Below are 185545 nucleotides of genomic sequence, written 5' to 3'. Positions count from 1 at the left end.
TACGTCCCTTCGGGGGCCCTGGATGTGGATGCATGGGACCTGATCTGGTAGTAGCCAAGCGATGGGGTGACGCAGGAAGGTAGCTGAGCCAGTCAGTGGTAATACTGGTGTAAGCCTGTAGGGCGAACGGTAGGCAAATCCGCCGTTCACGAGCCTGAGAGGTGACGCATAGCCGAATGAGGCGAATTCAGTGATCCTATGCTGCCGAGAAAAGCCTCTAGCGAGCTTTCACACGGCCCGTACCCCAAACCGACACAGGTGGTCAGGTAGAGAATACTAAGGCGATCGAGATAACTATGGTTAAGGAACTCGGCAAAATGCCCCCGTAACTTCGGGAGAAGGGGGGCCTCGTCCGGTGATGGAACTTGCTTCCTGAGCTGGGTGGGGCCGCAGAGACCAGTGAGAAGCGACTGTTTACTAAAAACACAGGTCCGTGCGAAGTCGTAAGACGATGTATACGGACTGACGCCTGCCCGGTGCTGGAAGGTTAAGAGGACCGGTTAGCCACTTGTGGCGAAGCTGAGAATTTAAGCCCCAGTAAACGGCGGTGGTAACTATAACCATCCTAAGGTAGCGAAATTCCTTGTCGGGTAAGTTCCGACCTGCACGAATGGCGTAACGACTTCTCAGCTGTCTCAACCATAGACTCGGCGAAATTGCATTACGAGTAAAGATGCTCGTTACGCGCGGCAGGACGAAAAGACCCCGGGACCTTCACTACAGCTTGGTATTGGTGTTCGGTTCGGTTTGTGTAGGATAGGTGGGAGACTGTGAAGCGCTCACGCCAGTGAGTGTGGAGTCGTTGTTGAAATACCACTCTGATCGTATTGGACCTCTAACCTCGGACCATGATCTGGTTCAGGGACAGTGCCTGGTGGGTAGTTTAACTGGGGCGGTTGCCTCCCAAAATGTAACGGAGGCGCCCAAAGGTTCCCTCAGCCTGGTTGGCAATCAGGTGTCGAGTGCAAGTGCACAAGGGAGCTTGACTGTGAGACTGACAGGTCGAGCAGGGACGAAAGTCGGGACTAGTGATCCGGCACCGGCAAGTGGAAGCGGTGTCGCTCAACGGATAAAAGGTACCCCGGGGATAACAGGCTGATCTTCCCCAAGAGTCCATATCGACGGGATGGTTTGGCACCTCGATGTCGGCTCGTCGCATCCTGGGGCTGGAGTAGGTCCCAAGGGTTGGGCTGTTCGCCCATTAAAGCGGCACGCGAGCTGGGTTTAGAACGTCGTGAGACAGTTCGGTCTCTATCCGCCGCGCGCGTTAGAAACTTGAGGAAGGCTGTCCCTAGTACGAGAGGACCGGGACGGACGAACCTCTGGTGTGCCAGTTGTTCCACCAGGAGCACCGCTGGTTAGCTACGTTCGGAAGGGATAACCGCTGAAAGCATCTAAGCGGGAAGCCTGTTCCAAGATGAGGTTTCTCACCCCCTCGAGGGGGTAAGGCCCCCGGCAGACCACCGGGTTGATAGGCCAGAACTGGAAGCCAGGTAACTGGTGCAGGTGACTGGTACTAATAGGCCGAGGACTTACCACAAAGAAGCTACGCGTCCACTGTGCAGTATCTGAAACAACACACACGTTTCAGAACTGAAGAAGAAGAACCACACCACCACCGGTGAAACGGTGTGGGTTGTGTCTTCGCTGATGTTCCGTGTGACAGTTTCATAGAGTTACGGCGGCCATAGCGGAGGGGAAACGCCCGGTCCCATTCCGAACCCGGAAGCTAAGCCCTCCAGCGCCGATGGTACTGCACCCGACAGGGTGTGGGAGAGTAGGACACCGCCGAACATCCGTTACCGAAAGCCCCCCAACCTTGTTGGGGGGCTTTCGGCATTTCACAACAGTTTGTCGACGGCGACTTGATAACGCTGCGGTAACGTCCCCCCGGTTCCCCTTTGGCAAGTCCTTCGCCTGCGTAACGTGGCCCGGGCAGATCCGTTGGGATCGTGCCGTGTGGTGCGCGTCCACCCGGATCACCCGAGGTGACGAAGGGGAATCTGTGGTGACGAGCACGATGTCGAAACAACGTCCGGCTGTCAGAGCGGCTGTCGCCTTTGCAGGCTTGATGGTGGCCGCCGGCTCTGTCGCGGGGTGCACGAAGACCGACACGGCCAGCGGCGGATCGCTCCTCCAGCAACTACAGGACAGCGGAACGGTGACCGTCGGTTTCGCCGGCGAGGCGCCGTACAGCTTCGAACAGGACGGCCAGCTGACCGGCGCCACCGTGGCGTTGCACCGGGAAATCTTCAAGAACCTGGGCATCGACAACGTCGAAGGTGTGAGCACCGACTTCGGCGCCCTCATTCCCGGACTGCAGGCGCGCCGCTTCGACGTCGTCAGTGCCGGCATGTCGATTCTGCCGCAGCGCTGCGAGCAGGCAGCGTTCAGTGAGCCGGAATTCAACTACACGACCGCGCTGATGGTGCCCAAGGGCAACCCCGCGAACCTCACCGACATGCAGTCGGTGCAGCAGAGCGGTGTGCGGATGGCAGCGATGACCGGGGCGATCGAATCGGACTACGCGCAGCAACTGGGAATCGACGCGATGCAGGTGGCGTCGCCGCAGGACGGAATGGACGCTGTCGCCAACGGGCGTGCCGATGTCTTTGCGCTCACCGGGATCTCACTGAACTGGCTGGCGCAGAACAACCCGCAGGTCCCGGTGGAGGTGACCAACTCGTTCGTCGCCGTGATCGACGGGGTACCCCAGGTCGGTGCCGGCGGCACGGTCTTCCGCAAGGAGGACACCGAGTTGCGCGACGCCTACAACGCCGAACTCGCCAAGATCACTTCCGACAAGGAGAAGTACCTGTCGATCGTCGGACCGTTCGGATTCACCGCAGAGGAACTGCCCGATCCGAACCTGACCACCGCCAAACTCTGCGGCGAGACCGGCTGATCGACGCCGGGGTCTGCTGCCTGTGAAAGAGAACATCGACGCGCTGCTGCATGCGTGGCCGAGCATCCAGGAAGGCATCGTCGTCACGCTCCAACTGACGGCGGGAGGCGCGCTCCTGGCATTCGTGCTCGCGCTCGCTCTCGGGTTGGCTGCCCGTGCGCACAACATCGTGATCCGGGGATCGGCTCGCGCGTTCATCGAATTCTTCAGGGGCACTTCGCTATTGGTGCAGCTGTTCTGGTTGTTCTACGTGGTTCCGCTGTTCGGCTATCTCATCGACCCGGTGCTGTGCGGGATCCTCGCGCTCGGGCTGAACTACGGTGCCTACGGAGCCGAGGTGGTCCGCGGTGCGATCAACTCGGTGCCGCAATCGCAGTGGGAGGCGGCGACGGCGCTCGACTTCAGTCACTGGCAGCGGCTGCGCCGGGTGGTGTTCCCGCAGGCGTGGGCCGAGATGATTCCGCCGCTGACGAATCTGCTGATCCAGCTGCTCAAGGGCACCGCCCTTGCGAGCTACATCCTCCTGCAGGACTTGACCTTCGAGATCGACCAGCTCCGGCAGACGACCGGGAACACGCTGTTCGCGTTCGGCGTGGGGCTCATCATCTACTTCGTCATCGGCTACGTGCTGACCCTGTTGATGAACGCGCTCGAGGTGCGGGCGAAGAATCGCCTCGGCACGGGACCGTCTCTGCGTGAGATCTTCAGCCTCGCACCGTCCGACCCTCGGGGATTGGAGGCCGCGAAACAATGAGCGTCCACTGGAGCTGGGACCGCGCGTTCGAGGCTCTGCCCGTGCTGCTCGAGGGTTTCAAGATCACCCTGATCGCCACCGTGCTCGGGTTCCTGATCTCCGTCGTACTCGGACTCGTCATCGCGTTGATCCGGCAGGCCGCACCGCGGTGGGTGAGTGTGCCGGTCCGCGCGGTCAGCGAATTCATCCGTCTGACCCCGCTCGTCGTGCAACTGCTGTTCGTGTACTACACGTTCACGGGACTGTCGCCGCTGCAGATCGGTGTGGCGGTGCTCGGAATTCACTATTCGACGTACATGGCCGAGGTGTATCGGGCGGGGATCGAGGCGGTGCCCGTCGGCCAGTGGGAGGCGGCGCGGGCGTTGTCCATCGCGCCGACCCGGACGTGGCGGGCGATCATCCTGCCGCAGGCCATCCGTCGCGTCGTCCCGGCGCTGGGCAATTACGCGGTGTCGATGTTCAAGGACACCCCGTTCCTGTTCGCCATCACGGTGGTGGAGATGGTGACGGCCGCGCAGCAGTTCGGCGCCCGGCACTTCCAGTACCTCGAACCGTTGACGCTGGCCGGTGTGATCTTCCTGCTCGCCAGCTACCCGACGTCCCTGCTCATACGGCGATTGGAGAGACGTCTTGCCCGATGACGCGAGCACAGCAACCCCGATGATCCGATTCGACGACGTCGTGAAGCAGTTCGGCGACCACGTCGTGCTCGATCACCTGGATTTTCAGGTCGAGCGCGGCGACCGTGTGACCCTCATCGGCCCGAGCGGATCGGGGAAGACGACGATCCTGCGGCTGCTCATGACCCTCGAGAAGGTGAACGACGGCGTCATCTGGGTGGACGGGGCGCCGCTGACGCACGAGGAGAAGGGCGGCAAACTCGTTCCGGCGTCGGAGAAGTACACACGCCGGATACGACGCCGGATCGGCATGGTTTTCCAGCAGTTCAACCTGTTCCCCAACATGAACGTGATCGAGAACATCACCGAAGCGCCGATCCACGTGCTCGGCCTGGACAAGGCCGCGGCCGCGAAGCGGGCACGCGAGTTGCTCGAGACGGTTGGTCTGTCGGAGAAGGAGACCGCGCACCCGACGCAGCTGTCCGGTGGCCAGCAGCAGCGGGTCGCGATCGCGCGCGCCCTGGCGATGGACCCCGACATCCTGCTGCTCGACGAGGTGACGTCGGCGCTGGATCCGGAGTTGGTGGCGGACGTCCTCGACGTACTCAGGGACGTCGCGCGTACCACGGACATCACGATGCTGATCGTCACGCACGAGATGCAGTTCGCGCGGGACGTGTCGAACCGGGTGATGATGTTCGACGCCGGTCGCATCGTGGAGGAAGGCGACCCGGCCACGATCTTCACCGCACCGAAGCACGAGCGCACCAAGACGTTCCTGAAGGCCGTGCTGGCCGACTGACTCCCGGGCTAGCGGGAGGTGGTCGCGAGTTCCGGCTCGTCGGCGGGAGCGCGCCGTGCCAGCCGGCCCGCCATCCACGCGCACACCAGCAACTGCAGTTGGTGGAACAGCATGAGCGGCAGCACGATCAGGCCGATCGGCTGACTGGCGAACAGGACCGTGGCCATAGGAAGGCCGGTGGCGAGGCTCTTCTTCGACCCGCAGAACGTGATCGTGATCTGATCGGCGCGGTCGAACCCGAGTCGTTTCGACCCGAACCAGGTGAGGGACAGGACGATCGCGAGCAGGACCGCGCACACCGCGAGCAGGCCGAGGAGCCGGCCGGCGGACAGTGTGCCCCAGATTCCCTCGTTCATTCCTTCGCTGAATGCGACGTAGACGACCAGCAGGATGGATCCGCGGTCGACGAGCTTGAGCGGTGCGCCGTGCTCCTTCACCCACGGGCCGATCCACCGTCGCACGGACTGGCCGGCGATGAACGGGAGCAGCAGCATGACGAGGATGCCGATCGCGGAGGACGCGTCGAAACCCGCCCCCTCGCTCGTCATCAGCAACGCCACGAGCAGAGGAGTGACGACGATGCCGAGGATGTTGGAGAACGACGCGCTGACGATCGCCCCGGGCACGTTGCCGCGGGCGATCGACACGAACGCGATCGACGACTGGACGGTCGACGGCAGGAGGCAGACGTACAGAAGGCCCAGATACAGCGGCTGGGTCAGGATCGTCGGGACCAGCACGCGGGCGGCGATTCCGAGGAGCGGGAAGATGACGAACGTAGCCGCGAGGATGGTCAGGTGCAGACGCCAGTGTCGCAGGCCCTGCAGCGCCTCCTGCGTGGAGAGCCGGGCGCCGTAGAGGAAGAACAGAATTCCGACGGCCACCTTCGTGGCCCAGGTGAACGCCGTCAGGGCAGTGCCGTCGGCCGGGACCAGGCTGGCGATCCCGACGGTGATCAGGATGCCGATGATGAACGGATCGAGTTTTCCGAGCAGCGGGATCTTCGTCAGCATGGTTCGACCGTAAGGAATGCGCGGATATTTCGAAAGACGATAGTGGCGTTTACTGTAATGCCGAACCGTGATAACAATGAGCCATGTTCGATCCGGTTCACCTGCGGAGCTTCCTGGCGGTCGCGCGCACCAAGAGCTTCACCGCCGCCGCCCGGCGCCTGGACCTGCGGCAATCGACAGTCAGCCAGCATGTCGGAAAGCTGGAGAACGCTGCGGGTCGCCGCCTGTTTCTGCGGGACACGCATTCGGTCGAGTTGACCGCGGACGGCTCCGTAATGGTGGGGTTCGCGACATCGATACTCGAGCGGCACTCGGACGCCGAACGTTACTTCACGCAGTCGGGGGTGCGCGGACGCGTCCGGTTCGGGGCGTCCGAAGATCTGGTTCTGCACGAACTCCCCCGGATTCTGGGCGAGTTCCGGCGCAGCCATCCGCTCGTGGATCTCGAACTCACCGTGGCGTTGAGCGAAGTGCTGTTCCGGCAACTGCACGAGGGCCGACTGGACCTGGTCTTCGGGAAGCGTCGCCGAGGAGACCAACACGGGGAACTGGTGTGGACCGACCGGTTGGCGTTCTTCGCCGCACCCGACTTCGTGCCGGATGCCGAGGGTCCGGTGCCGCTGGTGACGTATCCGCCGCCCTCGATCACGCGGGCAGCGGCGCTCGACGCCCTGGAGAAATCCGGCCGCGGCGCGCGGGTTGCCTGCGTGACGGACAGCTTGAACGGGTTGCGGGCCGCCTGCCTTGCGGGTCTCGGGGTCGTGTTCCACGCGGAGACCCTTCCACCCGCGGGGCTGGTTCCGGTGCGGATGCGTTCGCGCGACGAGTGGGGGCCCGCGGTCGACGTCGAATTCGTGCTGGAGGCCCGCCGGAGTGTTCTCAGCGAACCGGAGCAGGCTTTGCGCGCCGCCATCCTCGAGAACGCGGATCGACTGCGCGCGTGACCTCGGTGGGAGGGCTGCTCCACCGAGGTCGTCGAGCTGTCAGAAGATGAGTACGGACAGGGCCGTGGACAGCACCAGGCCGGACACCACCGGCACGAAACACTTCCGGGCGAGTTCGAGGACGGGCACTCGGGCGAAACCGGCCACCGCGATCAACGACGACCACGCGACGAGCGTTCCGCCGCCGGACCAGATGTTCCCCATCTGACCGATCGCCGCCAGGGTTGCGGGGTCCATCCCGACCGCGGGTCCGAGTGCGCCTGCGAGCGAACCGGTCAGTGGCAGGCCGGTGAAGCCGGACCCTTCGAGGCCCGCGATCATTCCGATGGCGAGAATGCCGAACGACGTGACGAACGCGTTCTGGGGCAGGTGGGACTGCGCGGCGTTCACCAGGTCGAACAGCAATGTCGGACCCGTCGCGTCTGCGGGAAGTCCGAGAATGGCGGCGGAGAAGTCGCCGTTGCCGATGAAGAAGAAGCCGGCGATCGGAATCACGATGCCCATCGCCTTGAACGCGAAGACCAGGCCGTCGATCAGGTGCTCGGACGTCGTTTCGAGGAAGCCCTTCTTGTCGTTGGTCGCGGCGGCCGCGAACAGGATCAGCGCCGCGATACCGCCGACCATCGCTGCCGCGTCGCCGCCCTTGAGGTCGGGCACCAGGTCGGTGAACTTGCCGACCATGAGGTAGACGATGAACGCCAGATACGCGGTGGGCACGAGCACCGCGAACGTCTTCGCGGCGCGGATGCTCTTGAACGTGTCGTCGATGACCTGCCGCGCCGAGGCCGTGACGGGTTCGGCGAGGACTGCCGTCGACGTCTGCGGAGCGGCAGTCGTCGGCGCTTCGGCCGGTGCGGGACCGGTCGTCGTCCCGCCGCCGGCGGGAGCCGCACCGCCGTCGGGAGCGTCGCCGACCGGCTTGCCGAAGTCGCTCTCCGCGCGGGACTCCCAGTCGGTGAGCAGTTCCGGTGCGGGGCGGCGCATGTGCCTGCGCTGCGTGAAATAGGCGATGAGGAGCGCGGTGAGGCCGACGATCAGGGACATCACCAGGGCGCGGTCCGCGACGACGTCCGGATCGACGCCCGCCGACTTCGCCGACAGGCCCGGCGCCACCTTGATGATGTAGTCCGAGGACAGCGCCATGCCCTGCCCGCAGATGGCGATCGCCATGCCGACGGCCATCGGGGGAAGGCCGGCGCGAATGGCGACGGGGATGAGGACGGCGCCGATCAACGGCACCGCGGGGGTGGGCCAGAAGAACAGCGAGATCGTGTAGGTGACGACGGCCAAAACGATGAAGCTGCTGGTGCCGCCGCGCATGACGCGCCGGAACGGGGCGACCATCAACCGGTCGGCCCCCATCTGCCGGAGGGCGCCGAGCATCGCGGTCACCAACGAGATGATGAGGAAGATGTTGAACAGTTCGCGGGCGGCGACGAGGCTCGCGTTGAAGATCGACGCGAGACCGGTGACCAGACTGTCGGAGAACACGAAGGCTGTCAGGAAGGTGCCGATGACGGCGGGGACGACGATGTTCTTCCGCATGAGCATCGTCCCGAGGATGACAACGATTCCTCCGAGATACACCCAATGTGCGGCGGTGAGACTTACATCCACAGTGCGCCCCTTCGAAATAGGTACAGACTAGTGGTACTAGTCACAGTGCAGTGATACTGCGCGGGGCGTTATCCAGGGTCAACGTCCAGAGTGCACATCGACAACCAGCGTATTTGGGCATTGTGCCCGACATTTTTCGCCGGGATTGCTTGTTGTCACGCGCAGGTAAAGGAATGCTCGGCAGTGGCCGTTTCACGGAATCCTGTGTTCATAATTAGGCTTGCCTAACCTACTGTGCTGGGTGCGTGCGGCAGGGGTTTCCGGTGAAAACCGGCATCGCCGGAGCGCGAATTCTCGGATGAAAGTGGACTCTATGATGACGGCGATCGGTCAGGACCGGAGTGCAACCGCGAGTGACGAACGAGGACCGGGCACGACGCCCGCGCTGGCGGCGCTGCTCGCCGGAACGTTCGTCGGCACGGTCAGCAACAACATCGTCAACGTCCCGCTGAACGCGATCCTCACGGACTTCGACGCCGGACTCGGTGGCGGCATCTTCGTCGTCGTCGGGTTTCTCTTGACGTTCGCGACGACGATGCCGCTGGCCGGGTGGATCGGCGACCGGTTCGGTCGCAGGCGCGTGTACTGCGCCGCCCTGCTGGGTACCGCGGTCTGTTCCCTCGGTGCGGCGCTCGCGCCGTCACTGCCGGTGCTCGTGATGTGGCGCTCGCTCGGCGGGATCGCGGCTGCCGCGTTCGCGCCCGCGGTCATGGGGCTGATCGCGTGGCTGTTCGGGCCCGCGCGGCGGGCGAGCGCCGTCGGCGCGTGGGCGGCGGTGAACGGCATCGGTCAGGCCGTGGGCCCGTCCATGGGCGGAATCGTCAGCGACTGGTGGGGCTGGCGGTGGACCTTCGTGCCGCTGGTGCCGGTCGCCCTGATCGGGTTCGCCGCGACCCTCCGCTACATCCCGGGATACCCCGGGAAGAAGATGCGGCTCGACGTGATCGGGGCGTTCACCGTCACGCTCGGAGCGGCCCTGCTGATCCTCGGCCTCACGTCCGTCTCGCAGGAGCAGGTGCCCGCCTGGGTCAGCATCGCGACCATCGGCGGCGGAGTCGTCGTCATTGCCGCGTTCGTGATCCACTGCCGGCGGGCGGCGAACCCGTTCGTGCCCATCGACCTGGTGATCGAATCACGTTTCCTGCGTAGTGCTCTCGCCGCATTCACCCAGATGTTCGCGCTGGGTGCGGTGCTGCTCGCGCTTCCGCTCTACTTGACGGGTTCGGGCAGTTCGACCACACAGGCCGGGCTGATGCTCTTCGTGCTGCCGGTGGTCATGACGTGCGTGGCACCCGTCGTCGGGCGTCTCGTCGACAGGATCGGTGCGCGGGTGGTGATGCGATCCGGCCTGGCGGTGTTGATCGGTAGCCAAGTGGCACTGGCGATCACGTTGTCGGCCGACGTCCGGAACCCGATCGCGCTCGGCGCCGTACTCGTCGTCGCCGGACTGGGAATCGGCATGGTCCAGACGCCCGCCGCGGCCGGTTCGACCCGATCGCCCGCGGGGGCCGTGGGAACAGGTCTGGGACTGTTCAACCTCATCCGCTTCGGCGGCTCCGCCGTGGGCGCCGCCTGGGTGGGCGTGGCCGCACACCTGACGGCCGATCCGTACGGACTGCTGTTCGTCGTCACCGCCCTCGTCGTGGTCGCCGGATTGGCCGGGACCTTCATCGGTGAGGACCCGGTGGCCGTCTGAGGGTTAGCGGGTCACGATTTCGTGGTTGACGGTGTCCTGGACCTGGGAGAGCAGATCGAGGCGGAGCGCCAGCCACAGGGTGAACTGATTCTCCGGTTCCCGGATGTCCATGCCGATGAGCCGTGACGTGCGATCGAGCTTGGCGATCATCGTGTTGCGGTGGATCCGGAGGCGCCGCGCAGCGGCGTTGACGTTGCCGCCTTCTTCGAGGTAGGCGAACAGCAACTCCTCGGTGTCGGCGTGTGAACTCGATGCCCGGAGGGGGCCGAGGACGTCGCGGATGAGCCGCCGGCTCTCGTCGGTGTCGGTGGCGCGGGCGAGGACACTGAATCCCCGCAGGTCGTTGTAGGCCACCGAACCGGACAGCCCGAGTCGCTGCGCGATGCCCAGGGTGATGCGGGCCTCGCGGTAGCTTTCGCCGATGTCGCGGGCGCCCGCCGCCGGGCGGCCGTGGGCCACGGGGATCCGCTGGCCCAAACGGGTTTCGAGATCGAGCGCCATGGCGTGCGCATATTCGCCGATCTCCGATTCGACGCCGGGGGCGTCGGCGGAACTGAGGGATCGGATCACCACGAGCACGTCGCCGATGACGGTGACGTGGGAACGAACGCCCGGACGTGGGAGCACGCCGGCGGCGTAGCGGGCCAGCCGGACCATGCTCGCGCCGGGCCGTCCCGCCGCGCGGTCGACGAGACCGGGAGCGACGAACACGATGTAGTGCAGGTCCAGATCGATCTCGTGCAGTGCGGCCCGGGTGCGCAGGTCGTGGTCGTTGGCGAAGTTGCCGTGCACCAGGGCCTGAACGAAGTCGCCCCGGGCCCGCTCCTCGGCCTCGTCGACGCTCCGCTGCCGGAGCATCTCGGTGCCGATGATCGTCCCGGCCTGCTCGACGACCACCCGGTGCTGCGCGATGTCGTGCCTGCGCGGGTTGGCCCCGGGCACGACGACCACCACCCAGCCCTCGTAGCGGCCTGCCAGTTGCATCGCCCCGGCGACCGCCGTGGTGGGCGCGATCAGTCCGTCCGGATGCTCCAGGCGGATCACATGCACGTTGTGCATCCGTGCCGGTGGCGATTCCTCCAACCGCGGCAGGGCGTCGGCGAGCGCGTCGAGCAGGGCGACGGTGCCCGCGTCCTCGGCGTCCGGAAGTCCGGCGTGCGCGAGAAGACGCCCCCGGACGTCCAGCGCGACGGCGACGTCCGAGGTCAGCGCCGCGACCTCGCGGATCAGCATCGGCAGTCCCGCCCCACGATGCAGCAACCCCGCGAGCGACTGATGCACGGTGAGCGCATAACGCATCACGTGCGCTTCCTGGGTGAGTGCGCGCTCGGCGAGCAGGCGGTTGAGGGCGGTGAACCCGACGGGAAAACCCAGTTCCACGACCGTCAGTCCGGGCGGCCAGGTGGTGCCGGCGGGCGCGGACCCGTCGACGAGCAGGACTCCGGCGCCCCGCGCCACCAGCGACTCGAGCTCGCGTCCGGGTGCGGACAGGGTTTCGGGCCGGGTGTACACGGCGACCTCGGCGAGCGAGTCGGGCCTGCTCATCACCTCACCCCACGGCAGGCACCACGTCACCGGACCGTTTAGGGCGTCCGTGCCCGACAGCACCCGGGCCGACGCGAGCAGCGGCTCTTCCAGTAGGCCGCGTAACGACAGTCGCTCGTCGTCCGCGTTCGGCGTGGTGGTGTCGTCCACGAAAGGACCTCCTCGGCTGGAGTCGAAAGGTGCAGTATCGCGGAGCGCGCACTTGCACTGCCTATGCACTATGCCCTGATTTTGCCGAAATTGCCGGATAGTTTGACCATGGTTCTGTCGGCGATGCCGGTGATAGAAATCGGTGCATCACTTCCTCCCGAATACGCAACGGAGAAGACCATGCATCAGGTTCACCGAATCACCCTCGACGACGCACTCCCGCTGCTCGCCGCGGGACGCGCGAAGGCCGAGGAAATCGGCGTCAAGCAGACCCTGTGCGTCTGCGACGACGGCGGCAACGTACTGGCCCTGCACCGGCTACCCGGAGCGCGCCTCACCGGCGTCGACATCGCGATCGCCAAGGCGTTCACCGCGGCCGGCCACGAGCGGGCCACGCACCTGTTCAACGAGGCCCCCGACGGCCCCGCGCTGCCCGGGAACGAGGCATTCGGCATCAGCCACATGCTGCCGGGCAAGTTCGCGGTGTTCGTCGGCGGATTCCCCCTCGTCTTCGACGGCCAGATCGTCGGAGGCATCGGCATCAGCGGCGGAAACGGCAAGCAGGACAAAGCGGTCGGAGCGGCGATGCTCGCCGAGTTCGAAGCACTCGCGGTAGTGCGCAACTGACCACCCCCCGGTGCGCCGACAACGTGCACATCGAAACCGTTCCGACACAGTCACTTCGGCCGTGGTCGTACCGATCGCGAGCCGATACCGTCGAACCTACTCCAGTCGGAGCATCCCCCAACCATTCTCATACGAGGAAGACGAGGCACATCATGACCGAACTACTGGGCAGGGACGAATTCCGCACAGCTCTGGAGAACGCCATCAAGGGCCGCGAGGCGAAGAACGCGTCGTTCAGCAAGGCGTGGGCCGAGGGCAAGCTCGAGAAGCACCACTTCGCTCGGTGGGCCGAGAACCACTACCACTACGTCGGTCCGTTCGCCGACTACCTCGCGAACATCTACTCGAACACCCCCGACAACTTCACCAATGCAAAGGATTTCACCCTCCAGAACATGTACGAGGAGGAACTGGCGGACATCCGGCACACCGACCTCCTCATCAAGTTCGCCGAGGCGTGCGGCACCACGAGGGAGCGTGTCGAGGATCCGTCGAACATGAACGCGATCACCCGCGGACTGCAGTCCTGGTGCTACGCGGTGTCACAGCGTGAACACTTCGTCGTGGCCACCGCCGCACTCGTCGTCGGACTCGAATCGCAGGTTCCGAGCATCTACAAGAAGCAGATCGTCCCGCTGCGTGAGGTGTATGGATTCACCGAGGACGAGATCGAGTTCTTCGACCTGCACATCACGTCGGACGTCGTGCACGGTGAGCGCGGATACCAGATCGTGCTCGACCACGCGGACACCCCGCAGTTGCAGCAGCGTTGCCTGCAACTCGTGCAGTGGGGAGCCGAGATGCGCTTCTCGTACACGAAGGGTCTCTACGACACGTACGTGGCACCGGACCTCACGCTCGCGACCGCCTGACCGTGCGAAGGGAGGGGCCCGGGCCGGGCCCCTCCGGACGCAGGCCGCCCGAGAAGGAGAGAACGATGGAGACGAACTGGACCCGGCTGGTCACCGTGCGCGAACTCGGCCGCCGCCGGAAGCTTCGAGTCGAGGCCGGGGACACCGCGATCGCCCTGTTCCAGACCGACGACCGGATCTACGCCTTCCGTGACCTGTGCGTCCATCAGGATCGGTCGCTCGCGAAAGGCACACTGCTGCACGGGCGCGTGATCTGCCCGGGCCACCAGTGGGCGTTCGACCTCGACACCGGTTACGAGGAAGACCAGGACCTGTGCCAGCCGACCTACGCGGTGAAGGTCGAGGACGACGTCGTCTACGTGGATCTCACCCGCAGCCCCGATTACGCCGAGACCGCGACTTCGCCGGCCGAAGTCGACTGAGAGAGCGAGTGACACCATGACGCTGAACACCATCGTCACCATCGGCGCCGGCCAGACCGCTGCCGTCGCGGCGCGCACCCTGCGGCGCCGAGGGTTCGACGGCAGGATCCTCCTCGTCGGCGACGAGCCGCACGCGCCGTATCAGCGCCCACCGCTGTCCAAGGAATTCCTCGCCGGGCAGGAGGACGGCGAGTCGTTGATGCTCCTGCCCGAACCGTGGCGAGAAAAGCAGAATGTCGAACTCCTCACCGGCAGGACGGTGACGCGGATCGACGCGAGCGGCGGATCGGTCGAACTGTCCGACGGCCGGAGCATCGCGGCCGACGCCGTCCTCATCGCGACCGGCGGCAGGCCGCGCACGATGCCGGTGACCGGCCCCGCGCCGGAACGGGTGCACTACCTGAGGACGATCGACGACGCCGAACGGCTCGCCGCCCAGCTTCGCCCCGGCACCGGGCTGGTGCTGATCGGTGGGGGCTTCGTCGGACTCGAAATTGCGGCCACCGCCCGCACTCTCGGGGCAGAGGTGACCGTCCTCGAAGCGGACGCGGTGCCTCTCGCTCGGATTCTCGGACCCGAGATGGGCGACGTCTGCACGCGGTTGCAGCGCGACAACGGCGTCACCGTCCGCGGCGGCGTCCGCGTCGACACCGTGACCACCCGGCCCGACGGCGTGCTCATCGCCCTCGACGATGGCGAGGTACTGCAGGCCGACGTCGTGGTGGTGGGGATCGGGATCGTCCCCAACGTCGAGGTCGCCCAGGCCTCTGGACTGGCCGTCGACGGTGGAATCCTCGTGGATGCGCAGGGGCGGACGTCGATTCCGCACGTGTACGCGGCCGGCGACGTCGCGGCCCGATTCTCCGACGCGGCAGGCAGACACGTACGCGTCGAACACTTCGACAACGCGAGCAAGCAGGCGGCCGCGACGGCGAACCTGATGCTCGGACGTGTCGGGGTCGTGGACCCCGCACACTGGTTCTGGTCCGATCAGTTCGGCAAGAACATTCAGTTCACCGGCGCCGCCACCTACACGGACCTGGTATTCCGCGGCAGCGCCGACAGCGGCGAATTCACGGCCTTCTATCTGGACCGCGGCGTGGTCCGCGGCGCCTTCACACTCGACCGCGGCGAGGAGATCGGCGCGGCCAGGGAATTGATCGGCCGGGCGATCACACCGGCGAGGTTGGCGGATGAGAGCGTCGACCTGTTCGACCTGATGGACGAGGACGACGAGGAATTGGTGACGGTGTCATGATCGAGGGACTGAATTTCATCGACGGGCAATGGGTTCCGTCGTCCTCGGGTGCGGTGTTCGAGCGGCGCAATCCCGCCGACCACCACGACGTGATCGGCGTGTTCCCCGATTCCACCGAGGCGGACGTGGATGCCGCCGTCGGCGCATTGGCCAAGGCGGCGCCGCAGTGGGCCGCAACGCCCCCGGAACGCCGCGCGGTAATTCTGGAAGGCGCGGCCGCGCACCTCGAGGCGCGGGCGGCCGAACTCGTCGACGAACTCGTCCGGGAGGAGGGCAAGACCCGCGCGGAGGCGACCATGGAAGTCGGTCGCACTCCGATGAACCTGCGCTTCTACGCGGGTGAGGCCCTCCGGACCACCGGCAGTACCTACCCCACCCCGGGCGAGGGACTGGTCATCACCCTGCGCGAACCCGTCGGCATCGTCGGCGCGATCACCCCGTGGAACTTCCCGCTCAACATTCCGTCCCGCAAGCTCGGACCTGCCCTTGCCGCGGGAAATGTCGTGGTGTTCAAACCTTCCGAGCTGACACCACTGATGGGTCAGCGGCTGGTCGAGGCGCTGCTGGCAGGGGGACTTCCAGCCGGGGCCATCGCGCTGGTCCAGGGACCCGGTCGGGCAGGCGCCGCAATCGCGGCGGACGAGCGCGTCGACGCCGTGACGTTCACGGGCTCCACCGGGGTGGGCCGCGCGATCCACGCGGCGGTGGGTCCGTCTCGTCGGAGCCAACTCGAGATGGGCGGCAAGAATCCCGTCGTGGTCCTCGACGACGCCGACGTGGACAAGGCGGCCGCCCTGATCGTCAAGGGCGCCTTCGGGTTGTCCGGGCAGGCGTGCACGGGCACCAGCCGGGTGATCGCGGTGGACGCCGTTCACGACCGGTTGCTGGACCGCGTGGTGGAACTCGCCGGCGAGATCACCGTCGGCCCGGGCGCCGACCCGGGCGTGGGCATGGGTGCTCTCGCGAGCGCGGGGCAGCTCGCGAAATTCCTCGACTACGTCCGGATCGGCCGGGAGGAAGGCGCCGAACTGGTGTGTGGTGGAGTGAGTCTCGACGAGGACCGCGGCTATTTCGCCACCCCGACCGTGTTCGCGGCCGGTAGCCCGGACATGCGGGTGGTGACGGAAGAAGTGTTCGGACCACTGCTGGTCTTCCTGCGGGCCGCCGGTTTCGACGAGGCGGTCGCACTCGCGAACGACACCGAATTCGGGCTCAGTGCCGGAATCGTCACCAACGACGTGACCAGGGCGCTCGCGTTCGCCGGCCGGTCCGAATCGGGGCTGGTGAAGATCAACCAGCCCACCACCGGCATGAGCATGAACGCGCCGTTCGGCGGGTACAAGGCGTCGAGCACGCAGACCCACAAGGAACAGGCGGGGGACTCGATGATGCAGTTCTACCAAGCCGAAAAGACCGTCTACCTCAGCCCTTCGGCCTGAGACCTACCCGTCGACAGAGGGAGAAGACCATGGAATTCACTCGCGTTGCGCGCTCCGGACAGGTTTCCGAAGGCATCGTGCGCCGCTTCTTCGCCGGTGAACACGAGTTCGCCGTGGCCCGCCTGAACGGGAAGGCCTACGCCACATCGAACTACTGCACGCACCTGGACTGCCTGCTCTCGTCCGGGAAACTCGTGGACGACGGTATCGGATGTTCCTGCCACGGAAGCGTATTCGATCTGGAAACCGGGGAACCCGTGTGCCCGCCGGCGACGGTAGCCATCAAGACGTACCCGGTCGAGGAACGCGACGGTGAGATCTTCGTCGGCATCGACCCCGAGGACACCAGTTCCATTCCGCGCAGGCGCGCAGCGCGGGGGTGCATGAAGTGAACCCTCGACCGTCCACCCTCTCCACCGACGGCATGGTCTCGTCGAGTCACCCCGCGGCGAGCACGGTCGGTGCGCGCGTACTGGCCGACGGCGGCAACGCGATCGACGCCACGCTGGCCATGGCCGCGATGACCTGGCTGACGTTGCCCGGCCAGTGCGGGATCGGCGGCGACGCGTTCGCCGTCGTCCGCGAACCCGACGGATCGGTGTGGACGGTCGGGGGCAGCGGCTTCGGGCCCGACGGCGCCGACGTCGACTTCTACACCGACCGCGGGCTCCGGTCGATTCCCCTCGACGGGGCGCTGGCGGTAGCGGTTCCCGGAGCGCCTGCCGCCCTCGCCGCACTCCACGCGGGTGGGGCCACCCGCTCGCTCGCGGATCTCTGGGCGCCCGCGGTCCGCGCGGCCGAGAAGGGGCTGCCCTGCTCGGCCAAGACCCGGGACGACGTGCGGGAGGCGCAGGCCGCGATCGCCGCCGACCCCGGACTACGTGCCGTGTATCTTCCGGACGGGCGGTTGCCGCAGGTCGGTGAGCTGCTGCCGCAGCGCGACCTGGCCCGGTTCCTCCGCGAACTGGCGCGCGACGTGCCTGGTTTCTACACCGGCTCGTTCGCTCGGCGGGCCGTCGACGCGCTCCGCGCCGGAGGGGCGCCGTTCAGCGGGGGCGAGTGGGCGGCCGGCGCCGACGTGCGCCCGGAGTCCGCGATCAGCGGCCACTACGCCGGCGCGGTCGTGCACCAGACGCCGCTGCCCACACCCGGATGGATGGTGCTCCAGCAGGCGGCGTTGAACGACGGCGTCGTCGGCTTCTCCCCGTGGCTCACCGCTCCGGCCGTCGACCGCATGGCGAGAGCGGCGCGTCTGGCCTTCGCGGACCGGTTCGCGACGTGCGGCGCCGGCAACGACGGGTGGAGGGCGGTCCTCGATCCGGCCGCGATCGGGTCGGCGCGGGACCGACTGGACGGCCGCCGGGCGTCGTCGGGCGCCTTCACTGTGAGCGCGGGAGACACCACCTCGACCGTCGCGGTGGACTCCGACGGCCGTGCCGTCAGTTTCATCCACTCCCTCGCCTTCACGTTCGGCGCCAAGATGACGGTGCCCGGCACCGGGGTGGTGCTGAACAATCGATACGGTCGCGGGGCCTATCTGATCCCGGGACACCCCAACGCCGCGGCGCCGCGACGCAAGCCGCTGCACACCCTCAACGCGTGGGTCGTCACTGACACGTCCGGGAATCTGCTGCACGTCGGCAACACCCCCGGCGGGGACGGGCAGGTGCAGTGGAACATGCAACTGATCTCGCACCTGCTCGATCACGGACTCGACCCGGCGGAGGCCGTCGCGGCCCCCCGCTTCACAGTGTTCCCCGGCAGCGACGCCGACGTGGTCGGCCGCCCGGCGGAACTCCGCTGCGAGTCCCGCATCCCCGAGGACGTGCGTGCCGAGTTGGAGCGGCTGGGTCACGACGTGGCGGTGCAGGGTCCGTGGGCCGCAGGCGGCAGTGCTCAAATCATCTCCGTCGACACCGCACGCGGACTGCTGTCCGGTGCCGCCGACCCTCGTCAGGAAGGGATAGCGCTCGGTGTCTGAGCCGGAATCCGTGTCCACGGTCCCGCGGCCGCAGGGCCGCTACGTCCCCGCTGTCGTGCACGACGGGATCGCGTACAGCGCGGGGATGACACCGCGCCGCGACGGGGTGCTGACCGTGGCCGGCGTCGTCGGACGGGACCTGGACATTTCGCGGGCCCGGGAGGCGGCCGGATTGGCGGCGAGAAACGCGATCGCCGCCGTCGCCGCGGCCGCCGGTGGCACGGCGGCCATCTCCCGGTGCCTGCGGATGAGCGTCTTCGTCGCGTGTGCCCCGGACTTCCGCGACCTGTCCGCGGTGGCCGACGGCGCGTCCGACGTGCTGGTCGAATGCCTGGGACCCGACGCGCTGCCGGTGCGCAGCGCGATCGGCGTGTACGCCCTGCCGTCCGGCGCGCCCGTGGAGATAGAGCTCACAGTGGCCGTCTCGGCGTAGACCCGGCACCGGTCACAAGCGTATAAATACATCTTGTGTCTATGTTGTATTCCGCCGCGGAGCAGGCCTATCGCGAGGTCAAGGAGCTCATCCTGTCGGGCGGTCTGCCCGGCGGTGAGCTGATCAGCGAGGGCGAGATCGCCGGACGCATGGGGCTCAGCCGCACCCCGGTGCGCGAGGCCTTCCTCCGGCTCGAGGCCGAGGGCTGGATGCGGCTGTACCCGAAGCGGGGCGCGCTCGTCGTGCCCGTCGCGGACGGCGAGGCGGAACACGTGGTTGACGCCCGCCGACTCGTCGAGACGCACAGCGTCCAGGTGCTCGCCGATCAGCCGCACGCCCGTCAACTTCTCGTCGCCCGCCTGCGCGAGAACCTCGCGGAGCAGCGCGAGATCGCCGAGCGAGGCGACGTCGCCGCCTTCAGCGCCGCCGACGCCGACTTCCATCGGATGATCGTCGAGGCAGGCGAGAACCCGCTGCTCGCGACGTTCTACTCCAGCATCCGCGAGCGGCAGCGCCGCATGACGGCACATTCCATCACCCGCGACCCGGGACAGCTGCCCGGAATCATCGCCGACCACGAACAGCTGACCGAACTCGTCGAGGCCGGTGACGCCGCCGGCTTCGACACCGCGGTGCTCGTCCACATGCGCCGGGTCCACGCCCTCAACCCGAGAGGAGTCGCGCGATGACCGCCGTCCGCGAATACCCGACGGAGATGCCGCAGGCCCTCGCGTCGCCGCGCACCTGGATGCTGGTGGCCGCGACCATGTTCGCCGTCGCCTGGGGCGGCAACGAGTTCACGCCGCTCCTCGGCATGTACCGCGCCGATCACGGATTCTCACCGGTGGCGGTCGATCTTTTCCTGTTCGCCTACGTCGTCGGGATCGTGCCCGCGCTGCTCCTCGGCGGACCGCTCTCCGACCGGCTGGGGCGCCGGCCGATCCTGCTTCCGGCCCCGTTCCTGACGGTCGCCGGTTCCGCGCTCCTGGCCCTCGGAGCCGACTCCGCGGCGATGCTCATCGTCGGCCGCGTCCTGTGCGGCGTCGCGCTCGGTCTCGGCATGGCCGTCGGCGGCAGCTGGGTGAAGGAGCTTTCGACGGCGCCGTGGGATCCCGCGGCCACGGACGGTGCGGGTGCGCGGCGGGCCGCGATGAGCCTGACCGGCGGGTTCGGCCTCGGCGCCGGTGTTGCCGGTGTCCTCGCGCAGTGGGCGCCGCTGCCGAGCGTCCTGTCCTACGCCGTGCACAGCGCGATCGCCGTCGCCGCCGCCGTCGCACTGCGGCGGGCACCCGAGACCCGCGCGGCCCAGCCCGCCTCCGAACGAGTCTCCCTCGCCCGCGACCTCGCGATCCCGTCCGCCGCGCACAAGCGGTTCCTGTTCGTGATCGTGCCGCTCGCGCCGTGGGTGTTCGGCACGGCGGCCGCCGCCTACGCGGTGCTCCCGTCGCTGATGTCCCGGAACACAGGTGGGCTGCCGCTCGCGTTCTCCGCGCTCATGTGCATGGTCGGCCTCGGGGCGGGATTCGCCATCCAGGCGCTCGGCCGCAAGATCGACACTCCCCGCAACGCGCGGGCCGTCGTGGTCTCGCTCGTGGTCGTCGTCGCCGGAATGGGAAGCGCCGTCGTCGCCGCGTCCGCGCTGACCATCCCGCTCGCGCTCGCCGCGGCCGTCGTGCTCGGCTGCGGATACGGCATGGCGATGGTGTCGGGACTGCAGGAGATCCAGCGGATCGCAGGCCCCGACGACCTCGCCGGACTGACCGCGGTTTTCTACTCGCTGACGTACCTGGGATTCGGGACGCCCGCCGTGATGGCCTATCTGTCCGAGACGTTTCCGGCGGTGACGTACCCGAGGATGTTCGCCTTCGGGGTGATCGCGGCCGCCGGCTGCCTCGCGCTCGCAGTCACGAAGTGGCGCGCGCACCTGCCGAATTCGGCGGCGGCGTCAGATCACATCGACGGCAGCGTCTTCTCCCCGAGCCACGAATCCCACAGCACGCGCAGCGATTCGTCGGTGTAGTGGGCGGCCAGGTCGGTGAACTGCTCGCTCGTGACGGTGGAGTGGCGATGGACGTGGGTCCACTCGCGCAGCAACGTGAAGAACTTGTCGTCGCCGAGTCGGCGCCGTAGGGCGTGGAGTGTGAGCGCGCCGCGCTTGTAGACGCGGTCGTCGAACATCAGCTGCGGTCCCGGATCGGCGATCACCAGGTCCTGCGGTTTGCGGGCCAGGCCCTGATGCGCCAGCAGAGCGAGCTGATGCGCCGAATGTCCACCGGAGTTCTCCGACCAGATCCACTCGGCGTAACAGGCGAAGCCTTCGTGCAGCCAGATGTCCCGCCACTGGCTGAGCGTCAGGCTGTTGCCGAACCACTGGTGGGCCAGTTCGTGTGCCACCAGACGTTCGGCCCAGCGCCTGCCGGTGCAATGGTTGGCGCCGAAGATGGACAGTCCCTGCGCCTCGAGCGGGATCTCCAACTCGTCGTCCGTCACGACCACCGTGTAGTCGGCGAACGGGTAGGGGCCGAACAACCGGGAGAACACGTCCATCATCTGGGGCTGCCTGCCGAAGTCCACGTCGAACGACGCCCGCAGCCGCGGCGGGTGGACGGCGAACATGGGAACACCGCCGGAACCGAACCTGCGGCGCTCGTACGGCCCGATCTGGATGGTGGCGAGGTAACTCGGCATCGGCTCGGTCTGCTCGTACACCCACGTCGTCTGACTGGCCCGGGTCTGCTTGCTCACCAGTGCACCGTTGGCCAGCGTGTAGTACGGCGAATCGGTCGTGATGGAGATGCGGTAGCTGGCCTTCGAGCTGGGATGGTCGTCGCACGGGAACCACGAAGCCGCGCCGTTGGGCTGACTCGCGACGAGGGCGCCCTCGGACAATTCCTCCCAGCCGACCTCACCCCACATGCTGCGGATCGGTTTCGGCGAACCGCCGTACTGGACGGTGAGCACGAGGGCGCCGCCCGCGGGGATCTTCTGCGCGGGCGTGACGATCAGCTTGCCGTTGCGGTGCAGCCACTTCGTGTTGCGGGAACCGTTGGCCGCGACTTTCGTGACGTGCATGCCGGGCACCAGGTCCAGGGCGAACCGGGACCGTACCGCGGTCGTGACCGCGGTGATGGTGGCCTTGCCCGCCAGCCGGTTGCTGTGGACCTTGTAGGTGAGGTCGAGTTCGTACCGGGACACCCGGTATCCGCGGTTGCCGTTCTGGGGGAGGTACGGGTCGACCGGCTCGTCCATCCCCTTGTCGGACTTCACGTGGCCGCCCAGGGGGCGATCGGGTTCCCCTGCCACCGCGTCGACGGCGGCACGGTGTCGCCGCGCATGACGAGGGAGGCCGGTCCGACCGTGCCGCCTTCGCCGATCCGGGCGGCGGGCAGCGCGACACAGTGCGGACCGAGGGTGGCTCCGGCTCCGAGGATGACGGTGTCCATGGACATGATCCGATCATGGAACAGGTGAGTCTGCACCACGCACCCCCGTTCCACGGTCGCTCCGTCGCCCAGCGTCACGAGATCGGCCTCGGGGAGCCAGTACGTTTCACACCACACACCCTTGCCGATGGTGGCGCCGAGGCCCCGCAACCAGACGTTCAGGACGGCGGTGCCGGTGGCGGCGCGAGCGAACCAGGGTGCGGCGACGGTCTCGACGAATGCGTCCGACACCTCGTTCCGCCACACGAACGAACTCCACAGCGGGTGCTCGATCTTCCCGATCCGACCCACCACCAGCCACTTCGCGATCACGGAGATCAGTCCGGCTGCCGCACCCGCGACGAGGAGCACGAGCCCGCTGGCCAGCGCCGCGAGCCAGAACCCGACGCGGCCGGCCATCACCTCCAGTGCGAACAGCACGCCGAGCCCGATCCCGAACGTCACCATCACCGGAAGGAGACGGCACGTTTCGACGACGGCACGGGCGACCTTGAGCCGGAACGGCGGACGGAACGTGCGGGAGGCGTCGGTGTCGCCGGGTGCCCGCCGGAGGCGGACGGGGGGACTGCCCAGCCAGGAGGAACCGGATTTCGCCTTCGACGGCGTGGCCGAGAGGACCGCGACGAGACCGTTCTTGGGGACCCGGCGGCCCGGACCGGTCATCCCGGAGTTGCCGAGGAACGCGCGCTTGCCGACCTTCGCGTGTTCGATGTGCATCCAGCCGCCGCCGAGTTCGTAGCTCGCGATCATCGTGTCGTCGGCGAGGAACGCACCGTCCGCCACGGTCGTGAACTTCGGCAGCATGAGGACGGTCGACGCTTCGACGTTCTTGCCGATCCGGGCACCGAGCAACCGCAGCCATCCCGGGGTCAGCAGGCTCGCGTACAGCGGGAACAGGAACGTGCGGGCCGAGTCCATGAGCCGTTCGGTGGCCCACACCTGCCAGCCGACGCGGCTGCGGACCGGGTGGTAGCCCTCTCGCAACCGGATCGACAGCAGCCGGACGGACACCACCGTGAGAACGGCGAACACGATGAGGCTGACGAGCGTCGCGACGGGAAGGATCACCAGCGACTGGAGTGCGGCCGCCCCGACCGTGCCCGCGTCGCGGATCCACCACCCGACGACCACGATGCCTGCGACGAGGGCGAAGATCGGCAGTCCGGCGATGAGCATGGACGTCACGCCGAACGCGGGAACCCAGTAGGCCGCGCGGCGCGGGGTCTCCTCGGGCCACGGGTGGACCGCCTTGCCGACCTTGACCGCCGGTGAACCGGCCCAGTGCTGATTGGCCTTGACGCGTCCGAACACGGCGGAACCGGCCTCGACCTCGGCGTTACGGCCGATGGTGGCGCCGGGCAGCAGCGTCGATCGCGCGCCGACCGAGGCGCCGGGACCGATCTTGATCGCGCCGATGTGGACGACGTCGCCGTCGACCCAGTGCCCGGACAGGTCGACCTCCGGTTCGACGGAGCAGCCGTCGCCGAGTTCGAGCATGCCGGTGACCGGCGGCAGGGTGTGCAGGTCGACGCCCTTGCCGACGTCGGCGCCGAGCGCCCGCGCGTAGTAGAGCATCCACGGGGCCCCGGACAGGTTCGCGGCGCCGCTGGCCTCGGTGAGACGCAGCGCCACCCACAGTCGCAGGTGTTCGCTGCCGCCTCGGGGATACGTTCCCGGTTCGAGTCCGCGCAGCAGGATCCGTGCGCCGAGCACCGAGATCGCCATCCGGCCGACCGGGCTGATGAACGCGAAGAACGCGAGCAGAATCCACCACCACGACACCGTCGGCGCCCAGGACACGGTCGTGAACCAGGAGAAGACGTTGTTCGCGATGGCCAGCCACGTCACCCACTGCAGACCGGTGAGCGTGGTGAGCGGGACCGTCGCCGCGATCTGCGCAAGCTGGCTTCGCACCGGAGTCGGGGTGACGATGCGGGGTTCGACGGCGTCGATCGGCGCCAGCTCGTCGAGGTATTCGGCAAGTGAACCGAGCCGCGGATGGTCGTAGAGTTGCGCGACCGTCACCTCGGGGAAGCGTTCGCGCAGCGCCGTGACCAGCTGGGCGGCGGAGAGGGAACCGCCGCCGAGTTCGAAGAAGTCGTCGTCGGTTCCGGTGATCTCGGCGCCGAGAATCGACGTCCACAATTCGGCGACCCACGCCGGAGTGCCCTCGAGGCCCAGCTTCTCCGCGGCGTCGTCGACGCCCGGCGGCGGCCAGGGAAGGGCGTTCCGGTCGACCTTCCCCGACGTCCGAGTGGGGAGTTCGTCGACCAGCACCAGTCGCGGGACCAGCGCGGCCGGGAGTTGCCCGGTGAGCGCGGTGTGCGCGGCTTTGAGGTCGAAGTCGGGATTGGTGCTGGCCAGGTAGCCGACGAGGATCTGATGACCGGCACCGGTCCGGCGCACGGCCGCCGCCGCACCGCCGACGCCGGGGAGGTTCTGCAACGCGTTGTCGACCTCGCCCAGCTCGATCCGCCTGCCGCCGAGTTTCACCTGGTCGTCCGCGCGGCCCTGGAACAGGAGTCCGCGCGTGTCGAGCCGGACCAGGTCGCCGCTCCGGTAGGCCCGATCCCAGCCGAGCGTCGGCATCGGGGCGTACTTCTCGGCGTCCTTCGCCGGGTCGAGGTAGCGGGCCAGCCCGACACCGCCGATGACCAGTTCGCCGACCTCGCCCTCGGGCACGGGTTCGCCTGCTGCGTCGACGACGGCGAGATCCCAGCCGTCCAGCGGGAGGCCGATGCTGACGGGGCTCCGGCCGTCCATCAGGGCGCCGCAGGCCACGACGGTCGCCTCGGTGGGGCCGTACGTGTTCCACACCTCGCGGCCGTCGACGGCGAGGCGTTCGGCCAGTTCGGGCGGGCAGGCCTCGCCACCGAAGATCAGCAGGCGCACGGCCTCGAGGGCCTCGGCGGGCCACAGCGATGCCAGCGTCGGCACGGTCGAGACGATGCTGACGTCGCGGGCGACGAGCCACGGGCCCAGGTCCATGCCGCTGCGCACCAGCGACCGGGGTGCGGGAACGAGGCAGGCGCCGTGCCGCCACGCCAGCCACATCTCCTCGCAGGACGCGTCGAACGCCACCGACAGCCCGGCGAGCACCCGGTCGCCGGGCCGGATCGGGTCTTCCTGCAGGAACATCCGGGCCTCGGCGTCCACGAACGCGGCCGCGTTGCGATGGTTCACCGCGACACCCTTGGGGGTGCCGGTGGAACCGGACGTGAAGATGATCCAGGCGTCGTCGTCGACGGTCGGCGGGCGGGCGCTCGGCGCGTCGGCCCTGGCCGGCGCGGTGCCGGCGACGATCCCGGCACCGGTCACGACGCACCGCACCTGCGCCTCACCGAACACGAGTTCGGCGCGTTCCTCGGGGTCGTCCGCGTCGACCGGCACGTAGGCGGCGCCGACGGCGAGCGTCGACAAGATGGCGACGTACAGCGAGCACGACCCGGACGGCATGCGGATTCCGACGCGATCGCCGGCCCCGACTCCCGATTCGGCGAGGACGTCGGCGGTCTGCCGGATCTCCTCGAGCAGTTCCTGGTACGTGAGCGACGTGGTGCCGTCGTCGATCGCGGGGGCTTCGGGGCTCGCCTCCGCTGTCGCGAACAGGATGTCGACGAGGGTGCGCGGCGCCGGTGCGAATTCACGGCGGAGGAATTCCCGGGGTATACGGAGCGACAGGTCCGAATCCGTCGGCGACTGGAGAGACAATCCAGGATTCCTTCTCTGAGCGGGTAGTGGTGCGTTCGGCTCGTTATCTCACGATCAAGTGGCCAGATGGTGAACAGTTGGTGTTCGGTAGGGCTCCTTCGACCATTCTTCACCTGCTGTTGGAGGTTTCTCGCCGCGGATGTAGAAGTTCGCTCCTTTTCTTCGTCGTCTGGTCAGAGGGAGCACCCGAGTTCCCTCGCATCGAGGAAGGATGACCTCATGTACTACCTGGCATTGCTGGCGGGCGAGAAGAACGCCACCGAATGGGGACCGGACAGTCCGGAGTTCGCCGTGGCGATGGGACGGCATCAGGCGTTCTGGGAAGGGGCGGGCTCCGCGCTCGTCGGCGGTGGGGCGCTGTACCCCAGCGCGGAGGCGGCGACCATCCGGAACGAGGACGGCCGCGCGCTGATCACGGACGGTCCGTTCGCGGAGACGGCGGAGGTGATCGGCGGCTTCTACGTCCTCGAGGGTTCGGATCTGGACGAGGTGCTCGAACACGCGCGCCGCATCCCGGAGGCGTCCGAGGGTTCGGTCGAGTTGTGGCCGATGTTCGAGTGGATGCCCGTGACCGATCAGAAGGGCTGCTGGCTCGCGTTGCTCCGCGAACCGGTGGCGGCGGCCGTGTCGCCGGGCACACCCCAGTGGGACGAGGGGATGGCCGAGCACGAGAAGTTCGGACGCGTCGCCGGTTCTGCCGTCCGCGGCGGTGGAGCCCTGTATCCGCCGGACTCCGCGACGACGATCCGCGTCCGGGACGGGGAACTTCTGCTCACCGACGGTCCCTTCGCCGAGACCGCGGAGGTCGCGAACGGCCTGTACGTGCTGGCTGCCGACGACCGGGAGAGCGCGATCGCGCTGTCGGCGAAGATCCCGGTGTCGCCTAAAGGGTGCATCGAACTCCGGCAGATCGTCGCCGACGCCGAGTGATGGACGGCGACACTCTGAGCCGCGTCTTCCGGGAGGAGTCCGGGCGGGCGCTGGCCACCGTGGCACGGATGGTCGGCGACCTGTCCCTCGCGGAAGACGCGGTGCAGGAGGCGTTCGCCGAGGCGATCCGCAGCTGGCCGGATTCGGGTGTGCCGAACAATCCGGGCGCCTGGATCACGACCGTCGCCCGCAACCGGGCACTGGACCGGTTGCGCCGGGAGTCGCTGCGCGGCGACAAGGAGCACGATGCGGCGCGGCTCGTTCCGCCTCCGGACGAGGAAGAGGTGTGGCCGGTGCGTGACGACCAGTTGCGGCTCATGTTCACGTGCTGCCATCCCGCGCTGTCCTCGGAGTCGCAGGTGGCGTTGACGCTTCGGCTGGTGGCCGGGCTGAGGCCCGCGGAGATCGCCCGGTTGTTCCTCGCCCCGGAACCGACCGTGTCCCAACGGCTCAGCCGCGCCAAGGCCAAGATCCGGACGGCGGGGATCCCGTTCCGGGTTCCGCCCGACCATCTGCTCCCCGAGCGCACCCCGCAGGTGCTCGCCTGCATCTATCTGGTGTTCACCGAGGGCTATTCGGCGACGTCCGGTGACACCGCGATCCGGGACGAACTCTGCGAGGAGGCGCTGCGGCTCGGCCGGTTGCTGTGCGAACTGATGCCGGACGAGGGTGAGGCGTGGGCGTTGATGGCGCTCATGCTGTTCCACGACAGCAGGCGGGCCCAGCGCACCGACGACGCCGGTGATCTCGTCCCCCTCGAGGGCCAGGATCGCAGGTGGTGGGACCGGGCGAAGATCGAGGAGGGCGTCGTGTGCCTGCGGGCTGCCCGGCGCCGGGGAGGCGGTCCGTACAGCGCGCAGGCCACGATTGCCGCCGCCCACGCGAAGGCGCCGAACTGGGAGGCAACCGACTGGGACGCCGTCGTCGCCGGGTACGACGAACTCGCCGCGTATGGCGACTCGCCCGCGGTTCGTCTCAATCATGCTGTGGCCGTGAGTTTCCGGGACGGGCCCGACGCCGGTCTCGCCGAGGTGGACGCCCTCGCCGGGGAGCCGAGGCTCGCCCGGACGCACACCCTGCACGCCACCCGCGCCGACCTGCTGCGCCGAGCGGGCAGGCCGGCGGAGGCGAGCGTGGAATACCGCGCCGCGATCGGACTGGCGGCGAACGAACCGACCCGGCGTTTCCTGACCCGGCGGCTCGCGGAAGTGGACGGGGAAACCGCTGCCGGTCAGATCCGCCCGCGAGGCTGATGCTGGGTGATGCAGTGGATGCCGCCGCCCCGCGCGAAGATCTGCCGGGCGTCGACGGTGACGACGCGGCGACCCGGGTAGACGCTCGACAGGATGTCCCGGGCGAGGGCGTCGTGGGGGTCGTCGAAGCCGCACGCGATGACGCCGCCGTTGACGACGAGATGGTTGATGTAGCTGTAGTCGACCCACCCCTCCTCGTCACGCAGGACCGTCGGCGCGGGCACCTCGACGATCCGCCACGGCGCACCGGACCGGTCACGGCTGTCGGACAGCACCTTCAGGATCTCGGCGGTCACCTCGTGGTCGGGGTGGGACGGGTCGCGCTGGCAGTGCACCAGGACCACCCCTGGCGCGGGCAGGGCCGCCACGATGTCGACGTGCCCCTTGGTGCCGAACTTCTCGGAATCCCGGGTCAGGCCGCGCGGCAGCCAGACGACGTGCTCGGCGCCGATCGCGCGCGCGAGTTCCGCCTCGACACCCGCCGCGTCCAGGCCGTGGTTGCGCAGCGGATCGAGTTGCACCGTCTCGGTGACGAGCACGGTTCCGTGGCCGTCCACCTGAATTCCGCCGCCCTCGTTGACCATCGACGACGGGACCGGCCGGGCGCCCGACCACGCCGTGACGGCCGCGCCGATCGACCGGTCGCGGTCCCAGGTGGCCCACTCCTGCTGTCCCCAGCCGTTGAACACCCAGTCGACGGCACCGAGACGGTCCTCCTCGTCGAGGACGAATGTGGGACCGATGTCGCGCATCCAGGCGTCGTCGAGGGGCGCCTCGACCACGTCGATGTCCGGGGACAGGTACTGCCGGGCGACGTTCCGGTCTGCCGGATCGACGACCATGGTGACCGGTTCGAATTCGGCGATCGCGTGGGCGACGGCCGCCCACGCGGTCCGCGCCTCGTGGGCGTCGTCGGCCGTCGCGGTCATCGACGCCCCGAGGGGCGGAAACGCCATCCAGACCCGCTCCTGCGGTTCCGTCTCGCTGGGCATCCGCCAGGTCATGACCGGGTCTCCGCGGCGGCGACCGTCGACGGGAGGCCGTAGGGGTGCTCGTGGTCGACGGCGTCCGTGAGCCGGGTGTACGTGTCCGGCCTGCGGGTGGTCAGGAACGGGAAGAGGTCGAGCCAGTCCTTGCGCTGATCGAGGTCGAGGTCGGCCACCAGGACCGCTTCCTCGTCGCGGGGAGCGGACACCAGCACCCGGCCGTACGGGTCGGAGATGAAGGAGGAACCGTAGAAGTCGATGCCACCCTCGTTGCCGCACCGGTTCGGGACCACCATGAATGTGCCACTGGTGATGCCGTTTCCGACGATCACGTGCTGCCAGATCGGCTGCGTGTCGAACGCCGGGAAGCTCGGCTCGGACCCGATCGCGGTGGGGTAGACGAGGATCTCCGCGCCGCCGAGCGAGTACATCCGGGACACCTCGGGGAACCACTCGTCCCAGCACGTCGGCAGTCCGAGTGCGGCGCCGCCCAGTTCGGCCGGCCGGTAGACGGGGTAGGCGTCGTCGGCGGGGCCGCCGCGGAAGTAGGTGTCCTCGTAATATCCGGCGCTGACGGGGATGTGCAGCTTGCGGGTCCGGGACAGCAGTTCACCGGACGGCGACACGAGGATGGCGGTATTGAACCCGAGACCGTCCGGCCCGTCGGCCTTCTCGTACAGCGAGGCGTGGACGCAGACCTGGTGACGGGCAGCGGCGGCGGCCGCGAACGTGTAGGTGGGTCCGGTCGTGAGGTCCTCGGCGTCGCGTCCGGGTGTCCCGGTCGCGCGGGTGTCGGCAGGGTACTTCGACAGTGTGAGTTCCGGCAGGAACACCACTTCCGCGCCGAGGGCCGCCGCCTCACCGATCGCGTCGGTCAATGCGGTGTGCAATGCGTCCGCGTCGGCGCGCCAGCGGTGCTGCACCAATCCGACCCGCAGCGGAGTGCGGGCGGTTGCCGTGGAACGTGCTGGGGAGGCGGGTGCGGGCAGCGCGGTGATCGTGCGGATGGTCATCGTTGTTCCTTCGTTCTGGTGGTGACGGGGTTGTCGGTGGTGCGGTTTGGGGGCTCGGACATCACGACGTCGATCGCGCCGAGCAGGTGGGAGCGGGCGTCGTCGGTGGAGATCTCCTTGCAGAGCCACCGCCCGGACAGTCCTTCGACGAGGGCGGTCATCGTGACCGCGGTGCGCCGGGGGTCGAGGGAGGGCGAGATCTCGCCGGTAGCCTGCGCCTGCGTGATCGCGTCGGCGATCTCCGCGACCCACGCGGCGGTGGTCCGCGCGAGGGGCTCCCGCAGCGCCTCCTCGTACACGGCGGAAGCACGTAACTCGTTCCAGGCGAGCGAGTTCTCCACGACCTCGGGGCGGTCCTGGATCTCGCCGAGGAGCGAGCGGGTGAGCCGGTCGCGAGCGGAGTCCGCGGTCCCCTCGCCTTCGCTGCGGTAGTCGCGGGCACGGTCGTTGATGTAGTTCAGGGCAGCCTCGAGCAGGCCGATGCGATCCTTGAAGTGGTAGTACAGCAGTCCCGGCGAGACGCCCGCGACCTCCGCGACGTCGTTGACGCGTAGCCCGCGGATACCTCGCTGGGCAATGGCCGTCGCGCTGGCCTTCAGAATCGCGTCGCGTCGCTCGCTCATCGGGAATCTCCTTCGGTTCGTGTCGCGCTAGGACGACGGCGCTTCGACCGGGGCCACGTGTTCGGGCCACAGTCGCAGCGCGACGAGGTAGCCGGCCACGGCGATGACCGACGATCCGATCAGACTGACATCGACACCGTGCGCGATGTCGGCAAGCGGCCCGGAGTACAGCGACGTGTCGACCGCGAGCAGGCCGAACAGCGATCCGGCTGCCCAGGGGATGACGGCGCGCAGGTTCCAGCCGCCGGTGAACCAGTACCGTCCACCCTTCCGGCCCAGGTTGAAGACCTGGAGATCGACGGCGTCGTACTGCCCGCGCCGCGCAACCAGGAATCCGGCGACGTTGATCGCGACCCACGGAGCGGCGAAACCGTTGAGCACCAACGTCATCGCGGTGATCGAATCGACGGCGTCGACGACGAAGACGCCGATGTAGAGCAAGGCCACCGCGAGCGCCGACGTGATCAGCGTCGTGTGGACGCGGCGCAAGCGGGGGATCAGCGCCTCCAGGTCGAGCCCGCTGGCGTAGACGTTGAGGACGCCCTGGCCGAGTCCGCCCGCGAGGGCGACGAGGACGATCGGCAGCACGTACCAGCCGGGAGCCTCCGCCACCAGGTCGGCGACGTAGGAGTCGCTCAGCGTGGTGAATGTCGACGCGGTGAACGAACCGAACGCCGCGGTCAGGAACAGTCCGAAGAAGATGCCGGCCATGGTGGCCGCGACGATCGAACGGTCGCTGAACCGCACCCGGGAGATCCGCCTGCTGTAGTCGCCGAGCGTCGGGGCGTAGGACAGCGGACCGCCGACGGCGAGGACCACGGCCAGAATCCAGGTGGGCCAGAATCCGCCGAGCAGATAGTCGCCGCTGCCCGCTCCGCCGTCGAAGTGGCCACCGAACGCGAAGACCCCCAGCAGGAGCAGGGCGGCGACGACGGGGAGCACGAACTTCTGGAGTGCGACCACCGTGCCGTGGCCGAACAGTGCGACGGCCACGATCTCGGCGGCGATGATGCCGTAGCCGAGGGCGAGCATGCCGTTGTCGACCGGTGTGCCGAACAGGCGGTGGGCGGCGGCGATCAGTGCGTCCCCCGACGTCCAGACCGCGATCGCCGCGTATGCGAGGGCGAAGAGGAGGGTGAGCCCCGAGCCGATCATCCGTCCGCTCACTCCGAAGTGCGCACCACTCGACACGGTGTTGTTCGTGCCGGTGCGCGGGCCCAGGAGTGACAGGGGAGCGATGAGGAGCGTGCCGAGCCCGATGCCGATCGCGCTGGCCGCCAGCGCGCTGCCGAAGCTGAGCCCGAATGTGATGGGGAGCCAGCCGAACACGATCACGGAGAACGCCAGATTGCCGCCGAAGAATACCGCGAGCATGTTGAGCGGTCGCGAGTCGCGTTCCGATTCGGGGATGTACTCCACGCCGATCGTCTCGACGTGTCCGAACCGGTCCTCCGGCGGGGAGGGGGCGGTGTCGTCGAGGGGCGTCGTCGGGTCGAGATTCGTGGACACTGCGGACCTCACATTCGGGGCGGAGGTGACCGGTATCACGTCCTGTTGGGTACCGAACATATTCCAAACTGAAAATTCAGTCAAGACTTGAGGGTGACGTGCGCCACCGTGGGCGGCGCGGAGTTTGCGCTGCTCCGGCGACCGGACTAGATATATGTGTGACCGTTCGTCTCATGTATCTACCTGCCATTGGAGTGCCTGTGTCTGCCGCCGCCATCGCCAGTCGTCTCGTGATCCGGTGGCAGCTGATCGGCTTCGTGCTCGTCGCCGTGATGGGGCTCGTCTACGTGGGTGCGAACTATGTGCGCCTCGACAACCTCCTCGGCTTCGGTGAATACACCGTGAACCTCGAACTGGAAACGTCGGGCGGCATCTTCACCAACGCCGAAGTCACCTACCGCGGCGTGCCGGTCGGACGGGTCGGGAACATGTCCCTCGCCGCGGACGGCGTCGTCGTCGAATTGAGGATCGACAAGAGCGCGCCCGACATTCCCGCGTCCACGAAAGCCGTTGTGGCGAACCGGTCGGCGATCGGTGAGCAGTACGTCGACCTGCAGCCGTCCGCCGATCGCGGACCGTTCCTGGTGGCCGGCTCCCGCATCGCCGCCCGCGACACGTCCACGCCGGTAGCCGTCGAGGAGTTGCTCGCCAGTACACAGGGATTGACCGAGTCCGTGCCGATCGATGCGCTCCACACAGTCGTGACGGAACTCGGCGCGGCATTCGACGGAAAGGGCGAAGACCTTCAGTCGCTGGCGGACTCGCTGTCCGGGCTCTCGACGTCGGGCGCCGAATCACTCGACCGTACCGTGGCGCTGGTGCGCGACAGCCGGACAGTTCTGGGCACGCAGTCCGAACAGTCCTCGGCGATCAAGGATTTCAGTGCCGACCTCGACTCGCTCGCGGATCGCCTGCGTAGCAGCGATCCCGACGTCCGGCGGCTGATCGACAATGGAAATCCGGCGAGTGGGCATCTGGGGCAACTGGTCTCGGACGTCGGCCCCGGCGTCACGACGAACCTCGCCAACCTGTCCGCCACGGCGAAGGTGATCTCGGTGCAGGCGGCGGCCCTGCGGACCCTGTTCGTGTACCTGCCGGGCGTGGCGGCGGCGTCGTCGACGATCGCGCCCGACGACGGAACCGTTCACCTGGGCCTGGTGGCCGAGACGAACGATCCGCCGTCGTGCACCGTCGGGTACGAGGGAACCCAGGAGATCCTCCAGGAGATGAAGCGGCAGGATCCGAACTTCGACGACACGCAGCAGGACTTCCCGCAGAACACCGCCGCCACCTGTGCGGCCCCGCAGGGCAGTGTCACCGGCGTCCGCAGCGCGAACCGGATCGTGTTCGGCGACCCCGCCACCGTTCAGCCGTGGGACTCCACACCCAAGAAGGACCCGAACAAGCTGGACCTCAAACCGATTGCGAATCAGCTCGCCCCGCTGCTCGGAGTCAGCTTCAACTGACGCGAGTCGTGGGACTCGGCGCCCGGACCCTCCCGGGTGCCGAGTTGACAACTGCGCGCCGATCCTGCAATCTTCGAAACAGGTCACGAGTACCAGCGTCAAGCCCCGGCTAGCTGGTCGGCAACCCTCCACCGCGGCGGGGTGCTCCGGGTGACGACCAGGCTGAGGTCCATACCGGACCCGGCAAGCGCGGACTCCGAGAGGGCACCGACCCTGCGACGAGTCCCTGACTACGAGGGATGTCGTGATGACTGCTGTATTGACCGCTGACGTGTGTGTTGCCCCCCTGGCTCAGGTTTCGGGTTCCGACCTGCGGGTTCCGCTCGTTCATGGCGGTGACTGCACCTACGTGAACTTCGACTACGCGGCCAGTGCGCCGGCGTTGGCGCAGGTGACGGACCGTATCGGGGCCCTGCTTCCGACGTACTCCAGCGTGCACCGCGGCGCCGGCTACGCCTCGCGGGTGTCGACCGAGTGCTACGAGAAGGCCCGCGACTCGGTGGCCCGGTTCGTCGGAGCGTGCGACGACCAGGTGGTGGTGTTCACCCGCAACACCACCGACTCGCTGAACCTGCTCGCCGGGTGCGTTCCGGGCAGCACTGTCGTCCTCGACATCGAGCACCACGCGAACCTGCTGCCGTGGAAGGACTCTCGCGTCGTGCGGGCGGCGGATACCCTCGACGAGACCGTCCGGCTGCTCGTCGCCGAACTGTGCTCCAAGCCCACCGCCCTGCTCGCGGTGACGGGTGCCTCCAACGTCACCGGTGAGGTGCTGCCGATCGCCGCCCTCGCCGAAGTGGCGCATCGTTGCGGCGCACGGATTCTCGTCGACGCCGCGCAGCTCGCACCGCACCGCCGCATCGACGTCGAGGAGTGGGGTGTCGACTACCTCGCCTTCTCCGGGCACAAGCTGTACGCGCCGTTCGGTGCCGGCGTGCTCGTGGGCCGCCGGGACTGGCTCGACGCCGCCGAGCCCTACCTCGCGGGCGGCGGCGCGGTCCGGAACGTGACCGTCGAATCCACCCAGTGGGCGCCCGCCCCCGCCCGGCACGAGGCGGGGACCCCCAACGTGCTCGGCGCCGCGGCCCTCGCCGCCGCGTGCGATGCGCTGTCCGAACTGGACTTCGGCACGGTGGCCGAACACGAGGCGGCACTCACCGGCAGGCTCCTCGACGGCCTCTGCTCCGTCGACGGCCTGGAGTTCCTGCGGCTGTGGTCGGACGCCCCCGACACCGTGGGGATCGTGACGTTCACGATCGACGGTTTCGAGCCGGGGGAGATCGCCGCCTACCTGTCCGCCGAACACGGAATCGGAGTTCGCGACGGACGCTTCTGCGCCCACCCGCTGCTGGGCCGCCTCGGTAGGCCCGACGGCGCCGTGCGGGTGAGCGTCGGTCTCGGAAGCTGCTCCGACGACGTGGATCGGCTGGTCGACGCCGTGCGCACCCTGGTGGCGGGACGCCGGAACTGGGCCTACGCCAAGGAGAGCGGCCAGTGGAATCCGGTGCCCGAGACCCGCTTTTCGCGAGACGCGCTAGTATGACGGCATGGCATCGCAGGCTGGGAGCACAATGATTGCTCACTGGTGCCGTCGGCACGTCGATCTGTGCCGAACCGCCTCGGGTATGTGTTCGAGCTGACCGGTCTTCCCGTTCCGTTTCACTCACACGCACACGTCATTCCCGAGGAACCCTTATGTCTCGAGACAATGCCTTCGTTTCCCGTCCCCTCCGTGTCGCCGTCGAACTGACCGGATCGGGACACCACCCGGCCGCGGAGGGCGCCGCAGGCACGCGGCCGATCAACGGCGCCGACTACTGGGTGGACCTGACCGCCGACTCGACGGATCAGCTCGACCTCACGTCGTACCCGCCGAACGTCGTCCGGATCCGGGCCGCCGATCTGCGTGAGGCGCAGCAGGAGCGCGCACGGATCCGTGCCGAGATCGTCGCCGACGGCCGCGACCCCGACAGCGTCACCGTCCTGGTGGACCTCGAGGTGCTCATCGCCGCAGAAGCCCGCGCCGCGCGCAAGGAGCTGGCCCTCCTCGACAGTGCGCTGGACGCACCACGCGCACCGGTGTCGTTGCAGTACATCGGAACTCCGGCCGGCCTCGCCGGGCTCATCGCCGACATCCAGGCGGCCGGCGTCGCCGACGGCGTGACCCTGCTCCCGCTGTCGCTGCCCAGGGTTCTCGAGCAGCTCGTCGACGGCACCCTCCCGTGGCTGGAGCAGCGCGGTCTCGTCACGTCCGCCGAAGCCGTGGACGAAGCGCTGCGTCGCTTCGACCTCCCCCGCGTCGAACGGGTGCTGGCGTCCTGACCAGGTCAGTTGCCGTTGTTCGCTGACCCCAGCGGAGTGGGCCGGTAGTACCGGCCCTCGTGATACAGCAGGGGGGCCGACGCGGAATCGTCGTCGGCCTCGGCGTGGACGCGGGTGACGAGGCCGATGACGAGCGTGTGGTCGCCGACCGGAATCAGCTGGTCCACGACGACCCGCATCCAGCTGGGAGTTCCGTGGAGCACCGGTTCGCCGGTGTCGAGCCGCGCCCACAGCGACTCGTCGGAGAACCGCTGGTCGGCGCTCCGCGAGAACCGCTGAGCCAGGTGCTGCTGGTGCTCCCCGAGCAGGTGGATCACCAGCGAGCCCGCCGAATGGAGCGCGTCGATGCTCGACGACGTGTTCGCGATGTTGAACGACACCAGCGGCGGGGCCAGCGAGACGGACGAAAACGAGGAAGCGGTGAAGCCGACCGGGCCCGACCCCGAGTCGAGGGTCACGATGGTGACGCCCGCCGGGTGACGACGCAGCGCTGCGCGGTAATCCTCCGCACAGATTCCGGGTGCGAGCTCGGGGTGGCGGGGGAGGTCCGAACCATCGACGGTATCGGCGTTCTCGGCTCTGTCGGACAAATCATTCTCCGGGTCGGCCCGTGTGGGCACTGTGTCACTCGTTCACGAGATCTGACGTCAACTATAAGGGCGGGAACCGCCCGGTATTCAGTCGACGTCGATCGCCAGGCCCGCGGTGATCCGGACCAACTCCGAGAACGACGTGCGGAAGACGGTGTCCGGGTGACCGGCGGCCGCCCACAGTTCCGGGTACTCCGAGAGGGCGTTGTCGACGTAGGTCGGAAGGTTCGTGGGATGGCCGAGCGGGGCGATACCGCCGATCGGCTGCCCCGTCGCGATCCGCACCATGTCGAGGGGCGCCTGGGTCAAATTTCCCTGCAGTCGTTTGCCGGTGTTCGCCAGGTCCACCTCGTGCGCCCCCGATACGAGGAGCAGGATCGGGTCGTCGTCGAGGAGGAACACCAGCGACTTGGTGATGGCGCCGACATCGACCCCCAGGGACTCCGCCGCCTCGGCCGCGGTGTGGGTGGAGTCGGGCTGGGTCACGATCACCCCATGGTGCCCTCGCGCGATCAGAGTCTCGGCGACATGCGCGGCGTGGGGGTGCAGGGGCGTCGGCATGAACCAAGAGTAGGTCCATTCCCCTGGAACGACATCAAGAAGCGTCTTCCGACACGACATCGGAACGGGGCGTAGTCGATTCCAGCTTCCGGAGGCGCCGGACGGTGAACCCGAACAGCAGTCCCAGCCCGACCGCGGAGTACAGCGCGAGGGCGAGCGCGGGCTGTCCCAGCCCCACGGCGTCGAAGTACACGATGCTGCGGATTCCCTCGGTACCCGCGCCGGGAGTGATCCACCGCCCGATGGCCGCGTAGAACGTGGGGATGACGTTCGAACCGAATGCCCCGCCTGCGCTGGGGTTGCCCAGGATGACGAAGACCGCGATCGCTAGCGGAACCGCGAGGATGCCGACCGAGGCGCGCAGGCCGAGCGTGAACACGGCCGTGCCGAAGACGACACCGGCCCCGAGGAGCCACAGCGGGAACCAGTGGCCCGCGAACGTGCCGAGCACGTGCGTCGTGATCAGGGCGCCGAGCGCGCCGGAGAGCAGGGCATAGCCGAACAGGACGGCCGTGTGCGCCGACGCCTGGCGCAGCGTCCGCGGGGCGCCGATGAACAGGCCGATCGCGGCCGCGAGCAGGTAGCCGCCGACCACCCACCCGACCGCCAGATAGAAACCGGACAGCCCGCGGTTGTCGTGTGCGCCGACGGGAATCTCGTCGCGAACCGTGAACTCGCGACCCTGACTGTTCTCCACCTGGGTGAGGACCGATTCGAGCGCGCTGGAGATGGAACTGCCACCCGCGCTCGCCGTGATCAGGGTGTCGGGGCCGACGGGATTCACAACGAACGCGCCCTGGATCTCACGGTCGTGGAGGAGGCGGCGGGCTTCCGCGGTGTCCGAGACGACGCGTGCGCGGAGCGGGTTGCCGTCGATCGCGTCGAGCCGGTCGGCGACCTGCTGGTCCGTCCCGGCGGGCAGTCCCGCCGCGGCCACGACCCCGACCTCGATGTCGCGGGGCGTGGGCTGATGGAACGCGGCCACATAACTGAGGATGAAGCCGAGTTGGAGAAGGAGAACGCCGAAGACCAGCGCGGCCATCACCTTGGGCGCGCCGTACTTCGACACCGGACTGTCGTGGTGCACGGGAGCCGGGGTGGTGGTTTCGCTGGCGGTGGTGGTCATCGGACGTCCTCGATCCTTGTCGATACCGTGGGTATTGAATACCCTAGGTATCGTGGCTGAAGAACGTCAACGGGACAGTCGTCACACCGAATGGGCGCCGACGACGCGTCCCGGTCGCGACGTCGTGCGACAGCGCCTCCTCGACGCGGCGGCGGAGGAATTCGCGGAACGCGGATTCAGTGCGGCCCGGCTCGCCGAGGTCGCTCGCCGGGCCGGGTTCACCAAGGGCGCGGTCTATTCGAACTTCGAGTCGAAGCAGGACCTGTTCGCGGAACTCTTCGCGGCACGCTCACTCGAACTGGCGGGACGGGTGCTCGCCGAGATCGCCGGCATGAATCCCACGGACGCCGCGGGCAAGGGCGGTGAGGCCGTCGCGTCGTGGATGGTGCGCGAGCCGGGGTGGTCGCTGCTGGTACTCGAATTCGGCGTGCTCGCCGCCCGCGACCCGCAGATCGCGCAGGCCTACCTGCGGGAGCGGCGGCAACTGCGGGGACGGCTCGTCGAATTGATCGGCGAGCGCGCGCGGGAGTGGGGAGTCGACGACACGTTCGACGTCCGCACCACGGCCATCTCGCTGATGGCCCTCATCTCCGGCCTCGTGCTCGAACACTCCGTCGACCCGGAGGAAGTGGACCAGCCGACGATGGGCGCCGCGGTCACCGCGTTGTTCGCCGGTGCGGTCGCCCGGGCCGGGCTCGTCTGAACAGCCCGGGCCGGGCTCGTCTGAACAGCCCGGGCCGGGCTGGTGTGATTTCAGGCGGTCTGTGCGACGACCCCGTCGAGGAAGCCGTCGATGTGCGCCCATGTGGAGTCCTTGGCCTTCGGGCCCGCGACGAGTCCCAGGTGGCTGCCCGGCGCGGACTCGAACCGCACCGACGGTGACCCGGTGAGCACGTCCGTCGCCGCCCGGACCGACGGGATCGGGGCGATGACGTCCTCGGTGCCGCCGATCGCGAGGACCGGCACCGTCAGATCGGCCAGCGTGATCGCGCCGTTCCGGGTCTCGAAGCTTCCCGCGGTGAGTGCGTTCCCGAGGATCAGCTGCGTGCAGACCTGGCGGAAGAAGCGTGCGGGGTATCCCGGCATGTCGGCCATGAACCGGTCGATGGACTCCATGCGGGCCAGGGTCTCGGTGTCGTGCAGGTTCCGCGCGATGAACCACGGCTTGGTGAGCTCGCGCTGGAGTGCGGTGAAACGGTAGCTGGCCTGGACCAGCGGCGCGGGCAGTCCGCCCATCGCGCCCGTGGCGGTGGTGAGGGGGCGGTCGCCGGTGAACCGGCCGACGGCCCGCAGCGGCGCGATCATGGTCACCGACTCGTAGTCGATCGGCGTGCCGATCGCCGTCACCGAACCGATCGGCAGATCGCTTCGGCCCGCGGCTGTGAGCAGCGACATCGTTCCGCCGAGGCTCCAGCCGATCAGATCGACGGGTGCGCCGTCGTGGAGCCGGGACACCCGGTCGACGGCAGCCGGGATGAAGTCGTCGACCCAGTCCTCGAACCCCAGGCCGCGGTCGGCGTAGCCCATCGTTCCGTAGTCGACGAGATATGTGGCCTTGCCCGACCCGACCAGGTGTGCGGCCAGGCTCTGGCCCGGCCGGAGGTCGAAGCACTGTGCGGGCGCGGCGAGTGGCGGCACGAGCAGGATGGGCCGGTCGTCGTCGGTCTCGGAACCGTCGAACCGGTACAGGTCCTGATGGGGTGCCTCGTGGATGCGCGTCGACGGGGTGCGCTGGACGGGCGCGATGCCGCCGCCGAAGGACAGTCGCCAGGCGTTGCGGGTCAGCGTGTTCAGCGTCGGGTTCCAGGCGATGTCGAGCACGGATTTCCTCTCGTGGCGGCGCAGATCCTTCAGGTATCTGTGACGTCAACATACAGGTAATACTGCGATGGTCCGTCAGCGGGAGGAGAGCAGAACCCGCAGCACGGTCGCCGGCCGCAGCAGCGCGCCCGGCCGGTCCAGAAGATGCGTCACCCGGAGGAACGCCGCCCCGACGGCCGGATCGACGGACGCCGCCCGATCGAGCCGGGCCGCGTACGCATTGACCGACCGGACCCGCGCCGACCGTCGTCCCGGCACGGCCGGGATCCGGAGGTCGTTGTCGACGGTGAGATTCCACGCCGCATCGATACACCGGTTCGCCCGCCGCAGAAACCGGCGAGCGAGATGCGCCCGCCCCGACCGCAGGCAGTCCCGCAAGATCTGCGCCTCCACCGCGGCGACGCTCATCCCCTGACCGTAGATGGGATTGAACGAGCAGATGGCGTCCGCGAACGGCAGATAATTCGACGGCAGATCGTCCGCCGAATAGTGCCGTCGGACGGTCGTCGGGATCCGGTAGCGCACGCCGTCGTCCACCGGCACGGCGGTGAGCAAGGCGTCGTACATATCCGGGGCCGGGAACGACTCCACGAAGTCGAGGAACCCGTCCGGATCCAGCGGCGGCACGTCGTCGCCGTACCCGGCCAGCGTGACGATCCACGTGCCGTTCTCCTGCACGCCCATGAAACCGCTGCGCGGACTCGACGGTCCCGGCGCCATCCCGATGCCGGAATCGCCGTCCAGGTGCGGCGGATCGAGCCGGAAGTGCCTCGTCGCGTAGCTGACGCCCACGGCCACCTGCGACTCGGACGGCGGCGAAAACCCCAGCGCGCCGAGCCGGGCGACACTCTGCGAACTGCGGCCCGACGAGTCCACGACGAGATCGGCCCCGACGACCTCCGGCGGAACCCCGCCCCGGTGCTGCACGGTCACGCCGGTCACTTCTCCGCCGTCCAGGGCGAGGCCTGTGACGTCGGAACGGTCCAGGATCCGCACGTTCGGCAGGGCCCGGACCCGCCGGCGCACCTGCCACTCGACCAGCGGCCTGCTCGCGAGAATGCCGGGAACCCCGCTGGTCCCGCGGGCCATCCGATGCCCGTCGACGATCCACCGGATGTCGCCGAGCGCGTCGCCCGCAGTGGCGCCGAGCGCCAGGAGTTCGGGCACCAGGCCCGGCAGGAGGTCTTCCATCGCAGCCTGCCCGCCGGCGAGGAGGGCGTGCACGTGCCGGGCCTGCGGCACACACCGGCGCGCCGTGGCCTCGTCGGGCAGGACGTCGCGGTCGAGGACGACGACGTTGCGGAACGTGCTGCCGAGCGCCGCCGCGGCCAGCAGACCGCCCATTCCGGCGCCGACGACTACGGCGTCGCCATCCGGGGTCGTCCGGTGCGTCATCGCGGCTGTCCGTTCGCAAGACGGTGCAGAGACCTCCAGGGTATTTCGCCGGACACCGGCGAGCGGAGGTTACTCTCGAGTAATGACCGAACAGAAGACCTGGAATGCGTTCACCGTCGAGCGCAAGGATCACGTCGCGCAGGTGACGCTCATCGGGCCCGGTAAGGGCAACGCGATGGGGCCGGATTTCTGGAGCGAGCTCCCCGAGATCTTCGGTGAACTCGACTCCGATCCCGACGTGCGGGCCGTGGTGATCGCCGGCTCGGGCAAGAACTTCTCCTTCGGCCTCGACCTGCCCGCGATGAGCGGCAGCTTCGGTTCCGTCCTCGCGGACAAGGCGCAGGCAGGCCCGCGCACCGCGTTCCACGACATGATCAAGCGGATGCAGTCCGGCATCAACGCGGTCGCCGACTGCCGCAAGCCGGTGGTCGCGGCAATCCAGGGCTGGTGCATCGGCGGCGGCGTCGACCTCATCTCCGCGTGCGACATCCGGTACGCCAGCGCGGACGCCCAGTTCAGCATCCGTGAGGTGAAGGTCGCGATCGTCGCCGACATGGGCAGCTTCGCCCGGCTGCCCGCCATCATCGGCGACGGCCATCTGCGGGAACTCGCACTCACCGGCAAGGACATCGGCGCGGGTCATGCGGAGAAGATCGGCCTCGTCAACGGTGTCTACGCGGACGCCGACGCCGTCCTCGCGGCCGCGCACGCCACCGCAGGCGAGATCGCGGCGAACCCGCCGCTCGTCGTGCACGGCATCAAGGACGTCCTCGACCACTCCCGGGCGGCCGCCGTCGACGACAGCCTGCGCTATGTCGCCGCGTGGAACGCCGCGTTCCTGCCGTCACAGGACCTGACCGAGGCGATCACCGCCGTCTTCGAGAAGCGCACCCCCGACTTCAAGGGCGAGTAATCAGTCCGCACCGTCGGCGGTGGACGCTTATCCGCAGGTAAAGCCCAGTCCATCAGTTGCCCGAGTCCTCGCTGCGCTCGCATACTTGCCGACTACAAGTAAACGACCAGCGCAGCGAGGACACAGTGTCGAATTCGGTCGAAACGCCGGTGGCCTACACCCACCGGCAGATCCTGGCTGTACTCAGCGGGTTGATGCTCGGCATGTTCCTCGCCGCGCTCGATCAGACGATCGTGGCGACGGCGATCCGCACCATCGCCGACGACCTCGACGGCTACTCGCTGCAGGCGTGGGCCACCACCGCCTACCTCGTCACCGCCACCCTGGCGACGCCGCTCTACGGCAAACTGTCCGACATCTACGGCCGCAAACCGTTCTTCATGTTCGCCATCACGGTGTTCGTGATCGGCTCGGTCCTGTGCACGTTCTCGACGTCGATGTACATGCTCGCGGCCTTCCGCGCGGTGCAGGGACTCGGCGCCGGCGGTCTGTTCTCGTTGGCGCTCACCATCATCGGCGACATCGTCTCCCCGCGTGAGCGTGCCAAGTACCAGGGCTACTTCCTGGCCGTGTTCGGCACGTCCAGCGTGCTCGGGCCGGTCCTCGGCGGACTGTTCGCCGGACAGGACGCGATCCTCGGAATCGACGGCTGGCGTTGGGTTTTCCTGGTCAACGTGCCCGTCGGGCTGGTCGCGCTCACCGTCGTCTCCCGGGTGCTGCACCTCCCGCGACGATCGGGCGGAAGCCGGCGGATCGACTGGTGGGGCGCGATCGCCCTCGCGGTGGGGGTCGTGCCGTTGCTCATCGTCGCCGAACAGGGGCATACCTGGGGATGGGACAACTCGAAGTCGTTGGTGTGCTATGTGATCGGCGTCCTCGGCGTGCTGGCGTTCGTGCTCGTGGAACTCGCGATGAAAGACGACGCACTCATCCCGATGCGCTTCTTCCGCAACAGCACTTTCGCGCTCGGCGTCGTCATCAGCCTCGTCGTGGGCGCCGTCATGTTCGGCGGCATCAGCCTCCTGCCCCAGTACCTGCAGGTGGTGAAAGGCTCGAGCCCCACCCTCGCCGGATTCCAGATCCTGCCGATGGTCCTCGGCCTCATGGCGGGTTCGGTGGTGAGCGGCCAGATGATTTCGCGGACCGGGCGTTACCGGTACTTCCCGATCCTGGGGACCGCCCTCATCGCGGTCGGCGCGTTCCTGCTGCACACGCTGGCAGCGGACACCCCGATGCCCGTCGTGATGGCGTTCATGCTGATCCTGGGACTCGGTCTCGGAAACCTGATGCAGCCGCTCACCCTCGCCATTCAGAACGCCCTGCCGCCGCAGGACATGGGAGTGTCGACCGGAGCGGCCACCTTCTTCCGGCAGATCGGCGGCACCGCAGGCGTCGCGATCTTCCTGTCGATCCTCTTCTCCCGCCTCACCCCGGCCATCGGCGAGCGGGTGACGGCCGCAGCGGGCACGTCCGACTTCCGGCGGGCCGTGGTCGCCGCCGCGCAGAGCAACGACCCCGCCGAGGCCGCCATGGGTCAGGGAATGCTCAGCCCCGACCACGCAGGCGTCAGCGGCGTCCTCACGGACAGTTCGGTGATCGGAAGGCTCGACGACGTGCTCGCCCTGCCCTTCCGAGAAGGATTCGCCGACGCCATCGGATCCGTCTTCCTCACCGTGTCGATGCTCGCCGTCGTCGCATTCGTCCTCACCGTGCTGTGGAAGGAAGTGCCCCTCCGCAGCGAGTCCGGACTCCAGGCCGCGGCACGGGGCGACGCGGGGGAGTGAGACGGCAACGGCGCCCAGCCCACCCGATGACCGGGGAACTGGACGCCGTCGCCGCGAACGTCGGGAGGGCTCAGTGCCCGCCGTTGTCCTTCAGACGCTTGATCGACGCCTCGACCTCCGCCTTCGCCTTGGCGAGCCCGACCCAGTCAGCGCCCTCGACGTGCTTGCCCGGCTCGAGGTCCTTGTAGTGGACGAAGAAGTGCTTGATGGCGTCCAGTTCGAACTGCGGGACGTCGCCGATGTCCTGGATGTGGTCCCAGCGCGGGTCGCCGGCAGGCACACACAGCACCTTGTCGTCGCCGCCGGCCTCGTCGACCATCTTGAACATGCCCACGGGGCGTGCCTCGACGATGACGCCGGGGAACACCGACTCGGGGAGCAGGACCAGCGCGTCCAGCGGGTCGCCGTCCTCGCCGAGGGTGTTCTCGATGAAGCCGTAGTCGGCCGGGTAGCCGAACGCGGTGTACAGGTAGCGGTCCAGTTTCACGCGACCGGTCACGTGGTCGACCTCGTACTTGTTTCGCTGACCCTTGGGGATCTCGATGGTGACGTCGAACTCCACGCCGATTCCTCGCTGTCGTGTCGATGATGATTCGGGGAGAGGATATCGGGTCGAGGATAAGGTTGGTTGTCTGACCACCCACGAATCACAGTGAAGACGGAGGCGCGTTGCCGGGCCAGGGAAAGAAGAAGATGGGCTCGTTGGCGGGACGCCACCGTCGGAACATGCGAATTCTGTTCGCGTCGGTCGTCGTCGTTGTGCTCGCGATGGCCGCCGTGCTGGTGGTCGCGGTGAGCGCGCACAACGCGTCGGCGGGGCGCGGCGAACTGACGATCGTCCCCGAACCGGCTCCGATCATCGCGGCCCCGCAGGTCACGCCGGTCCCGGACGACGCGCCGATGCCGAGCGCGCAGGGGATTGCCGCCGCGGTCGGTCCGGCCGCCGCCAACCCCGACCTCGGCAAGTTCAGCGGATCGGTCGCCGACGCCGTCACCGGTCAGGTGCTGTGGAGCGTCAACCCGCAGACCCCGATGACGCCTGCGTCCACCACGAAGGTCCTCACCGCCGGATCCGCGCTGCTGTCGCTGCCGTCCGATCACCGCGTCACGACGACGGTGGTGCAGGGGGCGGCTCCCGGGGAGATCGTCCTCATCGCCGGTGGTGATCCCACTCTCACCGCGAAGCCGGTCGGGGAGAACGGCTACTACCCGGGTGCGGCGCACATCTCGCAACTGGTCGATCAGATCCGCAATGCGGGCATCCAGGTGACGCGCATCGTGGTCGACACGAGCATCTATTCGGGCGACACCATGGCGCAGGGATGGTTCCCGACCGATGTCGGCGCCGGATTCATCACCCCCACCGAGCCGATCATGATCGACGGCGGACGCGCCGACCCGCTCGTGGACGAGTCGCCGCGCAGTTCGACGCCCGCGCTCGACGCCGGGCGGACGCTGGCCGGTGCGCTCGGTGTCGACCCCTCGGCGGTCGCGTCGGGGGTCGCGGCACCCGGCGCCGCTACTGTCGCGAGTGTGCAGTCCGCGCCGCTGCGCGACCGGTTGCGGCAGATGATGGAACACTCGGACAATGTGCTTGCCGAAGCGATCGGGCGGGAGGTTGCCATGAATGCCGGCGCAGAAGCATCGTTCGCGGGCGCCGTCGCGACCATCGGCCAGACCCTGACCGGCGCCGGATTCGATCTGACGGGGCTCACCTTGCACGACGCGAGCGGGCTGTCTGTCGACGACCTCATCGCACCGCACACGCTCGACCAGGTCCTGACGGCCGCCGCCGGGGAGGGGAATCCCGCCCTGCGGCCGATGCTCGACTACCTGCCGGTGGCAGGCGCCACGGGCAGCCTGTCGGACCGGTACGCGTCGGGCAACCGCACCGGCGCCGGATGGGTGCGGGCGAAGACCGGCACCCTGTCCACGGCCAGCGCCCTCGCCGGCTACGTGGTGGACCAGAACGGGCGCGTCCTCACGTTCGCGCTGATGTCCAACGACCGCCCGCCGGAGGTCAGCCGTCCCGCACTCGACGCACTGGCGGCCGCGCTCCGCACGTGCGGGTGCCAGTGATGGCCGCCGAAGGAAACGCCTTCAGCGGTGCCGTCGACTGGAAACTCGCAGCCAGGACGGGGGTGAGGCTGGCGCGCAGCGGGCCAGCCACGTCGCGATACACGGCCGAGACCGTGGTCGCGGAACTGGCCGACGCGTCGATGCGTGCGGAACTGCCCGTGCGGGAAGTCACCGGACTCGCCGACGGACTGCCGGTGCCCACCGCCCAGATCCTCGACCGGGCGGGGTGGATCCACGCAGCCGCGCATTCGATGTCGCAACTCACCGGCGGCGACGCCGCCCCCGGCATGCTGCTCGGCAAGCCGGCGGGCATTCAGGCCGGGGCGATGCTCGCCTACCTGTCCTCGGCGATCCTCGGCCAGTACGACCCGTTCACCGGCGACAACGGAACCCTGCTGCTCGTCGCGCCCAACGTGGTGGCCGTCGAGCGCACACTGCGGGTGCAGCCCAGCGACTTCCGGCTCTGGGTGTGCCTGCACGAGGTGACGCACCGGGTGCAGTTCTCGTCGTCACCGTGGCTCACCGGGTACATGCAGGAATCGGTGGAGACCCTCGGATCGGCCGAGGACGAGTCGATCACCGACATCGTCGGCCGGTTGTCCTCCGCGCTGCGCGACCGCGGGCGCACGGAGCCCGACGAGTCGGGTGCACCGGGCGGCATCGTCGGACTCCTGCGCGCGACCCAGGCCGAGCCGCAGCGTGACGCACTCGACCGCCTGCTGGTGCTCGGAACCCTCCTCGAGGGACACGCGGACCACGTGATGGACGCGGTCGGTCCCGCGGTCGTGCCGTCGGTGGCCGCCATCCGCGCGGCCTTCGACAGCAGGCGCCGCCGCAAGAGCAACCCGGTGCAGCGCCTCATCCGGGCGCTGCTCGGGATGGACGCGAAGATGGCGCAGTACGTGCGCGGCAAGGCATTCGTCGACGCCGTCGTGGACAAGGTCGGGATGGACCGGTTCAACGTCGTGTGGACCGGACCCGACACGTTGCCCCGCCTCGCGGAGATCGACGCGCCGGACGCCTGGGTGTCCCGGGTGCTGGGCTGATTCGCGAAGGGCTGAGCCGGTGACAGTGCTTCCCGAGGAGCCGGCGATCCTGGAGGTTCGTCACGCCGTGCGGCGCTGGATCGCGGCGCACGCCCCGGACGCCGACGTCGCGGTCGCGCTGTCGGGTGGTGCCGATTCGCTGGCCCTGACGGCGGCCGCCGCCGCCGAGGCGCATTCGGTTACTGCCCTCGTCGTCGATCACCGGTTGCAGCCGGGGTCGGCCGACGTCGCGGACGAGGCGGCAGCGCGCGCCCGGGACCTCGGCTGTGTGGCCGCCGACGTGCTTCCCGTCGACGTGACCGGATCCGGCGGGCTGGAGGCGGCCGCCCGGCAGGCCCGCTACCGGGCCCTCGACTCGGCGCGCGGAACCCGCCCGGTGCTGCTGGGACACACCCTCGACGATCAGGCCGAAACGGTGTTGCTGGGCCTGTCTCGCGGTTCGGGCGGTCGATCCATCTGGGGGATGAGCCCCTACGACAGTCCGTGGGGCAGGCCGCTGCTGGACGTGCGACGCGCGGTGACCCGGCAGACCTGCGCGGAACTAGGCCTCAGCCCGCACGAGGATCCGCACAACGCCTCACCCGACTTCGTCCGGGTGCGGCTGCGCACCGAGGTGCTGCCGCTGCTGGAGGACGTCCTCGGCGGCGGCGTCGCCCGGGCCCTCGCCCGCACCGGGGAACACCTGCGCGAGGAGGGGGCCGTCCTCGACGCGGTGGCCGCCGACGCCGAAGCGAAAGTCGTGGTGGACGGGGAGATCGACGCGGCGCTCCTCGCCCTGTCGGCGCCGCCCGTCCGCAGGCGGGTCCTGCGCAGCTGGCTGCTCGCGGCCGGTGCACGCGGTCTCGGAGACACCCAGTTGCGGGCCGTGGACGACCTCGTCGCCCGATGGCGGGGGCAGGGACAGGTGGCGGTCGGGGGCGGAACACCGGACGCGAGGTTGGTGGTCCGACGGCGACGTGGCAGGCTGAACGTCGGATTGGACGACCGACGAAGGGTTTGATCGCGTGTACGAAGGCGACATCGCATCGGTACTGATCTCCGAGGACGAGATCCGTCGACGTACCGTCGAACTGGCCGAGGAGATCGCCAAGCGCTACCCGGAGGGCGCCCCGGAAGGGGATCTGCTCCTGGTGGGTGTCCTCAAGGGCGCCATCTTCTTCATGACCGACTTCGCGCGGGCCCTACCCATCCCCACCCAGATGGAGTTCATGGCCGTCAGCTCCTACGGGTCGTCCACGTCGTCCTCGGGTGTCGTGCGCATCCTCAAGGACCTCGACAAGGACATCGCCGGCCGCCACGTGCTGATCGTCGAGGACATCATCGACTCCGGTCTCACACTGTCCTGGCTGATGCGCAACCTCTCGACGCGGAACCCGGCGTCGCTCGAGGTCGTCACGTTGCTGCGCAAGCCCGACGCCATCAAGGTCGACATCAACGTCGCGAACGTCGGCTTCGACATTCCCAACGAGTTCGTCGTCGGCTACGGCCTCGACTACGCCGAGCGGTACCGCGACCTGCCGTACATCGGAACGCTCGAGCCCTCCGTCTACGGCGGCTGAACCCCGCCCGTCAGCGGGCGGTTTCGTGGGACACGGCGAGTTCCAGGGCCCGCAGATCCTGCTCCAGCTGCCGGAACAGCCAGTACACGCCGACGAACGCGAAGATGCCGCCGACGCAAAGAATGCGGACGGCGATGATCACCAGCGTGATCTCGTCGGGCGACAGGAACGTCACCCCGGCCACACCGGCCAGCGGAACCGACGCGGCCACCGCGAGATACAGCGTGCTGCGGCGGTCGAGGCCCCGCAGTTTGTGTGCGTCGGCGCTGCTCGCGATGTCCTGCGGTAGCAGGGTCGGGTAGATGCAGCGCACCGCGAAGAACGCCACCACGAAGAACGGGTACGCCACCGACACGGCACCGCACACGATCAGCGACGCGATGAAGTGCACGTACGCGCCCGGCGGCACGTTCCCCGCCGCGAGTTGCAGGGAAATCGGATAGGCGATTCCCGCGATCACCCACAACCCGAACACGACGAGCACCACGCGGTCGCCGAGCAGCAACGTGTCGGTGCGCGCACGGGCCAGAGTCTGGCGGTCGTACGTCCGGCCCTTGCGCAGACCCCGCGGAACCAGCAGCGGGTAGCGGCACCAGTAGAGCAGCATGATCGCGCCCAACGGGAACGCGATCGAGTTGATCACCAACTGGATCCCCTCGAACGACTGCTGCGCCTCCGGCGTCAGATTGCTGATGATCAGCATCTTGTTGTGGTGATAGTTGTACGCACCCGCGAGGGCGTTCGGCACCGCGATACCGAAAACCAGAATCGGGAGGGCGAACCGACGCAACCGCATGCGCCAACTGTTCGGCGGCGGATCGACGAGATCACGGGCCCGCGGGTTCAGGCACAGGTCGAACTGCTGGGCCAGTTCGGCGCCCGTCGACCACCGGTCCTCCGGCTTCGGCGCCAGACACGTCAGCAGTACCCGGCGCAGCGACGGCGGGCAGTCGGCGGGCAACTGGTCCAGAAACTCCGGGTCGACGTCCCGGCTGCGGCTGTCCAGCATCGCCTCGAGCGCGGCGAGCGACTCGCTCGACACGTCCTCGTCCTGGAACGGGCGCCGCCCGCACATCAGCTCCCACAGCATCACCCCGAGCGCGAAAATATCGCTGCGGGTGTCGAGGTCCGCCGCCGTTCCCGGCATTCCGCGGTGACACGCCTCCAGTTGCTCGGGGGACATGTAGGCCAGGGACCCGCCGAAGTAGGCGAGCGGTGACGCCCCGGTGACGGAGTCGCTGAAACTGATGTTGAAATCGGCGAGCTTGGGCACACCCTCCGCCGTCAGCAGGATGTTGGCGGGTTTGATGTCGCGGTGCAGGACGCCCCGTTTACCGGCGTAGTCGAGGGCCTCGGCCAGTCGCCGTCCCAGCCACGCGATCGTCTCGGGCCAGGTGAGCGACGCGATCTCGTCCCGCACACTCGAGTCGGTGGGCCTGAGCTCGCCCTTCTCCCGCATCTCCTCGTCGACGACGTCGAGCAGCAGGCTGCCGGTCCGCTCCTGCTCGGGCGTGACGCGCACCCGCCGCAGAACCCGCAGCAGGGTGCCACCCGGCAGGTACTGCATGTAGAGCAGGCGCAGTTCGCGGTCCGCGAGCAGCCGCTGGTCGAACACGCGGACGATGTAGTCGTGATCGAGCTTCGCGAGGGTCTGCGGCTCGTTCCCCTTGTCGTGGGAGATCTTCACCGCCACGAGACGCTGCATCGACCGCTGACGTGCGAGGAACACGCGGCCGAACGCGCCGCTGCCCAAACTCATCAGCAGATCGAAGTCGTCGACCTGCTGCCCGACCTCCACGTCGTCGAGCGCCGCATTGCCCGGCGGCATGGTGATGAGCGTGTCCGGCTGCCGGGCGGTCACGGTCGGACCGGCCTCCGCGGTCTGTTCCGCGGCAGCGGTTTGTTCGGCCGCGGCGGTCTGCTCGGCGAGTGCGGTCTGCTCGGCGGTTATCGTCCGTGCGGACCGGGTTTGCTCAGCCGTCACCGTCGGCGGGCCGGCCGCGACCGTCGCTTCGCTGCTCTCGTGTTCGGAGTTCGTGACTCCGACGGTCCGTTCGGCAGAGTCCGATCCAGCGGCCGATCCGTCTCTGCCCGACCCGTTTCCTCTGGTCATTGCACATCGAGGGTTCTACTGGGCGGGTTCTCTGGGCACATCGAGGTTGTCTGGAGCGGTGTGAAGAGTCCCATCCAGGGACAAGCGAATGGTAACCCCGCAGACCTGCCGTATCCAGCGCGAATACTCGAAATTGCTGCTGCGCTGCACCATATACTCAGGTGATGGGGGACTCCCCGTTCACCTCAGCCGTCGTCGTCGCCGAGCAGGTCCGCTCGGGCGTCTCGCGCCCGATGGAGCAGGTCGAGGCCGCGCTCGCGGCCATCGCGGAGCGTGAACCGAAGATCCAGGCGTTCGCCGCCGTCCTCGGCGACCAGGCCCGAGCCGAAGCGCTCGCCCTGTCCCGCCGACCGGATCTGGCCACCCTTCCACTGGCCGGAGTGCCCGTCGCGATCAAGGACGTCATCCCCGTGGCCGGGTGGCCTATGCGCGAGGGATCGGGCGCGACCAGCGCCGAACCGAAGGCCGCCGACCATCCGGTCGTGGCGCGACTGCGTGCGGCGGGAGCGGTCGTCGTGGGCCTGACGACTCTTCCCGAACTGGCGGTGTGGGGAACCACCGACGCGCCCGGGCACATCACCCGCAACCCGTGGAATCCGTCGCGGACCTGCGGCGGCTCGTCCGGGGGAGCCGCCGCCGCCGTCGCCGCGGGAATGGTGCCGCTGGCACACGGGACCGACGGTCTGGGTTCGATCCGCATCCCCTCGGCCAACTGCGGAGTGTTCGGCATCAAACCGGGCAGGGGAGTCGTGCCGTCCGAACTCGGCGCCACCTCGTGGTTCGGCATGGCCGAGAACGGGCCCATCGCCACGACCGTCGACGACGCCGCCCTCATGCTGTCCGTGATCGCCGACCGTCCCGAACTCGCGCGGATCGGGCCGTCGGAGCCGCTGCGGATCGCGGTGGCGTCGGGGTCGCCGACGTTCCTGGCGACGGTCGATCCGCAGTGGCGGGACGCGGCCGTGCGCGCGGGGACGGAACTGACCGGCTCGGGCCACGACGTGGAGCCCGCGACGTTGCCGTACCCAATCAACCTGATTCCGGTTCTCGCCCGCTGGACGGCGGGAACGGCCGCCGACGCGAAGGGCCTCGACCGCAGGCGACTGCAGCCGCGGACCCGCAGGCACGTCGCGCTGGGCCGCGCACTCGGCCGGTTCGTCCGCCCGGAGCAGGTGAACAGGCTCGAGGACTCGCTGCGCGCCTTCTTCGAGAACTACGACGTCGTGATCACCCCGGCGCTCGCACAGCCGCCGCTCGCGGCGACGACGTGGAGCGAGCGGTCCTGGTTGTCGAACATCGTGGCCAACGTGCGGTACGCCCCGCTCAGCGCGCTGTGGAATCTCGTCGGCTGGCCGGCGGCCAGTGTCCCCGTCGGCACGCACTCGCATTCGGGCACCCCGCTGGCCGTGCAGATCGCGGCGCCGCCCGGTGGCGAGGCCAGGATCCTGGCCCTGGCCGCGCACATCGAGCGGGTCGGCGGCGGCTGGCCGAGGGTCGCGCCCACGCGGTGAACTCGCGCACATCCGGACCCGGATCGAGGCGGAGGGAACCGATGGGCCGCCGCGTGCGTTGAACGAAATAGCGACCGCTCGCGACAGCGGTTGGCTGCTACCTGGAGTCGCCGGGGTGCCTTCGCGGTAACCTGGTTTGTCCGGTTGGCAGCCGGAAGGCGCACCCGGAAGACCCGCACTCTCGAAAGGACCGGCCATCTCGGCCGACCTGTATGAACCGTAAGACTGTGTTTCGAAACCTGGCGATAGTTGCCGGCATCCTGCTGGTGATCTACGCCTTCAGCTACTTCGGCAACGACACGCGCGGATTCAAGGGTGTCGACACCTCCGTGGCGATCGCGCAACTCGACGCGAACAACGTCGACAAGGCGCAGATCGACGACCGGGAGCAGCAGGTGCGCCTGTGGCTGAAGGACGGCAACGACGCCACCGACGGCAAGACCGAGATCCTTGCCAAGTACCCGGCGTCGGCGTCCGAGCAGATCTTCAACGAGATCTCCGACAAGGGGCTGCAGAGCTACAACACCACGGTCACGCAGGAGAGCTGGCTCACGTCGATCCTGCTGTTCGTGCTGCCGATGGTGATCCTGCTCGGCATCTTCTTCTTCGTGATGAGCCGCATGCAGGGCGGCGGTCGCGGCGGCGTAATGGGCTTCGGCAAATCCAAGGCCAAGCAGCTCAACAAGGACATGCCGAAGACCACGTTCGCCGACGTCGCGGGTGCGGACGAGGCGGTCGAAGAGCTGTACGAGATCAAGGACTTCCTGCAGAATCCGGCGCGCTACCAGGCATTGGGCGCGAAGATTCCCAAGGGCGTCCTGCTATACGGTCCGCCCGGAACCGGTAAGACTCTGCTCGCCCGCGCGGTAGCAGGCGAGGCCGGTGTCCCCTTCTTCACGATCTCCGGTTCGGACTTCGTCGAGATGTTCGTCGGTGTCGGTGCGTCCCGTGTGCGCGACATGTTCGACCAGGCCAAGCAGAACAGCCCCTGCATCATCTTCGTCGACGAGATCGACGCCGTCGGACGTCAGCGTGGCGCCGGTCTCGGTGGCGGTCACGACGAGCGTGAGCAGACCCTCAACCAGTTGCTCGTCGAGATGGACGGTTTCGGTGACCGCACCGGCGTCATCCTGATCGCCGCCACCAACCGCCCCGACATCCTGGACCCGGCGCTGCTGCGCCCGGGCCGCTTCGACCGGCAGATCCCGGTCGGCGCCCCCGACCTCGCCGGCCGACGCGCCATCCTGAAGGTTCACTCGCAGGGCAAGCCGATCGATCAGCACGCCGACCTCGAGGGCCTGGCCAAGCGCACCGTCGGAATGTCGGGCGCGGATCTGGCCAACGTCATCAACGAGGCCGCGCTGCTCACCGCCCGCGAGAACGGCACCGTCATCACGGAGGCCTCGCTCGAGGAGTCCGTCGACCGGGTCGTCGGCGGCCCCCGCCGCAAGAGCCGCATCATCAGCGAGCACGAGAAGAAGATCACCGCGTACCACGAGGGCGGGCACACGCTCGCCGCGTGGGCGATGCCCGACATCGAGCCGGTCTACAAGGTCACCATCCTGGCCCGTGGCCGCACCGGTGGTCACGCGATGACGGTGCCCGAGGACGACAAGGGCCTGATGACGCGGTCCGAGATGATTGCCCGCCTGGTCATGGCGATGGGTGGCCGCGCCGCCGAGGAACTCGTGTTCCACGAGCCCACCACCGGCGCATCCTCCGACATCGACATGGCGACGAAGATCGCCCGGTCGATGGTCACCGAGTACGGCATGAGCGCCAGGCTGGGTGCGGTGCGGTACGGCCAGGAGGGCGGCGACCCGTTCCTGGGCCGGTCGATGGGGCAGCAGTCCGACTACTCCCACGAGGTCGCGCGCGAGATCGACGAAGAGGTCCGCAACCTCATCGAGGCGGCGCACACCGAGGCGTGGGCGATCCTCAACGAGTACCGCGACGTGCTGGACATCCTGGCGACCGAACTGCTCGAGCGCGAGACCCTCACCCGCAAGGATCTCGAGAAGATCTTCCACAGCGTCGAGAAGCGCCCCCGGATCACGGCGTTCAACGACTTCGGCCACCGGACCCCGTCCGACAAGCCGCCGGTCAAGACGCCGCGGGAACTCGCGACCGAGCGTGGCGAGCCGTGGCCCCAGCAGGCCGAACCGGTGTTCGCGCAGCAGCAGTCGCAGTCGGCCCCGCCTCAGCAGCAGTACCCGCAGCCGTCGCCGGCCAACGGCTACTCGCAGCCCGCTCCGGCCAGGCCGCAGGGCGGCATGACGCAGCAGCCGCGTCCCGACTACGGCGCCCCCGCCGGATGGTCGGCTCCGGGCTGGCCGCCGCGCGATCCGGGCAACCAGAATCCGGAGGGGCAGTACCCCGGAAACCAGGGCCCGGGCACCAACCAGGGTCCGGGGAACCAGTGGAATCCGCCGCACGAGCAGCGGGGCACCGGGGACGACGACGCGCAGACGAGGGCCTGGAAAGGACCGGACGGATCGAACTGATCCGCCCGACACTAGGCTGTTGCTTCGGGACGATCGGTCCCGGTACTGGAGGAGTTTCGGTTGTCGGTGAATCATCTCGGTAGTGAGCCCGTGGCCCTCGAGACAGGCCGGGTGTTCGATCAGCCGCGGGCCGAGGCTGCGGTGCGGGAACTGCTGATCGCGATCGGTGAAGACCCGGATCGTCCCGGACTCCGCGATACGCCCGCCCGCGTGGCGCGGTCGTACCGCGAGGTTTTCGCGGGCCTGTACACCGACCCGGACACCGTGTTGAACACGACGTTCGACGAGGGCCACCAGGAGTTGGTGCTGGTCCGCGACATTCCGCTGTACTCCACGTGTGAACACCATCTCGTGTCGTTTCACGGGGTCGCGCACGTCGGGTACATCCCGGGCCGGACGGGCAAGGTCACCGGGCTGTCGAAGCTGGCCCGCGTGGTCGATCTGTATGCCAAGCGCCCGCAGGTCCAGGAGCGTCTGACCAGTCAGATCGCCGACGCCGTCATGCGCAAGCTCGATCCGCGCGGTGCGATCGTGGTCATCGAGGCCGAGCACCTGTGCATGGCGATGCGGGGGATCCGCAAGCCTGGTGCGAGTACCACCACCTCTGCGGTGCGTGGTCTGCTCCAGTCCAGCGCGGCCTCACGTTCCGAGGCTCTGGACCTTATTCTGCGGAAGTGACCGTGATCGAGCTGCCCTCACCGGGCCGCACCGTGGTGATGGGGATTCTCAACGTCACCACCGATTCCTTCTCCGACGGCGGACGCTTCCTCGACCGTGACGCGGCGCTCGAACGCGGTCTCGCGCTGAAGCGTCTCGGCGTCGACATCGTCGACGTCGGCGGCGAGTCCACCCGGCCGGGTGCGGCGCGGGTCGATCCCGACGTCGAGGCCGGGCGGGTCGCACCCGTCATCGCGGACTTGGTCGCCGAGGGCATCTGTGTGAGCGTCGACACGATGCGGGCCTCCGTCGCGGAAGCCGCGATCGAGGCGGGCGCGTCGATCATCAACGACGTGGCCGGTGGCCGGGCTGATGCGGCGATGGCGTCGGTGGTCGCGGACGCCGGAGTTCCGTGGATCCTGATGCATTGGCGTTCGGCCGGCGACTATGTGCACCGCGGCACCGCCGACCACTACGACGACGTGGTCCGTGAGGTCCGGGACGAACTGATGACGCAGGTCGACCTGGCCGTGAAGGCCGGGGTGGATCCGGGCTCGCTGGTGCTGGATCCGGGTCTCGGTTTCGCGAAGAACTCGGATCACAACTGGGCGCTGCTGAAGGCGCTGCCCGAGTTCAACGAGCTGGGATTTCCCGTTCTCGTCGGCGCATCCCGCAAGCGGTTCCTGGGTTCGCTGCTCGCGGATGCGGACGGCGAACCCCGTCCCCCCGCGGGCCGGGAGACCGCGACCGCCGTCGTGTCGGCGCTCGCCGCGACCCACGGAGCGTGGGGAGTGCGCGTGCACGACGCGCAGGCCTCCCTCGACGCCATCGCGGTCGCCGAGGCCTGGACGAGGGGTGCAGCCGGACGTGAGTGATCGAATCGAGTTGCGCGGATTGAAGGTTCGCGGCAATCACGGTGTCTTCGACCACGAGAAGCGGGACGGTCAGGACTTCTACGTCGACATCACCGTCTGGATGGACCTCGCGCCCGCCGCGGCGTCGGACGACCTCGACGACACCCTGGACTACGGCGGCCTCGCCGAACGCGCGGCCGCGATCATCGCGGGCCCCTCCCGGGACCTCATCGAGACCGTCGCCGCCGAGATCGCGGACGGGGTGATGACCGACCCCCGCGTCCGGAGCACCGAGGTGGTGTTGCACAAGCCGTCCGCGCCGATCCCGCTGACCTTCGCGGACGTCGCGGTGGTGGCGCACAGGTCGAGACCATGAGTCGCGCGGTGCTGTCGATCGGGTCGAACGTCGGCGACAGCCTTGCCCACCTGCAGTCCGTCCTCGACGGTCTGGGTGACGCGGTCGTTGCGGTCTCCCCGGTGTATTCGACGGCACCGTGGGGCGGCGTCGAGCAGCAGGACTTCCTCAACGCGGTCCTCGTCGTCGACGATCCCGCACTCGACGGCTACGGCTGGCTGCGGCGTGGGCAGGAACTCGAGGCCGCCGCCGACCGGGTGCGGGTCGAACGATGGGGTCCGCGGACGCTCGACGTCGACGTGGTCACGTGCGACGACGTCCGCAGCGACGACCCGGAACTGACGTTGCCGCACCCGCGAGCGCACGAACGCGCCTTCGTGCTGATTCCGTGGCTGGACGTCGAACCGGACGCCGTGTTGCCGGTCGACGGCACGACGACCCGTGTGGACGCGCTGCTGCCGCTGCTGGACGACGAAGAGCGGTCCGGTGTGCACCGGACGGACCTCGCCCTGGACCGGCGGTCGCGATGAAGCCGGAACCGACGGGCACGATGAAACCCACCCGCATCTGGGATCTGCTGTTCCTTGCCGCGCTCGCCGTCGCCGCCACCTGGATCCTGGTGCGCGTGTTCTACGGATCGTTCCCGCCCATCCCCGTGTACGCCGGGGCGTCGCTGTATCCGGTCGCGCTGATCGAGGTCGTGCTCGCGTTCATGGTGCGATCCCGGGTCAGCAACCATCAGGTGGGCGACGGGCCGCGCCAGTTGCACCCGATCACCGCCGCCCGGGTTGCCGCTCTGGCCAAGGCATCCGCACTCGTGGGCGCCGCGACGGCCGGGGTGTGGGGAGGCGTCCTGCTGTATCTGCTTCCGCAGCAGTCGGTGCTGCGAGCCGCGGCCTCGGATACTCCCGGCGCGTGGGTCGGTCTCGTTGCGGCACTGGCGCTCGTCGGCGCGGCGCTGTGGCTGGAACATTGCTGCCGCACCCCCGACGACCCCTCGGACGAGCCCGCGCATTAGGGCACAGGGGATCGCCGCAGGTCGGATGGAATGCGCGGCGCACCCTTCGCGGCCAAGTACCCTTGGCACCATGACGAATCCTGGTCGCCTCAAGTCTGCGCGCCGCAAGAGGCGCAGCGCGAGCCAGATGATCGTTGCGGGTTTGCTCGCCCTCGCGGTGATCGCGTCCCTCTTCCTGATCTTCAGTGACAGCGTCCAACTCCTGCGGGTGGGACTGGTGGCCGCGCTCTGGGCCGCCACGGTCGGTGCTATCGCCATGACGAAGTACCGGCGCGAGTCGGCGCTCGACAAGGCGAAGGTCAGCGATCTGCAGACCGTCTACGAGTTGCAGCTCGAGCGGGAGATCTCGGCACGGCGCGAATACGAGCTCACCGTCGAGAAGCGGGTGCGCAGCGAAGTGCGCGCCGATGCAGAGGAACTCGCCGCACTGCGCGCCGAACTGTCGTCGCTCCGCAAGAATCTCGAGGCACTGTTCGACGGCGCGATGCCGACCGAACGGATCGCGTTGCGGGCGGATTCGACGCGGGTGCAGGAACTTGCAGGCCGCTCGTACAGCAGCTATCAGCCGGCCGCGTCGGGCCTGTACGTCCCGGGTGCGGGGCACGCGGCGGGCGCCGGGCATCAGAGCGGTTCCGCGCAGTCCTCGCATTTCGCGAATCCCGACGACGATCCGGTCACCGCCGAGACGTCCATCGTCGAGCCTGCCGGCGCCGGACAGACCGAACCCGAGATCGAGGTCGAACCCGAGCCTGAGCCCACTCCGGAGCCGGTCGCCAAGACCGCACCTGTCGCCGCGCCCGCACCTGTCGCGAAGGTCGCGCCCCAGCCGGTCGTCGAGCCGGAACCAGAGCCCACGGAGCCCGGGGCGGCCGAACCGGAGCCCGAGGGGCGGCGGGGCCGCAGGCGGGCGGCCGAGGAGGACGAGACTTCGGGCGCGCACTCGAACGGGCTGTCCGTCGCCGAGATCATGGCCAACATGCAGTCGGCGTCCGGGGCGTCCCAGAGCGCCGGCGGCAGGCGTCGCCGCGCCGAATAGGCCCGGACTCGCCCGGGGATCAACCCGCATTGTGTGAGGTATATATCACTCTCCCTGCGCATGGCGTGGTGAGTTCGCGCCGGGCTATCCTCACCGTGGAACGTCTGGTACCCGCCGAGCGGGACTGGAACGAACGAGAGGACGAAGGTGACCTCTTTCGGGATCACTAATGGCCCTGCGCCTGCGAGATTGACGGTAGGAATCGTCTCCGCAGGCCGGGTCGGAACAGCAATCGGTGCCGCGTTGGAGCGGGCGGGTCACGTGGTCGTCGCCTGCTCGGCCGTCTCCGACGCGTCACGGCATCGGGCACGCACCCGGCTCCCCGAGACGGAGATTCTGCCGGTCGCAGAGGTCGCGGCGCGCTCCGAACTGCTCATTCTCGCAGTCCCGGACTCCGAACTGCCGTCGCTGATCGCGGGGCTGGCCTCCACCGGTGCCGTGCCGGGTCGCGCGATCGTGGCCCACACGTCCGGCGCGAACGGCATCGGCATCCTCGGCCCTCTCACCGAGCAGGGTGTCGTTCCGCTCGCGATCCACCCCGCGATGACGTTCACTGGTCACGACGAGGACACGGTTCGTCTCGCGTCCGCCTGTTTCGGTATCACCGCCGCCGACGACATCGGCTACGCGATCGCGCAGTCGCTGGTCCTGGAGATCGGCGGCGAGCCGGTGAGGGTCCGCGAGGACATGCGGCCGCTGTATCACGCCGCTCTCGCTCACGGCAGCAATCATCTGGTCACGCTCGTCGTCGACGCCGTGGCTGCGCTGCGGGTCGCGCTCGAAGGCGAGGAACTGCTCGGCCAGGAGTTGATCGGCGACGATCCGAACGGCCTCGCCGAACGAGTTCTCCAGCCGCTGCTGTCGGCGGCGCTCGACAACGCCTTGCGCCGCGGGCCTGCGGCGCTCACCGGGCCCGTCGCCCGGGGTGACTCCGAGGCGGTGGCCACACATCTGCGCGTCCTCGAGGAAGTCGATCCGCGGATTGCGGCCGGCTACCGGGCCCTCTCACTGAGGTCGGCGCAGCGCGCCGGCGCGACATCTGAACTGCTGGACATCCTGGAAGACCGGAGGTGAGCCCCGTGAGCGATCTGCAGGGCGGATACAAGCGCGGCGAACTGACCGTGCACCACGACCCGAGTGTGCTGACCCGGGTCTCGAAGGCGCTGCGCGGCGTCGGCCGCCAGGTCGCGCTCGTGCCCACGATGGGAGCCCTCCACACGGGTCACCTGGAGTTGGTGCGGCAGGCCAAGCTCACCGGCGCGGTGGTGATCGTCTCGATCTTCGTCAACCCGCTGCAGTTCGGTGCCGGCGAAGACCTCGACGCCTACCCGCGCACCGTCGACGCCGACCTCGAACTGCTGCGTGAGGCCGGAGTCGAGCTGGCGTTCGTGCCGACGGCGGCCACCATGTACCCGGCCGGTCCGCGGACGACGATCCATCCCGGACCGCTGGGCGCGGAGCTGGAGGGCGCGTCCAGGCCCACGCACTTCGCGGGCATGCTCACCGTCGTCGCCAAGCTGCTGCAGATCGCCGCACCGCACGTCGCATACTTCGGCGAGAAGGACTACCAGCAGCTGACGCTGATCCGGCAGATGGTGACCGACCTGAACTTCGACGTCCGCATCTTCGGGGTGCCCACGGTGCGTGAACACGACGGACTCGCGTTGTCCTCGCGGAACCGCTACCTCGACGAGGATCAGCGGAACGCGGCGACGACGCTGTCCGCGGCCCTGATCGCCGGTGCCCACGCCGCGGCCGGTGGCGCCGAGGCGATCCTCGCCACCGCGCGCGAGGTGCTGGCATCCACCCCCGAGGTGGAGGTCGACTACCTCGAGGTTCGGGGCGTCGACCTCGGTCCGGCCCCCGAACGAGGCGACGGCCGGCTGCTCGTCGCCGCCAAACTCGGCAACACCCGCCTGATCGACAACGTCGGTGTCGCCGTCGGCACCGGTTTCCTCGAACGTGACACCGAGGCGTCGGACGCGTCGGTGGCAGACGAACTTCTTTCCCGCTAGAAGAGTAAGGACCGGAACATGTTTCGCACCATGATGAAGTCGAAGATCCATCGCGCCACCGTCACACACGCCGACCTGCACTACGTGGGTTCGGTGACGGTCGACCAGGATCTGATGGATGCCGCCGACCTCCTCGAGGGCGAGCAGGTGTGCATCGTCGACATCGACAACGGCGCGCGGCTCGAAACCTATGTCATCGCCGGCGAGCGGGGAAGCGGCGTCATCGGGATCAACGGTGCGGCAGCGCATCTCGTCAAGCCCGGCGACCTCGTCATCCTCATCGCCTACGGTGTCATGAACGAGCAGGAGGTGCGCGACTACGAGCCGCGCGTCGTGTTCGTCGACGCCGCCAACTCGCCGGTCGAACTCGGTGCCGACCCGGCGCACGCGCCGGAGGGCTCCGGCCTGATCACCCCGCGCATGCTGTCGACGCTCGACGCCGAGCGCGAATCCAGTTTGGTGTAACCCGTGCTCCTCACCGTCGACGTCCGGAACACGAACATCGTTCTCGGACTGTTCACAGGTACCGGTGAACATTCGAAGTTGGTGCAGGACTGGCGGATGCGCACCGACGCGAGGATGACGGCCGACGAACTGGCGCTCATCTTCCGCGGGCTCCTCGGCGCACACACCGATCAGATCACCGGTGTGTCCGCGCTGTCGACGGTGCCGTCGGTGCTCAGGGAGATCCGCGTGATGCTGACGCGGTACTGGGGGCACGTCCCGCACGTGCTGGTGGAACCCGGGGTGCGAACCGGTGTTCCGCTGCTCGTCGACAACCCCAAGGAGGTCGGCGCCGACCGGATCGTGAACAGCCTTGCGGCGCATCACCTCTACGACGCGCCGTGCATCGTGGTCGACTTCGGGACGTCCACGTGCGTCGACGTCGTGTCCGCCAAGGGTGAGTTCCTCGGCGGCGCCATCGCGCCCGGCCTCGAGATCTCCTCGGACGCACTCGCGTCGCAGTCGGCGGCGCTGCGCAAGGTCGAACTGGTGCGGCCCCGCTCCGTCGTCGGCAAGAACACCGTCGAATGCATGCAGTCGGGTGCGGTGTTCGGTTTCGCCGGACTCGTCGACGGACTGGTCCGCCGGGTGCGCAAGGAACTGACCGCCTTCTCCGGTTCCGACGTGGTGGTGATCGCGACCGGTGACCTGGCGCCGCTGATCATGCCCGAGACGGAGACCGTCGACGAGCACGAACCGGATCTCACCCTCGAAGGGCTGCGCCTGGTGTACGAGCGGAATCAGGCTCGCCGGGGAGCGCGCCGCAGCCCGCTCGACTGAAGGGTTCCCTCTTTCCGGAAGTTATGTCAGAATGGTTCCCGTGAATCTCTGCACGAGTGCTCAGGAGTGTTGTCGAGGCTGAACGCTGCCTTGACCAATTCACACTTCTGGGAGTCTCTCTCGTGCTCGCAACGTATTCTTCTGCATCTGTACCCACCCGTCTTCGCCCGGCTGACCTGCTGCGCATCACCGATCAGGGTGCTTCCGAGGTCCTCGACGGCCGCCACGACGCCCTGCTCCCGCAGGGCTGGCCCACCGACGAGCGCTGGTCGACCCGGCTCTACTCGGACGACGACGTCGATGTCTGGCTGATCAGCTGGGTTCCCGACCGGAACACCGAATTACACGACCACGCAGGTTCTTTCGGTGCGCTCACCGTTCTCAGTGGCGCGCTGTCCGAGTTCCGTTGGGCCGGTGATCAACTGCGTCATCGCACCCTCGGCGCCGGCGATCAGGCCTCGTTCCCGCTCGGCTGGGTCCACGACGTGGTGCGGGCGCCCGACGCACCCGGGGCGGAGGTGGTGACGCCGACGCTGAGTGTGCACGCCTACTCGCCACCACTGTCGGCCATGTCCTACTACGAGGTGACCGATCACGGCACGCTGCGCCGTACCCGGACCGAGCTCACCGATCTCCCCGAGGGCGGTTCGAAGTGAACATCGACCAGATGCTCGAAGAAGCCCGCACCAAGATCGACCGGATGTATGCGTTCGAGCTGCCCGACGCCGTGGCGCGCGGCGCGATCGTCGTGGACATCCGCCCGCAGGCACAGCGCGCGATCGAGGGAACGCTGCCCGGCGCGCTCGCCATCGAACGCAACGTCCTCGAGTGGCGCTGCGATCCCACCAGCTCGGCGCACCTGGCGCTGGCGGTGGACCACGACGTCGAGTGGATCATCGTCTGCTCCGAGGGCTACACGTCGAGCCTGGCCGCCGCGGCCCTGCAGGAGCTGGGTCTGCACAAGGCGACCGACCTCGTCGGCGGGTACAAGGCGATCAAGGCGGCGGGACTGCTCGGGTCGCTCATCGCGACGCAGCACTGCGTGCGGGAGTTGGCCACCGTCTCGGCGCACTGATGAACGCTGACCTCTGAATAGGGACACGACCGGCTGTCGATTAGGCTGGTGACCCGTGAGTGAAGTAGCAGCCCAGCCAGTCGACGACACCCCCGAGCAGCTTCGGATCCGCCAGGAGAAGCGTGAGCGCATTCTCGCGGAGGGACGCGAGGCATACCCGGTGTCGGTGGCGCGCACCCACTCGCTGGCCGAGATCCGCGCCAAGTATCCGGAACTCGAGCCCGACACCGCCACGGGTGACCAAGTCGGTGTCGTCGGCCGGGTGATCTTCGTGCGCAACACGGGCAAGTTGTGCTTCGCGACGCTGCAGGAAGGCGACGGCACCCAGCTGCAGGCGATGATCAGTCTCGCCGCCGTCGGTGAGGATGCGCTCGCGTCGTGGAAGGCCGATGTCGACCTCGGCGACTTCGTGTTCGTGCACGGTGAGGTGATCAGCTCCCGTCGCGGTGAGCTGAGCGTGATGGCCGATTCGTGGCAGATCGCGTCCAAGTCGCTCCGGCCCCTGCCCGTTGCGCACAAGGAGATGAACGAGGAGTCCCGGGTCCGGCAGCGTTACGCCGATCTGATCGTGCGCCCCGAGGCGCGGGACAATGCGCGTAAGCGTGTGGCGGTTGTTCGTGAGCTCCGGAACGCGCTCGAGCGTCGCGGGTTCCTCGAGGTCGAGACGCCGATGCTGCAGACGGTCGCGGGCGGCGCGGCGGCCCGTCCCTTCATCACGCATTCCAATGCCCTCGACATCGACCTGTATCTCCGAATCGCGCCCGAACTGTTCCTGAAGCGGTGCGTCGTCGGCGGTATCGAGAAGGTTTTCGAGATCAACCGGAATTTCCGTAACGAGGGCGTCGACTCGACGCACTCGCCGGAATTCGCGATGCTCGAGACGTACGAGGCTTACGGCACGTATGACGATTCGGCGGTCATGATCCGTGAACTCGTTCAGGACGTGGCGCAGGCCGCTTTCGGTTCGCAGGTCGTCACTCTTGCCGACGGCACCGAATACGATCTCAGCGGTGAATGGAAGACCCTCGAGATGTATCCGTCGCTGTCGCAGGCGATCGGTGTCGAGGTCACTCCGGATACCACGGTCGAGGAATTGCTGGCTCTCGCCGAGAAGGTGGGCCTCGAAGTCCCGAAGGACAAGGGTTACGGGCACGGGAAGCTGGTCGAGGAACTGTGGGAGCACCAGTGCGGCGACCAGTTGTTCGAGCCGACTTTCGTCCGTGATTTCCCGGTCGAGACGTCACCGCTGACGCGTGACCACCGCAGCAAGGCCGGGGTGACCGAGAAGTGGGACCTCTACATCCGTGGGTTCGAGTTGGCCACGGGCTATTCGGAATTGGTCGATCCGGTCATTCAGCGTGAGCGGTTCGTCGATCAGGCGCGGCTCGCGTCGGCCGGCGACGACGAGGCGATGGCCCTCGACGAAGAATTCCTCGCCGCAATGGAGCAGGGAATGCCGCCGACCACCGGTACCGGAATGGGAATCGACCGTCTGCTCATGGCTTTGACGGGATTGGGAATCCGCGAAACAATCCTCTTTCCCATTGTTCGGCCTTCTTCTCGCTGATTCACGGGGGTGAATTCGCGGTTAAATTCGATCCATTCCTCGTATTCCGAATCGGAAGAACAGGGGTATGGTTACCTCGGGTCGTAGCTCACGTTGACGATGAGACGTCGCTTCATTCGAGAGGAATTTCATCCCATGGCTAAGAAGGTCACTGTCACCCTGATCGACGATGTCGATCAAGAGGCGTCTGCCGACGAGACGGTCGAGTTCGGACTCGACGGTGTTCAGTACGAGATCGACCTTTCCTCGGAGAATGCGGCGAAATTGCGTGAGCAGCTCGACGTGTGGGTTTCCCACGCGCGCAAGGTGAGCTCGCGCAAGCGCGGCAAAGCGGTGGCGGCTCCGGCCGTCGCCAAGTCCCGAGTTTCGGTCGATCGGGAACAGAGCGCCGCTATCCGGGAATGGGCGCGCAAGAACAACAAAAAGGTTTCTGCGCGCGGCCGTATCTCCGCCGAAATTATCGAGGCCTACAACAAGGCGAACTGAAAGTTAGCTGGGAACAGAATTCACTGATTCGCTCCGCAACGCGACCTGGACTGTTACCGTCCCGCTCTGATCCGACATTCGGGGAGTCTGGGGGGTAGCTGTGCGGCGCTGTGTGTCCATTTCGGGGATTCTGTTCCTGGCTTTCGTGATGTGGGCCGGGGTGGCGTCCGCAGCGCCTGCCTATCCGGTGCCGGATTCGTTCCTCGCCGGAGTTCCCCTCGAATTGGGAAATCCGGACGGTTCGGCCCCGGGCTCGAACGACTGGTCCTGCCGGCCGAGTGACGCGCATCCCGAACCGGTGGTCCTCGTCCACGGGACGGGAGGCGCGCGCCAGACCAACTGGGCGGTGTACGCGCCGTTGCTCGCCAACGAGGGCTACTGCGTGTACTCCCTCACCTACGGCAACTTCCCCGACCTGCCGTGGCCGCTCGACGCGATCGGCGGAATGACGCCCATCGACACCGGCACCGCTCAGATCGCCGCGTTCGTCGATCGGGTGCTGGCGAGCACGGGCGCCGCGAAGGTCGACCTGGTGGGACATTCCCAGGGCACCCTGCAGGCGAACAACTACGTGAAGTTCTTCGGGGGCGCGGACAAGGTCGCGAAGATCGTGTCGCTCGCCCCGCCGTGGCAGGGCACGTACGGAAACGATCGGATCAGTGCCGGGCGGTTCCTGCGTTCGCTCGGCGTCGACGACGCGGTGGCGGCAGGTTTCCCCGTCTGCCAGGCGTGTCCCGAGATGCTCCAGGGGTCGAGGTTCGTCGACCGCATGCGCGCGGGCGGGGTCTACGTCCCCGGGATCGAGTACACGAACATCGTCACCCGCTACGACGAACTGGTCGTCCCGTACACGAGCGGCCTCGAGCCGGGGCCGGACACCACCAACATCGTCGTGCAGGACGGGTGTGAGCAGGACTATTCCGACCACGTCGCCGTCGCCGGTTCGGCACGCGCCGCCGGGTTCGTACTGAACGCGCTGGACAGCGGCCACCCGCGTGAGGTGCCGTGCCGTTTCGTCGCTCCTGTCGCGGGGTAGGCCTCCGCGAGATCCATCGCGTCGCCAGTTACCGGGGGAGGCCGGAGCAACCCGCTGGGTAACGCCGCGGACGCCGGCGGCAAGGAATGGGTGGCGAACTCACAGCTCGTCGACATACCCTGTCCGGATACGCAGGTCTCGCCCCTTCGAGGAGCGGGCCGGCGGCCTCTGTCGACCGGATGCCTACCGGGCACCGCCGGACCTGTTCGCTCCAGGCGTACAGCGAAGGGGAAACGATTGCCGGAGCTGGGGCGTTAAATACGAATAAGCAGGCGTGCTCGCCCACCTAAAGGGGTGGAGGGGCAGCAGGTCGATCGGCAGCCAACTAGAGTAATAGCTGGGGTCGTGGAACCTACGTCGGTTCGGGGCTTCTGCCCTCGGAGCAGGCGCTGGCGATCTGTTTGTAGTGCCGGAGCGAAACGCGGCGAACAGGGACGAGACACCCGGTCTCGTGACTGCACGTCGGAAAGTGTGAGGGAGAGCGATGTTCGAGAGGTTCACCGATCGCGCACGGCGCGTTGTTGTCCTGGCTCAAGAAGAAGCCAGGATGCTCAACCACAACTACATCGGTACGGAGCACATCCTCCTCGGCCTCATTCACGAGGGCGAAGGTGTCGCTGCCAAGTCGCTGGAGTCGTTGGGCATCTCCCTCGAAGGAGTGCGCAGCCAGGTCGAGGAGATCATCGGCCAGGGCCAGCAGGCCCCGTCCGGCCACATCCCCTTCACCCCGCGTGCCAAAAAAGTCCTGGAGCTCAGCCTGCGCGAGGCACTGCAGCTCGGACACAACTACATCGGTACGGAGCACATCCTGCTCGGTCTCATCCGCGAGGGTGAAGGCGTCGCAGCGCAGGTTCTGGTGAAGCTCGGCGCCGATCTCAACCGGGTCCGTCAGCAGGTCATCCAGCTGCTTTCCGGTTACCAGGGCAAGGAGCCGGCCGAGTCCGGCGGCACTCGTGGCGAGGCGGGCACCCCGTCCACGTCGCTGGTGCTCGACCAGTTCGGTCGCAACCTCACCCAGGCGGCCCTCGAAGGCAAACTCGACCCCGTCATCGGCCGCTCGAAGGAAATCGAGCGCGTCATGCAGGTGCTGTCGCGGCGTACCAAGAACAACCCCGTGCTGATCGGTGAGCCCGGTGTCGGTAAGACCGCCGTCGTCGAAGGTCTCGCTCAGGCCATCGTCAACGGCGAGGTCCCCGAGACGCTCAAGGACAAGCAGCTGTACACGCTCGACCTCGGGTCGCTCGTGGCAGGCAGCCGTTACCGCGGTGACTTCGAAGAGCGCCTGAAGAAGGTCCTCAAGGAGATCAACACCCGCGGCGACATCATCCTGTTCATCGACGAGCTGCACACCCTCGTGGGTGCCGGCGCGGCCGAGGGCGCCATCGACGCGGCCTCGATCCTCAAGCCGAAGCTCGCCCGCGGTGAGCTGCAGACCATCGGTGCGACCACCCTCGACGAGTACCGCAAGTACATCGAGAAGGACGCCGCACTCGAGCGCCGCTTCCAGCCGGTGCAGGTCGGCGAGCCGACGGTGGAGCACACCATCGAGATCCTCAAGGGTCTGCGCGACCGTTACGAGGCGCACCACCGCGTGTCCATCACGGACGGTGCACTGGTCGCCGCGGCCACCCTGGCCGATCGCTACATCAACGACCGCTTCCTGCCGGACAAGGCCATCGACCTCATCGACGAGGCCGGAGCGCGGATGCGCATCCGCCGGATGACCGCACCGCCGGACCTCCGCGAGTTCGACGACAAGATCGCCGACGCCCGCCGCGAGAAGGAGTCCGCGATCGACGCGCAGGACTTCGAGAAGGCCGCGAACCTGCGCGACAAGGAGAAGACCCTCGTCGCTCAGCGCGCGGAGCGGGAGAAGCAGTGGCGTTCCGGTGACCTGGACGTCATCGCCGAGGTCGACGACGAGCAGATCGCCGAGGTCCTGGGTAACTGGACCGGTATCCCCGTGTTCAAGCTCACCGAGGAGGAGACCACCCGTCTGCTCCGCATGGAGGAGGAGCTGCACAAGCGGATCATCGGGCAGGAAGACGCGGTCAAGGCTGTCGCCAAGGCCATCCGTCGTACCCGTGCAGGCCTGAAGGACCCGAAGCGTCCGTCCGGTTCGTTCATCTTCGCCGGCCCGTCCGGTGTCGGTAAGACCGAGCTGGCCAAGTCGCTCGCCAACTTCCTGTTCGGCGAGGACGACGCTCTCATCCAGATCGACATGGGTGAGTTCCACGACCGGTTCACCGCGTCGCGGCTGTTCGGTGCCCCTCCCGGCTACGTCGGCTACGAAGAGGGCGGCCAGCTCACCGAGAAGGTGCGCCGCAAGCCGTTCAGCGTGGTGCTGTTCGACGAGATCGAGAAGGCACACCAGGAGATCTACAACACCCTCCTGCAGGTGCTCGAAGACGGCCGTCTCACCGACGGTCAGGGCCGGACCGTGGACTTCAAGAACACGGTGCTCATCTTCACCTCGAACCTCGGCACGTCGGACATCTCCAAGGCCGTGGGTCTCGGCTTCACGTCCGGTAAGGGCGACGAGTCGAACTACGAGCGGATGAAGCTCAAGGTCCACGACGAGCTGAAGAAGCACTTCCGTCCCGAGTTCCTCAACCGCATCGACGACATCGTCGTGTTCCACCAGCTCACCACCGAGCAGATCGTTCAGATGGTGGACCTGATGGTTGCGCGTGTCGAGGTGGCCTTGAAGAACAAGGACATGACGATGGAGGTCACCGAGAAGGCGAAGTCGCTGCTGGCCAAGCGTGGTTTCGATCCGGTCCTGGGTGCGCGGCCGCTGCGTCGCACCATCCAGCGCGAGATCGAGGACCAGCTGTCGGAGAAGATCCTCTTCGGCGAGGTCGGCCCCGGTCAGATCGTGTACGTCGACGTCGACAACTGGGACGGCGAAGGCGCGGGCGAGGACGCGAAGTTCACGTTCCGCGGCGAGGCGAAGCCGGTCACGGTTCCCGACGAGGTTCCGGTCGACCTGGCCAAGTCGGGCGCAGCCGACTCGGAGTAGTCGCGCAGTAGTCGAACGAGAAGGGCCGCCGGTGGTTTTCCACCGGCGGCCCGTCTCGTGTGTGCGGGGTCAGACGCTCTTGCGTCCCGACCAGTTGGCGAGGCGTTCGGTGGGGCCCGCGGTGGGGAGCGGGTCTACGACGTCCGCGAACGGCACGTGCCCGCCGCGTGGCTCCGCCGGGATTGCGCGCTGTGCGACAGCGAGCATGGCCTCGGCGAGTTCGGGGCGGGTCTCGGAGGGCTGGCCGGTGGCGACCGCCAGGTCCCAGCCGTGCACGAGCGTCTCGTTGATGTAGCCCCAGATCGCGGCGCGGCCGGGGACCGTTCCCCACGGCGCGGTCACCGTCGCGTCGAGTCGGCTGTCGTCGGTCCAGACGGGCCACATACGGTCGGCGGCGGACCGGTAGGCGTCCGCGTAGCTTTCGTCGTCGATGTCGGCGACGACGAGTGGAATAGTGCCCGGGTCGCCGCCCTCTCCGATCACGCGGGCACGTTCCACGGTGGCGACGAGGTGGCCGAGCATGGTGCGGACGTCGAAGTCGGCGCACGGGGTGGATGCCGTCAACTGGTCCTCGCGGACGTTGTCGATGAGGCCGGTGGTCCAGGTGAGGGCTTCGCGGTACAGGGGCCGGGGGTCTGTCGTGTTTGTCATGAGGCAACTATCGCTGCAATACATGACATCTTCTGTCGTGTATTTCTGACAGACTTTCGGCATGCGCGCCGACCGTCTGCTCTCGCTCGTCCTCCTGCTCCGCAACCGCGGCCGGATGTCGGCTTCGGCCCTGGCCCGTGAACTCGAGGTGTCGCCGCGCACCGTGCTGCGCGACATCGACAGTTTGTCGACGGCGGGGATCCCGGTGTACGCCGAACGCGGCCGCGACGGCGGTTTCGAGTTGCTCCCGGGATTCACCACCGACCTCACGGGCCTGACCGTCGACGAGGCGAAGGCGCTGCTGGCCGCCGGTTCCGCGGTGACCTCGGAGTCGCTGGGCATGGCCCCGGCGTTCGCGTCGGCGATGCGGAAAGTGGTCGCGGCGATGCCGGACGCGCACCGGGCCGCGGCGACGAAGGTGGCGGAGCGGGTGTTCGTCACCCAGGGCTCGTGGCTGACCGATCCGGAACCGGCCGACGACCACCTCGGGCTGATCCAGCAGGCGGTGTTCGTGGGCAGGCGCCTGAGCATCCTCTACCCGTCGCGGGGCAACCAGGCGGCGTGGCGCGTCATCGACCCGCAGGGTCTCATTCACGCGGGCGGACGGTGGTACCTGGTGGCGACGGACGCCGGCCGCGACCGGACGTACCGGCTCGAGCGGATCGAGGACGTCCGCGAACTCGACGAACCGGCGCAGCGACCGGCCGACATCGATCTCGCCGCGATCTGGGAGCGTCGCCGTTCGGCGTTCCGGGCACGTGGAACACCGGTGGCGGTCGACGTTCTCGTCCATCGGGAGCGCCGCGACGTTCTGGCGGAGCGTGCGTTCGCCGTCCGCTCCGAGCAGCAGGCCGACGGCGACCGGGTGCGCATGGAAGTGGTGTTCGGCGACGACTCCCATGCGAGCGGCGTTCTGTGGTCGCTCGGCGAGGACGCCGAAGTGCTGGCGCCGGACGATCTGCGAGCCGCCCTGCGTTCCCGGGCGCTGCGCATGTGCGCCAGGTACGAGTAGGTTCGACACGTAAACCGAAGAACCACGAGAGGATGTGGCATGCCGACACGTACCGCACGGACCGCTTGGAACGGATCACTCGAACAGGGAAGCGGCCAGGTGGAACTCACCAGTTCCGGTGTCGCGACCTTCGACGTCTCGTTCCCGAAGCGCGCGGCGGAGGAGGCGGGTGGAACCACCAGCCCGGAGGAGCTGATCGCGGCGGCGCATTCCTCCTGCTACGCGATGCAGCTGTCCGCCCTCATCGCGGAGGCAGGCGGAACCCCGCAGAGCCTCGAGGTGAAGGCCGATGTCTCACTCGGGCCGGACAACCCGGGCTTCAAGCTCACCGGCATCAAGTTGACGGTCCGCGGTGAGGTCGACGGGCTCGACGCCGACGGCTTCGCCAAGGCTGCTCAGGCCGCGAAGGAGTCGTGCCCGGTGAGCAAGGCGCTCACCGGCGTCGAGATCACGTTGGACGCGGCACTCGAATCCTGAGTGCCGGCTACCGACGGTTGAACCGTTCGCGCACTTCCTCCATCTTCGCCTGGAGTTCGTCCGGGCTGATGACGCCCTTGTCCATCAGCGCGTGCGCGGTGGCGACGACGGACCGGGAGCGGACGGGGAAGTCGCGGTAGATGGTTTCGCCCAGCTGGTCCTCGGTGTGGCGCCTGTCGAGATTGTCCCAGGCGCCACGCCAGGACAGGCATTCCGCGGTGGCCTGCATGCTCGATTCCCACGGGTCGGGCTTGCGGTCGAGATCCGGGAGCGTGACGTCTTCGCGAGTTGTTTCCGGCGTCAACGTGTTCAGGATGACGTCGTAGCCCTTGTCCGCCATCATCGTGCGGCTCCTCCGTTGTCCGAGGGTGGTGTGGTCGCCGTCCAGTCGACCTGTGGGACGGCGACGCCGATCATGGTGTCGCGGGTGATGATCGATGCGAGTTGTTCCTCGCTCCACCCCTCGGTGCCCTCGGGGCGCATCGGCATCACCATGAATCGCGATTTCTGATTCGAATCATGCACGCGCACTTCGACGTCCGACGGGAAGTGCAGTCCGAATTCCGCGATCACCTCGCGGGGCCAGCGCACCAGGCGGCGGCGATAGTTGGGGGTGCGGTACCAGTCCGGCGACATGCCGAGGACGGGCCGCGGGTAGCACGAACACAACGTGCAGACGATGACGTTGTGCACTTTCGGGGTGTTCTCCAGCACGTAGAAGTACGTGTAGTCGCTCGGCGTGCCCGACCCGGTGGGGTCGCGCCAGTCGATGCCCACTTCCTTGCAGGTCTCGGTGCCGTCGGCCAGCAGGCGCTTCTTGAACTCCGGGTCCACCCACGCCTTCGCGACCAGCCTCGAACCACCGGACGGCCCTACCGATTCGGCCCATTCCGAGAAGCGCCGGTGATCCTCGCGGGAGAACAGGCCGTGTTCGATGGACAGTTCCCGGATGGCGGTTTCCAGGATCTCGAATTCGCTGACCTCCTCCGAGGCCTGGATCGGGGCGTGATCGTCGTGCGAATGCGTCATGTGTCGGCCTCTCCTGCCGGCTCGAGCCAGCGCTCGGAGCACTCGGTTTCCAAGGTGTCGATCTCGTATCCGGTGTAGCGGGGCCAGAGGTCGGTCTGCTGGAAGCGGACGACGTAGAACGGCTCGGTCCGGCCGTCGTCCACTCGTCCCCATGCCTCGTCCTCGGGGATGACCCACTCCGGGCGGTGTTCGACGACGACGCCAGTGTGCCCGCGGATGAATGCCTGCGTGCGGGTGTGGAACATCGACGTCGCGTCCTTGACGGTGACGCGGTCGCCGATCTGGAATTTCGTCATGACCGGCCTCCGGTCGCTGTTCCGCCGACGGTCCGGGCCCGCACTTCGTCGATCTTGGCGGAGAGTTCGTCCGGCGTGATCAGGCCCTTGTTGATGAGTGTCTTGGCGGCCACCGTGATCCACCGTGCGTAGTACGGCAACCCGAAGTAGAGCGTGGCACCCAGATCGTTCTCGGCTCGGCGGCGTTCCTCCGAGTTCCACACCCCACGCCACCCGAGGCATTCGCACGTGACGTACGTGCTCATCTCCCAGTCCTCTTCGACCTTCTCCTCGTACGCGACGGGGAGGGCGGGCTGGCCGCCGACGTCGTGCAGCACGTGCCGCAACGCGTCGAACGCGGAATTGGTCAGGTAGTACGGCGAATCCATCTCTTCGTGATGGAGTGGGGCGTACCCCGCCACTCGGTTCGCCTGAGCTTCGAATTCTGCTGGAGAGTTCATCGCGTGCTCCGTAGGGGTGGAACTAGTGACAGGGAACTCCCAGGAGATGGCGGCCGTCGTGCATCAATTCGTGCAGGTACATGCCACTTCGGGAGATCGCACCCTGGTCGAAGCCGACCAGGTAGAGGGTGAGCAGTGCGAGCAGGACGACTCCGACGGCAATCAGCACGATTCCGGCTGATTCGACGGACTTGCTCGGTGACGAGACGTAAACCATGGCTACTCCTGGAGGAGTTCGGGTTCCGCAACCATCGGCCGTCGATTGTCCGGGCATCGCGACGAGCGCCCCTCGTTCAGCGGCACGATCGAAACGACGTTACTCTCGCCGTGTCGACACCCTCACCGTACCGTTCGGTCGAATTCGGCGTGAGTAAATGCACCACGGCGAACCAAGACAATCTCCGCGCGGAAACGAGCGGAACAGAATCCGGCACCGATCTGTTCCACTGAACTGTGACGACACAGCAGAAGCACGACGGTGACATCGAGATCGAGATCTGGTCCGACGTGGCCTGTCCCTGGTGCTACATCGGCAAGCGCCGCTTCCTGTCGGCCCTGGAGGAGTTCGAGGGGCGCGACCGGGTGAACGTGACGTGGCGGTCGTACCAGCTGTCACCGGACACCCCGGTCGGGGAGCGGCGCACCGAACTCGACGCCCTGGTGGAGAGCAAGGGGCTGTCGGCGGAGCAGGTCCGTCAGATGTTCGGGCACGTCGCGCAGACGGCGGCCGACGAGGGTCTGCAACTGGACTTCGACACGGTCGTCGCCGCCAACACCTTCGACGCGCACCGGTTGATCCACCTCGCGGGCGCCAAGCGAGATGCCGTGGTGGAGGGACTGTTCCGCGCCCACTTCGGTGAAGGCGCCGTGATCGACGACCGCGAGGTGCTCGTCGACATCGCGGCGCGGGCCGGGCTCGACGCCGGCACCGTGCGCGCCGAACTCGATTCCGGTGCCGGTGCGGACGCCGTCCGGGCCGATATCGACACCGCTCGTGCGCTGCAGGTGTCGGGCGTGCCGTTCTTCGTCGCCAACCGCAGGATCGCCGTGTCCGGTGCGCAGCCGAAGGACGTGTTCCTGCAGCTTCTGACGCAGGCGAGCGCCGTACCGGTCGACTAGCGGCGCGCGAAGTACGGGTCGACTAGCGGCGCGCGAAGTACCGGTTGGCGTCGGCCCGGAACATGAGTGCCAGTGCGGCGATCACCGCCACGAGGTGCGTGAGCCGGGCGATCGCGATCACCGTGACGTCGAGCGTCAGACCGGAGACGGCGGTCGTCGGGTCGTTGCCTGCCGTCATCCAGGCGATCGGCTCCACCACGAGCGAGGCGATGCCGAAGACGCCGAGACCGATCGCGAGGACGCCCCGCGCCCACGCCCTGCCGCTGCGGAACCGGCTCATGACGAACAGCACCGCGGCGTAGACGAGGACACGAACCGCGAGTTGTCCGGCGAGGCCTGCGACGTCGGCGTCCGGGTTCTCCAGCGCCGTGGACACGTGTGCGATCGCCTCCACCACGCCGGCGAACAGCGCGAGTCCGAGCAGCCAGAACGCGCGCTCGACCGTCTGCGGGACCGAGGGCGCGGTGCGAGTGGTCATGTCCCCATGCTGGTATCGGTGACATCGCGGCACATCACCCCCGGGAGTGGCGGCCACCCCTACCCGGGTATCGGTGCGGCACCTTGCCATCACCCCGGGCGGGGAGCACATTGAAAAGCACGTCGTCGGCAGGGAGGCACTGTGCGCGAGCAGACACGATCCGGAGATGCATGGCCGGCGTTGAAGGTGGACGAGTGGACGTCGACGAGGGACACCCTGCACATGTGGACGCAGATCGTCGGGAAGATCCGCCTGGCCCACGCACCGTTGATCAACCACTGGTGGCAGGTGCCGCTGTACGTGAGCCCCCGCGGTCTCACCACGTCGACCGTCCCTTACGGCACCGAATGTTTCGACATCGAATTCGACTTCGTCGACCATCGGCTGGTGATCCGCACGAGCACGGGCGGCACCGGGATGGTTGCGCTCGAACCGAAGTCGGTGGCCGATTTCTATGCGGAGACGATGGACACGCTGGCCGAACTGGGCGTGACGACGACCATCCTGGCCAGGCCCAACGAGGTGGAGACGGCTGTCCCGTTCGCCGAGGACACGCAGCACTGCTCGTACGACGGTGAGTCGGTGCACCGGTTCTGGCGGCAGCTCGTGCAGGCGGATCGTGTGCTGCACGAATTCCGCGCCCATTTCATCGGGAAGGTCAGTCCTGTGCACTTCTTCTGGGGTGCGCTCGACCTGGCCTGTACCCGGTTCTCCGGTCGAAGTGCGCCGACTCACCCTGGCGGAGCGCCGAACTGCGGCGACTGGGTGATGGTCGAAGGCTACTCACACGAGCTGAGCAGCTGCGGATTCTGGCCCGGCGGCGGTGTCGAAGGCGCGTTCTACGCGTACGCCTATCCGGAACCGGACGGCTTCGCCGACTACCCGGTGGGGCCGGACGGCGCGTTCTACAGCGCGGAGTTCCGGCAGTTCCTGCTGCCGTACGAGACCGTCCGCGCCGCGGACGATCCCGATGCGGCTCTGCTGAGGTTCATGCACAGCACGTACGAGGCGGCCGCCGAGCGGGGTGGCTGGGACCGGGCCGCCCTGGAGGCGGACCCGGCCCGTTGGGACGACTCCCGCTGACCCGTGCCGATGGGTCAGGCGGCGTTCGCGCGCGTGGGCGCCGTGGCCCGGGTCGCACGCTCCGTGAGGAACGCGAACACGAGTCCGAGAACCAGCCACAGCGTGGCCTGCGTCGCGAGGGACGACAGCCGGAACTGCCACAGCAGCACAGCGGGGAAATCGTCGCCGACCTCGTTGATCGTGGGCAACACGAGATATCCGATGGTCGCCACCACGAGGAACGCGACAACCGGCGCCGCGATCCGCACCGACAGGAACTCCTGTGCGGCGACGGCCTTCGCCGCGAAGACGGACGCCGCCACGGCGAGCAGGCCCAGCGCGACTGCGGCAAGCCACAGCCAGGTGCGCTGGTTGATCGTCTCGGGGTCTCCGACGGCGGGCGGGTTGGCGGGGTACTTGAAGAACGGCACCGCCTCGATCGCCAACCAGCCGAAGGCGGCCAGGCTCAGACCGAGCAACGGTCCCGACAGCGTCGTCACCCGACGTGCGTAATTCGCGACGACGGCGAAGATCGCTCCCAGTGCCAGTCCCGCGAGGGACGTGGCGAGGAACAGCCCGAAGCGCTGCCCGTCGCGGCTGACCAGTGCGTCTTCCTCGTCGTGCGAGTGCCCGGCAGGCTCGTCCGCCTGGGTGGCGTCGTGCGAGTGGCCTTCGGGTTCGGCGGCGCTGTGCGATTCCTCGATCGCGATGGCCGCGTCGATGTGCGACTCACCGAGAACGAATGCGACGCCACCGGCCAGGATGCCTGCGATCAGGCCGGCCAGCAGACCGCGGATGAGGAGTTTCGTGAAGGAATCGGTCAGTGGCATGGCAGACCCAGGAGGTGGCGGCCGTCATGCATCAATTCATGCATGTACATGCCACTGCGCGAGATCGCGCCCTGGTCGAATCCAACGAGGTAGAGAGCGAGCATCGCGAACAGAACGATCGCGAAAGAGATGACGGCGAGGCGGGTCGTGTCGACCGACGAGCCGGGTGCGTATGCGAGTGCCATAGTTCCTCCTGGGATTTCGCGTCCCCTAGGTCCAGGCGATGGCCGCAGTATCTGGCTGTCGAGGTGGTTCCCGTGAAGGACTACTCCGATTTACAGTGGCGCGACCGCTCCGGGATTGCACCGGATTCCTGCCGAACCATCGCATTGTCTTGCGAACTTTTGCACCCGGCGGGCCGTCGTGTCAATCCTCGGCCCGCCCCTGCCGCTCAGCTCTTGTTCGCCGCCGTGACGTCGAGTACGACCTCGAACTCGAGCAGCGACGCCCCTGACGCCACCGGCTTCTTCCGCTCACCCGCGTGTGCTTCCCGGGCCGGACCGTCGCGCCACGCCGCGAATGCCTCTTCGCTCTCCCACTGCGTGACGACGAAGTAGCGGTTCTCGCCCTGCACCGGACGCAGGAGCTGGAAGCCGAGGAAGCCGGGAGAGTTCTCCACGGCGTGTGCGCGCGCCGCGAAGCGCTTCTCGAGTTCGGGGCCCGCGCCCTCGGGGATTTCGATTGCGTTGATCTTCACCACTGCCATGCGGGCGAGGTTACTCCGCTAGCGTCGGAGTGGTGGCGGGTGATAGTGCGTTGCACGACGAGGGTGGGACGGGACAGCCGATTCTGCTGCTGCACGGGCTGATGGGCAGTGCCCGGACGTGGGGACGGCACGTGCCGTGGCTGCGCGGGCACGGCCACGTCTTCACGTTCGACGCCGCAGGCCACGGCAGGCCCGCGCCGTCGCGGTTGACGACGGAAGCGTTCGTCGCCGACCTGTCCGAGGCGCTCGCGCCCTTCGCCGGGCCGTGGGTGGTGATCGGCCATTCGATGGGTGCCCTGCACGCCTGGTGCCTGGCGGCGGAGCATCCCGAGAAGGTGTCGGCGCTCGTCCTCGAAGACATGGCCCCCGATTTCCGCGGCCGCACCGCCGACGACTGGGCGGCGATGATTTCGAACTGGCCGCAGCCGTTCGCGACCCGGGAGGACCTGTTCGAGTTCTTCGGTCCGGTTGCCGGACAGTACTTCCTGGATTCGTTCGAGAAGCGCGCCGACGGCTGGTACCTGCACGGCGACGTCGACACGTTCCGCGACATCTCGGCGGAGTGGGGCGACCGGCATTTCTGGGACCAGTGGGCGTCGGTCACCGTTCCGGCCCTGCTGATCGAGGGGGAGTTCACCATCACCCCCGACGGCCAGATGCGGACCATGGCGGAGCGGCACCCCGGCGCCGAATACGCCCGCATCGCGCAGGCCGGGCACCTCGTCCACGACGACCAGCCGGAGCAGTACCGGAAAGTGGTCGAGGAGTTCCTCGACGGGCTCGGCTGAGAGCCACTGTCCGCTGCGCCGGACATTGTGTTCGTTTTTTTCGTTTCAGGGTTGAGGTATGGCCGCTTCGATGAACCACACGGTGTTGCCGCCGGGCCCCGACGATCGCGAACTCCTCACCGCCTTGAAGTATGTTCTCGCTGGTCAGGAAGATGTGACGATCTCGACCGCGGAGGGTTCGGCGCCGCTGCCGGACAGTGTCCGGGGGTTGCTCGTCGACGCGGTCACGGCTCTGGATCGGGGGCAGGCGGTGACGGTGGAGCCGCATCGGACGGTGTTGACGACGCAGGAGGCCGCGGAACTGCTGGGCATTACCCGGCCGACGTTGGTGCGGTAACTGGAGGCGGGGAAGATTCCGTACTCGTCGCCGGGCCGGCATCGGCGGGTGGAGTTGGCGGACGTACTCGCCTACAGACAACATGAGCGTGCTCGACGCGGTCAGGTGTTCGAGGAGATGGCGCACGAGGAAACCCCGGACCCCGGCGACGCCGCTGACGGCTTCGCTTCGACCCGCTGATCCGGGGGCGACCCATGACGACCATTCGGGTGGTTCTCGACGGGTGCGTCCTGCTTCCGCAGGTCCTCAACAACCTGCTGCTGACCCTGGCCGACGCCGAGTTGTTCCGGCCGGTGTGGACGCCGGATCTGCTCGACGAGGTGGCGCGCGACCTGGCCGAGGAGAGATCGGCAAGTCGCAGGAGCAGGCGGCGCGGCGGGTCCGGCAGATGCGCAGGGGCGCCGGCGGCCCTCGACCCGTTCGACGTCGATCTGGATTCGGAAGCGGTGTTCGAGCGGATACACGTGCTGATCGCCCGGAATACGCTTCCGCCGCGCACGGTGGGGGAGTTGCTCGAGTCACTCGACCGGCTGACCCCACGGTTCGTCGACGCGGTCCGGGCATTGCTGGACGACCGGGACGACGCCTCGGACCGCGGTGCGGTGCCTGCGGCGTCCGCCCTTCCGGAGCTGACCGACGAGCAGATCGACTCGTTGCCGCCCGAGGTCCGGCAGACGTACCGGCAGCTTCGTGCGATGGATCCGGCCGAACGGGTGCGGGTGCTCGGGCACACAGATCTGGGGAATGCGGTGTGGGCGTTCCTGATGACGGTGTGTGAGGACGGGGATCTGCTGTCGGTATGACCGAATGTGGATCCGGACTTCCGGGCGGTGCTCGCGCAGAACTGGGTGCGCGACAACCATTATCAGGATCACCGTCGACGGTTGGGATGGTGAGACGGTCGCGGCGGCCCTTGCGGGGCCGGTGCCGGATCCGGCGACGTGGGGAATCGGATCAGCGACCAGGATGGTCGCCCCGGGGGTCGGGTCGCTCTACGTGCTCGACGCCTCGGCGCTGGAGGGCGGCCTGTGGCAGCCGAACGATCCCCGGTCCGTGTGCCCGGTCCTCATGCATCTCGTCGACGGGCATTGGCTGGTACGGAATCTGGGGTCGGAGTCGGACCCCACGGGGTGAATGGTTGCCAACCCCGGGGTGCCTATCGCGCGGCGCGGCGAGGCCTCACGCTGGTGGAACGCCCGGGAGTCCGGGAGTTCCACGTATGGCTGTACTCCACGACGTATTCGAGGGCGCACAATGTATTTCGACTTCCGTGACAAGCCCGACCGTCTCTGTGTCAAAGAGATGGTTCATGGCTACAACATATCCAGCTGCTTGTTCGTAGCCGTCGAGCTGGAGCTCGCCGATCTGCTGGCGGCGGGCCCACTGGCGCTTGTCGATCTCGCACGACGAAGTGGAACTGATCCCGATGCGCTGAAGCGGATCCTCCGCCTACTCATGAGTGCCGGGGTCTTCTCCGTGGACGAGCAGGACACGTGCGCACTCACGCCACGAGCCGAGTTCTTGCGCAGGGATCATCCGGATTCGATCGCAAGCGAGGTGGAGCTCTTCGCCGGCGCAGAAACGTACCTGGCCTGGAGCGGACTGCTTCATTGCGCTCGCACGGGACAGACAGGATTCGGCCAGTACTTCGGCAAATCCCTCTTCGAGTACCTGGCCGAGCACCCCGACTCCGCCCAGCGCTTCCATCTGGGCTGGCACGAGATCTCGATCCGCGCCGGTCTCGAGACCGCGGAAGCGGTCGATTTCACGGACAATCGGCACGTCGTCGATGTCGGCGGTGGCTACGGCATCGTGACCGCCCAGCTGTTGCGCACACACGATCATCTGCGGGGCACGATCTACGACCTGGAGTTCTCGCTGGCCAGGGCCGGTCACACCTTGCGGGAATACGGCGTCGACGAGCGTTGTGGCATCGTGCCCGGCGACGGTTTCACAGAGGTGCCCGGTGGGGGCGACGTCCACCTGCTCAAGAGCGTTCTGCACACGATGAACGACGACGACTCGGTACGCGTCCTCACCAATTGCGTGACCGCACTCGAGCCCGGCGGCAGGATCCTGGTCCTGGAGCGGGTGATCAGCGAGGACGGCGGATACGTCTGGGGAAATGTGGTGGACGTCGCCATGCTGGTCATGACGGGCGGCCGGGAGCGAACCATTAACGACTACGCGCGCCTGTACGAACGCGCAGGTCTCGGGCTCACCGGCAGTACGCTCCTGCCCTGCGGTTTCAGCGTGATCGAGGGCCGCAAGTGAGACCGGCCGGACGAGCACGACCTCCGGGAATCAGCGGACCTCGGGGAGCTGGGTCGGCATGGCTCACATATTGATCGTCGGCGGGCATGACGAGACTTTCCGTATGATCGAAGATCTACCGATCGAGCTGTCTGTGTTTCAGAATTCCGAATCGGTCACCGCGCAGCAGGCCAGGCGCGCCCACCGGCTGTGCGTATTCGACTACCGCAACCGGACAGAGGCGCTCAGCAGGGCGCGGGCGCTGCACGAGTTCAAACGCATCGATGCCGTCGTGTCATTCACCGAGCACGGCCTCATGCCGGCCGCCGTGATCAAAGAGGCCCTGGGCATCAAGGGCAATGCGCGGGAAGCCGTCCGGTTGACCCGCGACAAGATCGCCATGCGCGAGCACCTGGCCGGCCGTGATCTCGGAGCTGTGCTGACCCGAAGCTGCCATTCGTCCGCCGAGGTACGGAGCTTCCTTCAGTCGGTGGGTGGCCCGATTATCGTCAAGCCGGCTGAAGGCGCAGGCAGCTCCGGTGTTTTTCGCGTCTCCAGCCTCGACCAGGTCGAATCCGCATTCGCCCGCTCTCGCGGCGAGTACCCCGGGCCGACCCTCGTCGAGGAGTTCATCGACGGCCCCGAATACAGCGTCGAATCCTTCAGCACGGATGGCAGGCACGACATCATTGCAGTGACCGCAAAAACCACCACCGGCCCGCCACGGTATATCGAAACCGGTCATCTGATGCCGGCCGTGCTCGCGGCATCGGCCCTTGCCGAGCTCCGCGGACTCGTCACCGATTTCCTGAGTTCCATCGGTCATTCCTTCGGGCCGGCCCATACCGAAGTGCGTTTCGGCCCGGCCGGACCCCGGATCATCGAGGGAAATACCCGTCCCGGAGGCGATTTCATCTGGGAGCTGGTGCTCCGTGCGATGGGTCGCGATCTGGTCCGGGAATCGATCTGTCATCTTGCCGGGCTGCCGCCGCAATCGCGAACACCCGGGCACGGTGCAGGCTGCGTCGCATTCTTTGGTTACGAGAATGTGGTGATCGAACGCGTGCAGGGCATCGAGGCCGCGCGTGAGGCCGAGGGGATAATCCGCCTGCAGTGTTCTCTCGAACCAGGGCAACGACTCGGTCCGCTCCGGTCCTCTGCGGATCGTCAAGGTGTCATTGTCGCCGTCGGCACTGATCTCGTGGACGCCGAGCGCCGGTTGGCTCAGGCGCAGGATCGGATTCGGGTGGAGACGAGCCAGCTTCCGCACTGACCGGGCAGATTCAGGTACTGCACGGTCAGCGAGGTGTGGGGCATTGCGGGGGCTGCTCGATCGGTATTACTTGCACCGTTGTCAAGATTTCGCGAATGAGTGATGTCACTTCAAAGCTCGACCGGCCGGCGACGATGCCGCTGACGGGCAATTCGAAATCGAGATAGCTAACGGTCTCCGGAAGAGAAGCACCCGCATCCAGCTCCTTCCATCGAACAACATCTGAGTGGGCCTGAAATCTTTCACCACCCGATATCGCGCAGTACCGCGACGGAAGCAGGTGACCCGGGAACATGAAATCTCCGTAGAACTTGCTGCTCGCCGTCGTTTCGAACCACCGTTTCAGTGGATTGATTTCGACAGGTGACCAATCGAGGTTGCACGCCAAACCGGCTGCGACCAAGTCGATGCCCGTGGCAAGCCGAAAAGTCTCCTTGATATGTCCACCGCCGGCGCGCGCGCCGACCTCCAGGAAAACCATTCCATCTGCGGCCTCGATCATTTCGAGATGAAACGGGCCATTGTCGATACCCACAGCCCGAAGGTATTCGACCGCTTCCTTGCAGCGCCCACCGTCGTCGTCGACTTGAATCGATCCCTGCGGAACTCCCTGTGCAAACTCGAGGCACGTGCCCAGATATCTGCTGGCAACGATCGCCACCGGCGCACCGGCAAGCATCACGCCATCGAAATGGAAGATCGGCCCCTCCACATATTCTTCGAGCTGGAAACGCTCAGGATCCCAGTCCTCCGTCGGGTGATTGAGAATCGCAGTGCCGGCGTCAGCGTAGGTGGCGAAAACGAAAACATCCTTGCTGGCAGTTCCATCGAGTGGTTTGAGCACCGTCTTCCCGGCCCAAGGAGCGACATCGGCGGACGAAGCGGTGAGCGCCTCATCGCAGCGAACAAATCTGGGCACGCGAAGTCCGCTTCCTGCGACCGCGGCTTTCATCGCTACCTTGTCGTTCACGATGTGGACCTGCTCCGGTGATACCCCTTCCACTCCGAGGCTCCGCCTTATCTGCGCTGCATCCATCATCTCGTATTGGGAGACGCTGATGACTCTGTCGAAGGAATCGTCGGGGGAGAACAGGGTGCGAACTTCCTCGGCCAGACCTGCTCGACCCGGCCGTTCAACCCTCGTGCAGCGAAGGTCGGGCGGCACGGTAGCAAGTTGCGCGCCTGTGCCCACGTAGACGACATCGTGAATTCCATGATCTATTACACGATGGTATTCGATGAAGGAATACGGAACGCGATGGAGGATGAGCAGTTTCATTCAGAAGACCCCGCTGGATGGAATACCGATCGGCGAATTGGACTTTCACCTTCCAGTACTATCCCGGGCTGACGGACGTGAAGCTAGGAACCCTGGGGGGAAGGATCGCCCACCTTGCGTGGTCGTCATCGAATCGCGGACCGGCCGTCAGTCAGGTGCCGATACTCGGTTGCAATCGCATCGACCACTGCGGACTTCGCATACCGGATCTCGTCGATGCCGGAAACCCCCATGATTTCGATCGCAGTGCCACACAGAAATGCGGCGTCGAACGATCCGATCTCGCCGTATGCGATGTCGCGTTCCGTTACCGAGAGCTTCAGTCGCGGACACAGCTCATCGATGATCACCCTTCGGGTGATCCCGTCGAGGGCTAATTCGGCAGTGGGCGTGAACAATGCGTCTCCCTCGACGAAGAACACGTTCGAGCCGCTCGACTCGCACACAGCGTCGGCTGTCGAGAGAAAGAGCACATCATCGTAGCCGTCGGCCCGCTGGCGGTGGCTCAAGTAGCTCAACGCGTAGGTAGACGACGTTTTCGCCTGATACGGGTGGCACGAGGCGGGCGCACGCCGCCACGTTGCCGTCGAGAGCCGATATTGCTCCGCGCCCGAATTCGAAGGAAAGGGCAGGGCAAACAGGACCACCTTGCTGGAAGAGCCCTGCGCCTTGAAACTCACATCGGTGTCGTCATAGAAGACCAAGCACTTGATGTACGCATCGGCCAGCCCGTTGGCCCGCACCAATTCGTGGCAAGCATCGGCCAAGTCCGCATTCGAATAGTGCAGGGTGTGACCGAACAACTTGGCGGACCGCCGCAATCTGGCTATGTGGTCGTCACATTTGAAGATGCTTCCGCCGTACGTGCGGATACCGTCGAACACCGACGTGGCATACGACAACCCATGGGTCGCAGGTGACAGGCTCACCTCGTCGAATCGGACGCATCTTCCATCTACCCAGGCAATTTCGTTGATCATCTCAGTCTCCATGTCGCGATTTCGCGAATTCCTGCATTGCCTGTGCACGCCTTGTGTTGACCGGAATCAGCCAGTTGTCCAGGTCGACAATGTGGATTGCGCCTACCCGGGCCTTGGCGTCGATGGCCCCTCGGCCGAGGCAGATGTCCGCGAAACCAAGCCGATCCGCGAAACGATACATTTGATAGTAGTCGGCGATGTACAGATTCAACCCACGCGGAATCCGGTCATGGTCGAGTCCCCGAACGAGTTTCGTAAACACGCCACGGTGATCGTCGGCGTAGCTCAGTGATCCGGCCAATGGAGTATTCGAAGACTTGTCGTAGTCCAGCTTCACGAAGTATTTCTCACCTTCGGACGAGCGTGCCAGCATACGCAGCACATCGCTCGTATAGAGGTTCTTGGCGTGTCCGTATTTGGCCACGTTCATTGCCTGGAGGCCGGCGAAATCGCGCAGGATTCGATTGTCTTCCGCCACGTTCGAGAGACGGTGTATCTCGATTGTGCACGCCGCCTCAGCCTTCCTCGTGAGCCTGACGATTGATTTGTATTGACTCGCTCCGACCGCTGTTCGCAGGGCGAGGTCCACATTTCGCGAAGACCGGAAGAATGCCGCCTTCATGAATGGAACTGCAATGATGTCGTCGCGCCGACGGCGGTCGGATCTGCGAAGAGAAGGGACCAGCAACCAGTCGGCGGTTGATGCCAGGCTCGACAACTCCACCAGTGCCCGATCGTCGGGCTCGTCGCACACGGGCATGTAGAAGTATCCGGGTGCGACGTACGCTCGCTCGTGATGAAGGGCGTCATCGCTGCTCACGCTGCCCTGGAGCACCGCGTTCCAGTGCGCGATGTTCCTCAGCGGAAGTTGTGGCCGTGGAACGTTGTGACTGTTACAGAACGCATTGCGTTGAGGCAGCCATTCCATGGTCTTCCTCCTTTCCATTCCAGTTCCGATCGGCCGTCGTGCGCGACTGGGCAGAATTCTCGAGGAGGCGTCGCTCGCCGTTGAAGTGGAAGACTCGGTTGGCAAGTTCGGTCAGCTCCGGATTGTGCGTGATGATGAAGAAAAGCGTGTCCGGCAAGGCAGAGATCAAGGCCCGCAGTATCGAGAGCTCTGCTCCTGTACTCAACTCGGAAGTCGCTTCGTCGAGAATTGCGATCGCCGGGCGATTGATCAACAGGTCGAGGAGCGCCAGCCGCTGCAGTTCCGTCTTGCTCAAATTCAACTGACCGGTGGCGGGGACGGGCTCGTCGAATCCGGACGGTAATCGCCCGACGACGTCTGCCACGTCGAGATAGTCGACGACGCGAGCCAATTCGAGCGGTAACGGGCTGTTGAAATGTTCGATCAGTCGTCCTGGCTTGAAGATCGGACTCGACGTCAGTAGGAGGATGTCTTCGGCGTGGGAATTCGAGACGTATCCCGTCGTCTGGCCCAATGTCGAGAGGACGCCCGTTGTCGGCTGCAGACTGCCGACAACCAGCTTCGCAAATGTCGACTTCCCGACCCCGCTCGGGCCCATGACGACCACGACGTCTCGGCTGGCGAACGACTCTGAAAGCTCCTCCAGCAGAACCGCCCCGGTGTGCGGCGCGACGTACGCTACCTCCGACAGCGACACGAGCGCTGCGGCTTCAACTGCTGAGCCGGTCCGGCACGGCGGCGGGCCGATCGGAGGCGTGAGGAGACGGTCTGCGCTGTCGAGAACCTGCCTGAGGTCGACCAGACAACGGCCCGCTCGGGCGAAAACAGCGATGAGGCTGTACGAGAGACTGAGCGCGAGAACACTGCTGAGGTTGGATCCGCCGCCGACCTGGACAAACACGGTTGAACCGATAACGACCGACAGGAAGAGCACACCCATCAGGTCGAGCTTGTAATTGAACCAGCGGCGCGCGCCCGCATTGTCCATCGAAGCGAAGGCGCGATTCATCAAACTCTTGTTCAGCCAATTGACGAGGGCCGAGTTGTCGCGTGCCAAGTCGAATCTCGCTGAACTCCAGGTTATGGCCTCGACCTGCTCCAACACGGTCGACGTCGTACCGATCTCACTATCGTTGAACTTCTGTAGTCGCCTTCCCGATCGCTTCGAACTGTGCCAGTAGGCGAAGCACATCCCGGCAAGGGGAAGCAGGACGAAAATGTTCTTGCTCAATACGAACGCGGTGGTCGTGAGCAGCAGCGTCACCGCACCCAGCGTATTCAGAAGTACTTCTGGCAGAAGTTCGTCGATACGTCGTTGATCCCACGTCAGTTTGCTCTGATAGTCCTTATCGCTCTCGTCGAAGGCCGACCTGGAGGGCTTTGGACTCATGACGGTCGAGAAGTAACTCCGACATTTTCGGGATGCCGCCATGATGCTGCGCTTGACTACGAGTAAGGAGGTGAAAATCGACAGGAGTGCCCCGGCCGACAGTGCAGCGATGAGGGTTGTCGCTGCTGTCCGCGCATTCGTGGTCGAAATTCCGCTGGCCGCTGTGTAGTCACCGACAATCGTCAGAACGTCACGGCACGCAAACAGGACGCATGCGACAACCGCGACCTTCGCGACGCCCAGGCTCATCAGACTGCGGCGCGACGAGGTCGAGGATTCCGGTCGGTCCATGGCCTGGGGACGGCGAGCGACCGACCGATCCTCCTGAGCGAGCAACTTTTTGCGGTCTCGAACAGGATTCGCCGCACGTGGTGTGAGGTTTCGTATCACCTCCACGACCTCGCCTCCGGCCACAACCCATATCTCGTCTGCAGCTTCTTTTTCATCGGGCTTGTCCGTCGCATAAACGACCGTGGTGTCGTGCCACGGCCCGCGCAGAAGCGAGGCCAACAGTCCACGCGCCAGGTCGTCGTTCAGCCCTGACGTGGGCTGATCCAGGTACACGAACTTTGGTTCGGCCAATATTGCCCGTGCCAGTTCGAGCCGCTTCCCCTGCCCACGGGACAAGTCCCATCCCTCGGTCCGGTCGCGTGACTTGCTCGAGAGGTAGTCGCCGTAGAAGGTTTCGGGAAGTCGGGACAGTGTCAGGGCGCGACGGGCCTCGTCGTCCGTGAATTCGCTTCGATAGAGACACAAATTCTCGTAGAGCCCACCAGGGAATATCCACGGTTCATCCGGCACGAAGAACGTTTTGTCGTTCACTTGGCTGCTCTGGCGTGCACCGATTCTCAGAACGGTTGTCTTGCCACTGCCTGCGGCGCCGACGACGGCGATGTGCTTCGCCGTTGTCGCCGGTAGGCGCGTTGCCGTCGCATCGGTGTCCAGCGGATGGGGACTGGACAGATACTTCGCGACGTTGGTGTGCCCGACGATGCCCTGGGACAGGCTCTGAACAATGAAGGGGATATTGTTGGCGACGGATTTCAAACCTCCGACCAGCGCCATCGTGGACAACAGACCCGCTGGATCGACGTAACCAACGTGGGCCAACTGCGTAAACACCGCGGCAAGCATGGCAACGATCGGAGTGAGTGTCGATATGAGATTGATCCGCGCGACGAGACGCGCGGCTTTCAGGAGCGCGCGCTCCTCGCCGTCTCGCTTGTCGGCATAGCGCCGAAACAGTTCGTCGTTCCAGTTCTTCAGCCACGCGAGCAGGCGATTGTTCAGCGAGAACAGGCCGACTTCGATGCGATCTGCCGCCGTCGCCGACAGTGCAGCGTGCGCGGCATTCAATTGTTTGGCGTTCCAATAGATCACCACGGAACTGACGAGAATCACCGACAGTGCTGCCAGAGCACTCGGTCCCAACGCCACGAAGAAGTACGCGGAGGTGAAGGTGATGGTTGCGAATGCAAGAATGATGAAAATGAGTCCTGACCAAGCATTTTCGACGCGTGCTGCCTCCCGGTCCAGGAGTGTGACCAGGTCGGCCGGTTGGCCGGAAGGGGTAACGCTGCGCTTCTTGTGCAGCAGACGTTGTTCGATGTATGTCCGGGCTCCGATGCCCACCACGTCGGCTTGCATGAAGGTGTGATTCAACGCAAGCCACGCCAAGTACGTCAGCACGATGCAGGTGATACCGAGCGTGAGGTTCGTCGTCAGCGCTGAACCGCCGGCGACGAGGTGCTGGATCAGCGATTTCAGCGTGATCGCAGCACCGAAGGCGCATCCGGCATTGATCGCGATGGCCACGAGCCCGAGCATGATGTCACGACGAAGTCCGCCGAAGACGGATCTGCTGAGTCGTTCGCCTCGGGGCGCGTTCACGCTGTCCCGCTGCGCGGCGTCACACCACCGCTGCCATCTGGCAAGGTGTGAGGCGTTGGACGAGGGGGTGAGCCGAGTTCGGGGTTCGGGAACCTCGAACCAAACGATTTTCCTGAGGACGCTCAGCATGTGGAGTATGTGGGGACCGCCGTGTCGGCGAGGGCGATCGACGCGATTCTGTCACACAATTGCGTGATCATCTTCCATCCCTCGGCGAGTGCTTCGCGGAGTTCCCGGATCTCGGCCTGCGTTGCTCGATCGAGCAGATCGATACCCATGGTCACGTGCTGACCGTCGTCTTCGCCGTGTTCCTGGAAGTGCGGAATTGCCGGAAACGCTCGGGCCGCTTCCCGGTGCCAGATCTCACCACTACCTTCCAACACCACATGCATCAGCAGAGTGCGCACCATGTCGCTCCGGTACAGCATTTGATGCCTGAACCAATCCATTGTCGATACGAACGTCTCATCGGTGACCGGCGCGTGCGCTGACCCCCGTTGGTTGCGCAGGTTGTCGTTGTGACCCAGTTCCTCGACCAGATGGTCGAGCGCCACCTGCTTGTGCGCAGTATCGGTAGTCATCGCGACACGCAGGTGCAGCAGGTCCTGAAACACGTCCGACCAGGTTTGCTGGCAGTCGAGCAGCCGTTCCCGAGCGTGTGGGTTGTCGAACGAGGGGTCGTCGATCAGCCGCAACAGGTTGCTGGTTCCGAATTGCTGCAGGTACTTCTCGTTGTCCGCCAGGAGCACAGCCGCCGGATTCGGTACCTCGCGTGCAAACATCGCGTTGGGCTTCTCGGCGTTCTCGTAGAGTGCCTTGCCGTTGAACTGGATCGAGAGCGCCCAGAAACCGTCCCGGGTTCCTTCGAAGCCGTGCCAGGAGTCGCCGGGGACGAGGATCATGTCTCCCGCACCGACCTCCTGCTCTGCACTGCCCAGCGTTCGACCGGAGCCCTCGCAGATCAGGATCAGGCTGGGCTCCGGGTGCTTGTGCACCGCCAGCACCTCACCGCACTCCAACCTGACCCAGCTGATCGCCAAATTGCTGGAGGTAGGAATGAATTGCGCCAACTGAGGATGCCGGCTGAATATCTTGACGACACCCAGGTTGTGGATGTTCCCGCCGACAACGGCTTCGTTGATCGTCTCGAGTGCGCTTCTGGCGATGATGTGCATAGATTCTTCCTTCTCTGGGATCGACCGGCCTCGAGTTCTGTAGCGCTCCCAATCCTGGGCACGTGCCTGCCGGCCGCACAGGCACCCCAGGGTTGAAAATGTCACCCCCTCAGGCGGAAAGGGTGTCGAGAAGTCTCCCTAGGGTGTCTATCCGCATTCGCCGCGCGCCGCCGAAGATAGCTGAACACCGCAGTACGGATGAGAGGCGAGTTTCGCATTGATTTCCGAAACGTTGCTCGAAGCCGAGCAGAAATTTGTTCGTTCCGGCGTGATCGGCGTCGGGGGCACGTGCCTTCAGGCTGCTGAAGCGACGACCGATGAATTGTCCGGCCGCAATATCGAGAATGCGCTCCGGCAATGGGAGGCGGGACACGCGGAGTTTCCCCACTCGGCTGTCGCGGCCCATTATCAGACAGTCGGGCGTAACGGGGTCCGGCCCCACCTGGTCGCCATGCTGCGACACTTCCATGGCAACAACCGTGCGCATCATGTTCTCGGTGCCTGGCTACCGATGACGTTCGACGCGCAGAACGGCGACTACCTGTCCTATGTCGGGCTCGACTATTTCGACCAGGTCGTCCGGTCCGATGACGCGCAGCGCGTGGACGCATTCGTTGCTGCCGCGGCCATGGACCTCGCGTTGCTGGAGGCGCGCGCCCTCGGGAGGTCGGCACATGCACCCCAGGTGGCCAGGGCGCGCGCAGCGACACGGGTCGTGACCAAACTCGACAGGCTCGCACCCGACTTCGCGCTCGATCCTTCCGTAGCTGCGGCCGGCCTTGCGGCATTGGCTCAGCCGGGCGCCGACTACAGTGCGTTTGCTTCGGTCGCCGCGCCGGCGCTGAACGGTGTCCCCGAAGAGATCGGCAGTGCAGTTCGGCTGACGTTGTTGCCGACGACGCGCCTGCACGACGAGCAGATGTTCATCCGCTGCATCCAGATCTTCGAAGGTCTGTATCGGCAAGTCGCGACAGCGATTTCGAGGTCGATCGGTGACCTGCGCCACGGTCTGGCCGCAGTGGCAAAGGATCGCCTCGACCGGGCATCGATCCGCCTCGAAGCGGTTCCTGCGCTCTTTCGGGTTCTCACGACGATGCCGGTCGACGCCTTCGCGATCATTCGCGGCTTCACCCATGGGCGGAGTGCGGTGCAGTCGCGCGCGTTTCGTGAGATCGAATTCGCCTGCGCTCCAATCGATCCCCGTGACTTTGAGCGCATGGGGAATATCGATGTCGGGGAGGACACGTTGCAGGACGTCTATCTCGCGATGCGGAAATCTCATCCGGATGCAGGCGTTGTCGAGGAGTCGATGCGGCGCCTGGACCGCGCGTGGGTTGCGATGAAGCGCGGCCACTGGGGCATCACCCTGAAAGTCATCGGAACGGTACCTGGCACCGGCGGGACGGCAGGCGCGTCGTATCTGAAAAATGCTGCCATGATGTCACTCTTCCCGCGGCTGTCCGAGGCGGCGTGAACATGAGCGACGTCAACCACCGAGTGAGAAAGCAGATCATGGGATACATCGTGTCCCAATCTATTTCAGCCGTGTGCGAACTGGGTGTGCCCGACCGGTTGGCGGACGATGCGTGCTCGCTCGGCGATCTCGCGGCGGGCGTGGGTGCCGACGCCGATGCACTCGGTCGATTCCTGCGGGTACTCGTCGCGGAAGGCTTGCTCGCGGTAGACGGTGGAGGACGATTCGCGTTGACGGAGGCCGGTGAGCTTCTGCGCGCGGACACTCCGGGCTCGCTTCGTCACCTGGTCGGCTTGATGTCGAACGAGGCCTACCTCGTGTGGGGGCACGCAGCGCATTCGATTCGAACGGGGAAGGAATCGTTTTCTTCGGCGTTCGGCAAGCCGTACTTCGAATGGTTGTCCGAGAATCCGTCGGCAGCGGATGAGTTCGCACGGGGCCAAGCAGGGCTGGTCGAGTTGCGTTTGCTGCCTTTGCTCGAACACGACTGGTCTGACGTGGGAACGGTCGTCGACGTCGGAGGCGGGACCGGCGCGCTGATCACCCGGTTGCTCGATCGGCACGCGCATCTACGCGGAATTCTGTTCGATCTGCCTCATGTGGTCGCGGAAGCGCCGTCGGAGTTTCGTTCGGCCGGCATCGGTGAACGAACGACAGTCGTGGGCGGAAGTTTCTTCGACGACGTCCCGTGCAATGGTGACGTGTACGTGCTGTCTCAGATTCTCCACGACTGGGATGACGCGTCCGCCGGCAAGATCCTCGGCAGTTGCCGGCAAGCGATCCCGCCGAGCGGACGGTTGATGATTGTCGAGCAGGTCCTGCCGGAGGCAGCGACAACCCACCCCATGGCGCTGCTGGATCTCCACATGCTGGTTCTCCTGGGAGGTCGTGAGCGCACGATCACCGAATGGCGCCGACTGTTGGCCGACCACGGATTCACGCTGGATTCGATCACGCAAGGTCCCCGGTCGTCCGTCATCGAAGCGGTTCCGGTGTGAGCTAGCTCCCCTCGCCCGCGAGGGCGAAGAGTCCGTCGTCGGTCTGCTCGACGAGTCCGTCGATCAGCAGGGAGTGGAGGGCGCGGTCGCGTTGCCCGGGGTCGTCGAGCCACACCTGGTCGAGCCGGACGCGTTCGACGGGGGCGGTGCTGTCGCGGAGCACGGCCATGAGCTTGCCGCGCACCTGGCGGTCGGTGCCTGCAAATTTCTGGACTTTCCGGCGCTCGCCGGTGTGCGCGGGGCGTCCGGCGTCGACCCAGGCGCAGTCCGGCAGCGGACAGCGGGTGCAGTCGGGGGTGCGGGCGGTGCAGACGGTGGCGCCGAGTTCCATGAGGGCCGCGGAGAACGTGGCGGCGCGGGCGCGGGTCCGGGGGAGCAGGGTGGACACGTCGGCGAGGTCGCGGGTGGTCGACGGGTTGCCGGGCTCGGCGCTTCCGTGCACGGCCCTGGCGACCACCCGGCGGACGTTCGTGTCGACGACGGGGACCCGCTGTCCGTAGGCGAAGCAGGCGACGGCCCGCGCGGTGTAGGCGCCGATGCCGGGCAGGCCGAGGAGCGTGTCGACGTCGCTCGGCACCACATCGCCGTGTTCGGCGGCGAGCACACCGGCGCATTCGTGGAGTCGCAGCGCGCGACGCGGGTAGCCGAGCTTGCCCCATGCGCGCAGGACGTCGGCCTGGCTGGAGGCGGCCATGCGGGACGGGACGGGCCAGCGCTGCACCCATTCCTCCCAGATCGGGGCCACCCGGACGACGGGTGTCTGCTGCAGCATGATCTCGCTCATCAGGATGTGCCAGGCGGTGACGCCGTCGCGGCGCCACGGCAGATCCCGGGCCTGGACCTCGTACCAGTTGATCAGCGCGGAGGAGTCAACGGCCACTTCGTCCTCACAAGTCCCTTCGTTCACTGGTGAAACAGAATTTCCGGGGTCGTCATAATCCCGTCGCGACGGTGCCACACGCCCGGTGCACAATGATCCCATGCCTAATTCGAACCCGGTGTCCGCGTGGAAGGCCCTGCGTCAGGGTAACGACAGATTCGTCAGCGGCACCTCGCTCCATCCCAGCCAGGGCGTCGCCGATCGGGCGAAGCTCGTCGGCGGCCAGCACCCCACGGCCGTCCTGTTCGGTTGCGGAGACTCCCGCGTCGCCGCCGAGATCATCTTCGATCAGGGTCTGGGCGACATGTTCGTCGTCCGCACCGCAGGTCACGTCATCGATGACGCCGTGCTCGGGTCCATCGAGTACGCCGTCGGCGTGTTGAACGTGCCGCTGATCGTCGTGCTCGGTCACGACAGTTGCGGTGCCGTGAAGGCGACGCTCGACGCCCTCGACGACGGCAACGTGCCGCCCGGATTCATCCGCAGCATCGTGGAACGCGTCGCCCCGTCGATCCTCATGGGACGCCGAGAGGGACTCACTACCGTCGACGAACTCGAAGGTCGCCACGTGGTGGAGACCGGTGCGCTGCTCATGCAGCGTTCGCGCATCATCGCGGAGAAGGTGGAGAGCGGCGCGTGCGCCATCGCGGGTGTCACGTACAAGCTGTCCGACGGCCGCACCCACCTGCAGGGCGCCGTCGGTGACATCGGTGAGCTCACGGACTGACCGCGACACGCCGCGCCCGCTGAGCCGTAGCCGCGCGACGCCGAACTACCGTTGACGTCGTGCTGGAACCGAATGGACCGTTGCCCCCCGAGATTTACTGGCGCCGCAGGGCGCTGGCGATCGGCGGCGCCGTGGTCGCGTTGCTGCTCGTGGTGTGGTTGATCAACTCACTGCGTGGTGGCGGTGACTCCGAGACGGATCCGGCGGCAGCGAGTTCGTCGCTGACCACTCCTGTGTCGATTTCCCCGACAGCCTCGGGTTCGTCCACGTCCAGCGGTGGTTCGGGCGGGTCCGGTGGTGGCGGCGGTGGCGCCGCTGCCGCCGGCGGCGAGGCGTCGTCGGGCACGTCCGGTTCGTCGGGGGCGTCGAGCAGCGGTGCCTCGAGCAGCGCGGCTCCCAGCGGTCAGCCGGTCGCCGCGGGACAGTGCCCGGACCAGTCGCTGGCCATCAAGGTGGCCGCCGACAAGCCGACGTACCTGCCCGGTGAGGAACCGAGCTTCACGACGGTCGTCACCAACATCGGCACCACGCCGTGCGAACGCGATCTGGGCAGCAGCCTGCAGCAGGTCCTCGTCTACACGATCGACGGCGCCGTGCGCCTGTGGTCGAACATCGACTGCTTCCCGCAGTCCGCGGCCGACGTGCGCACCCTCGCCGCCGGCGAGCAGGCCCAGTTCACCGTGAAGTGGTCGGCCAAGACGTCCGCTCCCGACTGCCTGACGCAGCCGGAACCCCAGCGTGATCCGGTGGGGCCCGGCGCGTACACGGTGGTCGGTCAGCTCGGTCAGCTCCGCAGCGCGCCGGAGCCGTTCAACCTCAGCTGATCCTCGGTGCGGGGTCGACGCGTGAGCGCCGATCGAATTCTTTGTCGAGGTCGGTGAGGTCGGGGTCGGCGAGCAGCGCCGCGAGCAGAATGCGGGCCTGACCTGCCCTGAGGTCGGTGGAGAACAGTGCCCCCGCCGAGATGAGGTCGTGTCCGCCGCCTCCACCGCCGTACGTGGCGGAGGTCGGGCCGTGCGGCACCCGGGTGGTGACCACCACCGGGATTCCGGCGGACGTGCAGTCGCGGACCGCCTCGACGATCGCAGGGTTCGCGTTGCCGGATCCGAGTCCGTCGAGCACCAGCCCCTGGGCCCCGGCGGCGAGGCACGCGTCGATCTGGACGCGGTCCGCGCCCGGATAGGCGGCCACGATGTCGACGCGGGTTCCGGCGATCGGATGCCACGGCAGCGGATCGAGGCGTTGCGGCCGCAGGTCGCCGGTGGGTTGGACGGAGTTGGGGTGGACGGATCGGAACGCGTCGAGGGACGTCGTGTCCGCCTTGCGTGTCCCCGACGCCCGGTGCACGGCGCCTCCGAACGCGATGAGGACACCCGCTCCGCGCAGGGCGGGGTCCGTTCCCGCGGCGATCGCGTCGGCCAGGTTGGTCCGGGCGTCGGATTCCGGATGGTCGAAGGTGCGTTGCGCACCCGTGAAGACCACCGGCCGCGGGTCGGCGTGGTGGAGGTCGACCAGGAACGCGGTCTCCTCCATGGTGTCGGTTCCGTGCAGCACGACCACCGCGTCGAGATCGGGATCGCTCAGTTCCGAGGTGACGGCGTCGCGGACCCGGTCCATGTCGGCGAACGTCATGCTCGAACTGTCCTTCGACATCACGTCGACGACGCGGATTTCCGTCCCGGTCCGGGCAGTGCCCAGCAGGTCGGAGCCTGCGACCACCGGCCTGCTGACACCTTGCCCGTCCCGCCTGCTGGCGATGGTGCCTCCGGTGGTGACGACGGCGACTTTCGGCACTGTTGTCCTTTCTTGCTAGGCGCTGGGGCGGTCCGAGGCCAGGGTCCGGATGCGGTTCCTCGCGCCGTACCACCCGATCACCAGCAGCGGGGCGATGATCGCGATGGACCCGACGGTCCAGGTTCCGACGGGGTGATCGAATGCCATCAGTATGACGACGCATCCGAGGAAGACCAGCGTCAGGAGCCCGGTGTAGGGGGCGCCGAACATCCGGAAACTGGGACGGGTGAGGGTGCCGTCCTTCGCGAGTTTCCACAGTTTCAGCTGGCACAGCACGATGACGGCCCAGGCGCTGATGATCCCGAGTGCGGCGAGGTTCAGAACGATCTCGAATGCCTGCGTGGGAACGACGGCGTTGAGTCCGACGCCCAGCAGGATGACGAATCCGGTGAGGGCGATGCCGCCGTACGGCACTCCGGCCTTGTTCATCCGGGCGGCGAACGACGGCGCAGACCCGGCCATGGCCATCGAATGCAGTATTCGCCCGGTGGAGTACAGGCCGGCGTTGAGCGACGACAACGCGGCGGTGAGCACCACGAGGTTCATGATCGCGTCGGCGCCCTGCACGTTGATGGAGCCGAAGAACGTGACGAACGGGCTTTCGCCCGCGTGGTACTCGGTGTACGGGAGCAGCAGCGACAGCAGCAGCACGGATCCGACGTAGAAGACGAGGATCCGGATGATGACCGTGTTGATCGCCTTGGGGATGACCTTCTGCGGGTTCTTCGTCTCGCCTGCGGTGGTGCCCACGAGTTCGATCGAGGCGTACGCGAAGACGACGCCCTGGATCACCACGACGGCGGGCAGCAGGCCGTTGGGGAAGAGTCCGCCGTTGTCGGCGATCATGCTGAAGCCCGAGGTGTGGCCTTCGATCGGCGTTCCGAACAGTACGAAGTAGATTCCGAAGCCGAGGAACGCGGCCAGGGCGACGACCTTGATCAGCGCGAACCAGAATTCCAGTTCGCCGAACACCTTGACGGACAAGAGGTTCAGCCCGAGGACGAGGACGACGGCGGCCAGGGCGAAGACCCATTGGTCGACGTTCCCGAGCGGTGCCCAGTACTTCTTGAAGAAGTTCATGTACAGCGCGACGGCGGTGACGTCGACGACGGCCGTCATCGCCCAGTTCATCCAGTACAGCCAGCCCGCGGCGAAGGCCATCTTCTCGCCGAAGAATTCGCGGGAGTACGACACGAACGACCCGGAGGTGGGCCGGTGCATGACGAGTTCGCCGAGGGCCCGCAGGATCAGGAACGCGAAGAACCCGCAGAGTGCGTAGACGAGGACGAGTGCGGGCCCGGCCTGCTGGAGGCGTCCGCCCGCGCCCATGAACAGGCCGGTGCCGATCGCTCCGCCGATCGCGATCATCTGGATTTGTCTCGGGCCGAGTGCTTTCCGGTAGCCGAGGTCTTCCTCGACGAAGACGTCTCCCGAGGTGTCGTCCTTCTCGATCGTCACGAGACAACCTCCGCGGCGGCGGCGACGGGCGTCTGCCGCGGCGCACCGGACGCTCTCAGGTTGGCGAGATGCTCGGGGCTCAGGAGCCGGTCGAGTTCGTCCCGGTCGAGCAGTCCCGCCTCGATCACGAGGTCGGCGACCCTGCGGCCGGAGATCAAGGCCTCCTGCGCGATCCGGGTCGACGCGGTGTACCCGATGTACGGGTTGAGCGCGGTGACGAGCCCGATGGAGTCCTCGACCCGGGCGCGCAGCAGGTCGGTGTTGGCCGTGATGCCGAGCACGCAGCGGTCGGCCAGGATCCGGCAGGCGGCGCCGAGGTGGCGCATCCCCTCGGAAAGGGAGTGCACGATGATCGGCTCGAACGCGTTGAGCTGGAGCTGACCGGATTCGGCGGCCATCGTGATGGTGACGTCGTTGCCGATGACCTCGTAGGCCACCTGGTTGAGGACTTCCGGGATCACCGGATTGACCTTGCCGGGCATGATCGACGAACCGGCCTGTACCGGGGGGAGATTGATCTCGTTCAGTCCCGCGCGCGGTCCCGACGACAGCAGGCGGAGGTCGTTGCACACCTTGGACAGCTTGACGGCGATCCGCTTGAGCACGCCGGAGAGGTGGACGAACTGACCGACGTCCTGGGTGGCCTCGACGAGGTCCGTGGCCAGGACGAGGGGGAGTCCGGTGAGGTCCCGCAGCGTGTCGCACGCGGCCTCGGCGTAGCCGGCGGGTGCGTTCAGGCCCGTGCCGATCGCGGTGGCGCCGAGGTTGATCTCGTGGACGAGGAGAGCGGCCTCGCCGAGGCGGGCGCGGTCCTCGTCGATCATCACCGAGTAGGTGGCGAACTCCTGCCCGAGTGTCATCGGTACCGCGTCCTGGAGTTGGGTGCGCCCCATCTTCACGGTGTCGGCGAACTCCACGGCCTTCGTCGCGAACGCGTCCTGCAGGACCCGCAGTGCGTCGAGTAGGTCGTCGATCGCGAAGATCGTCGCGATGTTGACCGCGGTGGGGTAGACGTCGTTGGTCGACTGGCTGAGGTTCACGTGCTCGTTGGGGTGGAGTTCCGCGTAGTCCCCGCGTTCGTGGCCGAGGATCTCGAGCGCCCGGTTGGCGATCACCTCGTTGGCGTTCATGTTGGTCGACGTCCCGGCGCCACCCTGGATGACGTCGACGACGAACTGCTCGTGCCAGCGGCCGTCGACGATCTCCCGGCATGCCTGTCCGATCGCGTCGGCGCGGCGGTTGTCGAGGATCCCGAGTTTCTCGTTGGCGCTCGCCGCGGCCCACTTGACGTACGCGAGTCCGCGGATCAGGTAGGGGTTGGTGGAGATCGTGCGGCCGGTGATCGGGAAGTTCTCCACGGCCCGCAGCGTGTGGATTCCCCAGTAGGAATCCGCAGGTACTTGGCGGTCGCCGAGCAGATCGTGTTCTGTTCGCGTTTCGAGCACTTGATCAATTCCTCACGGGGATTCGCGCGCTGTTGCTCTGCACGGATGCGGTGGACGGAGTCTGCTGCTCGAAGAGGGTAGATTCTCGGTCGAGCCACCCGGCTATCCACCTGCCAGGTTGTCAGACAGGTGCAATTGTTACCTCGCTCACTCGCGGTCGTCAACCCGGGGGCCCGCGTCGTGTTGACGCCGCCGCCGGGGCGTGCGCAGAATATCCCCATGAACCTGTCAGACAGCTGGGCAGCCAGGCGCCCTGTCACGGCGCGGGTCAGTGCCGCCGAGGCCGTCCTCGCGGACCTTCGCGACGCGATCACCTCGGGTGAGCTGTCGGTCGGTGAACGACTTCCGTCCGAAGCGTCCCTCGCGGCGCGGCACGGAGTCAGCCGGTCGGTGATCCGGGAGGCCCTGCGGTCCTGCCACGCGCTCGGGCTCACGGAGACGAAGTCGGGCCTCGGGACGTTCGTCGTCAGCGGTTCGATCGCCCGCGACCTCGACTTCGGGAACTACGCGGCCAACGAACTCGTCGAGGCCCGCCCGCACGTGGAGATTCCGGCCGCCGGATGGGCGGCGCAGCGGCACACCGCCGAGGACCTGGCCGCCCTGCGCGGCCTGGTGGACCAGATGCGCGACGAGGACGACCCGCTCGTGTGGGTGTCGCTGGATGCGCAGTTCCACGCGTTCATCGCCCGGACCAGCCGGAACCGCGTGTTCGAATCCGTCATCGTCGACATCCGTGAAGCCCTCACCCGGCAGTCGGAAACGCTGAATCTGGTTGCGGGCCGGCAGCAGAAGTCGAACGACGAGCACGACCGGATCGTGGACGGCATCGCATCCGGAAGCTACGACAAGGCCGCCCGCGCCATGGCCGAACACCTGGACGCGGTGCGGGTCGCACTGGAATCCGTGGTCGGAGAAGCCGGCCCGGACGATCGACAGTAAGGACCGGAATCATTCTCACAGCGAATCCCCTCGACGCTCGGCACGCAAGATCGTGGCTCCTGGTATCCGCTTCGCGGACCGAGGATTTCGACCTCGCCGACCGCAGCGACGCCGACGCCGTCATCCTCGACCTCGAGGACGGTGTGGTCACCGCGGAACGACCAGGCGCCCGGCGGTCGGTCGCCGAGTGGTTGTCCGGTGACGGAGCCGCCTGGGTCCGGATCAACGCCGCGACCACCGAGGACTGGCCGGCCGACGTGGACGCGCTCCGCGGACTTCCCGGACTGCAGGGCGTCATGCTCGCGAAAAGCGAATCCGGGCAACAGGTCCGGGACACGTCCGACCGGCTCGGCGCGGCGGTTCCCGTGCTCGCCCTCGTCGAGTCCGCGCTCGGCATCGAATTCGCGTACGACATCGCGTCCGAGGCCGCCACGCTGCGATTGGCCTTCGGCAGCGGCGATTTCCGGCGCGACACGGGCGCGGGCGCCGAGCCGGACGCGCTCGCCTATGCCCGCGGACGCCTCGTCGTCGCGAGCGCCGCCGCCGGAATCGCGGCACCGATCGACGGACCCACGCTCGTCGACGATCGCGACACCCGGGTCGAGGCCCTGGCCGTCACGCGGTCGATGGGGATGTCCGGGAAACTCTGCATGCACGCCGCGCACACCGGCGACGTCAACCGCGAACTGAGCCCGTCCGCCGAAGACGCGGCATGGGCCGACGAGGTGATCGACCGCCTCGGTGCCGACGGTTCGGGTGTCCGGAGCGGCAGCGACCGACCACAACTCGCACGCGCACTGACCATCCGCACCCGACTGGACGCGCTCCGGCTGTCCTACTAGGCGTAAGGGCTAGTCGTACGGGCCGGAGATCGACGTCTCGGCGAGCCGGGACAGGCCCTCGCGGATGTGGCGTGCCCACAGGCCGCCGATCCCCTCCACCGACTGCAGGTCGGCGGCCGTCGCGGCCAGCAGCGACTGCAGGGTTCCGAACGAGCCGACGAGCCGGTGAATCTGGTTGAACTGCAACCGGGGAACGCGAGTGAGGACGCGGTAGCCGCGGGGGCTCATCGGCGCCTCGAGCGCTTCGATGGTGCCCGGGTAGCCGAACGCCCGCGCCAGCGTCGTGAGGTCGAGAAGGTCTGCGTCCGTGATCCTGTCGAGCGCGGTGAGCGACTTCTCGACGTCCTCGGCGGGCGCCGGGCCGGAACCGGCCAGATAGTCGCGCACGATGAGTTCCCTCGCCACGTCGTTGTCGCCGACGAGTTCCTCGAGTTGCAGTGCGAGCTGCCGCCCGTCCGTCCCGAGTTCGAGCACGTCCTGCTCGATCTCGACGGACACGCGCCGCACCATCTCCAGGCGCTGCACCACGGTCAGGGCGTCGCGGAGCGTGACGAAATCCTCGATCTCCACCACCGACAGCTGGCGGGTCACCTCGTCGAGCCGCGCCTTGTACCGCTCGAGGGTGGCCACCGCCTGATTGGCGCGCGACAGGATCGTGGCGGACCCGTCGATGACGTGCCGGATGCCGCCGACGTACACGCTGACGATGCTCATCGACTGGCTGACCGACACCACCGGGTATCCGGTCTGCATGGCCGTCCGCTCGGCGGCGCGGTGACGGGTGCCGGACTCGACGGTCGGGATCTTGTGGTCGGGCACCAGCTGGACGTTGGCGCGCACGATGCGGGACCCGTCGGTGGACAGGACCACGGCGCCGTCCATCTTCGACAGCTCACGCAGACGGGTCGGAGCGAACTCCACGTCGAGCTCGAAGCCGCCGTCGCAGATCTCTTCCATCTGCTCGTCGTAGCCGAGGACGATCAACGCACCCGTCCGGCCGCGCAGGATGCGTTCCAGACCGTCGCGAAGTGCAGTTCCGGGAGCCAGCCGGGCAATCGTTTCGCGCAGTGCAGACGACGACTCGGCATCGTTCATCGCGCAATACTCCCGCTGAGGTAGACGTCACTTGTCGGGGACCGCCGCGGAAACACGTCCGGACCCGCGTTTAGATTACCTATCCATGAGTGGTACCTGGACTTTGCCCGACGACCTGACACTGCCCGGACTGGTCGACAGCTTTCCCGCCGCAGGTCAGCCGGTGCCGCACCACTGGTCGAGGTGCTTCGGGTGCGGAGACCAGTCGCCCGCCGGGATGTCGATGAGCTTCACCGCCGGGGAGGGTCTCGACGTGTGGGGGCGCCTCGAGGTGGCACCCCGCTACCAGGGCGGTCCGGGGGTGATCCACGGCGGCATCCTCTCGACCGCGTTCGACGAGGCGCAGGGCATGGTGTGCCGGTCGATCGTCGACGGACCGGTGGTCACCGGGCATCTCGAGATCGACTTCGCAAGGCCCATCCCGCTGGGTTCCGTCCTCGAATTCCACGCGCGGGTCGACGGGTCGATCCGCCGCAAGGTGTATACGAGTGCCGAGGCGCGCATCGTCGAGGGACCGACGGCGGACCCGGACGTGGTGGTGGCGACGTCGCGGGGGTTGTTCCTCACCGTCACGGCCGAGCACTTCGAGAAGACGAAGGACTTCGTGGACGGTGTGCCGGAGCGCCCGTTCGGAACGTCGTCGATCTGAGCAGTATCACCGCAGCGACACAGTACAACTGAGCGTCACCGCAGCGACGCGATCGCCGCTGCCAGGTTCCCCACCTCGGTGATCTTCATTCCCTTCGGCGCCGCCCCGGAGTCGAGGGGAACGATGGCGCGGGTGAATCCGAGGCGGTGCGCCTCGGCGAGCCGTCGCCCGACGCCGGGCACGCGGCGCACTTCGCCGGCCAGTCCCACTTCGCCGAGGATCACGAGCCCGTCGGGAACGGGACGGTCCCTCACCGCGGACGCGACGGCGAGCGCCAGCGCCAGGTCGGCGGACGGCTCGGTCATCCGCATGCCGCCGACGGTGGCGGCGTAGACGTCGTTCTTCGCGATCGGCACCCCGCACCGGCGATCGAGCACGGCCAGGACCATGGCCACCCGGGCGCTGTCGAGTCCGCTGACGGCGCGGCGGGGTGCGGGCATGGACGTGGCGGCGACGAGGGCCTGCACCTCGCCGAGGAGGGGCCGTTTGCCGTCCATCATGACGGTGACGGCGGTTCCGGGAACGGCTTCGGCACGGTGGTGGAGGAACAGCCCGGACGGGTCGCTGATACCGGCGATGCCGTCTTCGCGCAGTTCGAAGCAACCGACCTCGTCGGCGGCACCGAAACGGTTCTTCACGCCGCGCACCATCCGCAGCGTGGAATGCTTGTCGCCCTCGAAGTGGAGCACCACGTCGACGAGATGCTCGAGCGACCGCGGACCGGCGACCGCGCCGTCCTTGGTGACGTGGCCGATCAAAAGCACCGGCACCCCGCTGGCCTTCGCGAGGGAGGTGAGGGCGCTGGTCACGGCCTTCACCTGGGTGACGCCGCCGACCACGCCGTCGACGTCCGCGGCCAGCATGGTCTGCACGGAGTCGACGATCAGCAGGGTGGGACGCACCTGCTCCACGTGGCCGAGGATGGTCGCGAGGTCGGATTCGGCGGCGAGATAGACCCGCTCGTGGACGGCGCCGGTGCGGTCCGCCCGCAGTCGCACCTGCCCGGCGGATTCCTCGCCGGTGACGTAGAGGGACCGGTCGTCCGGGCCGCGTCGGGCCCACTGGTGGACCACCTCGAGGAGCAGGGTCGACTTGCCGACGCCGGGTTCGCCGGCGAGGAGGACGACGGAACCGGGCACGACGCCGCCGCCGAGAACACGGTCGAGTTCGTCGATGCCCGTGGGCTTGGCTCGGGTGGACGTGCTGTCGATCTTCGTGATCGGAGTGGCCGGGGTGGACGGAAGGACGGCTCCGGCCCCCGCTTTCGCGAGCGACGCGCCGGGTCGGCTCGCGACGGAAGCGACGATCGGGGCCTCGTCCATCGAGCCCCAGCTACCGCACTCGGGGCACCGCCCGACCCATTTGGGAACCGTGCACTGGCACGACGAGCAGCGGAAGCTGGATTTGAGTTTGGCCACCCGGCCAGCCTAGGTATCGGGTCCGACAGCGGACCCGGGCCTGCTGCTAGTGTCCGCCGCCCTCGGCCTCGGTGCCTGCCGACTTGTCGGAGACGTGCCGCTCCGTCTCGTGGCCCGCGTCGACGGGCACGGACACGGTGATGTCTCCGGCCTTCTCGAACGCGAACGTGACGGGGAAGGTGAGGCCCGGGCGGACGCCTTCCTTCAGGCTGTTCAGGGTGACGAGAACGACATCGGTCGGTGCGTCGGCGGTCTTGTCCGTCTCGGCGGTGGCGTCCGCGCTTGCTTCGGCGTCCCCGACCGGCAGACCGGCGACGAGCGCGCTCTGCGGCGGAATCTCGAGTCCGCCGGACTTCTCGCCGAGGGTGACGGACCCCGCGAAGTCGGTGCTGATGCGGGTCAGCTTGTCCGGGGTGTCCTCGTTGTTGTTGATCGCGGTGAACGCGAGGACGGCGTTGCCGCCCGGCTCGAGGCTGTACTCGGCGGAGTTGGGGTAGACGACGTGCACGTTGCGCAGGGCGATCGACCCGGCCTCCGCGCTGTTGCCGTTGACCGCGGCGACCTGACTCGACGTCTGGGTGATCTGGCCCGCACTGCACGCGGACAGCACGAGGGCTGCGCCGGCAGCGAGAGCGACGGCGGTAGCGACTCGGCGAGTCGACTTGTCGAGAGCAGTCACGAGTTGTCCTCCGGTGTCAGGTTCGCACTTCAACTAGGCAGAGTAGTAGTTCGCCCGCGTGGCCTGCTCGCTGGGTACTCACAATGGTTGTCTGCGTGCGGTTTCGGCGCCGGAGAACGGCCCGATCGGGGTGTCCGGAATGCACGTATCGGGACACCTGTCAACCCCTAGGGTCAGGCCATGATGCCCCTGACCTGCACCGTTGATGCGACCAGGATCCGGACACGTGTTAAACTCGAATGATCGAAAGGGGCACGGGACAGATGATTTTTAAGGTCGGAGACACCGTCGTATACCCCCATCACGGTGCGGCGCTGATCGAAGCTATTGAAACCCGCACCATCAAGGGTGAGCAGAAGGAATATCTCGTTCTCAAGGTTGCTCAGGGCGATCTCACCGTCCGGGTTCCCGCAGACAACGCAGAGTACGTGGGCGTACGCGACGTCGTCGGCCAGGAAGGTCTCGACAAGGTCTTCCAGGTACTGCGGGCTCCGCACACCGAAGAACCCACCAACTGGTCACGCCGCTACAAGGCGAATCTCGAAAAGCTCGCGTCCGGTGATGTCAACAAGGTCGCCGAGGTCGTTCGTGACCTGTGGCGTCGTGAGCAGGACCGCGGCCTGTCCGCGGGAGAGAAGCGCATGCTCGCGAAGGCGCGGCAGATCCTCGTCGGCGAACTCGCACTGGCCGAAGGCACCGACAGCGACAAGGCCGAGACCATCCTCGACGAGGTCCTCGCGGCCGCGTCCTAGACAGTCGCGATTCACACAGTGGCCGAGGCAGAAGGTCCTGTAGTCGCGCTGGTTCCCGCCGCAGGTCAGGGCGTGCGTTTGGGCGAGAACAAGCCCAAGGCATTCGTTGATCTCGGTGGGACGACCATGCTGACACGCGCGGTCGACGGGCTCCTGCAGTCGGGGGCTGTCGACCGCGTCGTCGTGATCGTGCCGGAGGAACTCGTCGAGTCGACGCGCAGCCTCCTCCCCGGTGACGTCACCGTCGTCGCCGGCGGAAGTGAGCGGACGGATTCGGTTCGCGCCGGACTCGCCGTCGCGGACGACGCCGAATACGTCCTCGTGCACGACGCCGCCCGCGCTCTGACGCCGCCGTCGCTCATCGCACGGGTGGTCGCGGAACTGCGGTGCGGCCGCAGCGCAGTCATCCCCGTTCTCCCGGTCGCGGACACCATCAAGACCGTCGACGTTCTCGGCGCGGTCACCGGCACCCCCGAACGGTCCGAACTGCGGGCCGTGCAGACGCCGCAGGGTTTCACCGCGGAACTGCTCCGCCGCGCGTACGCCGCCGCCGACGGCATCGCCACGGACGACGCAGGCCTGGTGGAACGGCTCGGCGAGCGGGTCCGCAGCATCGTCGGAGAACCCACAGCATTCAAGATCACCACGCCGCTGGACCTCGTGCTGGCCCGCGCGCTGGTGGAAGAGGGAGCGCACTAGTGCGAGTCGGAATCGGGACGGACGTCCACCCGATCGAGCTGGGACGGCCGTGCTGGATGGCGGGCCTGCTGTTCGAGGACGAGAACGGCTGCGCGGGTCACTCCGACGGCGACGTCGCCGTCCACGCACTCTGCGACGCCCTGCTCTCCGCCGCCGGCCTCGGCGATCTCGGCTCCGTCTTCGGAACCGGCAGGCCCGAGTGGTCCGGGGTGAGCGGCGCCGCGATGCTCGCGGAGGTCCGCCGGCTGCTGGAAGAGGACGACTTCGGTGTCGCCAACGCCGCGGTCCAGGTGATCGGCAACCGGCCGAAGATCGGACCGCGCCGGAACGAGGCGCAGAAGGTGCTCAGCGACATCCTGGGAGCCCCGGTTTCGGTGTCCGCGACCACCACGGACGGGCTCGGTCTCACCGGCCGCGGCGAGGGGATTGCCGCGATGGCCACCGCATTGGTCATTCCCGATCGAAGCGCCAGGTAGGATCGCTGGTCGTGACCCTGCGCCTATTCGACACCGAGACGCGGGCCTTGCGTGACTTCGCTCCGCTGGCCCCTGGACACGCATCGGTGTACCTGTGTGGCGCCACAGTGCAGGGCGACCCCCATATCGGCCACGTACGCAGCGGCGTCGCCTTCGACGTGCTGCGACGCTGGCTGCTCGCCCACGACTACGACGTGGCGTTCGTCCGCAATGTCACGGACATCGAAGACAAGATCCTGAACAAGGCCGCCGAGGCGGGCAGGCCGTGGTGGGAGTGGGCCGCCACGTTCGAGCGGTCCTTCACGTGGGCCTACCAGCAACTGGGTGTGCTGCCGCCGTCCGTCGAGCCCCGCGCCACCGGGCACATCACGCAGATGGTCGAGATGATGCAGCGCCTCATCGACAACGGCCACGCATACGCGGCGGGCGGCGACGTCTACTTCGACGTCCGCAGCTACCCGCAGTACGGCAGCCTGTCCGGGCACAAACTCGACGACGTGCACCAGGGCGAGAGCGCCGGCGAATGCAAGCGCGACCCCCGCGACTTCACGCTGTGGAAGGCGGAGAAGCCGGGCGAGCCGTCGTGGCCGACGCCGTGGGGCCGTGGCAGGCCGGGCTGGCACCTCGAGTGCTCCGCGATGGCCGAGTTCTATCTCGGGGGTGCGTTCGACATCCACTGTGGTGGCCTGGACCTGGTGTTCCCGCACCACGAGAACGAGATCGCGCAGGCCAAGTGTGCAGGCGACGATTTCGCGCAGTACTGGCTGCACAACGGCTGGGTCACCATGGGTGGCGAGAAGATGTCGAAGTCGCTCGGCAACGTTCTCTCTGTGCCGAACGTGCTGAAAAAGGTTCGGCCGCAAGAGCTTCGGTACTACCTCGGCAGTGCCCACTACCGGTCGATGCTCGAGTACTCCGACACCGCGCTCGACGAGGGCGCGGCCGCGTACCGCCGCATCGAATCGTTCGTCACGCGCACGCAGGAGCGCGCCGGTGAGGTCGAGGTCGGCCGGTGGACGGACGCATTCGCGCGCGCGCTCGACGACGATCTCGCCGTCCCCGCCGCACTCGCCGAGGTGCACGGCAAGGTCCGCGAGGGCAACATCGCGCTCGACGGCGGAGATCTCGAGGGGGCGCGGGCGATCGCGTCGCAGGTCCGGGCCATGCTCGGAATCCTCGGCGTCGACCCGCTGGACGAGCACTGGACTCAGGAGACCGCGGACGCGTCCGCGGCAACCGATGCCCTGGACGTTCTGGTCCGGGCCGAACTCGAGCGCAGGCAGACTGCCCGCGCCGAGAAGAACTGGGCTGTGGCCGACGAGGTGCGTGACCGTCTCATCCGGGCGGGCATCGAGGTCACCGATACCCCCAACGGGCCCGAGTGGTCTCTCAAGGCAGGACAGTAGTAATGGCTGGAAATTCGAGTAGGCGCGGAGCCATCCGCAAGGCCGGCACCAAGAAGGGGCAGGTCGCCGGTTCAGGTGGCCAGCGGCGCAAGGGGCTGGAAGGCCGCGGCGCCACGCCGCCCGCGGAGGCCCGCACCAAGCACCCCGCCGCCAAGCGTGCCGCCCGCGCCGCCCGGGACGCCGAGAAGCAGCCGGGCCGCGGCCGTCAGACCGCAGGCCGCAAGGCGGTCGACGGTCCCGAGAACGTGCTGGGCCGCAACCCCGTCGTCGAGTGTCTGCGCGCCGGTGTCCCCGCGACCGCGCTGTACGTCGCGGTCGGGACCGAGAGCGACGACCGTCTGAAGGAATCCGTCCAGCGCGCGGCCGACGCGGGCATCTCCATCCTCGAGGTTCCCCGCACCGATCTCGACCGGCTCAGCGCCAACGGCATGCACCAGGGCATCGCGCTGCAGGTGCCGCCGTACCGCTACGCGCACCCCGACGACCTGATCGCGGAAGCCCGCAAGCACCAGGAGGCGCCGCTGCTCGTGGCCCTCGACAACATCACCGACCCCCGCAACCTCGGTGCCGTCGTGCGGTCGGTCGCCGCGTTCGGTGGTCACGGTGTGGTCATCCCCGAGCGTCGCAGTGCCTCGGTCACCGCGGTGGCGTGGCGCACGAGCGCCGGCGCCGCAGCGCGTCTGCCGATCGCCCGCGCCACCAATCTCACTCGCACGCTGAAGGATTGGGCGTCCAAGGGCGTCCAGGTGGTCGGGCTCGACGCGGGTGGCGACACCACGCTCGACGAGTTCGACGGCAGCGGCCCGGTGGTCGTCGTGGTCGGCTCCGAGGGTAAGGGACTGTCGCGTCTGGTGCGCGAGAACTGCGACGCCATCCTCAGCATCCCGATGGCAGGCCCCGTCGAATCGCTCAACGCGTCCGTCGCCGCGGGTGTCGTGCTCGCCGACATCGCCCGGCGCCGCCGGAGCTGAGTCCCCGCCCGCCGCCGGAGCTGAATCAGTCACCTCGGGAGCGGCGACGCCACCGCACGGTGGAACCGCACCCGGTGCCCGGGCCGCAACTGCGCGGCGCGCGGCAGGTCGGCCTCGGCGACCACGGCGATCACCGGGTAGCCGCCCGTCACCGGATGGTCGGCGAGGAACAGGATCGGCTGACCGTTCGGCGGCACCTGCAGGGCACCCGCCACCATGGCCTCGCTCGGCATCTCGTCCCGCACCGACCGGTGCAGCGCTCCCGGGCCCTCGAGTCGTGCCCCCACCCGGTTGGTGTCGGAACTGACCGTCCACGTCTCGCGGAGAAGAGCGTCGACGGATGCGGGTGTGAACCAGTCGTCCCGCGGTCCGAGCCGGACACGCATCGTCATCGGGTCCTCGGATGCGACGGGTGGCGGGATGATCTCGTCGGCGGGCCAGTCGCCTACATCCGCGCCGACGAGCAACCGGTCACCCTCGGCGACGGGATCGGGGCCGAGGCCCGACAGCGTGTCGGTGGACCGGCTGCCCATCACCGCGGGCACGTCGAAACCTCCGCGCACCGCGACGTAACTGCGCAGCCCCTCCTGCGCGAATGCGATCTCCAGCAGGTCCCCGGTGTTCAGGTGCAGCATCGTGTAGTCGGGTCGGGGTTTGGCATTGACGGTGACGGGATTGCGGGCGCCCGTGACGGCGACGGAGACGGTTCCGGCCGCCCGCACCGCGAGCCCACCGAGCGTGACCTCCAATGTGGCTGCGTCGGAGTGGTTGCCCACCAACCTGTTTGCGCTGTCGTGCGCGTCGCGGTCGGCGGCACCCGACTCGCCGACACCGATGGACGCGTACCCGGGACGGCCGCGATCCTGCACGGTGGTGAACGGTCCGGTGCGCACGACCTCGAGCCAAGCCATCGTCCGATTGTCCCGCATCCCCGCGCCGTCTGGATACGCTCTGGTCCATGTTGACCGCGACTCTGTACGGCCTCGGCACGGCCCTGCCCCTCCTGATCGGTGCCGTCATCGGCCTGCGCTACGACCTGCCGCGGCCGGTCCTCGCTGCGCTCATGGCGTTCGGTGCGGGAACGATGGTGGCCGCCGTGTCCACCGAGTTGTTCCAGCCCGCGTTCGAGACCGAAGGGATCTGGACGGCAGGCGCGGCCCTGTTCGCGGGGGCACTCGTCTATGTGGTCGCAGACCGGCTCATCGAGAAGAAACTCGGTGCAGGCGCTCTCGGCTGGGCGTTGATGCTCGGTGCGCTGCTCGACGGCATCCCCGAGAACACCGCCCTCGGGGTGACGATCAGCAGCAGTGCGGGCGGGGTGGTACTCCTCGTCGCCATCGCGGTCGGAAACGTGCCCGAAGCGGTCGCGGGCGCGGCGTCCATGCGGTCACAGCCGCACTTCAGCCACGGCCGCGCCCTGTCGGTGTGGGTGGCCACCGCCGTCCTGCTGGTGCTGGTCGTGATCGGCGCCGACGCCGTGTCCGACACCATCTCCGACGGCACCATCGCGACCATCCAGGCGTTCGCCGGTGGCGCGACCATCGCCGTGCTCGCGGACTCGCTGATGCCCGAGGCCTACCGGGAAGGAGGGTGGTGGGTCGGGTTGTCCACCGCGCTCGGGTTCCTCGTCGCGTTCGGCCTCGGCGCCTAGCCTGCTCAGGCGGGCAGTCGGTCAGGCAGGCAGTAGTTTCAGGCAGGCAGTGTCGCGACCAGGTAGCCGTGCGCGGCAGCGACTTCGGTGGACAGCAGCTTGCCGTCGTGGGTGGACAGTCCCTCGGCGAGACCGGGGACGGTCGCTGTCGCTTCCTTCCAGCCCTTGTCGGCGAGCGCGACGACGTACGGCAGGGTCGCGTTGGTGAGGGCGTAGGTGGAGGTGCGGGGGACGGCGCCGGGCATGTTGGCGACGCAGTAGAACACCGAGTCGTGGACCTGGTAGGTGGGTTCGGCGTGGGTGGTGGGCCGCGAGTCCTCGAAGCAGCCGCCCTGGTCGATGGCGATGTCGACGAGCACCGATCCGGGCTTCATCCGCGAGACCAGGTTGTTGGAGACGAGGGTGGGGGCCTTCGCGCCGGGGACGAGGACGGCGCCGATGACCAGGTCCGCGTCGAGGACGGCCTGTTCGAGTTCGAGGGTGTTGGAGGTGATGGTCTTGACCTGGCCGTCGTACTGGGCGTCGATCTCGCGGAGACGCGCGATGGACAGGTCGAGGACGGTGACGTCGGCGTGCATGCCGTAGGCGACGGCGATGGCGTTCTTGCCGGAGACGCCGGCACCGATGACGACGACCTTGGCCGGGCGCACGCCGGGGACGCCGCCCATGAGGACGCCGCGGCCGCCACCCTGGCGCATCAGGTGGTAGGCGCCGGCTTGCGGGGCGAGGCGTCCGGCGACCTCGCTCATCGGGGCGAGCAGCGGCAGGGACCCGTCGGCGCCGACGACGGTTTCGTAGGCGATGGAGGTGGTCTTCGACGCCAGCAGTGCGTCGGTGCAGTCCTTCGACGCGGCGAGGTGCAGGTAGGTGAACAGCACCTGGTCCTGGCGCAGTCGGGCGTATTCCTCGGCGATGGGTTCCTTGACCTTCAGCAGCAGGTCGGCGCTCTCCCAGACCTCGTCGGCGGTCGAGAGGATCTGCGCGCCTGCGGCTTTGAAGTCCGCGTCGGCGAAGGACGATCCGACGCCGGCACCGGCTTCGATGATCACGTCGTGGCCGCGGCCGACGAGTTCGTGGACACCGGCGGGGCTGATGGCCACGCGGTATTCGTGGTTCTTGATTTCGCGGGGGATGCCGATCTTCATGAGAACTCCGTGCTGTTGGAAATTCGATTGGTAGGTGCCAATAGTGAAGAAAGCGATCATTCATGCCAACAGTTCTGAAGATAATTCTCAAAATTGCCGCCACTGCGTGCGGCAATTCGGAGGTGGCGTCACCGGGGCGGTCCTCGTCGAACGATCTTCGGCTTCGCCCCGTGAGTACTTGTTAACCGCCCGACGTTAATAAGTACTCACGGGCGGCGGAGCTGCAGGATCAGCATCGCCGTGTGCAGCGACGTCCGGGACTCGGCGTCGTCGAGGTCGACACCGAGCAGTCGCTCGATCGTGGCCAGCTTCGCGTAGAGCGTGGGGCGCGAGAGGTGGAGCCTCTTCGCGAGTTCCGTCTTGTTGCCGCCGACTTCGAGGAAGCTCCGCAGGACTTCGACGCTGTCGCCGCCGTGTCGCGCCCGATGCTCCAGCAGGCCGCGGAGTTCGGTTTCGGCGAACGCCTGCACTCGCGGATCGGTCCGGATGAGGGCGAGGAGCCCGCGCAACCGGATATCGGCTGCCCGGTGAAAGGCCTTGTCGTCCGGTGGCAACGACAGCGCGACGTCGGCGATGTGCGCGGATTCCGTGAGGCCGCCGGCGGCGTCCAGGAGCCGGGTCGATTCGGGGCCGACGCCGATGGTGCAGTGCAGGACGCCGTCGAGCCGGGTGAGTGCGGCGCGGATCGCCCGACAGAGTTCGGTCAGCGCGCCGGGGGCGGACGCCGGGGGATGGGACAGGAGCAGGTCGATCTGCCCTGCCCGGGTGTTCGCGGTCAGTGCCGTCTGCCGCGACGTCCGGACCGCGTGACGCACGGCGTCGAGCATGCTGACCCGGCGTCGCTGCGCCAGAACCTGGTCGGCGCTTGCGGTTTCGCTGACCCGGACCGTCATCGGCAGGTAGGTCAGTGCCGGCCGGAGGCCAAGGGCGTGGGCGCGTGCGGTCGCCTCGGCCTCGTCCTGGATGCGTCCGCGGCGGAGTTCGTCGATGAGTCCACTCTGGGCCTGCTGCTCGAGCGCGGTCCGGTCCTGTTCGACCATGCGGTGCAGTGCGAGCGCCTGGGCCGCGCGTTCGAGGGTCATCCGCGCGCGACCTTCCGCGGCGACGGGGCGGGGGGCGACGAGTCGTCCCCATTCCTGCCGATGTGCGCCGACGGGCGTCGTCGTCCACGACTCCGGGCCGTCGACCGCCGTCTGATGCGACACGGGAGTCAGCCGAGACCGGCGTTCCCACTCGGCGAGGAGATCCGCCGTCGCGGTGCCCTGCGCCGCGAACGCCAGCACTTGCCGGTTGAGGTCTTCGAGCACGATCGGGGCGCCGAGCATGCCGGCGGCGGCGTCGACGATCTCGCCGAGCGACGCCCGCTTCATGCTGAGGTCGGTGAAGACCTCGTGGGCGTGCCGTGCGAAGGCGACCTCGTCGTACTGCTCCGCGACGATCGACCGGTGTACTGCCTCGGTGACCTCGACGAACTTGATCTGACGGTGCAGCGCGACGACGGGGAACGACAGTCTGTCGGCGGCGCGCGCGACCCCGTCCGGGACGGTGTCGACGTGGACGCCCAGTTCGACGACGAGTCCCGCTGCGCCCGCCGCGGCCAGTCCTTCCAGGTATTCCACGCTCGACGAGTCATCCGCGAGGGGTTGCCCGGTGGTGAGGACGAGTTCGCCGCCCTGGAGGAGGTTGGACAGGTCGGGCAGATCGCTGACGTGCACCCACCGCACCGGCCGGTCGAGTGGTCCGCCGCCGACCACCTCGGGCGTTCCGGCCTGGACGACCGGGAGCGCCAGGATGTCGACGATGGTGGGCAGCATTTACGCAGTGTAAATCAGAAGGCGGATTGCTATACAGATCGTCGGGGTCTGGGGGCTGGTGCACGGACCAGAGTGGAGACATCACGCGATCCGTGCGGATCGCCCCGGTATCCGCTCTCTCGGTAAGGACACCCATTTCATGACACACAACGACGGCGCCGCGCAGACCCGAACGATCTCGCACTCCGGCGAAGGCCGGATCATCTCGCACTCCGGCGAAGGCCGGATCATCTCGCACTCCGGCGAAGGCCGGATCATCTCGCACTGGTTCGACAACAAGAGCTTCGCCGGCACCAGCGGGAACACCGCCCCGGTCACCAACCCGGCCACCGGTGCCGTCACCGGTGAGGTCGCGTTGGCCAGTGTCGAGGACGCCCGCGCNGTCATCGACTCGGCCGCGGCGGCGTTCCCCGGGTGGCGCGACACCTCCCTCGCCAAGCGGACGCAGATCATTTTCAAGTTCCGGGAACTGCTCAACGAGCGCAAGGGTGAACTCGCCGAGATCATCACCTCCGAACACGGCAAGGTCGTCTCCGACGCCCTCGGTGAAGTGAGCCGCGGCCAGGAGGTCGTCGAATTCGCCTGCGGCATCGCGCACCTGCTCAAGGGCGGCATGACCGAAAACGCGTCGACGAACGTGGACGTGCATTCGATCCGCCAACCCGTCGGCCCGGTCGCGATCATCTCCCCGTTCAACTTCCCCGCGATGGTCCCGATGTGGTTCTTCCCCGTCGCGATCGCCGCCGGCAATACGGTGGTGTTGAAGCCGTCGGAGAAGGACCCGACCGCCGCGATCTGGATGGCCGAACTCTGGGCCGAGGCGGGACTTCCCGCCGGGGTGTTCAACGTCCTGCAGGGTGACAAGACCTCCGTCGACGAACTCCTCACCAACCCCGCGATCAAGGCCATCTCCTTCGTCGGGTCCACCCCCATCGCGCAGTACGTGTACGCCACCGGCACCGCCCACGGCAAACGCGTCCAAGCATTGGGTGGCGCCAAGAACCACGCCATCGTCCTCCCGGACGCCGACCTGGACCTCGCCGCCGACGCCATGGTCAACGCCGGCTTCGGATCCGCCGGTGAACGCTGCATGGCGATCTCCGCGCTGGTTGCGGTCGGGGACATCGCCGACGAACTGGTCGCGAAGATCACCGAACGCACCAACACGCTCAAGATCGGTGACGGCACCAAAGATTCCGACATGGGCCCGCTGGTGACCAAGGTGCACCGCGACAAGGTCGCCTCCTACATCGACGCCGGCGAGAAGGACGGCGCCACCATCGTCGTCGACGGCCGGCAGGTACAGCCCGACGGCGGCGCCGACGGATTCTGGCTCGGACCCACCCTCATCGACCACGTCACCACCGACATGAGTGTGTACACCGACGANATCTTCGGACCCGTCCTCTCCGTCATCCGCGTCGACTCCTACGACGAGGCCCTCGAACTGGTCAACTCCAGCCCGTTCGGCAACGGCACCGCCATCTTCACCAACGACGGCGGCGCGGCNCGCCGGTTCCAGAACGAGGTCGAGGTCGGCATGGTCGGCATCAACGTGCCGATTCCGGTTCCGANNGCNTACTACTCCTTCGGTGGCTGGAAGAACAGCCTGTTCGGTGACACCCACGCCCACGGCGCCGAAGGTGTGCACTTCTTCACCCGAGGCAAGGTCGTCACCAGCCGCTGGCTCGACCCGAGCCACGGTGGCATCAACCTCGGCTTCCCCCAGAACAACTGAGCAGGAAAGGACCCACGGCCATGACGACGACAGTCTCCCAGGAACTCCTGCCCACCGGTCAGCCCCTCGACGCGGCCCGTGCCGAGGGTGAGCGCGCCTATGCGCTCGACCGCGCGCACGTGTTCCACTCGTGGTCGGCGCAGGAGCAGATCACACCGATGACGATCCTCGCGTCCGAGGGTTCGTACGTGTGGGACGGTGCCGGGAACCGCATGCTGGACTTCTCGTCCCAGCTGGTCAACACGAACATCGGGCACCAGCACCCCAAAGTCGTTGCCGCCATTCAGGACCAGGCCGCGAAGCTGTGCACCATCGCACCGCAGTACGCGAACGACGCCCGCTCCGAGGCTGCGCGGCTGATCGCCGAACGGACCCCGGGCGATCTGAACAAGGTGTTCTTCACCAACGGTGGCGCCGACGCCAACGAGCACGCCGTGCGGATGGCCCGCCTGCACACCGGCCGCTACAAGGTGCTCTCCCGCTACCGCTCGTACCACGGTGGCACGGACACCGCGATCAACCTCACCGGAGATCCGCGCCGGTGGCCCAACGACTACGGCAACAGCGGAGTCGTCCACTTCCACGGACCGTTCCTGTACCGGTCGCAGTTCCACTCGGAGAACGAGCAGCAGGAAACCGAGCGCGCGCTCGAGCACCTCGACCAGTTGATCCGTCTCGAGGGGCCGAACTCGATCGCGGCGATCGTGCTCGAATCGGTTCCCGGGACCGCGGGGATCATGGTGCCCCCGCCCGGTTACCTGGCGGGCGTCCGCGAGATCTGCGACCGCTACGGCATCGTGTTCATCGCCGACGAGGTGATGTCGGGGTTCGGGCGGACCGGAAAGTGGTTCGCGATCGACCATTTCGGTGTCGTACCCGACCTGATCACGTTCGCGAAGGGCGTCAACTCCGGTTACGTTCCGCTCGGCGGTGTCGCGATCAGCGAAAAGATCGCGGCGACGTTCGCGAACCGGCCGTACCCGGGCGGACTCACCTACTCGGGACATCCGCTCGCCACCGCCGCCGCGGTCGCGACGATCACTGCGATGGAGGACGAGGGGATCGTCGAGAACGCGGCCCGGATCGGTAGCGAGATTCTCGGTCCCGGACTGCGTGGCCTCGCCGACCGGCATCCGTCGATCGGTGAAGTCCGAGGGCTCGGCGTGTTCTGGGCGATCGAACTCGTCGCCGACCGTGCCACGAAGGAACCGCTCGCCCCGTACGGCGCGTCCAGCCCGGCGATGAACGAGGTGATCGCGGCGTGCAAGGCAAGTGGACTGCTGCCGTTCGCAAACTTCAACCGCATTCACGCGGTGCCGCCGTGCACCGTCACCGAGGCCGAGGTCCGTGAGGGTCTCGCGATCCTCGACACGGTTCTCGACATCGCGGACGCACACCGCAACTCCTGACACACCCCGTCCGACGACACACCCGTGTCCCGACACTCGATCCGTCCCGCGGTCAATGGCGCCCGCGGGGCGGATCTTTCTCTTTTCCCCGACAATCACTCGGCGCCCGGATCTCAACGGAGAGAATCTATGAGCTCGATTACGTCCACGCTCGCCCCGTCCCTGCCGGAAGGCTATGTCGAAGAACGGGATCGGCCGCCGGTTCCCGACGTCGCCATCCTCGACCGACTGACCGCAGACGCCTTCGACCTGCACGTCGGCACCGCCGGAACCGGTGAGAATCCGCAGTTCCGGGTCACGCTCTACAGCGGCGGCTCGACCGTGTCGCTCGAGCGGGTGCTCCGCCTTCTCGGAAGTCTCGACCTCGAGGTAGACGACCAACGGACGTCCGTATTCCGCCGCGCCGACGGTCTGATTTGCCGGCTCTACGATTTCCGGGTGTCCGCGGGACCGCTCGTCGCGTCGGCGAAGGCCGCGGGATCCGTCGAACCCGAGGCCGTCGTGGAGGCGTTTCGGGCGATGTGGTCGGGCCGGGCGGAGGCGGATCGGTTCAACGTGCTGGTACTGGCCGCCGGCCTGGACTGGCGGGAGGTCGTGCTCCTGCGCGCCTACGCGCGCTTTCTGCGGCAGAGTGCTCTGCCCTACGACCAGGGCCGGATCGAGGCGGTGCTGCTGTCGCGTCCCGAGTTCGCGTCTGCGCTCGTGGGTTTGTTCCACGCGCACTTCGATCCGCGCGGGCACTCCGCCGACGACGTCGAAACCCGCCGAGCCAGAGTCGAATCACTGCTCGAAGAGGTCGAGGGCCTCGACGCCGACCGGATCCTGCGCGCGTACGTGAATCTCGTCTCTGCGACGACCCGCACCAACTTCTACCGCGACGGGACGCTCGGTCCGACCCGGCCCCAGCTGTCGCTGAAATTCCGCTCCGGCGAGATAGACGAGCTTCCGCGGCCGCGGCCGTTCTACGAGGTCTTCGCGTACTCACCGGACATGGAGGGCGTGCACCTGCGATACGGACCCGTCTCGCGCGGTGGCCTCCGCTGGTCCGACCGCCCCGACGACTATCGCACCGAGATCCTCGGACTCGTCAAGGCGCAGGCGGTGAAGAACGCCGTGATCGTGCCCGCAGGCGCCAAGGGCGGTTTCGTCGTGCGCAACCCGTCGTCCACCGGCCTGGACTGCTACCGGCAGTTCATCTCCGGTTTGCTCGACGTCACCGACAACCGTTCGGACACCGCCGAATCGGTGCACCCGGACGGCGTCGTCTGCCGCGACGGTGACGATCCCTACCTGGTGGTGGCGGCGGACAAGGGCACGGCCACGTTCTCCGACGCCGCCAACGAGGTGGCCCGGAAATACGACTTCTGGCTCGGGGACGCGTTCGCGTCCGGCGGTTCGGTCGGCTACGACCACAAGAAGATGGGCATCACCGCGAAGGGCGCCTGGGTGAGCGTCACCCGGCATCTGGCCGAACTCGGAATCGACGTCGACGGTGACCCGTTCACGGTGGCGGGGATCGGCGACATGAGTGGCGACGTGTTCGGCAACGCCATGCTGGCGACGCCGGGCATCGGACTGGTCGCCGCGTTCGACCACCGGCACATCTTCGTCGACCCCACTCCCGGCCACGAGCAGGCCTTCCAGGAACGCCGCCGGCTGTTCGAACTGCCGAGGTCGTCGTGGGCCGACTACGACCGGACCCTCATCAGCGAGGGCGGGGGTGTCTGGTCGCGGGAGAGCAAGTCGATTCCGGTGAGCAGCCAGATGCGGGCTGCACTCGGGTTGGCGCCGTCGGTGACGACGTTGACGCCGCCGGAGATGATCCGCGCCATCCTCGCCTCCCCGGTGGATCTGCTGTTCAACGGCGGAGTCGGGACGTACGTCAAGGCTGCGTCGGAGTCGCACACGGACGCGGGGGACAAGGCGAACGACAACGTCAGGATCGACGCCGGCCGGCTGCGTGCACGGGCCGTCGCCGAGGGCGGCAACCTGGGCCTGACCGCACTCGCCCGCATCGAATTCGCCCGCACGGGTGGACGCGTCAACACGGACGCACTGGACAACTCGGCCGGAGTGGACTGCTCGGACCACGAGGTGAACATCAAAATCCTGCTCGACTCCCTGCCGGTCGACCGGAGGCTCGATCCGGCCCGGCGCTCGGACCTGCTCGGGACGCTCACCGACGACGTGTCGGAACTCGTCCTCGCGAACAATTGCGCGCAGAACCGGGTTCTCGGTGACGCCCGGTCGAACGCCCACCGGATGGTGGACGTGCACGCACGGATGGTGGGCGCCCTGGTCGACAAGCGCGGTCTGGACCGCGCACTGGAGGCGCTGCCGAACGCCGAGGGCTTCACTGAACTGTCGGAGGCGGGGCTCGGGCTGACCTCACCGGAACTCGCGACCCTCCTCGCACACGCCAAGCTGGATCTGAAAGCGGAACTGGAGGATTCGGACGTCTTCACCGACGGGTACTTCTCCGGACGGCTCGGCGCGTACTTCCCGGCCGCACTGCGGTCCGTTCTCCCCGTCGACGCGCACCCCCTCCGCCAGGAGATCCTCGCCACCGAGATCGTCAACGACATCTTCGCCCGCGGCGGTCTCACCTACGCGTACCGGTTGCGCGAAGAGACGGGGGCCGGGCCCGCGGATGTGGTGCGCGCGTTCGTCATCACGTCGGAAGTGTTCGGGCTCGCGGAACTCTGGGCCGACATCGCCGCGGCGAAACTGCCACCGGCGACGGAGTACGAACTGGTTGTCGAGGCCCGCAGGTTGCTCGACCGGGCGTCGCGGTGGTTCCTCGCCAACCGACGTCAGCCGCTGTCGGTGGACGCCGAGATCGCCGAGTTCCGGCGTGCCGTCCACACGCATTCCGGTGATGTCGGCGGATGGCTCCGCGGCGCAGAGGCGCTGGCGATGGAGGAGTCGCGGCGCATCTACGACGAGGCGGGCGTCGAGACGTCCATCGCCCGGCGTATCGCGGACGGCCTCTACCGGTTCAGCCTGCTCGACATCGCCGACGTCGCCCGCGAACTGGACCACGACGTCGCCGAGGTGGCACCGCTCTACTTCGCGCTGTCCGATCACCTCGGTGTGGATCGGTGGCTGATCAAGGTGTCGGCGCTTCCGCGGGGTGAACGCTGGCACACGCTCGCCCGGGTGGCGCTGCGTGACGACCTGTACCGCTCCGTCCGGCTCCTGACCCGCGATGTGTTGTCCTCGGGCGAACCCGGGGATTCGGCGGACTCCCGGATTCTGCTGTGGGAGAGCACGAATCGGGCGAGGATCGAGCGTGCTCGCCGGACCCTGGGGGAGATCGACGCCGCGTCCACCCACGATCTCGCGTCGCTGTCGGTCGCGGCGCGCCACGTGCGGTCCATGGCCGACGGGCACTGATTCCACGCACAAAATGGGGGCGAATGTACCTCTCGGCGTTTCCATCGCGTCGAGAGATACATTCGCCCCTGGTGGGGGTCCTACAGGGTGCGGGCCGGATCGGCGGGAGCGTCGTCCTCGTCGTCGTCGGGCACGAAATCGGCCTCGACGGCGGACGCCGGTTCCTTCCAGACCCACGGCTGACCGTCCTGCACGACGCGCCGGTAGGCGTACAGCACGATCGACAGTGACAGGACGAAGACGCCGACGATCAGTTCCTTCGTGCTGCCGTAGCCGGTGATCGAGGCGCTGAGAGCGCCGACGACGACCATGATCGTGTCGACGACCACGAGGACAGCGGCGATGTACACCCACTGCTTGCCGAGCTTGATGGGGCGATGGGCGTCCGGTTCGTCGCGGCGCAGGTTGAGGAAGCCGGTCAGCGACAGGATGTGGCAGATGAGGTAGCCGACGATGCCGGCGACGATGACGGCGAGGGCCTCGCCGACGAACAGGATCAGGACGACGTTGACGAGTAGATCCAGCGACATCGCGCGTCCCGGAACCTTGAAGCGGTTGAGCTCGCCGAGTTGCTTGACGGTGAGCCCCTCCCGGGCGCTGCCGTGGAGGACGCGTCCGCCGTCGGCGGTGGTCATCACCATCAGGAGGACGAGGCCGGCGATGAGGCAGATCGCCATCACGATGTCGCCGCCGGGGAACAGGCTCTCGAACACGGTCAGGTAGAAGGAGACGGGGTTCTCGGCGACGTTCGCCTGGTCGACGAGTCCGCCGACGCCGAACGGGACGAGGATGTAGACGGCGATGACGAAGAAACCGGCCAGTCGCAATGCAATTCGGCTGTCGCGGATGGTGTCGCGGAACTCCGGCACGAACGAGGCGACGGCCTCGATGCCGTAGACCGACCAGGCGAGGACGAACATCCAGGCGATCGCGGTGCGCCAGCCCGCTTCACCGCTGGCGGCGATGTCCCAGTGCAGGTTGCTCATCGACCAGCTGTCGGACAGGAGCGGGGCGGCCGCGAAGACGACGATCGGGACGAGGACGAGGGCGCCGGTCGCGTACATCAGCCACATCGCGGGACGCATCCCGAGGACGTTCAGTCCCCAGCCCATGAACAGCACGCCGAGAGCGATGACGTGAGGTAGTCCGATGGTGGCCAGGCCCGTGGAGAACGTCCACGTTTGTTCGGGGAACCATTCCGCCTGGACCAGCTTCCCGATCTGCAGGCCGTAGATGGCCAGCGAACTGGACCACGAGAACCAGTAACCGTAGGTCGCGAGCGGACCGACGAGGGTCGAGCGGGTTCGCCAGCCCTGATGGGCGTACATGGAAATGCCGCCGACCTTGTCGACGAACATGCTGGCCATCTCGGAGTAGATGAAATTCTGCAGGCATGCGAGGACGGCGACGGCGCCGAGGAGGACGAGCGTCGTCCAGGCACCGATCAGGCCGATTGCGTAGCCCATGCCGACGAACAGTGCGGCCGGGATGGAGAGGCTGATGGTGAAGCCGTCCCACCACCGCAGGTTCTTCTCATAGGTGTGGTCGTCGGCGAAGGAATCGTGCAGGCTCACGGGATTCTCCAGTTCTGGGCCTTGTCGGCGCAGTGTGTGTATTCAGAATGCGGCCCTCGGCGACTCGAGTCGAGCTGGGTGGAGGCCGATGGGCCGCCGCAAGTATGTGATTCAAGACACTAACACCGCGCAATGCGTCGCACAAGGTGAAATTCACCTCGCAATGCGTATTAATCAAGGCTTAACATCCATGAAATGCAGTCTTTTGTGCCCGCAACGCCACTGATCTCGTCGTTCTGGATAGAGTCGGTCCATGTCTCAGCACACTCTGGACGAACTGGACCGCGCGATCCTGCGGCAACTCGAGGACGACGGGCGGCGAGCGTTCCGGGAAATCGCCCGCAACCTGGGCTCGTCCGAGGCGACGGTACGGGCCCGCGTGAAGCGTCTGCAGGACCTGAACATCCTGCGCATCGTCGCGTTCGCCGATCCCGAGCGGCTGGGCGACTCCCAGTTGGCGCTCGTGTTCCTCACCGTCGACCCCGCCCGGCACCAGGCCGTCGTCGACACGCTGACCGAGATGCCCGAGATCACGTACGTCTCGACGCTGCTGGGGCGGAGCGACATCTGCGCCGAGGTCGGCAGCGCCAACAACGCCGAATTGTGGGCCTTTCTCAATCAGCACGTCAGCACCATCGAGGGCGTGCGCACCACGGAGACCATCTCGATCTGCAAAGTGCACAAGCTGCGGTACGGCACGCCCTCGAGGGAGTAGTCCTACTGCGCCGCGCCGAACACCGTGCGGTGCCACGCTTTCCGTGACACACCGGTGATGTCGCTCATGACGTGTTTGACGGTCAGGTACTCCTCGAACGAGTACGTCGACATGTCCTTGCCGAACCCGGACGCGCCGACCCCGCCGTGCGGCATCTCGCTGATGATCGGGATGTGATCGTTGATCCACACGCAACCCGCGTCGATCTCCCGTGATGCGCGCTGCGCGCGGTACAGGTTCGTCGTCCATGCCGACGCGGCGAGACCGTAGTCGGTGTCGTTGGCGCGGCGGATCGCGTCGTCGTCGCCCGAATGGCGACTCACGGTGAGCACCGGTCCGAACACCTCGTCGCGGTACACCTCCGCGTCCTCGGTGACGTCGGCGATCAGGGTGGGGAGATAGAACGCTCCGGGCAGGTCGGGGGCGGATCCGCCCGTCACGATCCGGAAGCCGGCGGCGCGGGCGCGCTGCACCATGCCGTCGACCCGGTCGCGATGCGCGAGCGTGATCAGCGATCCGAGGTCGGTGTCCGGGTCGTAGGGATCGCCCACCACAACCCGTTCCATCAGTGCGGCCACGCCGGCGACGAAGTCGTCGTACAGCGAGTCCGCCACGATCGCGCGGGTCGCCGCGGTGCAGTCCTGGCCGCCGTTGATCAGCGACGCCGCTACCGCGCCGTGCACCGCCGCTTCGAGATCGGCGTCGTCGAACACGACGAACGGGGCCTTGCCACCCAGCTCGAGCTGCACGCGGGTGCCGTTCGTGGAAGCCTGCGCCATCACCGTGCGGCCCACGGCGGTCGACCCGGTGAAGGTCAGCACGTCGATTCCGCGGTGTCCGGCGAGCGCGGCGCCCACCTCGGCGCCGGTGCCCGTCGCCACGTTGAACACGCCGTCGGGCAGCCCGGATTCGGTGGCCAGCCGGGCGAGACGCAGCGTGGTGAGGGGCGTGAGCTCACTCGGTTTGAGCACGACCGTGCACCCGGCGGCCAGCGCCGGAATCACCTTCCATATCGCCATCTGCAGCGGATAGTTCCACGGCGTGATCGACCCGACGACGCCGACGGCTTCACGCCGGATGCTCGACGTGTGGTCGGGGGAGTACTCCGCGGAGGCCTTGCCCTCGAGATTGCGGGACGCTCCGGCGAAGAAGTCGATGTTGTCGATGCTGCCCGGGACGTCGAACTCGCGAGCGAGCCGAATCGCCTTGCCGGTCTGCGCGACTTCTTCGCGGGCGAACAGTTCCGCGTCGCGCTCGAGTGCGCGGGCGAGCGCGGTGAGGACCGCCGCTCGCTCGGCCGGGGCGGCACCCGACCAGCCGGGGAAGGCGGCACGCGCCGACCGGACGGCGGCGTCGACGTCCCCCGCGGTCGCGAGGGTCAGCGTCGTGACGGGGGTGCCCGTCGCCGGATCGATGATGCGGTGGACGGCGCCGGAGCCCTCGGCCGGGGATCCGGAGATCCAGCAGCCGGGCACGGTGGCCGGCAGGTCGAGCGAGGTGGACGGCGGAAAAGGGACCGAGACGGTCATGAGATCACTCCAAGACGGGGGCGAAAAGATTCACTCACAGTAGAAGAGCGCACTCGCGTTGGCTAGCCATCGCCACGAATTCAGTCATCGAAATGCAAGATATTCTGCGCATTGCGTCAAGATTTATCCAATTACTACTTGAATTCGCGGGCGCGAGGCGTCACCATTGACGCATGCCGGATCGGACCTCGGCGTTCGACGACCTGTCGAGGTGATCATCCCGGATTCGGTCTCCGAAGCTGGACCGGCCCGAATTCGACTGAACCGAAATACAATTGAGGACTCTGATGACTGCAGTCACCGAAAGAACCACGACCGAACTCGAACGCTCGGCCGCGCGCCACCTGTGGGGGCATTTCTCCCGGCACGGGGACAACATCACCCCGCCGATCATCACCCGCGGCGACGGCGCCCGCATCTTCGACTCCACCGGCAAGAGTTACCTCGACGGNCTGTCCGGGCTGTTCGTCGTCCAGGCCGGGCACGGCCGCCTAGAGCTCGCCGAGGCCGCCGCCAAACAGGCCGAACAACTCGCGTTCTTCCCGCTCTGGTCCTACGCCACCGAACCCGCCATCGAACTCGCCGAACGCCTCGCCGGCTACGCCCCCGGCGATCTGAACCGGGTGTTCTTCACCACCGGCGGCGGCGAGGCCGTCGAAAGCGCCTGGAAACTGGCCAAACANTACTTCAAACGGGTCGGCAAACCCGGCAAACACAAGGTCATCTCCCGCTCCATCGCCTACCACGGCACCCCCCAAGGNGCNNTGGCGATCACCGGCATCCCCGCCCTCAAGGCCCCGTTCGAACCGCTCACCCCCGGCGCGTTCCGGGTCCCCAACACCAACATCTACCGCGCCCCCGACCCCCTCGGCAGTGANCCGAAGGCGTTCGGGATCTGGGCCGCCGACCGGATCGCCGAGGCCATCGAATTCGAGGGCCCCGACACCGTCGCCGCCGTCTTCCTCGANCCGGTGCAGAACGCCGGCGGCTGCTTCCCGCCGCCGCCCGGCTACTTCGAACGGGTCCGGCAGATCTGCGACGAGTACGACGTGCTGCTGGTCTCGGACGAGGTGATCTGCGCGTTCGGGCGGATCGGGTCGATGTTCGCGTGCGAGGACTTCGGGTACGTGCCCGACATCATCACCTGCGCCAAGGGCCTGACGTCGGGGTATTCGCCGATCGGGGCGATGATCGCCTCNGACCGGTTGTTCGCACCNTTCGCGGACGGGACGTCGATGTTCGCGCACGGCTACACCTTCGGCGGGCACCCGGTCTCCGCNGCGGTGGCGCTGGCGAACCTGGACATCTTCGAACGCGAAGGCCTGAACGCGCACGTCGCGGAGCAGGCGCCGGCGTTTAGGGCCACCCTCGACAAGCTGACCGATCTGCCGATGGTCGGGGACGTGCGCGGGGAGGGCTTCTTCTACGGCATCGAACTGGTCAAGGACAAGGCCACGAAGGAGTCGTTCACAGGCGAGGAGGCCGAGCGGATCCTGCACGGGTTCCTCTCCACCGCCCTGTTCGACGCCGGNCTGTACTGCCGNGCCGACGACCGCGGCGACCCGGTCATCCAACTNGCACCCCCGTTGATCTGCGGGCAGNCCGAATTCGACGAGATCGAAAGCATCCTNCGCAGCGTCCTCACCGAAGCCTGGACCCTGCTGTGAACCACCAGGACCTTCCCGGGCTGTACGTCGGCGGCCGCTACCGGGACGGCGCAGCGGCCGAACGGTACGAGGTGCTCGATCCGGCCACCGGTGAGGTGGTTTCGTCGCGCACCGAGGCCTCGGTCGGCGACGTCGACGACGCGGTCGCCGTCGCGAAAGCCGCCTACGCGCAGTGGTCGACCACGAGCCCGGGCGAGCGTTCCGCCGTCCTCACACGGTGGGCCGCCGAACTCACGGAGATGTCCGACGACCTCGCGTCCACCGAAACCCGGCAGACTGGCAAGCCGATCAAGCTGTCGACCGAGTTCGACGTCCCCGGGTCGATCGACAACGTGTCGTTCTTCGCCGGCGCGGCCCGCAATCTGGAGGGAAAGGCGTCGGGTGAGTACTCGCCCGACCACACGTCCAGCATCCGCCGGGAACCCGTCGGGGTGATCGGGTCGATCTCGCCGTGGAACTATCCGTTGCAGATGGCGGCGTGGAAGATCCTGCCCGCGGTCGCGGCCGGCAACACCATCGTGCTCAAGCCCGCGGAGATCACTCCCCTGACGTCGCTGCTGTTCGCCGAGGCGGCAACCCGCGCCGGACTGCCGGACGGCGTCGTCAACGTCATCACCGGCCGCGGCGCGACCACCGGTGCGGCACTGGTGTCGCACCGAGACGTCAGCATGGTCAGTTTCACCGGATCGACTCCCGTGGGGCGGCAGATCGCGGCCGCCGCGGCAGGCAAGCGACTGCACCTGGAACTGGGTGGGAAGGCCCCGTTCGTCGTGTTCGACGACGCCGACCTCGAGGCGGCGATCAACGGGGCCGTCGCCGGCGCCCTCATCAACTCGGGCCAGGATTGCACCGCGGCCACCCGCGCCTACGTGCAGCGTCCGCTGTTCGACGACTTCGTCGCCGGCGTCGCCGCGCTCATGGACACCGTCCGCCTCGGCGACCCGACCGATCCCGGCACCGACATGGGTCCGCTGGTGTCGCGGCGGCAGCAGCAGCACGTCGCCGGGTTCGTCGACCGCGCCCGCGACGCGGGGGCGAAGATCGTCCGCGGCGGCGGCGTCCCCGGCGGCGACCTCGCGTCCGGCTTCTACTACGAGCCGACGCTCGTCGTGGGCGCCGACCAGTCTAGTGAGATCGTGCGGCGTGAGATCTTCGGTCCCGTGCTCGTCGTCCTCCCGTTCGAGCACGACGCGGACGGTATCGCGCTGGCCAACGACACCGACTTCGGGCTGGCGGCGTCGGCGTGGACGCGGGACCTGTACCGGGCGCAAACCGCCTCCCGCAACATCGCGGCGGGCTGCGTGTGGATCAACGACCACATCCCGATCATCAGCGAAATGCCCCACGGCGGGTACAAGGCGTCCGGTTACGGCAAGGACATGTCGACGTACTCGCTCGACGAGTACACCAACGTCAAACACGTCATGTCCGACATCACCGGAACCGCCAGGAAGGACTGGCACCGGACGGTGTTCGGCCACCGACTCTGAGCCCGGTCGCCGGGGCGGCAGCCTGTCTGCCGTCCCGGCGACCGCGCCGGTTCTGCCAAGTCGCGCCGTGCGCGGGGTTACGCTGACGAACAGAGCGTTCCGCTTCGACGGAGAGGCAGACATGGTGCATGTAACTCCCTTCGCCTGGATTCTGACGATCGTGGTGATCGTCGCTCTGCTGGCGTTCGACTACTTCTTCCACGTCCGCCACGCGCACATCCCGACGCTGAAGGAAGCGGCGATCTGGTCGTCGATCTATGTCGGACTCGCGCTGCTCTTCGGTGTCGCCGTCCTGATCTTCGGCGGCGTCGACATGGGCACAGAGTACTTCGCCGGTTACGTCACGGAGAAGGCACTGTCCGTCGACAACCTCTTCGTCTTCCTCATCATCATGTCCAGCTTCCGGGTGCCGCGCGAAGACCAGCAGAAAGTCCTGCTGTTCGGCATCGTGTTCTCGATCTTCGCCCGGACGGGGTTCATCTTCCTGGGCGCCGCGCTCATCAACTCGTTCGCGTGGGTGTTCTACTTCTTCGGCCTCATCCTGCTGATCACCGCAGGTAACCTGCTGCGGCCCGAAACCGAGGAGTCGCACTCGGCCGACAACTTCATCATCCGCATCGCGAAGAAATTCATCCACACCACCGAGCAGTACGACGGCGACAAGCTGTTCACCGTCGAGAACGGCAAGCGGATGATGACGCCGATGCTGCTGGTAATGGTGGCCATCGGCGGCACCGACCTCCTGTTCGCCCTCGACTCCATCCCCGCGATCTTCGGCCTCACCCAGAACGTCTTCGTCGTCTTCACCGCCACCGTGTTCTCACTGATGGGCCTGCGGCAGCTGTACTTCCTGCTCGACGGTCTCCTCGACCGCCTCATCTACCTGTCGTACGGGCTGGCCGCGATCCTCGCGTTCATCGGGGTCAAGCTGATCCTGCACGCACTGCACGAGAACAACCTGCCGTTCGTCAACAGCGGCGAACCGGTCGACGTCATCGAGATCAGCACGTTCGTGTCACTGGGCGTCATCATCGGCATCCTCGTGATCACCGTGATCGCGTCCCTCGCCAGCAAGAAGGGCAGGGCACAGTCCACCATCGCCGGCGCGAGGCGGCACGCCGTCAACTACCTCGACCTCGACTACACCGCCGACCTCGCCGAGCGCGAACGCATGTACGACAGGCTGATCAACGAGGAAGAACAACTCAAGAAGCTCGACCCGAAATTCAAGAAGATGGTCCGCGAGGAAACCGCACTCCTGGACCTCATCAAACGCGCCCACGGAGAGCACGACGCGTTCCTCAAACAGAACTAGCCGAACGCAGAACCAGCTGAACGCAGTCGAAGCGCCCACCGGTCCGGCGGGCGCTTCTTCGGCTCGTGCCCCATCCCCATGCGGGCACGTGCGTGCCTACCTCCTCCTCATCCTCATGCCGCCGTCCGCCATACCCATGGCGGTGAGACCGAGACCCAGCAGACACACGATGATGCCGCAGACCACGTTCGACCAGATCATTCCCGCCGTGGTGGTAACTCCGACGACCAGCCACGGGCTGACGATCATCCACAGTCCGAGCAGCGGCGCGACGAACGCCATGCCGTGCGTGCGTGAGTAGGCCGACGTGAAACCGACCGCGAGCAGTGCCACCGCAAGACCCGACAGCAGGTTGCACGTCGCCAGGCCAGACTGGCTTGCGAACCCGACAATCCATGGCGATGCCGCCATGTAGAGGCCCGCCATGAACATCAGGCCCTCGGTGACCTGCGTCATCGGCTGTTCCGAGACTCGGTCGTAGCGAGCCCGCAACTCGGCGATATCAGGGTGTCTCTCGATCGACATACCTGGTGTCGTCATCACCCACCTCCTAGAAAAGAGAACCAATCCCTATCGAGGGGGTGCCCCGAACTCGGTGCGGCAAACCAGCGATGACCAGGTAATTTTTCCGAACACCCAGCTACCGACCAGTCCCCACGAACGACGACGATCAGCCGACCTTGGGCAGGCGTCCAGGGACGGGCATACTCGAAGTGTGTGGTGGATTGTCGGGGTCGCGCTCGCGTGGATAGCACTGTCGGTGCCCCTCGCTATTCTCATCGGCCGAGCGATTCGGCAGAAAGACCTGCACGAACTGCCCGCCACCGAGAACGCGACCAGCAAGAACGACCCGCCCGACCGCACCGTTGCGTGACCGCGCCGTGCGCGCACCCGGCGCAGCTTGGAAGAATGACGGGATGGCGCTGCCCTTCTATCCCCTCGTCTTCATGAACTTCCTGTTTGCGGCGACCACCCTGTGCCTTGCACGCCCCTCCCGCCTGACCGCCGGCGTCACCGTCGTCGCCGCGGTGGTCTGGATCTTCGGCAACGGTCCCCTCGAGGGCCAGGTGCTCTGGGAATTCGACGCCACCCACGGCCTGACGGTGTCCGATCTGCTGTCCGTTGCGGCGCTCGGAGTCGCCGTGTGGACGTTCTCGACCACCGGCGACCGACCGTGGGCGCGCCGAACAATGCGGCGCCGCCGGAAGCTACTGCGTTCCCGGTACTGAGCGGCCGACTGCGCCTCGAGAGCTATCTGCGCCTCAACGACGATCCGACCACCCGCAGCACGCGAGGTGACGTCATGTGCCAGTGCGCGCTGTCGACGACACGGTTCCGGACGGCGCCCGTCACATGGGGCGCCCAACTCGTGGCCGCCGCCGATCCCGTCGGGTCGTCGCGACCCGCGGTGAATAACGCGACGTCGCCGCGAAAGACCCCCGGGGTGTGGCGGTCCAGCAACGCGCAGGTGTGCGCCGCACTCTGGATCAGCAACTCGATCTGGTCCCGGCCGAGAACGGCCATGGGCCCACCCGCCGCGGCCAGTAGGTCCACCGCAGATTCGGGTGCCATCTCCGCGACGGATGCCGGCACGTCACCGTCCGACCCGATCGCCGCCAGCAGGTCGCCCACGCTCACGGGAACCTGGGTGTGCGGCGCGTGCGGTTGCTGTGCGTAGCTGTCGAGCATCACGAGGGTCGCCACCTCGTCTCCCACCGCCTGAAGTTGCACCGCGACGGCATGCGCGAGGACGCCGCCGAGCGACCAGCCCAGCAGTTCGTACGGACCGTCGGTCTGGATCCGGCGGATCTCCTGCACGTACCTCGCGGCGAGGTCGTCGATCGACGACGGCGGAGTGTCCTCGCCCGCGATGGCCGGTGACTGCAGGCCGTAGATCGGCCGATCGGGATCGATCCTGGACGTCAGACCGGTGTAGCACCAGGCGAGGCCCACGATCGGGTGGATGCAGAACAGTGGGCGTCCCTCCCCCGCAGTCCTGATGGGGAAGACCACGTCCAGCGCCCCGTCCCGTTCCGGCTCGGCGGAACTCATGCGGGCCGCGATCGAACTCGGCGTCGGATCCGTCATCACGGTCTGCAGCGACACCGCAACACCCGTGGACGCCTCGAGGGCACTCACCACCCGCACCGCCGTCAGGGAGTTTCCGCCCAGCTCGAAGAAGTTGTCGTCCGCACCCACCCGCTCGACGCCCAGCAATTCACCGAAGACGGTGGCCACCGCGATCTCGGTATCCGTGCTCGGGGCACGGTAGGCGCGCGGTTCGAAGTGTGGTTTCGGGAGCGCACGCCTGTCGAGTTTGCCGGCCGACGCCAACGGCAGCTCGTCCAGAACCATGATCTGCGACGGCACCATGTACGACGGGAGCCGTTCCCGCGCAGAGGCCGTCACGTCGTGGGTATCGATCTGCCGGCCCGGCTCGGCGACGACGTAGCCGACGAGGTGATCACCGCCCCGTTCGTCGGAGACCAGTGCCACGGCTGCCCGGGACACACCGGCGGCCGCCTCCAGCACCGCTTCGACCTCCCGCAGTTCGATTCGCAGTCCACGCAGCTTGACCTGGAGATCGGTGCGGCCCAGATACACCAGTTGACCCGTTCGGGCCCATTTCACGCGATCACCGGTGCGGTAGAGGCGGGCTCCCGGCCGCCCGAAGGGGTCGGCAACGAAGCGGTCCGCGGTGAGCGCGCTCCGCCCCACATAACCCCGCGCCACCTGCGCGCCGCCGAGGTAGAGCTCACCGGCAACCCCGACCGGGACCGGACGCAGCCGCGCGTCCAGCACGTACGCCTGGGTGTTCCGCACCGGCGCACCGATCGGCACCCGCGCCTCCACGGATTCGCCCAGCTCGAACGCGGTCGTGGTGATCGCCGCCTCGGTGGGACCATACGTATTGTGGACTGCGCCCGGCCGCAGAGCGATCACGTCCTCCGCCAGCTCGGCCGGCATCTCCTCGCCGCCCACGTACAGATGTCGCAGCGAGGACAGCGACTCCCCCTCGCCCATCGCGAGGAACGCGGCCAGCACCGACGGCACGAAATGCATCATGGTGATCCGGTGTTCGCGGATCATCCCGGCCAGATAGTCGAGTTCACGATGCCCGCCCGGGCGCGTCACCACCAGTCGGGCACCCACGACCAGGGGCAGGAAGACCTCCCACACGGACACGTCGAAGGTGTACGGCGCCTTGAGCATTCCGCGATCGTCCGCAGTGACCTCGTACTCGTCGGCCAGCCAGCGCAGCTGATTCACGATCGCGGCGTGGCTGACCGTCACCCCCTTGGGCCGGCCCGTGGATCCCGACGTGAACAGAACGTAGGCCGTGTTCTGCGGCCGCAGCGGGCGCACCCGGTCGGCATCGCGGATCGGGTGCGCCTCGAACCCGGACAGGTCGACGGTGTCGATGTCGACGTACGCGACGCCGGGCGGCAGGCAGTCGCGGGTCCACGAGGTGGTGAGCACCAGATCGGGTGCCGCGGAGTCCAGCACGTCCGCGATGCGCTCGGCCGGGTGTTCGGGGTCGATCGGCACATAGCCGCCGCCGGCGCGGAGGACGGCACACATTCCGACGATCATCTCCGTCGACCGTTCGAGCATGAGCGCGACGAGGGAGTCGGGGCCCGTTCCCCGTGCGATGAGCAGCCTCGCGAGGCGGTTGACTCGCGCGTCGAGTTCGCCGTACGTCAGCACTTCGTCCTCGAACGCGACGGCGACCGCGCCCGGGGTGCGGGCCACCTGAGCATCGAGGAGATCCACCAGAGTCGCCGCGTCCGACGCCGCGTCCGTCGCGTTCCACGTCGTCAGCATCCGGACGGTCTCGTCGCCCGTCAGCAGCGGCACGTCGCAGACCTGCTGCCGCGGTTGCGTTGCGAACGCCTCGACGACGCGCATCAAACCTTGCGCGAACCGTTCCGCCGTCTCGGTGTCGAACAGTTCGGTGGAGTACGTGAGGCTTCCGGCGATGCCGGCGGGGGCACCGTTCGCGTCGTAGTTGTCCGTGAGCGAGAAGTCGAGGTCGAACTTGGTGACCTGCGTGTCGATCGCGAGCGGCGCGAGGGTCAGACCCGGCAGTTCCAGTACCGCCGGTGCCTGGTTCTGGAACGCGAGCATCACCTGAAAGAGGGACGAATACGATTGCGAACGGACCGGATTCAGAATTTCGACCAGACGCTCGAACGGCACGTCCGCGTGGGCCATCGCCTCGAGATCGGTCGCGCGCACCTGTTCCAGCACGTCGAGGAGGGAGGCGCCGGGATCGACGTCCGTCCGCAGCACCAGCGTGTTGACGAACATGCCGACCACGTCGTCGAGCACCCGCTCGCCGCGGCCGGCGACCGGTGTGCCGATCACGATGTCGGAGGTTCCCGTCACCCGCGCCAGCAACACCGACAGGGCGGCGTGTACCACCATGAACAGCGTCGTATTGTGCTGCTGCGCAATCTCACCGAGACGTCGATGGGTGTCGGCGCCGATGGCCACGGGCACGGCGGCACCCCGATGGGTGCGCGCCGCGGGGCGGGGGCGGTCGGTCGGTAGTTCGAGGACTTCGGGGATACCCGCGAGCGTGCGCGTCCAGTAGTCGAACTGGGTCGCCGCCAGAGACTCCGGGTCACGCTCATCACCCAGCACCTCCCGCTGCCACAGCGCGAAGTCGGCGTACTGCACCTCGAGCGGCGCCCACCCGGGTCTCTCCCCCCGCGTCCGCGCCAGGTACGCCGTCGCCACGTCCCGGCCCAGCGGTGCCATCGAGACGCCGTCCGCGCTGATGTGGTGCACCACGACGACCACGATCAGTTCGTGTTCGCTCACGTGCAGGAGCCGCGCGCGGATCGGGACCGAGGCCGAGACGTCGAACCCCCGGGCGAGAACGGAGAGCACCTGAGCGTCCACGACGTCCGCGGTGACGGCAATCGGGGAAAGGTCCAGTTCGACGCGTTCTGCGGGCAATACGACCTGCACCGGTTCGCCGTCGTGTTCCGGGAACACCGTCCGGAGCGATTCGTGCCGTTCCAACACGTCGCGCAACGCCTGCTGCAGCGCGGGCACGTTCAGGTCTCCGGTCACCCGAACGGCCAGCGGGATGTTGTACGCCGGGGATGCCGGGTCGAAGCGGCTCAGGAACCACATCCGCTGCTGCGCAGGCGACAGCGGAACGTGTTCCGGTCGATGCCGCTGTGACAGGGCCGGACGGTTGCCCGTGCCGAGCAGCGAAGCAACCTGTTCGGCCAGCGCTTCCACCGTCGATGCCTCGAACAGCATCCGGACCGGTACGTGCGCGTTCAGCGCCTCACCCAATCGGGCGGCCGCCTGCGTCGCGATCAGCGAGTTGCCGCCCAGCGCGAAGAATTCGTCGTCGAGCCCGACCTGCTCCACGGCGAGGACCTCGGCGAACACGGCGACGACGGCCTCCTGCACCGCCGACTCGGGTGCCCGGAAGACCCGCGACTCGAGTACCGGTGCCGGCAGCGCCTTCACGTCGATCTTGCCCGACGGGTTCAGGGGAAACGCGTCGAGCACCACGATGGCGGACGGCACCAGGTACGGCGGCAACACGTCTTCGAGTCGCTTGCGCAACAACTCCACATCGAGGGAACCGCGGGGAACGACGTACGACACCAGTGCGTCGGCGCCCGCCGCGTTGGGGCGTGCCACCGTGATCGCACCGTCGACTTCGGCGACCCGGCTGATCACCGCGTCCACCTCCCCCGGTTCGATGCGGACACCACGAATCTTCACCTGGCGGTCCACACGCGCGATGAACTGCAGGTTGCGGTCGGCGCGGCGATGCACCAGGTCGCCGGTGCGGTACATGCGGGCACCGCCTGCCGCCGCGACGAAACGCACCGCGGACCGCCCGGGGTCGCCGACATAGCCGCGCGCCAGCCCGGCACCGGACAGATACAGTTCGCCGATCGCACCGACGGGAACCGGACGTAGCCGGTCGTCGAGGACCCGCCCGGTGGTCCCGGCAATTGGCCCGCCGATGGTCACGTGGCCGTCGACCGCGGCAAGGGTGGCCACGACGGTCGACTCCGTCGGCCCGTAGGCGTTGAGCATCCGCCGGCCGTCGCTCCACGCCGCAGCGAGATCCGGATGCAGCGCCTCACCGCCGACTGCGACGACTTCGATGTGCTCGAGCCCGTCGACACTCAGCGACGACAGCACTGCCGGCGTCGAAAGGTAATGGCTCACCCGGTGTTCCACGAGCACTCGCTGCAGATCCGGTCCCGCGTACACCTCGGCGGGGGCGACCACCAGGCAGGCACCCGAACCGAACGCGAGCAGCGCCTCCAGGAGCGCGGCGTCGAACGTGGGGTTGTAGGCGTGGAGTACCCGTGAATCCGGCGTGACCCGGTACCGGCGCACCGCTTCCCCGGTCAGCGAGGACACCCCGCGGTGCGGCACCATCACACCCTTGGGCGTACCGGTGGAACCCGACGTGTAGATGATGTACGCCACCTCGTCCGGGTGCACCGGAACACACACCGGTGGAACCTCGTTCCGATAGTCGCCCGCCGTGACCGGCAGCCACGTGATCCGGGAACCGCCCACCGACATCGCCCCGACGCCGATGCACACGTCGGCCTCGGTGAGCACCCGTTCCAGACGTTCCGCCGGATGCGTCGGATCCACCGGGACGAACGCGGCACCGGTCTTGGCGATGGCCCACAGCGCGATCATGAAGTCAACCGACCGCGGCAGGGCGAGCGCGATCACGCGGCCCGGGCGCGCACCCGCGTCGATCAGGACACGCGCCAGAGAATCGGAGCGTGCGTCGAGATCACGGTAGGTGAGGGTCACCGTTCCGTCGGAGAGCGCGTGTGCGTCCGGGAAGTCGCGGGCGGTGCCGGTGAGAATGTCGGACAGAGTTCTCGGTGCGGAGGGTTCGCCGCCGTCGAGGACGGCGCCGGCAGCGAGGCCGATGCTGCCCACTTCGATCTCGGGGCGATCGGTGCCTGCGGCCAGAACATCCACGAACAGCTCGGCCAGCGACCGGACGGTGGTGGCGTCGAACAGCGACGGCGTGTAGGTGACCACACCGTCCACTCCGGCGGGATCGTGATCCGACCAGCGCTCCGAGTACGTGAACGCCAGATCGAACGGCGTCGGAACGGTGCCGTTCTCGGACGACGGCGTGAGCGCAAGTGACACCTGCGGTCGCTCGCCGCCGAGCAGGTCGGCGAGTGCCTCGAACGGCACGTCCGCGTGCTGGAACGCCGCAACGTCGAAGCCCCGGACCTGCTCGAGGACCTCGAGGAACGACATGGCAGGGGTGACGCGGGTCCGCAACGCCACCGTGTTCGCGCGGTCTCCCGTCAGCCCCGCCTCGCCGCCGATCACGATGTCCCGGTGCACACCGATGCGGGCGAGAAGGATTGCGAGACTGGCTCGCAATACCGTGAACAGCGTCACGCCCTGGTCGCGCGCCAGCCGTGCGGCGGCCTCGTGCCGATCGGAACCGATCGAGAATTCGTGCACGCAGTCCGACGGAGACGCAATTCCCCCGACCATCCGGTCCGTCGGCACCGGCGAGGACGAACCGACTCCGCGCAGCGCCCGCTGCCACCGTGCGAGACTGCTGTCCCCCGGAGAGCGGGGCAACCGCTCCAATCGCCCGTCGACATACCGCCCGCGGTCCCCGGTGCGGTACATCCGCACTCCCCCGGCGTCCCCCGCACCCGTCGGCACGAACGGGTCGGCCACGAACCGACCGGCAGTATTCGGGGGCCGACGGTGGAATCCCCGGGCGACCTGCTGCCCTCCCACATACAGTTCCCCGACCGTGCCGGGTGGGACGGGGCGCAACGCCCGGTCCAGCACATAGACGCGAGACCCGGCATCGAGGTAGGTGGATTGCCGCTCTCCGTGGTGGCGGTGGCCGACCGTGCGGCCGTCGAGGAGTGGCGCCCACAGGTCGGCAACGATGCCGTCGCCGTCGTTGCCCGACCGCGCGCGTGCCAGAACATTCGCGTGGGTCACGGCGACCGGTTCGGAGCCCACGGGGCAGAGCACGTACGCGACCCGGTCCGGGTGGATCGGTCCCGGTTCCGATACCGGGACGTCGAGTGCGCCGAAGTCGACGTCGTCCAGCAGGACGGTCGGGTATCCGCCGTGCGGAATCGCGTCGGCGTCGGCGCGACTGATCAGCAACAGGGTGGGCACCACGTCGGCCAGCAGGTACCGAATGCGTTCGGTCGGATGGTCGGGGCTCAGCGGCAGGCAGGTCGCACCCGACCGCAGCACGGCAATGTGGGCGACCACGCTGTCGACCGGATTCGACAGTCCGACAGCGACTATGCTCGAATCACCGATCCCGGAGCCGTTCAGCGCCCGCGCCAGAACGGCCGACCGGCGGTCGATCTCCGCATAGGAGACTGCCTCCCCACCGCACGTGACGGCGACGGCGTCCGGGGTGTCGGCAACTCGCCGGCGGAAGACCTCGGACAGCGACGCGACGTCGTGCGCAGAATCCTCCGTTCCCCCGACGGCCAGGGCCCGCTCTTCCGGTGTCAGCAGGTCGATCGCGCTGAGCGCGACACCCGGGTTCTCCGCGACCACCACGAAGAGTCGGTGTAGCCGCCGGGCCCACTGCTCCACCGTCCGCCGCGCGAAACGGTGCGCTGCGTAGCGCAACAGCCCCTCGAACCGGTCGCCGTCTTTGTCGAGTCGACCACGCAGCGACACCACCAGATCGAGGCCGTCGAACTCCCGTTCCGTCTCCGCGTCCACCGACAGCATCACCTGGAAGAGCGGGTGGCGGCCGGACGAAATCTCTTGCCCGGCAACGTCGAGCACATTCGCGAACGGCACCTCGCGGTGCGCGCGGGCGGCGTGCTCGACGCGGTGCGTCTCCACCAGGAACTCGTCGAACGTCAGGTGCGGATCGAGTCTGCTGCGCAACACCAGCGGCTCGGAGTCGTCGCCGGTGTGGCCGTCCGGGAGGATCGCTCCGATGGCGAGGTCGTCGGCACCGCTCACGACGGACAGCAACACCGCGACGGCGGCGTGGACGACCGTGAACGGCGAGACAGCCTGTGCGACCGCCAGTTCGTGCACCCGCCGGTACAAATCGAGATCCACGGCGAACGGAACCAGGCCGGTATCGTTGCCCGAGACTTCACGGTCCGCCGGCAGCGCCAACGGCGGCAGACCGCTGAGCTGCTTTGTCCAGTAGCGCAACTCGCGGTCGTACGGTGCGGGAATCGGCAACGCGGATCGATCGACCTTGCCGCTCGGCGTGAGCGGCACGGCATCGAGGACGGTGACTGTGGACGGCACCATGTACGCCGGCAGTCGCTCGGCCACCCCGGCGAGCACCTCGTCGGGATCCAGGCCGGTGCCGTGAACGTAGCCGTCGACTGCCAATTCGCCGTTCCGGTCGTGGGCCACGGCGATCGCCGTGTCGACCCCTGGATGCCGGCCGAGAACCGCGGTGATCTCGCCCAATTCGACGCGGAATCCGCGGATCTTCACCTGATCGTCGGCGCGGTCGACGAATTCCAACTCGTGATTCTTCGACCATCGCACAAGATCGCCGGTCCGATACATGCGCTGCAGGTCGGTCGTGAACGGGTTCGCGACGAAGCGTGTCGCGCTCGCGCCCGGCCGCTCCAGGTATCCGCGCCCCACCCCGGGACCGGACAGATACAGCTCGCCCACCACCCCCGTCGGCACGGGTTGCAGGAAACGGTCCAGCACGACTGCCGACACTCCCTCGATCGGTCGCCCGATCGTGGGGCGGTGTCCGGGGAGCAACGCCTCGGTGGCCGTGGCCCACACGGTGACCTCCGTCGGCCCGTACAGGTTCAGGACTGTGCGGCCGACGCCCCACCGCGAAACCAGTTCCGGCGGGCAGACCTCACCCGCGACGGCGAGTACCTGGAGGTCGGGCAATCCGGCCGGGTCCATCTGCGCCGGGACGGCCGGTGTCGTGGTCCAGTGGGTGATCCGCTCACTGCGCAGCAGGTCTGCCGTGGCCTTTCCGCCGCGCACCGGCGGCGGCGCGATCACCAGCGTGGCGCCCGAGGTGACCGCGACCAGCAATTCGTGAATCGAGGCGTCGTAGGAGGGCGACGCGCACATCAGCACCCGCGACCGGGAATCCGCTGCGTAGAGACGTCGCAATGCCGCTGCGTGATTCGCAAGTCCCCGGTGCGGCATCGTAATTCCGCGCGGCGCACCCACAGAGCCGGACGTATAGATGACGTACGCGGCGTTGTCCAGCCTGATGGGATGTGCCAATTCCATATCGGCGACCGGTGTGCCGTCCCCCGGGGCGTCGGCGACGTCCACCCAGCGGACACCCGTTGGCACTACCGCCGGATCGACGGCGACGGCAATCGTGACACCGGATTCCTCGATCATGTGCGCGATGCGTTCGGCGGGATAATCCGGGTCCAGCGGAACGAACGCCGCACCACACCGCGCGACGGCCCACACCGCCACCACCTGTTCGATCGAGCGCGGCAGCATCAACGCGACGCGGTTGCCGACGCCGACACCCTGCGCGAGCAGTCTGCGCGCGAGCCGATTCGATCGCTCGTGCAGAGCCCGGTACGTCAACTCGACGTCGCCGCAGCGGACTGCGACCGCGTCGGAATCCGCTGTCAGATCCAACAAGTCCGGAAGGGTGCGCGGGGCCACCGACGCAGGGCCGTCGAGCGGGACCAGCGCGTCGAGTTCGTCATGGACGAGCAGCGGAAGGCTACCCACGGACGCGTCGGCGTCCGCGCCCACGAATCCACCCAGATAGTCCAGGAATCTCGCGTGGTGGCCGGCGAGTTCGTCGCGCTCGTACACGGCCGGGTTGCCCTCGAAGTCCACGCGGACGTTCCGCCCGGCCGCACCGGGATAGATCGCTACCGCGAGATCGTCGACGGGACCGGCCGTGAGAACGTTCAATTCACCGAGTACGTCGCCCCACCACGTCTCGGTGTGGAACATCATGATGTTGACCATCGGACCGAAGCCGCGGCCGACACGCGACGTCGACCGCATGTCGTGGAGTATGTCTTCGTACCGGAAACGTTGGTGCCGCAGCGCGCCGGTCAGTTCCAGTTGGACACGACGCACCAGGTCGTGTGTGGTTCCGTTTGGATCCACCTCGATCCGCAGTGGAACGATATTGGCCACGCTGCCACCCGAACGGCGCGCGCCCGCGGTGGTGCGAGCCGACACCGGAAGACTCAGCACGACATCCGAATTGCCCGTCATCCGCGCGAGGAAGGCCGCGAACGCCGCGACCACGATCGGCACCTCGAACGAATTCCACTCCTGCGCCAGCGCTTTCAGCCCGTCGACGACGCCCGGGTCCATCACCTCGCCAGCGAGCAGCGACACAGCCGACGGGGCGCTCTCCCGGTCGGTCAACCGGGACGGCTCGGGCAGATCCCTTGTCCGTTCGGACCAGTACTTTCGATCGATCTCGAATCGGCGGGACTGCGGGTAGGCATCCTCGGATTCGTACAGGTCCCGCAGCGGCACGGCCTTCGACGCGGGAGCCTCCGTGCGCTCCACCGCATGCGAGTACAGCTCGGCCACCCGGTTCATCAGCACCATGGCGCCGTATCCGTCGAGGATCAGATGGTGCGCGAATGTGGTGAGGAAGTAATGGTCGTCGCCGACGTGCAGCAGGGTCGCGGAAATCAACCGATCCCGGTACACCGACATCGGCCTGCGGCGGCGCTCGTCCATCCACCGGTGCGCCTCGGCCACCGGATCTTCGTGGAACCGCAGGTCGATGTACGCGAGTTCGTCGTCGATCGTCTCGTCCGCCAACTGGTACGGCTCACCCGCATGGTCGACGAGCCGCACCCCGGGTGACTCGATGTCGAACGAGCCCTGCTCGGACGCCCACTTCAACGCGCCGACGTCCACAGGTCCACGAAGCTCTACGTACTGTGCGACGAGAATGGGTACGTTCGGGTCCAACTGCTGCGCGAACCACAACCCCTTTTGGGCATGCGAGAGCGGGAAGGCACGTGAATCGAGTTCACCTGCAGTCTTGCGCGGGAACTCCGAGCCCACTATCCGTCCCCCCGATCTGCCACTTGCCGAACCGCCCGAACGCGGGCCGTATACGTATAGGTGTTGCAGCGGAAATCGTTACAGTGACCCTACTCGCAGTCCCAGCACGTTCGCAGCGCTCACGTGGCGGTTACCGGCAGCACTCCCGCGCGTACTCGCAATACTGCATCCAACCACCTCCGAACAGGAACGTGAAAGCACATACCCTTACTCTTCTAACGGAACAGACACGGACAGAGGAGAATACGGCGTGCCGCAGGTTCACGAACTTCGCCGGAAACGGGACGGCGACAGCGGAAACTGCTGTCATGACACGATCAGCAGCCCTCCCGGGCAGCCCTCCCGCGACCGACAGTTCAGCTACGCGACCAGAAACCTTATCCTCGATAGCTAGGAGCAGACCCGAATGGACGCGAAGTCGCCCAACAACTCCCACAGCGACGGTTCGACACCCGCTGAGACACCGACGAAACCGCGCCGCTCCACCGTTCGACGGCGGGTACTGATCGGTGTGGGTGTTGCCGCCGTCGCTGTCTTCGCATGGTTCGGGTTCTCGGCCTGGCAGGTCCAGCACAACCTCACCGGCGCGAGGGACAACGCGCAGCTCGCCAAGAATTCGCTGCTGGACGGCAACACCGAGGGTGCCCAGCGGGCGGCGGCCGAAGCCCGGGAACGGGCCGAAGACGCCCAGGACAACCTCCACTCGGCCCCCTGGAGTTCCCTCGCAGCCGTCCCCGGGCTCGGAGCACCTTTCGAGTCGGCGCAGCAGATGTCGGATGTCGTAGTCGGGCTCACTCGTGACGTTCTCACGCCCGCGGTCGACGTCGGCGTCGCGTTGTCGCCCCGGGATCTGATCGGCGAAGGCGGCAGCGTGCAACTCCAACCGCTGCGCGACGCCGCCCCGGCGTTGCAGGAAACGTCGATCGCGGCACGGAACCTGGCCACCCAGGCGCACGCCATTCGCGGCGCCGGATACGTCGGCCTGGTGGACGATGCGCGCACCGAACTGCAGAATCAAACCGACGACGTGGCGAAACTCCTGGAGAACACGACGATCGGCGCCAAGGTACTTCCGGCGATGCTCGGGCTCGACGGACCTCGAAGCTACTTCCTCGCCTTTCAGACCAACGCGGAGGCACGCGGCACCGGCGGACTCGTCGGCGGCTACAGCGTCATCCGGGCCAGCGACGGAAAGCTGGGCATCGAGAAACTCGGCAAGAACACCGAAGTGACCTACGACAAGCGGCCGCTCGACCTCGGTCCCGACTACAAGAGCATGTACGGCAACTACAACCCCTCGGTCGACATCCGCAACAGCAACCTGAGCTCCCACTTTCCGTACGCCGGCCAGATCTGGCAGTCCATGTGGGCGCAGGAGTCGGGCGAACGAGTCGACGGAGCGATCGCGACCGACCCGGTGGCGCTGAGCTACGTGCTGTCCGCCGTCGGCCCGGTCACCCTGCCCGACGGCGAGGTCGTCGACGCAAGCAACGTCGTCGAACTCACCGAATCCACCGCCTACACCCGCTTCATCACCAACGAGGCCAACTACACCGAAGACAACGCCGAACGCAAGGAATACCTGCAGACCATCGCCGGCAAGGTCGTCGAGAAGATGACCGGCAAGATCGAATCCCCTCAGCGACTGCTCGACGCGGTCGGTCGAGCAGCCGGGGAGCGCCGCATCGCGGTCTGGAGTTCCCACCCGGAAGAGCAGGCAATTCTCGCCGACACCACACTGGGATACACGGTGCCCGAAGATTCCGCCCCCTACGCCGGCGTCGTCATCAACAACAACGGCGGCAACAAGCTGGACTACTACCTCGACCGCGAGATCGACTACACCGCCGCCGACTGCACGGGCGACACCCGCACGTCAACAGTCACCGTGCGACTGACCAACAACACCCCGGACAGCAATTTTCCTCGCATCGTCGCAGGCACGTTCAAAGACAAGCCCCTGCCGTACGGCACCAACGTCGCCATGGTCTCGCTACTGTCGACCAACGGCGCGACCCTGACGAAGGCAAGCATCGACGGCAAGCAGTCGTTCGCCATCCAGGGAAAAGAACTGGGCCACCCCGTCTTCACGGTCCCCGTCACCATCCCGAAGGGCGCAACCGTCGAACTGCGATACGAACTGAACGAGCCCACCGCACCGGGTGAGGCACGGGTGCCGGTCCAGCCACTCGTCGATGATCCGAAGGTGACGGTCAATGCGCCAGTGTGCGGTGAGTGACCCTTCCGCTCGTCGGCCATGTTTCAGCCACGCACGAATCGAAGGACAGCAATGAGCGAAACGCAGGTTTCCGTGATCATCGTCACGTACAACAGCGAGGCCGTCATCGGCGATTGTGTTCGCCCGCTGTCCCGGCAGGACGGAATCGAACTCATCGTGCTGGACAATGCCTCCGCGGACAGCACTCTCGCCGTTCTCGCCGAGGCGGCACCGGACGCGGTCATCGTTCGGAACGAGGAGAACGTGGGTTTCGCCCGTGGCGTGAACCGCGCAGCGCGTCATGCACAGGGGCGGGCAATACTCCTGCTCAATCCCGATGCCCGCGTCTCCCCTCGAGACGTGCTCGCCCTGGCGGCCATCTTCGACGGATCGCCGGATGTCGGAATCGTCGCGCCGACACTCAGTCAACCGGCAGGACGCCTCGAGATCCGCGAAGGCGGCAGGAGACCCGACGCCGTCAGCGTGTTCAACCACTTTTCGGGCCTGTCACGACTGTCGCACAAGCATCCTCGCTTCGAAGGTCTGTATCTTCTCCACACCCACGATTTCGCGACGCGCGAGCTGGACTGGGTATCCGGAGCCTGCATGATGGTTCGCAAGCAGACGTGGGACGAATTGGGCGGGCTCACCGAACGATGGTTCATGTACGCGGAAGACCTGGAGTTCTGTCTTCGCACCCACCAACACGGCATGCGGATCGTCATGAGCGCCGAACAAACAGGAACCCACGCGGTCGGGGGCAGTACGGGCGCCACCGCATCGAGACGGCCGAATCCTGCCTGGGTGATCAATCTTTACGATCTGTACAAGTGGAAGATGGCCCGGAACCGGGTGCAGAGTGTCGCGTGGAAGGGCTTCGTCGTTGCGGGCCTTCTGTCGAGATCGGTTGCGTTCTACGTGAGATCGCTCGGCGCACCGGAGCGGTCCGAACTGTGGCGGTCCGAGTCACACAAGTTCCTCTGGTATTCCCGCTCACTACTCACGCAGTCCAGCAGAATCGGTGAGGCGGCACCATGACCTCACCGAATCCGCGAATCCTCGTGCTCTGGGCCGATCGGACTTCCACGAATCTCGGCCTCCGTGCTCTGGCGGAGGGAACAGAGTCGATTGTCGAACGGAGATGGCCGAAGGCCGAACTGACCTTCCATACCCAGGACAGTCCAGATACCCCGCTCAGCAAGCGCAGCGTACTCCGTGACGTCTTCCGTTCACGCGGACCGATCAAACGGGAACTCTCCCGATACGACATGATTTTGGATACCGGCGCAGGCGACAGCTTCACGGACATCTACGGCTTGCGACGCCTCATCTTGATGGCCTATGTACAGCGTACCGCCGCCCGGGCGGGCGTCCCTGTCATCCTCATGCCGCAGACGATCGGCCCTTTCGACAGCACGCTCGGACGGATGATCGCGGCGAGATCCCTTCAACAGGCCACCAGCGTGTTCGCCCGCGATCCAGTCAGCGTCGAGTATGCGAAACAGCTGGGACGGCGGTCGGCCTCCGAGTCGACAGACCTGGTATTCGCGCTGCCGCGTCCAGATCACACCGGCCCGATCGAACGGGACGTCGTGATCAACGTCTCGGGGCTCCTCTGGTGCGAAAATCCGCACGTCGACCACGAAAGTTACCGTCGATCCGTCACAGCCCTGATCGATGGGCTGCTGCAACGCGATCGCCGGGTCGCTTTGCTTGCACACGTACTCGATTCGACGGTGACAGATAACGATGTACCAGCAGTCCGAGAACTCGGGAGGCAGTTCGGGAACTCGGTCGAGATCCTCGTTCCGGACTCTTTGACCACAGTCCGCGGCATTCTCGCCACGGCGAACGTTGTCATCGGCGCGCGCATGCACGCCTGCCTCAACTCGTTGTCCGTGGGTACGCCGGCGATTCCCTGGGCATACTCTCGCAAGTTCGCGCCTCTGATGGATGCGCTGGGATGGCATACGCACGTCGACCTCAGGACGACACCGGATCCCGCACGCGAGACACTGGCGCTCATCGACTCGACGGACTTCACCGTGGCTCGCAACCGGGTGCGGCAACTCCTTGTCGGAACCGATTCGAGGATGAACGAACTCGGTGCCACCCTCGGCGACATCGGTGTCCGTCAGACAGCCCCGTGATCGATGTGGCCCCTGGTCACCACGTTGAAAGACTGACGGATGTCACTGGCGTCAAATAGCAACGACGCGGTACTCAGCCGAAGGGCACGCAGGCTCGCGATAGTGGTCACCAGCCAGCCCACAACGGACGCCAGCGCCGCGCCTGCACCGCCCAGAACGGGCCCTATGACGAACATCAACGCGACGCTCAGACCCAGCCCGACAAGCTGCGCCGCGGTCATGAGCATCCCTCTGTCCTGCGCCACGAGCATCTGGGACGCAACATAGTTCACGGTGAGAAAGACTGATCCGCACAGACATATCAGCGTAATCGGAACCGAACCCCGGAAGCCCTCACCGAAGATGAGCGGAATGAGTACGGGCGTGGTGCATGCCAGCACCACGACAGGCACGAATGCGGTCAGGGCGGTGATACGAATCGACAACGCCGACAGGCGCCTGCTGGCCTCCCCGGCCGAGGAAGCGGCGTCCCGGAACATCACGGACGCAATCGTGTGTCCCACCGTCATCGGCAAGCTCGCAACGGTTATCGCGATTGCAAACAATCCCGCATCGTGAGCTCCGATCGCAACCACTGCGACGATCTGCGGAAGCGTATTCGACGCCGTCTCCGCCGCTTGACTCCCGGCGAAGGCAACGCTCTCGCGCGCAAGTGGACGAAAACGGGATCTCGGTCCGCGCGGCGAAATTCGCGTGAGGTATACCCCGACCAGCGTCGACAGTAGTGTGCTCGCAGCCGCGCAGGTCAGTACCCACGGCAGGGTCAGGCTTCCGAGTATCCAACCGAGGGCAACTCCGAAGGTGAGCGCAACTGGTTGCGTCGACTGCAGGAGCGCAATTGCGCCGTACCGCCGGCCCCCGATCAACACGCTCTGAAAGCAGAGTGTTGCGATGAATCCGACGGAGCAACCCATCCCGACAATGAATGCCCTGGCACTGGTGGGATCGAGTTCGGCGATGACATACCGTTCGATCAGGAAGCCGATCGCAACGGCCACGGGGACCAGGAACGGCAGAACGATGTATATCGTCCGTAGTGTCGCTTCAGGAGCACCTGTCGACGCGCGTCGTCGCACCGCGAGCGGTAGCCCCATCCCCAAAATGACAGGTGCGAGGATCATGGCGGCGAAGCAAGCCGCATAAAGCCCTCGCCCTGCGGGTCCCAATTCGCGCGCGATCACCGGGGCAGTAATCAGGGGGGAAAGCTGAACGATCAGTCGCGTCAACGCAATGATGCTCGGCGACTGGACCACTGCCGAAATCTTCATCCGCACATCGCTGTCGGTTACCATCGCCTGGCCCGCCGAAACGTTCCAGCCATAGCGCGCAGGGTGCGAACGGGTGTGTTCAACGACAACCGCCACAGGCGGAACCCTCGATATCGAGGTGTCGGGTGTCCCGCAAGCCTGCTTCCCGCGAGACGTCCGAGCAGGGTGGCGCGTCGAACCACCTGGAACGGTTGCACAGCCGCAACGACGTCCGGGTCGACGGCTCGGACCGAGATCACGCCGTCCTGAGCGGCGCGCCGAATGACGTCCTCTCCCCGCCTGGTCCTCGCGATCAGGACGCTGAGCCCATCCTGTTCGGTGAAGTCGGGGTAACCCTTCGCGTCCGCTCGCCAGAAGTCACCGGCAGAGATGTCCGCGCTTTCACCCACGCCGTCCGGGCACAGCTTGCAACGCTGCTGGACCGCCGGCCCGAGATGCTTCCCCCACGAGTCGTCATACGACGTCCGAACCGAGTTGCCCTGCGCATCCTCCGCGTAGAAGTCGCCTGGCCAGCCGTGTCCTCGATATCGCACTGCCGCCAACTCGGTGTCCTCGTCCACACCGAGTTCGCGGATCAAGGAGTCGGTCGCGTGCTGACTCGGTACACCCGCGCAGAAGAAGGAAAGCAGCAGTGGAGGCTGTTGATCGCGGGACTTCGCAAGTGCTCTCAGCGCGGCTATCTCGCAGGGCTTCCCGACGACGGCTGATCCTGGATTGTCGATATCCGCCACCGACGCATTCGCTGTGGGTGCGTACCGTGACCCTGCGGCCCGGACGACGTCCGATCCTGTCCGAACGGCGCTCGATTCGGTCCTCTCAGGTTCCGACGCGGACGCGGCGGCAACAACCACGCTGTCGATCTGCCCGGTGGCGAGCAACCATTCGTTGAGAGCCGTGAGGGTGCCACCACTGCTTCCCTTGAATCGGAGGTCTTCGTCGAGTGCGTGGGCCTCCCATATCGACACGATCGGGCCCAAGAAGTCGTGACGTGTGGACTCGGCCGGACGCTGTGCCTGCACGGAAATACCGGGACACGATTGACGGAACTCCCCCAGGGCCGTCGGGTCGGCCTCCGGAGAATCGGACGAACTGATACGGGGACGTATGAATCCGTCGTCTGCAAGTGCCAGGACGACGTCCTTGTCGAGTAGCGCGCATGCCCCACAACCGGAACAATTTCCGCGCCGCACGACCTCCGCGATCTCGGTGTGTAATAGATTCCTGTGCACGAGTCAGAGGCCCCTCGGTACGGGGAATGCCGTCGTGGATCTGTCGCCGTGCTGCGACACCGCAGAATCCCCGTCGGGATCCGCCCTCTCATCCTCGTCGGTCAGCGGACGGATCAGCGACGCGATGACGATCCAGGTAACGCTGAACCAGAACATGCTGGTCATTGTCGCTGCCGCAGCAAACGCCACCACGACCGCGTAGGCGATCGGTCGCCTCTGCCACGGCACGTAGCGCAGCACCGTGACGACGAGCCCCAGTAACAACAACAAACCGACGATGCCCACGTCGTATAGAATCTGCACCGGAAGCATGATGATGTGGCCGGGAACGCCGGGCGATCCCGGCTGGTCGTGGCGCAAACTGAACGTGTTGGTGCCGTTGCCGAGCCACAGGTTCGCTCCGTGCATGTCCTCGGCGGCAGCCTTCGCCACCTCGATCCTGAAACCGATGTTTCCGCCCTGAAAGTCGATGTCACCCAACTTCCCCGACGGCTCGGTCGGCGAGTCCTCGGCGGAGGACGAGGCAGCCGCCTGTTCCGCTTTTTCGGCATTCTCACCGAAGGCGGGAAGGAAGGTCGCAGCGCCGTAGGCGACCACAATCCCGACGATCAAGACCACCGGACCGAACCAGAGCCCCGTGGATTGCCGGCGGCTCCGATACGCACGCACCAACTGATACGCCTGATACACGATCAGTCCTGCGACCAGACAGAAGACGGCCGTGCGTGTTTGTGAACCGATAACGCCCAGAGGGACGGCAATGGCGGCCGCGATCATCCAGATTCGGTTGCGTCCTTCTCGCGCGACGAGGAGAAGAGTCCACAACACCAGGATGGAGGCATAGATGTTGGCTTCCTGCGACGTCATGCGCGCCACGTAGACGTGGTACATCCCGTCGAAATCCGTACCGGGTGTGAAGCCGCCATGCGTAACGTTGGCGACGATGAAGGCGGCGAATCCCGCCAGTCCCCAGGGAACGACCCAACGAATTCCCGTGTTCTCGGCCCAAACCGCACGCGTGCCGAGCGAGATGATTCCCGCGAGCAGCAAGAGATCGATGATCAACCAGACCAGGATTGATGCGCTCTTACCGAGGCTCGGAGAGAACATCAGCGTGGCGACGACATTCCATGCGACAAACGCACCGAAGACAAGCACCACCGGATGTGTCAGGGCGCGCAGGAAGTCGGCCCTCGACTGTGAACACGTAGTCAACCACCCCACGAGGAGCAGCGGAACCACCTGCTCAACTCGGACGTTGTACCCCGCTATCGTCACAACGTATTGACCGAGGAACGAAGAGACGACAACAGCGACCACCAGGGCGAGGGTCACCACCTCATGCCTGTCGCGCCCGTGCAGGAGGGTGCGCCAACCCGCGACAAGTCGGGGTTCAGTGGACTGAGCAATCATCAATCAAGGTCCTTGGAGATTCGTCGAACTGGTCTGACCGATCGCCGCGAGAAGAGAATCCTCGTAACGCTGGCAGACATCTTCCCAGGTGTAGTAGTCGTACGCCCGCTGAAGTGCCCGATCGCGCATTACCTGCTGGCCTGCCGAATCGGCAATGACGTCGTTCACCGTGGTGACGATCTCAGAGGGTTCCGCCGCGACAAATCTTCCTGCGTCACCGAGGACCTCGCGGTTGTACACGGTGTCCCGGGCGACGATGGGCGCTTGGCACGCCATGGCCTGAACCAACGCCGGATTTGTTCCCCCAACACTGTGACCGTGAAAGTAGGCTCCGGCGTTCTGCCACAACGAGAACAGTTTCCGGTCGTCACTGACGTGACCCATCCACGTGATCCGCTCATTTCGCTGGGCCATCGCTCGCACCTGCTCATCCAGCTCGCCGCCGTATCCGGAGGAACCGACGATGACAACGTCGCGATCGCGACTCAATTCCTCCGCAGCCTCGAAGAACTCCACGACGGTATTCTCCGGCACGAAACGTGCCACCATCAGTACGTACTTGTTGGGAGTGAGTCCCTCGACCGGCGGGAGCGGGTCGACGAAGTCCCCTCCGTACGGGATGAAATCGCCCTCACGGTGAAAGTCGTTTTCCCACCGACGCTTGATCTCGAGGGAATCGACGACCAACCGCGTCGCGTAACGCGCCGTGAGAGTGGCCCCCGCCCGGAAGACCCGCTTTGCGCCGCTCCCCCACTTCGCTCGTTCCCACTCGATCCCGTCCACATTCACCACTGTGGGGATCCCGCGCGATTTGAGCGCAGGCAACCAGAATCCGTTCGCGACATTCAGGACCAGTGCCACGTCCGGCTTCTTCACCGCCGCATCCAGGCAGGACGTCAACCCGTAGGACAGGGTGCTGAGGGATCGAGACTCGAGCCCTACCGTATTGCGAACAACGACTCTCGGGTCACGTGCGGGATCGGTAGGAACCGTCGCGCCTGGGCGCGAATAAACGGTGACATCCCACCCCTTCTCCACAAGGCACGGAGCGAGATGTCGAATGAGGGTTTCGAAGCCACCGTAGTAACTCGGATAGCCCCTCGTGCCGATGATTGCAACCGAACGACCCGCTGACGTCATCAAATCCCTGTTCTTTCTGTCGAAAACCACGCTGTTCACCGGCTGTGTGGTTCGGCCTATTTGCTGTCCGCCAGCTCTGAAATGGTTGTTCGGATGGTTTCCACGGTGAGATCCCAATCTCCGGTTCTTCGAGACTCCACGCTTGACGGTGAGGCACCGTCCTGGCGTCGCTCGTGACCGGCGGCCACGAGGCCGGTGATCGCGTTCGAAATCGCGGACACATCGTGTGGATCGACGTACTCTGCGTACTCGGCCAAATTCTCTCGCATTACCGGTATGTCACTCACGAGGACGCGCGCGCCGAAGTAGCCCGCCTCCACCGGCGGCAGACCGTACCCCTCACCGAGCGAGAGGAAGCAGAACAGCGCGCAGTTCTCGTAGAGCCATCGCAGTTCCTCATCTGTCGCAAACTCGATGAACACAACGGCACCCGACACGACAGCCGACCTGACAGCGTCACTCGACTCCGAGAAGCGACCGGATCTTTGACCGACAACGACGAGGGGGAAGCGCTCCGAGACTTCACCCGACTCGATCGCGGCGACGATCGTGTTCTCGAGGTTCTTGCGAATATTCAGTCTCCCGACGGTGAGCAGGAACCCGCGGGTCTTCAGTGGGTACTGCGGCCTTCGTGCTCGCGCTTCCAGCAGCGTTGTCGACAGTCCCAGGCCCGTCACGGTCACCTCGGAAGAGATGGTGTTGTACGCAGAAACGCGCTCCGCCTCGTTGCGAGTGGTCGTCAGCACACGGCCGGTGCGCTTCGCCAGGAACGGAATTGCCGAGAGGTAGATTCGCTCGATCGCCGTAAACCACTCCGGGTTGCTCTGGAAGAGAACATCGTGCACGAGCACTGCCGCGTTCGAGGTCGGTGCACCGAAATTCTGGAGAAAGAGTGCGTCGAAGTCCCGCCCAGACTTGAAGAAAAGGGGGAGCTCAATCGCATTGATGGCCGGATGGCGCCTCATTCGCGTCGATATACGCCCGACCCCTGCGGGCAAGTCCGCTTCGGAATCACTCCACTTGGACGGAATCGCCAGGACGAGTTCATCGTCTGGAAACGCCGTCCGCCATCTACGAACGATCTCACGTAACACGAGCCGGTTCGAATACGGTCCATCGACCCACCAATAGGCATCGACCAGGATTCTCACTACCAGTTCACCAGCTTCCCCGTGTCGGTGGGCACCGGAACACATCTCGAGAAGGGCACCGCACGATTGACGTCATTGTGGATCAATACGCACCGTCACCACGCACGACCGCCTTCAGGGTCTTGGCGATGATCAGCATGTCGCCGACCATCGACCAGTTCTCGACGTAGGACAGGTCGAGACGCACCGAGTCCTCCCACGAGAGGTCCGAGCGCCCGCTGATCTGCCACAGGCCGGTGACACCCGGCCGCACCAGGAGCCGGCGATGCACCTCGTTCTCGTACGACTCGACCTCGACACGCAGCGGGGGCCTCGGTCCCACCACACTCATTTCTCGTCGCAGCACGTTGATGAACTGTGGCAATTCGTCGATGCTGAATTTGCGCATGATGCGGCCCACCCGGGTGACACGCGGGTCGTCTCGCAGTTTGAACAGCACGCCGGCGCCCTCGTTGGGGCCGCTCAAGGTGGCACTGTGCCGGTCTGCCTCGTCTACCATCGACCGGAACTTCAGCATCGGGAACGGTTTGCCGTCCAATCCCATTCGCTCCGACTTGTAGAACACGGGTCCCCGGCTCGTCAGCTTGACGGCGGCGGCCGCGAACAGCATCAGGGGACTGACCAGTACGAGTGCGACGATCGCGAAGATCAGATCGAACGAAGTCTTCCCGAATCGCTTGGCTCCGTGGTAGCGCGGCTTCTCCACGTGGATCAGGGGCAGGCCTGCGACGGGCCGCATCTCGAGGCGTGGCCCGGAAACATCCATCATTCCGGGAGCGACCACCATGTCTACGTTCAACTGCTCGAGATCCCACACCATTTCGCGAAGCCCGTGATGGCCGAGATGCTCGGTCGCCGTGACCGCGACGGTGTCGGCGCCGGATCGCTCGATCGCGTCGACGACGTCGTGCTCGTCGCCGAGTACGGGTATCCGCCGTCCGTCCACGGTGATCGTGTCTTCGGTCGCCCGGTGGTGCGCCGGGATGCAGACCCCGACCACGTTGTATCCGTCGGCTGTTCCACGGTCGAACGTCCGCGCGAGGTTGCGCACGGAGTGTTCGGCTCCAACGACCAGGACGGACGTCTGGCACAGTCCGCGCGCACGCTTGCGGGCGAGGACGCGGCGCCACATCCACCGGGTCAGCAGAAGACCGAGGAGGCCCGTGGGAAACGCGATCGCCAGATACAACCGCGCCAATTCCACGTGCAGGAGAAGCGCCGCGATCGCGATGAGCCCGAACAGTCGTAGCGTCGCGGTGGCGATGCGCCGATACTCCTCGGGGCCGCTCCCGACCACACGCGGCGACCGTACGTGGAAAACGGCGAGTATGCCGAGCCAGGAGGTCACGAGGGCGACGGAGATCAGTCCGTAGCTCACATTGCTCAGCGTGCGCGAGTCGACGAGGGTCCCGTAGCCGCCGAAGCGCACCCATTGGGCCAGAGCGACCGCTGCCACGACGACGAGGGTGTCGGTGAGGAGGATTCGCCTCAGGTACACGGCCAGCCACTGCCGCCGTGCGACACCGCGCTGCGCCGGAACTGCCGCAACGCCGTGTACAACCGACGCTCGCTCCACAGTCGAGTTGAACGTCGCCATGCATCCCCTCCACTGTCGAACCGATCGCCGGCAGAGTGATGATCGAGTCGGCCGTATCGCGACAGCGGATTTCAGGACGTACAACAGTGCCGCCGTCACCCATGGCGCAACGCCTTGCGTGCCGTGCGGCCTTTACACGAAGGTGACTGATGTCCTACGAGTAACGATCCAAACTGCCCCGAGCACCGCCATGTGGCTGGACGACATCGAACATTCACAACGAGTGTCGAACCTAGCAGCGCAATTCGGTTCTGTCGCATCTTCACAGAAGATATCAGACCGCGCGGTCTGCACTAAACCCCCATTGAGCAGCGGTTATCGACTCGTAGAATTGACTTGGACACAGTCGATTTCGACAAACTGACCACAAGTGCTGAGGCGGAACGATTTTCGTCCGATCAAGTCTGCGCACAGTCGCCTGGACGGAGCCGTGGTGCGGACAAAGGCCTTCAATACATACTCGAAGCCGGTTGTCGCCAGACGTATTCGATCTCGCCGCCGCGAATGGGTGCGGCATTCCGAGCCGGCGACGAATTCGAGTAACAGTTCGGAGGATTGGGCGCCGTTATCGAGCCACCGGCGTCCGTGCGATCCGTGACCGCACGCGGGCGGTGACCTGCCAGATCCGGGTGGTGTCGTGGACGCTGATGCACGGCACTCCGAGTGCGCGGGCGCGCTGGACGGCATCCGATTCCTTCGCGGAGCAGCGCCCGTCCAGCACGTCCTCGGTGACGATGACGCAGAGCACGTCCCCCTCGAATTCGCGGATCGGTTCCAGGCCGTGGAGTACCACCCATTGCCGGACCATCGCCCACTGCGACACGTCGTTGTAGCGGGTGGGATTGCCGACGAACAGCACGCGGCGAGACCGACGGGCTCGGGCGACATCGAGGCTGGAGATGGGTGACATGACGAAGATTCCTGTCCCTGTGAACGGCTGATCCCGGTACGGGACAACTCTCCCGCGGCCAGCCGTTCACGTCTGTCCTCCGATCAGGTCGCGCAGCGGATGAATCCCGATTCCCCCGATCGGAGGACACCCCACGTGAGTGGGAAAGCGTGCCCGGGCACGCATCGGCGCTCACATGCCCGGGCCCGCGTGCGCTCAGGGAGTCGTGGGTGGCTGTTCCTCGTCCACCGGCGGATCCTCCCCCTCGGCCTCCTGATCCTCTTCACCCTCGGCCGGCGGCTCGTTCTCCCCGGCGGGAGGTTCCTCCTCGGCCACCGGCGTTTCCTCCTCGACCACGGGCGGCTGCTCGGTGGGAGTCTGCTCCGCCACCGGCGGGTTCTCGACGACGGCAGGCGGCGGCACCACCACCGGCGCCTGCTGCTGACCGGCGACCGGAGCCTGCCCGCCCCCACCCGAGCCACCCTGTCCGGTCCCCTGCGAACCGCCGCCGTTCGACTCGGGTTCGACGGCCGGCGGTGCGAGCTCCGACGCCGGTGGCGTGGTTGCTGCGGCGGTGGTTGTCGCCTTGGACGTCGAGCTGGACGTTTCGGATGTGGGCGTCGGTTCGCTGTCGGACCCGCAGGCCGACAGCGTCAGGAGTGCACAACTTGCCGCGATGACCACCGAGCGTTTCAAGGACCGTCTCCTTCGTTCGAGTATCTATCGATCGAACGGAACATACGGTTCGTTTGGTATGTTTTGTCCTTATTGTGAGAATTCGTCACCGTTCCGACACGAACTGCCGCTCAGCTTCCCGCGGCCCTGCGCGCTGCCCGCTTGGCCCACGCGTTGCGCACCAGCGACAGCGGGGTCGGCGGAACCCAGCCCAGCTGGACTGCCTGACCGAGGTCGTCCCGGGTCGCCCAGTGCTCGACGACGCGGCCGTCCTCGACGCGCAACCAGTGCGACTGCTTGACCGCGAGCACTCGCCCCGTCGGCGCGAACACCTGGTCGATCGATCCGCGCTCGTCGTAGACGACGAAGGGGCCGGAGTGCCTGCCCTTCATGATCGTGTAGACGACGGCGAGGTTGCCCTCGACCACGACGTCCTCGATGTCGAACCGCAGTTCGGAGAAGGCGGTGCGCAGCCATTCGGCGGTGGCGTAGAACGCGTCGGGTCCGCGCCCTCGCGTCCGCGGGGGTTCGGTCGCACTCTCCCGGTTGAATGCGTCCGGGTGGACGACGGCGTCGAGATCGGCGCGGCTTCCGTTCGCCATGAGCTCGATCGACCGGACAGCGAGAGATTTCACTTGGTCCGACGGGAACGGTTCCTCCATGTTCACGGTGCACTCCGCAACAATCGGTTGGAACTCTCAGTATTCGACCGCCGTCGCCTCGAAGTCAACGATCCCGTGCCGGTCGAGCGGGTGCAGATTTGCGCGCGCCTCAGCACAACGGCGGTCGGCGGCGGTACCGTCGGGGAGGTGATGGGACTGCCTGATGCGATCTCGGCCTGCTTGTTCGATCTCGACGGTGTGCTCACGGCAACGGCGGTACTGCACCGGAAGGCGTGGAAACGCACATTCGACGAGTTCCTGAAGCACCGGGAGGGCGCGAACTTCCAGCCCTTCACCGACCAGGACTACTTCGACTACGTCGACGGACGCCCCCGCGCCGACGGGGTCCGGACCTTCCTCACCTCCCGCAACATCACGTTGCCGGAGGGGTCGCCGGACGATCCGCCCGGCGCCGAGACCGTGAACGGCGTCGGGAACACCAAGAACCGGCTGCTGCTGAAGGTCATCGACGAGGAGGGCCCCAGCCCCTACCCCGGCTCGGTCCGCTACATCAGCGCGGCCTACGACGCCGGCCTGAAGATCGCCGTGGTCACGTCCTCCGCGAACGGGAAGGCCGTACTCGACGCCGCCGACCTCAGCCGCTACGTCCACGTCCGCATCGACGGAGTGGTGATCCGGGAGCAGGGTCTCCGCGGAAAACCGGCACCGGATTCGTATCTGGCGGCCGCCCGCGCACTCAATGTGCACCCCGACCAGGCGGCCGTGTTCGAGGACGCCCTGTCCGGGGTGGAATCGGGGCGCGCAGGTGAATTCGGTTACGTCGTCGGAGTGAATCGGAACGATCAGGCCGACGCGCTTCGTGAGCACGGTGCCGACGTGGTGGTGAACGACCTGGCCGAACTCCTGGAGAGGTGAGCATGGACGACAAGGGCTACGAGATCTCGCCGTGGCAGCTGAAATGGCGCGGACTGGATCTGGAGGCACTCCACGCCACCGAATCCACCTTCGCACTGTCCAACGGGCACATCGGGATTCGTGGCACGTTCGAGGAGGGTGAACCGCGCGGTCTCCCCGGCACCTACCTCAACGGGTTCTACGAGCAACGGCCCCTGCCGTATGCGGAGGCCGGCTACGGCTACCCCGAAGACGGGCAGACCGTCGTCAACGTGACCGACGGCAGCATCATCCGCCTGCTCGTGGAAGACGAGCCCATGGACATGCGGTACGGCAGCGCACCCGCGCACGAGCGGGTCCTCGACTTCCGCTCGGGCACCCTGCGCCGCACCACCGAATGGACGTCACCGACCGGGCGCCGGGTCCGCATCCATTCGGAGCGGCTCGTGTCCTTCACCTCGCGCGCGGTCGCCGCCATCCACTACGAGGTCGAGCCACTCGACGGCGACATCGAACTCGTCCTGCAATCGGATCTGCTGGCCAACGAACAGATCCCCACCCGCACGGACGACCCGAGAGTGGCGGCCGCCCTGGACCGTCCGCTCGTGCCCGATTTCGCGGCCGCTCACGACTTCCGCGCGGTGCTCGCCCACCACACGAGGGCCTCGGGACTGCGGATGGCCGCGGGTATGGACCACGAGATCGAGTACCCCGCCAACGGGCGGTGCAGCATCGAGACGGAAGAGGATCTGGCCCGGCTCACCGTGGCCGTCGACATTCCGCAGGGAGAGCGCCTGAGAGTGACGAAGTACCTGGCCTACGGGTGGTCGGCGCGGCGGTCGACCCCGGCCCTGCGCGGCCAGGTCGAGGGAGCGCTCGCCGGGGCACTCGAAACCGGCTGGGAGACCCTGCTGAAACGGCAGCGGGAGTACCTCGACGCCTTCTGGGCGACGGCGGACGTCGAGATCGACGGTGACGCGGAACTTCAGCAGGCGGTCCGGTTCGCACTGTTCCACGTGCTGCAGGCAGGTGCTCGCGGTGAGTCGCGCGCGATCCCCGCGAAGGGACTGACCGGCCCCGGCTACGACGGGCACGCGTTCTGGGACACCGAGACGTTCGTACTCCCCCTGCTCACGTACACGGTGCCGGATTCGGCCCGCGACGCACTGCGCTGGCGGCACTCCACGCTGGACAAGGCGAAGATCCGGGCTGTGCAACTGGGGCAGGCCGGCGCCGTGTTTCCGTGGCGCTCGATCAACGGCGAAGAGTGCTCCGGCTATTGGCCCGCGGGCACTGCGGCGTTTCATGTGGGAGCCGACGTCGCCGTCGCGACGTCCCGGTATCTGGCCGCGACCGGGGACGAGGAATTCGAAGCCGAGTGCGGCGTCGAACTTCTCGTGGAAACCGCCCGGCTGTGGACGTCGCTCGGTCACCACAATGCGCAGGGCGAGTTCCGGATCGACGGCGTCACCGGACCGGACGAGTACACCGCCGTCGCCGACAACAACGTGTTCACCAACCTCATGGCGCAGAAGAATCTGCGTGACGCGGCTGCCGCCTGCGAGCGACGCCCCGGGCTGGCGCGCGAACTCGGCGTCGACGACGAGGAATCGGCGTTGTGGCGTGATGCCGCCGAGCACATGCGCATACCGTTCGATGACGCTCTCGGTGTGCACCAGCAATCCGACGCCTTCACCCATCACGCCGAATGGGACTTCGAAGGCACCCCGCCCGAGCACTATCCGCTGCTGCTGAACTACCCGTACTTCGACCTGTACCGCAAGCAGGTGGTGAAGCAGGCAGACCTGGTGCTGGCGATGTATCTTCGCGGCGACGCCTTCACCGACGAGCAGAAGATTGCCAATTTCGCCTATTACGAGGCCCTGACGGTTCGGGACTCCTCACTGTCGGCGTGTGTCCAGTCCGTGATGGCAGCCGAGGTCGGTCAACTCCAACTCGCGTACGACTACCTCGCCGAGGCCGCGCTGACCGATCTCCACGACCTCCACTCCAACGTGGAGAACGGTTTACACATCGCCTCACTCGCCGGGACGTGGATGGCGTGTGTCGCAGGATTCGGCGGAATGCGCGACCACGACGGCGACATCTCCTTCGCACCCCGAATACCACCACAGCTGGTCAACCTGTCGTTCCGGATGACGGTGCGGGGCAGCCAGATCCACGTCGACATCCGCGCCAAGACCGCAACCTACCGACTGCTGTCGGGCGAACCGGTCGAACTCGCCCATCACGGGAACCTATTCACTCTCGACACCTTCCCCGTGACACGGCCGATCCCGGATCCGCCGAACACCACGGCCCTACGGCAACCGTACGGCCGGGCACCCGCGCGTCGCGGCTGAGATCGATTACCCGGTACCCAACTTTCCGCGCGAGTAAACGGACACGCGCACAACACACCGTCTCAGTCCGACAACAGAATTGCGCCAACCTGACGAAGGGTGTTTTGCCGGACGAAATCACCCCCGGCGCTGTAGCGTCATGCACGAACGTCCCATTTGTGCCAATTCGAGACTTCGCCCGACACGCCGCACGAAAGATTCGCCGATGCCCGCTGCCGTACCTGTCCGCTCACACACTTCCCGACTGCTCGCCGTGCTCGCCGCGTGTGGGTTGACGTTGCTGTCGCTTCCGGTGGCGCATGCGCAGGATCCGGTCTCCACGGAGGTCGAACCGCAGCCCGGTGGGGCTGTTTCTCTGGATTCGCGGACTCTCGGTTTCGGTGAGGCGGTGCCGTTCCGCGGCAATCACGACGAGGTGACCATCTCGGTGCCGGTCCCGCAGGGACTCACGCCGACATCCCTCGACGGGGTGGTCGATCTTCCCGGCAATGTCGGTCGGGCGTGGATCGATGTCGAGTCCGCGGGTCGTTCGCTCGGCCGGGTGGATCTGCCGGGGGCACCTGCTCAGAGTGCGCCGGTGTCGATTCCCCTCGCGGGCGCGGAGCTGACCGATCAGGCGGTCGCGGTGACCCTCCGGACGACGTTGGTGCCGCTGGACGGCGTCTGCCCGCAGGACTGGACGGGACGCAGCCTGACCTTCCGCGACGTCCGCACCGCCTACAGCGGGACGCCCGCGAACCCGACGGTCGTCGCGGACTTCCTGCCGCCGGTCCTGCAGCAGTTGCACCTCTACCTTCCAGGCGATCCCAGTTCGGCGGAGAGCGCGGCGGCCGTCGACCTCGGCGCGGCCGTCGTCGCCTATTACGGCGCGCAACCGGTGCGGGTCGACGTGCGGCGACTCCCCGACGGACAGTTGACGCCGACGTCCGCCGACAGCCCGTTCGAGCGTTCCGTGGTGATCCGTGAGAGCGGCACCGCCGCGACCGAGTTGATCCCGGCCCCCACGGGTCCCCCGGCTCTGCGGCTGACCGGCGACGAGCGCACGCTTTTGAACCAGAGCCGACTGATCACCAGCCAGGTGGCGAGCATTGCGGTGGAGGCCCGCGCGACAGCCGGCTCGATGGACAACCCGCCGATCCTCGCTCCCACGTCGACCACGCTGCGCGGGCTCGGCCAGACCAACCTCAGCTCCACCGCGCACGGCCGCGTCGAGGTCGCGCTCGGACTCGACCAGACCCGGCTCGGCCGGGCCTCGGACACCGTGCGCGTCAATCTGCAGGGCACGTACACACCGCTGCCGAGCAATCAGAACGGCCTGATCTCCGTCTCCGCGGGCGACCGGCAGGTGGCCAGCTGGGCCGCCGAACCCAGTGGCGCGATCGACCGTTGGATCGACGTGCCGAACGACGCACTGCGCCGGGTCACCACGCTCACCGTCGCCCTGCAGACCACGGGCTCCACCAACCAGTGCGGACTCGAACAACCCGTCACCCTGTCGATCGACCCCGCCAGCGAGGTCACCAGCGAACCGTCGGGCACCCCGCATCCGGGTGGCTTCGAGTCGCTGCCGCAGTCGTTGCTGCCGAGCGTCGACGTCGCGGGCACCGTCGGCGGATTCGACGACACCGCACGCGCCGTGGCCGTGGTGACGGGACTGCAGTCGCTGACCACCGTCGAACTCGACCCGCATTGGGTCTCGATCGACGAGGCCGTCGGTTCGGAGTCGCCCGCCATCCTCATCGCGGCCGACGGGAATCTGCCGGACGGCGTCCCGCTGCCCCTGTCGAGCACCGAGGACTCCACGTTCGAATTGACCGATCCGGGAACCGACGGCTCCACCACCGTCACGTTCGGCGCACCGATCGACTTCGCGTCACTGCAGACCGCGTTCGACGGCACCCGGCAGGTGGTGGTCGCCGGATCCACCGGTGTGCCCGGCGAACTCGACCGGACGCTCGAATGGCTGCGCGCGACACCGGATGCCTGGGCGAGCCTGAACGGCGACATCCTCTTCACCGCCGCGAACCGCGACCCCGTCGAACTGTCGATACCCGACACCGCGGGGAGTGCGGGCTCGTCCGGCGTCTCCACGACGGTCGGGTGGGTGCTCGGCATCGCCGGCATCCTGCTGCTGGTGGGCATCGTGATCGCGGCGGCGGTCGTGATGCGCCATCGCCGGACCCGTCCGCTGCCACGCTGAGCGACTCCCATGATCATCGGCAACGTCGCCATCGACGCCGCGATCCGGCTCACCGCCCGGTGGATCCTCATCGTGGCGGCCACGGTCTTCGCGTTCTGGAAGACGTGGCAGGACGTGTGGCGCAGTACCACCGAGGGCACCGCCATCGGCTACGTCTTCGTCGTCCCGGCGCTGTGCATCTGCGCAGCGATCGGCATCTCGCTGCGGCGGGAGGGCGAACTCCCCATCCACGACCGCCAGACCGACAAGATCGTCGGCGGCATCGGGCTGCTCGTCACCCTGGCGGTCCAGGTGCTGCTCCTGCCGCGGTTCGCCGAGGACTACCAGTTGATGCACATCGACGTCGTCGCGGCGTGGGTGTTCGTGTTCAGTTCCGCGGTCCTCGTCTTCGGTCTCCGCCCGGTGTGCCGGTTCTGGCCGGTCTGGGTGCTCGCGCTGGGGCTCGGTCCGCTGACATACCGTTCGCTGGCGATCATGCTCGGCGGCCAGCGTTTTCACTACGGCCTGATCATGGTCGTCCTCGCCTCCGGCGCCACCGCCATCGCCGTCAGCCGGAGCAACCGCCGCGCCGCCGTCGGTTTCGCCTGCTCGGTGGCACTGGGCAGCGTCGCGTTGTACGTGACGATCAGGATGTTCCCGACGGCGCCCACGTTCGCCACCCAACTGGGGCCGGCCCTGGCCACCTCGATCATCGTCGGAGCCTGCTTCTATGTGCACAAGCGTCGCGGCGGCAGCCTCGCGCCGTTCGACCGGCCCGTCCGCCGCCCCACCATCATCAACAGCGGCTTCGCGTTCGTCGCGGTGTTCGTAGTGGCCGCGGCGCTGTTCATGACGCCGCTCCCCGACCAGAACCTGACCCCCGTCTCGCCCGGACCCGCTCCCGCCGCGCATGCGGGGATCGTCGTGCCGGGCGGCTGGCAGGAACTGGACTTCACCGAGTACAGCTGGCCGCGCAAGTACTTCGGTTCCACGTCGCAGCTCACCCGGCAGACCATCCGCACCACCGAACCCAACCCGGCGTGGGACGTGCAGAACCGCCCCCGCACCGTGCAGGTGGACACGTTGTCGGTGCGCAGGCCCACGACGCTCGAGGTCTACCCCAGCCACACCCAGTACCAGCTGCAGAACGCCCGCGTCAGCTCGAAGGTCTTCGTCGACGTCGGTCGCGGGGTGACCGCCGAGATGTACACCGTGGTCGACGACGATCTCCTCCTCACCTGGAGCAACCTCAACTTCGTGTGGGTGCGGGGCCCGGGACTCACGCAGCGGATCAGCCTCATCACCGTCGACAATCACGACCCCGACGCCATTTTCCCCGAACCCGCACCGTCGATGGCGTCCAACGGCGCCAACTCGCTGGCCGTCCTGCTGCGGGGCAAGACCGCGGTCTCCGACACGGAACCGGAGTACAAGGACCGGGACATGCTCGAGACCCTGGCACGCGAGATCGTGGAGGCGCAGCAGTGGTGACCCGCGAAAACGACACGTACGACACCGAGTTCAAGGCCGCCGCCCTCCACGACGCCGTCAACGGCCTCCGCGAGAAGCACCCGATGTCGTCCGCCTCGGTCGCGTTCTACCCGTGGCAGCGCAACCTGCTGCTCACCCTTCTGGCCGTGGGGATCGTCTGTGCGTACTTCTTCCCGATCCCCACGCTGGTGGCGGTCACTCTCTTCTGCACCATCGCGTACGTCTGGACGCTGGCCGACCGGCTGATCCTGTTCTTCCGCGGCCTGGACGGCAGCACCATCGTGAACATCTCGGACGAGGACGCCCTCGCACTGACCGACGACCGGTTGCCGCCGTACACGATTCTGGTTCCCGCCTACAACGAACCGGAGGTCGTGGCCGACCTCATCGCGGCCATGCGCGCGCTGAACTACCCCGAGGAGAAACTGCAGGTGCTCCTGCTCCTCGAGGAGGACGACGACGTCACCATCGACGCCGCGAACGCCGCCGGAGTCGGCGACGTGGTCACCATCCTCCTCGTGCCGCCCGCCGATCCGCGGACCAAGCCGAAGGCCTGCAACTACGGACTGCACTTCTCCACCGGCGAGATCGTCACCATCTACGACGCCGAGGATCACCCGGACCCGCTGCAACTGCGGCGGGTCGTCGCGGCGTTCGACCGGCTCCCCGACAACACCGCGTGTGTGCAGGCGAAGTTGGCGTTCCACAACGGAACCCAGAATCTGCTCACCGCGTGGTTCACCGCCGACTACGCGCTGTGGTTCGGGTTCATCCTGCCCGGACTGATGCGCAGCGATTCGCCGATTCCGCTCGGTGGCACGTCGAATCACCTGCGGCGCAGCGTGCTCGACGAGATCGGATCCTGGGATCCGTTCAACGTCACCGAGGACGCCGACCTGGGGGTGCGCATCGCCGAATCGGGGTACCGGACCGCGGTCCTCGACTCCACGACGCTGGAGGAAGCGAACAGCGACGCCATCAACTGGATCCGCCAGCGGTCCCGCTGGTACAAGGGCTATCTGCAGACGTGGCTGGTGCACATGCGCAGACCCGTGGGCCTGTGGCGGGGTCTCGGCGCCGTCGGGTTCTTCCGGTTCACCGCCCTCATGGCGGGGACCCCGCTGATCGCGTGCCTCAACATGGTGTTCTGGCTGATCAGCCTGGCCTGGATCCTCGGTCAGCCACAGGTGATCCAGGAAGAGTTCCCCGCGTACGTGTACTTCCCGGCGCTCGTCTCACTGCTGTTCGGCAACGTCGCCGTGCTCTACATGAATCTGATCGCGTGCCGGGAGACCCGGAACTCGGCGCTGCTGATCGCGGGACTGACGACCCCGCTGTACTGGGTAATGATGAGCATCGCGGCGATCAAGGGTACGTACCAGTTGATCCGGAACCCGTCGTACTGGGAGAAGACGTTCCACGGTCTGAGCGGGGCGAGCACCCCAACCGCGACCGAAATGGATGCGGCGCAGTCGAGTTCGGGGGCGACGCCGTGAGGCCGACGCGCTGGCTGTTCTGGGGCTGCACCGCACTGTACGTGGTGATCGGGCTGTATCTGACTGTCGGGCACGGATTTCTGATGGGCGATGCGCTCAGTCGAATTTCCGCCGCACGCAGCGTCCTGTTCAGCCGGGACCCGCACCTCGCCGCGATCGGTTTCGTGTTCACACCTCTGACGGCGGTGGTCCAGTTGCCGACGGTGCTGCTCAGCCACTGGTGGCCCGGCCTCACCGCCTGGGGTGTGACGGGGGTGGTGATGTCTGCGCCGTTCATGGCGGGCGCGGTGGTGCAGATCTACAAGATCGGCACCGATCGCGGCTGCCCGCCGTGGCTGATCTGGGCGGTCACCGCCCTGTTCGCGCTCAACCCGATGATCGTCTTCTACGGCGGCAACGGCATGAGCGAGGCGCCGTTCCTGCTGCTGATGTGCTGGGCCACCCGCCGGCTGATCCGCTGGTGCACCACCGACGACATCCACGACCTCGTCGCCGTCGCGGTCGCCCTCGGACTCGCGTATCTGACCCGGTACGACGCGCTGGCCGCCGGACTGACCGTGACCGCCTTCGTGTTCGCGACGACCCTGCTGCGACAGGGCTGGAAGAACAAGCGGGAACTGCTATTTCCCGCGGCGCTGGACGCCGTGCTGGTGGCACTGCCCACCGTCGTGGCATTCCTGGCGTGGGCGGCCACCAGCTGGCTCATCACGGGTGAGGCCCTGCAGCAGTTCTCGTCCACGTACGGAAACTCCAGCATCCTCGCCCAGAGCGGCGGCGGATCCACCGACGCGGGGTACGCCCTGATCTTCTCCGTCGCGGAGACCGTCGTGCTCGGGCCCGTGCTCCCCCTGCTGGTGCCGATCGTCGCGGTGCTGGCCTGGCGTCGCCGCGACCTCGAGGTCGTGGCAGCCGTCGTCGTGCTGGGCTCGGTGATCGCGTTCGCCACGCTCAGCTACATGCGCGGACTGACGTTCCCGTTCCTGCGGTTCTACATCTGCGCGCTTCCGCTGATGGCGGTGCTCGCGTTCCAACTCGTCCCGCCGGGCGGGGCGCTGGTGGAGCGTCGGCACGGCCCGCACGGGTTCACGCGGCGCCTCGTCGCCGGCTCCCGGTCGATCCCGGCCGCCCTCGCCGTGGCCCTCGTCGTCTTCACTCCCGTCGCCACCGGTGCGCTGATGGTGTCCCCGACCCTTTCGGATCAGCAGTACGCACTGGAATCGGTCGTGTTCCCCGCGCCGCACGACACCTCCGACAAGCGGCGGACCGAGCGCCGGATCATCGCCTCGTTCAGCACCGAACGGGAACTGGCCCGCCACATCGACGGAATGAAACTGCCCGAGGGATCGGTGCTCATGGACACCGTCTACGGGTTCGCCGTGTACACCGCGACCGACAATCCGCGCACGTTCGTCATCCCCTCCGACCAGGACTTCACGTCGATCGTCAACCGGCCCGCCGAGCACGGCATCCAATACGTCCTCGCGGTCCCCAACACCGGTCGCGGCGAGTCCGATGCCGTCAACAGGCGGTACCCGACGCTGTACGAGACCGGCGCGGACATCGCCACGCTGGAACTCGAGATCCCGAACGACGGCCAGGACCAACCCACCTGGCGGCTGTACCGGGTGCTGTGACCGTCAGCGGGTGCCGTTGCGTTCGCGGAGTACGCCCCGCACCGGGTCGTCGGGACCGATGTCGTACGTGCACTCGCCGGGACGGGGGTCGGGCACGAACGCCCACAGCAGTGCGCCCGCGGTCCCGGCCGCGCGCTGGCCGTCGATCTTCACGGCCACGTCCCGGGCCCGCTGCTCGACGGAGACGCATCCCCGTCCCGAATACTGTCCGATCTCCGCGACGAGGATCGGCTTGCGCAGGTGCTCGGCCTGCTCGATGTGCACGGCGAGGCCGTTGTACCGGTCACCCGGCAGCGGAACGCCGTCGGCGCCGTAGTCGTGGTACTGCAGGACGTCGAGGCCGGGCGACGCACCCACGAACTCGTAATCCGTTCCCGCCGTGCCACACTGGCCGCCACCGATCATGCCGAGCGTAATCGGGTGGCGGTCGTCGAGGCTCCGGACGAGACCACCGGCCTGATCGACGAACGTCCGCAGCGTCTCGCCGGCGGTGTCCGTGCAGCTGTGGAGCGGGGTCAGTGGTTCGGGCTCACCGATCAACTCCCACATCGCCAGCGACGGGGAGTCCTGCCACCGCTTCACCGCCGTCGTCACCCAGTCCTCGTAGCTGAGCACCGAACCGGGGGCGACGTTGCGCCAGCCGCCGTCGTACCATTCGCTCGACTTGAAGATCTCGTCGCCGCACGATCCGTCCTGCGCGGCGAGGACCGGGATCACCAGTTGGCGGTGCGCCTCGGCCGCCCGGAAGACGTTGTCGATGCCGGTGAAGTCCAGCGCGCCGGTCGTCTTGTCGATCGCCAGCCACTGGAACGCGTTGAACCGGGTGAGCGACCCCTCCGGCAGGCCGTCGAAGAAACCGTCGAGGTCCACCTCCGCACCGCACCCGCGGTTGACGGACCAGTCGGTGGCCAGCTGATAGGCGTTCAGTCCGGCGGGCCACCACGGCCGGCCGTCGAGGGTCAGCCCGGACGCGGACGCCTGCACCCGCGGCACCGACGGCTGCGTCTTCGCCGGTTCGGCCGTTCCGCACCCGGCCAGCCCGAACAGCGCGGCCGCAAGCAGCAGCGCCGTCGTGCGACGTCCCGTCATGCGTGCCAGGGTGCCAGGTTCTCGTCTCCGCGGCACGCCGAATCCCCCGTGTGCGAGAGTGGTCGGGTTCCGAATCCGGCGCGGGAAGGACACGTGCGATGAGCCCTGTGGTGACGATCGACGAGTTGGCGGCACTGTTGCGCAGCGACGCTCCCCCGGTCCTGCTGGACGTGCGGTGGGCCCTCGGCGACACCGAGGGCAGGCAGCATTATCTCGACGCGCACATTCCCGGGGCCGTGTTCGTCGACCTCGACACCGAACTCGCCGCCCCGGGGCGCCCGGAACTCGGCAGGCATCCGCTGCCGAACGTGGCCGACCTCCAGGTCGCCGCGCGCCGGTGGGGAATCCGGGCGGGCAGCACCGTCGTGGTCTACGACGCGACGGGGAATCTCGCCGCCGCGCGGGCATGGTGGCTGCTGCGCTGGGCCGGTGTTACCGACGTCAGCATGCTCGACGGCGGCCTCGGCGCGTGGACGTCGGCGGGCCGCCCCGTCCGATCCGGCGACGAGCAGGCGCGGGTCCCCGGCGACGTCGTGCTCACCGAGGGCCACCTTCCGACGCTGACCGCGGACGAGGCCGCCGAATTCGCCGACCATGGTCATCTCCTCGATGCCCGTGCCGCCGAACGGTATTCAGGAGCGACCGAACCCGTCGACCCCCGCGCCGGGCACATTCCCGGCGCCCACAGCGCCCCGACGTCCGAGAACCTCGGACCCGACGGGCGGTTCGCTGCGGTCGAGGCGCTGCGCGCACGGTTCGCCGCGGTCGGCGCCGAGCCCGGACGTCCGGTCGGCGTCTACTGCGGATCGGGTGTGACGGCGGCCCATCAGGTTGCGGCGCTCGCCCTCGCAGGCATCGACGCCGCCCTGTACCCGGGGTCGTGGTCGCAGTGGTCGTCCGATCCCGCACGTCCGGTCGCCACCGGCCCCGACCCGCGGTAGCGGCGGGTCACCCCGCCCGGCCTGCCGCCTCCACGTCGTGCGCCGGGTAGGCGTGGATGAGGGCGGTGCTCAGCTTCGGGACCGCGTGGGTGAGCGTGTGTTCGGCGGTGTGCGCGACGCGGTGTGCGTCGCTGAGGCTGGTCGACGGGTCGACGTCGAGTTCGGCGTCCGCGTGCAGGCGGTGCCCGATCCAGCGCATCTTCACGCTCCGCACCCCGACCACTCCCGGTTCGGCGGCGAGGGCCTGTTCGGCGGCGTCGACCAGTCCGGGGTCGACACCGTCCATCAGCCGCCGGAACACGTCGCGGGCGGCGGTCCGCAACACGAGCAGGATCGCGGCCGTGATCACCAGGCCCACCACGGGATCGGCGAGGGGAATACCGACTGCGACGCCGACCGCGCCCAACACCACGGCGAGAGAGGTGAATCCGTCGGTCCGCGCGTGCAGTCCGTCCGCCACGAGAGCGGCAGAGCCGATCCGCCGGCCGATCCGGATGCGGTACAGCGCCACCCACTCGTTGCCGGCGAAACCGATGATCCCCGCGAGCGCCACCCACCCGAGATGCTGGATGGGCACGGGATCGAGCAGGCGCCGGACCGCCCCCACACCCGCGACGACCGCGGACAACGCGATCATCACCACGACGAACAACCCGGCGAGGTCCTCGGCCCGGCCGTATCCATAGGTGAACCGCCGGGTGGCGGCCCGCCGTCCGAGGGCGAACGCGATCCACAGCGGGACCGCCGTCAGCGCGTCCGAGAAGTTGTGGATAGTGTCGGCGGCGAGCGCGACCGAACCGGACACCACCACCACGATCACCTGGGCCAGCGCGGTGACTCCCAGCACCACCAGGCTGATCTTCACCGCCCGGATGCCGATCTCGCTGGCCTCGAGCGTGTCGTCGACGCTGTCCGCGGAGTCGTGGCTGTGCGGGGCGAAGATCTCGAAGATCGCCCCGCGGACGCCGCCCGAATGGCCGTGGCCGTGTCCGTGTCCGTGTCCGTGGCCGTGTCCGTGGTCGTGGTCGTGGTCGTGGCCGTGGCCGTGGCCGTTCACGAGGCACCTTCCTCCGCGGCGAGATCCGCATCCTCGTGGAGGACCTGTAGGTCCCCCGTCGCGCGATGGTGGCCGGGGATGCCGGGGCCTGCGTGCTCGGCGTTGAACACGGCGTCGGTGACCAGCTGCTGCACGTGCTCGTTGGCGACGCTGTAGTAGATGGACGTGCCCTCCCGCCGGGTGTGCACGAGGCGGGCCATCCGGAGCTTCGCGAGGTGCTGCGAGACGGACGGCGCCGGCTTCCCGACCCGTTCGGCCAGCTCGTTCACCGACAGTTCGCCGCCCACCAGCTGCCACAGCACCTGGACCCGGGTGGAATCGGCCAGCATGCGGAAGACCTCGACAACCAGCCCTACCTGGTCTTCGTCGAGCCTGCGCCGGCAAACGCGCTTATCTGCATTCATACGCAGATAATAGGTCAGTTCGTGTTGTGATGCACCAGACACCGAGAGGGCTTACTTGCTTGCACTAACGATGTATATAGTTGCTTGCATCAAGTAAGTCGTCCTTCAGGGGTTGCCATGTCCATCACGTCAGTGCCTTCCGTATCGCTGGGCACCACCGAAGCGCTCATCGACGAGGTCTTCCTCTTCGGCCGAGTGCTCAAGGAGGCCCTGATGTCGGAAGCCGACGGCCACATGCCACGCGCGCTGACGGGGGTCCTCCTCGTCCTCGCAGCTCGCGGGGAATGCCGGCAGAACGAACTCGCCACCGAGATGTGCGTCGGCCAGTCGTCACTCAGTCGCCAGATCAACGATCTGGTGGAGTTCGGCTACGTCACGCGCCATCCCGATCCCGCCGACGGGCGCGCATTTCGAATACGCGTCTCTGAAGACGGAATGACGTACGTCAAACAATTCAGAACCCAGCGCGCCGCACGAATGCAGAAATTGCTGACGGGGTGGAACGAGACCGAGGCAGCAACTGCCCTCGACTCGATCAGGCACCTGAAGGAAACACTCGTCGACCCAGAACACCGGATCGTCACGAGCTCGAACCCGATTGGAACACAAAGCGTATGACCGAGACACAGACTCGGCCGCCCGTTGAAGAAACGACGGCCATGACGCACCGCCAAATCCTCGAAGCCCTCACGGGTCTGCTCGCAGCGCTGTTCACCGCCCTGCTCAGCAGCACGATCGTATCCACCGCACTCCCGACGATCATCGGCGACCTGAAGGGCACCCAGACCGCGTACGCCTGGGTCATCACGAGTGCACTGCTCGCCAATGCCGCCTCGACGCCCATCTGGGGCAAGCTCGCCGACCTGTTCAACAAGAAGGTCCTCGTCCAGAGCGCGATCGTCATCTTCGTCATCGGTTCGGTGATCGCAGGGTTCGCGCACAACGTGCCGATCCTGCTGACCGCGCGTGTCATCCAGGGCATCGGTATGGGTGGCCTGACAGCGCTCGTCGTCGCCATCATCGGCACCATCGTCTCGCCCCGTGAACGCGGCCGCTACTCCGGTTACATGGGTGCAGTCATGGCCGTGTCGATGTCGGGTGGTCCGATCCTCGGCGGCGTCATCGTCGACAGCCCCCTCGGCTGGCGCTGGTGCTTCTTCGTGTGCGTCCCGCTCGCCGTCATCGCTCTGTTCCTGCTGCAGCGCACGCTGCACCTCGCGACCGAGAAGAAGGACGACGTCTCCATCGACTGGCTCGGCGCCCTCCTGCTGACCGCCGGTGTGTCCATCCTACTGATCTGGGTCTCGTTCGCCGGCAAGGCGGGCTACTACGAGTGGTTCTCCCGTGAGACGGCCCTGTACGTCGGAGCCGGTGTGCTCCTGCTGGTCGCGACGATCCTCGTCGAAGCCAAGGCCAAGTCGCCGATCATCCCACTGAAGATCGTCACGGAGAAGACCACCGGACTCGCCATCATCGCGTCCGTCGCGGTCGGTGTCGGAATGTTCGGCTCCACGACGTTCCTCGGCCAGTACTTCCAGACCTCGCGTGGCTACACCCCCACCATGGCCGGAGTGCTCACCATCCCGATGGTCGCCGGCATGCTCATCGGCACGGTCGGATCCGGACAGCTCATCACCCGCTTCGGCAAGTGGAAGCCGTTCGTCGTCGGCGGCGCCGTCCTGATGATCACCGGCTTCGGACTGCTCGGCACCCTCGATCACGAAACCAACCTGACCCTGGTCGGCACGTACATCGCGATCATCGGTCTCGGCATGGGCATGCTGATGCAGAACCTGGTCCTCGCGGTGCAGAACACCGTCAGCGTCCAGAACATCGGCGCCGCATCCAGCTCGGTCGCCTTCTTCCGGACCTTCGGTGGCGCGATCGGCGTCTCGGTTCTCGGTTCGGTGCTGGCCACCCGCGTCGCCGACCTGTCGGCCGACGGTTTCGCGAAGCTCGGCATCCCGACCGGATCGAGCAGCGGCGGCGGAAGCCTGGACCTGAAGTCCATGCCCGCACCCGTCCGGGAAGTCATCCGCGCCGCGTACGGAGACGCAACGGGACGGATCTTCCTGATCGCCGCCGTCGTCGCCGTCATCACCCTGATCGCCGTCATCCTGATCCCCAACCGCCCGCTGCGTCGCACCATCGACCTGTCGAGCGAGCAGGAGCCCGTCCAGGAACCCGAGTACGCGCCCGTTCCGGACTACGCACTCGAATCCGACACGGCGCCGATCCCGTCGTCCGACGTCCGCAGCGGCAGGCACGAGGCACCCGCCGATCAGCACCAGCCCTTCGCCGGGTTGAGCTCGGACGCCCGGGACCGTCTCCTGTCCATGCTCCTGCCCCAGCCGGAGCGCACGCTGGAAGCGATCGACGAAGCAGAGAAGATCCGCGACGAGGTCAACCGCCTGCGTAACGATCTCAACGCCAAGCTCGTCGAATTCGACGAGGTCTGGGATCGCCTGCGCGAGCTGGGACTGAGTGAAGACCAAGTGGCCGGCGTCCTCGGTGGCGGCCACGTGACGGACACCGGCAACGGTGCCCTCATCCGCTGAATGAGATGATCGTTCAGTTCCACGACGCCGTCGGCTCGCCCACGTATCCCCCTCTACGTGGGCGGGCCGGCGGCGTGTTCGCACAACTGACCCGGTTCACCCTGGTGGGCACGGCGAGCAATGTGCTCTACGCTCTCGCGTTCTTCACCCTCGACGTGTACGGGTCGTTCGTCGCCAACCTGGTCGGCGTGGTGACCAGTTCGATGTTGGCCAACGAACTCCACCGGCGGCTCACCTTCCGCGCCGCGGACCGCGTCCGCTGGTTCGTCGCGCAGTGGGAAGGCGGGACCCTCGCCCTGATCGGGCTGGGTGTCAGTTCCCTCGCGCTCGCACTCCTGCACACGCTCTTCCCCGGCGCCGACGGCCTCGTGCAGGTCGCGCTCGTCGTCGCCGTCAGCGCCGTCGTCGGCGGGCTGCGGTTCCTCGCCCTCCGCGGCTGGGTTTTTGCCTCCGGCCTGTGAGTACTTGTTAACCACGGGCGGTTAACAAGTACTCACGGCAGGGGTCGGTGCCACGGACCCGTGATCGCCAGCGTCAGCCCCGGGGACTGGATGTTCGCGAACAGGATCCTGCCGTCGGCGCTGAATGCCGGACCGCAGAATTCGCTGTCGTTCAACTCGTTCCGAGCCATCGCGAAGGGCTCACCCTCCGCCGTGACTCCGACGAGGTGGCTGATTCCTTCGCCGTCCTCCGCGAGAATCACGCCGCCGTACGGCGAGACGGTGATGTTGTCGGGCCCGTCGTAGTTGCCGGTGTCCACGGCGGGATCGGGGTTGACACCGAACAGGGTCTTCAAGGTGATCGTCTGTTTCGCCGGGTCGAAGAACCACACCTGGCCGTCGTGCTCGGCGACGCTGCCGTCACTGGTCCGTGCGTAGCTCGCGACGAAGTAGGCGCCGCCGTCGCCCCACCACTGCCCCTCCAGCTTGCGACTCCGGGTGACGGCGTCGTTCCCGAACTGCTTGCGCACCGACGTGCTCGTGGCGTCACGGTCCGGCACCCCGACCCACTGCACGGAGTACACCGTGCCCGGCTCGGTGGCCTGCGACAGGTCGGGGACGTGGGTTCCGCCCTGGAAGCAGGCCATCGCCTGGAGCGCGCCCGCGGTGTCGCCGCCCGGGGACTCGGCGAGTTCGCGCAACGCGTTCGGTCCGCCCCGGAAGCCCTGCGGCGGCGTCCACCGGCAGTACAGCCCGTTCGGCCCGGACGCATCCTCCGTGAGGTAGATGGTGCTCGACGCCGGATCCACCGTCACCGCCTCGTGCGCGTACCGCCCCAGGAACTTCAGTGGCACAGGGCTTTTGCCCCTGTTCGCGTCCTGGCTCGCCGGGTCCACCTCGAAGACGTAGCCGTGGTCGAGCAAGAACCCGTTCTCCCCCGCGCAGGCCTCCGTCTCCTCGCAGGTCAACCAGGTTCCCCACGGGGTGATGCCGCCGGCGCAGTTGTTCACGGTGCCCGCGACGCTGACGTACTGGCCCTGCCGTGCGCCGTCGGCACCGACCGCAGTCGTGGTGGTACCGCCGCGCGCCCGTGTCGTACGTCAGTCCGTCGAGCGCGGGCACGCCGAACGGTTCGTCGCTGCCGATCTCGTGGTTGGTGACGAGCGTGGAACCGCCGGGCCGCGCGAACACCCCGATCGCGTCGGGGTCGCTCGGCACCGGTACGCCGCCGTCCAGCTGTGTCTCACCCGAGCGGGAGACGACGGTGTACGAAAAGCCCACCGGGAGTGAGAGAATGCGGTTCGGGTCCGGCACGAGCGGTCCGTAGCCGATCGCCTGTCCCGGTGCCGCGGACGCGAACGCCGGGCGGACGAGGGCGTCGACGCTTCCGGCGAGCGCCACACCGAGGCCGGTGAGCGCGGTGCGACCGAGGAATCCGCGGCGGTTGAGTGGTGCAGTGGACACTGCGTGAAACCTCCAAGGTGACGAACCGGATGCGAACTCTCCCCCGTGAGTACTTGTTAACCGCCGGCGGTTGATAAGTACTCACGGGCGGCGAAGCCGCACAACCGTTGACACGTGACCAAATGGTCACCTATTCTCAGGTGCATGGACGACGATCACGTCTTCAAGGCGCTGGCCGATCCGACCCGCCGCCTGATACTCGACCGATTGTTCGCCCAGGATGGTCAGACGCTCACCGAACTCGAGTCGCAGGTCGAGATGACGCGATTCGGGGTCATGAAGCATCTGCGTGTGCTCGAAGACGCGGGACTCGTCGTCACGCGCCGCTCCGGCCGGGAGAAACTTCACTACCTCAATCCTGTGCCGATACAGCTGATCCACAACCGGTGGATCGACAAGTACACCGAGCGTCACACCTCGGCGCTCGCTCAGCTGAAATCCGAACTGGAGGAAGAGAAATGACTACCGCCGACGCAATCCAGATCTACGCCGTCTACATCAAGGCGACCCCGGAGGCCATCTGGGAGGCCATCACGAAACCCGAGTGGTCGCAGCAGTACGGGTACGGCGGCCTCGTCGACTACGACCTGCGCGCGGGCGGGACGTTCCGCACGCGTGCGGACGACGCCATGAAGGAATATCCGGGCGTTCCGGACGTGATCGTCGACGGCGAGGTGATCGAATCCGATCCGCCGAAGAAGCTGGTCCAGACGTGGCGGATGCTGATGGACGCCGACAATGTGGAGGGTTTCACCACGCTGACTTACGAGATCGCGCAGTCGAGCAGGCCCGGAGTCGCGAAACTGACTGTCACACACGACCTCACCAACGCACCGGGCCTGGCCGAGATGGTCGCGGGCAGGCGGGAGCCCGAGGGCGCCGGCGGTGGCTGGAACGAGGTGCTGAGCGGGATGAAGACACTGCTCGAGACGGGTCAGCCGATGGTGAACTGGGGCTGAACGCCGGGTCGGCGGGCGCGAGGGCCCGACATCTGTCGGATGGCCGCAGTAAGCTCCAACCATGACGGCTGCGCAGTCGCTCGACGAGGAATTCCTCGCACTCGCCGACCCTTACCGGCGCGAGTTGCTCGCCCATTGTTATCGCATGATGGGCTCACTTCACGATGCCGAAGATCAGATGCAGGAGACGTTCATCCGGGCCTGGCGCGGATACGACAACTACCAGCAACAGGCGTCGCTGCGGACGTGGCTGTACAAGATCGCCACCAACACCTGCCTGACGGCGTTGCAGAACAAATCGAAGCGTCCGCTGCCGAGCGGTCTGGGCGCTCCCGACTCCGACCCGACCGCCGAACTCGTCGAACGGCACGAGGTGCCGTGGCTCGGACCGCTCCCCAACCGTCTCATCGACGACGACGCGAGTGATCCCGCCACCGTCGTGACGTCGCGCGAGTCGGTGCGGTTGGCGTTCATCGCGGCCCTTCAGCATCTTCCTGCACGTCAGCGCGCTGTTCTCGTCCTCCGCGACGTGTTGCAATGGAAGGCGTCGGAGGTCGCGGCGGCCCTCGGCACCACCACGACGGCGGTCAACAGCCTGCTGCAGCGTGCCCGGACGCAACTCGAACTGGTCACTCCGTCGGCGGACACGCTCGTCGAACCGGAGTCCCCCGAGGAACGCGAACTGCTCGACCGCTACGTGGCCGCGTTCGAGAACTACGACATCGACGGGATCGTCGAACTGTTCACCAAGGACGCCGTCTGGGAGATGCCGCCGTTCGAGGGCTGGTACCGCGGCGGGACCGCGATCGGCACCCTGGTCAGCGAAAAATGCCCGGCCAAGGCGCGGGGCGACATGAAACTGGTGCCGACGGTGTCGAACGGACAGCCGGCGCTCGGCCTGTACATGCGCGGGGAGGAGGGGGTCCATCGGCCGTTTCAGCTGCACGTCCTGGACGTGACGGCCGACGGGGTCTCCCATGTCGTCTGCTTCTTCGACATCGATCTGTTCGAGAAGTTCGGACTGCCGGAGACCCCGCCGGCCTGATCCCTACGCCGGCACGGCGGCCGGATCCATCCACATGACCTCCCAGACGTGGCCGTCCAGGTCACGGAACGCGCGGCCGTACATGAAGCCCTCGTCCTGGAGCTTGCCCCACGCCGTCCCGCCGGAGGCGAGGGCCTTGTCGACGAGGCTGTCGACCTCCTCGCGGCTGTCGGCCGAGATACACAGCAGCGCCTCGACGGCCTTCGAGGTGTCGCAGATGCCGCCTTCGATGAAGTCCTTGAACCGGGACTCGACGAGGAGCATCACGGACGTGGACTCGTTGATCACCATGGCGGTGCAGGAATCGTCGCTGAACGTGGCGTTGAACTCGAAGCCGAGTCCGCCGAAGAACTGCTTGGTCGCATCGAGGTTCTTGATCGGCAGGTTCACGAAGAGCATCCGGGACATGTGATTCTCCTTCTCGGGTTCCGCCCAGCGCGGAAGTCATCGATACAGACCACGGCGGTGCGCGAAACTCATCGGCGACCGCGCGCCCGATTCTGTCAACTCTCGGCCAGGTCGAGGAACGAACCGATCATGTTCCGTCCGGCCGCGGCGGATGGGACTGCCGAACGAGGCCGCGAGAAGTTGCGCGCCGAGGCGGATCCCGAGCATCGGAAGACCAGCCTCCACAATTTTTTTGATGAAGTTTCGCTCTCGTGGAAGTTGCGGGTGGGTAACGTCGTCAGGGCGCGCGCATCGGACCGCACATCACCACCAGACCACCGATGTCGTGAGCAGCCGACCGTTCAAACGCTCGGCAGATAAGGTACTTGGTGTAGCGAAATCCCCGCTCCGCCAGCACAGTACCGACGAGAGCCGGTCCTTCGAACGACACGTGCTTTACAACTGCCCAGGGCTTGTTCATGCCACAATTCTTACCGAGTAGGGACTTTCGGCCCTAGGCAGTTTCGGAAACGCGAATTCCGCACTGAGTGCACAAAATTGGGCAGTTCACACGGAGTTCACTTTGGCTGTACATCGGGCGAATGACAACCGTCGAACTGGACGCTTGTCTAGTGGCATGGCTCACGGGAAACCTGTAGAAATACGACGTCACGCTTTCGTGACCGGTCCCATATCAATTAGTTACCCGGTGGTGGTCCCCGACAAACGGAACGTCACCATTTCTCGTTACCTCAGACCACAGACGAGCCCTCCCGCGATCCGGGAAGTCGTCTACGGGATGGAAAGGGCAATAGATGCCGCTCCCCATGTCCCCCCTCGACTCGATGTTCCTTCTCGGCGAGTCCCGAGAGCACCCGATGCATGTCGGCGGCGTGGAGATCTTCCAGCTCCCGGAAGGCGCCGACACGTACGACATGCGCGCGATGCTCGACCGCGCGCTCGCCGAGGGCGACGGAATCGTCACGCCCCGGCTCGCCAAGCGGGCCCGCCGGTCCTTCTCCTCGCTCGGCCAGTGGAGCTGGGAGACCGTCGACGACATCGACCTCGGTCACCACATCCGGCACGACGCACTGCCCGCCCCCGGCGGCGAGGCCGAGCTGATGGCCCTGTGCTCCCGGCTGCACGGATCGCTGCTCGACCGCAGCCGCCCGCTGTGGGAGATGCACCTGATCGAGGGACTGAGCGACGGACGGTTCGCCGTCTACACCAAGATCCACCACGCGGTCGCCGACGGCGTCACCGCCATGAAGATGCTGCGCAACGCGCTCAGCGAGAACTCGGACGATCGGGACGTGCCCGCGCCGTGGCAGCCGCGCGGCCCGCGCCCGCAGCGGACGCCGTCGAAGGGGTTCAGCCTGTCGGGCCTCGCCGGTACCACCATCCGCACCGCCCGCGAGACGGTCGGTGAGGTCGCCGGCCTCGTGCCCGCGCTCGCCGGCACCGTGTCCCGCGCCTTCCGCGACCAGGGCGGCCCGCTCGCCCTGTCCGCACCGAAGACCCCGTTCAACGTGCCGATCACCGGCGCCCGCCAGTTCGCGGCGCAGTCGTGGCCGCTCGAACGTCTCCGCCTCGTCGCCAAGCTGTCCGACAGCACCATCAACGACGTCGTGCTCGCGATGTCCTCGGGAGCGCTCCGCAGCTACCTCGAGGATCAGAACGCCCTGCCCGCCGAGCCGCTGATCGCGATGGTGCCGGTGTCGCTGAAGAGTCAGCGCGAGGCGGCGACCGGCAACAACATCGGGGTGCTCATGTGCAACCTCGGCACCCACCTCCGCGAACCGGCGGATCGGCTCGAGACCATCCGGACCTCCATGCGCGAGGGCAAGGAAGCGTACGGCTCGATGACCGCCACGCAGATCCTCGCGATGAGCGCGCTCGGGGCGGCACCGGTCGGCGCGAGCATGCTGTTCGGGCACAACTCGCGGGTGCGCCCGCCGTTCAACCTGATCATCTCCAACGTCCCCGGCCCCAGCTCACCGCTGTACTGGAACGGTGCGCGACTCGACGCCATCTACCCGCTGTCGGTGCCCGTCGACGGCCAGGGCCTGAACATCACGTGCACCAGCAACGACGACATCATCTCGTTCGGTGTCACCGGCTGCCGCAGCGCCGTGCCAGACCTGAAGTCGATCCCGGCCCGGCTCGGACACGAACTGCGCGCACTGGAGCGTGCCGTCGGGATCTGACGTCAGGGGGTCTTCCGGTCGCTGTGCCCGAGATCGCGGTCGGGCGCGACCCGGTCACGGACCAATTGCTTGAGGACGGTGATGTCGGGGAAGCCGCCCTGTTCTTTGCGGTCCCAGATCAGGTCGTCGTCGACGGTGATGCGGAAGATCCCGCCGGTGCCGGGGACGAGTGCCACCTCGCCGAGTTCCTGCCCGAACGTGGCGAGTAGTTCCTGCGCCATCCACGCTGCACGCAACAACCATTGGCACTGGGTGCAGTAGGTGATCGCGACCCGGCCGTCTGCGTTGCTCGTCGTCATCGTGCCAGGTTAACCGAACACGCTCCCCCGCTTGCTGTTCGAGTTGCATGCGCGACACCTGTTCGTCATGCGGGCGTCAGCATGGTGGGGCAGACTGTCGATCGCCATGCTGTGCCCCCTCGCCGAAAGGAAGCCGCCATGCCCACCGCGCTCGAAGAATCGCGTCGTCACGCCCTCGACCTGACCAACGAGAAGATCCAGGCCGTCAAGGACTTCTTCACCAACATCTTCCGTCTCGACACCACGCACCGCACCGAGGCGTGAACGGCCGGGGAGGCCTTCGCCGCGAAGGCCTCCCCCCGTTCACCGGATCGTCCCGAAGAACTCCACGATCTCCGCGGCCCGGAAGTGGTCTTCGGACACGTGTGGGCCGCTCACCTCGACGAATTCGACGGAGTCCGAGCCGCGGCGGATCATCTCGACCCACGGCCCCGTGACCCCGGCGATGTTCGCGACCTCGTCCTCCCGCGACGCGTACACCCGAATGGGTACTCCCACATAATCTCCCGGCCGGTGCCGGACGGCGTCCCAGTGCTCGGTCCTCGGTTCGAGGTCGTGCCCGTCCGCGGACAGGCCGAACGCGTCCCGCACGGTGTCGCGTCCGTGCTCACCTCGTTCCCACACCGCGCGCAGCGACAGCGACGGGGCGATGAACACCGCACCGTCCCACGGCACCTCACGCAGGCGCACGGCGTTCGCGGCGGCGTTGCCGCCCATCGACTCGCCGATCAGGAACCGCTGCGTCATCGGCCACCGCTGGGACACCCACGCGTTCAGCGCGGCCACGGCGTCCTGCGCCGACCGGTTCCCCCACCGGTCGCCGTGCAGGTACGGGCTCGCGACCACGTATCCGGCGTCGAGTAGTCCGTCCCGCAGTCCGGCGCGGTCGTCGATCGACCGCTCGTCCCCCGTCCGCCCGTGCAGGTAGTACGCGACCGCCGACGGCGTCACCCCGCGCGGCACCGCGACCAGCGCACGATCACCGGACCGCGGGACCGTGACTGCGTGCTCGTCGTACCTGGTGTGGTGTGCCGTGCGCCGCGTCACCGGTTCGACGGCGCCGGCACGAATTGTCACACCGCCAACGCTAACAAGCGACGACGCGACGTGCCGGGTGGCGATCCCGAACCCGGCACCGGTTTCACCGAGTCGGGCTGACCGCCGGCGACGCACTCCTATACTTCGTAGCGTTGAGCCCTAGTTGCGAGGGGGATCGATGACCGGATTCCTGCTACGACGTGCGCTCAACTACGTGGTGCTGTTGCTGCTGGCGTCGTTCCTGACGTTCAGCCTCACCTCGCTCACCTTCCGCCCGCTCGACAGCCTGGAGCAGCGCAATCCGCGGCCGCCGCAATCGGTGATCGACGCGAAGGCCGCCGAACTGCACCTGGACGACCCGATCCCGGTGCGGTACGCGAACTGGCTGGGCGGCGTGGTGCACGGCGACTTCGGCACCACCATCACGGGTCAGCCGGTCTCGGACGAGTTGGGCCGCCGGATCTTGGTGAGTATGCGATTGTTGATCCTCGGTTCCGTCATCGGCGCGGTGCTGGGGGTGCTGATCGGCGCGGCGGGTGCGATCCGGCAGTACAAGTTCAGCGACTACTTCAGCACCGTCGTGTCGCTGCTGATTCTCAGTGCGCCCGTGTTCCTCGTGGCGACCCTGCTGAAATACGGTGCTCTCCAGATCAACTCGGCCACCGGCAGCCAGATCTTCCTGTACACCGGGGAATCCTCGGCCAGCGCGATCACCGGGTTCTGGCCGCAGTTCGTCGACCGGGTGCAGCACCTCGCGCTGCCGACCATCGCGCTGGCGCTGGGCAGCATCGCCGGCTACAGCCGGTATCAGCGCAACGCGATGCTCGACGTTCTGGGGAGCGACTTCATCCGGACCGCGCGGGCGAAGGGGCTGACCCGGCGGGAGGCACTGCTCAAGCACGGACTCCGGACGGCGCTGATCCCGATGGCGACCCTGTTCGCATACGGGTTCGGGGCGCTGGTCGTCGGGGCCACGTTCACCGAGAAGATCTTCGGCTGGCACGGCATCGGCGAGTGGATCGTGATCGGCATCGACAATCAGGACACCAACATCGTCGTCGCGATCACGTCGTTCACCGGCCTGATCGTGCTGTTGTCGGGTCTGCTCTCGGACGTCGTGTACGCGGCGCTCGACCCGAGGGTGCGTGTCGGGTGACCGAGATCCAGATCGCGTCCACCGATGCGGCGGTGTCGGCCGTCGGTCGCCGGACCCTGCTGTTCCGGCGGTTTCTCCGGAACAAGCCCGCCATCGCCGGGGTGTGCATCCTGCTGTTGCTGTTCGTGGCCAGTTTCGTCGGACCGTACCTGCTCCCCTACGACTATCAGCAACTCGACTACACCGCGCTGCTGCAGCCGCCCAGCGCCGAACATCCGTTCGGCACCAACCAGATCGGGCAGGACGTTCTCGCGCAGACGTTGCGGGGGCTGCAGAAGTCGCTGATCATCGGCATCTGCGTCGCGCTGTTCTCCACCGCCATCGCCGCGCTCGTCGGTGCGCTGGCCGGGTATGTGGGCGGCTGGCCGGATCGGGTGATCATGTGGCTGGTCGATCTGCTGCTCGTCGTTCCCAGCTTCATCATCATCGCCGTGTTCACTCCCCGGCTGAAGTCGTCGAGTTCGATCGTCCTGCTGATCCTGCTGCTGGCGGTGTTCGGCTGGATGATCACCGCCCGGATGGTCCGCGGGATGACGCTGAGCCTGCGCGAGCGGGAATTCGTGCAGGCCGCCCGGTACATGGGGGCGCCGACGCACAAGATCATCACCAGCCACATCGTCCCGAACATCGCGTCGATCCTGATCATCGACGCCACCCTGAACGTCGGTGCCGCGATCCTCGCCGAGACCGGGCTCAGCTTCCTCGGGTTCGGCGTGCAGAAACCGGACATCTCCCTCGGGTCGCTGATCGCCGACGGCACCGAATCCGCCCTCACCTACCCGTGGCTGTTCATGTTCGCGGGCGGGCTGCTGGTGATCACCGTGCTGTCGGCGAACCTGGTGGGCGACGGTCTCCGCGACGCCGTCGACCCCACCTCGAAGCGCGCCCGGTCCCGCAAGAGCAGGAAGAAGGCCGAGCAGTGACCGGGGAGCCGCTGCTCGACATCGAGAACCTGCGGGTCAGCTTTCCCAGCGAGGAAGGCCGGATCGAGGCGGTCCGCGACATCAGCTACACCGTCTCCGACGGCGAGGTGCTGACCATCGTGGGTGAGTCGGGTTCGGGCAAGTCGGTGGCGTCCCTCGCGGTGATGGGCCTGCTGCCCGAGCATGCGCGCGTCACCGGCTCCATCCGCTTGCAGGGCCGCGAGTTGCTGGGCATGGGTGACAAGGAACTGTCGGCGCTGCGCGGGAAGACGGTCAGCATGGTGTTCCAGGACCCGCTGTCCGCGTTGACACCGGTGTACCGGGTCGGCGACCAGATCGCCGAGGCGCTGCTCGTCCACGGCCGGGCGAGCAACAGGAAGGACGCCGAGCAGCGCGCCGTCGACCTGCTCGATCTGGTCGGGATCCCCGATTCTGCGTTGCGCGCCAAGGCCTTTCCCCACGAGTTCTCCGGCGGCATGCGCCAGCGGGTGGTGATCGCCATCGCGATCGCGAACGATCCCGCGCTGATCATCTGCGACGAACCGACCACCGCCCTCGACGTGACCGTGCAGGCGCAGATCCTGAACCTGCTGCGCAAGGCCCGTGATCTCACCGGCGCCGGCGTCGTGATGATCACCCACGACATGGGCATCGCGGCGACCCTCGCCGACCGCGTGGTGGTGATGTACGCGGGCCGGGTGGTGGAATCCGCTCCGGTGCGGGAACTGTTCGCCGAACCCCGAATGCCCTACACCGCAGGACTACTCGTGTCCGTACCGCGGATGGACGCGCCGATCCGGAGCCGCCTGGTCTCGATCGCCGGCGCCCCGCCGGCCCCGCATGCGCTGCCACCGGGTTGCACGTTCGCGCCGCGCTGCCCGCTCGCCGTGGACGCCTGCCTGCTCGCCGAACCGGAACTCGTCGCGACCGGACCGGCCCATCGGGCGGCGTGCATCCGCGTCGACGAGACGGGCGCCCGCGACCTGTTCACGGCGTACCGGCGGGATCAGCCGGCGCCCGCCCTCACCGCGAGGACGGCGCCCGAGCACCGGGTGGTGCTGCAGGTGACCGACCTGGTGAAGACGTATCCGATCACCAGCGGTCTGGTGTTCCGCCGCAAGCGCGGCGAGATCCGGGCGGTCGACGGCATCACGTTCGACATCCGTGCCGGTCGCACGCTGGCGTTGGTGGGCGAATCCGGCTCGGGCAAGTCGACGACGTTGACGCAGGTCCTCGACCTGTCCGCGCCGGAATCCGGGTCGATCGAGGTGCTGGGCGCCGACGTCGCGGCGCTGAGCGCCCATCGCAGGCGCGCCCTCCGGCGGAAGATGGCCGTCGTCTTCCAGGATCCGACGGCGTCCCTGGACCCCCGGCTGCCGGTGTTCGACGTGCTCGCCGAGCCCCTGCGGCTGGACGGCCGGGGGCGCGAGGAGATCGGCCGCCGGGTACCGGAACTGCTCGACCTGGTCGGGTTGCGACGCGAGCACGCCGACCGGTATCCGGCCGATTTCTCGGGCGGCCAGAAGCAGCGGATCAGCATCGCCCGGGCACTCGCCCTCGATCCGGAACTGCTGTTTCTGGACGAACCGGTGTCTTCGCTCGACGTCTCCATCCAGGCCGGGGTGCTCAACCTGCTGCGCGACCTGCAGGAGCAGCGGGGCATGTCGTACCTGTTCGTCTCCCACGACCTGTCGGTGGTCCGCAACATCGCGCACGACGTCGCGGTGATGTACCGGGGCAGGATCGTCGAGTCGGGGGCCGCGCAGACGATTTTCGAGGATCCGCAGCACGAGTACACCCGGGCGCTGCTCGCGGCAATCCCCGTTCCGGATCCGACCGATTTGGCACACTAGGGTCAGCGAACTTCGAGGAAGGGCACATCCATGAGGATTCGTTCGGCGCGCACCCGCCTCGCGGCATCGTTCCTGGCCGTCGGCCTCGTTCTCGCCGGCTGCGGGGGTTCGGACACCGGCGCCGGGACCGGATCCGGGTCACTCGGCACCACCAACGACATCAACCCGCACGACCCCAGCGAACTGCGCGACGGCGGAAACCTGCGGTTGGCGCTGTCGGGTTTCCCCCCGAACTTCAACACGCTGTCCAACGACGGCAACGACTCCGAGATCGGCGGCATGCTGAAGCCGATGATGCCCCGCGCGTTCGGCACCGACGCCTCGGGGGCGCTGTCGGTGAACCACGACTACTTCGTCGACGTCGCGCTCACCGGCACCGACCCCCAGCAGGTCACGTACACGATCGACCCGAAGGCGGTGTGGTCCGACGGCACCCCGATCACGTGGGAGGACATCCAGTCCCAGGCCGCGGCGCTCAGCGGGAAGAACAAGGAATTCCTGATCGCGAACACGTCCGGGTTCGAGCGGGTGGACCGGGTTGAGCGCGGCGTCGACGACCGTCAGGCGGTGATCACGTTCGCCGAGCCGTACGCCGAATGGCGGGGCCAGTTCGCGGGCAATTCGATGCTGTACCCGAAGTCGGCCACCGCGACCCCCGAGGCGTTCAACACGAGTCTGCGCGACGGGATCACGGTGACGTCGGGACCGTTCAAGATCGCGTCGATCGACAAGGCGCAGAACCGGATCACGTTGGGCCGCAACCCCGCCTGGTGGGGCAACACCCCGAAACTGGACACCATCACGTACAGCGTGCTCGACGACTCGGCGCGCATTCCCGCCCTGCAGAACAACGAGATCGACGCGTCCGGACTGGGCACGATCGACGAGGTCAAGACCGCGGAGGGTTCGGACGGCATCGCGATCCGCCGGGCGCCGGGAACCCAGTTCTCGCACATCACGTTCAACGGCGCGGACGGATCGATCCTCGCCGATCCGGAACTGCGGGTGGCGCTGTCCAAGGGCATCGACCGGCAGGGCATCGCGACCGCGATCCAGAACGGTCTGGTCGACGACCCGAAGCCGCTGAACAACCACGTCTACCTCAGCGGTCAGCAGGGCTACCAGGACAACAGCGCGGCCGTCGCGTACGACCCGGAGGAGGCGGCGCGGCGACTCGACGAACTCGGCTGGAAACTCAACGGCGAGTTCCGGGAGAAGGACGGGCGCCGGCTCGAGATCCGCGACGTGATGTACCAGTCGACCACCTGGGTCCAGATCGCGCAGATCGTTCAGCAGAACCTCGCGCAGATCGGCGCCAAGCTGAACATCGACACCCGCGGCGGCACCGGGTTCTTCACCGACGTCATCCAGCCCGGCGACTTCGACCTCGCCCAATTCTCCTGGGTGGGTGATCCGTTCCCGCTCAGCGGCCTCCCGCAGATCTACGCGTACAATCCCGAGGACCTGCAGGGCAATTACGGCCGGATCGGTTCGCCCGAACTGAATGCGCTGATCGAGCGGACGATCTCGGAACTCGACCCGCAGAAGGCGATCGAACTGGCCAACGAGGTCGACACCGAAGTGTTCGAGGAGGGGTTCTCGCTGCCGCTGATGCAGGCGCCGGGCAACGTCGCGGTGCGCGACAACCTGGCGAACTTCGGCGCCGCCGGTCTCGCGTCCTACGACTACACCAAGATCGGCTTCCTGAATTAGCGGGTTCGCGGCCGTGCGCTACCCGGTGGCCGTCGCCGTGGGCGCGCTGCTGGTGTGCGGCGGGTTCGCCGTCATCGCCGATGCCGATCAGCTCAGCGCACTGGTCGTCGTGGCGGCGGCGGTGCTCGGGGTCACCGGCTACACCTGGTTCGCGGCCACCCGCGCGGCATCGGGGCCGGGACGGCAGGCCACGGTGCACCGAGTTCGCCAGCAGCACCGGCTGACCAGCAGGTCCTGGATCGAGGTCCGCGAAAAACCGGGTTCACGGTGGATTCCGGTGTTCTTCGATCCCGCCCTGCTCACCCTGCCGACCCCGACCGCGGCGACGGTGCACGACGCCGGCGGGCGCACCGCGGTGATGTGGGAGGGCCGTCGCCTGCTCCCGTCCGGGCGAGCGCGTCGTTCGGAGCCACCCGGCCGGTTGATCGACAACCCGTCGCGCCCGGATCCGGACGGTCCGGTGCGCGCCCGGGTGGCCGTCCGGCCCGCCCGCAGGCTCGTCCTCGACGCCCAGTACGCGGTGGCGGCGCCGTTCGCCGGGGCACTGTGGGTGTACGTCGCGGGCGGCGGACTTCCCGCATTCGCCGGCGCAACGTGCGTGGCCGCGGCCGTCGCCGTGTGGTTGGCGGCGGTCCGGGGCTCCGACCCCAGCTGAGGCGGGCTACGACATGGTGACGCCCGAGGTGACGAAGCACGGCAGCAGCCCGGCGATCTCACTCAGCACCGGTCCGAACCCCACGGCGGCCGGTACCGGGTCGTTGACGAACGCGACACCCCGGAACCCGGTGGTGAGGTTCGTGAACTGCACGACGGCGCCGTTCCACTGCGCGAACGGCGCGGCGGTGGTGTACCGGATCCGGTCGGGTCCGACCCGTTCCGCGTTGAACGTGAGCCACGCTCCGGGGGCGCACGTCGACATCGAGCCGGGGACGAACGGCGCGGCGGAGGCGGCGCCGGGCACAGCGAACGACAGTGCGCCCGCGACGGCGATCACCGCTCCCAGCCGACCCAACACTTTTCGAGTGGACATCGGAATTCCTTTCGGGGCGCGCCAATCCGTCTCCCCGAGTACGGCGGAACCGCGTCACTGAGTGTGAATACCAGGTCCGAGAATTATATCTCCGCAGGTACCTCCGGCCGCTAGTACTACAGTCGCGTTTAGGGGAGGTGTCCTCGGGCTCGGTAGTGGGATTGTCGGGCTCGGTGTTGATGGCGGCGACGCCAGTGGGAGCGTGCGAGGACGTGACGCGGGTCGGGTAGATACGTCCAGATCAAGTG

165 protein-coding genes, 2 rRNA genes, 1 pseudogene and 2 riboswitches are annotated in these 185545 nt (G+C 67.1%); of the genes and pseudogenes, 104 read left to right on the top strand and 64 right to left on the bottom strand.

Annotation, left to right across the window (positions count from 1 at the left end; translation table 11 throughout):
- From CA951_RS27375 to ehuA, 6 genes are all read left to right on the top strand, one after another.
- Nucleotides 1–1540 (top strand): 23S ribosomal RNA (locus CA951_RS27375); the annotation flags it as partial.
- A 137-nt stretch (nt 1541–1677) separates the two neighbouring features.
- Nucleotides 1678–1794 (top strand): 5S ribosomal RNA (rrf, locus tag CA951_RS27370).
- 226 nt (nt 1795–2020) lie between these two features.
- Nucleotides 2021–2905, top strand: coding sequence for an ectoine/hydroxyectoine ABC transporter substrate-binding protein EhuB (ehuB, locus tag CA951_RS27365; protein ID WP_087559829.1), 885 nt, complete (start codon nt 2021–2023; stop codon nt 2903–2905).
- 22 nt (nt 2906–2927) lie between these two features.
- Nucleotides 2928–3659 carry an ectoine/hydroxyectoine ABC transporter permease subunit EhuC gene (ehuC, locus tag CA951_RS27360; protein ID WP_087559808.1) on the top strand — a complete coding sequence of 244 codons (732 nt, stop codon included), beginning with the start codon at nt 2928–2930 and terminating at the stop codon, nt 3657–3659.
- Nucleotides 3656–4300: an ectoine/hydroxyectoine ABC transporter permease subunit EhuD gene (ehuD, locus tag CA951_RS27355; protein ID WP_087559807.1), complete on the top strand. Its 645-nt coding sequence runs from the start codon at nt 3656–3658 to the stop codon at nt 4298–4300. The genes ehuC and ehuD overlap by 4 nt, the downstream gene beginning before the upstream one ends.
- A gap of 19 nt (nt 4301–4319) precedes the next feature.
- Nucleotides 4320–5081 carry an ectoine/hydroxyectoine ABC transporter ATP-binding protein EhuA gene (gene ehuA / locus CA951_RS27350; protein ID WP_087559806.1) on the top strand — a complete coding sequence of 254 codons (762 nt, stop codon included), beginning with the start codon at nt 4320–4322 and terminating at the stop codon, nt 5079–5081.
- A gap of 8 nt (nt 5082–5089) precedes the next feature.
- Here ehuA and CA951_RS27345 read toward each other — a convergent pair whose 3' ends face one another.
- Nucleotides 5090–6094 carry a bile acid:sodium symporter family protein gene (locus tag CA951_RS27345; protein ID WP_087559805.1) on the bottom strand — a complete coding sequence of 335 codons (1005 nt, stop codon included), beginning with the start codon at nt 6092–6094 and terminating at the stop codon, nt 5090–5092.
- An 83-nt stretch (nt 6095–6177) separates the two neighbouring features.
- Between CA951_RS27345 and CA951_RS27340 the strand changes: the two genes are divergently transcribed.
- Entirely contained in the window at nt 6178–7038 is an 861-nt protein-coding gene (locus CA951_RS27340; RefSeq protein ID WP_087559804.1) for a LysR family transcriptional regulator, read from the top strand.
- A gap of 39 nt (nt 7039–7077) precedes the next feature.
- Here the strand turns inward: CA951_RS27340 and CA951_RS27335 are convergent, their stop codons facing one another.
- Nucleotides 7078–8655 carry a hypothetical protein gene (locus tag CA951_RS27335; RefSeq protein WP_087559803.1) on the bottom strand — a complete coding sequence of 526 codons (1578 nt, stop codon included), beginning with the start codon at nt 8653–8655 and terminating at the stop codon, nt 7078–7080.
- 313 nt (nt 8656–8968) lie between these two features.
- On the opposite strand from CA951_RS27335, the gene CA951_RS27330 reads away from it, so the two are divergent.
- Nucleotides 8969–10351: an MFS transporter gene (locus CA951_RS27330; RefSeq protein ID WP_087559802.1), complete on the top strand. Its 1383-nt coding sequence runs from the start codon at nt 8969–8971 to the stop codon at nt 10349–10351.
- A 3-nt stretch (nt 10352–10354) separates the two neighbouring features.
- On the opposite strand, the gene CA951_RS27325 is transcribed toward CA951_RS27330, so the two are convergent.
- Nucleotides 10355–12046, bottom strand: a complete 1692-nt coding sequence (locus CA951_RS27325) for a CdaR family transcriptional regulator (protein WP_087559801.1) — start codon at nt 12044–12046, stop codon at nt 10355–10357.
- A 180-nt stretch (nt 12047–12226) separates the two neighbouring features.
- Here CA951_RS27325 and CA951_RS27320 point away from each other — a divergent pair, with 180 nt between their 5' ends.
- The 10 genes from CA951_RS27320 to CA951_RS27275 all read left to right on the top strand — a co-directional run bounded on the left by CA951_RS27320 (nt 12227) and on the right by CA951_RS27275 (nt 21098).
- Nucleotides 12227–12673, top strand: coding sequence for a heme-binding protein (locus tag CA951_RS27320; RefSeq protein ID WP_072947392.1), 447 nt, complete (start codon nt 12227–12229; stop codon nt 12671–12673).
- Nucleotides 12674–12825: 152 nt separating this feature from the next.
- Nucleotides 12826–13545 carry a TenA family transcriptional regulator gene (locus CA951_RS27315; RefSeq protein ID WP_087559800.1) on the top strand — a complete coding sequence of 240 codons (720 nt, stop codon included), beginning with the start codon at nt 12826–12828 and terminating at the stop codon, nt 13543–13545.
- 65 nt (nt 13546–13610) lie between these two features.
- Nucleotides 13611–13967 carry a Rieske 2Fe-2S domain-containing protein gene (locus CA951_RS27310; RefSeq protein WP_087559799.1) on the top strand — a complete coding sequence of 119 codons (357 nt, stop codon included), beginning with the start codon at nt 13611–13613 and terminating at the stop codon, nt 13965–13967.
- A gap of 16 nt (nt 13968–13983) precedes the next feature.
- Nucleotides 13984–15225 carry an NAD(P)/FAD-dependent oxidoreductase gene (locus tag CA951_RS27305; RefSeq protein WP_087559798.1) on the top strand — a complete coding sequence of 414 codons (1242 nt, stop codon included), beginning with the start codon at nt 13984–13986 and terminating at the stop codon, nt 15223–15225.
- Entirely contained in the window at nt 15222–16664 is a 1443-nt protein-coding gene (locus CA951_RS27300; RefSeq protein ID WP_087559797.1) for an aldehyde dehydrogenase family protein, read from the top strand. Before CA951_RS27305 ends, CA951_RS27300 begins: the two co-directional genes overlap by 4 nt.
- 29 nt (nt 16665–16693) lie before the next feature.
- Nucleotides 16694–17056, top strand: a complete 363-nt coding sequence (locus CA951_RS27295; RefSeq protein WP_087559796.1) for a non-heme iron oxygenase ferredoxin subunit — start codon at nt 16694–16696, stop codon at nt 17054–17056.
- Complete coding sequence (locus tag CA951_RS27290) at nt 17053–18645, top strand: gamma-glutamyltransferase family protein (RefSeq protein ID WP_087559828.1); 1593 nt, start codon at nt 17053–17055, stop codon at nt 18643–18645. Before CA951_RS27295 ends, CA951_RS27290 begins: the two co-directional genes overlap by 4 nt.
- Nucleotides 18638–19078, top strand: a complete 441-nt coding sequence (locus tag CA951_RS27285; RefSeq protein ID WP_087559795.1) for a RidA family protein — start codon at nt 18638–18640, stop codon at nt 19076–19078. The genes CA951_RS27290 and CA951_RS27285 overlap by 8 nt, the downstream gene beginning before the upstream one ends.
- Nucleotides 19079–19119: 41 nt before the next feature.
- Nucleotides 19120–19767, top strand: coding sequence for a GntR family transcriptional regulator (locus CA951_RS27280; protein WP_087559794.1), 648 nt, complete (start codon nt 19120–19122; stop codon nt 19765–19767).
- Nucleotides 19764–21098: an MFS transporter gene (locus tag CA951_RS27275; protein WP_087559793.1), complete on the top strand. Its 1335-nt coding sequence runs from the start codon at nt 19764–19766 to the stop codon at nt 21096–21098. The genes CA951_RS27280 and CA951_RS27275 overlap by 4 nt, the downstream gene beginning before the upstream one ends.
- Here CA951_RS27275 and CA951_RS27270 read toward each other — a convergent pair.
- Together CA951_RS27270 and CA951_RS27265 are read right to left on the bottom strand one after the other, a co-directional pair.
- Nucleotides 21029–22327, bottom strand: a complete 1299-nt coding sequence (locus tag CA951_RS27270; RefSeq protein ID WP_087559827.1) for a M1 family metallopeptidase — start codon at nt 22325–22327, stop codon at nt 21029–21031. The genes CA951_RS27275 and CA951_RS27270 overlap by 70 nt on opposite strands.
- 14 nt (nt 22328–22341) lie before the next feature.
- Complete coding sequence (locus tag CA951_RS27265) at nt 22342–26232, bottom strand: Pls/PosA family non-ribosomal peptide synthetase (RefSeq protein ID WP_087559792.1); 3891 nt, start codon at nt 26230–26232, stop codon at nt 22342–22344.
- A gap of 219 nt (nt 26233–26451) precedes the next feature.
- Between CA951_RS27265 and CA951_RS27260 the strand changes: the two genes are divergently transcribed.
- Both CA951_RS27260 and CA951_RS27255 read left to right on the top strand, forming a co-directional pair.
- The gene (locus CA951_RS27260) at nt 26452–27162 is read left to right on the top strand and encodes a YciI family protein (protein WP_087559791.1); all 711 of its coding nucleotides are present in this window, start codon (nt 26452–26454) and stop codon (nt 27160–27162) included.
- Nucleotides 27162–28415, top strand: a complete 1254-nt coding sequence (locus CA951_RS27255; protein ID WP_087559790.1) for an RNA polymerase sigma factor — start codon at nt 27162–27164, stop codon at nt 28413–28415. Before CA951_RS27260 ends, CA951_RS27255 begins: the two co-directional genes overlap by 1 nt.
- Here the strand turns inward: CA951_RS27255 and CA951_RS27250 are convergent.
- The 4 genes from CA951_RS27250 to CA951_RS27235 are packed head-to-tail and all read right to left on the bottom strand — an operon-like array spanning nt 28394 to nt 32546.
- Complete coding sequence (locus tag CA951_RS27250; RefSeq protein ID WP_087559789.1) at nt 28394–29419, bottom strand: agmatine/peptidylarginine deiminase; 1026 nt, start codon at nt 29417–29419, stop codon at nt 28394–28396. The two genes, CA951_RS27255 and CA951_RS27250, sit on opposite strands and share 22 nt — an antisense overlap.
- Nucleotides 29416–30414 carry a nitrilase-related carbon-nitrogen hydrolase gene (locus CA951_RS27245; RefSeq protein ID WP_087559788.1) on the bottom strand — a complete coding sequence of 333 codons (999 nt, stop codon included), beginning with the start codon at nt 30412–30414 and terminating at the stop codon, nt 29416–29418. Before CA951_RS27245 ends, CA951_RS27250 begins: the two co-directional genes overlap by 4 nt.
- Complete coding sequence (locus tag CA951_RS27240; RefSeq protein WP_087559787.1) at nt 30411–31037, bottom strand: TetR/AcrR family transcriptional regulator; 627 nt, start codon at nt 31035–31037, stop codon at nt 30411–30413. The genes CA951_RS27245 and CA951_RS27240 overlap by 4 nt, the downstream gene beginning before the upstream one ends.
- Nucleotides 31038–31064: 27 nt before the next feature.
- The gene (locus CA951_RS27235; protein WP_087559826.1) at nt 31065–32546 is read right to left on the bottom strand and encodes a cytosine permease; all 1482 of its coding nucleotides are present in this window, start codon (nt 32544–32546) and stop codon (nt 31065–31067) included.
- 200 nt (nt 32547–32746) lie between these two features.
- Here CA951_RS27235 and CA951_RS27230 point away from each other — a divergent pair, with 200 nt between their 5' ends.
- From CA951_RS27230 to CA951_RS27220, 4 genes are all read left to right on the top strand, one after another.
- The gene (locus CA951_RS27230; protein ID WP_373414404.1) at nt 32747–34012 is read left to right on the top strand and encodes an MCE family protein; all 1266 of its coding nucleotides are present in this window, start codon (nt 32747–32749) and stop codon (nt 34010–34012) included.
- An 81-nt stretch (nt 34013–34093) separates the two neighbouring features.
- Nucleotides 34094–34208: riboswitch (SAM riboswitch) on the top strand.
- A gap of 51 nt (nt 34209–34259) precedes the next feature.
- Nucleotides 34260–35555: an aminotransferase class V-fold PLP-dependent enzyme gene (locus CA951_RS27225; protein WP_087559786.1), complete on the top strand. Its 1296-nt coding sequence runs from the start codon at nt 34260–34262 to the stop codon at nt 35553–35555.
- Nucleotides 35556–35559: 4 nt separating this feature from the next.
- Nucleotides 35560–35652, top strand: a complete 93-nt coding sequence (locus CA951_RS45205; RefSeq protein WP_368680942.1) for a putative leader peptide — start codon at nt 35560–35562, stop codon at nt 35650–35652.
- Nucleotides 35653–35707: 55 nt separating this feature from the next.
- Complete coding sequence (locus tag CA951_RS27220; protein WP_087559785.1) at nt 35708–36334, top strand: hypothetical protein; 627 nt, start codon at nt 35708–35710, stop codon at nt 36332–36334.
- 5 nt (nt 36335–36339) lie between these two features.
- Here the strand turns inward: CA951_RS27220 and dszD are convergent, their stop codons facing one another.
- From dszD to CA951_RS27205, 3 genes are all read right to left on the bottom strand, one after another.
- Nucleotides 36340–36924: an NADH:FMN oxidoreductase DszD gene (gene dszD / locus CA951_RS27215; protein WP_087559824.1), complete on the bottom strand. Its 585-nt coding sequence runs from the start codon at nt 36922–36924 to the stop codon at nt 36340–36342.
- Between the two features lie 87 nt (nt 36925–37011).
- On the bottom strand, nt 37012–37485 hold the full coding sequence (locus CA951_RS27210) for a YbaK/EbsC family protein (RefSeq protein WP_087559784.1): 474 nt from the start codon (nt 37483–37485) through the stop codon (nt 37012–37014).
- A 34-nt stretch (nt 37486–37519) separates the two neighbouring features.
- Nucleotides 37520–38611: a hypothetical protein gene (locus CA951_RS27205; RefSeq protein ID WP_087559783.1), complete on the bottom strand. Its 1092-nt coding sequence runs from the start codon at nt 38609–38611 to the stop codon at nt 37520–37522.
- A gap of 124 nt (nt 38612–38735) precedes the next feature.
- On the opposite strand from CA951_RS27205, the gene CA951_RS27200 reads away from it, so the two are divergent.
- Nucleotides 38736–39314: a TetR/AcrR family transcriptional regulator gene (locus CA951_RS27200; protein ID WP_087559823.1), complete on the top strand. Its 579-nt coding sequence runs from the start codon at nt 38736–38738 to the stop codon at nt 39312–39314.
- Nucleotides 39315–39364: 50 nt separating this feature from the next.
- On the opposite strand, the gene CA951_RS27195 is transcribed toward CA951_RS27200, so the two are convergent.
- Complete coding sequence (locus CA951_RS27195) at nt 39365–40432, bottom strand: alpha/beta fold hydrolase (RefSeq protein ID WP_087559782.1); 1068 nt, start codon at nt 40430–40432, stop codon at nt 39365–39367.
- A 75-nt stretch (nt 40433–40507) separates the two neighbouring features.
- Nucleotides 40508–41827, bottom strand: a complete 1320-nt coding sequence (locus CA951_RS27190; RefSeq protein ID WP_087559781.1) for a monooxygenase — start codon at nt 41825–41827, stop codon at nt 40508–40510.
- Between the two features lie 82 nt (nt 41828–41909).
- On the opposite strand from CA951_RS27190, the gene CA951_RS27185 reads away from it, so the two are divergent.
- Nucleotides 41910–42740 (top strand): crotonase/enoyl-CoA hydratase family protein, encoded by an 831-nt coding sequence (locus tag CA951_RS27185; protein WP_087559780.1) that lies wholly within the window; start codon nt 41910–41912, stop codon nt 42738–42740.
- Nucleotides 42741–42865: 125 nt separating this feature from the next.
- Nucleotides 42866–44524, top strand: coding sequence for an MDR family MFS transporter (locus CA951_RS27180; RefSeq protein ID WP_087559779.1), 1659 nt, complete (start codon nt 42866–42868; stop codon nt 44522–44524).
- Between the two features lie 70 nt (nt 44525–44594).
- Here CA951_RS27180 and CA951_RS27175 read toward each other — a convergent pair whose 3' ends face one another.
- A complete protein-coding gene (locus CA951_RS27175; protein WP_087559778.1) occupies nt 44595–45086 on the bottom strand; it encodes an inorganic diphosphatase in 492 nt (163 codons plus the stop codon).
- Nucleotides 45087–45217: 131 nt separating this feature from the next.
- On the opposite strand from CA951_RS27175, the gene dacB reads away from it, so the two are divergent.
- The 4 genes from dacB to hpt are packed head-to-tail and all read left to right on the top strand — an operon-like array spanning nt 45218 to nt 49208.
- On the top strand, nt 45218–46603 hold the full coding sequence (dacB, locus tag CA951_RS27170; protein WP_087559777.1) for a D-alanyl-D-alanine carboxypeptidase/D-alanyl-D-alanine-endopeptidase: 1386 nt from the start codon (nt 45218–45220) through the stop codon (nt 46601–46603).
- Complete coding sequence (locus CA951_RS27165; RefSeq protein ID WP_087559776.1) at nt 46603–47649, top strand: zinc-dependent metalloprotease; 1047 nt, start codon at nt 46603–46605, stop codon at nt 47647–47649. Before dacB ends, CA951_RS27165 begins: the two co-directional genes overlap by 1 nt.
- A gap of 19 nt (nt 47650–47668) precedes the next feature.
- Entirely contained in the window at nt 47669–48649 is a 981-nt protein-coding gene (tilS, locus tag CA951_RS27160) for a tRNA lysidine(34) synthetase TilS (RefSeq protein WP_087559775.1), read from the top strand.
- A 4-nt stretch (nt 48650–48653) separates the two neighbouring features.
- Nucleotides 48654–49208, top strand: a complete 555-nt coding sequence (hpt, locus tag CA951_RS27155) for a hypoxanthine phosphoribosyltransferase (protein ID WP_072947351.1) — start codon at nt 48654–48656, stop codon at nt 49206–49208.
- 10 nt (nt 49209–49218) lie between these two features.
- Here hpt and CA951_RS27150 read toward each other — a convergent pair whose 3' ends face one another.
- Nucleotides 49219–51321 carry a serine/threonine-protein kinase gene (locus CA951_RS27150; protein ID WP_087559774.1) on the bottom strand — a complete coding sequence of 701 codons (2103 nt, stop codon included), beginning with the start codon at nt 51319–51321 and terminating at the stop codon, nt 49219–49221.
- 164 nt (nt 51322–51485) lie between these two features.
- Between CA951_RS27150 and CA951_RS27145 the strand changes: the two genes are divergently transcribed.
- From CA951_RS27145 to CA951_RS27060, 18 genes are all read left to right on the top strand, one after another.
- Entirely contained in the window at nt 51486–52832 is a 1347-nt protein-coding gene (locus CA951_RS27145) for an amidase (RefSeq protein WP_087559773.1), read from the top strand.
- A 212-nt stretch (nt 52833–53044) separates the two neighbouring features.
- Nucleotides 53045–55336, top strand: a complete 2292-nt coding sequence (gene ftsH / locus CA951_RS27140) for an ATP-dependent zinc metalloprotease FtsH (protein ID WP_087559772.1) — start codon at nt 53045–53047, stop codon at nt 55334–55336.
- 60 nt (nt 55337–55396) lie between these two features.
- On the top strand, nt 55397–56014 hold the full coding sequence (gene folE, locus CA951_RS27135) for a GTP cyclohydrolase I FolE (protein ID WP_043826734.1): 618 nt from the start codon (nt 55397–55399) through the stop codon (nt 56012–56014).
- A complete protein-coding gene (folP, locus tag CA951_RS27130; protein ID WP_087559771.1) occupies nt 56011–56868 on the top strand; it encodes a dihydropteroate synthase in 858 nt (285 codons plus the stop codon). Before folE ends, folP begins: the two co-directional genes overlap by 4 nt.
- On the top strand, nt 56861–57223 hold the full coding sequence (gene folB, locus CA951_RS27125; RefSeq protein WP_087559822.1) for a dihydroneopterin aldolase: 363 nt from the start codon (nt 56861–56863) through the stop codon (nt 57221–57223). The genes folP and folB overlap by 8 nt, the downstream gene beginning before the upstream one ends.
- A complete protein-coding gene (gene folK, locus CA951_RS27120) occupies nt 57220–57732 on the top strand; it encodes a 2-amino-4-hydroxy-6-hydroxymethyldihydropteridine diphosphokinase (RefSeq protein WP_087559770.1) in 513 nt (170 codons plus the stop codon). Before folB ends, folK begins: the two co-directional genes overlap by 4 nt.
- A 20-nt stretch (nt 57733–57752) precedes the next feature.
- On the top strand, nt 57753–58220 hold the full coding sequence (locus CA951_RS27115; protein ID WP_179220319.1) for a DUF3180 domain-containing protein: 468 nt from the start codon (nt 57753–57755) through the stop codon (nt 58218–58220).
- Nucleotides 58221–58290: 70 nt separating this feature from the next.
- Nucleotides 58291–59256 (top strand): DUF6779 domain-containing protein, encoded by a 966-nt coding sequence (locus tag CA951_RS27110; RefSeq protein WP_087559768.1) that lies wholly within the window; start codon nt 58291–58293, stop codon nt 59254–59256.
- A gap of 147 nt (nt 59257–59403) precedes the next feature.
- Nucleotides 59404–60330, top strand: coding sequence for a Rossmann-like and DUF2520 domain-containing protein (locus CA951_RS27105; RefSeq protein WP_087559767.1), 927 nt, complete (start codon nt 59404–59406; stop codon nt 60328–60330).
- 5 nt (nt 60331–60335) lie between these two features.
- On the top strand, nt 60336–61271 hold the full coding sequence (panC, locus tag CA951_RS27100) for a pantoate--beta-alanine ligase (RefSeq protein WP_087559821.1): 936 nt from the start codon (nt 60336–60338) through the stop codon (nt 61269–61271).
- Nucleotides 61272–61289: 18 nt separating this feature from the next.
- Nucleotides 61290–61736 carry an aspartate 1-decarboxylase gene (gene panD / locus CA951_RS27095; RefSeq protein WP_087559766.1) on the top strand — a complete coding sequence of 149 codons (447 nt, stop codon included), beginning with the start codon at nt 61290–61292 and terminating at the stop codon, nt 61734–61736.
- A 3-nt stretch (nt 61737–61739) separates the two neighbouring features.
- The gene (locus tag CA951_RS27090; protein WP_087559765.1) at nt 61740–62555 is read left to right on the top strand and encodes a type III pantothenate kinase; all 816 of its coding nucleotides are present in this window, start codon (nt 61740–61742) and stop codon (nt 62553–62555) included.
- A gap of 122 nt (nt 62556–62677) precedes the next feature.
- Complete coding sequence (locus CA951_RS27085; RefSeq protein WP_087559764.1) at nt 62678–63211, top strand: cysteine dioxygenase family protein; 534 nt, start codon at nt 62678–62680, stop codon at nt 63209–63211.
- A complete protein-coding gene (locus tag CA951_RS27080) occupies nt 63208–63630 on the top strand; it encodes a rhodanese-like domain-containing protein (protein ID WP_087559763.1) in 423 nt (140 codons plus the stop codon). Before CA951_RS27085 ends, CA951_RS27080 begins: the two co-directional genes overlap by 4 nt.
- Nucleotides 63631–63685: 55 nt before the next feature.
- A complete protein-coding gene (gene lysS / locus CA951_RS27075; RefSeq protein WP_087559762.1) occupies nt 63686–65197 on the top strand; it encodes a lysine--tRNA ligase in 1512 nt (503 codons plus the stop codon).
- A gap of 135 nt (nt 65198–65332) precedes the next feature.
- Nucleotides 65333–65683 (top strand): Lsr2 family protein, encoded by a 351-nt coding sequence (locus CA951_RS27070; RefSeq protein WP_087559761.1) that lies wholly within the window; start codon nt 65333–65335, stop codon nt 65681–65683.
- Nucleotides 65684–65783: 100 nt separating this feature from the next.
- Entirely contained in the window at nt 65784–66719 is a 936-nt protein-coding gene (locus CA951_RS27065; RefSeq protein WP_087559760.1) for a triacylglycerol lipase, read from the top strand.
- A gap of 484 nt (nt 66720–67203) precedes the next feature.
- Nucleotides 67204–69741 (top strand): ATP-dependent Clp protease ATP-binding subunit, encoded by a 2538-nt coding sequence (locus CA951_RS27060; RefSeq protein ID WP_087559759.1) that lies wholly within the window; start codon nt 67204–67206, stop codon nt 69739–69741.
- Nucleotides 69742–69810: 69 nt separating this feature from the next.
- On the opposite strand, the gene CA951_RS27055 is transcribed toward CA951_RS27060, so the two are convergent.
- Nucleotides 69811–70392 (bottom strand): TIGR03086 family metal-binding protein, encoded by a 582-nt coding sequence (locus tag CA951_RS27055; RefSeq protein WP_087559758.1) that lies wholly within the window; start codon nt 70390–70392, stop codon nt 69811–69813.
- Between the two features lie 61 nt (nt 70393–70453).
- Between CA951_RS27055 and CA951_RS27050 the strand changes: the two genes are divergently transcribed.
- Both CA951_RS27050 and CA951_RS27045 read left to right on the top strand, forming a co-directional pair.
- Nucleotides 70454–71404: a YafY family protein gene (locus CA951_RS27050; RefSeq protein WP_087559757.1), complete on the top strand. Its 951-nt coding sequence runs from the start codon at nt 70454–70456 to the stop codon at nt 71402–71404.
- Between the two features lie 39 nt (nt 71405–71443).
- Nucleotides 71444–71881 (top strand): OsmC family protein, encoded by a 438-nt coding sequence (locus CA951_RS27045; protein ID WP_005244949.1) that lies wholly within the window; start codon nt 71444–71446, stop codon nt 71879–71881.
- 7 nt (nt 71882–71888) lie between these two features.
- On the opposite strand, the gene CA951_RS27040 is transcribed toward CA951_RS27045, so the two are convergent.
- From CA951_RS27040 to CA951_RS27020, 5 genes are read right to left on the bottom strand one after another with little or no spacing between them, the layout of a single operon-like run.
- Nucleotides 71889–72224: an SH3-like domain-containing protein gene (locus tag CA951_RS27040; protein WP_087559756.1), complete on the bottom strand. Its 336-nt coding sequence runs from the start codon at nt 72222–72224 to the stop codon at nt 71889–71891.
- On the bottom strand, nt 72221–72910 hold the full coding sequence (gene scnC, locus CA951_RS27035; RefSeq protein WP_087559755.1) for a thiocyanate hydrolase subunit gamma: 690 nt from the start codon (nt 72908–72910) through the stop codon (nt 72221–72223). Before scnC ends, CA951_RS27040 begins: the two co-directional genes overlap by 4 nt.
- Complete coding sequence (locus CA951_RS45200) at nt 72907–73206, bottom strand: SH3-like domain-containing protein (RefSeq protein WP_087559754.1); 300 nt, start codon at nt 73204–73206, stop codon at nt 72907–72909. The genes scnC and CA951_RS45200 overlap by 4 nt, the downstream gene beginning before the upstream one ends.
- Nucleotides 73203–73646, bottom strand: a complete 444-nt coding sequence (locus tag CA951_RS45195) for an SH3-like domain-containing protein (RefSeq protein ID WP_087559753.1) — start codon at nt 73644–73646, stop codon at nt 73203–73205. Before CA951_RS45195 ends, CA951_RS45200 begins: the two co-directional genes overlap by 4 nt.
- A 22-nt stretch (nt 73647–73668) precedes the next feature.
- Complete coding sequence (locus CA951_RS27020; protein ID WP_087559752.1) at nt 73669–73863, bottom strand: CbtB domain-containing protein; 195 nt, start codon at nt 73861–73863, stop codon at nt 73669–73671.
- Nucleotides 73864–74099: 236 nt separating this feature from the next.
- On the opposite strand from CA951_RS27020, the gene CA951_RS27015 reads away from it, so the two are divergent.
- Nucleotides 74100–74765, top strand: coding sequence for a DsbA family protein (locus CA951_RS27015; protein ID WP_087559751.1), 666 nt, complete (start codon nt 74100–74102; stop codon nt 74763–74765).
- A gap of 22 nt (nt 74766–74787) precedes the next feature.
- Here CA951_RS27015 and CA951_RS27010 read toward each other — a convergent pair whose 3' ends face one another.
- Nucleotides 74788–75243, bottom strand: coding sequence for a hypothetical protein (locus tag CA951_RS27010; RefSeq protein WP_087559750.1), 456 nt, complete (start codon nt 75241–75243; stop codon nt 74788–74790).
- Between the two features lie 141 nt (nt 75244–75384).
- Here CA951_RS27010 and CA951_RS27005 point away from each other — a divergent pair, with 141 nt between their 5' ends.
- Complete coding sequence (locus tag CA951_RS27005) at nt 75385–76326, top strand: DUF5996 family protein (protein WP_087559749.1); 942 nt, start codon at nt 75385–75387, stop codon at nt 76324–76326.
- 14 nt (nt 76327–76340) lie between these two features.
- Here CA951_RS27005 and CA951_RS27000 read toward each other — a convergent pair whose 3' ends face one another.
- The 3 genes from CA951_RS27000 to CA951_RS26990 all read right to left on the bottom strand — a co-directional run bounded on the left by CA951_RS27000 (nt 76341) and on the right by CA951_RS26990 (nt 77841).
- Nucleotides 76341–77135, bottom strand: coding sequence for a CbtA family protein (locus CA951_RS27000; protein ID WP_087559748.1), 795 nt, complete (start codon nt 77133–77135; stop codon nt 76341–76343).
- Nucleotides 77126–77320 carry a CbtB domain-containing protein gene (locus tag CA951_RS26995; protein WP_005244930.1) on the bottom strand — a complete coding sequence of 65 codons (195 nt, stop codon included), beginning with the start codon at nt 77318–77320 and terminating at the stop codon, nt 77126–77128. Before CA951_RS26995 ends, CA951_RS27000 begins: the two co-directional genes overlap by 10 nt.
- Nucleotides 77321–77342: 22 nt before the next feature.
- Nucleotides 77343–77476: riboswitch (cobalamin riboswitch) on the bottom strand.
- A gap of 50 nt (nt 77477–77526) precedes the next feature.
- On the bottom strand, nt 77527–77841 hold the full coding sequence (locus CA951_RS26990; protein ID WP_087559747.1) for an antibiotic biosynthesis monooxygenase: 315 nt from the start codon (nt 77839–77841) through the stop codon (nt 77527–77529).
- A 32-nt stretch (nt 77842–77873) separates the two neighbouring features.
- Here CA951_RS26990 and CA951_RS26985 point away from each other — a divergent pair, with 32 nt between their 5' ends.
- The 6 genes from CA951_RS26985 to CA951_RS26965 all read left to right on the top strand — a co-directional run bounded on the left by CA951_RS26985 (nt 77874) and on the right by CA951_RS26965 (nt 82492).
- Complete coding sequence (locus CA951_RS26985; protein ID WP_087559746.1) at nt 77874–78629, top strand: alpha/beta fold hydrolase; 756 nt, start codon at nt 77874–77876, stop codon at nt 78627–78629.
- A 58-nt stretch (nt 78630–78687) separates the two neighbouring features.
- Nucleotides 78688–78966 carry a helix-turn-helix domain-containing protein gene (locus CA951_RS44525; RefSeq protein WP_256974099.1) on the top strand — a complete coding sequence of 93 codons (279 nt, stop codon included), beginning with the start codon at nt 78688–78690 and terminating at the stop codon, nt 78964–78966.
- Nucleotides 78967–79160: 194 nt separating this feature from the next.
- Nucleotides 79161–79769 (top strand): hypothetical protein, encoded by a 609-nt coding sequence (locus tag CA951_RS44520; RefSeq protein WP_256974098.1) that lies wholly within the window; start codon nt 79161–79163, stop codon nt 79767–79769.
- A gap of 163 nt (nt 79770–79932) precedes the next feature.
- Entirely contained in the window at nt 79933–80100 is a 168-nt protein-coding gene (locus CA951_RS44515) for a hypothetical protein (protein WP_236581682.1), read from the top strand.
- A gap of 120 nt (nt 80101–80220) precedes the next feature.
- Nucleotides 80221–81240 carry a methyltransferase gene (locus tag CA951_RS26970; protein ID WP_087559745.1) on the top strand — a complete coding sequence of 340 codons (1020 nt, stop codon included), beginning with the start codon at nt 80221–80223 and terminating at the stop codon, nt 81238–81240.
- 58 nt (nt 81241–81298) lie between these two features.
- On the top strand, nt 81299–82492 hold the full coding sequence (locus CA951_RS26965) for an ATP-grasp domain-containing protein (RefSeq protein WP_087559744.1): 1194 nt from the start codon (nt 81299–81301) through the stop codon (nt 82490–82492).
- A gap of 25 nt (nt 82493–82517) precedes the next feature.
- On the opposite strand, the gene CA951_RS26960 is transcribed toward CA951_RS26965, so the two are convergent.
- The 5 genes from CA951_RS26960 to CA951_RS26940 form a co-directional block, all read right to left on the bottom strand.
- Nucleotides 82518–83771 carry an acetyl-CoA carboxylase biotin carboxylase subunit family protein gene (locus CA951_RS26960; protein ID WP_087559743.1) on the bottom strand — a complete coding sequence of 418 codons (1254 nt, stop codon included), beginning with the start codon at nt 83769–83771 and terminating at the stop codon, nt 82518–82520.
- 125 nt (nt 83772–83896) lie between these two features.
- Nucleotides 83897–84751 (bottom strand): aminotransferase class IV, encoded by an 855-nt coding sequence (locus CA951_RS26955; protein WP_087559820.1) that lies wholly within the window; start codon nt 84749–84751, stop codon nt 83897–83899.
- 1 nt (nt 84752) lies between these two features.
- Nucleotides 84753–85679, bottom strand: a complete 927-nt coding sequence (locus CA951_RS26950) for a hypothetical protein (protein WP_087559742.1) — start codon at nt 85677–85679, stop codon at nt 84753–84755.
- The gene (locus tag CA951_RS26945) at nt 85645–89088 is read right to left on the bottom strand and encodes an ATP-binding cassette domain-containing protein (RefSeq protein ID WP_087559741.1); all 3444 of its coding nucleotides are present in this window, start codon (nt 89086–89088) and stop codon (nt 85645–85647) included. Before CA951_RS26945 ends, CA951_RS26950 begins: the two co-directional genes overlap by 35 nt.
- A complete protein-coding gene (locus CA951_RS26940; RefSeq protein WP_087559740.1) occupies nt 89082–90134 on the bottom strand; it encodes a cupin in 1053 nt (350 codons plus the stop codon). Before CA951_RS26940 ends, CA951_RS26945 begins: the two co-directional genes overlap by 7 nt.
- Before the next feature lie 217 nt (nt 90135–90351).
- On the opposite strand from CA951_RS26940, the gene CA951_RS26935 reads away from it, so the two are divergent.
- Both CA951_RS26935 and CA951_RS26930 read left to right on the top strand, forming a co-directional pair.
- Complete coding sequence (locus CA951_RS26935) at nt 90352–91608, top strand: hypothetical protein (RefSeq protein ID WP_087559739.1); 1257 nt, start codon at nt 90352–90354, stop codon at nt 91606–91608.
- 2 nt (nt 91609–91610) lie between these two features.
- Complete coding sequence (locus CA951_RS26930) at nt 91611–92606, top strand: methyltransferase (RefSeq protein ID WP_087559738.1); 996 nt, start codon at nt 91611–91613, stop codon at nt 92604–92606.
- Nucleotide 92607: 1 nt separating this feature from the next.
- Here the strand turns inward: CA951_RS26930 and CA951_RS26925 are convergent, their stop codons facing one another.
- A complete protein-coding gene (locus CA951_RS26925) occupies nt 92608–93486 on the bottom strand; it encodes an A/G-specific adenine glycosylase (RefSeq protein ID WP_087559737.1) in 879 nt (292 codons plus the stop codon).
- 100 nt (nt 93487–93586) lie between these two features.
- On the opposite strand from CA951_RS26925, the gene CA951_RS26920 reads away from it, so the two are divergent.
- Nucleotides 93587–94213, top strand: coding sequence for a carbonic anhydrase (locus tag CA951_RS26920; protein WP_087559736.1), 627 nt, complete (start codon nt 93587–93589; stop codon nt 94211–94213).
- A 59-nt stretch (nt 94214–94272) separates the two neighbouring features.
- A complete protein-coding gene (locus CA951_RS26915) occupies nt 94273–95037 on the top strand; it encodes a hypothetical protein (RefSeq protein ID WP_087559735.1) in 765 nt (254 codons plus the stop codon).
- Here CA951_RS26915 and CA951_RS26910 read toward each other — a convergent pair.
- From CA951_RS26910 to CA951_RS26900, 3 genes are read right to left on the bottom strand one after another with little or no spacing between them, the layout of a single operon-like run.
- Complete coding sequence (locus CA951_RS26910; RefSeq protein WP_087559734.1) at nt 95030–96007, bottom strand: asparaginase; 978 nt, start codon at nt 96005–96007, stop codon at nt 95030–95032. The two genes, CA951_RS26915 and CA951_RS26910, sit on opposite strands and share 8 nt — an antisense overlap.
- Before the next feature lie 15 nt (nt 96008–96022).
- Nucleotides 96023–97465 carry an amino acid permease gene (locus CA951_RS26905; RefSeq protein WP_087559733.1) on the bottom strand — a complete coding sequence of 481 codons (1443 nt, stop codon included), beginning with the start codon at nt 97463–97465 and terminating at the stop codon, nt 96023–96025.
- Nucleotides 97462–98910 (bottom strand): aspartate ammonia-lyase, encoded by a 1449-nt coding sequence (locus CA951_RS26900; protein WP_087559732.1) that lies wholly within the window; start codon nt 98908–98910, stop codon nt 97462–97464. The genes CA951_RS26905 and CA951_RS26900 overlap by 4 nt, the downstream gene beginning before the upstream one ends.
- 219 nt (nt 98911–99129) lie before the next feature.
- Here CA951_RS26900 and CA951_RS26895 point away from each other — a divergent pair, with 219 nt between their 5' ends.
- Entirely contained in the window at nt 99130–99849 is a 720-nt protein-coding gene (locus CA951_RS26895) for a FadR/GntR family transcriptional regulator (RefSeq protein WP_087559731.1), read from the top strand.
- An 8-nt stretch (nt 99850–99857) separates the two neighbouring features.
- Nucleotides 99858–100691, top strand: a complete 834-nt coding sequence (locus tag CA951_RS26890) for a CoA ester lyase (protein WP_179220321.1) — start codon at nt 99858–99860, stop codon at nt 100689–100691.
- Between the two features lie 9 nt (nt 100692–100700).
- Here CA951_RS26890 and disA read toward each other — a convergent pair whose 3' ends face one another.
- Entirely contained in the window at nt 100701–101786 is a 1086-nt protein-coding gene (gene disA / locus CA951_RS26885) for a DNA integrity scanning diadenylate cyclase DisA (protein WP_012691546.1), read from the bottom strand.
- 85 nt (nt 101787–101871) lie between these two features.
- Between disA and CA951_RS26880 the strand changes: the two genes are divergently transcribed.
- On the top strand, nt 101872–102435 hold the full coding sequence (locus tag CA951_RS26880; RefSeq protein WP_087559729.1) for a PaaI family thioesterase: 564 nt from the start codon (nt 101872–101874) through the stop codon (nt 102433–102435).
- Nucleotides 102436–102470: 35 nt separating this feature from the next.
- Here the strand turns inward: CA951_RS26880 and radA are convergent, their stop codons facing one another.
- Nucleotides 102471–103853, bottom strand: coding sequence for a DNA repair protein RadA (gene radA, locus CA951_RS26875; protein WP_087559728.1), 1383 nt, complete (start codon nt 103851–103853; stop codon nt 102471–102473).
- 46 nt (nt 103854–103899) lie between these two features.
- Nucleotides 103900–104532 carry a hypothetical protein gene (locus tag CA951_RS26870; protein ID WP_087559727.1) on the bottom strand — a complete coding sequence of 211 codons (633 nt, stop codon included), beginning with the start codon at nt 104530–104532 and terminating at the stop codon, nt 103900–103902.
- 263 nt (nt 104533–104795) lie between these two features.
- On the opposite strand from CA951_RS26870, the gene carD reads away from it, so the two are divergent.
- Genes carD through rlmB form a run of 5 tightly spaced genes read left to right on the top strand, consistent with a single transcriptional unit; the run spans nt 104796 to nt 108836 of the window.
- Entirely contained in the window at nt 104796–105284 is a 489-nt protein-coding gene (carD, locus tag CA951_RS26865) for an RNA polymerase-binding transcription factor CarD (RefSeq protein WP_005262216.1), read from the top strand.
- An 18-nt stretch (nt 105285–105302) separates the two neighbouring features.
- A complete protein-coding gene (gene ispD, locus CA951_RS26860) occupies nt 105303–105983 on the top strand; it encodes a 2-C-methyl-D-erythritol 4-phosphate cytidylyltransferase (RefSeq protein ID WP_087559726.1) in 681 nt (226 codons plus the stop codon).
- Complete coding sequence (gene ispF / locus CA951_RS26855) at nt 105983–106459, top strand: 2-C-methyl-D-erythritol 2,4-cyclodiphosphate synthase (RefSeq protein WP_087559725.1); 477 nt, start codon at nt 105983–105985, stop codon at nt 106457–106459. The genes ispD and ispF overlap by 1 nt, the downstream gene beginning before the upstream one ends.
- A gap of 11 nt (nt 106460–106470) precedes the next feature.
- Nucleotides 106471–107865, top strand: coding sequence for a cysteine--tRNA ligase (gene cysS / locus CA951_RS26850; protein ID WP_087559724.1), 1395 nt, complete (start codon nt 106471–106473; stop codon nt 107863–107865).
- Nucleotides 107866–107867: 2 nt separating this feature from the next.
- Nucleotides 107868–108836 (top strand): 23S rRNA (guanosine(2251)-2'-O)-methyltransferase RlmB, encoded by a 969-nt coding sequence (rlmB, locus tag CA951_RS26845; protein WP_087559723.1) that lies wholly within the window; start codon nt 107868–107870, stop codon nt 108834–108836.
- Between the two features lie 29 nt (nt 108837–108865).
- Here the strand turns inward: rlmB and CA951_RS26840 are convergent, their stop codons facing one another.
- Nucleotides 108866–109747, bottom strand: coding sequence for a biotin-dependent carboxyltransferase family protein (locus CA951_RS26840; protein WP_087559819.1), 882 nt, complete (start codon nt 109745–109747; stop codon nt 108866–108868).
- A 47-nt stretch (nt 109748–109794) separates the two neighbouring features.
- Here CA951_RS26840 and CA951_RS26835 point away from each other — a divergent pair, with 47 nt between their 5' ends.
- A complete protein-coding gene (locus CA951_RS26835; protein ID WP_087559722.1) occupies nt 109795–110487 on the top strand; it encodes a ZIP family metal transporter in 693 nt (230 codons plus the stop codon).
- Between the two features lie 38 nt (nt 110488–110525).
- On the opposite strand, the gene ald is transcribed toward CA951_RS26835, so the two are convergent.
- On the bottom strand, nt 110526–111632 hold the full coding sequence (gene ald, locus CA951_RS26830) for an alanine dehydrogenase (protein WP_087559721.1): 1107 nt from the start codon (nt 111630–111632) through the stop codon (nt 110526–110528).
- Nucleotides 111633–111838: 206 nt separating this feature from the next.
- Nucleotides 111839–113446, bottom strand: coding sequence for a PucR family transcriptional regulator ligand-binding domain-containing protein (locus tag CA951_RS26825; protein ID WP_087559720.1), 1608 nt, complete (start codon nt 113444–113446; stop codon nt 111839–111841).
- Nucleotides 113447–113585: 139 nt separating this feature from the next.
- On the opposite strand from CA951_RS26825, the gene CA951_RS26820 reads away from it, so the two are divergent.
- The 3 genes from CA951_RS26820 to CA951_RS26810 all read left to right on the top strand — a co-directional run bounded on the left by CA951_RS26820 (nt 113586) and on the right by CA951_RS26810 (nt 119989).
- Complete coding sequence (locus CA951_RS26820) at nt 113586–115184, top strand: CoA-acylating methylmalonate-semialdehyde dehydrogenase (protein ID WP_256974096.1); 1599 nt, start codon at nt 113586–113588, stop codon at nt 115182–115184.
- Nucleotides 115185–115204: 20 nt separating this feature from the next.
- Complete coding sequence (locus CA951_RS26815; RefSeq protein ID WP_087559719.1) at nt 115205–116593, top strand: aspartate aminotransferase family protein; 1389 nt, start codon at nt 115205–115207, stop codon at nt 116591–116593.
- A gap of 129 nt (nt 116594–116722) precedes the next feature.
- A complete protein-coding gene (locus CA951_RS26810) occupies nt 116723–119989 on the top strand; it encodes an NAD-glutamate dehydrogenase domain-containing protein (protein ID WP_087559718.1) in 3267 nt (1088 codons plus the stop codon).
- Between the two features lie 80 nt (nt 119990–120069).
- On the opposite strand, the gene CA951_RS26805 is transcribed toward CA951_RS26810, so the two are convergent.
- A complete protein-coding gene (locus CA951_RS26805; protein WP_087559717.1) occupies nt 120070–121563 on the bottom strand; it encodes an APC family permease in 1494 nt (497 codons plus the stop codon).
- A gap of 253 nt (nt 121564–121816) precedes the next feature.
- On the opposite strand from CA951_RS26805, the gene CA951_RS26800 reads away from it, so the two are divergent.
- A complete protein-coding gene (locus CA951_RS26800) occupies nt 121817–122278 on the top strand; it encodes an Lrp/AsnC family transcriptional regulator (RefSeq protein WP_087559716.1) in 462 nt (153 codons plus the stop codon).
- A 2-nt stretch (nt 122279–122280) separates the two neighbouring features.
- Here the strand turns inward: CA951_RS26800 and CA951_RS26795 are convergent, their stop codons facing one another.
- Nucleotides 122281–123807: a gamma-aminobutyraldehyde dehydrogenase gene (locus tag CA951_RS26795; protein ID WP_179220318.1), complete on the bottom strand. Its 1527-nt coding sequence runs from the start codon at nt 123805–123807 to the stop codon at nt 122281–122283.
- Between the two features lie 287 nt (nt 123808–124094).
- Here CA951_RS26795 and CA951_RS26790 point away from each other — a divergent pair, with 287 nt between their 5' ends.
- The 3 genes from CA951_RS26790 to CA951_RS26780 all read left to right on the top strand — a co-directional run bounded on the left by CA951_RS26790 (nt 124095) and on the right by CA951_RS26780 (nt 128279).
- On the top strand, nt 124095–125474 hold the full coding sequence (locus CA951_RS26790; RefSeq protein WP_087559715.1) for an aspartate aminotransferase family protein: 1380 nt from the start codon (nt 124095–124097) through the stop codon (nt 125472–125474).
- Nucleotides 125471–126964 carry a gamma-aminobutyraldehyde dehydrogenase gene (locus CA951_RS26785; RefSeq protein ID WP_087559714.1) on the top strand — a complete coding sequence of 498 codons (1494 nt, stop codon included), beginning with the start codon at nt 125471–125473 and terminating at the stop codon, nt 126962–126964. Before CA951_RS26790 ends, CA951_RS26785 begins: the two co-directional genes overlap by 4 nt.
- Nucleotides 126965–127088: 124 nt before the next feature.
- A complete protein-coding gene (locus CA951_RS26780; protein WP_087559816.1) occupies nt 127089–128279 on the top strand; it encodes a TerC family protein in 1191 nt (396 codons plus the stop codon).
- Nucleotides 128280–128375: 96 nt separating this feature from the next.
- Here CA951_RS26780 and CA951_RS26775 read toward each other — a convergent pair whose 3' ends face one another.
- Nucleotides 128376–128819: an SPW repeat protein gene (locus tag CA951_RS26775; RefSeq protein WP_087559713.1), complete on the bottom strand. Its 444-nt coding sequence runs from the start codon at nt 128817–128819 to the stop codon at nt 128376–128378.
- Nucleotides 128820–128994: 175 nt separating this feature from the next.
- Between CA951_RS26775 and CA951_RS43535 the strand changes: the two genes are divergently transcribed.
- Entirely contained in the window at nt 128995–129153 is a 159-nt protein-coding gene (locus tag CA951_RS43535) for a hypothetical protein (RefSeq protein ID WP_179220317.1), read from the top strand.
- A gap of 43 nt (nt 129154–129196) precedes the next feature.
- Entirely contained in the window at nt 129197–129508 is a 312-nt protein-coding gene (locus tag CA951_RS26770; protein WP_087559712.1) for a hypothetical protein, read from the top strand.
- A gap of 22 nt (nt 129509–129530) precedes the next feature.
- On the opposite strand, the gene CA951_RS26765 is transcribed toward CA951_RS26770, so the two are convergent.
- The gene (locus CA951_RS26765; protein WP_087559711.1) at nt 129531–140324 is read right to left on the bottom strand and encodes a non-ribosomal peptide synthetase; all 10794 of its coding nucleotides are present in this window, start codon (nt 140322–140324) and stop codon (nt 129531–129533) included.
- Nucleotides 140325–140730: 406 nt separating this feature from the next.
- On the opposite strand from CA951_RS26765, the gene CA951_RS26760 reads away from it, so the two are divergent.
- The 3 genes from CA951_RS26760 to CA951_RS26750 are packed head-to-tail and all read left to right on the top strand — an operon-like array spanning nt 140731 to nt 144692.
- The gene (locus CA951_RS26760) at nt 140731–142563 is read left to right on the top strand and encodes a DUF4012 domain-containing protein (protein WP_087559710.1); all 1833 of its coding nucleotides are present in this window, start codon (nt 140731–140733) and stop codon (nt 142561–142563) included.
- Between the two features lie 51 nt (nt 142564–142614).
- A complete protein-coding gene (locus CA951_RS26755; RefSeq protein WP_087559709.1) occupies nt 142615–143580 on the top strand; it encodes a glycosyltransferase family 2 protein in 966 nt (321 codons plus the stop codon).
- Nucleotides 143577–144692, top strand: a complete 1116-nt coding sequence (locus CA951_RS26750; protein ID WP_087559708.1) for a polysaccharide pyruvyl transferase family protein — start codon at nt 143577–143579, stop codon at nt 144690–144692. The genes CA951_RS26755 and CA951_RS26750 overlap by 4 nt, the downstream gene beginning before the upstream one ends.
- On the opposite strand, the gene CA951_RS26745 is transcribed toward CA951_RS26750, so the two are convergent.
- The 9 genes from CA951_RS26745 to CA951_RS26705 form a co-directional block, all read right to left on the bottom strand.
- A complete protein-coding gene (locus CA951_RS26745) occupies nt 144677–146056 on the bottom strand; it encodes a lipopolysaccharide biosynthesis protein (protein ID WP_256974095.1) in 1380 nt (459 codons plus the stop codon). The two genes, CA951_RS26750 and CA951_RS26745, sit on opposite strands and share 16 nt — an antisense overlap.
- The gene (locus tag CA951_RS26740; protein WP_256974094.1) at nt 145978–146979 is read right to left on the bottom strand and encodes a Coenzyme F420 hydrogenase/dehydrogenase, beta subunit C-terminal domain; all 1002 of its coding nucleotides are present in this window, start codon (nt 146977–146979) and stop codon (nt 145978–145980) included. The genes CA951_RS26745 and CA951_RS26740 overlap by 79 nt, the downstream gene beginning before the upstream one ends.
- 213 nt (nt 146980–147192) lie before the next feature.
- On the bottom strand, nt 147193–148602 hold the full coding sequence (locus CA951_RS26735; RefSeq protein ID WP_256974093.1) for an O-antigen ligase family protein: 1410 nt from the start codon (nt 148600–148602) through the stop codon (nt 147193–147195).
- A gap of 3 nt (nt 148603–148605) precedes the next feature.
- Nucleotides 148606–149742, bottom strand: a complete 1137-nt coding sequence (locus CA951_RS26730) for a glycosyltransferase (protein ID WP_087559813.1) — start codon at nt 149740–149742, stop codon at nt 148606–148608.
- Between the two features lie 56 nt (nt 149743–149798).
- On the bottom strand, nt 149799–150893 hold the full coding sequence (locus CA951_RS26725) for a glycosyltransferase family 1 protein (protein WP_087559706.1): 1095 nt from the start codon (nt 150891–150893) through the stop codon (nt 149799–149801).
- An 82-nt stretch (nt 150894–150975) separates the two neighbouring features.
- On the bottom strand, nt 150976–152490 hold the full coding sequence (locus CA951_RS26720; protein WP_087559705.1) for a sugar transferase: 1515 nt from the start codon (nt 152488–152490) through the stop codon (nt 150976–150978).
- A gap of 565 nt (nt 152491–153055) precedes the next feature.
- A complete protein-coding gene (locus tag CA951_RS26715) occupies nt 153056–153400 on the bottom strand; it encodes a hypothetical protein (RefSeq protein WP_087559704.1) in 345 nt (114 codons plus the stop codon).
- Between the two features lie 195 nt (nt 153401–153595).
- Complete coding sequence (locus CA951_RS26710) at nt 153596–154075, bottom strand: chromosome condensation regulator RCC1 (RefSeq protein ID WP_087559703.1); 480 nt, start codon at nt 154073–154075, stop codon at nt 153596–153598.
- A 110-nt stretch (nt 154076–154185) separates the two neighbouring features.
- Nucleotides 154186–154716, bottom strand: coding sequence for an ester cyclase (locus CA951_RS26705; RefSeq protein WP_179220320.1), 531 nt, complete (start codon nt 154714–154716; stop codon nt 154186–154188).
- A 150-nt stretch (nt 154717–154866) separates the two neighbouring features.
- Between CA951_RS26705 and CA951_RS26700 the strand changes: the two genes are divergently transcribed.
- The 6 genes from CA951_RS26700 (at nt 154867) to CA951_RS26675 (ending at nt 164734) form a co-directional block, all read left to right on the top strand.
- On the top strand, nt 154867–155592 hold the full coding sequence (locus CA951_RS26700; protein WP_087559812.1) for an HAD family phosphatase: 726 nt from the start codon (nt 154867–154869) through the stop codon (nt 155590–155592).
- Between the two features lie 2 nt (nt 155593–155594).
- Nucleotides 155595–157934 (top strand): glycoside hydrolase family 65 protein, encoded by a 2340-nt coding sequence (locus tag CA951_RS26695; RefSeq protein ID WP_087559701.1) that lies wholly within the window; start codon nt 155595–155597, stop codon nt 157932–157934.
- A 205-nt stretch (nt 157935–158139) separates the two neighbouring features.
- Complete coding sequence (locus CA951_RS26690; RefSeq protein ID WP_087559700.1) at nt 158140–160134, top strand: hypothetical protein; 1995 nt, start codon at nt 158140–158142, stop codon at nt 160132–160134.
- A gap of 9 nt (nt 160135–160143) precedes the next feature.
- Nucleotides 160144–161604, top strand: a complete 1461-nt coding sequence (locus tag CA951_RS26685; protein WP_087559699.1) for a hypothetical protein — start codon at nt 160144–160146, stop codon at nt 161602–161604.
- Nucleotides 161601–163100 (top strand): glycosyltransferase, encoded by a 1500-nt coding sequence (locus CA951_RS26680; protein WP_087559811.1) that lies wholly within the window; start codon nt 161601–161603, stop codon nt 163098–163100. Before CA951_RS26685 ends, CA951_RS26680 begins: the two co-directional genes overlap by 4 nt.
- The gene (locus CA951_RS26675; RefSeq protein WP_087559698.1) at nt 163097–164734 is read left to right on the top strand and encodes a glycosyltransferase family 39 protein; all 1638 of its coding nucleotides are present in this window, start codon (nt 163097–163099) and stop codon (nt 164732–164734) included. Before CA951_RS26680 ends, CA951_RS26675 begins: the two co-directional genes overlap by 4 nt.
- Nucleotides 164735–164737: 3 nt before the next feature.
- Here the strand turns inward: CA951_RS26675 and CA951_RS26670 are convergent, their stop codons facing one another.
- The gene (locus tag CA951_RS26670; RefSeq protein ID WP_087559697.1) at nt 164738–165823 is read right to left on the bottom strand and encodes a beta-mannosidase; all 1086 of its coding nucleotides are present in this window, start codon (nt 165821–165823) and stop codon (nt 164738–164740) included.
- 107 nt (nt 165824–165930) lie between these two features.
- On the opposite strand from CA951_RS26670, the gene CA951_RS26665 reads away from it, so the two are divergent.
- A complete protein-coding gene (locus CA951_RS26665; protein ID WP_087559696.1) occupies nt 165931–166764 on the top strand; it encodes a sulfurtransferase in 834 nt (277 codons plus the stop codon).
- A 7-nt stretch (nt 166765–166771) separates the two neighbouring features.
- On the opposite strand, the gene CA951_RS26660 is transcribed toward CA951_RS26665, so the two are convergent.
- Both CA951_RS26660 and CA951_RS26655 read right to left on the bottom strand, forming a co-directional pair.
- Nucleotides 166772–167821: a cation diffusion facilitator family transporter gene (locus tag CA951_RS26660; RefSeq protein WP_087559695.1), complete on the bottom strand. Its 1050-nt coding sequence runs from the start codon at nt 167819–167821 to the stop codon at nt 166772–166774.
- The gene (locus CA951_RS26655; protein WP_087559694.1) at nt 167818–168225 is read right to left on the bottom strand and encodes a metalloregulator ArsR/SmtB family transcription factor; all 408 of its coding nucleotides are present in this window, start codon (nt 168223–168225) and stop codon (nt 167818–167820) included. Before CA951_RS26655 ends, CA951_RS26660 begins: the two co-directional genes overlap by 4 nt.
- A 117-nt stretch (nt 168226–168342) precedes the next feature.
- On the opposite strand from CA951_RS26655, the gene CA951_RS26650 reads away from it, so the two are divergent.
- Genes CA951_RS26650 through CA951_RS26640 form a run of 3 tightly spaced genes read left to right on the top strand, consistent with a single transcriptional unit; the run spans nt 168343 to nt 171244 of the window.
- Nucleotides 168343–168843: a MarR family winged helix-turn-helix transcriptional regulator gene (locus CA951_RS26650; RefSeq protein ID WP_087559693.1), complete on the top strand. Its 501-nt coding sequence runs from the start codon at nt 168343–168345 to the stop codon at nt 168841–168843.
- Nucleotides 168840–170783 (top strand): MFS transporter, encoded by a 1944-nt coding sequence (locus tag CA951_RS26645; protein ID WP_087559692.1) that lies wholly within the window; start codon nt 168840–168842, stop codon nt 170781–170783. The genes CA951_RS26650 and CA951_RS26645 overlap by 4 nt, the downstream gene beginning before the upstream one ends.
- A gap of 5 nt (nt 170784–170788) precedes the next feature.
- A complete protein-coding gene (locus CA951_RS26640) occupies nt 170789–171244 on the top strand; it encodes a GtrA family protein (protein ID WP_087559691.1) in 456 nt (151 codons plus the stop codon).
- A gap of 32 nt (nt 171245–171276) precedes the next feature.
- On the opposite strand, the pseudogene CA951_RS26635 reads toward CA951_RS26640, so the two are convergent.
- Nucleotides 171277–172687 (bottom strand): annotated as a pseudogene (locus CA951_RS26635) (alkaline phosphatase PhoX).
- Between the two features lie 144 nt (nt 172688–172831).
- On the opposite strand from CA951_RS26635, the gene CA951_RS26630 reads away from it, so the two are divergent.
- From CA951_RS26630 to CA951_RS26620, 3 genes are all read left to right on the top strand, one after another.
- Complete coding sequence (locus tag CA951_RS26630) at nt 172832–173149, top strand: helix-turn-helix transcriptional regulator (RefSeq protein WP_087559690.1); 318 nt, start codon at nt 172832–172834, stop codon at nt 173147–173149.
- The gene (locus CA951_RS26625) at nt 173146–173646 is read left to right on the top strand and encodes an SRPBCC family protein (protein ID WP_087559689.1); all 501 of its coding nucleotides are present in this window, start codon (nt 173146–173148) and stop codon (nt 173644–173646) included. The genes CA951_RS26630 and CA951_RS26625 overlap by 4 nt, the downstream gene beginning before the upstream one ends.
- 61 nt (nt 173647–173707) lie before the next feature.
- The gene (locus CA951_RS26620) at nt 173708–174691 is read left to right on the top strand and encodes a sigma-70 family RNA polymerase sigma factor (RefSeq protein ID WP_087559688.1); all 984 of its coding nucleotides are present in this window, start codon (nt 173708–173710) and stop codon (nt 174689–174691) included.
- A 3-nt stretch (nt 174692–174694) separates the two neighbouring features.
- Here the strand turns inward: CA951_RS26620 and CA951_RS26615 are convergent, their stop codons facing one another.
- The 3 genes from CA951_RS26615 to CA951_RS44505 form a co-directional block, all read right to left on the bottom strand.
- On the bottom strand, nt 174695–175099 hold the full coding sequence (locus CA951_RS26615) for a VOC family protein (RefSeq protein ID WP_087559687.1): 405 nt from the start codon (nt 175097–175099) through the stop codon (nt 174695–174697).
- A 36-nt stretch (nt 175100–175135) separates the two neighbouring features.
- Nucleotides 175136–175306, bottom strand: a complete 171-nt coding sequence (locus CA951_RS44510) for a hypothetical protein (protein WP_256974100.1) — start codon at nt 175304–175306, stop codon at nt 175136–175138.
- A 70-nt stretch (nt 175307–175376) separates the two neighbouring features.
- Entirely contained in the window at nt 175377–175559 is a 183-nt protein-coding gene (locus CA951_RS44505) for a hypothetical protein (protein ID WP_256974092.1), read from the bottom strand.
- A 334-nt stretch (nt 175560–175893) separates the two neighbouring features.
- Between CA951_RS44505 and CA951_RS26605 the strand changes: the two genes are divergently transcribed.
- Nucleotides 175894–177285, top strand: coding sequence for a wax ester/triacylglycerol synthase family O-acyltransferase (locus CA951_RS26605; RefSeq protein WP_087559686.1), 1392 nt, complete (start codon nt 175894–175896; stop codon nt 177283–177285).
- 2 nt (nt 177286–177287) lie between these two features.
- Here the strand turns inward: CA951_RS26605 and CA951_RS26600 are convergent, their stop codons facing one another.
- Nucleotides 177288–177584, bottom strand: a complete 297-nt coding sequence (locus CA951_RS26600; protein WP_087559685.1) for a SelT/SelW/SelH family protein — start codon at nt 177582–177584, stop codon at nt 177288–177290.
- 138 nt (nt 177585–177722) lie between these two features.
- On the opposite strand from CA951_RS26600, the gene CA951_RS44500 reads away from it, so the two are divergent.
- Entirely contained in the window at nt 177723–177848 is a 126-nt protein-coding gene (locus CA951_RS44500; protein ID WP_256974091.1) for a hypothetical protein, read from the top strand.
- 39 nt (nt 177849–177887) lie between these two features.
- Here the strand turns inward: CA951_RS44500 and CA951_RS26595 are convergent, their stop codons facing one another.
- Complete coding sequence (locus CA951_RS26595) at nt 177888–178661, bottom strand: S9 family peptidase (protein WP_087559810.1); 774 nt, start codon at nt 178659–178661, stop codon at nt 177888–177890.
- A gap of 139 nt (nt 178662–178800) precedes the next feature.
- On the opposite strand from CA951_RS26595, the gene CA951_RS26590 reads away from it, so the two are divergent.
- From CA951_RS26590 to CA951_RS26570, 5 genes are read left to right on the top strand one after another with little or no spacing between them, the layout of a single operon-like run.
- On the top strand, nt 178801–179778 hold the full coding sequence (locus CA951_RS26590) for an ABC transporter permease (protein WP_087559684.1): 978 nt from the start codon (nt 178801–178803) through the stop codon (nt 179776–179778).
- Complete coding sequence (locus CA951_RS26585; RefSeq protein ID WP_087559683.1) at nt 179775–180701, top strand: ABC transporter permease; 927 nt, start codon at nt 179775–179777, stop codon at nt 180699–180701. Before CA951_RS26590 ends, CA951_RS26585 begins: the two co-directional genes overlap by 4 nt.
- Nucleotides 180698–182554: an ABC transporter ATP-binding protein gene (locus CA951_RS26580; protein ID WP_087559682.1), complete on the top strand. Its 1857-nt coding sequence runs from the start codon at nt 180698–180700 to the stop codon at nt 182552–182554. The genes CA951_RS26585 and CA951_RS26580 overlap by 4 nt, the downstream gene beginning before the upstream one ends.
- Before the next feature lie 30 nt (nt 182555–182584).
- Nucleotides 182585–184267, top strand: coding sequence for an ABC transporter family substrate-binding protein (locus CA951_RS26575; RefSeq protein WP_087559681.1), 1683 nt, complete (start codon nt 182585–182587; stop codon nt 184265–184267).
- Between the two features lie 49 nt (nt 184268–184316).
- The gene (locus CA951_RS26570; protein WP_087559809.1) at nt 184317–184922 is read left to right on the top strand and encodes a hypothetical protein; all 606 of its coding nucleotides are present in this window, start codon (nt 184317–184319) and stop codon (nt 184920–184922) included.
- A gap of 6 nt (nt 184923–184928) precedes the next feature.
- Here CA951_RS26570 and CA951_RS26565 read toward each other — a convergent pair whose 3' ends face one another.
- Nucleotides 184929–185297, bottom strand: a complete 369-nt coding sequence (locus tag CA951_RS26565; protein ID WP_087559680.1) for a hypothetical protein — start codon at nt 185295–185297, stop codon at nt 184929–184931.
- Between the last annotated feature and the right edge of the window lie 248 nt (nt 185298–185545).

Origin of the sequence: Rhodococcus sp. NCIMB 12038, assembly GCF_002165735.1 — a bacterium.
Taxonomy (GTDB): Bacteria; Actinomycetota; Actinomycetes; order Mycobacteriales; family Mycobacteriaceae; genus Rhodococcus_F.
This window is presented reverse-complemented; position numbering and strand designations above follow the sequence as displayed.

What these genes read in the sequence shown, in the direction of transcription:
- ehuB (WP_087559829.1), top strand. Translation starts at nt 2,021, where the DNA reads ATGTCGAAACAACGTCCGGCTGTCAGAGCGGCTGTCGCCTTTGCAGGC.
- ehuD (WP_087559807.1), top strand. Translation starts at nt 3,656, where the DNA reads ATGAGCGTCCACTGGAGCTGGGACCGCGCGTTCGAGGCTCTGCCCGTG.
- ehuA (WP_087559806.1), top strand. Translation starts at nt 4,320, where the DNA reads ATGATCCGATTCGACGACGTCGTGAAGCAGTTCGGCGACCACGTCGTG.
- CA951_RS27345 (WP_087559805.1), bottom strand. Translation starts at nt 6,094, where the DNA reads ATGCTGACGAAGATCCCGCTGCTCGGAAAACTCGATCCGTTCATCATC.
- CA951_RS27340 (WP_087559804.1), top strand. Translation starts at nt 6,178, where the DNA reads ATGTTCGATCCGGTTCACCTGCGGAGCTTCCTGGCGGTCGCGCGCACC.
- CA951_RS27330 (WP_087559802.1), top strand. Translation starts at nt 8,969, where the DNA reads ATGATGACGGCGATCGGTCAGGACCGGAGTGCAACCGCGAGTGACGAA.
- CA951_RS27320 (WP_072947392.1), top strand. Translation starts at nt 12,227, where the DNA reads ATGCATCAGGTTCACCGAATCACCCTCGACGACGCACTCCCGCTGCTC.
- CA951_RS27315 (WP_087559800.1), top strand. Translation starts at nt 12,826, where the DNA reads ATGACCGAACTACTGGGCAGGGACGAATTCCGCACAGCTCTGGAGAAC.
- CA951_RS27310 (WP_087559799.1), top strand. Translation starts at nt 13,611, where the DNA reads ATGGAGACGAACTGGACCCGGCTGGTCACCGTGCGCGAACTCGGCCGC.
- CA951_RS27305 (WP_087559798.1), top strand. Translation starts at nt 13,984, where the DNA reads ATGACGCTGAACACCATCGTCACCATCGGCGCCGGCCAGACCGCTGCC.
- CA951_RS27300 (WP_087559797.1), top strand. Translation starts at nt 15,222, where the DNA reads ATGATCGAGGGACTGAATTTCATCGACGGGCAATGGGTTCCGTCGTCC.
- CA951_RS27295 (WP_087559796.1), top strand. Translation starts at nt 16,694, where the DNA reads ATGGAATTCACTCGCGTTGCGCGCTCCGGACAGGTTTCCGAAGGCATC.
- CA951_RS27280 (WP_087559794.1), top strand. Translation starts at nt 19,120, where the DNA reads ATGTTGTATTCCGCCGCGGAGCAGGCCTATCGCGAGGTCAAGGAGCTC.
- CA951_RS27275 (WP_087559793.1), top strand. Translation starts at nt 19,764, where the DNA reads ATGACCGCCGTCCGCGAATACCCGACGGAGATGCCGCAGGCCCTCGCG.
- CA951_RS27270 (WP_087559827.1), bottom strand. Translation starts at nt 22,327, where the DNA reads ATGGACGAGCCGGTCGACCCGTACCTCCCCCAGAACGGCAACCGCGGA.
- CA951_RS27260 (WP_087559791.1), top strand. Translation starts at nt 26,452, where the DNA reads ATGTACTACCTGGCATTGCTGGCGGGCGAGAAGAACGCCACCGAATGG.
- CA951_RS27255 (WP_087559790.1), top strand. Translation starts at nt 27,162, where the DNA reads ATGGACGGCGACACTCTGAGCCGCGTCTTCCGGGAGGAGTCCGGGCGG.
- CA951_RS27250 (WP_087559789.1), bottom strand. Translation starts at nt 29,419, where the DNA reads ATGACCTGGCGGATGCCCAGCGAGACGGAACCGCAGGAGCGGGTCTGG.
- CA951_RS27245 (WP_087559788.1), bottom strand. Translation starts at nt 30,414, where the DNA reads ATGACCATCCGCACGATCACCGCGCTGCCCGCACCCGCCTCCCCAGCA.
- CA951_RS27240 (WP_087559787.1), bottom strand. Translation starts at nt 31,037, where the DNA reads ATGAGCGAGCGACGCGACGCGATTCTGAAGGCCAGCGCGACGGCCATT.
- CA951_RS27225 (WP_087559786.1), top strand. Translation starts at nt 34,260, where the DNA reads ATGACTGCTGTATTGACCGCTGACGTGTGTGTTGCCCCCCTGGCTCAG.
- CA951_RS45205 (WP_368680942.1), top strand. Translation starts at nt 35,560, where the DNA reads ATGGCATCGCAGGCTGGGAGCACAATGATTGCTCACTGGTGCCGTCGG.
- CA951_RS27220 (WP_087559785.1), top strand. Translation starts at nt 35,708, where the DNA reads ATGTCTCGAGACAATGCCTTCGTTTCCCGTCCCCTCCGTGTCGCCGTC.
- CA951_RS27210 (WP_087559784.1), bottom strand. Translation starts at nt 37,485, where the DNA reads ATGCCGACGCCCCTGCACCCCCACGCCGCGCATGTCGCCGAGACTCTG.
- CA951_RS27205 (WP_087559783.1), bottom strand. Translation starts at nt 38,611, where the DNA reads ATGACCACCACCGCCAGCGAAACCACCACCCCGGCTCCCGTGCACCAC.
- CA951_RS27190 (WP_087559781.1), bottom strand. Translation starts at nt 41,827, where the DNA reads ATGACGCACCGGACGACCCCGGATGGCGACGCCGTAGTCGTCGGCGCC.
- CA951_RS27185 (WP_087559780.1), top strand. Translation starts at nt 41,910, where the DNA reads ATGACCGAACAGAAGACCTGGAATGCGTTCACCGTCGAGCGCAAGGAT.
- dacB (WP_087559777.1), top strand. Translation starts at nt 45,218, where the DNA reads ATGGGCTCGTTGGCGGGACGCCACCGTCGGAACATGCGAATTCTGTTC.
- CA951_RS27165 (WP_087559776.1), top strand. Translation starts at nt 46,603, where the DNA reads ATGGCCGCCGAAGGAAACGCCTTCAGCGGTGCCGTCGACTGGAAACTC.
- CA951_RS27150 (WP_087559774.1), bottom strand. Translation starts at nt 51,321, where the DNA reads ATGACCAGAGGAAACGGGTCGGGCAGAGACGGATCGGCCGCTGGATCG.
- CA951_RS27145 (WP_087559773.1), top strand. Translation starts at nt 51,486, where the DNA reads ATGGGGGACTCCCCGTTCACCTCAGCCGTCGTCGTCGCCGAGCAGGTC.
- ftsH (WP_087559772.1), top strand. Translation starts at nt 53,045, where the DNA reads ATGAACCGTAAGACTGTGTTTCGAAACCTGGCGATAGTTGCCGGCATC.
- folK (WP_087559770.1), top strand. Translation starts at nt 57,220, where the DNA reads ATGAGTCGCGCGGTGCTGTCGATCGGGTCGAACGTCGGCGACAGCCTT.
- CA951_RS27115 (WP_179220319.1), top strand. Translation starts at nt 57,753, where the DNA reads ATGAAACCCACCCGCATCTGGGATCTGCTGTTCCTTGCCGCGCTCGCC.
- CA951_RS27110 (WP_087559768.1), top strand. Translation starts at nt 58,291, where the DNA reads ATGACGAATCCTGGTCGCCTCAAGTCTGCGCGCCGCAAGAGGCGCAGC.
- panD (WP_087559766.1), top strand. Translation starts at nt 61,290, where the DNA reads ATGTTTCGCACCATGATGAAGTCGAAGATCCATCGCGCCACCGTCACA.
- CA951_RS27070 (WP_087559761.1), top strand. Translation starts at nt 65,333, where the DNA reads ATGGCTAAGAAGGTCACTGTCACCCTGATCGACGATGTCGATCAAGAG.
- CA951_RS27060 (WP_087559759.1), top strand. Translation starts at nt 67,204, where the DNA reads ATGTTCGAGAGGTTCACCGATCGCGCACGGCGCGTTGTTGTCCTGGCT.
- CA951_RS27055 (WP_087559758.1), bottom strand. Translation starts at nt 70,392, where the DNA reads ATGACAAACACGACAGACCCCCGGCCCCTGTACCGCGAAGCCCTCACC.
- CA951_RS27050 (WP_087559757.1), top strand. Translation starts at nt 70,454, where the DNA reads ATGCGCGCCGACCGTCTGCTCTCGCTCGTCCTCCTGCTCCGCAACCGC.
- CA951_RS27045 (WP_005244949.1), top strand. Translation starts at nt 71,444, where the DNA reads ATGCCGACACGTACCGCACGGACCGCTTGGAACGGATCACTCGAACAG.
- CA951_RS27040 (WP_087559756.1), bottom strand. Translation starts at nt 72,224, where the DNA reads ATGATGGCGGACAAGGGCTACGACGTCATCCTGAACACGTTGACGCCG.
- scnC (WP_087559755.1), bottom strand. Translation starts at nt 72,910, where the DNA reads ATGACGCATTCGCACGACGATCACGCCCCGATCCAGGCCTCGGAGGAG.
- CA951_RS45200 (WP_087559754.1), bottom strand. Translation starts at nt 73,206, where the DNA reads ATGACGAAATTCCAGATCGGCGACCGCGTCACCGTCAAGGACGCGACG.
- CA951_RS45195 (WP_087559753.1), bottom strand. Translation starts at nt 73,646, where the DNA reads ATGAACTCTCCAGCAGAATTCGAAGCTCAGGCGAACCGAGTGGCGGGG.
- CA951_RS27020 (WP_087559752.1), bottom strand. Translation starts at nt 73,863, where the DNA reads ATGGTTTACGTCTCGTCACCGAGCAAGTCCGTCGAATCAGCCGGAATC.
- CA951_RS27010 (WP_087559750.1), bottom strand. Translation starts at nt 75,243, where the DNA reads ATGACCACTCGCACCGCGCCCTCGGTCCCGCAGACGGTCGAGCGCGCG.
- CA951_RS27000 (WP_087559748.1), bottom strand. Translation starts at nt 77,135, where the DNA reads ATGCCACTGACCGATTCCTTCACGAAACTCCTCATCCGCGGTCTGCTG.
- CA951_RS26995 (WP_005244930.1), bottom strand. Translation starts at nt 77,320, where the DNA reads ATGGCACTCGCATACGCACCCGGCTCGTCGGTCGACACGACCCGCCTC.
- CA951_RS26990 (WP_087559747.1), bottom strand. Translation starts at nt 77,841, where the DNA reads ATGGCAGTGGTGAAGATCAACGCAATCGAAATCCCCGAGGGCGCGGGC.
- CA951_RS44525 (WP_256974099.1), top strand. Translation starts at nt 78,688, where the DNA reads ATGGCCGCTTCGATGAACCACACGGTGTTGCCGCCGGGCCCCGACGAT.
- CA951_RS44520 (WP_256974098.1), top strand. Translation starts at nt 79,161, where the DNA reads ATGACGACCATTCGGGTGGTTCTCGACGGGTGCGTCCTGCTTCCGCAG.
- CA951_RS44515 (WP_236581682.1), top strand. Translation starts at nt 79,933, where the DNA reads ATGGTCGCCCCGGGGGTCGGGTCGCTCTACGTGCTCGACGCCTCGGCG.
- CA951_RS26970 (WP_087559745.1), top strand. Translation starts at nt 80,221, where the DNA reads ATGTATTTCGACTTCCGTGACAAGCCCGACCGTCTCTGTGTCAAAGAG.
- CA951_RS26965 (WP_087559744.1), top strand. Translation starts at nt 81,299, where the DNA reads ATGGCTCACATATTGATCGTCGGCGGGCATGACGAGACTTTCCGTATG.
- CA951_RS26960 (WP_087559743.1), bottom strand. Translation starts at nt 83,771, where the DNA reads ATGAAACTGCTCATCCTCCATCGCGTTCCGTATTCCTTCATCGAATAC.
- CA951_RS26955 (WP_087559820.1), bottom strand. Translation starts at nt 84,751, where the DNA reads ATGATCAACGAAATTGCCTGGGTAGATGGAAGATGCGTCCGATTCGAC.
- CA951_RS26950 (WP_087559742.1), bottom strand. Translation starts at nt 85,679, where the DNA reads ATGGAATGGCTGCCTCAACGCAATGCGTTCTGTAACAGTCACAACGTT.
- CA951_RS26945 (WP_087559741.1), bottom strand. Translation starts at nt 89,088, where the DNA reads ATGCTGAGCGTCCTCAGGAAAATCGTTTGGTTCGAGGTTCCCGAACCC.
- CA951_RS26940 (WP_087559740.1), bottom strand. Translation starts at nt 90,134, where the DNA reads ATGCACATCATCGCCAGAAGCGCACTCGAGACGATCAACGAAGCCGTT.
- CA951_RS26930 (WP_087559738.1), top strand. Translation starts at nt 91,611, where the DNA reads ATGAGCGACGTCAACCACCGAGTGAGAAAGCAGATCATGGGATACATC.
- CA951_RS26920 (WP_087559736.1), top strand. Translation starts at nt 93,587, where the DNA reads ATGCCTAATTCGAACCCGGTGTCCGCGTGGAAGGCCCTGCGTCAGGGT.
- CA951_RS26895 (WP_087559731.1), top strand. Translation starts at nt 99,130, where the DNA reads ATGAACCTGTCAGACAGCTGGGCAGCCAGGCGCCCTGTCACGGCGCGG.
- disA (WP_012691546.1), bottom strand. Translation starts at nt 101,786, where the DNA reads ATGAACGATGCCGAGTCGTCGTCTGCACTGCGCGAAACGATTGCCCGG.
- CA951_RS26880 (WP_087559729.1), top strand. Translation starts at nt 101,872, where the DNA reads ATGAGTGGTACCTGGACTTTGCCCGACGACCTGACACTGCCCGGACTG.
- carD (WP_005262216.1), top strand. Translation starts at nt 104,796, where the DNA reads ATGATTTTTAAGGTCGGAGACACCGTCGTATACCCCCATCACGGTGCG.
- rlmB (WP_087559723.1), top strand. Translation starts at nt 107,868, where the DNA reads ATGGCTGGAAATTCGAGTAGGCGCGGAGCCATCCGCAAGGCCGGCACC.
- CA951_RS26840 (WP_087559819.1), bottom strand. Translation starts at nt 109,747, where the DNA reads ATGGCTTGGCTCGAGGTCGTGCGCACCGGACCGTTCACCACCGTGCAG.
- CA951_RS26835 (WP_087559722.1), top strand. Translation starts at nt 109,795, where the DNA reads ATGTTGACCGCGACTCTGTACGGCCTCGGCACGGCCCTGCCCCTCCTG.
- ald (WP_087559721.1), bottom strand. Translation starts at nt 111,632, where the DNA reads ATGAAGATCGGCATCCCCCGCGAAATCAAGAACCACGAATACCGCGTG.
- CA951_RS26825 (WP_087559720.1), bottom strand. Translation starts at nt 113,446, where the DNA reads ATGCTGCCCACCATCGTCGACATCCTGGCGCTCCCGGTCGTCCAGGCC.
- CA951_RS26815 (WP_087559719.1), top strand. Translation starts at nt 115,205, where the DNA reads ATGACGACGACAGTCTCCCAGGAACTCCTGCCCACCGGTCAGCCCCTC.
- CA951_RS26810 (WP_087559718.1), top strand. Translation starts at nt 116,723, where the DNA reads ATGAGCTCGATTACGTCCACGCTCGCCCCGTCCCTGCCGGAAGGCTAT.
- CA951_RS26800 (WP_087559716.1), top strand. Translation starts at nt 121,817, where the DNA reads ATGTCTCAGCACACTCTGGACGAACTGGACCGCGCGATCCTGCGGCAA.
- CA951_RS26795 (WP_179220318.1), bottom strand. Translation starts at nt 123,807, where the DNA reads ATGACCGTCTCGGTCCCTTTTCCGCCGTCCACCTCGCTCGACCTGCCG.
- CA951_RS26775 (WP_087559713.1), bottom strand. Translation starts at nt 128,819, where the DNA reads ATGACGACACCAGGTATGTCGATCGAGAGACACCCTGATATCGCCGAG.
- CA951_RS26770 (WP_087559712.1), top strand. Translation starts at nt 129,197, where the DNA reads ATGGCGCTGCCCTTCTATCCCCTCGTCTTCATGAACTTCCTGTTTGCG.
- CA951_RS26760 (WP_087559710.1), top strand. Translation starts at nt 140,731, where the DNA reads ATGGACGCGAAGTCGCCCAACAACTCCCACAGCGACGGTTCGACACCC.
- CA951_RS26755 (WP_087559709.1), top strand. Translation starts at nt 142,615, where the DNA reads ATGAGCGAAACGCAGGTTTCCGTGATCATCGTCACGTACAACAGCGAG.
- CA951_RS26750 (WP_087559708.1), top strand. Translation starts at nt 143,577, where the DNA reads ATGACCTCACCGAATCCGCGAATCCTCGTGCTCTGGGCCGATCGGACT.
- CA951_RS26735 (WP_256974093.1), bottom strand. Translation starts at nt 148,602, where the DNA reads ATGATTGCTCAGTCCACTGAACCCCGACTTGTCGCGGGTTGGCGCACC.
- CA951_RS26730 (WP_087559813.1), bottom strand. Translation starts at nt 149,742, where the DNA reads ATGACGTCAGCGGGTCGTTCGGTTGCAATCATCGGCACGAGGGGCTAT.
- CA951_RS26720 (WP_087559705.1), bottom strand. Translation starts at nt 152,490, where the DNA reads ATGGCGACGTTCAACTCGACTGTGGAGCGAGCGTCGGTTGTACACGGC.
- CA951_RS26715 (WP_087559704.1), bottom strand. Translation starts at nt 153,400, where the DNA reads ATGTCACCCATCTCCAGCCTCGATGTCGCCCGAGCCCGTCGGTCTCGC.
- CA951_RS26705 (WP_179220320.1), bottom strand. Translation starts at nt 154,716, where the DNA reads ATGGAGGAACCGTTCCCGTCGGACCAAGTGAAATCTCTCGCTGTCCGG.
- CA951_RS26700 (WP_087559812.1), top strand. Translation starts at nt 154,867, where the DNA reads ATGGGACTGCCTGATGCGATCTCGGCCTGCTTGTTCGATCTCGACGGT.
- CA951_RS26695 (WP_087559701.1), top strand. Translation starts at nt 155,595, where the DNA reads ATGGACGACAAGGGCTACGAGATCTCGCCGTGGCAGCTGAAATGGCGC.
- CA951_RS26690 (WP_087559700.1), top strand. Translation starts at nt 158,140, where the DNA reads ATGCCCGCTGCCGTACCTGTCCGCTCACACACTTCCCGACTGCTCGCC.
- CA951_RS26685 (WP_087559699.1), top strand. Translation starts at nt 160,144, where the DNA reads ATGATCATCGGCAACGTCGCCATCGACGCCGCGATCCGGCTCACCGCC.
- CA951_RS26670 (WP_087559697.1), bottom strand. Translation starts at nt 165,823, where the DNA reads ATGACGGGACGTCGCACGACGGCGCTGCTGCTTGCGGCCGCGCTGTTC.
- CA951_RS26655 (WP_087559694.1), bottom strand. Translation starts at nt 168,225, where the DNA reads ATGAATGCAGATAAGCGCGTTTGCCGGCGCAGGCTCGACGAAGACCAG.
- CA951_RS26650 (WP_087559693.1), top strand. Translation starts at nt 168,343, where the DNA reads ATGTCCATCACGTCAGTGCCTTCCGTATCGCTGGGCACCACCGAAGCG.
- CA951_RS26645 (WP_087559692.1), top strand. Translation starts at nt 168,840, where the DNA reads ATGACCGAGACACAGACTCGGCCGCCCGTTGAAGAAACGACGGCCATG.
- CA951_RS26640 (WP_087559691.1), top strand. Translation starts at nt 170,789, where the DNA reads ATGATCGTTCAGTTCCACGACGCCGTCGGCTCGCCCACGTATCCCCCT.
- CA951_RS26630 (WP_087559690.1), top strand. Translation starts at nt 172,832, where the DNA reads ATGGACGACGATCACGTCTTCAAGGCGCTGGCCGATCCGACCCGCCGC.
- CA951_RS26625 (WP_087559689.1), top strand. Translation starts at nt 173,146, where the DNA reads ATGACTACCGCCGACGCAATCCAGATCTACGCCGTCTACATCAAGGCG.
- CA951_RS26620 (WP_087559688.1), top strand. Translation starts at nt 173,708, where the DNA reads ATGACGGCTGCGCAGTCGCTCGACGAGGAATTCCTCGCACTCGCCGAC.
- CA951_RS26615 (WP_087559687.1), bottom strand. Translation starts at nt 175,099, where the DNA reads ATGTCCCGGATGCTCTTCGTGAACCTGCCGATCAAGAACCTCGATGCG.
- CA951_RS44510 (WP_256974100.1), bottom strand. Translation starts at nt 175,306, where the DNA reads ATGCTCGGGATCCGCCTCGGCGCGCAACTTCTCGCGGCCTCGTTCGGC.
- CA951_RS44505 (WP_256974092.1), bottom strand. Translation starts at nt 175,559, where the DNA reads ATGAACAAGCCCTGGGCAGTTGTAAAGCACGTGTCGTTCGAAGGACCG.
- CA951_RS26605 (WP_087559686.1), top strand. Translation starts at nt 175,894, where the DNA reads ATGCCGCTCCCCATGTCCCCCCTCGACTCGATGTTCCTTCTCGGCGAG.
- CA951_RS26600 (WP_087559685.1), bottom strand. Translation starts at nt 177,584, where the DNA reads ATGACGACGAGCAACGCAGACGGCCGGGTCGCGATCACCTACTGCACC.
- CA951_RS44500 (WP_256974091.1), top strand. Translation starts at nt 177,723, where the DNA reads ATGCCCACCGCGCTCGAAGAATCGCGTCGTCACGCCCTCGACCTGACC.
- CA951_RS26590 (WP_087559684.1), top strand. Translation starts at nt 178,801, where the DNA reads ATGACCGGATTCCTGCTACGACGTGCGCTCAACTACGTGGTGCTGTTG.
- CA951_RS26575 (WP_087559681.1), top strand. Translation starts at nt 182,585, where the DNA reads ATGAGGATTCGTTCGGCGCGCACCCGCCTCGCGGCATCGTTCCTGGCC.
- CA951_RS26565 (WP_087559680.1), bottom strand. Translation starts at nt 185,297, where the DNA reads ATGTCCACTCGAAAAGTGTTGGGTCGGCTGGGAGCGGTGATCGCCGTC.